Genomic DNA, 229,772 nt, shown 5'->3' with positions numbered 1-229,772 from the left:
ACCCTGACGTCGAGAAGAATCTGGGAGCCGAGCTTCTCGATGACCTCGACCACGGCGTCGAAGCTGAGATCCGCCTCCTCGCTGCCGGATGCGACGCGCAGATCCTCCGGCCGGATGCCGAGCGTGACATTCTCTCCGACATGCGGCCGGAGCCGGCCCGCGATGGCGGCCGGCAGCTTGATGCGGATGCCTTCATGGCGGGCCCAGAGGGCACCCTCGGTATCAGCCATTTCCACCGTCGCGAAGTTCATGGCTGGCGAGCCGATGAAGCCTGCGACGAAACGGTTGGCGGGCTCGTTGTAGAGTTCCAGCGGTTCGCCCACCTGCTGAACGAGACCATCCTTCATGACGACCACGCGATCGCCGAGCGTCATCGCTTCGACCTGGTCGTGGGTGACGTAGATCGCGGTGGTGCCGAGGCGGACGTGGATCTTTTTGATCTCCACCCGCATCTGGATGCGCAGCTTGGCGTCGAGGTTCGACAGCGGCTCGTCGAACAGGAACACCTGCGGATGCCGAACGATGGCGCGGCCCAAGGCGACGCGCTGCCGCTGGCCGCCGGAGAGCTGCCGCGGCTTGCGTTGCAACTGTTCCTCTATGCCGAGGATTTCGGCTGCGGCCTTCACTCGGTTAGATATCTCGGTGCGATCGAACCCGCGCATCTTCAGGCCGAACGCCATGTTGTCGTAGACGCTCATGTGCGGATAAAGGGCGTAGTTCTGGAACACCATGGCGATGTCGCGGTCCATCGGCGGCAGCTCGTTGACAATGCGGTCACCGATCATGATCTCGCCCGAAGTGATCGATTCGAGCCCGGCCACCATGCGGAGCGTCGTGGTTTTGCCGCAGCCCGAGGGACCGACGAGCACCACGAATTCCTTGTCGTGGATATCAAGATTGACATCCTTGACGGCATGGACTCCGTCAAACCTCTTGTTCAAGCTCCGTATGATGACCCGAGACATGGCTCACCCTTTGCCTCACCCTTTGACGGACCCGGTGATGCCGGCGACGTAGTACTCGACGAAGAAGGAATAGATCAGCGCCACCGGCACCGAACCGAGCAGGGCGCCGGCCATCAGCGAGCCCCAGTAGAATACGTCGCCGCGGACCAGCTCCGAGGTGATGCCGACGGAGACCGTCTTCTGCTCCGGCGAGGACAGGAAGACGAGGGCATAGATGAACTCGTTCCACGACAGCGTGAAGGCGAAGATTCCGGCCGAGAGGATGCCGGGCACGGCGACCGGAAAGACGATGTAGACCATCGCTTGCCAGCGGGTCGCGCCGTCGATGCGCGCGCATTCCTCGAGCTCGCGCGGGATCGCCTTGAAGTAGCCCATCAGCAACCAGGTGCAGAACGGGATGAGGAAGGTGGGGTATGTGAGAACGAGCGCCCATGGCGTATCGCCGAGGCGGAAGTTGCGGATGATATCGGCGAGCGGAATGAACAGCAGCGTCTGCGGCACCAGATAGGTGATGAAGATTCCAGTGCCGAGGCTGCCGGCGAACGGAAATTTGAGCCGGGAGAGCGCGTAGCCGGCGAGGAGCCCGCAGAACAGCGAGATCAATGTGGCAAGCACCGAGATGAAGAAGGTGTTCAGCATCCACCTGTTGAACAGCGTCTCGTTGAGGAGATACCGGATATGGTCAAGGGTCGGATTGAGCGTCCAGAACGGCGTGTAGTTCGGCGCCATCCAGGGACGATAGAGCTCGGCGTCCGGCCGCACCGTCGTCACCATCATCCAATAGAACGGGAACAGCAGCCCGATCACGAACAGCGCGAGCGGGAGATTGAAGAAGACCCAACGACGCCAGCGCGCGCCCTCTATCATCAGAGTGTCTCCACGCGTCGGATGTAGAGGAGCTGCACGACGACGACGACGAGCAACACCGGGAACATGGCGAGCGATATCGCCGCGCCCTCGCCCAACAGACCCGTGCCGACGCCGATCTGATAGGCGTAGGTGGCGAAGAGCTGCGTGGCGTTGGCCGGTCCGCCGCCGGTCAGGATGTAGACGAGCTGGAAATCGGCGAATGTCTGGATCACCGAGAACAGCACCACAACCATGGTGACGGGCAGCAGCAAGGGCCAGGTGATGTAGCGGAAGCGCTGCCAGGGCCGCGCTCCGTCAATCGCGGCCGCCTCGGCGAGCTCCGGACTGATGGTCTGCAATCCGGCGAGCAGGCTGATTGCGTAAAACGGCACGCCGCGCCAGACATTGACGATCATCACCGAGATCAGGGCAAGTTGAGGGTCGCCGAGCCAATTGATGCGGGTGCGGATGATGCCGAGGTGAAAGAGCGTCCAGTTGATGACGCTGAAAGTCGGATCGAACATCCACTTCCACGCGAAGGTCGAGAGCACGGTCGGGATGATGAAGGGCAACAGGATGAAGGCCCGGGTCAGGGCCTTTGCCCGAAAGTGGCGGTTGAGCAGCAGAGCAAGCCACAAGCCGAGCGCCAGCTTGAAGACGGTCGTCACCGCCGTGTAGAGGATGGTGTTCCAGACCGCGATGCGGAAGATACTGTCGTTCATCAGCACCGCGAAGTTCTGCAGTCCGACGAAGTTTCCGGGCACGCCGACCTTGGCGTCGGTCACGGCCAGCAGCACACCCTTGACGAAGGGATAGGCGATGAAGAGGCCGAGCAATACCGCGGTCGGCAGCAGCAGAAAGAACGCGAACCAGCGCTCGTTCTCAAGAACTCGCGTAACCGGCCCGCGGCGCGGCGCGGCCACATAGGGTTTGGCGGCGGCGACATAGTCGACGGCCATCGCGCGATTCTCCGAGCGACTGCCAGAGCACTGCGGCCGCGGGCCACAGCACCGAGGCGAGAGAGCAAAACCTAGCGCGCGGAAGAAGCGGCTTCAAGCGCCATAAATCCTCGCCACCTCATCGTGCGCCCATTTCACCGCGTCTTGCGGCGGCATGCCCTGTATCGCCTTTGCGGTCATGTCAACCATGATGTACTTGCTCAGCACCTCGGCTGCGCGCCGATCGGCCGGACCGGCGTAGCCGGGGAAACGCCCGGCCCGCGCCGCGGTGCGGAATGGCAGCATCACGGGGTCGTTGTCCCAGAGCTTGTCCTGCTCCCAAACCGTGGTGGCCCCGACGGAATAGCCCTGCTGCGAGTCGAACCACGCCTGATAGACCGGCTTGGAGGTGATCCAGCGCAGGAACTCCTTGCCGGGCTTTGGGTCCTTCACATACTTCATCAGCATGTTGGACATCGGCAGGTGATAGCCGAACTGACCGGCGGCGCCCTTGGGCAGCGGCGAGTGCAGGATGTCCTGCCAGAGCGGGGTGCCGGTTTCAGTCAGATAGACCTGGGGCTTGCGCTTGGCCTCGATATAGATCGAGGCGCCGTTCAGCGTGGAGCTGATCGTGCCTGCGAGGAAGGCCCGGTTGTTGCTGGTATCGTCCCAGGCGAGCCCACCCTCGTCATAGGCGTCGTTCCAGAAGCCGACGGCGAAGTTGACGGAATCGACCGTTGCTTTGGAGTTCAGCGTCACCGTCTTGCCGTCCGCTTCGACCTCCTTGCCGCCCCATGACCAAAGATACGGATAGGCATAGGTCGGCGGGTCGCCGAAGCTGTGGCCGACCGTCTGCCCCAGCGGCCGGCCCTTCGCCTTCAGCTTCTTGCCAGCCTCGCGATATTCCTCCCAGGTTTGCGGGAACTTCGGCGCCTCGTACCCGATCTCCGCGAACCAGGACTTGCGGTACGCCAGTTGCGCGCCGAGCACGCACCAGGGGACCGCAATCCATTTCTTGCCGTCGTTGGCAACGACGCGTGATTCCTCGTAGAAGCCGCCCTGCGCCTGGCCGATCTCCTCCGCCACATCGCTGACGTCGACGACGCTCTCGGGATAGAGCTGCGCCCAGTTGTTGAGCGCGCAGATCACGTCGGGACCGGTGCCGGACTGAATCGCGGAGGTGGTGCGTGCCTGGATGTCGTTGCCGTTGATCATCTCGATGTTGAGCTTGATGCCGAGCGCCTTGGCGCATTCGGGAACGATCACCTTGCGGAGCAACTCGTCCGAGGCAGGAACGAAATCGTTCCAGCGCAGCCAGTGAATCGTCGTTGCCTGTGCGTAGGCGGGCGCCTGCTTCAGGGCAATGATTGACGCCAGTCCCCCAGTCCTCGCCGCAACTGCACCACCGCCGGAAAGCTTCAGAAGCTTACGCCGACTTATGCGAGCCATGATCTGTCCTCCCTGTTATTTCGTTAAGTTGAATTCTCCTCTTTGCATGCAGACGTCACCCAAGAGACGTTACCGAAAATACTTGGGCGTAAAGAATACTTGGGCGCGAAGAACTGGAGATATTAGCACGCCTGCGCAATTTCGATATCGGCGAGATGGGCGGAAGCTCGCCCGAACCGGCATTAAGCCGGGATGGCGGCGGCTCTGCCGCGCAGTCTTCCGCACTGCACCGTTCCGGCAATCCATGCGTCAGCGCAGCGCAGCTTGCTTTGCCGACATGAAAAAACGCCCTGTGCTATAATGGTCGGGTCCGCAATCATGTGGAGCGGTGCCATGCGCGCACTCGAGGTGTTCGCGATCTACGTCGCGCCCTTCGTCGTGATCGGAATCGTCGCCAAGGTCCTGATGAAGCGAAGCAGCGTCGATCTCACCGACGTCCAGGCGCAGGCGGGAGCAAATCGCAGACCGCGCAGAGTTTTCCTGTTGGGAGGCTGGCGCAACGAAAATTGAAGTTGCCTGTTCCGTCTTCTTCAAGGGCCGCAGCGCAAAAAAATTGCGGTGGCGCCAGGAGCCGGCCGCGTGTATAAGCCGGTAGCTTCTTCCGTAGCATGAAGAGGCTGATATGAACGACTTGCATGCATGGCTCTCGCAACAACACCATGGCTTGCGAACCTTCCGAAACTTCCAGCAAAAACTAGACGCCTTGGTGAAGGACGAGCCCGGGCAGCAGGCCTTGTGCCGGCTGCTGAGCGATCTCGTTGGTGGCTATATCGAAACCTTCGATGAAGAGCCTCTGCCCGTTGATATCGCGGACCATGCCTATCAGCGTCTGCTTGAGCTGGTTGGAAGCCTCGACCTTGAGGCAAATGCCGATCGGCGCCTGGCCGACATCAATCGCGTCGCGGCGTACGACTTGCTGCATTAATCGCAGATCGCTCGACTGCCAGACTATAGCATTTTCGGATCTGATGGATCAGAACCGAAGCTCTAGATTCTTGTTTTGACGCGTTTTCTTCACGCGTACCGGTGTCCACTTCGCTCGAAAACGCTCTAGTCCTCGTCGCCGAACAGCCTGATCCTCGGCGTCCCGACGCTTACCGGTTCGGCCTCCAAGACGCGTGACCGCTCGGTATCTTCCCTGACGCTGCGCTCGACGTCGCGCAGTTCGTCATCGCGCGGCTCGCGGACGCGGCGACGCTCAGCCCATTGCTGTCGGCGCTCCGCCTTGCGCCGCTGCTCGACACGGCGGGCGTCACGCTTGGATTCGGCGTCGCGTGCTCTTGCCAGCGCGTCGCCGGAAGAAGCCGACGAAGTGCGCGCGGCGGTTTGCGCCGACGGCTGTGCGTTGGCTGCAGGCTGCGCAAATGCATTGGGACCGCGCTCCGGCTCGCTCGACGCCGCGTTGGTTGGAGTGGTGTTGGTTTGCTGCGCCGGCTCGGCCTGCTGCGGCGGCGCTTGCGGCGCGGGATCGACGACGACCGGATGGGTCGCGGCGGCCCGGGTCGCTGCAAGATAGGGTACCGGCTCAGCCGGTGCATTCGATGCCGCGACAGGCTCCGCCGCGCGCCGCTCGAGCTTTGTCAGCTCGGCGCCCGCTTTTGGCTGATGCGGGCTTACGATGTTTGCGATCACCATGCCGCCACCGAGGCCAACGGCGATCGCGATGACCACAGTTCCCACCCCCGCAAAAAATGCGGTCATTGTGCGCATGACGGGCTCCCTCTCCTACGCCGCGAGCAACGTGCGAGCGGAAGCGATGTTCCTGCGGAACCTGCGCGACAAAAACCTGTGCGACCAAGCGCAACGTCGCGGATGAAGGAGATTTCAGAAGACGCGAGGGCGAAGCGGCGCGCTCAGATCATCGCGGCGACTTTTTCCAGGCCGATGACGCGGGCGAGCGAGCGGACTTCGTTCTTCTGGTCTTCGCGGAGCTGGAACAGGAGCGGCATTGCCGCCGATTTCAATTGCTGCACTTCATCGGAGTCCGGATCGATCGGCACGCCGTTCGCATTCGGATCAGCCTGGCGCTTCTGGTGGATCTTGCGGGCGACGGCGCGGAGCGCGGTCTCGACCGCCGGCCAGTAATATTCCTGCGACGAGGTCAGCTTCAGCCGATCCTTGATACCGGCGATCTGCGCATCGCTGAGCAGCGCGTAGTTCTTCTGCGGCGCGGGCTTGGCGGCAGCCTTCGGCTTCGCGGGCGCCGGCGTGGGCGGCTGGGCGGCTGCAGGCTGGTTCGCGGGCGGCTCGGTCAGTTTCGGCAGGCCGACATCGGCCGGCTCCGCCGAGGCATAGGCCTGGCGCAGGGAGGCCGTCAGGTCCGGGATGGCGGCCTGGGCCTGCGCCTGAAGCTGCGCCTGCGCCGGGGTCTGCGGCTGCGGCTCATAGGCGGCGAGCGCGTAGGCCACCACCGCGAGGCGGTCCTTCTTGCTCTCCTTGTTGGAGACGGGATGAACGGGCGCGGCGTCTTCCGCGACACTGCGCGGCATCGGCACGCTGTCACGGCTCAAAATGCTGGTGGCGGCGGCGCCGACCACGAGGAAGCAGGTCAGCGCGATGATGGTCATGGCCCTGGTCAACGACGTCTCCATCCCGGCCGGATTACCCTTTGAAATTGAACGCCAATTGCGGCGTTAGCATGCCCTCGGAACCGCCAAGGCGGGAAAAGGCCGAAAAAATCGTATCCAAGCAAGCGAAAATCAGGCCGCGACGGCCAGTTCATAGGCTTCCTGGATGTCGGCGACGATGTCATGGGCCTCGAACAGCGCGGACCCTGAGACCGAATGCAGGCTGATGGTCCAGTTGGTCCGGCGGGTTCGGGGCATCCTGACGACGTCGAATTCGACGTTTCGGCAGAGCGGATGGCGCTGCAAGGCGTGGCGGACACGGGTCCGAAGCTCATCAAGGGTCGCGGGGGTTTTGGTGAGAGAGGCCTCAAGAAGCACGTCGCATCCCCTTTGGTCTTGCGCCAGCCCGGCCGTGGCGGCGGGCTGTCCTGCGCAGCTATTGTTGGGGCGAACGTGGTTAAGGCCGGGTTAAATGGTGAACACAGGGTTGCGAGCCGGACGGCAGGATGGGTACCAGCTAGGAGAGCTCGATACGGCGCGCCGCTGCACGATATTCCTCAACCGTCCGCGCCACCAGTTCATCCACCGCGAGCACATCAGTCACGCCGGAGACCGAATGGCCGGCGCTCCAGATGTCGCGCCAGCGCTTGGGGCGGCTTTCGCGGGCGCCGATGTCGATATCCTTGCCGATGTCGATGGCCCCGCGCTGCGGCAGGTTGTCCGGGTCGAGGCCGGCGGCTTCGATCGAGGACCGCAGCATGTTGGTCTGCAAGCCGGTGAAGGCGGTGGTGAGCAGGATGTCGTCAGCGCCGCTTGCGACCAGCATCTGCTTGTAGCGCTCGTCCGCCATGCTCTCGCGCGTGGCGATGAATTTTGTGCCCATATAAGCGAGGTCGCAGCCGAGCGCTTCGGCGGCGCGGAGGGCGTGGCCATCTGAGATGCCGCCGGCGAGCACGATCGGACCATCGAAAAAGGCACGGACCGCGCGCACGAACACGAACGGATTGAGCCAGCCGGTCTGCCCGCCCGCGCCCGCGGTGAGCAGCACCAATCCGTCGGCGCCGGCCTCGACCGCGCGCTCGGCATGGCGGATCGATGCGACGTCGGCGAACACCAGCGCGCCTGTATCATGCAGCGGTGCCAGTACAGGCGTGGGCGAGCCGACCGAGGTGATGACCATCTCCGGCTTGTGACGCAGCAGCACCTCCAGATCCTGCGGCAGCCGCGCGTTGGAGCGATGCACGATCAGGTTCGGACAGATCGGCGCGGCCGTCTTCCCGCTCGCGTCGGAATGACGCTGCAATCGATCTTCGATCTCGGCGAGCCACTGATCGAGCTGTTCCGTCTCGCGGCAATTCACCGTGGGGAACGAACCGATCACGCCATTGCGGCAGGCGGCGACCACCAGCTCGACGCCGGAGACCAGAAACATCGGCGCCGCAATCAGCGGCAGCGCGAGGCGTTCGCGAACGCGCGAGCGAAAGTTGTCCGACGGCAAGGCGTTCCTTCCCCCTCCCGGCTTGAGCCGCTTCCTTGTTGTGCTAGCGTCATCGTCAACATTGGCACGAAGAAATGCCAGACACAAAATCGGCAGGGAGGAATCTTTCAGATGAGCCATCCGCTCCATGCGTTTCCACCGGTATGCGAACAGACGCTGCGGGCGCTGGCACGCTATCCCTCGCGCACGGCCTTTAGCTGGCCTGATGGATCGATCACTTACCAGGGCGCGACCGACCTGATCGGGCGGATCCAGAACGTGTTCACGCGGCTCGGCTTCGCGCCCGGCACCCGCGTCGCGCTGCTGAGCGCCAACCGCGCCGACGCCTGGTGTGCCGGCGTCGCCGCGCAGCTCGCGCGACTTGCGATCACTTGGCTGCATCCGTTGGGATCGCTCGACGATCAATTGTTCCAGATCGAGGATTCCGACGCGCAGATGCTGATCATCGATGCCGCGACCTTCCACGACCGCGGTGGCGATCTCGCAGCGAAAGCCACGAATATCAAAACCGTGTTTACCCTCGGCCCGGCCGATTACGGCATCGACCTGTTGCAGGCGATCGAGCAGGCGGGACACGTCACCGCGCGTTGCCTGGCCGGACCGGACGACGTCGCGACGCTGAACTATACCGGTGGCACCACAGGCAAATCCAAGGGCGCGCTGCGTTATCACCGCGAATATGGCGGCTTCGCCGGCGCGATCCTCGCCGATTTCGAGATCCCCGACACGCCGCGCTATCTCACGGTGGCGCCGATCAGCCACGTTGCCGGCACCAAGGTGCTGCCGACGCTGATGCGCGGAGGCACCGTGCACATGCTCAAAGGTTTCGATCCCGAGGCCGTGTTCAAGACGATCGAGCGGCAGAAGATCAACTTCACGCTGTTCGTGCCGACCATGATCTATGTGCTGCTCGATCATCCCGCGCTTGATAAGACCGATCTCTCCTCGCTTGAACTGTTGCTTTATGGCGCCTCGGCGATGTCGCCGAGCCGGCTGGTCGAAGGCATCGAGCGGATCGGGCCGGTGTTCTCGCAGCTCTACGGTCAGACCGAATGCTATCCGGTCTCGGTGCTGCGCAAGGCCGACCACGATCCGAAGACGCCCGAGCTCCTCCTGTCCTGCGGCTTCCCGATCGCGGTCTGCGACGTGAAGATCCTTGATGACAATGACGAGGAGGTCAGAGCCGGCGAAGCTGGCGAGATCTGCGTGCGCGCGCCGCATGTGATGGCGGAATACTGGAAGCGGCCCGACACGACAGCGGAGACACTGAAGAACGGCTGGCTGCATACCGGCGACATCGCCCGCGCCGACGAGCGCGGCTACATGTACATCTTGGATCGCAAGAAGGACATGATCATCTCCGGCGGCTTCAACATCTCCCCGCGCGAGGTCGAGGACGTGCTGTCGCAGCATGCCGATGTCGCGATGGTCGCGGTCGTCGGCGTGCCCGACGACAAATGGGGCGAAGCGGTCACCGCTGTAATCGTCGCCCGCGACGGCGCGCGGCCGGATGCCGATGAGCTGATCAACCTGGTGAAAGCGAAGAAAGGCTCGGCGCATGCGCCGAAGCAGATCCGTTTCGTCGAAGCATTGCCGATGACCGGCGTCGGCAAGGTCGACAAGAAGGTGCTGAAGGCAAGCTTCTGGGCCGGCCGCGAGCGGATGGTAGGGTAGTCGGGCGGAGCCGAAATGCTCCGACGTCATTGCGAGCGGAGCGAAGCAATCCATCGCGCCACTTGCGGAGGCGTGGATTGCTTCGTCGCTTCGCTCCTCGCAATGACGTGGAGAGAGCTGGGGCGACGTTCACCGCAGCAATTGGTCCAGCCGATCGCGCAACTGGTCCTGATGATATGGCTTCGCCAGCCGCGGCAGGTCGACCTGCACGCCGTCGGGCAATTCGGCATAGCCGGTGGCGAGCAGGATCGGCAGCGACGGGCGCACTTTTCGCGTGGCGGCGGCGAGCTCGAGCCCGGTCATTCCTGGCATGACGTGATCGGTCATCATCAAATCGAGCGGCTGCTCGCTGCGCAGGATGTCGAGCGCGTGCAGGCCCGAGGTGGCGCCGATCACGCGATGGCCAAGATCCTCCAGCATCTCCGTGGTCGACATCGCGATCAAGGGATCGTCGTCGACGAACAGGATCACCGCGGAGCGCTCCAGCTTTCGCGGCGGCAGCTGCGGGCTCGCTGCTTCCGCCAGTACGGTCGCAACCGGCAGCATCAGCGTTGCGGTGGTGCCCTGGCCTTCGATGCTGGAAAGCTGCAGCGTGCCGCCGAGCTGCACGGCGAGCCCATGCACCATCGACAGTCCGAGCCCGGTGCCCTTGCCGAGCGGCTTTGACGAGAAGAACGGCTCGATCGCGCGCTTCAGGATCTCCGGCGACATCCCGGTGCCGGTATCGATCACCGACAGCCTGATATACCTGCCCGGCTTGAGCGCCGGATCCTTCACGGCCTGATCTTCCGACACCTTGATGTCGATCGCGCCGCCATCGGGCATCGCATCGCGCGCGTTGATCGCGAGATTGAGGATCGCAAGCTCGAGCTGGTTGGCGTCGATCCGCGCCGGCGGCAGGGCTTCGGGCAAATCAAGACGCAATGCGATCCGCGGCCCCAGCGAGCGTTCGAGCAGATTGCTCATGCCCTGGATCAAGACGCGCAGATCGACCGGCACCACGCGCAGATCTTGCTGCCGGGCAAAGGCGAGCAGCCGCTGCGTCAGCGAGGCGCCGCGCTCGGCCCCCTGCATTGCGCCGTCGATGAGACGATGCAGGCGCTGGTCGCCCGGCAGACGCTTGCGCAAGAGTTCGAGATTGCCCATCACCGCCATCAGCAGATTGTTGAAGTCATGGGCGATGCCACCGGTGAGCTGGCCGACGATCTCCATCTTCTGCGCATGACGGAGCTGCTCCTGCGCCTTTTCGCGCGCGGCGACTTCTTTCAGGAGGTCGGCGGTACGCTGTTCGACGCGCTGCTCCAGCGTCGCCGTCAATTCCGAAAGCGCAATGCGCTCGGCTGCGAGCTGCGCCAGCAGGTTTTCGCGCTCGATCTCGGCGGTCTTGCGCAAGGTAATGTCGGAGCAGACGCCAACCAGCGACCTGAGACTGCCGTCGGGCCGCCGCACGGCGCGGGCGCGCACGTCGAGCCAATGCTGCGAGCCGTCCGGCCAGATCACGCGGTATTCGATCGCGTAGTGCTTGCCGGTGCGGATGCTTTGCTCGAGGACGCCAAGTCGCCGCTCGCGGTCGTCGGGATGTACGGCGTCGAGGAGCTCCGGATAGGTGAAGTGCTCGCTCGCGCGACGCCCGAAATAGGCCTTGCAGATGTCCGAGGCCTCGAGCTCGAATTCCGGCAAATGCAATTCCAGCGCGCCGAGCTGGCCGGCATTCAGCGCGGTCTGCAGCAGGCTCTCGCTCTCGGTGAGATCTTCGAGAATGGCGCGGGTCTGGTACTGGCGGCGCCGGCCACGCACTGCGGAGCCGACGATGCTCGCAAGCGTGGTGGGATGAAACGGGCGCTCGATGAAGGTGACATTGCCCAGGATCTTGCCGAGCCGTACCGCGCCCGGATCACGCTCCAGGCTGCCGCCCTGGGTCAGAAGCACGATCGGGAAATCTGACCATGCCGGCTGATCGTTGAGCCATCGCGTCAGGTCGGTCAAATCCGCCCCCTTGATCGCGTCGTCGGCAATGACGGCTAGGCCGGCGCCGCTTGCGATCTCGCGCCTCAGCACAGCGAGATCACCGCAGATGTTGGCGTAGTAGCCGGCGTCGCGGATCAGGCAGGCAGTCTCGACCGCTTCACGCTCGCTCGAGGCAAGGACCACCGCACGCTCAGAGGAAGGACCGGGCCTCACAACACGCTCCGGCTTGAAAAGGACTTGGCTGCAATAGGATAGGAAGTGCCGACGGCTGACGCTTGCCTGGCAGCGAGCGTCAGTCCGCCGGCGGCTAAATCAACGCGCTTCATGATGGCCCTCGACGAGTGCCAAACTCGCCCGGCCTCGAAGCGTTCCAAGGTGAGGCAGCGATTTTTCGCCGCGTTGCTCTACCGCTTCTCGATTACGAGGCTTTGCACGGCGCGGCCGAAATAGCCGCGCTCGTCGGCGAGACGCGACATCGCAAGCCCCGCCCCGTCGGGGCCGATCCAGCTTTCGCCGTCGAGCAGGATCCACTCGCCGACCGGTTGTCGCGAAAGGCTCACGGTGAGGTCGGCATTGATGAAGGTCCACTCCCGGAAATCGAGCGCGGACGAAGTGCCGTTACTGAAATCGGCGGCGACCACCGCGCGCATGGCCTGCGACACCGGCGATCCCGCGATCAGCGGCCGCTCGACGCGAAACCAGATCGCGGCAGGACCAACCATGCCGAAGCGGCCGCGGGCGGCGCGCATCGAGATACATTTGGTGAACGGGCTGCCGGCGTTATCGGCAGGCTCGAACGTCGATTGATCGGGGCCGGGAAGTCTGAGCGGCAGATCAACGACATCCGGCGGCAATGCCTGTGCCTGCGACTTGATCCGCAGCACGGAGGCCGCGACCACAGGCACACCTTCGGCCAGCAGCCGCACGCCGCAGAGCTGGATCTTGCGGCCCTCGCGCAAGATCTCGGTCTCGATGGCGAGCGGCGCGACCGGCACCGGCCGCATCAGGTCGATGGTGACGCGCGCGATCTGCATCGGCAGCGGCGTGGGCAGGGACTCGGCGGCCCACACCACCAGCGCCGCGGGCGCGGAACCGTGCTGCATCTGCGGATGCCAGGGACCGGCGGCATCCGGGCTGGTGACGACCTTGTTGCCGTCAACGCGGAAGATGGGGTCCATGATAACTGGGCCTATTTGGTGCCGAACATGCGATCGCCGGCATCGCCGAGGCCGGGCAGGATATAGCCGTGGTCGTTCAACCGCTCATCGATGGCCGCGGTCCAAAGCGGCACATCGGGATGCTCCTTCTGGAAATGAGCGATTCCCTCGGGAGCGGCCAGCAGGCAAACGAAGCGGATGTCGCGTGCGCCACGCTTTTTCAGGAGGTGCGCACCGGCGACGGCGGAATTGCCGGTCGCCAGCATCGGGTCCATCAGGATCGCGGTGCGGTCGGCCAGGTCGTGAGGCGCCTTGAAGAAATATTCCACCGCTTCCAGCGTCTCGGGATCGCGATAGAGCCCGATATGCGACACGCGCGCCGACGGCACCAGCGCGAGCATGCCGTCCAGGAAGCCGACGCCGGCGCGCAGGATCGGCGCGAAGGTCAGTTTCTTGCCTGCGATCATCGGCGCCCGCATCGGCATCAGCGGCGTCTCGATGTCGACCAGTTCGAGCGGCAGGTCGCGCGTCACCTCGTAGCAGAGCAGCATGCCGACCTCGTTCACGAGTTCCCGGAAACTCTTGATTGACCGGTCACGCTCGCGCATCAGCGTGAGCTTGTGCTGTACCAGCGGATGGTTGACGACGTTGACGGCGGCGGCGCTCATGGCGGTATTTGTCGCACAGGCGTGATGGCTGCATCAAGGGTGTGCGGACGGCGACAGGTGCCCCACTCCGTCATGGCCGGGCTTGACCCCGCCATCCACGCGTCTCCGCAAACTCCCGAAGAGCGTGGATGCCCGGGTCAAGCCCGGGCATGAGGGACTAGGAAAGACGCCGCGCCAAACGAGGCGATCACAACGCCGGATCGACGGCTTCCTCGTATTCCTTCTTGAAGCGCGCGATCAGTTCGGCGGCGGGCACGATCTTTTCGACGCTGCCGACGCCCTGGCCCGAGCCCCAGATCTCCTTCCAGGCTTTCGGCTTCGCCCGCTCGCCGGAGGCGTCGGTGCCGAAGCTCATCTTGGAGGGATCGGAGGTCGGCAGATTGTCCGGATCCATGCCGGCGGCGACGATCGACGGCTTCAGGTAATTGCCGTGAACGCCGGTGAACAGATTGGAATAGACGATGTCTTCGGCGGCCGAGCCGGTGATCATGCTCTTGTAGCCTTCGACCGCATTCGCCTCCTTGGTCGCGATAAAGGCCGAGCCGATATAGGCGAAGTCGGCGCCGAGGACGCGCGCGGCGCGGATCGCCTTGCCGTTGCCCATCGCGCCCGACAGCGCGATCGGGCCGTCGAACCACTGCCGCGTCTCCGTAACGAAGGGGAACGGCGACAGCGTGCCGGCATGACCGCCCGCGCCGGCCGCCACCAGGATCAGGCCGTCGGCGCCCTTCTCGATAGCCTTGTGGGCGAACTTCTGATTGATCACGTCGTGGAAGATGATGCCGCCCCAATTGTGCACGGCCTGATTGAGCTCCTCGCGCGCGCCCAGCGAGGAGATGATCATCGGCACCTTGTGCTTCTCGCAAAGCGCGAGGTCATGATCGAGCCGGTTGTTCGACTTGTGCACGATCTGATTGACCGCGAATGGCGCCGAGGGCCGTTCCGGATGCGCCCTGTCATAGGCCGCGAGTTCTTCCTTGATGCGCCCCAGCCATTCGTCGAGCAACTCCGGCGGCCGCGCATTCAGCGCCGGAAACGATCCGACCACGCCGGCCTTGCACTGCGCGATCACGAGATCAGGCACGGAGATGATGAACAGCGGCGCACCGATCACTGGAATCGACAGACGGCCTTTGAACAACGCAGGCATGGACATCAGTGAAAATCCTTCGGGTTAGCTCGGAAGAGAGACTGGGCTTAAGATGCCAGACGTCATACCAGCAGGGCAATCTTTCCAGTGTCAAGTATTGCGTCTTGGCGCTACTGCCGTAGCCCGGGTGGAGCGGAACGCGCAACCCGGGGCATCTGTGGCAGCGTTTACCAGCTGCCCCGGGCTACGCTGGCGCTCCACCCGGGCTACGAGCGCTACAGCGCACTACTGGCAGATCGCCCGCGTGACGAAATTTTCCGTCCGGCAGTCATTGGGCCCGCGCTTATGGCCGGGAAGGAACACGATCGGCGAGCATTTCTCGGCGGCATCGGTGTCCAGGCTCTTGCCTTCCTTGTAACCCTTGCTCTGGCAGAGCCTGTCGGCGCCGGCCTTGCAGTCTGGCGCGCCGTTGGCTGCCACCAGGCAGGCCGCGCGGCCGGTGACAATCAATGACGGTCTTGTGAGGGCAGACAGGTTCTCGCCCGCATCCCTGGCGCTGTTGTTGAGATCGTCGACGGTCTCGCCCGGGCTCTTCAAGGACGGCAGGATCGACCTGGACTTTTCGAACAGCTTGCCGATCTCGTTGATGAGGCCGGGGTTCTCCTCGCGCGCGGGTGGCGGAGCTTGGTTCGGCTGGGGCTGTGACTGGACACCGAGCGAGATTGGAGGCGCGGCCTGCGAAAAAGCGAGATCGGAGGCGAGCATCAGTGTCGACACGACAACAGCCGCCTTGGCGACGGGCGGTCCGATGCGAAACGAAAGCTCGACTCGATCACGCATGCCGAAGCGTAACCGAGGACGACGACACGGCAAAGCGCTTTACGCCACACCTATCGCCCTCATCCCGAGGAGCCGCGCAAGCGGCGTCTCGAGGGATGGGCCACGGGCTCGATTGGGGCCTCATGGTTCTCAAGGCGATGCGACGCATCGTTTGGAGACAGCGCTTACGCGCCTCCTCACCATGAGGGGTGAGAGCACCGGTTTTGTCGCGCAGGATCAAACCAGCTTGAACGCGATGTAGAAGCCGAACACCAGCACGATTGCGCCGAGCGCGACGTAGAAGCCCAGCCGCTTCTCCAATTCCTTGCGGATGAAATCGCCGTAGCGGTTGAGCAGGACCGCGACAATGAAGAAGCGGCCGCCGCGCGCGACGATCGAGCACAGGATGAACAGCCAGATGTTATAGCCGGCAAAGCCCGAGGTGATGGTGACGAGCTTGTAGGGGATCGGGGTCAAGCCCTTGAGCAGGATGATCACCGCGCCCCATTCGGCATAGGAGGCGCGGAAGGCGTCGACCTTGTCGCCGAGGCCGTAGATGGTGATCAGCCAATGGCCGACCGAGTCATAGAGCAGCGCGCCGATGGCGTAGCCGAGCACGCCGCCGGCGACCGACGCGATCGTGCAGACGGTGGCGAACCACCACGCGCGCCTCGGCTGCGCCAGCGACATCGGCAGCAGCATGATGTCGGGCGGAACCGGGAAGAATGAGCTTTCAGCGAAGGCGACCGCCGCGAGAATCCAAAGCGCGTAGGGTTTGTCGGCGGCGTCGATGCACCAGTCGTAGATCCGTTTCAGCATGGGCGCGATCAACCATCATGGAGCGCATTTGTCCATGCCGGCAAAAGAGGATTGTTGGCGGGTCAGCGCCGCTTCCGCAGGCTGCTTTCGAGCGCGACAATTCGCCGCCGCACGACCGGCTCGGCCGACGGCTTGGCCAGTCTGGCGCCAGTCTTCGGCAGTTTTTCGGCGATTCCGAGCAGATGTTCGCGCCGTTCCATCTCTTTCCAGACATCCTCCGGCTTGACGCCAGCGGCTGCCCACAAAACAGTCAGATTATAGAGAAGGTCGGCGCTCTCGCGCACCACCGCGTCGGTCTTGCCGCTGAGGGCGTCGATCACGACCTCGATCGCTTCCTCGGCCAGCTTCTTGGCCATCTTTGACGGCCCGCGCTGAAACAGCCGGGCGGTGCGCGACGTCGCCGGATCGAGATGCCGGGCCGCGAGAACCGCCCGATAGAGCCGTTCGACCGAATCACTCATTTCTCAAGCCTAATTCAAACCTCTGGCCAGCGTGTTAACGGGCAACCATGACACGCAAAAAAATCCACCGGCCGCGCGGGCGGCCGGTGGATGTCGTTGCGATCAAGATTACGTTTACCAGCTCGCGATCGGGTGACCGCGATAATACGGCACGCCGCGGCCATAGCCGCCGCCGTAATAATACGGACCGCCGCCATAGTAGGCCGGACCACCGTAATAGACCGGGCCGCCACCATAGTAGCCGTAGGAATCATAGTAATCACGGCGGTTCTGGGCGGCGGCGATCGCAAGCCCCGCGCCAACGATGCCGGCAAAGGCGGCCGCAGCAGCCGCGCCACCACCGCCACCGCGATAGTATCGCCGGCGCGCGCTGATATCGGTGACGTCACTGGTGCCGGTCTGCGCCGTGACCTCCTTGGCCTTCGGGGCCGAGCCCGCATAGGCCATCGACGGCTCGACCGCCGTCAGCGCGACCGCCGCGACGGTGGCCAGCGCGGCTCCGCGGCCGATCGATGAAAACACACCTTTTCGCGCAAACATCTGAGTAGTCCTCCGTGGAAGCTCGGCCCGTCGGGCCACTCACAGCCAACCACGGGTGCGATCCTAAGTTCCCCAAACCAAACGCAGGCTGAACGATCCCTGGCGAAATCGTGGCAGTCATCAAGCATTCAGGTTAGAAGCGGCAGAATGGCACCGCTGAACGGGCGAAAACGCGCGTTCGGCGTCACGAAACAGACATACCCAGCGCGACAGATTGTCTCGCGTCTCCTGACGTCATCATGCGCATAACCTCAACTTCCACCCGCCGCGACTTCCTGGGCCTTGGGATCGGCCTCGGCGCCAGCCTGTGCCCTCGCGCAAGCCGCGCGCAGAGCGCAGGCGCCGCCAAGCAGCCGATCACGATCCAGCTTACGCTCGACCGCCCGATCGACGCGGCGGCGTCGCCCTTCGTGATGGCAGCCGTCGGCGGATCGTTCGGTGCGGAGGGACTTGCGGTCACCACCAACATCGTCAGCGGATCGCAGGACGCGATCGCGCGCGTCGGCGCGGGGATGAGCGATTTCGCGCTGGTCGACATCAACACGCTGATCCGCGCGCGCGACCGGCAGGGCGCGGCCCCGGTCAAAGCGATCTTCGTGCTGTTCAACCACGCGCCCTACGCCATCATCGCGCGCAGGAGCCGCGGCATTCGCGCCCTCTCCGACATCGAGGGCAAGAATCTCGGCGTCGCCGAGGGCGATCTCTCGATCCGGCTGTGGCCTGCGGTCGCCAGGCAGAACGGCATCAAGCCGGCAAGCGTGAAGCAGAGCAGCATCAGCGCCGCGGTCCGCGAGCCGATGCTGTCGGCCGGTCAGGTCGACGCGGTCACCGGCTTCTCCTATCTGTCGGCGATCAACCTGCGCGATCGCGGCGTGCCGGCGGACGATCTCGCGGTGCTGCGCTTCGCAGACTACGGCTGCGAGGCCTATGGCGCCGCGCTGATCGTCAACCCGAATTTGGCAGCCGCCAAGCCCGAGGCCGTGAAGGGCTTTGTGCGGGCGGCGATCACGGGAACACATCTTGCGATCAAGGACCCGGGCCGCGCGGTGACCGAGGTGGTAAGCCGCATGGACGCCGGCTCGCGCGAACTGGAATCCGAGCGGCTGCGCGCCATCATCGGCGACAACATCCTCACCGCGGAAGTGAAGCAGCACGGCCTCGGCGGCATCGATACGGTCAGGTTCGAGCGGTCGATCGACCAGATCGCGGAGGATTTCAAATTCCAGAAGCGGCCGACCGCGGCGGATATTTTCGATGACGCGTTCCTGCCGCCGGCCGACGCGCGCGTGGTGAATTGATGAATGTTTTCGGCGAGTTCGATTGATAGTCCCTCATGGTGAGGAGCGCCGTGAGGCGCGTCTCGAACCATAAGGCCCCAATCTCGCCCATGTCCCATCGTTCGCGACGCTTGCCGCGCAAGCTCCTCGAGATGAAGGCTGGAAGGCGCGGCTCGCAGGATCACGCTCTTACACAACGTGGATAATATCTTTCGCTAACCATCGCGCTCTGGTTCTCGCCTGCGATCCCGGATTACAATGGCGGCATGTCGCTGCTTCGTCTTTATGTTCGCGTGCTCGAATTGCTCGGCAAGGAGGCGCGGCTCGGCTGGATCCTGGCCGGCGCCAATCTCCTGCTCGCCTGCGCGCAATTCGCCGAGCCGGTGCTGTTCGGCAAGATCGTCGATGTACTCTCGGGCAAGCCGGTCACCGGGCTGCTCGCGTCCACCTCGCCATGGCCGCTGCTCGCCGCCTGGGTTGCGTTCGGCCTGTTCACGATCGGGTGTAGCGCCGTCGTGGCGCTGCACGCCGACCGGCTTGCGCATCGCCAGCGGCAGGCGGTTCTGACCGATTATTTCGAGCACATCCTGCAACTGCCGCTGACCTTCCACACCGGCACCCATTCGGGACGGCTGATGAAGGTGATGCTGAACGGCACGGACGCGCTGTGGCGGCTCTGGCTCGGCTTCTTCCGCGAGCATTTCGCCGCAATCCTGTCGCTGGTCGTGCTGTTGCCGCTGTCGCTCTACATCAACTGGCGGCTTGCGATCCTGCTGTTCGCGCTCTGTGTCGTCTTCACCGTGCTGACGACGCTGGTGGTGCGCAAGACCTACGGCATGCAGAGCGAGGTCGAGGAGCACTACAGCGATCTCTCCGCGCGCGCCTCTGACGCGCTCGGCAATGTCGCGCTGGTGCAGAGCTTCGTGCGCATCGACTCGGAGGTGCAGGGCCTGCGCTTCGTCGCCGACAAGCTGCTCGCCGCACAAATGCCCGTGTTGTCGTGGTGGGCGCTGGTGACCGTGATCACGCGCGCCTCCACCACCATCACCGTGCTTGCGATCTTCACGGTCGGCATCGTGCTGAACGAGCAGGGGCTGACCTCGGTCGGCGAGATCGTGATGTTCGTCTCCTTCGCGACCATGCTGATCCAGAAGCTCGAGCAGGTGGTGAGCTTCATCAACAACGTGTTCATGGAAGCGCCGCGCTTGAAGGAATTCTTCGACGTGCTCGACGCGGTGCCGGCGGTGCGCGACCGTCCCGGCGCGATGGATGCGGGCCGGCTGTCGGGCCTCATCGAATTCAACGATGTCTCCTTCTCCTATGACGGCAAGCGGCCGGCAGTGGAGGATTTGACCTTCACCGCGCTGCCCGGCCAGACCATCGCGCTGGTCGGCTCGACCGGCGCCGGCAAGTCGACCGCGATCGCGCTGCTGCACCGCGCCTTCGACCCGCAGTCGGGCATCATCAAGATCGACGGCATGGACATCCGCGCGCTGAAGCTGACTGCGCTGCGAAGGAACATCGGCGTGGTGTTCCAGGAGGCGCTATTGTTCAACCGCTCGCTTGCCGAGAACCTGCGCGTCGGCAAGCCTGATGCCACCGACGAGGAACTTCGCACGGCAGCAGCCCGGGCGCAGGCGCTGGAATTCATCGAGCGTAGCGAGAAGGGTTTTGATACCCATGCCGGCGAGCGCGGCCGCATGCTGTCAGGCGGCGAGCGGCAGCGCTTGTCGATCGCCCGCGCGCTTCTGAAGGATCCGCCGATCCTGATCCTGGACGAGGCGACCAGCGCGCTGGATGCCGTCACCGAGGCCAAGGTCAACGCCGCTCTCGATGAAGTGATGAAAGGCCGTACCACCTTCGTGATCGCGCATCGCCTCTCCACCATCCGCCACGCCACCCGCATCCTGATGTTCGACAATGGCAGGGTGATCGAAAGCGGAACTTTCGATGAACTCGTCGCAAAAGGCGGCCGTTTTGCCGATCTGGCGCGGGCCCAGTTCATGGTTCAGGAAAACGCGCGGACGAGTCTGCAGGCCGAATAGGCCGCGGTCCACCGGCCGCGGAATTGTCGAAATTCGGCCGATTTCGTCCACGATTAAATAACCCGACCTCTGTTCTCGAAAGGCGGCCCGGTATAGGGTTTGCATCGCCGCAAAATTGGCCGGCGCCGGACACGCTTGAAACCGGAACGTCACATCTGAAAGCCCACCTTGTTCAAGGCGGGTCTTCAATCAGAACCGGACCAGGATAGTGCACCTTCTTCGCCCGCTGCTTCGCCGATCGCTTCTCCTCTTCGTCGCCGCCGCGGCTCTCGCTCTCGCGCCGCGCGCGACCAACGCCGAGGCGCTGCTGGTGGTGGAAGCCGATAGTGGAAAGGTGCTGCAGGCCGACAACGCGACCATGCCCTGGTATCCGGCATCGGTCACCAAGCTGATGACCGCCTATGTGACGCTGAAGGCGGTGAAGGACGGCCGCATCTCGCTCGACACGCTGCTGACGGTGTCGCCGACGGCCGCCTCGCAATCGCCGTCGAAGATGGGCTTCCGCCCGGGCACGCAGGTCACCGTCGACAATGCGCTGAAGATGATGCTGGTGAAGTCGGCCAACGACATGGCGGTCGTGCTCGCCGAAGGCGTCGGCGGATCGATCGACGGCTTCTCCGCGATGATGAACGAGACCGCGCAGAAGCTCGGCATGGTGCAGACGAGCTACGTCAATCCGAACGGACTGCCGGCGGACGGTCAGATCACCTCGGCGCGCGACCTTGCGATCCTCGCCCGCGCCATCATCCGTGATCTCCCGGAATACGAATATTTCGTGCACATCCCCTCGATCCGCTTTGGCCGACGGGTCACGCAGAACTTCAACCGCCTGATCGGCCGCTATCCCGGCGCTGACGGCTTCAAGACCGGCTTCATCTGTGCCTCCGGTTACAACCTCGTGGCGTCGGCGACGCGCGACGGCAAGCGGCTGATCGCAGTGGTGCTCGGCGCCTCGTCGGGCCGGATGCGCGCGGTGCGCGCGGCGCAGCTGCTCGATCGCGGCTTTGCCAATAACGGCCTGTCCTGGCTCAAGCCCTCGCTCGGCACGGTGGAGAACCTGGCGCCGATCGACGCCACGCCGCCGAACCTGCGCGACGAGATGTGCGGCCCCAAGCGCAAGCGGCCGGCCAGCGACGAGGATGAGGACACTGTCGCCAGCAGCACAAGCAGCAGCAGCGGCGAGACCGGCGCGACCTTCTTCGCCGCCGCCCTGCCACCGCCGCTGTTCAAGCCGGCTGACTTGCTGGCGCAGCCTGCGGAGGCGTCCGAGCCGGTCGTGGTCTATACCGGCCCAACGCGGACGGGTGCGGCGCTGATCGCCGCGGTTGCGGCGGACACCGAGAAGGACACGCCAAAGCCACACAAGAAGAAGGCGCATGTCGCGGCCAAGAAGCCCGACGCTTCTGCCGACGCCAAGTCGGACGCTAAGTCCGACGCCAAGCCGGCTGCAAAGCAGGCCAAAGCGGACACCAAGCAAGCCGCTAAGCCGGAGGCCAAGCCAGCGGCGAAACCTGCCGCTGTGCGGCATGCCAGCGCCAAGTCGAATGGCGCTGCCGCAAAGCCTTCGGAGAAGCCCGCTGCCACCGCGGGTGATAAGCCAGCCGCCAAGCCGGCGAAGCCGAAGGCGGCGGCCAAGCCGAAGAACGACAGCAGCAAGCCGGCCAGTTAACCGCGCCGCAACATCCCCCGATCTGCAGATGCGTCGAACGGGCGCGGGCGGCTTGCCATCGGCTGCTGGCTAGCCCAATACTGCCCAAAAGAAGGCAGTCCGGGCCAACGTCCGGGGACGAGGAGAGAGGGGATTTCCATGGAGCGCATCTGGCTCAAGCATTACCCGGCCGGCGTGCCCGCCGACATCGACGTCACGCAATACTCATCGCTGGTTGAGCTGCTCGAGGAAAGCTTTGCGAAGTTCGCCGACCGCAAGGCCTTCATCTGCATGGACAAGGCGATCACCTATCGCGAGCTCGACGAGATGTCGACCGCGCTCGGCGCATACTTGCAGAGCCTCGGCCTGCAAAAGGGCGCGCGCGTCGCGCTGATGATGCCGAACGTGCTGCAATATCCGATCTCGACCGCCGCCGTGCTGCGCGCGGGATACGCTGTCGTGAACGTCAACCCGCTCTACACCCCGCGCGAGCTCGAGCACCAGCTCAAGGATTCCGGCGCGGAAGCCATCATCGTTCTGGAGAATTTCGCCAGCACCGTGCAGCAAGTGCTGGGCAAGACGTCTGTCAAGCACGTCATCGTCGGCAGCATGGGCGACCTGCTCGGCTTCAAGGGCGTGATCGTCAATCTGGTGGTGCGCCGGGTGAAGAAGATGGTGCCGCCGTTCTCGATCCCGCGCGCCGTCCCGTTCAATGCCGCTGTCGCTGCGGGCCGCGGCATGAAGCTCAACCGGCCCAGGATCACGCCCGACGACGTCGCCTTCCTGCAATATACCGGCGGCACCACCGGCGTCTCCAAGGGAGCCACCCTGCTCCACCGCAACATCGTCGCCAATGTGTTGCAGAATGACGCCTGGCTGCAGCCGGCGATCAAGAAGCCGCCGCATGTCGACCAGCTCTTCATCGTCTGCGCGCTGCCGCTCTACCACATCTTCGCGCTGACCGCCTGCTATCTGCTGGCGGTGCGCGCCGGCGGCGTCAACCTCCTGATCCCGAACCCGCGCGACCTGCCCGGCTTCGTCAAGGAGCTCGCGAAATATCGGATCAACAGCTTCCCCGCCGTCAACACGCTCTACAACGGCTTGTTGAACACGCCCGGCTTCGACAAGCTCGACTTCTCCAAACTGAAGACCTCATTCGGCGGCGGCATGGCGACGCAAAAGCCCGTGGCAGAGAAATGGCTGGCGGTGACCGGCTGCGCGCTGTCGGAAGGCTACGGCCTGTCCGAGACCTCGCCGACGCTGACCTGCAACCCGGCAGACACCAACAAGTTCTCCGGCTCGATCGGCCTGCCCGTGCCTTCGACCTATCTCTCGATCCGCGACGATGACGGCAATGAACTGCCGCTCGGACAGGCCGGCGAGATCTGCGCCAAGGGCCCGCAGGTGATGTCAGGCTACTGGAACCGGCCGGACGAGACCGCGCGAGTGATGACCGCGGACGGCTATTTCCGCACCGGCGACATCGGGGTGATGGACGAGAACGGCTACACCAAGATCGTCGACCGCAAGAAGGACATGATCCTGGTCTCCGGCTTCAACGTCTATCCGAACGAGATCGAGGAAGTGATCGCGAGCCATCCGGGCGTGCTCGAATGCGCCGTGATCGGCGTGACCGACGCCAAGACCAGCGAGGCAGTGAAAGCCTTCATCGTCCGCAAGGATCCGAGCCTCACCGCCGAGGAGATCATCAAGTTCTGCAGCACCCAGCTCACCAACTACAAGGTGCCCAAGCAGATCGAGTTCAGGACCGCGTTGCCGAAGACCAATGTCGGCAAGATCCTGCGCCGCGAATTGCGCGACGAGAAGAAGCCGGCGGCTGCGGCCTGAATTCGCGCGCGAGCGGACATGCGGACCATGACTTACGCTCCCGACGTCACGCCGGGCGAAATCCTGGCGTTTTGGCGCGCGGCCGGCCCCGGTCGCTGGTATGCGCGCGACGATGTGTTCGATGCGGACATACGCGACTGCTATCTCGAGCTGTGGCGGAAGGCGGCGGGCGGCGAGTTGTCGTCATGGGAGATGAGCGATGACGGCGCACTGGCGCTCGTCATCGTGCTCGACCAGTTTCCCCGCAACATGTTTCGCGGCAATGCCCTGACCTATTCGAGCGACGCGCTGGCGCGCGAGGCGGCGCACCGGGCCATCAGCCGAGGCGTGGACGCGCGAATCGACCCCGACTTGCTCGAATTTCTCTACATGCCCTTCATGCATTCGGAGCATCTGCCCGACCAGATGCGCTGCATCGAGTTGTTTCGCAACATCGGCAATACGGAACAGCTCGAATATGCGGAGGGGCACGCCGATATCATCCGGCGGTTCGGCCGTTTCCCTCACCGCAACCGCATCCTGGGGCGCGCGACCACGCCCGATGAGCAGGCCTTCCTGGATCAGGGCGGATTTTCCGGATGATGACGGAACGGTGAAGGCGCGCGGCCGTTGCGGTTTTGAGCCCCACGAATATTGTGCCGGCAAGCTGCACGGTCTACAAAACATCAGCTCATTCAGGGAGACTGGACGATGACGATCCAAGTTGGCGGCAAGCTGCCGGATGCCAAGTTTCGCGTGATGACCGAGGAAGGTCCGCAGGTGCGGACAACAGATGATGTCTTCAAGGGCAAGAAGGTGGCACTATTCGCCGTGCCCGGCGCCTACACCGGCACCTGCCACAAGATGCATCTGCCGAGCATCTTCCTCAACGCCTACGCCATCAAGGACAAGGGCGTCGACACCATCGCGATCGTCTCGGTCAACGATGCCTTCGTCATGAACGCCTGGAAGCGCGACACCGACCAGCGCGACGAGGCGCTGTTCCTCGCCGACGGCAATGCCGATTTCACCAAGGCGATCGGCATGGAGCTCGACGCCTCCGGCAATGGCCTTGGCATCCGCTCCAAGCGCTATTCGATGCTGGTCGAGGATGGCGTGGTGAAGAAGCTCAACCTCGAACCGGCCCCCGGCAAGGTCGAGGTGTCCGGCGGCGACACGCTGCTGGCGCAGCTGTAAGCTTTACCGCGTCATTGCGAGCAAAGCGAAGCAATCCACCTCACCACTTGCGGAGACATGGATTGCTTCGTCGCTAGAGCGTGATGAGATAAGGTCGAATTGTGTTCCCATGGGCGCTGCCTCTTCTCACCTCTCCCATAGGGAGAGGTCGGCGCGTAGCGCCGGGTGAGGGGATCTGCTCTATCGAGGGACCGTAACCCCTCACCCGCGCCTCCGGCGCGACCTCTCCCTTCGGGAGAGGTGAACTTGCGGCCAAGCCGATTCAACCAAATGACATCGCGCTCTAGGCTCCCCGCAATGACGAGCTGAGGCTACGGAACGCCGTCATGCCCGGGCTTGTCCCGGGCATCCAGGTCTTTGCTTCCGAACGCGCAGCGACCCGTGGATGGCCGGGACGAGCCCGGCCATGACGAATGCGGCAAAATTGCGCGCTACTGCCCCACTCTCTCCTTGAGCCGCGCCATGGCGACGCCTTCGCGGGCGAGCTGGTCGGCGCGCTCGTTTTCGGCGTGGCCGGCGTGGCCCTTGATCCAGTGCCAGCGCACCTCGTGTGGCTTCAGCGCGGCATCGAGCCGCTGCCATAGCTCGACGTTCTTCACCGGCTTCTTGTCGGCGGTGCGCCAGCCGTTCTTCTTCCAGCCGAAGATCCACCCCGTGATGCCCTGGCGGACATATTGGCTGTCGGTGGTGAGATCGACCACGCAGGGCTTCTTCAGCGCCTCCAGCGCCGAGATCGCCGCCATCAATTCCATGCGGTTGTTGGTGGTATGGGCCTCGCCGCCCTTCAATTCCTTCTCGACGTCGCCGAATCTCAGGATCGCGCCCCAGCCGCCCGGACCGGGATTGCCGGAGCAGGCGCCGTCGGTGAAAACAGTCACATGCGGCTTTTCGCTCACGCCACGCACCCTGCCTGCGTCACGCCGTAGTCGCGCAGCGTCTTCACGCTCTGGTGGAAGCGCAGCTTCCGCGCGTATTCCAGCGGGTCCTTGGGCTTCACCAGCGCACCCGCCGGCACGTTGAGGAAATCGACCAGGCGCGTCAGCAGGAAGCGCAGCGCGGCGCCGCGCGCAAGCAGCGGCAGCGCCGCCTGCTCTCCTTCCGACAGTGGCCGCGCCCGGCCGTACGCATTGAGCAGCGCGCGCGCCTTGGTCGCATTGAAGGAATGATCCGGCTCGAAGCACCAGGCATTGAGGCAGATCGCCACGTCATAGGCCAGGATGTCGTTGCAGGAGAACGGGAAGTCGATCAGGCCGGACAGCCTGTCGCCGAGGAAGAACACGTTGTCCGGAAACAGATCGGCATGAATGACGCCGACCGGCAGATCGGCCGGCCAGTTCGCCTCGAGATAGCCGAGCTCGCACTCGACGAAATCGCGCAGGCCCGCCTGCACGCTGTCGGCGCGCGCGCTGGCGAGATCGAACAGCGGCCGCCAGCCGGCGACCGAGAGCGGGTTCTTCCGGAACATCGGAAAATCGAGCCCGGCAAGATGCATTTTCGCCAGCGCCTCGCCGACCGCTCCGCAGTGCCCGACAGTCGGCCGCCGCGGCCACATGCCTTCGAGGAAATTGATGATCGCCGCCGGCCGCCCGGCAAGCCGGCTATAGACCTCGCCGTTGCGGTTTCGCGCCGGCTGCGGGCAGCTCACGCCGCGCTCGGCCAGATGCGCCATCAGCGACAGGAAATACGGAAGATCATCCTCCGCCACGCGCTTTTCGTACAGCGTCAGGATGAACGAGCCGCGGCTCGTGTGCAGCAGGAAGTTGGAATTTTCGACGCCTTCGGCGATCCCCTTATAGGAGAGGAGTTCGCCGATGTCGTAACTCTTGAGGAATTCCGCTAGCTCTTCGGCGGCGACGTCGGTGTAGACCGCCATAAAGGACTACTCGGCGGCGGCTTCGGGACGCAGCGAGCGCGGCAGCGGGAAGAACTCGTTTTCTTCCGCCGCCGAGACGGTCTCGACATGCAATTCAAAGCGCTCGGCGAACGCGTCCATGATCTCTTCTACGATCACTTCCGGCGCGGAGGCGCCGGCCGTAATGCCGAGGCTGCTGATGCCCTCAAATCGCGCCCAATCGATATCGCTGGCACGCTGCGCCAGCACCGCGATCGGGCAGCCCTCGCGCTCGGCGACCTCGCGCAGGCGCTGCGAGTTGGAGGAGTTCGGCGCGCCGACCACGATCAGCGCATCGACCACCGGAGCCACCTTCTTCACCGCGAGCTGGCGGTTGGTGGTGGCGTAGCAGATGTCTTCCTTGTGCGGCCCGTTGACGTTCGGGAAGCGCTCCTTGAGCAGCGCGACGATCTCGGCGGTATCGTCGATCGAGAGCGTGGTCTGGGTCACAAAGGCGAGGTTGTTGGGATCCTTCGGGGTGAAGGTCTTGGCGTCCTCGGCGGTCTCGATCAGGGTCACGGCGCCCGGCGGCAACTGGCCGAGCGTGCCGACCACCTCCGGGTGGTGGGAATGCCCGATCAGGAGGATCTCCCGCCCCCGCTTGAAATGGATGGCCGCTTCCCGGTGCACCTTGGTGACCAGCGGACAGGTGGCGTCCAGCGAGAACAAATGGCGCGCCTGAGCATCCGCCGGAACCGATTTCGGAACCCCATGGGCGGAAAAAACCACCGGCGCGGTGGTATTTTCGGGGATTTCGGCCAGTTCCTCGACGAAAATCGCGCCCTTCTTCTTCAGGCCGTCCACGACGTATTTGTTGTGGACGATCTCGTGCCGGACATAAACCGGGGCGCCGTAGATCGTCAGCGCCCGTTCCACAGTGTCGATGGCCCGGACCACCCCGGCACAAAAGCCGCGTGGCGAACAAAGCACGATTCTCAGGTCAGGTTTGGCTGGCATGGAGCGATCTCGCGACCGAATCACCCCTTGCCGGCGGGCAGGGAACGGTCAGTTGGGGTAGGACTTGGGCTCGGTTTCCGGCGGTGTCAAGGCACTCTAGCAGAACCATTGCGCCACCGGTACCCGAAGGATTATATAGGGCTTAATTCCCGTCATCGCTGATGACCCCCCGGTTTCGCCTCCAAAGAGGTGGGCGAAGCACAAAGGAGATTTGCCATGAGCAACGCACCTCTGATGCCCAAGGCGACCGCCGTCTGGCTACTCGATAATACCGCGCTGACCTTCGACCAGGTCGCCGATTTCACCAAGATGCACCCGCTCGAGGTCCGCGCCATCGCCGACGGCGACGCCGCCCAGGGCATCAAGGGCATGGATCCGATCTCGACCGGCCAATTGAGCCGCGACGAGATCGAAAGGGGCGAAAGGGACCCCAACTATCGCCTCAGGCTCGGCGAGAGCAAGGTGGTGCTGCCGGCCGCCGCCAAGCGCAAGGGCCCGCGCTACACCCCGGTATCGCGCCGCCATGAGCGGCCGAGCGCGATCCTGTGGCTGGTCCGCAACCATCCCGAACTGAAGGACGCCCAGATCATGCGGCTGGTCGGAACCACCAAGACCACGATCGCGAGCGTCCGCGACCGCACCCACTGGAATACCTCGACGCTGACCCCGATGGACCCGGTGACGCTCGGCCTGTGCTCGCAGATCGAGCTCGATTTCGAGGTGCAGCGCGCCGCCAAGGAGAAGCCCGCCACCGCCACCTATGGTGGCGCCACGCTGCTGCCCGCCTCCGAAACCACGCGGAAGGAGCCGGAGTTCGAGCCTGCCGAGAAGACGAGCGACGACCTCAACGTCGACGCCGTGTTCGCCAAGCTGAAGACGATCGGCGGCAAGAAGGCGGACGAGGAGGAGTAAGTCTCCTCCACTTTGAGCCATCGGAGATGCGAACGCGGCGGGATAACCCGTCGCGTTTTTGTTTGAGGCGATGCAGCGAGCGCCCTCAACCATCATGCCCCGCGAGTGCGGGGGATGGATTCACGGTTGAAGTGCAACGATTGATTTGAGTTCGGAGAATGCCTCAGCGGGGGTTTTGAAGTCCAGACATTTGCGTGGGGTGTTGTTGAGGCGGCGAATGTGCCGCTTGAGGTCAGCTGGGGTGATGAGGTTGAGGTCGGTTTTGCGCGGCAGGACGCGTCGTAGCCGGCCGATGAAGTTTTCGACGCCGCCTTTTTGCCAGGGGCTGTGGGGATCGCAGAAGAAGGTTTGGAGGCCGAGGGTTTGGTGAAGCCTGTGATGCTCGGCGAACTCGTTCCCGTTGTCGAAGCTGATGGTTTGGCGCATCGCCGCCGGAACCTTGCCGAGCTGACGCGTGATGGTTTGAGCGGTGAGAACAGCCTTTCGATCGGGCGGGCGGTGAACGATGTTGAAACGGGTTTGTCGTTCGTGGAGAACCAGCAAGCCTTGACCGCATTTGGCGAACAGCATGAAGTCCGCCTCCCAATGGCCCGGCGTTCCGCGGCCCTCGACCTCAACGGGTCGTTCGGCGATCGAGCGTCGGTGCTTGATGACGCTGGCGCGGCTGCGTCCGCGTCGCCCGCGTATTTTTTTGTGACGCGGCAGCAGACGATACCAGTAATCCTTCTGGGCTGTTCGATGATAGATGAAGCGATAGATTGACTCATGGCTGATGATCACGCGACCATGTTCCAGCGCCAGTCGGCCAGCGATCTGCTCGGGGGAATGTCCCATCGCAAGGCCTTTGCCCACGCGGTCCCGCAGGTGCGGCTGGCGCGCCAGCTTGAAGCGGCAATCCCACCGCCGCCGGCGCCCGGCCAGTTGCTGCGCCCGGACAGGCTCGTAGCCGCCCGCCCAAACCTTGGTGGGCCGGGAGTTCCGTCGAAGTTCGCGACTGATCGTCGATGGCGCCCGGCCAAGTGCGGACGCAATTTGGTTTTGAGATTTACCGCCTGCATGCAGGCGGTAAATCTCAATGCGCTCATCGAGGCTGAGCTGGCCGTAACACTGTCCCATCGCCGCAACACCCTGGCAGGTGTTGCACTTGTGTCGTGAACCTAAGGGGTATCCAGTACGCCGCAGCTTATCGGTCCGACGATTGACGTCTCTGGAATACTGGATCACCCGCTTTCGCGGGTGATTGACGGCGGATCGGCCTCACGCCTTCTTCAGGAACTCCGTGCGCAGGACCAGGCCCTTGACCTTGTCGGTGCGGCCTTCGATCTCGTCCTCGCTATCGGTGAGGTGGATGTTCTTGATCACCGTGCCGCGCTTCAAGACCGTGGACGAGCCTTTCAGCTTCAGGTCCTTGATCAGCGTGACGCTGTCGCCTTCGCCGAGCAGCGCGCCGTTTGAATCCCTAACCTTGATGTCCATGTGATGCTTTCCGCGACGCGCGCTGAGATGAGAACACTCTCTCTTAGCGCAATTCGATTTCGTCCGTCATCTCATGCGGGCTCAGCATCAAGGCGGCTGGCGGCGCCGGGGCCCGGCCCCCCGGCGCCGCCATCCCCCCGCGGCGTCAGAACTTGTAGACGACGCCGCCGCCCACCAGCCACGGATCGATATTGGCGCGCCCGGTGACTGGAATTGCGTTGTTGACGGTTGCCGAGTAGTCCGGCCGCAGCCACAGCTTCTTCACGTCGACGTTGAGGCCCCAGTGGCGGTCGAGCATGTAGTCGAAGCCGAACTGGACCGCGGCGCCGACCTGGTTGCTGATGTGCAGATCCGTCACCGCGAGGCCGCCGACCGGCGTATTGGCCGCGGACTGGTTGAAGAACACGGTGTAGTTGATGCCGGCACCGATGTACGGCTTGAACGCGCCGAGCCCGGTGAAGTGATATTGCAGGGTCAGCGTCGGCGGCAACAGCCAGGCCTTACCGATGTCGAGCCCGTTGAGCGCCCCGGTACCGCTGATGTGATGCCTGGTCGCGCCAAGGATGAGTTCGGCCGCCAAGTTCTCGGTGAAGAAATAGGTGATGTCGAGCTCCGGGATGACCTGGTCGCTGATCGAGAGCCCCGAATTCGGTGACGACAGGCCCGGAACGCCGAAGACGTTAACCGAGCTGCCGCCCGCATCCGGCAACACGCCGAGCGCGCGCAGACGGATCATCCAGGGGTTGAAGGTCTCCACCGGCGGCGGCGCTTTCGCCTTGTAGACCGGCGCCAGATCCGCAGCCTGCGCCGACATGGCAGCCCCACCGAACGCCGCCGCAACCGCGAGCAGTGACGCCGTCAAAATCGTTCTTGTCCTCATCAAATTCCCCATCGCCAAGTCTTCCATCGCCAAGTCCGCGCGGAAAGTCGCGCGTTGCCTCTCTCAGACCAGAAGCGGGGCGGTGAAGGATTTGATGCGGATCAAATCAGACGAGACATGGCGTGATTGAGTCACACCGTTGCAAAAGTATCACGGCAAACACCGATGCGATTCAGTCGTAGCGGTAACGCGCTGCCGCTCTCGTCATACTTCGCGGGCATGACAACGGAGATTCGCGAAGCACTATCCGAGCGCGATGTCTTCCGTCACCTCGTGCTTGAGTCCGACAGCGTCGATCGTCAGCGTCATTTTTGCGGTCAGCTTCTCGTTGCCTTTGAGACGGCCGGCGTCGATGCCGTCGCGTACGGCCTTTTCGATCTCGCGCTGGGAGGTGATGCCGACGCGCTTCAGGAATCGGCGCAGGCTTTCGTTGAAGACGTCTTCGTTCATGACGGTCCTCCTTGCCTCATGGCCTCACCGGATTGTTGAGCATGTCTTCGGCGAGATTGCGCTGCCGGCGGTCGGTCCTCGCTTCAGCGTTCTGCCGCTGGACGTCGCGGTCCTTGCGGCAGGCGACATATTCGGGCGAACCCTGCTGGACATTGTTGGCGCGGCAGAAAGCGTCGTCATCGCCCGCAGCGTCGGCCAGCGGCGCCGATCTATGCTCGAGGCAGCCGGCGAGCAGCGGGGCGAGCAGGAACAGCGCGATATGGGCTCGGGCGAAGTAACGTCGCATACGTGGGTTCCCTCTTTCGTCATTGCCGGGCGCCCGTCCCCGACCCGATCGGGGATGACCCGGCAATCCATCGAAAAGATGGCGGCTTCTCTGATCTTGATGGATGCCCGGGTCAAGCCCGGGCATGACGATCCAACCGTCACACCCTTCCCTTCAGCGCGTCGCCGATCTCGTCAAGTACCTTGGGGTCCTCGATCGTGGCCGGCATGGTCCAGCTTTCGCCGTCGGCGATCTTCTTGATGGTGCCTCGGAGGATCTTTCCGGAGCGCGTCTTCGGCAGGCGGCCCACGGTGATCGCGAGCTTGAAGGCGGCCACGGGGCCGAGCTTTTCGCGCACCAGCGCTACGATTTCCTTCTCGATCTCGGCCGGCGGACGGCTGACGCCGGCCTTCAGCACCAGGAGGCCGCAGGGCACTTCGCCCTTGATCGCATCATTGATGCCGAGCACGGCGCATTCGGCGACATCGGGATGCGACGCCAAAATCTCTTCCATGCCGCCGGTGGAGAGCCGGTGGCCGGCGACATTGATGATGTCGTCGGTGCGGCCCATCACCCAGACATAGCCGTCCTCATCCTTGTAGCCGGCATCCGAGGTCTTGTAGTAGCCGGGGAATTCGGAGAGATAGGCTTCCTTGAAGCGCTCGTCCTGCTGCCACAGCGTCGGCAGGCAGGCGGGCGGCATCGGCAGCTTGACCACGATCGAGCCCATAGTGCCTGCGGGCACGGGCCTTGCGGCCTCATCGACCACATCGACCTGATAGCCCGGCATCGGTACCGTCGGCGAGCCGTGCTTGACCGGCAGCATGCCGAGGCCCACCGGATTGCCGGCAATGCACCAGCCGGTCTCGGTCTGCCACCAATGGTCGACCACCGGCACCTTCAATTGTGCTTCCGCCCATTCCACCGTCGGCGGATCGGCGCGCTCGCCGGCGAGGAAGAGCGTGCGGAAGTTTGCGAGATCGTATTGCCGGATGAACTTGCCTTCCGGATCCTCCTTGCGGATGGCGCGGAAGGCGGTCGGTGCGGTGAAGAACGCAACCGCCTTGTGCTCGGAGATGACCCGCCAGAACGCACCGGCATCGGGTGTGCCGACCGGCTTGCCTTCATACATGACCGAGGTCGCGCCATGGAACAGTGGGCCGTAAACGATATAGCTGTGGCCGACCACCCAGCCGATGTCGGAGCCGCACCACCAGACCTCGCCCGGCCTGACGCCATAGAGGTTGAACATCGACCATTTCAGCGCGACCAGGTGCCCGCCATTGTCGCGCACGACGCCCTTCGGGATTCCCGTCGTGCCCGAGGTGTAGAGGATGTAGAGCGGATCGGTCGCGAGCACCGGGACGCAAGGCACGGCCTTGCCGGCATCGAGCGCGGCGCCGCGCAGACGGGCCCAGTCGTGATCGCGGCCCGCAGTGAGCTCGCAACCATGCTGCGGGCGCTGCAGGATGATGCAGCCTTGCGGCTTGGCGCTGGCAAGCTTGATCGCCTCGTCAAGCAGCGGCTTGTACTGCACGATGCGGCCGGGCTCGATTCCGCAACTTGCCGAAAAGATCAGCTTCGGCTTGGCATCATCGATGCGGCTGGCCAGCTCCTTTGCCGCAAAGCCGCCGAACACCACGCTGTGCACCGCGCCGATCCGCGCGCAGGCCAGCATCGCCACCACCGCTTCCGGCACCATCGGCATATAGAGGATGACGCGGTCGCCCTTGGTCACGCCGAAATCCTGCATGACCGCGGCGAGCGTCTGCACTTCCTTCAGAAGCTCGGCATAGGTGAATTTCGTCACGCTGCCGGTGAGCGGGGAATCGTGGATCAGTGCGACCTGCTCGGCGCGACCGCCCAGGACATGGCGATCGAGCGCGTTGTAGCAGGTGTTGACGACGGCGCCGGTGAACCAGCGTCCATAAGCGCCAAGCGAGGGATCGAAAATCTTCTTCGCGGGCTCGATCCAATCGATCTCCCGCGCCGCCTCGCTCCAGAAGCCCTCGGGATCAGCCAGCGAACGTGCATAGACCTCGTGATAGCGGCTGTCGTGAATATTCATGGCGTCCTCCCGGTCCTTCTCCCCGTCATGGCCGGGCTCGTCCCGGCCGTCCACGCGTTGCTTCCTCGCCGGGAAGGACGTGGATGCCCGGCACAAGGCCGGGCATGACGCAAGCGGCTAGTTCATCGTCTCTGACCGCATTGTCACGGAGAGCGGTCATGATTCAAGCCGAAAAGACGCCGCCGTTCGTGCACAAAGCGCGTTCGCGACCTCCCACCTCTCCCGCAGGGAGAGGTCGGCGCGCAGCGCCGGGTGAGGGGTTCAGGTCCCACGAGAGAGCGTAACCCCTCACCCGATTTGCTGGCGCAAATCGACCTCTCCCTATGAGAGAGGTGAAAGAGAGCTAATACCCATCGGCCCCGTTCAGCTTCTGGAGGCGCTGCTTCATCGCCTTCTGCAGGTCGTAGCCGGGACGGCCGAACTGGGCGTTGCGGCGGGCGATGAATTCGTCCTGCTCGCGCTGCAGGGCGCGGGCGGCACGCGGATTCTCGGCCTCGCGGATCGCCCTGGCATTCGCCGCAAAGATCTCGCGATCGAGATCGGCGAGTTCCGGATTGCCGCAGATGACCTTCTCCACCGCGCGGTGCGCCTTGGCACAATTGAAACTTGGCTTGCCGGCAACGGCCATCAGCGCGCCCAGGCGCTCCAATTCGAGCGCCAACGACTTGTAGTTCGCGCGCGCCGCGGCGTGATCCGGGTTCAGCTTGATCGCCGCGCCGAAATCAGCGAGCGCCTTGGGCCGGTCGCCCTTCTTGCGCCAGAGCTCGCCGCGCGCATTGAAGCTATCGGCAAGCGTCGGATCCAGCCTCAGCACCGCGTCGTAATCGGAGATCGCGCGGTCGACCATGTCCTTGCGGGCATAGGCGTCGCCACGCGCGATCAGCGCCTTGACGCGATCGGCGTTGGTGGCGCTTTCATTGTCAATCAGCGCCGTGCAGAGTTCGACGGCCTTGTCGTTATCGTCAGCACCAGCAGCAGTGAGGCATGGCGCAGGATCGGCCTGCACATCCTTGAGCGGCTCTACGCCGGTTGCGAATGCATGCTGCGCAAGCGCCATGCAAAGGCTCGACGCGACGAGAGCGCGTCGGATGAAGAGCCAGGGTTGCATCGATTGGTCCGGAAGGAATTCTTGATCTCGGCCCGATGGTAGCAAACGACGCATACTCCGCACAGCGGGAGATTTGTCGCGATTTCGCGCTTGCCCATGGGCTCGCAAACTGATGCTAGATTAGCCGACGTCCGCCAACGGGAATTTGACGCGTGTCAACCTTCGAATGGATCATCGTCCTGCTGCTCGTCGCCATTCCGCTGTCGGCGGTGGCGCGACGTATCAACGTGCCCTATCCGACCTTTCTTGCGATCGGCGGCGTGCTCCTGACCTTCCTGCCGTCGGGGCCATCCTGGACATTGGAACCCAGCCTCGCGCTGGCACTGTTCGTGGCGCCGGTGCTGGTGGATGCAGCGTTCGACACCTCGCTGCGGGACCTCCGCAACAACTGGTTGCCGGTGACGATGCTGGTGCTGGCGGCGGTAGGAACCACCACCGCCGCCGTCACCCTGGTGACGCACTGGTTCAAGCCGGACATGCCATGGGCCGCGGCGATCGCGCTCGGCGCCATCGTGGCACCACCGGATGCCGCTGCCGCAGTCGCAATCCTGCGCCAGGTCAAGCTGCCCTATCGGCTCCTGAAAATCCTCGAAGGCGAGAGCCTGCTCAATGACGCCAGCGCGCTGCTGATTTATCGCATCGCCGTGGGCGCCGTGGCGATCGAGCATGCGAAGCTGCACGAATTCGCGCCCGCGGTAGCATGGGCGCTCGTCGGCAGCCTGCTCGCCGGCTTTCTCTTCGCGAGGATTTCGGCACTGCTGACGCAACGGATCAGCTACGCGCCGAGCGCGATCATCACCCAGTTCGGCGGCACGTTCATGATCTGGATCATCGCCGAGCGGATCGGCCTTTCCGGCATTCTCACCATCGTGGTCTTCGCCATCACGCTGGCCCGCACCGCACCGGCGCGAACTCCGGCCCGGCTGCGTGTCCCGTCCTATGCGGTGTGGGAGACCGTGGTATTCGTGCTCAACGTGCTCGCCTTCATGTTCATCGGGATGCAGCTCAAGCCGATCTGGGCCGGGCTCGACGCCTACGTGCGCATGGAATACTGCATCTTTGCCGCGAGCGTGCTGGCGGCCGTGATTCTCGCGCGCATCGCGTGGGTGATGAGCTATGGCGTCGTCTTTCGGCGACTGGTGGCATGGGGGCTATTCCACCCCTCGCGCACGGCGCCGCCGCCGACAATCAAGAGCGGCTTCGTCGTTTCCTGGTGCGGCATGCGCGGCATCGTCACGCTGGCGGCCGCCTTTGCGTTGCCGGAGGATTTCCCGTATCGCGACCTGATCCTGCTGACCGCCTTTTCGGTGGTGTTTGGAACGCTGGTGATCCAGGGCTTGACCTTGCGGCCCTTGATCTTGGCGCTGCGTCTGAAGGACGACGATCCGGTGACGGCCGAGGCGGCGCGCGCCCGCGCCACGGCCTTTCGCGCCGCGCTGGAGGAGATCGACGGCGATCCGTCCGAGGAGGCCGAGATCCTCAGGCTGGAATACCGCGCGCTTCTGATGCGCGCCGAGACCGATCCGAGCGGCGGCGTCACATCGAGCGAGCTTCCCGCCGATCCCTTAAGGCGCCGCGCGATCAGCGCCGCCCGGCAATCGCTCTTGACGCTGCGCGACTCTGAGGAGATCGGCGACGACGCATTTCATCTGGTCGAGGAAGAGCTCGACCGTGCCGAATTGAGCGCGGAGGCGTGATCTTGCGTCGTCCCGGCCTTGAGCCGGGACGACAATTAGCTCACCTTCAGCGTCACGCCGCCGTCGACGACGAGCTCAATGCCGGTGACGTATTTCGATTCATCCGAAGCCAGGAACAAGGCAGCGTTGGCGACGTCCCAGGCGTCGCCCATGTGGCCCATCGGCACCTGCGCGTCGCGGGCGCGCCACATCGCTTCCACGTCGCCCGCGGAATAGCTGGCGGCGAGGCCGGCGGAATGCGCCACCATCGGCGTCTTCATCAGACCGGGCAGGATCGCGTTCACCCGCACATGGTCGCGCGCGAACTGCACCGCGCTGGTGCGCGTCATCTGGTTCATCGCCGCCTTCGTGGTGGCATAGGTGACGTAGGAGATGCCGAGATGGCGGATCGAGGCGATCGAGGAGATGTTGATGATCGAGCCGCCGCCCTGCTTCTGCATCACCGGGATCACGTGCTTCATGGCAAGATAGGCGCTCTTGAGGTTGACGGCGAACACGCGGTCCCATTCCGCCTCGCTCACCTCGACCACGCTGCCCATCTCGGCGATGCCGACATTGTTGTCGAGCACGTCGATGCGGCCATACGTCTTCAGGCATGCGGCGACCATCGCCTCGACGTCGGCCGCACGGGAGACGTCCGCGGTGAACGCTGCCGCCTTGCCGCCCTCGCCGGTGATGATGCCGGCCGTCTCTTCCGCAGCGGCCGCGTTACGGTCGACGCAGAACACGCTGGCACCCTCGCGCGCAAAGGTGACGGCGGCCGCCTTGCCGTTGCCCCAGCCCGGCCCGATCGAGCCGGCGCCGACCACCATCGCGATTTTGCCCTTGAGCCGATCCATTGGCTTCTCCCCTTGTTAGTGTTCGTATTGCAGCCAGGCGCCCGCGGTCAACCCAGTCCGGCTGATGTGCCCGATGCACACTCCGCATGCATCATCCGAAAGTCGCAGGCGCGATGCCCCTTACAACGTTTGCCCCAAACCAGCATGAATGCGCCGCCCAAGACCCGGCCGTCCAGCCGGGTTAGAGAGAGCGTACTGGGGGAAGCATGACTACAGAAGGCCGACCGTCAGGCAAATCGTCGTCCAATGACGAAGTCGTCGCCATCTCCGAGGAGGCGCTGCAGAAAGCGGAAACCTTCGTAGAGGCCGAGGAAGGCGCGACCAACCGCCTGATGGGATGGGCAGGACGCATTTCGACCACGATCGCGGTGGTCATGAGCCTGTTCCACCTCTATGCGGCCTACGCGATCGTTCCGACCCAGGAACTCCGCTATACCCATGTCGCCTTCACGCTGGTGCTGAGCTTCCTCTTGTTTCCGCTCGCCACGCGTTTTCGCAACCGCGTCCGCTGGTGGGACATCGTGCCGGGCATCGTTGCGGTCGCAACCATCGTCTATGCGCTGTGGGGCGGCGAGGATTTCACCGACCGCGCCACGACGCCCGACCACCTGGATGTCATCGTCGGCATTGTCTTCATCGTGCTGCTGCTCGAGGCGACGCGGCGCACCACCGGACCCATCATGCCCGTGGTGTCGCTGTTCTTCATCGCCTATGCGATGCTCGGTCCGCATCTGCCGGCGCCGTGGACCCACCGCGGCTACGACCTGTCCCGCCTGGTCGGCCATCTCTTCATCACGCTGGAAGGCATTTTCGGCGTCGCCGTCGATGTGTCGGCTACCCTGATCATCCTGTTCACGATCTACGGCGCATTCCTGCAGCAATCCGGCGCCGGGAAGTTCTTCATCGACTTCTCGCTGGCGCTGATGGGCGGCAAGCCGAACAGCGCAGGACGGACGGTCGTGCTGTCGTCGTTCCTGCTCGGCGGCCCCTCGGGTTCGGGCGTTGCCACCACCGTGATGATCGGCACCGTGGCCTATCCGATGCTGGCCAAAGCGGGTTTTGAGAAAAACGCCGCCGGCGGATTGCTGGCGGCCGGTGGCCTCGGCGCGATCCTGTCGCCGCCGGTGCTGGGGGCGGCCGCGTTCCTGATCGCCGAGTTTCTCAAGATCAGCTATCTCGACGTGATCTGGATGGCGACCATCCCGACCTGCCTCTATTACATGTCGCTGCTGTTCATGGTCGAACTGGATGCCCGCAAATTCGGCGCCAAGGACGTCAACTTCAAGCCGGAGATGACGCTCGGCCAGATGACCAAGCGCTACGGCTTTCACTTCGTCTCATTGGCCGCCGTGGTCGTGTTCATGATCATCGGCTATTCGCCGTCACTGTCGGTGTTCTACGCCGTTGTGGTCACCTTCGCGTTGAGCTTCCTGCGGAAGGAAACGGCGCTGGTGCCCACGAAGCTGGTGAAGGCGCTGGCCGACGGCTCGATCGGCGCGCTCAATGCCGCGACCACCTGTGCATGCGCCGGCATCGTCGTCGGCATCGTGACGCTGACGGGCCTCGGCCTGAAATTCTCGTCGATCGTGATCAGCTATGCCGGCGGCAGCTTACTACTGACCGCGATCTACACTTCGCTGATCGTCTGGATTATCGGTCTCGCGGTGCCGGTGACCGCCTCCTACATCATCTGCGCCGTGATCGCAGCGCCGGCGCTGATCAAGCTCGGCGTGCCCGATTACGCCGCGCACATGTTCATCTTCTATTACGCCGTGCTGTCGGAGGTGTCGCCGCCAACAGCGCTGTCGCCGTTCGCGGCTGCTGCCATCACCGGAGGCGATCCCTACCGCACGACGCTGCAATCGTGGAAATACACGCTGCCGGCCTTCCTGGTGCCGTTCGTGTTCGTGCTCGACCCGCAGGGCGTTGGCCTTCTGCTGGCGATCCCGAAGGGCGGCTCGTGGGTCGATATCCTCGAAATCACGCTCAAGGCGACCATCGGACTGCTGGCGCTCGCCGCATTTGCCCAGAACTGGGCCCTGCGACAAACTACGCCGATCGAACGCGGCCTGCTTCTGCTATCCGGATTGCTATTGGTGTTTCCGAGTTTGATCGAGGCGATCGTCGAATGGATAATCGGCCGCGATATCAGCTACACCTACGTGCCAGGTCTGATCATAGGCCTCGGCGTGCTGCTGTGGCAGGCGAGAACACCGACGCCGAAGGAACCGGCGCTTACGATTTAATGAGGGAGTGACAGGATGAAGAAACTGAAAAAGACCGTGGCGATGCTGGCTGTGACGATCTCGGCCGGTCTCGCTTTTGCCGGCATCGTTCATGCGCAGCAGAAGATCATGTCGATCGGCACCGGCGGCACCGGCGGCGTCTACTATCCGCTCGGCGGCGCGATCGCCAACGTGCTCTCGAAGAATCTTCCCAATGTGCAGGCCACCGCCGAGGTCACCGGCGGCTCGGTCGACAATCTCAAGCTGATCGGCACCGGGCAGAGCGAAATGGGCTTCACCATGGCCGATGCCGCGCTCGACGCACTGCAGGGCCAGGACAAGTTCAAGAACAACAAGGTGCCGCTGCAGGCCCTCCTCGTCGTTTATCCGAACCGCATGCATGTGGTGACCGTCGAGGGCACCGGCATCCAGACCATGGCGGACTTCAAGGGCAAGCGCGTCTCGACGGGTTCGCCCGGCAGCGCCACCGAAGTGATGGCATTCCGTGTCATCGAAGCGGCTGGCCTGGACAAAGACAAGGACATGAAGCGCGAGCGGCTCGGCGTTGCCGAATCCGTCAACGCCATCAAGGACGGCAAGATCGATGCCTTCTTCTGGGTCGGGGGCATCCCGACCGCGGCGGTGACCGACCTCGCGGCGACCCCCGGCGTCAAGATGAAGCTGATCGATCATGGCGACCTGGCCGAGAAGATGAATGCCAAATACGGCAAACTCTACTCCGCCAGCAAGATCAAGGCAGGCTCGTATCCGGGCTACGACAAGGACAATTCCATCACCGAGGTCTGGAACCTGGTTGTCACCGGGGACAAGATGAGCAACGACGATGCTTATACGATCGTCAAGACGCTGGTGGAAAAGAAGGCCGACATCGTCGCCGTGCACAAGGAAGCCGAGAGCTTCTCCCTCGACAACCAGCGCCAGGATCGCTCCCCGATCCCGTTCCATCCGGGCGCATTGAAGTATTTCAAGGAAAAGGGCATTGACGGCTAGCTCTTTTGTTTTGACGCGTTTTCTTCACGCGAACCGGTATCCACTTCGCTCGAAAACGCTATGACACGCCTCAACCACAATTCCTGACCACCGCTGAGCGGCGCCATCGTGCGCCGCTCGATTTTTCGGCGCCTATCCTTCCGCATCGCTCAAGGACCTCCAAATGCCTTCTTCGACCGTCGCTTCGTCAAATCTTAGCCGCCGCTCGCTGCTGCGAGGCACCGCCGGGCTTGCCGGCGCATCAATGCTGCCGCGGCTGGCGCGCGCCGCCGAATGGCCGACGCGGCCGGTCAAGCTCCTGGTGCCGTTTGCCGCCGGCGGCACCACCGACATCCTGGCCCGCGTGGTCGCGGCCAAGGTCTCCGAGGAATTCGGCCAACAGTTCATCGTCGAGAACAAAACCGGCGCGGGCGGCAATATCGCGGCCGACGCCGTCGCCAAAGCCGATCCTGACGGCTACACCTTCCTCGTGGGCACGCCCGGCACGCATGCGATCAATCCGTTCGTGTTCAGGAACATGCCGTTCGATCCGCTGAAGGATATCGCGCCAGTCATCATCATCGCGCGGGTGCCCAATCTCTGCTCGGTCACCAATTCGCTGCCGGTGAAGTCGGTCGCCGAACTGATCGACTACGCCAAGTCGAAGCGTGGCGAATTGTTCTACGGCACGCCCGGGCTCGGCAGCACCGCGCATGTCTCGACCGAGCTGTTCCGCTCGATGACCGGCGTCGAGATCACGCATGTGCCCTACAAGGGCAGCGCGCCGGCATTGACCGACCTGATCGCCGGCCGCGTGCATCTGATGATCGACAACCTCCCCGCCGCGCAGCCCTTCGCCGAAGCCGGACAGATCCGTCCGCTTGCGGTGTCCACCTCCAAGCGCTGGCCGCTATTGCCTGACCTTCCGACGATCGCGGAGGCGGGCGTGCCCGGCTATGAGGCCGCCTCCTGGTTCACGATCGCGGCTCCTGCGAAGACGCCGAAGGAGATCATCGACCGCCTCAACGCGAGCGTCGACAAATTCCTCAAGACCGAGGACGGGATTGCACGCCTGCGCAAGCTCGGCGCCGACCCCGTCGGCGGCTCGGCCCAGGACATGCAGGCTTACGTGCTGGCGGAGACCGAGAAATGGGGCAAGGTCGCCAAATTCGCGGGCATCCAGCCGGAGTGACGACGGCATTACTCTCCCATAGCAGGGCCGGGACATCGGCCGACGGGGCGCGTCGGTCACCCGATCCAGACGACGTATAGAACCGAGCGCCAACACGCACGTCAGTTCGGCCATTGGCAAGGATCGTATTCCCTGCTTAATTTTCCCTGCGCGAAACCGGCCCGCCAGTGGCCGGCGCAACCGGGAGAAACGCCAATGCCTGCTTACCGCGCCGTCGGACTATCTTTGGGAGCCGCAGTCCTGCTCTGCAATCTCACGTTCAATCCTGCCCATGCGAAACCTTTCATGATCGTCGGGCTCGACGAGAAGGTGTTATGGGATGACGATGGAAAACCGATCCTGTCTGCGCCCGGCAAGGACCAGGTTCTCATCCTCGACCTCGCCAATCCCGAAAATCCCAAGACCGTCGCCTCACTGCCGCTGAAGAATTCGGTGGTGGGACCGCCGGTCAATCTCGACATCGACCCGACCGGCTCGATCGCTCTCGTCGCCGATTCAGTCGATGTGACCAAGGACGGCGATGCGCTGAAGCAGGTGCCGGACAACAAGGTCTATGTCATCGATCTCAAGGCCAACCCGCCGAAGCTGGCAGCAACCGTGACCGTCGGCAAGCAGCCGTCCGGGCTCAGCATCAGTCCGGACAGCAAGATGGCGTTGGTCGCCAATCGTGGCGACAATTCCGTTAGCGTGCTCTCGATCAATGGGACCGACGTCAAGGTCACCGACACCATTGCGTTGCCCGACAGCGTCGCCCATGTGGCGTTCACGCCGGACGGCAAGCGGGCGCTCGCTGTCCGCTTCCCCGCGCACAAGGTCTCGGTGCTCGATATTGCCGGAGACAAGGTCACCTACAACAAGGTCGATCTGCCGACGGGCCAATGGCCATACAATGTCGCGGTGACGCCAAATGGCAAACTCGCGCTGACGTCCGACAATGGCGGCGCCGGCTCATCCGACGGCAGCGTCGACACCACGAGCGTGATTGATCTCGAAGCCAATCCGCCGCGCATCATCGATCGTGTGGTGGTCGGCGACGGCCCCGAGGGCCTTGCGATTTCGCCGAAGGGAGATCTCGCTGTCGCCGCCATTTTGCGCGGCTCCAACATGAAGAACGCGTACTACTATCACAAGGACGGCAGCCTCACGGTGCTGAAGATCGACGGCAAGAAGGTGACCAAGACTCAAGACATCGAGGTCGGTGGCTTGCCCGAAGCCGTCGTGTTCACGCCGGACGGCAAGTACCTGCTGGCCGGAAATTACCTGACTCAGGATTTCTCGATCCTGAAAGTCGATGGTGGGAAGGTTAGCGACACCGGAAAACGCTTCAAGGTGCCGGGTCACCCGGCTTCGGCGCGCATGGGGCACTAGACCATGATCCGGAAAAGTGGAGACCGGTTTTCCGAAAAGATCATGCTCGAATAAAGAACGATCGGTAGCGGCGGCGATCACGTGAACGCTATTCTCAAAACGGGAATCGATCACGGCGACAACGATAAACAACCACAGACATTAACGCGTGCTGCCGCCGCGAAACGACGCGGCGGCGCACCATTGCAATCGCTCGCGAGCAGTTCGGACCGAATGGCGTCGGAGCACGGCATTTGGGGCCGCCGATGCGCTGATCTGCTTCGATTATTCATTACAATTTTAGCTTTATTTGTCTCTTTAACCCTACCTAAGCATTCATGGGGATTTGAAAGGAGGGTCCTCAAATTTCCCGATTAAGGCCGCCACGGAGATGTACGAGTCAAATCGACATCACGGGAAAGGGCGGGCATGAATCAAATCAACCCCAAGGAATACGCACGACCCGGCTGGTTCGGTCATCGCAAATTGACGCCGCGGGCTTGCGTCGCCGATAGCAAGAAGCACCTTCGTACCTTTCTTTCTGATGCTCTCGAGGATCTCGGCTTCATCACCTCGGAGTGCGGCGAGGCCACCGAACTGGATGGCGCGCTGGACGCGCATCGGCCCGACCTGCTTGTGCTCGGTGTCTCCGTCAACGGGATCGAGGTCGGCAGGATTCTGGAGGTTCTCGTCAGAAAGAATTTCGCCGGCAAGGTTCTCGTCATCGGCCCGCCCGAGTCGATTATGGTAAAAGCGGTCAGGCAAATTGGCGAAGAATACGGCGTAGCCATGCTGCCGCCGCTGGCGACGCCGTTCGGCGCCGGAACGCTGCGCGACAGCGTTGCGATGCTGCTGCCGCAGGAGCCCGCGCCGAGCCCCGCGGTCGATGTGGCAGAAGCGCTCAAGGCCGGCTGGCTCGAATTGTGGTACCAGCAGAAGATCAACTTGCGCACGCTGGTGCCCGCGGGCGCGGAGGCCCTGGTCAGGATGCGGCATCCGGCGTGGGGTGTGGTGCCGCCGGCCTATTTCATTCCCGATGAAAGCGATCCGCATTTCCAAGCGCTGTCCGAATTCGTGGTCGGTCGCGCCATCGAGGATTGGCACTATCTCTTGGAGCAGAAAGGACCGGTGGACCTCTCGATCAACCTGCCGGTATCGTTCCTGAGCGATCCGCAAGCCGTGCGCGAATTATGCCGCCGCGTGCCGCAGCATCCCGCGTTCGGCGGCCTGCTGCTCGAGATCGGAAGCGCCGAGGTGATCGAGAACCTGGACCTCGTGATCGAGGTCGCGCGGCAGGTGCGGTTCCACAACATCGCGATATCGGTCGACCAGGTCGGCACGGAGTGGCCATCGCTGATGGGTCTAAAGAACTTCCCCTTCGTCGAACTGAAGATCGATCATCAATTCGTCACCGGCGCCGCCGACGACCGGCTGAAGCAGACCGTGTGCAAACATGTCGTCGAGCTTGCCCACGACCACGGCGCACGGGCGCTCGCCCAGGGCGTCGAGACCCGCGCCGACTTCCTCACCGCCCATGCGGTCGGCTTCGACCTGGTGCAAGGCTATCTGTTCGGCAAGCCGATGGGAGTGAAGAAGTTCGCCCGCTCGCGGCCTTCCCCTGCCGCGAGCGCTGAATCGAAATCGTGACGTTCACTGGAACGTCATGTCGATGCATTTCGAGATATCCGAGCCGAGGCCGGAGGAGATCGTGATGCAGCCGCGCACCTTCTGCACATTGTTGTCGCTGGCCCAGACCGAATAGCCGCCGGGACCGAAGAACGAGTTGGTGTTCGGCGGTTCAGTTTCGGTGGCATCGAAGGAGTAATTGCCATCGGTGTCGAAGATGCGCGGCCGCTTGGTGCAGCCGCCATCGGCCTGCACGTTGATAACCTCCTTGTTGTCGCGCGTCAGCGCCAGCGAGACCTGGCAGCGGAAATATTCCGAGGTCTTGGTGTTGAACAGATAGGCGTAGGACTTGCAGGTCGCAGTGTTGAGCTTGCCGGCGGACAATCCCCGGCTGCAGGCGATGCGCTGGTTGTTGGAAAGCTTGAATTCGTCGGCATAAGCCGCGGTGGCCATCGTCATCAGCGAGAGCGCAATACCGAAACCGATGTTCATGCCGGGGGTCATTCGAATCATCCCTATCAAACTTTTCGCAATCATGCGTTTGTAGATGGAAACGGCAACATAGTCGCGAAGCAGGAAATCACAAACCCGCAGGTTGCACGTGATGCCGCACGACGACTTCCGTCGTATTGACGGAATAATGACGTTCGTGATTTGTTCAAGGCAAGGGCGCCGGTTTCGGCAGCGACGACTGGGGAGGACGATCATGACTCGATTTCAGGCCAAAAGCTTTTTGATGACGGCTTTTTTGACGGCAGCGGCACTGACGACGCTGGCGGCTCCCGCACTCGCACAGGATGCATCGCCCGCACCCTGGGAGCTGAAGTCCGACATGGGCTACGCCTATGGCAAGGACGGCTCGACCCTCGCCTACAAGATGGGGACCAACAATGCCGGGCTGCTGCTCAAAGGCGCCAAGAAGGTGCCGAGAGGCACGCTGTTCTTCGTCGGCCAGAACGGCCAGCTCTACATGCGCTCCGGCCCCTATCTCGAGGGCGACGGCAAGTTCATGTTCGGATCGAATTAGGCGACGATGCCGCTGTAACCTGTAGGGTGGGCAAAGCGCAGCGTGCCCACCATCCACGGTCGGTGCAAGAAAGGTGGGCACGCTTCGCTTTGCCCACCCTACGGCCCGCGGGCCACTAAAACACTGACGCCAGTTCCTTGGCGCCGGGCTTGTTGCTGTTGAAATCCATCCGCTCGTCGGTGACTGCGAGCAGCTTTGCCACCGTGTTGTGGCGGATCGCGACCGGGTTGCGCTCGTAGCCGCCGCGCTGGAAGAAGTTCGACGTCGGCACCCTCTCGCGCATCGCTTGCGGCATCGTGACCATGTCGTAGCCGGTGCCGTCTCCGGTGAGGTTCATCATCTCGAGTTCGGCCGCGCTCAGCGGGCGGGTGTAGCCCTTGTTCCGCGCGAAGATGACTGACGTCAGCAGCTTGTGGGTCTGCAGCATCGGGCCGACGTCGATATCGAGCACCATGGAATGGACCGCCCAGCCCTGCGGCGTGCTCGCGAGCCGCTCATGCGCCGACCAGTCGTCCGGCACCGTGCGTGCGAATGCCACCATCTTCTTCAGCACCGCGAGCTTGTGATCCATCGCCTTGCGCGCGGGACCGGACAGCGTAGCGGCCTTTTGAGTCAGCACCTTGATGAACTCAGGGCCCTGCTGGGCGATCAACTCGACGGTGTTGGTGGTGAGCAACTGATTGTAGCCGATTGCGGTCGAGATCGCCTTTGTGCCCGGACCGCGGTAGCCCGACTGCATATCGTGATTGCCGGTGCCGCCGGTCTCGAAGGAATAGACCCGCACCGCCTGCTCGCGCGTCAAGCCGGCCGCGAGCGCGTAACGGGCGTAGGCGCGCTTGAACTCGATCTCGGTGGCCGGCCGCTCTGGCGTGAACTGAAACTGCTCGGCGGCGGCCTTCAGGAAATCGGCGACGAGAGGAATGGTCCTGCGTGGACGCGACGGTTCCTCTTCTTCAGGTTCCGGATTCACCGGCCGTTTCGGCCCGGTATAGAGCGGCGGCTGATCGAGCACATAATCATCGAGCGTGATCGGCTGTCGCTCGCGCCGTTTGGCGTTGCGGGTGCGCCGTTTCTCGGAAATCGCACTCCAATAGGCGCCCGCCTCCTCATCGAAGGCGGCGCGCGCTTCCTGATATTCGCGCAGCTTGCGGCGATATTCGGCGATCGCCTGCGGCGTTGCGGCCTGCGCCATCGCATCCGCGGTGGATGCAGAAAGGGTGGTAGCCTCGACCGCCACGGCCTCCGGCGCGCCCGCGAACAGCGCGAGCGCGACCAATCCGGGGAAACAGCGAATCAATGGCGGGCGCATGCTCTCTTGTAGCAAGGACGCGCGCGATGTCAGCCTCGAATTGAATCACTCAAAAGCGACCAAACGCCCCGCCATGGCCCAGAACAAGTGCTTCTCACTCCGGCTCGACGCCGCTGGCCTTCACGAGCTGCGCCCACTTCTTCTCGTCCTTGTCGATGAACTCGGCGTAATCCTCGGGCGAGCCCGGCGTGATCTCGGTGCCGTCAGAGCCCAATTGCCGCTTCACCTCCTCGGAGGCGAGCGCATCGCGCAGCACCTTGTTGAGCTTGTCGACGATCGGCCGCGGCGTGCCGGCCGGTGCCGCAAGGCCATAATAGAGCGAAGCGTCGAATCCGGGAACGCCGGCCTCGGCGATCGTCGGCACGTCGGGCAGGAGACCGGAGCGGGTCACGCTGGTCACCGCGAGTGCGCGCAGCGTTCCGCCGCTGACGTTGGCGTGAGAGGCAGGGATCGGCGCAAATGCCATCGGAATGTGCCCGCCGATGAGGTCGACCAGCGCAGGGCCCGTTCCCTTGTAGGGAACATGCACGAGCGAGATGCCGGCACTGCGCGCGAAATATTCGCCAGTGATGTGGCTTGCTGTGCCGGCGCCGGCCGAACCGAAACTGACCTTGCCCGGATTTTGTTTGGCATAGGCGATCAGCTCGGCGACGCTCTTGGCCGGGAACGACGGATGCACGACCAGCGAATTCGGCGCATTGCCGATCATGCCGATCGGCGCGAAATCCTTGCGCGGATCGTAGCCCGCCTTCTTGTAGAGCGACGGGCCGATCGCGAGTGTCCCTGTATAGCCGAGCACCAGCGTGTAGCCATCGGGATCGCTCTTGGCGACCGCCTTGGTGCCGACCGTGCCGCCGGCGCCGGGGCGGTTGTCGATCACGATCTTCTCGCCGAGAAATTCACTCATCTTCTCGGCAATGCCGCGGCCGACGATGGACGTGCTGCCGCCGGGCGCGAAGGGGATGACGAGCGTGATCGGCCGGTTCGGATAATCCTGGGCCTGCGCCGGCCAGAATGCTGCGCCGACGGCAAGCGCGGCGATGGCGGTGTAAAATCGCTTGTTCCAGGACAGCATGCCCGAGAGCCTCCCCTGATGTTTGTTGTTATGGTGGCATTGTCGCTCAGATGCCTGGCGTCAGCAACCGGACTTCTGATGACTCGGCCGCCCCGTCATTGCGAGCGGAGCGAAGCAATCCATCGCGCCATTTGCGGAGACGCGGATTGCATCGTCGCTGCGCTCCTCGCAATGACGGTTGAGAGCTGCCTACTTCCAGGCGAAGACCGGCTGCTCGAGATCGGCGACGCGGGTGTCGCGGCCGGCCAGCACTTCGCGAAACTGATAGATCAAGGCAGCCGTCGGCGCATGGATGTGCTGGCCGGCGTGGCGGAAGCGGATCACGCGCCTGACACTCTCGGGAATGGTGGTGAAGCTGAACGCATCCTCCGCCTCGATCGATTCAAGCGTGATGCGATGGACGGAAGCTACCTCGTCCGGGTTGGGCATGATCGGCGCCCGTGTCGAGACCCACACTACCACCGGAGTGATCAGATAGCCCGAGCGGGTCGGATAGTCGTCGAGCACGCCGAGCACGTCGCCATCATTGACGCGCAGCCCTAGCTCTTCGTGCAGTTCGCGCAGTGCCGCTTCCGCCTGTGTCTCACCGGAATCGCAGCGTCCGCCGGGCAGCGCCCATTGCGCGCTGTGGCTGCGCAAGCTGGCCGCACGGCGGGTGAGCAGGAATGCGGTCTCCTCGCCCTCGCCGCTCGTGAGTGCGATCGCGACCGCCGCGCGTTTGAGCAGCGGCGCAGAATCGTCCGGCAGGCGCCTGAACGCCGTACAGAGCTCTGCGATATTCCGCCGGGTGGCATCATCAAATGAACGGGCCATTGATCTTGACTACAACAGTCCCGCGTTCGATGAAATGACCTGATATCATGCCTCGCCGGACGGAAAGCATCACATGACGAAACATGCCGCGGAAAAGCTCAAATCCGACGGCTGGAAGATCGTCGATACATCCGGTTTCCTGCATCTGGTCGGGCCGCTGTGGCAGCGCCTCGTCGATGACGAGCATGAATATGCGTTGATCACCGAGGACAAGCATCACAATCGCCGCGGCCTGGTGCAAGGCGGCGTGATCATGACCTTCGCGGACCGCACCTGCGGCATGACCGCCCGCTATGTCTCGGGCAAGCCGGCGCTTGCGACCGTGCAGCTTGATACGCACTTTGTGGAGGCCGGCAAGATCGGCGAAACCTTGATCTCGAAGCCGCGCGTGGTACGCTCGACCAGGAGCCTGATCTTCATCACCACCGAAGTGACCGTCGACAAACGCTGCATCGCCATGGCGAACGGCGTGTTCAAGATATTGAAGAGCGAGTAGGCTGAGATCGTCGTTCCGGGGCAATGCGAAAGCATCGAACTACGATGTGCAATTGCACATCGGAGAACCTCGAGATTCCGAGTTCGGTCCTGCGGACCGCCCCGGAATGACGCGACAACGCAGAGGTTTGATACATGCAGTACGGTCAACTCGGCCGCAGCGGCCTGAAGATTTCGCCGATCTGCCTGGGCACCATGATGTTCGGCGGCCCGACCGACGAGGCGACGTCGGCGCGGATCATCGCAAAGGCGCGCGAGGCCGGCGTCAACTTCATCGACACCGCGGATGCCTATAATGGTGGAAACTCCGAGCAGGTGGTGGGCCGCGCGATATCCAACAACAGGCAGAACTGGGTCCTCGCTACCAAGCTCGCTAATCAGATCGGCGACGATCCGAATTTCGGCGGGCTGTCGCGACGCTGGGTGCTGCAGGCGGCGGAGGCGAGCCTGAAACGGCTCGGCACCGACTACATCGACATCTACTACCTGCACAAGGAAGACCACACGACGCCGCTGGAGGAGACCGTGCGCGCGATCGGCGACCTGATCAGGCAGGGCAAGGTGCGCTACTTCGGCGTCTCGAACTATCGCGCCTGGCGCGTTGCCAAGATCTGTAACATCTGCGACCGGCTCGGCCTCGACCGCCCGATCGTGAGCCAGCCCTATTACAACGCGATGAACCGCATGCCCGAGGTCGAGCACCTGCCGGCCTGCGGCTATTATGGCCTTGGGGTGGTACCCTATAGCCCGCTCGCCCGCGGCGTCCTGACCGGCAAATATCGCGCTGATACCACCCCCGACAAGGACACCCGCGCCGGCCGCAACGACAAGCGCATGATGCAGACCGAGTGGCGGCCGGAATCCTTGAGGCTCGCGCAAGAGATCAAGCAATATGCGGAAGCACGCGGCATCACCGCCGCGCAGTTCGCGGTCGCCTGGGTGCTGAATTCATCCCTCATCTCCGCCGTGATCGCCGGTCCGCGCACGGAAGCGCAATGGGACGATTACGTCCGCGCGCTCGACTATCGCTTCACCGTCGAAGACGAGGCGCTGATCGACCGGCTCGTCGTGAGCGGGCATGCTTCCACGCCCGGCTACAACGATCCGGCCTATCCGATCGAGGGGCGGCGGGCGCGGACGGCGGAGCGGTCCTAGCCGCGCTGAAGATTGAAATAAGCCGCAGACAGCCTTCACGGGCGGCGCCGACGACACCCGGGGCAGCTTCCGACTCGGGCACGCGGACCTCATCCGATGCCCGACGCTGCTCACGATGCCGGAGAGCGATCCGATTGCGGCCGCGGCGCCGTGGCTCTTCGAGGCGCTCCGCTGCTGCAAGACGCCGTTGTGCTTCTCCGCCAGCGAGCATGGCAATCATGCGCCGAATTTGACGCCAGTGATTCACCCGGCCCTGCGAGCGCGGGGATCGAGGCGATGTTGACGGCGGCCGGCCTTTGGCTCAGAGATGCCGAGGTAAGAGCGTGAGCCTCGATGGAAAGCGCGACGCTGGTCCAAGCCCTCAATCTCCTGGGAACGCTGGTGTTCGCGCTCAGCGGCGCCGCCGCGGGCGTCCGGCAACGCATGGATATTTTCGGCGTTCTCGTGCTAGCCTTCGTGACCGCAGTTGCCGGCGGCGTTCTCCGTGATCTCCTGATCGGCGCGACTCCACCTGCCTCCGTGACGAATTGGCATGCGCTCGCCATTTCCGCCGCCGGCGGCCTGTTCGCATTCTGGTTCTCGGCGCTGATCGATCGCCTGCGCTTTCCGGTCGAACTGTTCGATGCGGCAGGCCTTGGCATCTTCGCAACGACCGGCACACAGAAAGCCCTCGAATACGGCATTCCCCCTGTCATGGCCACGATCCTCGGCATGGTGACGGGGATCGGCGGCGGAATGGTGCGTGACCTGCTCTCCGTGCGGATGCCCATCGTCCTCTATTCCGAGTTCTACGCCATGGCCGCCCTCGCGGGCAGCGCGGTCGTCACGGTCGGACACGCGCTGGGCATGCCGGTCGCGGCCACCCTGCTGCCCGGCACGGCACTCTGTGTGCTGCTTCGCGTCTTGGCGCTCTATCACGGGTTCAGCCTGCCGCAGCCGCGCCGACGCGACGACGAACCCTCGGACCGGTAACCCGATCGCGAGTTGCTGGGGCGAAGTCGACTACGCTGAAAGTCTAATAGAGCCTCCAGCCCTGCGGCTTGTTACCAGAGCTTTTTCTTCTCCTGCCGGAAATAAATCCGAACTCGCAGTCGCGAGCTTGTTGCTCGCGGCCCGCGTCCTAGCGTCGCATCATCGGGAACGTTCTTGCCAAACTCCTGCGCACGCCTTTGTCTTCCTTCCTAAAAAAGAGCGGATCCTAAAGGGACCGCCAATCATAAGGGCAGGGAGGAAACCATGACCAAATCCAATAGAGGCAGTACGTCCAGTCGTCGCCGCTTCCTGAAGGTTGCGGCCGCGGGCGCCGCAGCAAGCGTTGCAGCGCCTACCATCGTCAGCGCGCAGGGCCCGATCAACATGCGCTGGCAAAGCACCTGGCCGGCCAAGGATATTTTCCACGAATACGCGCTCGACTACGCCAAGAAGGTCAACGACATGACCGGCGGCGACCTCAAGATCGAGGTGCTTCCCGCCGGCGCCGTGGTGCCCGCCTTCGGCCTGCTCGACGCCGTCTCGAAGGGCACGCTCGACGGCGGCCATGGCGTGCTGGCCTACCACTACGGCAAGCAGACCGCGCTGGCACTGTGGGGCTCCGGTCCGGGCTACGCGATGGACGCCAACATGCTGCTGGCCTGGCACAAATATGGTGGCGGCAAGGAGTTGCTCGCCAAGCTCTACGCCTCGATCGGCGCCAATGTCGTCTCCTTCCCCTATGGGCCGATGCCGACCCAGCCGCTCGGCTGGTTCAAGAAGCCGATGTCCAAGGTGGATGACTTCCAAGGCCTGAAATTCCGCACCGTCGGCATTTCCATCGACGTGTTCACCGGCCTCGGCGCCGCCGTCAACGCGCTGCCCGGCGGCGAAATCGTCTCGGCGATGGACCGTGGCCTGCTCGACGCTGCCGAGTTCAACAACGCGACTTCCGACCGCGTGCTCGGCTTCACCGACGTCTCCAAGATCTGCATGCTGCAGAGCTACCATCAGAATGCCGAGCAGTTCGAGATCATGTTCAACAAGACCAAGTACGATGCCCTGCCGGACAAGATGAAGGCCATCATCTCCAACGCCGTCGAAGCGGCCAGCCAGGACATGAGCTGGAAGGCGATCGACCGCTACTCGAAGGACTACGAGGAGATGCAGACCAAGGACAAGGTCAAGTTCTACAAGACGCCGGATTCGATCCTGCAGAAGCAGCTCGAGATCTACGACCAGGTGGTTGAGAAGAAGTCGGCCGAGAACCCGCTGTTCAAGGAAATCGTCGAATCCCAGCTCGCCTTCGCCAAGCGCGCGACGCAGTGGGAGAACGACACGGTGGTCAACCGCCGTATGGCCTACACCCACTATTTCGGACCGAACGCCAAGAAAAAGACCTGACGGGCGCTGCGCACGACCGAAAGCGTCATCCGGGGACAGCGAACCCCGGACGGCGCTTCCGCTGTCTCTACACCAACCCGATACTTCCGGAACGGCCGCTAGCGAACGCAGATGAGCGCACAGCGTTTCCTGTACATGATCGACGGCATCAGCACCTGGACCGGCAAGGCCGCGGCGTGGCTGGTTGTCGGGCTGATGGGCCTTGTCTGCGCCGAGGTCTTCAAGCGCTACATCCTCAACATGCCGACGGCGTGGATCTTCGACGCCTCCAATATGCTGTACGGCACCCTGTTCATGATCGCGGGCGCCTACACGCTGGCGCAGAACGCCCATGTCCGCGGCGATTTCCTCTACAGCTCGATGCGGCCGCGCCTGCAGGCCTCGCTCGACCTCGTGCTGTATTTCGCGTTCTTCCTGCCGGGCATCGCGGCGCTGGTCTACGCCGGCTGGGACTACGCGCTCGATTCCTGGCGCATCAACGAGCATTCCAACGTGACCGCCGACGGCCCGCCAGTCTATCATTTCAAGTTCATGATCCCGCTCGCCGGGGCCTTGGTGCTGCTGCAGGGCGCGGCTGAGATCGCGCGCTGCATCATGTGCCTCAGGACCGGCGCCTGGCCCGACCGGCTCCGTGACGTCAGCGAGATCGACGTCGTCGAGGAGCAGCTCGCGCACAGCGAATATGTCGATGAGGAATCGCGCAAGGCCGCGATCGCGCATGCGCAGGACATCGAGGAGAGCGCGCGGCAGCGCGGCATGGGTGGAGACCTGCAACGATGAGCGATCCGGCACTCGGGCTGTTGATGCTCGTCCTCATCGTGATCGTCATCATGATGGGCTTCCCAACCGCGTTCACGCTGATGGGCCTCGGCATGTTCTTCGGCTTCTTCGCCTATCACCGGGGCGGCGAGGCCTGGGGCGACAATCACATCTTCGACCTGATGGTCCAGCGCACCTATGGCGCGATGACCAACGACGTCCTGATCTCGATCCCGCTGTTCGTGCTGATGGGCTACGTGATGGAGCGCGGCGCGCTGGTCGACAAGATGTTCTATTCGATCCAGCTCGCGTTCCGCCGCCTGCCCGCCTCGCTTGCGGTGGCGACGCTGATCGTGTGTACCTTCTGGGGCATCGCCTCGGGCCTGGTCGGCGCGGTCGTTGTGCTGATGGGCGTCATCGCCTTCAACCCGATGCTGAAGGCCGGCTACGACGTCAAGCTCGCCTCCGGCGTCATCACCGCGGGCGGCACGCTCGGCATCCTGATCCCGCCATCGGTGATGATCATCGTCTACGCGGCAGTGGCCGGGCAGTCGGTGGTGAAGCTCTACGCCGCGGCGATGTTTCCCGGCTTCTTCCTCGCCTTCCTCTATCTGATCTATGTCGTCGGCTGGGCGCTGTTGAACCCGAAGATTGCCCCGAAGCTTCCCGAAAGCGAGACCAAAGTTCCGGTGCGACCCTGGATCGCCAAGCTGCAGCAGTCCTATTCGCGCAAGATGCTGCCCGCGCTGCTTGCGGCGGTGCTGATGCCCGCAAGGGCCGTCAACGCCGGCGTGGACGGCACCCGCGTCACCTATTCGATGCTGCTGACGAGCCTCGCCCACGCCCTGGTGCCGCTGATGCTGACGCTGGCGACCCTCTGGGCCGCCTGGTGGTACGTCGTGATTCACCAGCAGCCGGATATTGCGCCGCAGCTCCCGGCCGCCGCGCAGCAGCAGCGAACCCAGGAAACGCTTCAGCCGCTTGGTGCAGGCGCCCAGCCCGCGGAAGAAAGCGCGGAAGAGAAACTCGAGGAGCTCGGCGGGGGCGGCGCGAGCCGGTCGGAGGCCACCACGAAGAACGAGCCGGAGGTGCTGCAGGAGATGGGCAGTGCCGAGCTGCGAGGCAAGACCATCGCGGCGCCGGCGGAGCTCGGACCGCCGCCGGAGTTCTATACCTACTTCGCGTTCGTGGCCGGCATCTGCGGCCTGCTGCTTCTCTACTATTACTGGACCATGGAGGCCGAGCAGTTCGAGGTGCTGCGGCTGCTCATCACCTCGGTGATGCCGCTCGGCATCCTCACGGTGGTGGTGCTGGGCGTGATCCTGTTCGGCATCACGACGGCGACCGAATCGGCAGCAGTCGGCGCTGCCGGCGCCTTCCTGCTCGCCTTCCAGGCGCGGACGCTGGACTGGAAGCGCACCAAGGAAGCGGTGTTCCTGACCGCCAAGACCACCTCGATGGTGTGCTGGCTGTTCGTCGGCTCGGCGCTGTTCTCGGCGGTGTTCGCGATCCTCGGCGGCCAGGCGCTGCTGGAGAGCTGGGTGCTGTCGCTCAACATGTCGCCGGTCCAGTTCATGATCCTGTCGCAGGCGATCATCTTCATTCTGGGCTGGCCGCTGGAATGGACCGAGATCATCGTGATCTTCGTGCCGATCTTCCTGCCGATGCTGAAGCACTTCAACATCGATCCGATCCTGTGGGGCGTCCTGGTCTTCGTGAACCTGCAGGCGGCGTTCCTGTCGCCGCCGGTGGCGATGTCGGCCTTCTATCTGAAGGGCGTGGCGCCAAAGCACGTCACGCTGAACCAGATTTTTGCCGGCATGATGCCCTACATGCTGATCGTCATCATCTGCATGGTGCTGATGTATATCTGGCCCGGCCTGACCTTGTGGCTGCCGAACTATCTCTACGGTAACTGACGGGCGGCAAGGTTCTAATTCACTGCATCGAATTTGTAGGACGTCTGCAGGAACGTGCCGAAGCGTTCGGCGCGGATCGGGAGGGTCGATGTCGGAAACGGACTGCCGAATCCCCTCGTGAAAACATCGGTCGCCCACATCGACCAGAAGCGGCCGCCGACGCCGACACTGAAGCGCTCGGTCACGTCATAGGTCAGCACGGCTTCGAGCTGCATGCCGCGCCCGGTGCCGTTGGCCGGGGAATAGGGCGACGGCTCGTCGGAACGCAAGTAATGCGTATCGAGACCGGAAACGGAAACGTAGGGCAAATAGGCCGCGTCGGCCGTGAGCTTGAGTCCGGGCGCAATCGTGACGATCCCGTTCACACCGATGCGCAGAGAGTGCCAGTCTTCGGACTGCGAGATGGTGATCCCGGTGGTCGGCGAGGGAACGGCGCAAATCACGCCGCCGCCGGGATACGCAATCTGGACGCATCCATAGGAGTCCTTGCGGTCGCGATAGAAATTATAGCCTGCGAACGCCCCGAATTTCGCGCCCGGCGTTTCCAGCAGGGTGTATCCAACGTCCAGCGTGGCATAGGCAATCGTGCCCTCGACCCTGCCCTGGTCTGTGTTCGAGTAGGCCATGGCCGTGTTGCGATAGGTTGGTAGCCAATCCTCGTCGTTCATGTGGCCGGATGTCAGCCCGCCGCCGCCGGCAAAGCCTTTCAGGAACACCCTGGCCGGACTGTCGAGCCGGCCGAACACCTCGCCGGAGTGCCCTGTGGTCTCATAGGTGAGCCGTGAAATCAGCGCGTTCTGCAGCGGCTGATCTGTGCTCATACCGAGATCGTTCTGATAGCGACCGCTGCTGTACCAGTAACGCGCGCCGACTTCCGCCGACCACCCGGACATCGAAGGCGCCGCCGTCAGCAAAGCAGCGGGCCGATTGTCCCAGCCGCGCGATGCGTCAACACCAGGGCGATAGTTCACGCCGAGCTTGACGACATGGCTGTCCTGCCGGACTCCCGTCGGCAGACCAGCGGTTTCGACCAGGCTGGCTGGATCGAGCGGCGCCGTCTGAAGACCGCCGAGTGGCGTCGCGATGTCGCGGTTTCCGAAATTGGCATAGTCGTATTCCAACTTCATCGACCAAGCCGGTGCCAGAGCGTGCTCGACACCGAGCCCAATTGTCCATCCCCACTGCACGGCGTTGGCGTCCACCGAAGCTTCCGGCCGCCCGAAGAAATCGAGAGCGTTGGTCGTCATCGAGAAACGGCTCGACAGAAACGCAGCACCGCCTTTCACATAGGCCAGCGAGTGACCGGCCGGCCCGAAGGCCTGGCCGACCCGCCCGGTGATCGTTCCCATCACATCCTGCCGGATACGACAGTTCGCCGAGACGAACAGGCCGGAATAGGCGAGACAGGTGTTGGTGCCGTCGACATCGACGGCGGAGACATCGGCTTCGAGGCCGAACACCCATGGTGATCCGGCCTGCTGCCAGTTGTAGCCAAGCTGGCCACCGATGAGCGCCTTCGGCGTACGGATGTCGTCGCCATAGATCGACGGACCGTAGGGATCACCGACATGGGTGATGCCGGAGCCTCCGCCAAAATGTCCGCCGATATAGAAGCCGTTCCAGGTCCACGGCAGTGGCGGCGCCTTCACGACCGGCCGCACAATGTCGGCAGAAAAAGCATCCGTTCCGTTCAGCGCCATGAGCACGCCGACCGCCACCACGTACCGCATCCGTAACACGAGCCGAGTCCTTGCCTTCGAGGAAACCAACTACGCATTACTGAGCCCGCACTATGGTAGGGGCGAAGATTCGAACACCACTGGAGATAGCACATCAGCCGGGCCCGGCAACACCGACCCGCGCGGAATGGAGCCAAGCGTTACCACGCGAAGCTGTGGTGGAGCAGTCCGTAGAATGGGTAGAGCGCAGCGAAACCCATCGCGATGGAGCAAGCCGCGCGAATGATGGGTTTCGCTTCGCTCTACCCATCCTACGATTCTCGCTGTCGTCCCGCGAAAGCCGTAGGGTGGGCAAAGGCGCACTTGCGTCGTGCCCACCATCCAGTGCTGTGCTCACGATGGTGGGCACGCTTCGCTTTGCCCACCCTACGGCACCGCCAGGACGACGCCGTCATTGCGAGCGCAGCGAAGCAATCCACCTCTCCACGCGCGGAGGTATGGATTGCTTCGCTGCGCTCGCAATGACGGGGATGGGTTCTGATTTGAATTTCAAACAGCGTGAGGATGTGAGTTCGCGTTCTCGCGGCGCTTTGCGCCCGAGCTTTGCGTCACTTTCCGCCCTCTTCGATAGCAGAGGGCGCAGGGAAAGCCGGGTGCCGGTTGCACCCATGGGTCCCGTGCAACAAAAAGCACGGGGGTAGGACCACAGGTTCAACCGAAGCATTCCGGCTTTCCCTGCGCGATGGTTTACGGCTTCCTTCGTGCTCTCCCCGGTGACCGGGCTCTTTTGCCACCGTCACTTCATAGAAGCTTAGCGCCAGCGTCGGGGCGCCAGGACCACACGACTTCGCCGTCCGTGATGCGCGTGCTCGTCAGTCACACACTTCACGTCCACCGCATCTCACCGCAACGTTCGTGACGATCGCGACCCGCCCCTCATCCGCTGTGAGACGCGCGGAGTTAAATCACTGATTTGCCCGACGACGGAAGCGGATTGTTTTTCGCGCGAAGGGTGGACAGGGCAAATCACGTTGATTGGCCTAAGGAAAATCGCGCGAATGATACGACGCCGTCACGCCCGGGCAAAAGCGCGAAGCGCGTCTTCGCGCAGATGTCCGGGGCATCCACGTCCTTCGCGCCCGGGACAACGTGGATGGCCGGGTCAAGCCCGGCCATGACGGAGGAGAGGATTGCGCAAATGCGTCCCCTGTCATTCCGGGGCATCCGAAGGACGAGCCCGGAATCCATTTCTCCACCTGCGCACGCGGCGTGATGGATTCTCTGATGTGCAATTGCACATCATAGTTCGCGCTGCGCGCGCCCCGGAATGACGGAGGGGCAACCGCCGGCGCGCCTCACCGCACCGTGGCGCCGTAGACGATGTCCTGGACCTGCTCGCGGTAATACTTTCGGAGCTCGCCCGGCGCCGCCGTTCCGACCACCACAACCAGGCGCTCCTTCGGGTCGCAGAAGAACTGCGTGCCATAGGCGCCATTCCAGGTGAACTCGCCGGGGTTGCCGGGGACCGCTGACAGACCTTCGCTCGTTCGCACCGCCACCCCGAGACCGAAACTGAAGCCGCCGCGATGCGGCTCCACGTTCGCGACGTTGTTCTTGATCTCGGGCCCGAGGTGGTTGGAGGTCATGTGATGCACCGTCTTGGGCCCGAGAATGCGTTTTCCCTCGAGCTCCCCACCATTGAGCAGCATCTGGCCGAAGCGGAGATAGTCGCCGACGGTGGCAAACGCGCAGGCGCCGCCGCAGTCGAACTTGGTCGGCGTGTCGAGCAGCCTGATGCTCTGCGGCCTGCCCGTCAGCGGGTCATTCGGAAACGGTCGGGCGAGACGGTCGCGCTGGCCCTCCGACGGATGGAACGTGGCGTCCTTCATGCCGAGCGGCTGCCACACATTCGCAGCCAGATAATCGCCGAGCCGCTGCGAGGTGACTTTTTCGATCACCGCGCCCAGCACGTCGATCGAGAAGCCATATTCGAATTCCGTCCCCGGCTGGTGTACCAGCGGCAGCTTCGTGATGCGATCGATGAAGGCCTGCGTATCGCCCTCGACTGCGGGCGCCGTGCCGTCAGGATAGAGGCGCGCGAGCGGGCTCGCGCTGTCCGGCCGACCGCCATACATCAGGCCGGAGGTGTGGCGATAGAGGTCATGAATGGTGATCGGCGAAGCCTGCGCTTCCATCTTCAGTGAACCGTCCACCTGCGGAACGCCGACCTTCATGTCGGCAAAGGCCGGATAATAGTTGGCGAGGCTGGCCTGCAGCGGCAGGCGGCCCTGCTCCATCAGTGTCAGCCCGGCGACCGCCGCAAGCGGCTTGGTCATGGACGCCAGCGCGAAGACGGCATCGAGCGACATCGGCGTGCCCTTGGCCGGGTCGAGCTGGCCGTAGGCTTTGTAGAGCACGAGCTTGCCGTCCCGGGCGATCGCGACCACGGCGCCGGGCACCCGTTTCGCCGCAATCTCGCGGGCGAAGAAATCGTCCAGCCGGGCAAGGCCCTGTTCCGAGAATCCGACGTCATCAGGCTTGGCTTCGGGCAATGGCGCAGCATGTGCCATTTCGAGAACGAGGCCAGCAGCCACGGCCGCGGCGATGAGCCTTTTCATGATTTCCTCCCCGGTGCGGATTTCGCCCGATTGTTATGCGATTTATGCGTCCACCCAATTTATGCTTAAATCATGTCTGCCGACCAACGGAGTTCGAGATGACCAGGAAACTTGCAACCGCCGCCCTCATCGCCTTTGCGACGCTGGCGCCTTTCGGCACAAGCGCGAAGGCGGCGCAATGCGGTAACGGTCCCGGCGGTTTCGAGGCCTGGAAGGCGGAATTCGCCCGCGAGGCGAGTGGCAAGGGCATCGGACAAGCCGGTGTCGCCGCCTTGATGCAGACGCACTATGCCAGCGCGACCATCGCCGCCGATCGCGGCCAGCGCAGCTTTGGCCTGTCGCTCGACCAGTTTCTCGCCAAGCGCGGCGCCTCGACCATCGTCGCGCGCGGACGATCGCTCAAGCAATCCCACGCAGCGCTGTTCGCCTCGATCGAGCAGCACTACGGCGTCCCACCCGGGCCGCTGATCGCGATCTGGGGCATGGAGACCGGCTTTGGAAGCCAGCGCGGCAATCAGAACATGCTGTCCTCAATCGCCACTCTTGCCTATGACTGCCGCCGACCCGAGTTCTTCACCGATCAGCTCTACGCGGCGCTGAAGCTGGTCGACCGGGGCGTGCTGTCGGCAAGCACACGCGGATCCATGCATGGCGAGGTCGGCCAGACCCAATTCATGCCGAAGAACATCCTGGCCTATGGCACCGGTAATCTCGACGTGGCCGCCAACGCGCTCAACTCGACCGCCAACTTCCTTAAGGCCCACGGCTGGCGCGCCGGCGCCGGCTACCAGCCCGGCGAACCCAACTTCGCGGCGATCGAAGCCTGGAATGCCGCCGGCGTCTATCAGAAGGCGATCGCGATCATGGGCCGCCAGATCGACGGCGAAGGCCGTGCCTCGGCGGCGAGGTGACGGTTGGTAGGGTGGGTTAGCGTCCGCCGAAGCTCAAAGAGCGAAGGCGGAGGCGTAACCCACCGGCTTGGTCGCAAGGAAACGGCGGATTACGCTTTTCACCTGCGCTAGTTGATGTAGCGGAGTTCGGGACGCTAATCCGCCCTAAGATTTCTACTGAGCCTGCGCAGTCGTGGTGCTCGCGTCGGGCACCTTGTCGTTCCAATCCGGCGGTACGCCGATCGCTCCTCCGACCAGGCCCGCGATGCCCGGCTCGCGGCCGAATGCTTCGCACGCCGCATATTTCGGCGCGCCACCCGCCCATGACTGGATGCGATCCATGGAAGGTGGTTTCCCGAGCCCTCCGAAGGGTGTCTTGCCGGTGACCAGCATGCGGCTGAAATCGTCGCCGAACGCACTCGCCAATTCGTAGGCATCGCCCGACGGAGACACACGCGCCGAACCGGAGAGGGCATTCGCGCCGCGCCCCCAGACCATGGCGCCTTCCTGCTTGCCGTCGCGCGCCCTCGCTTCCGCTTCGACCGACAGTGAGCCAAGGCCAATGGGAATGCGCGGAACCGGCACCGGCACGCCGGGCAGCAGCACGGTCTTGGCAACGGATGCCCCTTTCGATGCCGCCACCGCCTTCTCGTCGGTCGGCGTCATCTGCGTGATCCGCGAATGAACCGTGATATCCGCGTCGTCGTTCGCGGCGACCACGGTGAAGCGTTCGCTGAGGCCGGCGCAAAGGGAGCGATCGATCGCATTGGCGACCAATCTTCGCTCCTGATCCGTGATCCCCTCCACCCTTGCCTTCTCGGCAATCGTCGCGGGGACGATCCGCACGGTGCGTGCCGCCAGCACCTCTTGTTCACGCACATAGAGCTTCGACTTCGTGACCACGCCGTCGGAGGGTTGGAGCTGACTATACGATGTCAGCGACCCGCCCTCATCCAGCGCCACCGTGGCGCAGCCAGACATCAGGCAGGCCGCGGCCAACGCCGCCACACCCTGCAACCTGGCGCGACCGGACAAATTCCGCATCCGCCGTCGGAGCAGATTCGGTAGCAGGCGATGTACGACCATCTGACAGTCCTGTTTCTGACGGCAATGCTGACGAGCGCCAGATGCACGACCGATTGAGGCGGAGATATGCTCTTCTCAATACAGATCGATGATTGCGAAATCCTGTCGCAATCGCCGCCGGTATCGTGGTGGGATTCGCTCTGCCGCATCACGCTTGGGTCGTCCCGCCGAAGGCAGGGATGAAATCGTAGGATGGGTAGAGCGCAGCGAAACCCATCATCCGCAGCTTGCTCCATCGCGATGGGTTTCGCTGCGCTCTACCCATCCTACGGGGCTCGCTCGCGATGACGCATCGTATTGACTCCCGGGCCAATCGTTATAAGGTATAACTATTCTGGGAAGGAAACAATAAGGCCATGGGAAACGCCGACTCCGCCGCGAGCGAGGATCGCGCGGCGCTACTGACAATCGAGAATAACGGCGCGGTCCTGACCGTGGGCCTCAACCGGCCGGCCAAGCGCAATGCGCTGAACGACGGCATCATGCTGGCGATCCAGGATTGCTTTTCCGACATCCCCGATGGCGTCGGTGCCATCGTCGTCCACGGCATCGGCGACCATTTCTCCTCCGGCCTCGATCTCTCCGAACTCTCCGAGCGCGACGCGACCGAAGGCCTGCAGCATTCACAGATGTGGCACCGGGTGTTCGACCGCATCCAGTACAGCCGCGTGCCCGTGATCGCCGCACTGAGGGGCGCCGTGATCGGCGGCGGGCTGGAGCTTGCCTGCGCCGCGCATATCCGCGTCGCCGAACCGTCAGCCTATTTCGCACTGCCCGAAGGCCAACGCGGCATCTTTGTCGGCGGCGGCGGATCGGTGCGGCTGCCGCGCCTGATCGGCGTGCCCCGCATGATCGATATGATGCTGACGGGACGCGTCTATTCCGCGACCGAAGGCGCGGCCTACGGCTTCGCACAATATCTGACGGACGCGGGCGGCGCATTGCCGAAGGCGATCGAGCTTGCCGAGCGTATCGCCGGGAATGCGCCGCTGACCAATTTTGCGGTGCTGCAGGCGCTGCCGATGATCGCCGAAGCCAATCCGCAGACCGGGCTGTTGATGGAATCGCTGATGGCGACGGTGGCGCAGAGCGACAAGGAGGCGAAACGCCGGATCCGCGAATTCCTCGAGCACAAGACCGCGAAAGTGAAGCCGACCTGAGATGAGCGCGAGAGCCGACATGTCAGCGCTAGTTACAGACGTCGCCGCGCATCCGCTGCGCGCGATATCGTTCGGCAATCCCGCTGTTATCATCGAGCGCCGCGACGATGGCACGATCTATCTTCGCCCACGCAGCAAGCTCCTCGATTATCCGCAGCGCATCACCGATCGGCTGCATCACTGGGCCGCCACCGAGCCACACCGCGTGTTCATGGCCGAGCGGGCAACAGGCGGCGCTTGGCGCGAGATCACTTACGCTGAGCTGCTCGATGCCGCGAGGCATATCGCCTCCGCTCTGATCGCGCGCGGCCTGTCGGCGGAAAAGCCGCTTGTGATCCTCTCCGGCAATTCGATTGACCACGCGCTGCTCGCGTTCGGCGCGCTCTATGCCGGCGTGCCGTTCTGCCCGGTGTCGCCGGCCTATTCACTGGTGTCACGCGATTTCGGCAAGCTCGGTTTTGTCATCAAGCTGCTGACGCCCGGCCTTGTCTTCGCCGATGACGCCGGCAAGTTCGCCGCAGCGCTGTCCGCGAATGTAGCGCCAGAGACCGAGATCGTCGCCACGCGCGGCGACCTTCCCGGCCGGGTCGTGACCAGACTTTCCGAGCTGCTGGCCACGCCGGAGCATCCGCTGCTCGACGCGACACACCAAGCCATCACGCCGGACACGATCGCGAAATTCCTGCTGACTTCCGGCTCGACCGGCAACCCCAAGGCCGTCATCAACACCCAGCGCATGCTCTGCGCGAACCAGGTGATGTTGCGCGAGACATTGGCGTTCCTGAAGGACGAGCCGCCTGTCATCGTCGACTGGCTGCCCTGGAATCACACCTTTGGCGGCAACCACAATATCGGGCTGACGCTGTTCAACGGCGGCTCGATGTATCTCGATGAGGGCAAGCCGATGCCCGGCGGCATCGAGGACACCGTGAAGAACCTCCGCGAGATTTCGCCGACGGTCTATTTCAACGTGCCCAAGGGCTATGAATCGCTGCTGCCCTATCTGCGCGACGATGCGAACCTGCGCGCGAAGTTCTTCGGCCGCCTGCACGCGATGTTCTTCTCGGGCGCGGCGCTGTCGCCCTATGTCTGGAACAGCCTCGACGAGCTTGCGGTCCGCGAGACCGGCTTCCGTGTGCCGATGCTGACCGGGCTCGGCGCCACCGAGACCGCGCCGTTCTTCATGTCGGTGCGACCCGACACCAGCCGCTCCGGCCATGTCGGCCTGCCCGTATCAGGCAACGAAGCCAAGCTGTTGCCGAACAACGGCAAGCTCGAAGTGCGCGCCAAGGGGCCGAACGTCACACCGGGCTATTGGCGCCAGCCCGAATTGACCGCCGCCGCCTTCGACGAAGAGGGCTTCTACAAGTTCGGCGATGCGCTGAAGCCGGCCAAAGCGGATGATCTTGATGCCGGCTTCGATTTCGATGGCCGCATCGCCGAGGATTTCAAGCTCGCCAGCGGCACCTGGGTCAGCGTCGGCCCGCTCCGCGCGCGCTTCATCGCGACCTGCGCGCCGCTGGTGCGCGACGTCGTCATCGCCGGCATCAACCGCGACGAGATTTCCGCCATCGTGATCCTGGATCTCGACGGCTGCCGCGTCATCAACCCGGCGCTGTCAGCCAACGATATCGCGGCGGCGGCGTCCGATTCCCTGGTCCGCGCCGCTTTCCGCGAGCGCTTCGCCCGCTTCCTCGCCAGCGCTACCGGATCGTCGACCCGGATCACCCGCGCGATCCTGCTCGATGCGCCGCTATCGATCGATCGCGGCGAGGTCACCGACAAGGGTTCGGTCAATCAGCGCGCGGTGCTGGAGCATCGCGCAGCGCTGATCGAGGCGCTTTATGCCGATGTGCCGCCTGCGCACGTCATCACATTGAGCTGAGTTTTATAAGGGAGAAGATCATGCAGTTGAAGGATCAGGCCGCCATCGTCACCGGTGGTGCATCGGGACTGGGCGCCGCGACCGCGCGCCGGCTCGCCGCGCAGGGTGCCAAGGTTGCAGTGTGCGACCTCAACGCAAAGCTTGCCGAAAGCGTCGCGGCCGAGATCGGCGGCGTTGCCGTGATCTGCGACGTGTCGGATGCGGCCTCAGCGGAAGCCGCGGTCGCGCAGGCTGCGACAGCGCATGGCCCGGCGCGCATCCTGGTCAACTGCGCCGGCATCGGCGTGGCAAAGCGCGTGATCGGGCGTGACGGCCCGATGCCGCTCGGCGATTTCGACAAGGTGATCAAGGTCAACCTGCTCGGCTCCTTCAACATGCTGCGGCTTGCGACCGCGGCGATGGCAAAGCTCGAGCCGCTGCCAACCGGCGAACGCGGCGTCGTGATCTCGACGGCGTCGATTGCCGCCTATGACGGCCAGATCGGCCAGGCCGCCTATTCGGCTTCCAAGGGCGGCATCGTCGGCATGACGCTGCCGATCGCGCGCGAGCTCGCGCAGTTCGGCATCCGTGTGCTGGCGATCGCGCCCGGCCTGTTCCTGACGCCACTGCTCGCAGGTCTGCCGCAGGAAGCGCAGGATTCGCTCGCCGCCTCGATCCCGTTCCCGCACCGGCTCGGCGACGCTGGCGAGTTCGCTTCGCTGGCGCTGCACATGATCGACAACCCCTACCTCAACGGCGAGGTGGTGCGGCTCGATGCCGCGCTTCGCATGGCGCCGCGCTGAGGCCAGCGCATGTTCGTGCACCGGCGCGATGTGCAGATCCAGTGGGGCGACTGCGACCCCGCCAACATCGTCTACTACCCGCGCTATTTCGCGATGTTCGACGATTCGACCTCGATCATGTTCGAAGCGGCCGGCTTCTCGAAACAGGACCTCGTCCGCAACTACGGCCTGGTCGGCATTCCCATGGTCGACACGCGGGCGAAGTTTTACATCCCGTCGACGCACGGCGACTGGATTACAATTGAAACGCGGGTGGAAAGCATCAAGCGCTCGAGTTTCGAAGTGACGCACAAGGTGTTCAAGGGCGAGGCGCTGGCGATCGAAGCTTTCGAAACCCGCGTCCTCGTCGGCCGTGATCCGAACGATCCCGCAAAATTGAAGTCCGCGCCGTTTCCGCAGGAGATCATTGACCGTTTCATGAAGGGCTGATTTGAGTGCCCTGTTCTATTGACCTAAAGAAGGGGCTGGATTGGCCCTGCCAGTTGCTTACACCGACAAGAATAATTGAAAGGGAGGAATGAATGAGGAAGGCTTATCTCGCCGCCGCTGCGCTGGCTGCGGCGCTGGCGCTGCCGGGCACGCCGGCATCCGCGCAGAATAACGAGATCGTCATCGGTATCTCGATCTCGACCACGGGGCCTGCCGCGGCGCTCGGCATCCCCGAGCGTAACGCGCTGGACTTCGTGCCGAAGGAGATCGGCGGCGTGCCGCTCAAGGTGATCGTGCTCGATGACGGCGGCGATCCGACCGCGGCTACCACCAACGCGCGGCGCTTCATCACGGAATCGAAGGCCGACATCATCATGGGCTCCTCCACCACTCCGCCCTCGATCGCGGTCTCCACCGTCGCCAACGAGGCTGGCATCCCGCATTTCGGACTGGCGCCGTTTCCGATCAACGAAGCGCGCGCGAAATGGTCGGTCGACATGCCGCAGTCGATCCCGATCATGGGCAAGGTCTTGTACGAGCACATGAAGGCGCACGGCATCAAGACCGTCGGCTATATCGGCTACTCCGATTCCTACGGCGACCTCTGGTTCAACGACTTCAAGGCCCAAGGCGTGCCGATGGGCCTGCAGATGGTCGACGAAGAGCGATTTGCCCGGCCCGATACCTCGGTCGCGGGCCAGGTGCTGAAGCTCGTCGCAGCCAATCCCGACGCGATCCTGGTCGGTGCCTCCGGCACCGCCGCGGCGCTGCCGCAGACCGCGTTGCGCGAGCGCGGCTACAAGGGCCTGATCTACCAGACCCACGGCGCCGCGAGCATGGACTTCGTCCGCATCGCCGGTCCCGCGGCGGAGGGCGTCATCATGGCATCGGGCCCGGTGATGTCGCCGGAGAGCCAGCCGGACAGCGCGCTGACCAAGAAGCCAGGGCTTACGCTCAACACCGCCTATGAGGCGAAGTATGGCGCCAACAGCCGCAGTCAGTTTGCCGGCCACTCCTACGACGCCTTCGAAGTGTTGAAGCGCGTGATTCCGGTCGCGCTGAAGGCCGGCAAGCCCGGCACGCCGGAGTTCCGCGAAGGCATCCGCCAGGCGCTGATGAGCGAGAAGGAAATCGTCGCTACGCAAGGCGTCTACAACTGGACCGACAAGGACCGCTACGGTCTCGACGATCGCTCGCGGATCCTGCTCACGGTGAAAGACGGCAAATACGTGCCGGCGATGTGACGATGCGGGGCGGGAGCGTGGATCAAACCGCGCTCTCGCCCTCATGCTGGAAGCCGAGATAGCTTGCGGCGACGCGCTGGTTGCTGGCGATGTCGCGGGCCGCTCCGCTGAGCACGAACTCGCCGAGCTCCATCACATAGGCGCGGTCGGCGATCTGTAGCGCGGCCTGGGCGTTCTGCTCCACCAGCAGCACCGACACGCCGGCGGCGCGAAGCTCGCCGATGGTGCGGAAGATGTCGGCGACAATGATCGGCGCGAGGCCCAGGCTCGGCTCGTCCAGCATCAGGAGTTTCGGAGCGCCCATCAGCGCCCGCCCCATCGCCAGCATCTGCTGCTCGCCGCCAGAAAGCGTGCCGGCGAGCTGCTTGCGCCGCTCCCTCAGCCGCGGGAACAGGCTGTAGACGCGCTTGAACGAATTTGCCGCGGTCGCCTTCGGGACCCGGAATGCGCCGAGCTGCAGATTGTCCTCGACATTCATGGTCGCGAACAGTTCGCGGTGCTCCGGCACGAGGCTGAGGCCCGCCGCAACACGGTCCTCGATGTCGAGCGTGGCCATGTCTCGGCCTGCGAAGGCGGTGCGGCCCTTCAGCGGCAGGATGCCCATGACGGCGTTGAGCAGCGTGGTCTTCCCGGCCCCATTGGCGCCGATGATGGTGACGATCTCGTTCTCGTTAACTTCGAGCGAGACGCCGCGCACGGCTTCGACCTTGCCATAGGCGATATGCACATCGGACACCGACAACAACGCGCTCATGCCGCGGCTCCGAGATAGGCCTTGATGACCTCGGGGTTCTTCTTGATCGCCTCCGGCGTGCCTTCCGCGATCTTGGTGCCGAAATCGAGCACGACGATGCGGTCGGCGAGGTCCATGACAAAACCCATGTCGTGCTCGACCAGCAGCACCGACATGCCGCCGTCGCGCAATTGCCGCAGCAGCGCCGCGAGCCGCTGCTTCTCCATGTGCCGCAGCCCCGCGGCGGGCTCATCGAGCAGCAGCAGCATCGGGTCGACGCAGAGCGCGCGGGCGATCTCCACGATGCGCTGCTGGCCGAGCGAGAGCGAGCCCGCGAGCTGGTCGATCTGGTCGGTGAGCCCGACGCGCTCGATCTGCCGTGCGGCTTCCGCGAGCAGCCGCGCTTCATCCGCGCGGTCGAGGCGGAGCATGCTGGCGACAGCGCCGGACGCGCCGCGCAGATGGGCGCCGATCGCAACATTCTCCAGCACCGTCATGTCGGGCACCAGCTTGACGTGCTGGAAGGTGCGGGCAACGCCGAGCTTGACCACCTCCTGCGGCGGCGCGTTCTCGACCTTCCTGCCGAGCACGGAGATGGCGCCGCTGGTTGCGGTCAGGACGCCCGTGATCAGGTTGAAGGTCGTGCTCTTGCCGGCGCCATTGGGGCCGATCAGCGCCACGATCTCTCGGGCCCTGACGTCGAAGCTGACATCGTTGACGGCGGTGACGCCGCCGAACTGCTTGCGCGCCTTGTCGAGCTGCAGGAGCACGGCAGACGTCGTCGGCGCACGCTCCCGGGCCGGCAGCGTCAGCGAATTGTCCACCGTCCTGCGGACCGCCTTGAACGGCAATCGCGCCATCAGCCACGGCCAGACGCCGGATGGCGCGAGCTGCAGCAGCATCACGAGGAGGATGCCGAACACGATGGTCTCGAGCTGGCTCTGGCCGCCGAAGATGTAAGGCAGATAGCTCTGCAGCACTTCCTTCAGGATCACGACGATGCCGGCGCCGAGCACCGCGCCCCAGACATAGCCGGCGCCCCCGACGACGGCGATAAAGAGATATTCGATGCCGGCCTGCGGACCGAACGGCGTCGGGTTGGCGGCGCGCTGGAAATGCGCATAGAGCCAGCCGGACAGGCCCGCCAGCACCGCAGCGTAGATGAACACCAAGAGCTTGGCGCGCGGCGTCTGCACGCCGAAGGCTTCGGCCGCGATGTGGCCGCGGCGCAGTGCGCGGATGGCGCGGCCGGTGCGCGAATCCAAAAGGTTCAACGTCAGCACCGCTGAGAGCAAGACCGCGATCCAGATCGCATAGTAGATCGTGCCGGGGCTCAGCATCTTGTAGGAGCCGATCGCAAGCGGCGGGATGCCGGAGATGCCGTCATTGCGGCCGAGGAATTCGAGCTTGCTGAAGAGGTAGAACAGCGCGATGCCCCAGGCGATGGTGCCGAGCGGCAGATAGTGGCCGGACAGCCGCACCGTGACGATGCCGAGCAGCACCGCGGCGATGCCACTGACCAGGAGCGAGACCGGCAGCGTCAGCCACGGCGAGACGCCATAGGCGGTCGTCAACACCGCCGTGGTGTAGGCGCCGAAGCCGCAGAACGCCGCCTGCCCGAACGAGGTGAGCCCGCCGACGCCGGTGAGCAGCACCAATCCCATCGCCACCAGCGCGGCGAGGCCGATATTGTCGAGCAGCACGATCCAGAATGGCGGGATGCCCGGCACCAGCGGGATCAGCGCCATCACGAGGGCGAAGATGATGAGAGGCAATCGCTGCGTCATCGCGCTCAATCCTTCTCTTCTTCGACCGCGGGCGCCGCGAGCGAACGCAGCACCAGGACGGGGAGGATCAGCGTGAAGACGATGACTTCCTTGAAGTTGCTGGCATAGAACGAAGAGAACGCCTCGACGACACCGACGAGAATGGCGGCGACGGCCGTCAAGGGATAGCTGACGAGACCGCCGATGATCGCCGCGATGAAGCCTTTGAGGCCGATCAGGAAGCCGGTGTCGTAATAGAGCGTCGTGATCGGCACGATCAAAATTCCCGAGATCGCGCCGATCAGCGAGGCCAGCAGGAAGGCGATCTGGCCGGACAATGTGGTGCGGATACCGACGAGGCGGGCGCCGAGGCGATTGACGGCGGTGGCCCGCAGCGCCTTGCCGGTCAGCGAGTAGCCGAAGAACAGCCAGAGCGCGACGATGAAACCAATGGTGAGGCCGTAGACCGCAAGGCTCTGGCCGGTGAAGCGGAGCGCGCCCGCTGTCAGCGCGACGTTGGAGAGCGCCGGGCCGCGCAGGCCTTCGGCGCCGAAGAAGACGAGACCCAGGCCCTGCAGCGCGAGATGGCAGCCGACGGAGGCGATCAACAGCACCAGCACGGACGTATGCGCAATCGGCTGGAACGCGATGCGGTAGAGGAACAGCCCGATCGCCGCCACGATCAGAAGCGCAAGCGCGATGTTGACGGCAATCGGCGTCTTCGGCCCGGCCAGCGCATAGGTCAGCAGGCAGACGGCGACTGGAAAGACGATGTCGACCGCGACGGCCCGCGCGATCAGCCGCGCATGCAGCGACTTCCGCGCAAAGAACAGGTCGAGGCCGAACGCCACCAGTCCCATCGCGACCGCGAGCTTCGCGGTGCCCGGCACCTGGCCGGTCGCCAGCATGGCATAGCTCAGCGCGCCATAGGTGACGAATTCGCCCTGCGGGATCAGGATCACGCGCGTGACCGCGAATACCAGGACCAGAGCCAGCCCCAGCAATGCGTAGATGGCGCCGTTGGTGATGCCGTCCTGCAGCAGGAACAGCATGATCGTCGTGTTCAAGGCCGAGCGCTCCCCCTCACGCGGCGGGCCGATCGACGCGTCGCCGCGCTCGATCGTCCGGTGTCGGCTGTTGAAAGCTGCCGACGTTTGATATAATCAATAACAATTATCGAATATAATCTCAAGAGCCCGACTCCCGGGATTGCGAGCCTCGAGCGATGACTGTTCCCAAGACCGCCGCCGACGCCGCCAAGGTATCCCGCCCCGTCGCCGGGCAGGATCTTGATGCTTCGAGCGACGATGGCCTGCTGCAGCTTGGGGAACTGTCGGGGCTGCTAGGCTATTCGCTGAAGCGTGCGCAGCTCAGGGTGTTCGAGGATTTTCTGCGCTGCGTCGCGCCTTTGCAACTCACGCCGGCACAATTCTCGGTGCTCTTGCTGCTCGACCAGAATCCCGGCCGCAACCAGACCGAGATCGCGAGTACGCTCGGCATCCTGCGGCCGAATTTCGTGGCGATGCTCGACGCCCTGGAGAGCCGCGAACTCTGCGCGCGCATGCGCTCGGCAAGCGACCGCCGCTCGCACATTCTCGTGCTGACCGACAAGGGCCGCGCGGTGCTGGCACGCGCCAAGAAGCTCGTCGCCAACAAGCACGAGGCGCGGCTGATCGAACTCTTGGGACCTGAGAACCACGCGGCGCTGCTGGAGATGCTGGCGAAGATCGCGCGCGAGTTTTGAGGGTGGAGCTGCCGTAGGATGGGTAGAGCGAAGCGAAACCCATCGCGATGGAGCATGCCGCGCCAATGATGGGTTTCGCTCCGCTCTACCCATCCTACGATTCTGCCAGATCGTCATCCTGAGGAGCGGCGTCTTCGCCGCGTCTTAAAGGATGAGGCCCCGCCGGTGGCCTCGCCCTTCGAGACGACCGCTGCGCGGCCTCCTCAGGGTGAGGGGATGAGCTGGAGTGCGCCGCGCTATCCACGTCATTGCGAGCGCAGCGAAGCAATCCATAGGGCCGCAAGCGGAGACGTGGATTGCTTCCCTTCGCTCGCAATGACGGCAGCGTGGCGTCAGTCCACCAGGATGACGCGGACGTCGTTGACGTTGGTCAGCGTCGGGCCGGTCAAAAGCAGATCGCCGGTTTGAGCGAAGAAGCCGCTGGCGTCGTTGTTCTCGAGATAGGCCCTGGGATCGAGGCCCTGCGATTTCATCTTCGCGAACGTAGAGTGGTCGATGACGGCGCCGGCCGGGTCGCTGGCGCTGCCGGCACCGCCGTCGGCGCCGTCGGTGTCCGCGGCGAGCGCCGAGACATCGGTCATGCCCTTGAGCAGATCGGCGAGCGCGAGCGCGTATTCCTGGTTGGGGCCGCCGCGGCCATTGCCGCGCACGGTCACGGTCAGTTCGCCGCCGGACAGGATCGCGACGCGCCTGCCCTCGCTGCGGGCCGTCAGCGCGAGCTGCGCGTGCGCGGCGGCGACGTCGCGCGCTTCGCCTTCGAGATCGGCGCCGAGATCGATGGTCGCATAGCCGGCCTCGCGGGCAACCTTGACCGCGGCTTCGATCGAGGCCTTCGGCTTTGCGATCAACTCGAACGTCGAGCGCGCAAAGGCGGGATCGCCCGGCTTGCAGCTTTCGTTGCCAGGATCATCGAGCGCGCGGCGAACGGAGTCATCGATGGCTAGATTGTATTTGGCGACGATGGCGCGTGCGTCCGCAAGCGTAGTCGGATCTGCCACCGTGGGGCCGGATGCGATCGCGGAAGGATCGTCATGCGGCACGTCGGATATCGCGAGCGTCACGATCTCGGCGCGCTGGCCGGCCCGCGCCAAGCGGCCGCCCTTGATGCGCGACAGATGTTTCCGCACGATGTTCATCTCGCCGATCGGCGCGCCCGAGCGGAGCAGCGCCCGGTTCACCTGCTGCTTCTGCGCAAAACTGACGCCGTCCACCGGCGCGATCCAATTGGCGGAGCCACCGCCGGAGATCAACACCAGCAAGAGATCATCCGCGGTCGCCGTCGCCGCCAGCCGCAGCGTATCGTCGGCGGCTTTCAGCCCGGCTTCGTCAGGTACGGGATGGCCAGCCTCGACCACCCTGATCCGGCGGGTCGGCACGCCATGGCCGTGGCGGGTAGTTGCAATCCCCGCCAACAGCGCCGGATCCAGCTCGAGCGCGTCGAGATAGTGTCGTTCGGCCGCCGCCGCCATGGCGGCGGCGCCCTTGCCCGCGGCAAGCACGATCACCCTCCCCTTCGGCACCGGACGGAAGTGCGGCGCCAGCACGACGTCCGGATGGGCGGCAGCTACCGCCGCATCGAAGATCGCGCGCAGAAGAGGGCGTCGGTTCGTCATCAGTTGCCAGAGATCTCGCCGCTGAGGACTTCGCCGAACAACTGCCAGCGTTCACCCTTGAACTGCATCAATTGCAACTGCTCGATCGGCATGTAATCAGTCGCGCTCGTGGTCAGCGTCACGCCCGGTAACAGTCCGCCTTGCGCGAATTGCTTCAGGCTTTGCGCCTGCTTCATGACGTTCTCCCGGGTCAGGTTATCGCCGCAGCGACGGAGCACCTCTACCATCGTAGTCGCAATGTTGTAACCGGTCATCGCCGAAGAGTCGATGCGGTTCATCTCGGGAAGATATTTCGCAAGCAGATCGTCGAACGCCTTGATGCCGGCATCGCCTGCCCACTGGGGATCGCTAACGTCCTTGGCATAGGTCGCCGAGATCACGCCCTGCGCGTTCTCAACCCCCGCCGGCTTCATCACGGCCGCGGTCGAGGCGCTGACGTTGGAGATGATCGTGAGCGGCTTCCAGCTCATCTCGCCGAGCTTCTTGATCGCCTGCGCACCGAACTTCGGCGTGGTGTAAAGCACCAGAACGTCGGGATTGGCCGATTTGATCTTCACCACGTGCGAATCGATGGTCGGTTCCGAGACCTCGTAGCTCTCCTCCAGGACGATCCGCGAGGCGTCTGCGCCGAACCCATCCTTCAGGCCCTTCAGATAGTCCTTGCCCATATCGTCGTTCTGGTAGAGCACGGCCACCTTGGCGCCCGGCTTCTCCTTCGTCAGGTATTTCGCGTAGATGCGCGATTCGCTCTGGTAGCTCGGCAGCCAGCCCATGGTCCAGGGAAAGGTCTTCGGCTCGTTCCACTTGGTCGCGCCAGTGGCGACAAAGAGCTGCGGCACTTTCTTGCTGTTGAGGTATTTCTGGATTGCAGTGTTGGGCGCGGTGCCCAGCGTGCCGACCACCAGCAGAACCTCGTCGCTTTCGACCAGCTTGCGTGCCTGCTCGACCGTCTTCGGCGGGCTATAGGCATCGTCATAGGAGATGAAGTTGATCTTGCGGCCGTTGATGCCGCCCTCGTCGTTGACCTTCTTGAACAATGCAGCCATCGCCTTGCCGACGCTGCCGTAAGCCGAAGCCGGCCCGCTATAGGGCACGATGTTGCCGATCTTGATCTCGGTGTCCGTCGCACCGGTGTCATATTGCTTCTGCGCGAGTGCGGCAGAGGCAGTGGTGGCGGTTACGGCAAAGCCGAGGAATGCGGTTGCAAGGCGGCGTCGGGTCAACATAGGCATAGGACTCCTTCGGAGCAGAAGCTCCCATTCTGGTGCATCGCATTGATAGCGCGGAAAATCATGTTGGCAACAAAAAGCCCCTGCGACTGTGTCGCAGGAGCTTTGCGTGCTTAACCTTGGGTAACTGCGGGAGACTTTTACCCGCCGACGTCAGCGCTGATGACGTCGCCGAACAGTTCCCACTTGTCGCCCTTGAACTTCATGAGCTGAAGCGAGCTGATCGGAGCAAAGTCGTTTGGTCCGGTGTTGATCTTGATGCCGGGCAGCAGGACTTCGGTGCGGAAATCCTTCAGGCTCGCCGCCTGCTTCATGACGTTCTCGCGCGTCAGGTTGTCGCCACATTGCTTCAGCACCTGAACCAGCGTCTGCGCCACGCCGTAGCCGACCACGGTACCGCCGTCGAGCTTGTCGCCTTCCGGAAAATCCTTGGCCATGAAGGCATAGAATTCCTTCATGCCGGGATCGTTGTCCCACTGCTTGTCGGAGGCGTCCTTGAGGTAGGCGGCGGAGATGATGTCCTGGGCGTTCTCGAAGCCGGCCGGCTTGAGCACGCTGCCGACGGACGCCGAGACGTTGTTGAGGAAGTGCAGCGGCTTCCAGCCGATCTCGGCGTTCTTCTTGATCGCCTGCGCGGCAAATTTCGGCGTGGTGACATTGATGAAGATGTCGGCGCCGGTGGCCTTGAGCTTGACCAGATGCGAATCGATCGACGGCTCGGAGGTCTCGTAGCTCTCCTCCATCACGATCATGCTCGCGGCCTTGGAGCCGAGCCCGTCCCTCAGGCCCTTTAGATAGTCCTTGCCGTAGTCGTCGTTCTGGAAGAGCACCGCGATCTTGGCGTCGGGATGGTTCTTCAGGATGTACTTGGCGTAGATCTGGGTCTCACTCTGGTAGCTGGGCTGCCAGCCCATGGTCCACGGGAAGTTCTGCGGGTCGTTCCACTTGGTGGCGCCGGTGGCGACGAAGAGCTGCGGCACCTTCTTCGAGTTCATGTATTTCTGGATCGCGGTGTTCGAGGGCGTGCCGAGCGAGTTGAAGATGAGCAGCACCTCGTCGCTCTCGACCAGCTTGCGCGCCTGCTCGACCGCCTTCGGTGGCGAATAGGCGTCGTCATAGGAGACGAAATTGATCTTGCGGCCGTTGATGCCGCCGGCGTCGTTGATCTTCTTGAAGTAGGCGGCCTCGGTGCGTCCGATCACGCCATAGGCGGAGGCCGGTCCGCTGTAGGGCATGATGTTGCCGACCTTGATCTCGGTATCCGATCCGCCGGGGTCGTATTTCTTCTGTGCCGTAGCAGTGCCGGCAGTGGCCGCGAACAAGCCGAACGCTGTCGAAAGAATCGCAAGTTTTTTGATAACGGACATGCCGCCTCTCTCCCTTGGATGACATTGATGCTGTGTCATGGCTTTCTTGATCCGAAAGCTCTTGGTGTTGACCGTATGGATTACCATTTTGCCGACATTGCCTCAACAAAAAGCCCCTGCTGCAAAGCCACAGGGGCTGCATCTTTAGTAGCCATGTGCACGCAAGCCGCAGCAGCACGACGAGATCGGGCCGAATTGCATCCGCGACGAACACAGCGCTCCCTCTCCCGCCTGCGGAAGAGGGTTGGGGTGAGGGTGTCTCCGCGATGGGACTCTTCGTGGGGAGAGAGCCCCCACCCGCTGCGCCAAGGGCGCAGCGACCTCCCCCGCAAGCGGGAGAGGTGAATGAGCTCGCGTATAGACTGATTCAAGCAAATGACATCAGGATCAGCCGCCGACGTCGCCGCTCAGGATGTCGCCGAAGCGCTCCCAGGTGTCGCCCTTGAATTGCATGAGCTGCAGTTGCGACAGCGGCGCGAAATCGGTCCGCGACGTATTCACCTTGATGCCGGGCAACAGCCCGTCGAGCTCGAGGTCGCGGATGCTGGCGGCCTGCTTCATGATGTTCTCGCGAGTCAGGTTGTCGCCGCAGGCCTTCAGCACATGCACCATGCCTTGCGCGACCGTGTAGCCGTACATCACCGAAAGGTCGGAGCGATTGGCCTCAGGATAGTACTTATCGAGGAATTCGTTCCAGGCGATCATGCCGGGATCGTTCTTCCACTGCGGATCGGTCGGATCCTTCAGGTAGTTCGACGAGATGATATCCTGTGCGTTCTCGAAGCCGGCCGGCTTGAGCACGCTGCCCACGGAGGACGAGACGTTGTTGAGGAAGTGCAACGGCTTCCAGCCGATCTCCGCGTTTTTCTTGATCGCCTGCGCCGCGAATTTCGGCGTGGTGATGTCGAAGAACACATCGGCCCCGGACGACCACAGCTTGACGATGTGGGAGTCGATGGAGGGCTCGGAGACTTCGTAGCTTTCCTCGATCACGATCATCGAATCCGCCTTGCTGCCGAGGCCGTCCTTGAAGCCTTTCAGGTAGTCCTTGCCGTAATCATCGTTCTGGTAGAGCACCGCGATCCTGGCATTCGGATGGTTCTTCAGGATGTACCTGGCGTAGATGATCGACTCGCTCTGGTAATTGGGCTGCCAGCCCATGGTCCAGGGGAAATCTTTCGGATCGTTCCACTTGGTGGCGCCGGTGGCGACGAAGAGCTGCGGCACCTTCTTCTGGTTCATGTATTTCTGGATCGCCGAGTTCGGCGGCGTGCCAAGCGAATTAAAGATGAAGAGCACCTCGTCGCTCTCGACCAGCTTGCGCGCCTGCTCCACCGTCTTCGGCGGAGAGTAGGCGTCGTCATAGGAGATGAAGTTGATCTTGCGGCCGTTGATGCCGCCCTCTGCATTGATCTTGTTGAAATAGGCCGCCTCCGTCTTGCCGATCACGCCATAGGCGGAGGCCGGTCCGCTGTAGGGCATGATGTTGCCGATCTTGATCTCGGTGTCGGTGGCGCCGACGTCGTATGCCTTCTGGGCGAGCGCGTGGCCGCTGCTCACGGCCAGCAATGCGACGGCGGCCGCAAGGGCCCCCAGCCGCAAATGGATGGCAGACATTGGGATCTCCTTGGGCTCATGGTGGACGTCTCATGTTTTTTGGATTTGGCAGCACTTTTCCGGCTCCTGCCGGTATTGAATACCTTCCACCTGGTCCCAGCAACAAAAAGCCTCCCGCGATGGCGTCGCGGGGGGCTGCAAACGGCGGATGCCGCCGCGGCTCCCTCAATGCCCGAGCGCTCCGCTCATGATGCTGCCGAACAACTCCCACTTGTCTGTCTTGAAGCGCATCATCTGCAGTTGCTTGATGGGCGCGAAGTCGGTCGGCGATGTGTTGATGGTGATGCCGGGCAGCAGCGTGTCGGGCGCAAACTCCCTCAGGCTCGCGGCCTGCTTCATGATATTGGCGCGGGTGAGATCGTCGCCGCACATCTGCAGCACCTTCACCATGGTTTGCGCCGCGCCATAGCCATAGACCGCCGCGTCATCGCGCCGATCGGCTTCCGGATAATATTCCTGCAGGAACGCGAAGAAGCGCTTCATGCCGGGATCGTTGTCCCATTGCGGGTCGGCGCCATCCTTGGCATAGGCCGCCGACAGGACGCCCTGCACATTCTCAAAGCCGGCCGGCTTCATCGCGCCGCCGACGGAAGCGGAGACATTGGACACGATCTGCAGCGGCTTCCAGTTCAATTCCGCGACGTTCTTCATCGCCTGAGCTGCGAATCTCGGCATGGCGACGTTGATAAAGACGTCGACGCCGGCGGCCTTCAGCTTGGCGATGTGGCTCTCCATCGACGGCTCTGAGGTCTCGTAGCTCTCTTCGGCGACGATCATCGCCGCCTTCTCGCCGAATCCGTCCCTCAAGCCTCTGAGGTAGTCCTTGCCGAAATCGTCGTTCTGATAGAGCACGCCGACCTTGCCGTCCGGCCTCTCCTTCATGATGTATTTGGCATAGATGCGCGCCTCGCTCTGGTAGTTCGGCTGCCAGCCCATGGTCCACGGAAACTCTTTCGGCTGGTCCCACTTGCTGGCGCCGGAGGCGACGAAGAGCTGCGGCACTCCCTTGCCGTTCATGTATTTCTGGATCGCGAGGTTGGTGACCGTGCCGAGCGAGTTGAAGATCAGAAGCACTTTATCGCTCTCCACGAGCTTGCGCGCCTGCTCCACCGTCTTCGACGGGTTGTAGCCGTCGTCGTAGCTGAGAAAAACGATCTTGCGACCGTTGATGCCGCCCTCGGCGTTGACCTTGTTGAAATAGGCCGCCTCGGTCTTACCGATCACGCCATAGCCGGAAGCCGGTCCGCTATAGGGCATGATGTTGCCTATTTTGATCTCGGTATCGCTGGCGCCGATATCGTACTTTTTCTGGGCGAGCGCACCGCCGGTGCTGGCGGTGATCAGGACGAGCACGGCTGAAAGAGCAGTCAATCGCAAGCGGACGGCAGTCATTCGTTTCCTTCATCCTTGAGATCATGATCCGATTAGACGGAATCGGATCATGATCTCATCTCTTGTTTGAGCATGATCTTTTCGGAAAACCGGTTCCCACTTTTCCGGATCATGCTGTGGTGGATGCGTTTCTTGGAACTCCCACGGCGGGCATTGAATGCGGTTCTCGCGCCGTCCGTCAACAAAAAGCCCCGCGGCTTGCACCGCGGGGCCTTGCGCTGGTCTCTTGCACTGCACAACCCTAGTCGGCGGGAATATCGCCGCTGATGATCTCGCCGAACAGTTCCCACTTCTGTCCCTTGAAGCGCATCATCTGAAGCTGGCTGATCGGGGCAAAGTCGGTGGCGCTGGTGTTGATCTTGACGCCGGGCAGCAGCGTGTCCGGCGTAAAATCCTTCAGGATCGCCGCCTGCTTCATGACGTTGGCGCGGGTGAGATTGTCACCGCACATCTCCAGCACCTTCGCCAGGGTTTGTGCAGCGCCGTAGCCGTAAACCAGGGCGCTTTCGGTCTTGTCGGCGCCCGGCATGTACTTGTCGAGGAATTCATTCCACTTCTTCATGCCGGGATCGTTGTTCCATTGCGAGTCGCTGCCGTCCTTGGCGTAGGCGGCCGAGAGCACGCCCTGGGCGTTATCAAATCCCGCCGGCTGCATCACGCTGCCGACCGAGATCGAGACGTTGGCGACGATCTGCAGCGGCTTCCAGCCGAGTTCGGCGGTCTTCTTGATGGTCTGGGCGGCGAATTTCGGCGTGGCATAGATCAGCAGCACGTCCGGGTTGGCGGCCTTGATCTTGACGATGTGGGAATCGATCGTCGGCTCGGCGATCTCGTAGCTTTCCTCGAGGATGATCATCGAGGCGCCCTTGGCGCCGAGGCCGTCCTTGGTGCCCTTGAGGTAATCCTTACCGAAATCGTCGTTCTGATAGAGGATCGCGACCTTGGCGTCCGGCTTCTCCTTCATCAGCCATTTCGCGTAGATCTGCGCTTCGCTCTGGTAGCTCGGCTGCCAGCCTATGGTCCACGGGAAGTTCTTCGGATCGTTCCACTTGGTCGCGCCGGTGGCGACGAAGAGCTGCGGGATCTTCTTGGAGTTGAGGTATTTCTGGATCGCGGTGGTCGAGGGCGTGCCGAGCGGGTTGAAGACGACAAGGACTTCGTCGCTCTCGACCAGCTTGCGCACCTGCTCCACCGCCTTCGGCGGCGAGTAGGCGTCGTCATAGGTGATGAAATTGACCTTGCGGCCGTTGATGCCGCCCTGATCGTTGATCATCCGGAAATAGGCGGCCTCGGTCTTGCCGATGCTGCCATAGGCGGACGCAGGTCCGCTATAAGGGATGATGTTTCCGATCTTGATCTCCGTGTCGGAGGCGCCGGTATCGTATGTCTTCTGGGCGAAGGCACTGCCGGAAGCGGCAGCACAAGCGACGACCGCCGCCGAAAGCACGGCGGTCCGTAGTTTGAAGGGCATCGTCTCTCCTAAAGTCTCTTTTTTGGTTCTTCAGTTCTTCTTGAGTTTCGCCGCCAGTTGCTGGGCAATGAGGGCGACCTGCCGGGCGCCATGCGGCACCAGGTAGATGACGAGGAACAGGAGCACGCCGAACACGGCGCCAGAGAGACCCTTGGAAATGCCTTCCGCAATGTTAGGCACGAAGATGATGAAGGCGGAGCCGACGATCGAACCCGGCAGCCAGCCGACGCCGCCGACCACCATGCCGACGAACAGAGAGATCGCGAGCGTGATGGTGTAGCCGTCGGGCGCCACGAACTGCACCGCGATCGCGCCCAGGCCGCCGGCGATGCCGGTGATGCCGGCGCTGACGCCGAAGGCCAGCGTCTTGTACAGCGCGACGTTAACGCCCATGGCGGAGGCCGCGATCTCGTTGTCGCGGATCGACATCAGGGCGCGGCCCGAGCGCGAGCGGAGCAGGTTCACCGAGGCGACATAGATCCCGATCGAGACCGCCAGTGTGAAGTAATAGAGCCACATGTCTTGCGACAGCGGCAGGCCGAATGGCGCATCCGGCTTGGTCACCACCAGGCCTTGCACGCCGCCGGTCCAGTGCTCGAGGAAGCCGAGCTTGAGGAGCTGAGGCATGGCGAGCGCCAGAGCAAAGGTCGCGAGCGCGAGGTAGATGCCCGACAGGCGCAGCGCCGGCTGGCCGAACAGGAAACCCGCCCCGAAGCAGACGACGCCCGCGACCGGCAGGGTCAGCGCGTAGTTGACGTTGAAGTGCTCCATCAGGATCGCCGTGGTATAGGCACCGATGGCGTAGAACGCGCTCTGGCCGAGCGAGAACTGCCCGCTGCCGCCGGTCAGGATATTGAGCGCCAGCACCGCGAGCCCGTAGATCAGGAGCATCGTCATCTGGAAGATGATGAAGTTCTTGACGAACAGGGGCGTCAGGATCAGGGCCGCCAGCACCACCAGCGAGGTGCCGTAGCCGAGCGTCATGGCGCGCTTCGGAACCGCCTCGACGGCCGGGGCTTCGGTTACAACTTCTTCAGCCGCGCTCATGATCAGACTCGCTTCACGATGGGCCGGCCAAACAGCCCGGCCGGTTTGACGACCAACACGGTGATAATCAGCGCCAGCGCGATCGGCAGCTTGAGCTCGTTGCCGACGCCTGGAATGTAGGTGCCGGCAAGGTTCTCGAACACGCCGACCAGGAAGCCGCCGATCACAGCGCCGAGCGGCGAGCTAAGGCCGCCGAGCACCGCGGAGGCGAAACCGTAGATCAGGACGCCGCCCATCATGTTCGGCTCCAGGAACACCACCGGCGCGATCAGCATGCCGGCGATCGCGCCGATGGCGGCGGCCATGCCCCAGCCGAGCGCGATCATCCAGCTCGTGTTGATGCCGACCAGCCGCGCCGATTCAGGCAGTGAGGCAGCCGCTCGCATCGCAAGGCCAATGCGGGTGAACTGGAAGAAGAAATAGAGGCCGGCGAGCAGCAGCAGGGTGACGCCGACCATGCCGGCCTGGTGGGTCGAGATCAGCTGGCTGCCGAGGAACGGCGAGGAGCCGAACGGCGTCGGATATTGCTTGATGGTGAAATCCCAGATCAGGCCCGCGACCGAGTTGACGATCGCAAACAGCGCGATGAAGCCGGCGACGTTGGTCAGTACCGGCGCCTTCGCCAAGGGCTTGAACAACAGCCGCTCGATCAGGATGCCGCCGGCGAAGGAAAGGATGACGGTGAGGATGAAGGCCCACCAATAAGGCACGCCCCATTGCATCATCTGCCAGGACATGAAGGTCGAGAACATCGCCATTTCGCCCTGCGCGAAATTGAGATGGTCGATCGCCTGGTAGATCATCACGACGGCGAGCGCCATGCAGGCGTAGATCGCGCCGGTGGCGATGCCGGCCAGGACTTGGTTGGCAAAAAGCTCCATGGTCCTCGCTCCCTCAGTAACCCAGATAGGATTTACGGACGTCTTCGTTGTTGGCGACGTCCTTGGCGTTGCCGGACATCACGATGCGTCCGGTTTCGATCACATAGGCCTGGTCGGCGAGCTCGAGCGCGAGCTGCGCATTCTGCTCGACCACCAGGATGGTGACCTTGTCCTCGCGGTTGATCTTGCCGAGAATGCGGAACAGGTCGCGGACCACCAGCGGCGCCAGGCCGAACGACGGCTCGTCCAGCAGCATCAGCCGCGGCCGCAGCATCAGCGCGCGCGCGACCGCGAGCATCTGCTGCTCGCCGCCCGACAGCGTGCCGGCCTGCTGGGTATAGCGCTGCTTGAGCACCGGGAAGTGGTCGTACATGCGCTCGATGTCGGCGACGATGTTCTTCTTGTCGCCGCGCGTGATGGCGCCAAGCTGCAGGTTCTCCTCCACCGTCATGTTGGTGAAGGTGCCGCGGCCCTGCGGCACATGGGCGATGCCGAGGCGGACCACGTTCTCGGTCGAACGATTACCGATCGGCTTGCCCTCGAATTCGATCGCGCCGGTCGAGCGCACCATGTTGCAGATCGCCCGCAGCGTGGTGGTCTTGCCGGCGCCATTGGCCCCGAGCAGCGTGGTGAGCGAGCCTTCGTTCAGGGAAAAGCTGAGGCCGTGAAGCGCCTGGACCTGACCGTAATAGGCGCGCAGATCCTTGACGTTGAGCATCATCGTCATTGGTCCTTGCTCCCGAGATAGGCCTTGATGACGTCGGGATCGGCCTGGACCTGGCTAGGGGTTCCCTCGGCGAGCTTGCGGCCGAAATTGAGCGCGACGACATGGTCGGCGGTCGACATCACCATGCCCATGTGGTGCTCGACCAGAAGCACGGTGATCTTGCGCTCGTCGCGGATCTTGCGGACGAGGTCGCCGAGCACATAGACCTCTTCATGGTTGAGGCCGCCGGCCGGCTCGTCCAGCAAGAGGATCTTCGGATCGGCCGCGAGCGCGCGCGCCAGTTCAACGCGCTTCTGGGTGCCGAACGGCAGGCCCGACACGATGCTGTGCGCGACGTCCTCGAGGTCGAGATAGGCCAGGATCTCGTGCACCTTCTTGTTGACCGAAGCCTCGGTGCGCCTGATCCAGGCGAGCTTGAGCGAGTCGCTGATGATGTCGCTGGAGGTGCGCGCGTGGGTGCCGACGCGGACATTGTCGAGCACCGAGAGATTGGGAAACAGCGCGACGTTCTGGAAGGTGCGACCGATGCCGATCTCGGCGATCTTGTGCGGCGGGCGGCTGAGGATGCTCACGCCTTCCATCAGGATGTCGCCGGAGCTCGGCTGATAGAGCCGGGAGAGGCAATTGAAGAGCGTCGTCTTGCCAGCGCCGTTCGGTCCGATCAGTCCCAGGATCTGGCCCTGATGCATGTCGAAGGAGACGCCGTTCAACGCGACGATGCCGCCGAACACGACGCTGACGTCGCGAACCGCCAGCAGTGGCGCATGACCCTGCGCGAGTTGTGCCTGCGTCATCTCGTCTCGCCCGCCCGCTTGAGAGGGCGGAGAGCGCCGTGCGAGCGATCGCGCCGGCAATGAAGAAGGCTGTCAGATGCCCTCGGCCACACGTGCAACTTTCCCTCCTGATCTAGACTTTTTGCTTTCAACTTTTCTGGATTGCGGCGCTACCCCACCAAGCGCCTGCTCGATGTTCCTTACCATCGCGACAAGGCGAGGTCCAATATCGTGGAGCAACCGGTCTTCCGTAAAGCGGAATGCCGGCGCACCGCAGTTGAATGCATACGGACCGGTTCCGTCATTGAGCTGCAATGCCACGCCGACAGCGTGAACATCGTCCTGCCATTCACCAGCAGAAATTGCAAAGCCACGCTTCGCTACCAATTCGCCCGAACGCTCGATGCCATCGCGCATCTTCGGCCAGCGGCTGCCATAGTGGTCGCGAAGCTCACGCAGCAGAGCGGTACGCTCATCGTCCGGCAGCGCCCAGATATAGGCGCGTCCCATCGCGGTGGTCGCTATTGGTATCCGCGAACCGACATCGAGCTGAACGCCGAGCGTCAGTCCGTTCCGGCTTTGCCCGAAATAGATCATGCTGAGCCGATCGCGCCCGCCGACCGCGACCGCACCGCCGGTCGCACGCATCACGTCCTCGCGATAGGGTTCGGACAAATGCCGGACGCCGAGATTGGCGAGCGCGGCATAACCCAGCGCCATGGCAGAGGGCGTGAGCTGGTACTTCTCGAAACGCGGAACGGGTGTAAGGTAACCAAGCTTGGTCAACGTATAGGTCAGCCGCGAAACGGTTGGCTTCGGCAAATTGGTGCGGGCCGCAATCTCCTGATTGCCGAGAAGCCCGTCATTGGGACGGAATGCGCGCAGGACTTCCAATCCACGGGAAAGCGCGACCACAAAATTGCGGTCGGTCGCCGCCTTCTTTCCTGAACGTTTCATTCCCCGCCACTTTGTCGATCTCGTTGACAAGGGACGTGCTTCAAAATAACCCTCCGTGTCAAGATGTGGAATTTAATTTCGCAGTGCGAAATTAGCTACTAAACGCAAGAACCGCAACAACGCCTTGCAAAAGAACACACCGCAAAAGAACACAGCATCCAAGGAGAGCCTCGTGAGCGAAGTCGTAAAACTCGAGCGGCATGACATCATTGGCATCGTCACGGTTAACAATCCTCCGGTCAACGCGCTGAGTGCCGCAGTACGCGGCGGCATCCTGGAATGCATCAAGAGCGCGATTGCCGATGCCGAAGTGAAGGCGATCGTGCTGACCTGCGCCGGCCGCACCTTCATCGCCGGTGCCGACATCACCGAATTCGGCAAGCCGCCGAAGCCGCCCGGCCTCAACGAGGTGCTGGAGGCGATGGAGAATTCACCGAAGCCGATCGTTGCCGCGATCCACGGCACCGCGCTCGGCGGCGGCCTCGAAGTCGCTCTGGCATGCCACTATCGCGTGGCCACCAAGGACGCCCGGCTCGGCCTGCCTGAAGTGAAGCTCGGCCTGCTGCCCGGCGCCGGCGGCACCCAGCGGCTGCCGCGCGCGGTCGGACCGGAGCTTGCGGTCAAGATAATCGTCGGCGGCGATCCGATCGGCGCCGCGGAAGCGCTGAAGAACGGCTTGATCGAAGAGATCGTCGAGGGACCGGCCGCCGGCGGCGAAGCCTTCGCACTCAAGGTGCTGGCGGAGAAGCGCCCATTGCGCAAGTTGCGCGACGACGACTCCAAGCTCGCCGCGGCCAAGGCCGACCGTTCGATCTTCACCAATGCGGTCGCCGCGCTGACCAAGCGCGCACGCGGCCTGGAAGCGCCGTTCGCCGCAGCCGACGCGGTCGGCGCCGCGATCGACCTGCCCTTCGATGAAGGCCTGAAGAAGGAGCGCGAGACCTTCCTGAAGCTGGTCGCGAGCGACCAGTCCAAGGCGCAGCGTTACGCCTTCTTCGCCGAGCGCGAGGCCGCGAAGATCGCAGGCGTGCCTGATGGCACCAAGCCGCGCAACGTCGCGCGCGTCGCCATCATCGGCGCCGGCACCATGGGCGGCGGCATCGCGATGTCGTTTGCCAATGCCGGCATCCCCGTGACGCTGATCGAGACCGGTGAGGAACAGCTCAAGCGCGGCCTCGGCGTGATGCAGAAGAACTATGAAGCGACCGCTGCGCGCGGCGGCATCCCGGCGGATGCACCCGCCAAGCGGATGGCGCTGATATCAGGCGTGGTCGGCCTGGAAAACGTCAAGGATGCTGACCTCGTCATCGAGGCGGTGTTCGAGACCATGGCGGTCAAGAAGGAAGTGTTCGGCAAGCTCGATCAATATGCCAAGCCGGGCGCCGTGCTGGCCTCCAACACGTCCTACCTGAACATCGACGAGATCGCCAAGGAGACCAAACGGCCGCAGGACGTGCTGGGCATGCACTTCTTCTCGCCGGCCAACGTCATGAAGCTGTGCGAGATCGTGCGCGCCGAGAAGACTGCGCCCGACGCGTTGGTCACGGCGGTTTCGATTGCGCGCAAGATCGCGAAGGTTCCGGCCGTGGTCGGCGTCTGCGACGGCTTCGTCGGCAACCGCATGCTGGCCCAGCGCGGCAAGCAGGCGGAAAAGCTGTTGTTCGAGGGGGCGCTGCCGCAGCAGGTCGACGCTGTCGTCACAAAATTCGGCATGCCGATGGGGCCGTTCGCGATGGGCGACCTCGCCGGCCTCGACATCGGCTGGCGCTCGCGCAAGGACCGCGGCATCAAGTCGGAGATCGCGGACGCGCTGTGCGAAGCCGGCCGCTTCGGCCAGAAGACCGGCAAGGGCTATTACAAATATGAGGCGGGCTCGCGGGCGCCCCTGCCCGATCCGGAAGTCGAGAAGCTGATCGACGAGACGCTGGCGCGCCTCGGCCGCAAGAAGCGTGTCGTCAGCGACGACGAGATCCTCGAGCGCATGATGTACCCGATGATCAATGAGGGCGCGCGCATTCTGGAGGAAGGCATCGCGGCGCGGCCTTCCGACATCGACGTGGTCTGGCTCTATGGCTATGGCTGGCCGATCTACCGCGGCGGCCCGATGTTCTGGGCAGATACGGTGGGTCTGAAGCATATCGCCGATCGCCTCTCCTTCTATGCCAAGGAGACCAACGATCCCTCGCTGGAGCCGGCGCCGCTGCTCAAGCGCCTTGCCGACGAAGGCAAGACGTTTGCTTCGCTCGCCGCGCCGTCGAAGGCGGCTTGATGATCGGCTTCCGCTACGTGTCATTCCGGGATGCGCCGCAAGGCGCAGGCCCGGAATCCATTTCTCCGCCCGAGTATGTGGCCCAATGGATTCCGGGTTCGCGCTTCGCGCGCCCCGGAATGACAGCCCAGTGAACATCATGACTCATCCCGGCGAACAGTTTTATCCGAAGGGCGTGCGTTGGGACGATCCGATCGCGCGCGGCACGTTGCCTGATTTGCTCTCCACGGCCGCGGCGGCCTACGGCCCGCGGACGGTGATCGAATTCCGCGACCGGCCGATCAGCTATGCGGAGCTGGAAGCGCTGGTCGAAACCGCGGCTTCCGCGTTCCTGCGGGCCGGCTACGGCAGGGACACCTCGGTGGCGTTGTTCCTCGGCAACACGCCCGACCATCCCATCAACTTCTTCGGCGCGCTGAAGGCGGGTGCCCGCGTCGTACATCTCTCGCCGCTCGACGGCGAGATCGCGCTCTCGCACAAGCTCTCGGATTCCGGTGCGCGCATCCTCATCACCAGCAATCTCTCGGCGCTGCTGCCGACCGCGCTGAAGTTCCTCGACAAGGGCCTGCTCGACCGGCTGATCGTCTGCGAGGACGATCATTGGGGCAAGGTCGGCACGCCCCAGACCGCGTTGCCCGGCCATCCCGCCATCATCACCTATCGCCAGTTCGTCGACGGCGCGACCAAACCCGCCAGATGGCCTGAGGTCAGCGCCGACGACGTCGCGCTGCTGCAATATACCGGCGGCACCACCGGCCTGCCGAAAGGCGCGATGCTGAGCCACGGCAATCTGACCGCCGCGGTGTCGATCTATGAGGTCTGGGGCAAGGCTGCCCGCGCGGAGCGCGATGCGATCGAGCGCGTGATCTGCGTGCTGCCGCTGTTCCACATCTACGCGCTGACGGTCGTGCTGCTGTCCTCGATCCGGCACGGCTATCTGATCTCGCTGCACCAACGCTTCGACGTCCAGGCCGTGATGCGCGACATCGAGGAGAAGCGCGCCACCGTGTTCCCGGGCGTGCCCACGATGTGGATTGCGATCGCCGCCCTGCCCGATCTCGACAAGCGCGACCTGTCCTCGCTGGTGAGCTGTGGTTCCGGCGGCGCGCCGCTGCCGGTGGAAGTCGCCAAGATCTTCGAGCGCCGGGTCGGCATGAAGCTGCGCAGCGGCTGGGGCATGACCGAGACCTGCTCGCCGGGCACCGGCCACGTCAAGGAAGGGCCGGACAAGCCGGGCTCGATCGGCCTGATGCTGCCGGGCATCGAGCTCGATGTGGTCTCGCTGGATGACCCCAAACAGGTCCTGCCCGTCGGCGAAGTCGGCGAAATCCGCATTCGCGGCCCGAATGTGACAAAGGGTTACTGGAACCGGCCCAAGGAAACCGCCGAAGCGTTTGTCGGCGACCGCTTCCTCACCGGCGACATCGGCTACATGGACGCGGACGGCTATTTCTATCTGGTCGACCGCAAGAAGGACATGATCATCTCCGGCGGCTTCAATGTCTATCCGCAGATGATCGAGCAGGCGATCTATACGTATCCGTCAGTGCACGAAGTGATCGTGATCGGCATCCCCGACGACTACCGGGGCGAGGCTGCGAAAGCCTTCATCAAGCTGCGCGATGGCGCCGCGCCATTCACGATCGACGATCTGCGCGTCTTTCTCACCGGCAAGCTCGGCAAGCATGAACTGCCGGCCGCACTCGAATTCGTCGAGGAATTGCCGCGAACGTCGGTCGGAAAACTTTCCCGCCACGAATTGCGCCAGCAGCGGGCCGCCCCGGCTGGCGCTGCGAAACAACAACCAGAAAACGCAACAGGAGGTCGTTCATGACCGACGCCGTTATCGTCTCTACCGCCCGCACGCCGATCGGCAAGGCCTATCGCGGTGCGCTCAACGTCACCGAAGGCGCGACCCTGCTCGGACACGCCATCGGCGAGGCGGTCGCCCGCGCCAAGGTCGATCCAAAGGAGATCGAGGACGTCGTGATGGGCGCCGCCCTGCAGCAGGGCTCAACCGGCGGCAACATCGCGCGCAAGGCGCTGCTCCGCGCCGGCCTTCCGGTGACTGTCGCCGGCACCACCATCGACCGGCAATGCGCCTCGGGCCTGCAGGCGATTGCGCTTGCCGCGCGCTCGGTGCTGTTCGACGGCGTCGAGATCGCGGTCGGCGGCGGCGGTGAATCGATCAGCCTGGTGCAGAACGACAAGATCAATACGTTTCACGCCCAGGACCCGGCGCTGTTGAAGATCAAGGGCGAGGTCTACATGCCCATGATCGACACCGCCGAAGTGGTCGCCAAGCGCTACAACATCTCGCGCGAAAAGCAGGACGAATATTCGCTCGAGAGCCAGCGCCGCACCGCGGCCGCCCAGCAGGGCGGCAAGTTCAAGGACGAGCTGGCACCGATCACCACCCAGATGGCGGTGACCGACAAGGCGACCGGCGCGGTCTCGTTCAAGGAGGTGACGCTGTCGCAGGATGAGGGCCCGCGGCCCGACACTACGGCCGAAGGCCTTGCCGGCCTGAAGCCGGTGCGCGGCGAAGGTTTCACCATCACCGCCGGTAATGCCAGCCAGCTTTCCGACGGCGCCAGCGCAACCGTGATCATGAGCGACAAGGAAGCGGCCAGGCGCGGCCTGAAGCCGCTCGGCATCTTCCGCGGTTTCGTTTCCGCCGGCTGCGAGCCCGACGAGATGGGAATCGGGCCGGTCTTCGCCGTGCCGCGCCTGCTCAAGCGCCATGGCCTGAAGGTCGAGGACATCGACCTCTGGGAGCTCAACGAAGCCTTCGCGGTGCAGGTGCTCTATTGCCGCGACAAGCTCGGCATCGATCCCGATAAGCTCAACGTCAATGGCGGCGCGATCGCGGTCGGCCATCCCTACGGCATGTCGGGCGCGCGGCTCACCGGCCACGCCCTGATCGAAGGCCGCCGCCGCAAGGCAAAATATGCGGTCGTCACCATGTGCGTCGGCGGCGGCATGGGCGCGGCCGGTTTGTTCGAGGTGGTGCACTAAGCCTGTCGTCCCGGCGAAGTCCGGGACCCATACCGCGTGATCTCGCTTTGGGGCCTCGCTGGTAGATAGCTTAAGTCCACTACGAAGGCCGCGGGTTATGGGTCCCCGCCTTCGCGGGGACGACGAACGAGAAACACAAAGCAGAAATAGTTCATTTGCTCACAAGGAGGATCCGATGGATCTCGCTTTCACCAAGGAAGAAGTGGCGTTTCGCGAGGAAGTGCGGGCGTTCTTCAGGGACAATGTGCCGCCGGACACGCGGAGGAAGATGCAGGAGGGCCGCCATCTCTCCAAGGATGAGATGGTGACCTGGTGGCGCATCCTGAACAAGAAGGGTTGGGGCGTATCGCACTGGCCGAAGGAATATGGCGGCACCGGCTGGACCTCCGTGCAGCACTACATCTTCAACGAGGAACTGCAGTCCTATCCGGCGCCGCAGCCGCTCGCCTTCGGCGTCAGCATGGTCGGCCCTGTCATCTACACGTTCGGCAACGAGGCGCAGAAGAAGCAGTATTTGCCGCGCATCGCCAATGTCGACGACTGGTGGTGCCAGGGCTTCTCGGAGCCGGGCTCGGGCTCGGACCTCGCCTCGCTCCGCACCAAGGCCGAGCGCAAAGGCGACAAGTGGATCATCAACGGCCAGAAGACCTGGACCACGCTGGCGCAGCATGCCGACATGATCTTCTGCCTGTGCCGCACCGATCCCAGTGCCAAGAAGCAGATGGGCATCTCCTTCATCGTGTTCAGCATGAAGTCGAAGGGGGTCACGGTTCGGCCGATCCAGACCATCGACGGCGGCCGTGAGGTCAACGAAGTGTTCTTCGACAATGTCGAGGTCCCGATCGAGAACCTGATCGGCGAGGAGAACAAGGGCTGGGACTACGCCAAGTTCCTGCTCGGCAACGAGCGCACCGGCATTGCGCGGGTCGGCGTCTCCAAGGAGCGGCTGCGCCGCATCAAGGAGCTCGCCTCCAAGGTCGAATCCGGCGGCCGGCCGGTGATCCAGGATCCCGCGTTCCGCGAGAGACTGTCAGCCTGCGAGATCGAGCTGAAGGCCCTGGAGCTGACACAGCTCCGCGTCGTCGCCGACGAAGGCAAGCATGGCAAGGGCAAGCCCAACCCGGCTTCGTCGGTGCTCAAGATCAAGGGCTCGGAGATCCAGCAGACCACGACGGAACTTCTGATGGAAGTGATCGGCCCGTTTGCCGCGCCCTATGATGTGCATGGCGACGACGGCTCGAACGAGGCCATGGATTGGACCGCCCAGATCGCGCCGAGCTACTTCAACAATCGCAAGGTCTCGATCTACGGCGGCTCCAACGAGATCCAGCGCAACATCATCGCCAAGGCGGTGCTGGGGCTTTGAGTTGACGGCTGCTGCGCCACGCACGCTGTCGTCATGGCCGGGTTCGACCCGGCCATCCACGCAGTGACGCAGGCACAGCAAGAGCGTGGATGCCCGGGACAAGCCCGAGCATGACGGAGAATTTCCGATAATCCTGAGAGAGCAAGAACATGGATTTTGATTTGTCCGAGGAGCAGCGGCTTCTCAAGGAAAGCATCGACGGCCTGCTGACGGATTCCTACGATTTCGAGCAGCGCAAGAAATACATGAAGGAGAAGGGCGGCTGGAGCAAAGCCGTCTGGAGCAAGCTCGCCGAGCAGGGCCTGCTCGGCCTGCCCTTCACTGAGGCCGACGGCGGGTTCGGCGCCGGCGGCGTCGAGACCATGATCGTGATGGAAGCGCTCGGCAAAGCGCTCGTGCTCGAGCCTTATCTGGCGACCGTGGTGATCGGCGGCGGCTTCCTGCGCCATGGCGGCTCGGCCGAGCAGAAGGCCGCGCACATTCCCGGCATCATCGACGGCAGCAAGACGCTCGCGTTCGCGCAGCTCGAGAAGAACTCGCGTTATGACCTGTTCGACGTCACCACGACGGCGAAGAAGAAGGGCGCCGGCTGGGTGATCGACGGCGAGAAGTTCGTCGTCCTCAATGGCGAGAACGCCGACACGCTGATCGTGACCGCGCGCACCAAGGGCGAGCGGCGCGACAGAAGCGGCATCGGCGTGTTCCTGGTGCCCGCCGATGCCAAGGGCATCAGCAAGAAGGGCTATCCGACCCAGGACGGCCTGCACGCCGCCGACATCAGCTTCACCGGCGTCGAAGTCGGCAGCGATGCCGCGATCGGCAATCCCGAGGATGCGCTTGATCTGATCGAGCGCGTGGTCGACGAAGCCCGCGTCGCGCTGTGCGCAGAGGCGGTCGGCGCGATGGATGAATCGCTCAAGGAGACCGTCGAGTACATCAAGACGCGCAAGCAGTTCGGCGTCGCGATCGGTTCGTTCCAGAGCCTGCAGCACCGCGCCTCCGACATGTTCGTCGCGGCCGAGCAGGCCCGCTCGATGTCGATGTTCGCGACCATGGCTGGCGACTTCGAGGATGCCAAGGAGCGCGCGAGCGCAATCGCGGCGGCCAAGGTGCAGATCGGCAAGTCGCTGAAGTTCGTCGGCCAGCAGTCGATCCAGCTCCATGGCGGCATCGGCATGACGATGGAGGCCAAGATCGGCCACTACTTCAAGCGCCTGACCATGATCGAGAACACCTTTGGCGACACCGAGTATCACCTGCGCCGCGTCGCAGACGCGGGCGGGTTGATTTAGCTGCTCGCCATTGCGAGCCCGTAAGCCGCATAATGGTCGTCATGCCCGGGCTTGTCCCGGGCACGACGTCTTGGCGGCGAAGGAACAGCGTGGATGGCCGGGTCAAGCCCGGCCATGACGGTGTGGGAAAATGCGAACAAAACAGAAGAGGGAATAACATAACAATGAAGAACACCCCATTCGATCTCACCGGAAAAGTCGCCGTCATCACCGGGTCGAGCCGCGGCATCGGCCGTTCTTCCGCCGAACTGCTGGCAAAGCTCGGCGCCAAGGTGGTGATCTCCTCGCGCAAGGCGGACGCCTGCCAGGAAGTGGCTGACGGCATCAATGCGGCCGGCGGCGATGCGCATGTGATCCCCTGCAACATCTCGCGCCGCGAGGAGGTGGAGGCGCTGATCTCCGGCGCAACCAAACATTACGGCAAGATCGACATCCTGGTCTGCAACGCCGCGGTGAACCCGTATTACGGCCCGCTGCTCGACATCAAAGACGAGGCGTTCGACAAGATCATGGGCTCCAACGTCAAGAGCAACATCTGGCTCTGCGCGCTGGCAATCCCGCAGATGGCCGAACGCGGCACTGGCTCGGTCGTAATCATCTCGTCCATCGGCGGATTGCGCGGCTCGACCGTGATCGGCGCCTACGGCATCTCGAAGGCGGCCGACTTCGCGCTCTGCCGCAGCCTGGCCGGCGAATGGGGACCGAAAGGCGTGCGCGTCAATTGCGTCGCGCCGGGGCTGGTCAAGACCGATTTCGCCCGCGCGCTCTGGGAAGACGCGGAGCTTTTGAAACGGCGCACCGCCACCACCCCGCTCCGTCGCATCGGCGAACCCGACGAGATCGCCGGCGCGGTCGCCTACCTCGCCTCCGACGCCTCCACCTTCATGACCGGCCAGACCATTGTCATCGACGGCGGCGTCACCACGGCAGCGGTGTAGTCAATCTCCCTCGCCCCGCTCTTGCGGGGAGAGGGCTGGGGTGAGGGGCTGCCTCCACGCACTCCGAACACCGTGAATGCGGCGCGTCCCCTCACCCGGCGCTGGCGCGCCGACCTCTCCCCGCAAGAGCGGGGCGAGGTTAAGCAGCCGGCCCGAGCTGAGATATTGACCTTCCCGCGCCAATCCGCTCCCTTGGCGCAAACCATCACCTCCGGGAAGGAGCGCCATGTCCTTTGTGCTGGCCATCGATCAGGGCACCACGTCCTCGCGCGCCATTGTGTTCCGCAGCGATATTTCCATCGCGGCAGTGGCGCAGCAGGAGTTCCCGCAGCATTTCCCGGCCTCCGGCTGGGTCGAGCATGAGCCGGAGGACATCTGGACCTCGACCATCGCCACCTGCCGCAATGCGCTGGAGAAGGCCGGTCTAACAGCGAAGGACATCGCCGCGATCGGCATCACCAACCAGCGCGAGACCACTGTCGTGTGGGACCGCGCGACAGGCCAGGCCGTGCACCGCGCCATCGTCTGGCAGGACCGTCGCACCGCGGATTTCTGCGCCCGATTGAAAGCAGATGGCCATGAGCCCGTGATCTCGGCCAAGACCGGATTGATCATCGACCCTTATTTCTCGGGGACAAAAGTCGCCTGGATCCTCGACGGCGTGCCCGGCGCGCGAGAGCGCGCCGAGCGCGGCGAACTGCTGTTCGGCACCGTCGATTGCTATCTGCTCTGGCGGCTCACCGGCGGCAAGGTGCACGCGACCGACGCCACCAACGCCTCGCGCACCCTGCTGTTCAACATCCACACCGGCGAATGGGACGACGAGCTCTTGAAAATCCTCGGCGTGCCCCGCTCGATGCTGCCAGAGGTGAAGGACTCGTCGGCGAAATTCGGCGACAGCGTGCCCGACCTGTTCGGCGGCAGCATCGCCATCGCAGGCATCGCCGGCGACCAGCAAGCTGCGACCATCGGGCAGGCCTGTTTCGAGCCCGGCATGATCAAGTCGACCTATGGCACCGGCTGCTTTGCACTGCTCAACACCGGCACCACGCCGGTGAAGTCGAAGAACAAGCTGCTGACCACGATCGCCTACCAGCTCGGCGGCAAACGCACCTACGCGCTGGAAGGCTCGATCTTCGTCGCCGGAAGCGCAGTGCAATGGCTGCGCGACGGGCTCGGTATCATCAAGCAGGCCGCCGAGACCGGGCCGCTCGCCGACAAATCCGACTCGATGCAGAGCGTCTATCTGGTGCCGGCCTTTGTCGGCATGGGCGCGCCCTACTGGAATCCACGCGTGCGCGGCGCGCTGTTCGGCCTCACCCGCAACACCGGGCCAGCCGAGCTCGCGCATGCCGCGCTGGAAAGCGTCTGCTACCAGACCTACGACCTCTGGGCCGCGATGCGCGCCGACTGGCCTGACGCAACCGCGGCCAACATCGTGCTCCGCGTCGACGGCGGCATGACCGCTTCCGACTGGACCATGCAGCGATTGGCCGATCTGCTCGACGCCCCGGTCGATCGGCCGATGATCCAGGAGACCACGGCGCTGGGCGCCGCCTATCTCGCCGGCCTGCAGGCGGGCGTCTATCCCGAGCCGACCAAATTCGCCGACAATTGGCGGCTCGAACACCGCTTCAAGCCGGCGATGAGCCAGGCGACGCGGGAGCGGAAGCTGGCGGGTTGGGCGAGGGCGGTGAAGGGTGTGCTCGCGAGCGACGAGGGAGAGTGATGCGCTGTTGATCGCCAGCGCCACATTCTCCGTCATGCCCGGGCAAAAGCGCGAAGCGCGTCTTCGCGCAGATGTCCCGGGCATCCACGTCTTGGCGGCAACGAAGAACGTGGATGGCCGGGACAAGCCCGGCCATGACGAATGGAGAGATCGCTAATTCGCCATCATCCGCTGCGGCAACCACGTCGCGAGCAGCGGGAAGGCGATCAGGATCACGAGGCGGATCAGGTCGGTGACGACGAAGGGGATCACGCCCTTGAAGATCGTGGAAAAAGACACGTCCTTCACCACGCTCTTGATCACGAACACGTTCATGCCGACAGGCGGGTGGATCAGGCCGAGCTCGACCGTCATCACGATGATGACGCCGAACCAGATCGGATCGAAGCCGAGATGCATGATGACCGGGAAGATGATCGGCACGGTCAGGATGATCATCGCCATGGCGTCCATCAGGCAGCCGAGCACGAGATACATCACCATGATGACGGCGAGGATGCCGTAGCTGCCGAGCCCGAGGCCGGTGAGGAATTCGGTGACCTTTTGCGGGGTCTGCGTCACCGTCAGGAAATAGCCGAAGATCAGCGCGCCGATCAGCACGGTGAACACCGCGGCCGCCGTGCGCGTCGCCTGCAGCAACGAATTAAGGATCTTCTCCTTGTCCAACCGTCCGGTGAGAATGCCGATCAGGAATGCGCCGGTGGCGCCGACGCCGCCGGCCTCCGTCGGCGTGAAGCGCGGCAGGAATGGCAGGCCGTAGAGGCCGCCGATGACAAAGATGAAGAGCAGCACCGGCGCCCAGATGTCGCGCAGGCCGGCAAAGCGCTCGCGCCAGGAAATCCGCTTCCCCGTCGGCAGGAAGCCGGGCCTGACATGGCCGATCAGCGCGATGGTGATCATATACATGGTCATCGCGAGCAGGCCCGGGATAATGCCGGCGATGAAGAGTTTCCCGATGTCCTGCTCGGTGATGATGCCGTAGACCGCGAGCACGGTCGACGGCGGCAGCATCGCGCCCAGCGTGCCGCCCGCCGCGATCACGCCGGTGGCAAAGGATTGCGGATAGCCGAAGCGGCGCATCTCCGGATAGGCCACGGCCGAGAACGTCGCGGCGGTCGCGACCGAGGAGCCGCAGATCGCGGCGAAGCCGCCGCAAGCGGCGACGGTGGCGATGCCGAGCCCGCCGCGAAGATGGCCGACAAAGCCATTGGCGGCTCGGAACAATTCGCGGCTCATGCCGGAATTGCTGACGAAGGTCCCCATCAGGAGGAACATCGGGATCACGCCGAAAGTGTAGTCGGTCACCGTGCGCATCGAGGTCTGGCCGACCAGTTTCAGCGCCGGCGTGGCGCCGACCAGATAGCTGAAACCGCAGACACCGACGAGGCCCATCGCCATGCCCACGGGCACGCGGAGCAACATCAGCGCGAACAGCGCGACAAAGCCGATGATGGCGACGGCGTCGGTACTCATCGGCGCTTACTCCGTCGCCTTGATCTTGGGATCGTGCATCTCCTCGGGGTGGAAGATCAGCCGATAAGTGCGGATCGCGATCAAAAGCACGGCGGAGACGTCGCCGATCCAGGCGAGCGCAAAGAACGGCCAAGTCGGCATGTGCAGGTCGAAGGTCAGGACATTGTCGTTGTAGGTGCCGCGCACCTTGTCGAACAACGTCCAGGTCTGCACGGAGACCACGAACAGCAGCACCAGCGTCGCGAACACGTCGATGACACGTTGGTATCTCGGCCCGACATTGGCCCAGACCAGGTCGACGGTGATGTGGGTGCCGCGATAGGACGTCGCGGCGATGCCCCAGAAAATGAGGATGCCGAGCAGCATCCGCCCGATGTCGAAGGAATCGGGAATCGCGTAGTTCAGCGTGTTTCGCAGGAGCACCGCAAGGAAGATATTGGCGGCGACGATGCCGACAAATCCGGCCGCGATCCATTCGATCGTGTCGATGAAACGGTCCATGTAAGCGCGTTTCATGTGCTCGGTGTCCTATTGCGTACGATCACTTGATCGAGGCCGTCTCGCAGCATGGTTCACCTCTCCCCATCGGGGAGAGGTCGGCGCGAAGCGCCGGGTGAGGGGGATCAGGTCCCACGAGGGAGCGGAACCCCTCACCCGGATCGCATCTGCGATGCAATCCGACCTCTCCCAGGGGAGAGGTGGGGCACCGCCGATGCAGCACCAGCACAATCCGATCTCATCGGATTCATGAGGCACTACTGCGCGAGCGCATTGTACTTCGCGAGTGACGCCTTCAGGTCGGCCATCGCAGCGTCCGCATCGACGCCGGCCTTCTTGACGCCGTCGGCCCAGGTCTTGACCAGTGGCTCGGCCGCCTTCTTCCACAGCGCGGTCTGTTCCGGCGTCAGCTTGTAGACCTCGTGGCCGGACTCGGCCTTCACCTTGTCGATGCCGGCGTCCTCGAACTTACCCCAGTGCTCGCCGACGATGCCCGCCATCTCGGTCGAGCAATTCTTGTCGATGGCGGCCTTCTGGCGGTCGGACATCGCGTTGTACTTGTCCTTGTTGATGACGAACACGAAGGTCGTGACATAGAGCGGCGCCTCCATGTCGTACTTCGTCACCTTGTCGATGCCGAACAGCACCAGCGAGCCCCAGGGAAAGGTGACGCCGTCGGCAACGCCGCGCTCGATGATGTCGCGCACTTCAGGCGCTGAGGACTGCACATTGGTGCCACCGAGCGAGGTGACGAAATTGGCCATGGTGGCATGGGCTGGGCGGATCTTCAGGCCTTTGACATCCTCGGGCACGACGATCTTCTTGGTGCGCGAATGGAACGAAGACGGCGAATGGACGAAGGCCAGACAATATTTGACGTCCTTCATCTCCTTCTCGGCATATTTGCGGTACCAGGCATCCAGTCCCATCGAGCCGCCCTTGGCGTCCGAGATCAGGAACGGCAATTCGCCGGCGCCGACGATCGGGAAGCGGCCGGGCTGGTAGCCCGGATTGACATAGGTGACATCGGCGATGCCGTCGCGCGCCATGTCGTAATGGTCGAAAGCCTTGCCGAGCTGCTGAGCCGGGAACACCTTGCCCTTGATGGTGCCGCCGGAATCCTTTTCCACCGCCGCGGCCCAGTCCTCCAGCGACTTTTGCAGCGGATGGGAGGCCGGCACCCAATGCGAGATCTTCAGGTCGAACGTCTTCTCCTGCCCGAACGCAGGCGTCACGCTGGCGGCCAGCAGCAACGCCAGAACCGTCTTCCTCATCGGCATCCTCTCCCTCTTTGCGGGCCTTTGGTGGCCCTTTGCGATTATTGTTATATGATATAATCACCATTGCAAGCTGACGACAGCGGCCGGCCAGCGGGTATAAGCTGTGGCCTACGGTATCGGGAGGAGCAAAAATTGCGGTCAAAGGTAGCAATTATAGGCGCAGGTCCGGCAGGATTGTTGCTTGGGCAACTACTTCACGCCCATGGCATCGACAATGTGATCCTGGAACGGCAGACGCCGGACTATGTGCTGGGACGGATCCGCGCCGGCTTGCTGGAAGAGGGCACGGTCGGCCTGCTCGACCAAGTCGGCGCAGGCGAGCGCGCCCATCGCGAGGGGCTGATTCATCACGGATTGGAACTCGCCTTCGGCGGCGACCGGCATCGCATCGACATGCACGCGGCGACCGGCAAGACGGTCATGATCTACGGACAGACCGAGGTGACGCTCGACCTCATGAACGCGCGGCAGAAGGCCGGGCTCACCACCATCTATCAGGCCGCCGATGTCCAGCCGCATGATTTCGACACCGACCATCCGCGCGTCTCTTACGTGAAGAATGGCAAAGCAGGCGAGATCATCTGCGACTTCATCGCAGGCTGCGACGGTTTCCACGGCGTCAGCCGCGCCAGCGTGCCGGCTTCCGCCATCAAGACGTATGAGCGGGTGTATCCGTTCGGCTGGCTCGGCATCCTCTCGGAGACCCCTCCGGTTTCGCATGAGCTGATCTACAACAACCATGACCGCGGCTTTGCGCTGTGCACGATGCGCTCGATGCACCGCAGCCGCTATTACGTGCAGTGTCCGCTCGACGACCGTATCGACCAATGGTCCGACGAGCGGTTCTGGGACGAGCTGAAGCGGCGGCTCGACCAGAAGGCGGCGGACGAACTCGTCACCGGCCCCTCGATCGAAAAGAGCATCGCGCCGCTGCGCAGCTTCGTCGCCGAGCCGATGCGCTTCGGCCGGATGTTCCTGGCCGGCGACGCCTCGCATATCGTGCCGCCGACCGGCGCCAAGGGACTGAACCTCGCCGCCAGCGACGTGCACTACCTGTCGCAAGGCTTACGTGAATATTACGACGAGAGATCTTCCGCTGGCATCGATGGCTATTCCGCCAGAGCGCTGGCGCGGGTCTGGAAAGCGGTGCGCTTCTCCTGGTGGATGACCTCGATGCTGCACAAATTCCCCGATCAGGGCGAATTCGGTGCACGTATCCAGCTCGCCGAGCTGGACTATCTCGTCAGCTCCAAGGCGGCATCGACGTCGCTGTCGGAGAATTACGTCGGCCTGCCGTTGTAGAATCGTAGGGTGGGCAAAGCGTAGCGTGCGCACCATCAGCACTCCGCTCGCGATGGTGGGCATGCTTCGCTTTGCCCACCCGACAGGCTACGCCGTCATTGCGAGGAGCGTAGCGACGAAGCAATCCATGCGCCCACGCGGGGAGAAATGGATTGCTTCGCTTCGCTCGCAATGACGACGGAGCATTTCAAACATCCGCGCAGATGCCGTTTAAAACTTTGTATGCGGTGAAACTGTCATCGACATCGCGTTCAATGGCGCCGAGATCATCAGACATACGGGCCGACCATGAGCACCGATACTTCCGTCATTGCCGACATTCCGGAAGGCTTTGAGCCTCACTTCCGCAAGAGCCCGCTCACCGATCCCTGGGAGCCGCTTTATTCGAAGCGCACCGACAGGGCAGTGATCATGGGGCTCAGGCTCGCAAGGGCGCACACCAACTCGCGCGGTCTGATCCATGGTGGATTGATCGCTGCACTCGCCGACAACGCGATGGGCTATAGCTGCGCCCAAGTGATGGGCTGGACATCTTCGCTGGTGACGGTCTCGCTTGCGGTCGATTTCATTGGCACCGCGGGGATCGGGCAGTGGCTCGCGGTCGAGACCGACGTGATCAAGACCGGGAGCACGATCTGCTTCACGCAGAGCCTGGTGAAGGCGGACGACGTCATCATCGCGCGGGCGAGTGGGACGTTCCGGGTGATGCCGAAACGCGATGGCGCTCCGGTGAGTGGGTGATGCTGCGCCTTGCACCGTCATGGCCGGGCTTGTCCCGGGCATGACGGCGGGGTGCGCACGAGCCGTTACCCAAACCGCCAGTCGGCTGTCTCAGTCACCAGATCGACGAAGGTGCGCACCTTGGCCGAGAGCAGGCGCGAGGTCGGATAGACGATGTGGATCGGCAGCGGCGGCTGCTCGAATTTCGCCAGCACGATCCTGAGCCGCCCTGCCTTCAGCGAGGCAGCCGCCTGATAGGCGAGCACCCGCGTCAGCCCGCCGCCGGCTTCGGCGTATTGAATCGCGGCATCGGCGTTGTTCGATGAGAAGCGCGGACTCGGCGAGACGCGGACCTCCTGCCCTTCCTCGACGAAGCGCCAATCCGGCGCCGCCGACATGGCGCCGAACTGAATGGTGTCATGCGCTGATATCTCCGAGGGCCGCATCGGTTCGCCGCGGGCGCTCAGATATGCCTTCGACGCCACCACGATGCGCCGCATCTCGCCGACATGGCGGGCGACAAGCGTCGAATCCGGCAGATGCCCGATCCTGACGGCGAGATCGACGCCCTCCTCCACCAGATTGATCATGCGGTCGGACAGCCTGAGGTCGACGCCGACGTCGGGATAGCGCTTCAGATAGGCCGTCACCATGGGACTGACATGCAGGCGGCCGAAACCGGCCGGCGCCGAGATCACCAATCGCCCGGCCGGGCGTGTGCGCTCGCCCTCGACGGCCTCCTCGGCCTCTTCGAGATCGGCAAGGATGCGGCGGGCGCGCTCCAGATAGCGCGAGCCCGCATCGGTCAGGGTCACGGACCGCGTGGTCCGCTGCAACAGCCGCGCACCAAGCCGCTCCTCCAGCGCGGCGATCAGCCGGGTCACGGCCGACGGCGACAGCCCGAGCTTTCGAGCCGCAGGCGCAAACCCCTGCAGATCGGCCACGGCGACGAAGGCCTGCATAGCATCAATGCGGTCCATCGCATTATTGCATAAACCGCAACAGTGAAGTGTCAATCGCCTTGATTGTTCAACTGAGGGAACCATCCCATTTTGTCCGGTGAAACGACGCTTTGGCGCTCCACGCCGGGAGGTTCAAATGTCAGACACTCAGATCTATCCGAGCGACGTCGCCTTCACGCCGGCGGTGAAGGCGATCCAGGCGCGCAAAGGTTCGCGCGAGGCCTATGCCCAGGTCGAACGGCGCGGTTGGCGCACCGAGATCGACGAGAATCTGGCAGCCTTCCTGGCCAACACCAACAGCTTCTATCTCGCGACCGCGTCTGCCGACGGCCAGCCCTATATCCAGCACCGCGGCGGACCGAAGGGATTCATCAAGGTCCTGGACGCCAGCACCATCGCGTTCGCCGACTTCAGCGGCAACCGGCAGTACATCACCCAAGGCAATTTGTCGGAAAATCCGAAGGCGTATATTTTCCTGATGGATTACGCGCATCGCAGACGCGTCAAGCTCTGGGGAGAAGCGCGCGTGGTCGACGACGACCCGGCGCTGACACAATCACTGACGCCCAAGGATTACAGGGCGCGTCCCGAGCAGGTGATCCTGTTCAAGATATCGGCTTGGGACACCAACTGTCCGCAGCACATCCCGCAGAAATTCGATGCCGCCGATGTCGCTGCGGCACTCGCCGCACGCGACGCACGGATCGCGGAGCTCGAAGCGGAGCTGGCTGCATTGAAGCGCCAGCCGCAGCCTGCGACATCATCTTAGGCGAACTGATCTCAGGCCGCTTCGCGCACGGGCGACCAGGCGAATTCCGGATAATATTGCCCCATCATCCGGTCGACATAGTCGGTGAGATTGCTGAATTTCTCGGTCCGCGCGCGTAGCGGCGAATCGAAAAACGGGGTCAGGATTCCCGCAAGCGCCCCGAACGCGGTGGCATCCGTGCCGCACGGCGTATCGCCCATCAAATACGGCTTGTCGCCGAGCTGCACGGAAAGTGCGAACAGCGATCGGATGGCGAGGTCGATGTCGTCGTCGGGCGCATGGCGGCCAAGGCCAGACAGGAGATAATTCTCGGCGACCCGGAATTGAGCATCCTCACGTAGTTTCTCGCGCATGTGTTCCGGCGCGCCGTCGAAGAAATGTGCCGGCCCCTTGGCAAAATTGGTTTCATCGACCCAGCGTGCGCCGACCAAAGCCCAATAGACATGGTGCTCGATCATCCGTTCGAAGGCCCAGGCCTGCGCGCGCGCCTGCAAGCTCAAGGGCGCATCGAAGTCGAAGCCGTATTTGCCTTCGATATGCGCGCGGATGAAAGTGGAATCGGCGATGGTCTCCGCTTCGTCACGGATATAGGGCAACTGCCCCTTGGGCGAACTCGGCGGCATCGCCTTCTCCTTGCAATAGGCAAGCCCGGCCATTTTCAATTGGACCTCGGTCTTGGTCACGAACGGGCTGATTTCCGGCAAGCCGAACCCCGGACCGAAGCCATGGAGAATGATCATATGAAGCCTCCCAATTTCCAAAAAACGATGCCGAGCCTAGCGGCCCCCTGCTGCCACCATGGTGTCAGCAGGGGTAAAATGGGTCGCCAAACGAACCCGTTTCACGAGGCGGCGGCCCCGGAAAACCAGATGCTTTCCGATGGCCGTGAACAGGGCCGCGATCGAACGCAGGGCCAGTTCGATCAGCGCCCAACGGAGATCGGAGGAGACGGTGTGGATCGTGACGAGCTGTTCCAACGCAAAGGTTTGGGCTCGCCTGAACCTTTCAAGACGGCTATCGAAGCCGCCCGTATCAAGACGATTCAGCATGGACAAATTCCCTTCAGTTGAGATGTTGTCCCGTTATAACCACCCCCTGCTGCCAACATCCTGTCAGCAGCGGCGAGGCGGACCTTGAGAAAATCGACGGCCCGGAACTAGCCAGCCAAAGAGACCGACTATGAGACGCGCCGACCGGCTGTTTCAGATCATCCAGGTGCTTCGGCGCACCCGCAAACCGCTGACCGCGGACGCGATCGCCGCCGAGCTCGAGACATCCAAGCGCACGATCTATCGCGACATCGCGACCCTGATCGAGCAGCGCGTGCCGATTCGCGGCGAAGCCGGCATGGGCTATATCCTGGAGAAGGGATTCGACCTGCCGCCCTTGATGCTGACACCCGACGAGATCGAGGCCTGCGTGCTCGGCGCGAGCTGGGTCACGGGCCACGCCGATCCGGCGCTGGCGCGCGCCGCACAGGATCTGATGGCCAAGATCGCCGATACCGTGCCGGAGCGGTTGCGGCCGTTCGTGCTCGAACCCGCAAGCCGCGCGCGTTCGGCGTGGAACCGAGAACCCGACCGCATCGACATGGTGCGGACACGCGCGCAGATCCACGACGGCAAGAAGATCACGCTCAACTATCGCGATGAACGTGGCCGCGACACCGAACGCACGATCTGGCCGATCGCGGTCGGCTATCACGAGGCGGTGCGCATCCTGGCGGCGTGGTGCGAGCTGCGGAAGGATTTCCGCAGTTTCCGCACCGACCGCGTGCTCGACGCGGTCTATCATGACGAGAAATATCCCGAGAGGCGCGACCTGTTGCGGGCGCGCTGGCGCCGCAGCCTGGTCTGGGAAGCGCCGAAGGACATCTGATGGCGATCGAAAATGCGACCGAGAATCCCTGCCAGGGTTGCGGCGCGTGCTGCTTCTACTCGGAGAACTGGCCCCGCTTCACCACCGAGGACGACGCGGAGCTCGACCTGATCCCGCTGGAATACGTCAATGCAAGGCAATCCGGCATGCGCTGCGACGGCGACCGCTGCTCGGCGCTGTCGGGCAAGATCGGCGTGGCCACGAGCTGCGCGATCTATGCGATACGGCCCGAGGTCTGCCGCACCTGCATGCCCGGCGATGCCGAATGCGCGATGGCGCGACGCCGGCACGGACTTCCGGTGTTGGCAGTTGAATCGTAGCCCGGATGGGGCAGGAGTCCCTCATGGTGAGGAGCGCGTCTTCGCGCGTCCGGACGATGCTGCGCATCGCCGGGAGAACCATGAGGCCCCGATCTCGCCCGCGGCCCATCCCTCGAGACGCCGCTTTGCGGCTCCTCGGGATAAGGGAGAGTTCGTGGTCCCGTATAGGGCCTAGGCAGTCACAGTCTCCGCAACCTCTTCCTCGTCGAGATCGTCGACGATCGGCGCGAAGGTCGCGAGCGGCTTGGTCGACAGCGTGATCGGCTTGCGGCCGCCATGCGAGGGCGATGCCGAGCGGGCCGGCTGGCGGGACAGTTTATAAAGGTTGTTGCCGACGTGGCCGCCGAAATAAGCGAGCTCGCGTTCGCTGCAGCTTGCGGCGATCGCCACTGCCAGCGAATGCAGATGATGGCGGCGATAGCAGAACAGCGCCAGCATGGCCCGGACATCGGACGAGACGCTTTCGACGAGGGCCTGGAGGCCGGCAGGATTGGCGCGGTACATCTGTCCGAGCAGCTCCTCGCGGACCGGGCAAACGTCGTTCTCGAAGGCGTTGCGGCTTGAAAACATTGCAGTTCTCCCTGGTCCGGAAGATGCCGTGCAATTCTCTAACGAAGGGTTAACCACGGGTGCCAGTAGTCGTCCGGGGTGATTGCGATTTTTGAGCGAATCAGAAACGCGCACGTCATTCCGGAGCGATGCGAAGCATCGAGCCCGGAATCCATTTCTCGGCCTGCGCGTGCGGCGTAATGGATTCTCGCGCGGAGCCCGCCCCGGAATGACGGAGAGAATTGGGCTCAGTTCGCGGCCATAAAGATTGCAAGGCCGAAGCCGGTCAGGTGATGCAGCGCCTGATCGACGCCGATCAGTGACCAGAACCACGGGTGCTCGGTCGTGACGCCGAAGGTCGAGGTGGTGATTCCCTTGGCGCGATCCACCGCAAGGTGGATGAAGAAATCGATGAAGGCGACGAACCAGAATCTCGGCGCGATCACCAGGATCACGAGCAGCGAGGTCGCGAGGTGCACGAGACAATGCGCAAACAAGGGCAGCGCCCAGCCGGTCTTCTGATCCTTGCCGATCGCCATCCAGGAAGTCTGCAGAAAGAAGTCCGCCACGATGTGCTTGGCGGTCAGCAGCAGCATCCATCCTACCAGTGCAGCAACCGGGACCGACGACGACATGGATGGAAACGACAAAGCTGACGCCCTTCGCTGCGACTGATGGAAAATGATGGAGAGAAACCGGACCTGGGCGTCAGCGCAACTTTTTCTTAAACCCGCAATATTCAAAACTTGCGGCCATTTATGGCATCTCCCGCGCCCGAATGCACCTCTCGGTCCTCCGAAATTCATATGGTGTGGCCCTACGGCGATAGTGCTGCGGCATCGTCGCGCAGGCCATAAAGGTTAACAGTCGACGGCGATCCGTAGTCGGGACAAAGCCGGACATCGTTCAGCCGCGCGGCATCGCCCGCCCAATACGATCGCCACCTCCTGAACGCGATGGAGTTACGTTGGAACAAAAAATATAGCAAAATCAAACAGATATATGTTCGCAAACAGAGCAGGTGAAACGGGCATTTCAAGAAGATTGCGAACCGCGCCTCGCGTCGCGGCGCGACGATCGGCTGCCGGGCCAGAGCGTCACCGCTCCCGCTCCAGGCGTCCGCAATACCAAGCGTCAAGCGATCACCGACCGGGCGGCATCACTCGGTGGCATCGAGCTGACGGCCTTCGCGCTCCATATGCAGATAGTTGGCGTTGAACAGGCCGGCATTCATCAGGCGCCGAAGATCCGGCACGACAAGCGTCCTGCCTTTCAATACGATCAGATTCGCCGAACGCAATTCCTGCAGGGTGCGGTTGACATGCACCTTGGACAGCCCGCTGGCGTCGGCGAGATCGGCCTGCGTCAGGGGGAAGTCGCAACCGTCGCCGTTGGTGAGACCGGCAAGGCGTAGGCGGAAGAAGAGCTCGCACAAAAGATGCGCCATGCGCTCCAGCGCCGTGCGCTGACCCAGGTTCAACGTCCATTCGCGCTGGATCGCGGCATCAACCAGGCTTTCCCACCAGAGCGCCGTCACGATGCGCGGATATCCGACGCTGATCTCCTCGAAGAAATCGCGCGACAGGTCGGCGATGGTGCAGTCCGTGATCGAGCCGATCGAATGGTCCATCTCGCGCAGGATGAAGACGTTGAGATCGCAGCTATCGCCCGGCAGGAAAAAGGACACCACCTGCCGTCGCCCATCCTCCAACTGCTTGTAGCGGCATGCCCAGCCGGCAACGACCAATTGCACGTCCTTGGGCCTCTCGCCCTCGCGCACGATATCGACCCTGGGACCGAACTTGCGCAGCCGTTCCGATGCCGCGCGGGTGAGGTACGCGCGATCGGCCGACGACAGCCGCACAAACTGCTCAAGCTTACGAACGAGTGGACTCAAAGGAACAGTCTCCCCGCTAATAAGTCGAGTAAAGGATAAGACCGTTTTCAATAACCTATGTTATTCCCCCTCAAGTAGCCAATTATATATTATACTCTATCAGGTTGCAGATAGTGACGCCTGAAAGGCGAGTTTCTTCAACGACCCCAGCACATGTTAATGCGCGAGCGGAACCCTGTCTGTGACAATCGCTGTTGGTGCAGTCGGGGAAATGTGATGCAGGAATACCGGGCCTATCTGTTGGGAAGCGACGGCCACATTCGGAAGCAAATGGAGCTGGAAAGCGAGACCGACGACGAGGCTGTCGCCAGGGCACGCCAGCACTTCAATGGCGGGACGGTCGAGGTCTGGCAGGGGGTGCGCATCGTCGCCAAACTTGACGATGACTCCCGAGATGGCTCCCGATAAGTGGACCCCTTCGTGTCAGGCCGTCGCCACGCGCAGCCCCGCAAGAAAGCCACGCGCGTCCTTCTATCCCGTCGGCGCGTCGCCGCTGTCGTCGGGGCCCATGCCCGACCCCGGCGTCTTGTTGTCGTCGGTGAGCTTGGGATCGCGGGTCGCCTCCTTCGAAACCGAATGCTTCGGATCCGTCTTGTGAACGGTCTGAGCGCGACGCTTGTCGGCAGGCTGCTCCTCGCCCTTGTTGTCCCTGACGATACCCTGATCCGAACGCGTCATCGGCTGCTTCCCTGATATCTCGACGGCCCCGACGATCTCTTTCGCCGGGGCCTGTCATCGGAGTGCTCCGCCATCCTCCGGGGACGGATAGCGGAAGCAACAGGCTTACGCCCGACTGCTGCAAACGTTCCAGTCGCCCGAGATTTGCATCTTTGGTTTGATCGGCTTTCATAGGTTAAGGACGCTGTCCAGGCGTCAGACTAGCTTCGCTTCCAGATCGGAGGCGGCATGAAGAAGAAGCGAAACAGATCGCGGCCGACCGAGCCATTCGAGGTCCGTTTAGAGAAATTCGCCCGCGATGCCCGCGCCGCTGCGCGCCGGTTGCCGCTTGGCCGCGAGCGCGATGCGCTAATGAAGAAAGCCCGGCAGACCGAGAATGTCCTCGATGTCAGCGCCATGCTGAGCGTCCGCCATGTCGATGCGACCAATGAGAGGTGAGATCAGGGAGGGGCAAATGATCGAGAGCAAATTTGATTCGAAGACCTTGGCAATCATGAACGCCGCCTTGGATCGGATATGTGAGCAAACGCAGCATGGCGAACGGCACTCGGTTCGCAAGAGAATCGCGAGACGAATCATCAGATCCGCCGAGGGCGGCAAGACCACGCTGACGGAACTGATCGCCGCGGGCAAGCGGTCGCTCAGCAATCTGGCTCCCGCCGCGAAATAACGGCTTTCGCAGGAACACAACCCGCCTGCCGGCTCTTGTTACCCAAACAGGAAAGGCAGCAGCCATGCGAGTGGCGATCATCCTTGCCTTGCTCGCGATTCTGGCGGCCGTTGGCGTCTTCGCCTATGAGGGACTCACAATGCCGGGTGCCGCGATGCCCGGCCAAGGCTATGCAGCCATGGCAATCGGCATCGTGTTCTCTGTTGTCATCGGCGTCGGCCTAATGGCACTCCTGTTCTACTCGAGCCGCCGCGGCTATGACGAACCGCCGAAACTGTCCTCGCGCGAGGACGGCCCGCGATAAAACATGATCCGGAAAAGTGGGCACCGGTTTTCCGAAAGAGATCATGCTCAGATAAATCGAACGATCACCCGGCTGCTGCGCTGGCTTCGGCAGGCAGACGGGCCCGGATCTCCGCGATCTTGCGCTTCAGCGCCGCCTGGCGCGGATCGGGCATCGCTGCCGCGCGTGCCTCCGCAATGGTCTCGGCGAGATCAGGCAAGGCGAGCACGCCATCGAAGGTCGGCTTGGCGAGGTCGTCGATGATCGTGTGCCAGTCGGCGAGCCCGTGGCGGTAGCTCGCGCCATAGCCTTCGATCATCGTCGCCGTCCGGATGACAGCGAGGGCTGCCGCGGGCTGTTTGGCCAGGCTGCGGTTGATCATATGCAGCCAGCGCTCCACCCAGACCCGCTCCTTGGCGTAGCGAATCGAGAACAGGCGCCAGCGCTTCAGGCCGGCCTCAAGCTTCAGGCGGCGGATGCTGAAGCGGTTCTTGGTGGAGAAGCGGACTTTGACCGTCCTTCGTGCCCAGCCCAGCCGCTCCAGGATATCGAGCACCGGCTCGGCGATCGCCGCGGGCAGAGCATCAACCAGTTCGTCGAACCGGAATCTCCTGATATCCACCGATCCGGCCTGCGCACCCTTGTCGCCGAGCTCGAGCAGTTTCAATTGCGCGATCCGGATCGGATCCTCATAGGCCATGCGCTGCATCATCAACTGCGCGATCTCGGCAAGCGTCGCTTCGTCGACGTCGCGCCTGCCGACGAAGCGCCGCAAGCGGTCGACATAGAGCTGCGCATAGCCGGCGCTCTGATAGTCGATCAGCAGGTGGATGGCATCGCTCGCGACGGCTGCGACGCTCTCCGGCAATCCCTCGGGAAGCACTGGCTGCGTGTCGTCATCGTCGCCGAGGAAATCGGCGAACAGATAACGCAACGAGGACAGGATGCCATCGTCCGCCACGGTTGCACTCTCGCTCGTCATGCCGGCTTCGGCTCTACCGCCGCCACCTGCTGGGCCAGCCGCTGCTCCAGCGTATCGATATTCTGGAACAGCCGCGCGCTGGCAAGCCTGAGGAAGTAGAAGCCGAAGGCCGGGTTCTGCACATAGAGCTGCTCGACCTGGTCGTAGCTCACCGAAAGGATGACGCCGCCCTGGACGCATTCCAGCGTCTGCGTGCGGACGTTGGACGGCGACAGCATGCCAAGCTCGCCGACAATGGCGCCGACCGGCAGCTCGATGCCGGACTCGACCAGGCGGAAGCGGCCGCTGACGATGTAGAACATGCTGTCGGCCTTCTCGTCCTTGTAGAACAGGACTTCGCCGGCGCTGCATTTGCGCTCGGTCATGAACGGCTTCAGCCATTCCATCGAGAGATCGCTGTTGACGGACTTCCTGACGTCGCGGACGAGCTGCAGCATCTGGTGCAGGCGATAGGTATTGACCAGCAGCATGACCACCTGGACCAGAATGACCAGATAATTATGGATCGGAATGGCTGTGATGATCAGGACAATGTTTGCGAGAATGCCGAAAACGCGCAAGGGAATCATTGTCCGCATCGTGGTGGTCGCGATCACGAAGATCGACGCGAACAACGTGCCGGCAGTCCCTGCGTGCTGAACAAGATGTGAGGTATCCATAGGAAACCAACCAATTTCTAAGCAGTGAATGTCGCCGCGATTTCTTAAATCCGGGGCCGCCCCGCACGGCAGCCTCTCCCTGATATACGGGAAATGTCGCTCTTTTGTTCGCGAATCTCACGACTTTGTCAGGCAAATCAGGCGCCGGCCAGGGCGGCCTGGCATGCCCAGACGGGTGAGACCGAGGCGGAATGCAGCCATTTGCCAGTGGTCGTTGACGGGCTGGGCAAGGAAAGGCACCTTCCGGCAACCGGTGTGGATTACCACGTCCGCGAAGCAGCCAACAGGCCCGGCCTTGCCGAGACGACCGACGCCAAACCGGCGCGAGCTGGAGAACCAACAATGGAGCAAACCATGTCTGACGCGGCCGAGACCGCAACCCCGCCGCAGCTCGAGATTTCGGGCCCTCGCGCCACCATCCGCCTCAACCGTCCCAAGCACATGAACCGGCTGCAGGCGGAAGATCTGGTCGAGCTGGTGCGACTGTTCGACCGCGTCGAGGCCGATCCCGCCGTCCGCGTGCTGGTGCTGACCGGCACCGGCCGGGCCTTTTCCGCCGGCTACGATCTCAATTCGGTGGCGGCCCGCGCCGGTGCTGGCAGCGACGAGCCGAGCTCCGGTTCCGCGTTCGAGGGCGTGGCCAACCGGCTCGAAGATCTGCGGGTGCCCACGATCTGCCGGCTCAACGGCGGCGTCTATGGCGGCTCGACCGATCTGGCGCTTGCCTGCGACTTCCGCATCGGCGTCGACACCGCGGAGATGTTCATGCCGGCCGCAAAGCTCGGCCTGCACTATTACCCGAGCGGTATCAGGCGTTATGTGTCGCGGCTCGGCGTCAACAATGCCAAGATGCTGTTTCTGACCGGGCAGAAGATCAGCGCGGTGGAGATGCTGCGGATCGGCTATCTCACCGCCATGGTGCCCGAGGGCGAACTGGACCAGGAGGTCGACCGGCTCGCGAGCCTGCTCGCCGCCAACGCGCCTCGCGCGATGGCCGGCATGAAGCGCGCTATCAATGAATTCGCTCACGGCGAGTTCGACAAGGAAGCCGCCGACACCCGTCATCGCGAGAGCCTGCGCGGGACCGAGATCAAGGAAGGCATCAAGGCGCGCGCGGAGAAACGGCCGGCGAAGTTCTGACCGTGGGCGCGCTGCTGCCGGCAAACGTCAATGGCACGGATTGCGCAACCAGCCGGTCGAGGTCGGCGACTGGGGCGGCCGCACTTGGGTCCGCTGCACTTGGATCCGCTGCGCAGCTCTTCACCGGATTCGCCCGGAGAAGGAGGTTAACCAAGTTTTAGCGCTAGCCATGTCGATGATCCGGCTGGGGCATCTGTGAACACCGAGGGAGAAGGTTCCTCCATGCTCAGAAACGGTACCTATGCAGCGTGGTTCAAGACCTCGCTGGGCCAAAGGCACCGGCATCGCCCATGTCGAAGACGGCAGGATATGGGGTCATGACAGCATCACGACCTATAGCGGCTCCTGCGAAATCGACGGGGACCGCTTCACCGCCATCCTATCGATCAGAAGGCACACCGAAGCACATGCAACCGTCTTCGGCGCCGATGACCTTACGCTTCGGCTTGAAGGAACGTGCGCCGACAAATTGGGTCGTTACACAGCGACCGCGGAGCAGGTGCCGGGAGTGATCCTTGAAGGGACCCTGATTCTCAGCGAACCACAGCTGCCTGCACCGGAGCCGATCGGGCCGACACCAAAATTCGACCCTGACAAGCTACCGAAACCGCCGACGCGCACCCGCTGATCGGTCGCGGGTTAAACGAGCCACGTCGAGATCACGGACTACTCATCCAGGAACGTCACGGCATCTGCGACGGTCGCCCTTGAGGTCCGATAGCTGTTCACCTTGTGGCTGTGATCGGCGTAGCCGAAGGAGATGCCGCAGACGACGCGGCGGTCGTCGGGCAGGTTGAAGTGACGGCGGATCAGGCCGGAATGGCGGGCGAGCGCCGCCTGCGGGATGGTGCCGAGCCCCAGCGCCTGGGCCGCCAGCATGAAATTAGAGACATAGGCGCCGCAATCGATTGCGCCGTAAATGCCGAGCGGCTCGTTGGTGTGGATAACAGCGACATGCGGCGCCCCGAAGAAATTGTAGTTCTCCAGCGCCTGTTTCGCATACGCCGCCTTATCGCCGCGCGCGATGCCAAGCGTGTTGTAGAGCTGGAAGCCGCTTTCGCGGCGGCGCTCAAGATAGACCCCGACATATTCGCGCGGCGGCGTGAAGTCATGGTCGTCCTTGGCACCGGAAGCCGCCTCGGCATAGATCGATTTGCGGAACCGTTCCTTGGCCTCACCGCTCGCGATCAGGACCTGCCAGGGCTGGCTGTTGCACCAGGACGCGGTACGCTGCGCCACGTTGAGCACATGCTCGATGATCTCCCGCGGCACTTCGCGCGGCAGGAAGGCGCGAACGGAGTAGCGCTCGTTGAGGAGCTCTTCGAGAACGCCGATGCGATCTTCCGTCGTGTAACGCGGGCTTGGCGTTTTCGCATCCATGGTCAGCGTCCTTTGGTTGGGATCTTGTTGAACGGCACGTCCTTGTCGACGCGGATATCGCCGGGCAGACCGAGCACGCGTTCGGCGATGATGTTGCGCAAAATTTCATCCGTGCCGCCGGCGATCCGCATCGACGGTGAAGTGAGCAGCATCTGCTGGAACTGGCCGCTTGCCACTTCCTCCGAAGCGCCCGTGAGCGCGCCGGCGGCGCCTTCCAGGTCCATCGCGTAAGTCGCGATGTCCTGCAGCATGGTGCCCGCGACGAGCTTGCCGATCGAGTTCTCCGGTCCCGGCCGCTCGCCCTTGGAGAGCGAAGAGATCGCGCGGTAGCTGGTGTATTTCAGTCCGCTTGCCTTCACGGCCCAGCTCGCGAGCTTCGAGCGCACGGCGGGATCGTCGATCGCAAGCCCGTCCTCCGTCATCAAATTCGAGCAGAACTCGAACATTTCCGGAAAGCCGGTCGCAAGCCGCGCGCCGATCGACATACGCTCGTTCATCAAGGTGGTCAGCGAGACGTTCCAGCCGTCGCCGACCGCGCCAAGCCGCTGGCTGTCCGGGATCACCACGTCGGTGAAATAGACCTCGTTGAACTCCTGCATGCTATTGGCCTGCTTGATCGGGCGGACTTCGACGCCTTTGCTCTTCATGTCCAGGAAGAACATGGTGAGGCCCTTGTGCTTTGGCACGTTGGGATCGGTGCGCGTGATCAAAAGCCCGTAATCGGAATAGTGCGCGCCGGAGGTCCAGATCTTCTGGCCGTTGATGATCCAGTTGTCGCCCTGCTTTTCCGCGCGCGTGCGCAGCCCTGCGACGTCAGAGCCGCCGGCCGGCTCGGAGAAGAGCTGGCACCAGATCTCTTCGCCCGAAGCGAGCTTCGGCAGATAGCGCCGCTTATGCTCCTCGCTGCCATAGGCCATCACGGTTGGGCCGCACATGCCCTCGCCGATCTGGAACGGCTGGGTCAATTTGCCGTAGATGCCCTCTTCCTGCTGCCAGATCACCTTCTCGATCGGCGAAGCACCGCGGCCGCCATATTCCTTCGGCCAGTGCAGACAGGCCCAGCCGGCCTCTGCCTTCTTCTTCTGCCAGGCCTTGCCGACGTCGACGATCTCGGCCTTCTCCAGCCGGATACGGCCGAGCGACGACCTTGACAGCTCCGCCTCATACTCCTTGGGCGCGTTGGCCTCGACCCATTTGCGCGCCTCGGCGCGGAAGGCGGCTTCCTCCGGGGTATCGTCGAAGTTCATGGCGGACCTCTCAATCTCTATTCTTGTTCTCTATCAACCCTCATGGTGAGGAGGCGCGCAGCGCCGTCTCGAACCATGAGGCCCCAGGCGGGCCTGCAACCTTCGAGACCCCGCTCCGCGGGCTCCTCAGGATGAGGGTCTAGGACCTTCCCTTCGTCGGTATCTGGTTGAACGGCACGTCCTTGTCGACCCTGATATCACCTGGCAATCCCAGTACCCGTTCGGCGATGATGTTGCGCATGATCTCGTCGGTGCCGCCCTCGACGCGGGTGCCGGGCGCGCGCAGCAGCATCGCCTGGAACTTGCCGGCGAGTTCCGCATCCGTCCCGCTCAGCACGCCGGCGGCGCCCTGCAGGTCGAGCGCGTACATCGCGACTTCCTGGATCATCGATCCCGCCACCAATTTACCGATGGAATTCTCCGGGCCCGGCCGCTCGCCCTTCGACAGGGCCGAGATCGCGCGCATGCTGGTGTATTTCAACCCGCTCGCCTTGACCGCATAGTTTGCAAGCCTTGAACGAACACTGCGATCTTCGATCGCGGGGCCGTCCTCCAGCATCAAACTGTTGCAGAACTCGAACAGTTCCGGGAAACCGGTCGAGACGCCGGCGCCGATCGACATTCGCTCATTCATCAGCGTGGTCAGCGAGACATTCCAGCCGTCATTGACTTCGCCGAGCCGCTGATGATCGGGAATCCTGACATCGGTGAAATAGACCTCGTTGAAGTCGGACTGCCCGCTCGCCTGCTTGATCGGCCTGACTTCGACGCCTGGGCTCTTCATGTCCAGGAAGAACATCGTCAGGCCCTTGTGCTTGGGCACGGTCGGATCGGTGCGGGTCAGCAGGATGCCGTAGTCGGAATAATGCGCGCCCGAGGTCCAGATCTTCTGGCCGTTGATGATCCACTCGTCGCCCTTCTTCTCCGCACGGGTACGAAGCCCCGCGACGTCGGACCCGCCTGCGGGCTCGGAGAAGAGCTGGCACCAGATCTTTTCGCCCGAGGCCAGCGGCGGCAGATAGTGGCGCTTATGCTCCTCGCGGGCGAACGCCATCATGGTCGGGCCGCACATGCCGTGGCCGATGATGAACATCGCGCTGAGCCTGCCGAACGGACCCTCCTCCTGCTGCCAGATCACGCGCTCGATCGGCGAGGCGCCACGGCCGCCATATTCCTTCGGCCAGTGCAGACAGGCCCAGCCGGCATCCGCCTTCTTCTTCTGCCAGGCCTTTGCGACCTCGAGGATGTTGGCATTCTTGAGCTGGACGCGGCCGAGCGAGGATGTGCGCAGCTCTTCCTCATATTGCTTCGGCGCGTTCACCGCGATCCAGGCTCTCGCCTCGGCGCGGAACGCGGCTTCCTGCGGGGTGTCGTCGAAATTCATGTTCTAAAATCCTCGGCCGTGTTTCGTGGCGTCGTAGGATGGGTAGAGCGCAGCGAAACCCATCATTTGCCGCCACTGGTTTGACGGGTTTCGCTTCGCTCTACCCATCCTACGGTCATTACGACTTACGCCGCGTTCTTCTTGCGCATGCGGTCGATCAGGGCGTCCTCCCAATAAGAGAGGCTGCCGAGGCCGAGCGCGGTGGCATTGGCGCGGCGGTAGTACATGTGGCAGTCGAACTCCCAGGTGAAACCCATGCCGCCATGGACCTGGATGTTGTTCTTGGCGCAGTGCTGGAACGCCTGCGTCGCGCTGATCCGCGCCGCGGCGGCCGCTTCCGGCAACTCCGCGGCGTTAGTCGAGAGCGCCCAGGCGCCGTAGTAGCAATTGGAACGCGCCAGCGTCGCCGAGACATACATGTCGGCGAGGATGTGCTTCACCGCCTGGAACGAGCCGATCGGGCGGCCGAAGGCGATGCGATCGAGCGCGTAGTCGCGGCCCATCTCCAGCGCGCGGTCGGCGCCGCCGACCTGCTCGAAGGCCAGCAGCACCGCGGCGCGGTCGAGCACTTGCGTGATGATGCCCCAGCCTTCGCCGGTGGCGCCGAGCGGCTCGGCCTTGGCGTTGGTGAAAGTGAGCTCCGCCTGGCCGCGGGTCGGATCGAGATTGGTCAATTCCTTGACCTCGACGCCGCTCCCCTTGAGATCGACGAGGAACAGCGAGATATCGGCATCACGTCCGGTCGAGCCGGTGCGCGCGGCCACCACGGCGAAATCGGCGATGGCGCCGTCCGGCACCGGCTTCTTGGTGCCGTTGAGCGCTGCGCCCGCCGCAGTGAGCTTGATCGCCTTCGGCGACGGATTGCCCTTGCCCTCGAACAGCGCCAGCGTGCCGATGGCTTCGCCTGCGGCGATCTTCGGCAGCCATTTCTGCTTCTGCGCATCGCTGCCGGCGAGCATCAAGGCTTCGGCCGCCAGATACACGGTCGAAGAGAACGGCACCGGCGCCAGCGCCCGGCCCATCTCCTCCGCGATCACACAGAGCTCAAGATGGCCCGCGCCCGCACCGCCGAACTGTTCGGGGATCGCGACGCCGAGAAAGCCCATCTCGGCGAGGCCCTTCCAGAGTTCCTTGTCGTAGGCGGCCTTGCCATCGAGCACCGCGCGCACCGCTTTCGGCGGACATTGCTCGCTAAGGAATTTCCGCGCCTCGTCGCGCATCTGCTTCTGTTCGTCGGAGAAATCGAAATTCATGGCGTTTCACTCGGGTTGATGATGCGTAACAAGGAACTGTCATTCCGGGGCGCGCGAAGCGCGAACCCGGAATCCATCGGGCCACGCGCGCAAGCGGAGAAATGGATTCCGGGTTCGCCGCTGCGCGGCGCCCCGGAATGACGAGTGGCGAGAGTTGATTTTCATTGCAGCACGATCACATCTGCGTCGGGTGTGTCGGCATAGAGCTTTTCCACCAGCGCCGCGCGGCGCTCGAGGCCGGCGCGCTGGTTGATGTAGCCCTTGTCGGTGAGTTCGTTGCCGTCGATCGAGGGCGGCTCGACCATCAGCATCGCGCGCGAGATACGCCGGCTGCTGGCGCCGGCGACGGACGCGTTGTGCGCCTCCAGCCCGCGCCTGAAACAGGCGATCACCTCGGGATGCTTCACAGCGTCTTCGAAGGTAGCGTTGGGATCGCCGATGAGCTGCCGGCAGGCATGAAGATTGGGCCAGGCGAGCAGGCCGATGAAGGCGCGATCCTGCCCGGCCACAAGCGCATCGTGCACGACAGGCGTTGCCGCAGCGATCGCGTCGGTGCGGAGCGAGCCGACATGCACGAAGGTGCCGGTCGCGAGCTTGAAATCCTCGACCACGCGGCCGGCGAAGATGATGCCCTGCACGGGATCCTCGGGGTCGACGAACACGCCGGCATCGCCGATGCAGTAAAAGCCTTCCTCGTCGAACACCGATCTGGTGAGCTCGGGTTGGCCGAAATAGCCGGGCGTGACGTTGACGCCGCGCAGACGCAACTCATATTTCGCGCCGCACGGCACCATCTTCAGTTCGACGCCGGGGAACGGCAGTCCGATCAGGCCGACGCGCTCGGTGTCCCAATAGGTGCCAGTCGAGGTCGGCGCGGTCTCGGTCGAGCCCCATCCGGTATAGAACACGATGCGCTCGCCGGTGGAGCGGACCGCAAGCGCCTGCATCCGATCGTAGAGATCATCCGGCAGCCGCGCGCCGCCATAAGCCATCACGGAAAGATTCCTGAAGAAGCTGCGGCAGAGCACATCGTCCTTTTCCATCGCCGCCGCCAGTGCGGCGTAGCCGGCGGGGACGTTGGCGTAATAGGTCGGCGAGATCTCGCGCAGGTTACGGATGGTCTCGTCGAACTGGCCCCGCATCGGCCGGCCGTCGTCGATATAGAGCGTGCCGCCATCGATCAGCACCGGGTTGAACAGCGCATTACCGCCCATGGTGTGATTCCAGGGCATCCAGTCCAGAAAAGTCGCGAGCGGACCATTGGGATCGCGCGGCCGCACCTGCATCATCATCGCGGCATTGGCGCACATCATCTCCTGGGTGTTGATGACCGCCTTGGGCATGCCGGTCGAGCCTGAGGTGAACAACAGCTTGCCCACGGTCTGCGGCGTGATCTGCGCGATCGAGGCCTCGACATCATCAGTGACGGGCGTTGCCGCCAGTTCGGCGAAGCTGAGGCTCTTGATGCCCTCGCAGGGGCGCGCGACGTGGACGACAGTGACACCATTGAGATCAAGCGCGCGCAGCGCCTTCTCGAAGGTCGGGCCGTCCTGCACCATGATCACGGCCGGCTTGACCAGGTCGAACAGGTATTTGAGCTTGAGATGATCCTGGCTCATCAGCGAATAGGCCGGCGACACTGGCGCCGCCGGCAGCCGCGCCTGCATCGCGGCCTGCGTCATCAGCGCGTGCTCGACCGAATTGCCTGATAGGATCGTGACCGGACGTCCGGGCTCGAGCTTCAGATTGAGCAGCGCTTGCGTGAGCGCATCCACCGTACGCTTGGCTTCGGCATAGGACAGGTTGCGCCATTGCCGCTCCGGGCCGGAGCGCTGGGCAAGCCAGATCCGCTCTGGCGCCTGCTTCGCCCATTTCGCGAGCGAAGCTGGAATATGCTTCTCGTAGGGGCTGAGCGGAATGCGCGACTTCAGGACGATCGCGCCGTCGTCTCGACGCTCGATCGCGATGTCGCGCGGCAGCCATTCGATCTTGCGAAAGCCCGGCTTTTCCAGCACCGCGGCTGCACTCCCACTCATTTTGCGTCTCCCGGAATTTCTTTGTCCTTTGCGGATCTTTGTTGCTATCGCCTGATATACACAGGCTTTCGTTTTTCGAGAAAGGCCCTGATACCTTCCGCAAAATCTTCCGAACGGCTGCACAGGACCTGGTTGCGGTCCTCCATCGCGATGACAGCTTCCAGCGATCCGGCATCGACACTCATGTTGAGGCATTCCTTCGAGAGCCGCAGGCCCACGGGCGACGCCGTCAGCATCGCCTCGACATAAGGCTCGGCGGCCGCATCAAGCCCGCCCTCTTCCACCACCTCCGAGACAAGGCCGACCGCGAGCGCGCGCTCCGCACCAATGAAGCGGCCGGTGAGGATCAGTTCGGACGCAACAGAGACGCCGACGAGACGCGGCAGGAAATAGCTGGTGCCGATATCGCAGCCACCAAGGCCGAGCTTGATGAAAGCGCAATTCATTCGCGCCGATCTGGTCGCGATGCGGATATCGGAAGCGAGCGCCAGTGCGAAGCCGCCGCCGGCGGCCGCGCCCTGGATCAGCGCAATGATCGGCTGCGGACAGCGCCGCATCAGCATCACGATGTCAGCGATGCGCCGCTGCGAGTCCAGCGACTCGGTGACCCCAGGCGGCTCCTGCTGCCCGGCGCGACGCTGCATCGCGTGCTTGAGGTCAAGGCCAGCGCAGAAATTCTCACCCGCGCCTTTCAGCACCACGACACGCGTGTCGCGGTTGCGCTGCAGGCCCTGGAAGTAGACATTCAGCGCATCGATCAGCGAGGGATCGAGCGCGTTCAGGCTCTCGGGGCGATTGAGCGTCACCCGATCGACGCCGTCGTGATGTTCGATCAGAAGCGGTTGCGACACGCTTAACTCCTGCTTCACCCGAACGCGATGCCAGTTACTGCGCCCTCTCCCCTTGTGGGAGAGGGCTACGCCGGCACCAGCCCTGCATTCGATACGGTGAGGGGTTGCCAGCCGGAGAGAACCCCTCATCCGTCGCGGATTTCATCCGCGCCACCTTCTCCCACAAGGGGAGAAGGGAAACCTACCGCGGGGCCATGCGGATGGCGCCGTCGAGGCGGATGGTTTCGCCGTTGAGCATTGCGTTCTCGACGATGTGCACCGCGAGCGCACCATATTCATCGGGCTCGCCGAGGCGGGCCGGATGCGGCACCTGGGCGCCGAGGCTCTTGCGCGCCTCCTCGTTCAGACCCATCAGCAGCGGGGTGAAGAAGATGCCGGGTGCAATCGTGTTGACGCGGATCTTCAGGCTGGCGAGGTCGCGGGCCGCCGGCAAGGTGAGGCCGACGATGCCGCCCTTCGAGGCGGAATAGGCGATCTGGCCGATCTGGCCTTCATAGGCCGCAACCGAAGCGGTGTTGACGACGACGCCGCGCTCTTCGCCGATCGGCTGCGCGGTGGCGAGCCGCTCCGCGAACAGGCGCAGCATGTTGAAGGTGCCGATCAGGTTGACATTGATGATGCGCGTGAACTTCTCCAGCGGATAGACGCCGTCCTTGCCGACGATGCGCTGCGAGCCGCCGATGCCGGCGCAGTTCATCAGCACGCGCGCGATGCCGTGCGCGGCTTCCGCCTTGGCGATCGCGGTCTTCACCTGCTCCTCGCTGGTGACGTCGGCGTGAAGCGCGACGCCCTTCACTTCCGCGGCGACCTTCTCGGCATTTTCCTTGTTCTGGTCGAGCACGCCGATCTTGGCGCCTTTGGCGGCCATGGCGCGCGCGGTGGCGGCACCAAGGCCGGAGCCACCGCCGGTGATGAGAACAGCAACGTCTTTCAACTGCATGGGTACAACCTTTCCTTGGGCGTTTCTTTCTCTAGACTTGGGACTTCCAGAACTCGAAGGTCACTCGGCTGCAGCACCTTGCTTTGAAGGGTTGAGCATGCCGCCGAAGATCAGCGCTTCCATATGCTTGATGTATTCGCGGCAAACGTCGTCGGTGACCGGGCCGACGCCGGTCGCGCGCGACATCGCGTGGCGGCCGAAGAACAGGTGATCGCAGGCGCCGATCAGGCTGGTGTAGAACAGCACCGGATCGACCTCGCGAAATTCCCCGGCTCGCACGCCTTCGTCGAGCAGGCGGCGATGGAAATCCAGCAGCGGCGCGATGAAGAATTTTGACACTTCGTCGGCGGCCTCCGGGCTGCTCTCGTGCAGGAGATAATGGATCAGCCGGTTCATATAGGGGAACTGGTGATAGGCGCGGATGATGCCAGCGATGTGCAGCCGCAGCTTGGCGGTCGGCGCGATCGGCTGCGCGACCAGATATTCGAGCTGCGACATCTCGGTTGCGGCATCGCGCGCGAGCAGCGCCAGCAATAGCCCGTCCTTGTTCCCGAAATGATATTTCACCAGCGCTGCGTTGACGCCGGACTTCTGGGCAATGTCGGACAGCGACACGTCGATCGAAGCGCGCTCGATCATCAATTCGCTCGCGGCGACCAATAGCTTTTCCGCCGTGGCGTTTCTGCCCGCCGGAAGGCGCGTTGGTATACTGGTATTTAGCTGCGCTGCCATCTTCCCTGCCGGAACGTCCGCCTGGCAGATAACCCGATGCCGCGCCTGACCTCAAGAGTTAATTGATTGATTGACTAAATCCGTAGCCGCCCTTTTAATCCCGCCATCTTTGAAACGCCCATCCAGAACACTTAAGGGAGACCAAGCATGGCCGAGGCCTATATTGTCGCCGCTGCTCGCACCGCCGGCGGCCGCAAGGGGGGACGTCTTGCCGGCTGGCATCCGGCCGATCTGGCCGCGACCGTTCTGGACGCGCTGGTCGAGCGTTCCGGTGCCGACCCCGCCGCGATCGAGGACGTGATCATGGGCTGTGTGATGCAGGCCGGCGAGCAATCCAACAATATCGCGCGCAACGCGGTGATGGCCTCGAAGCTGCCGGAAAGCGTGCCCGGCACCTCGATCGACCGGCAATGCGGTTCCTCTCAGCAGGCGCTGCATTTCGCGGCGCAGGCCGTGATGTCCGGCTCGATGGACATCGTGATCGCCGCCGGTGTGGAATCGATGACACGGGTGCCGATGGGCCTTGCCTCGTCGCTACCGCAGAAGAACGGTTTCGGCTACTACAAGAGCCCGAACATCGAGAAGCGCTATCCCAACATCATGTTCAGCCAGTTCACCGGCGCGGAGATGATGGCGGAGAAATACGGCCTGTCCAAAGACGAGCTGGATGAGTATTCCTATAACAGCCACCAGCGCGCGATTGCGGCAACCCAGGCCGGCCACTTCAAGGACGAGATCGTGCCGGTGCAGATCACCCGCGCCGACGGCACCACCGACACCCATCACATCGACGAAGGCATCCGCTTCGATGCCAGCCGCGAGGGCATCAAGGGCGTCAAGCTGATCGCCGAGAACGGCAAGCTGACGGCGGCGAGCTCGAGCCAGATCTGCGACGGCGCCTCCGGCGTGCTCGTCGTCAACGAGAAGGGGCTGAAGCAGCTCGGCGTCAAGCCGCTGGCGCGCATCCACCACATGAGCATGCTGGGCCATGATCCCGTGATCATGCTGGAGGCGCCGCTGCCCGCCACCGAACGCGCGCTGAAGAAGGCCGGCATGACAATCGACGACATCGATCTGTTCGAGGTCAACGAAGCCTTTGCCTCGGTGCCGACAGCGTGGCTGAAAACCACCGGCGCCGATCCCGCGAGGCTCAACGTCAATGGCGGCGCCATCGCGCTCGGCCATCCGCTCGGCGGCTCCGGCACCAAGTTGATGACGACGCTCATCAATGCGCTCAAGCAGCGCAACAAGCGCTACGGCCTGCAGACCATGTGCGAAGGCGGCGGCATGGCGAATGTGACGATCGTAGAGCGGCTGTAAGCCACTTCCGTTTGGTCGCAATAGCAACCACGCAAAAGGTGTCGTCCCGGGCTTGACCCGGGACCCATAACCACAGGGTTTCGTGGTTATGCCCGGCTGGAGCTCCAGCCCAACTTTAAAGCCACGATCAGTGGTTATGGGTCCCCGCTTTCGCGGGGACGACAGAAACAATCCCCAAGGAAACGTTCGTGACCCACCCCTCGATCCACGCCCGCACGCATCCGGACAAGATCGCCTATCGGATGGCTGCTACCAGCAAGGCGATCACCTATCGCGAGCTCGACGAGCTCTCGAACCAGGGCGCGCATCTGTTCCGTTCGCTCGGACTGAAGGCCGGCGACCACATCGCCTTTCTGATGGAGAACCGGCTCGCCTTCATGGAGATCTGCTGGGCGGCGCAGCGCGCGGGCCTCTACTACACCGCGATCAGCCGCTACCTGAAGCACGACGAGATCGCCTACATCATCAAGGACTGCGGCGCCAAGGTCTTCATCACCTCGCCGAAATGTGCCGAGCAGGTGAAGGGCCTCATCAAGGGCGAGCCGGGCGAACCATTGTGGTTCATGCTGGACGAGCCGCTGCCGGGCTTCCGCTCCTTCGACAAGGAAGCGATCGTGCAGCCGACCACGCCGATCAAGGATGAAATCGCCGGCTACGACATGCTCTATTCCTCCGGCACCACCGGCCGGCCCAAGGGCATCAAGAAGCAGTTCGAGGGTAACCCGATCGACGTCCCGAACCCGTTCCTGCGGGTGCTGTGCGCCGACATGTGCGGCATGAACGCGGACACCGTCTATCTGTCGCCGGCGCCGCTCTATCACGCCGCTCCGCTGCGCTTCAACATGATGGCGATCGTGCTCGGCGGTACCTCTGTTATCATGGAATCCTTCGACGCCGAGGAATTCCTGAAGCTGGTCGAAAAGCACAAGGTGACGCAGTCGCAGCTCGTGCCGACCATGTTCGTGCGCATGCTCAAGCTGCCGGACGAGGTGCGCACACGCTACGACGTCTCCTCGCTGAAGGGCGCGATCCATGCCGCCGCGCCCTGCCCGGTCGACGTCAAGGCCAAGATGATCGAGTGGTGGGGGCCGATCCTGATCGAATATTACGCAGGCTCCGAGGGCAATGGCGTCACGGTGTCAACCTCGCAGCAATGGCTGGAGCACCGCGGCACAGTTGGCCACGCTGTGGTCGGCAAGGTGAAGATCCTGGACGAGAACGACGAGGAATTGCCGCCCGGCGAGATCGGCACGGTCTATTTCGCCGATGCGCCAGCATTCACCTATCACAACGATCCCGAGAAGACGAAGCGCGCCTATAACGCCAAGGGCTGGTCGACGCTCGGCGACGTCGGCTATCTCGACAAGGAAGATTTCCTCTATCTCACCGACCGCAAGAGCTACATGATCATCTCCGGCGGCGTGAACATCTATCCGCAGGAGACCGAGGATGTGCTGATCACGCATCCTGCGGTTTCCGACGTTGCGGTGTTCGGCGTGCCTAACGATGAGATGGGCGAGGAGGTCAAGGCCGTGGTGCAGCCGCACGACATGGCTGCGGCCGGCAAGGAGCTGGAGGCTGAACTGATCGCCTTCTGCAAATCGCGGCTGTCTGCAATCAAATGCCCGCGCTCGATCGATTTCGAAGCTGAGCTGCCGCGCACGCCGACCGGCAAGCTGGTCAAGCGCCACCTCCGCGACCGCTACTGGCCGAAGCCGGCGAAGGCATAAGAGTGTAGTTGTAGTGTTGTCGTAGGGTGGGCAAAGCGCAGCGTGCCCACCTTTCTTGCACCGAATGTGGATGGTGGGCACGCTTTGCTTTGCCCACCCTTCGGCAGTCCAGGCTTGTCCTGCGCATCCACGTCTTTACAGTCGCGCACATGACAAGACGTGGATGGAAACGCCATGAGCACTCTCCCCGACATTCCGCTCCCATCAGGCATACGCTCCCGCTATGTCGATGATATCAACGGCCTGCGCATGCATGTGCTCGAGGCCGGTTTCGAAACCAAAGGCCGGCCCTGTCTCCTGCTGCTGCACGGCTTTCCTGAACTGGCTTTTTCCTGGCGCAAGGTGATGCCTGTTCTGGCGGAGGCCGGCTACCACGTGATCGCGCCGGACCAGCGCGGCTACGGCCGCACCACCGGCTGGGATGGCGACTATGACGGCGATCTCGCCTCGTTCCGCCTGACCAATCTGGTGCGCGATTCGTTGGGGCTGGTGTCGGCGTTCGGCTACAAAAGCGTCGATGCCGTGATCGGGCATGATTTCGGCTCATCGGTCGCGGCGTGGTGCGCGCTGATCCGGCCGGACGTGTTCCGGGCGGTGACGATGATGAGCGCGCCATTCGGCGGCCCGCCGTCGCTGCCGTTCAACACCGCGGATGCGCCGGCGAAGCCGGCTGTGGAGGACCCGGTGCATCGTGAGCTCGCGGCATTGCCGCGGCCGCGCAAGAATTACCAATGGTATTACTCCACCCGCGAGGCCAATCCCGACATGCACCGCGCGCCGCAGGGCGTGCATGACTTCCTGCGCGCCTACTACCACCACAAGAGCGCGGACTGGAAAGGCAACAAGCCCTATCCGCTAGCGTCCTGGTCCGCGGGCGAGCTGGCGAAACTGCCAACCTATTACATCATGGATCTTGCCGAAGGGATGGCCGCCACTGTGGCGAAAGAGATGCCGTCGGCCGCCGAGATCGCCGCCAATCAATGGCTGCCGGATCACGAGCTTGCGTTCTACAGCGCCGAGTACGAGCGCAACGGCTTCCAGGGCGGACTGCAGTGGTATCGCTGCGGCACCTCCGGCGCCTTCGTTCCGGAGCTGCAGACATGGTCGGGCCGCACCATCGACGTGCCCTCCTGCTTCATCTCCGGAAAGCAGGACTGGGGCACCTACCAGCGGCCCGGCGTGTTCGAGGCGATGCAGTCGAAGGCCTGCAGCAAGATGATCGGCTGCCATCTGGTCGATGGCGCCGGCCATTGGGTGCAGCAGGAGCAGCCGGCGGAGGTCAGCCGGCTGCTGCTCGCCTTTCTGCGCAACGCCCAGGGCGGAAGGTGATTGACCCGGTAGCCAAGCCGCTCTATCTAGTTTAGAATAATTCTAAACTTGATGAGAGAGCGGCTTCCGTGAAGAACTTTGCCGATCTGACCGAGCGCGAAGTGCTGGCGGTCGCGATCGCCTCCGAAGAGGAGGACAGCCGCATCTACATGACTTTCGCGGAGGATCTCGCCGGACGCTATCCGGATACTGCCAAGGTCTTCGAGCAGATGGCCGAGGAAGAACGCGGCCACCGGCACCGGCTGCTCGAACTCTACGAGCAGCGTTTCGGCCCGCATCTGCCGCCGATCCGCCGCGAGGACGTAAAGGGCTTTTTGCGCCGCCGCCCGATCTGGCTGACCAAGAACTTGCCGCTCGACACCATCCGGAAGGAAGTCGAGACCATGGAGCTGGAGGCCGAGCGCTTCTATGCCAAGGCCGCCGAACAGGCCCAGGATGTCGGCGTACGCCGCCTGCTTGGCGATCTCGCCGAAGAAGAGCGACACCACGAGAACCTCGCCGTCCGGCTCACTGACGATATCCTGAAGCCCGACGTGCGCGCCGAGGAAGACCGGACGCGGCGGCGCATGTTCGTCTTGCAATATGTGCAGCCCGGGCTTGCCGGACTGATGGATGGCTCGGTTTCGACCCTGGCGCCGCTTTTCGCCGCCGCCTTCGCCACCCACCAGAACTGGCAGACGTTCCTAGTCGGCCTCGCCGCCTCGATCGGCGCCGGCATCAGCATGGGATTTGCCGAGGCGCTGTCCGACGATGGCTCGCTGACCGGACGCGGCTCGCCGTGGCTGCGCGGCATCACCTGCGGATTGATGACGACGCTCGGCGGCCTCGGCCACACCCTGCCCTATCTCGTTCCCGATGCGTGGCCCAACGCGTTCTGGATTGCGACCGCAATCGCCAGCATCATCGTGTTCTTCGAATTATGGGCGATCGCCTTCATCCGCTCGCGCTACATGGATACGCCGTTCCTGCAGGCAGTATTCCAGATCGTGCTCGGCGGCGCGATCGTGCTCGGTGTCGGCATTTTGATCGGCGCAGCCTAGAGCGCGATGACTTTTCTTCGAATCGTCATCCCGCTCTAGCTCTTTGTTTGAGCATGATCTTTTTCGGAGAACCGGTGTCCACTTTTCCGGATCATGCTCTAGCAATTCCTGTCAAGCATCGGTGCTGTCAGATCGGCGATGATCACGCGTCGCGATGATGTGTGATGCCTCACGCTTGCGGGCCTCAGGCAAAGCAATCATCATCCCTGCCGGACCAGTCATCACATTGGGAGTCTGCCTTGGCCAAATCGCAATGGAGTTTCAAGACTGCGGTCGAGATATCGGCGGCGCTCGCCGCAAAGCAGGTATCCGCCGTCGAACTGACGCAGGATGCGATCGGCCGGATCGAGCGTCACGATGCGAAGATCAATGCGGTCTGCGTGCGCGATTTCGATCGCGCGCTATCAGCGGCGCGCGCCGCCGATGCAGCTCTTGCCCGCGGCGAACAAAAGCCGCTGCTCGGCATCCCCATTACGGTGAAGGAGTCCTATAACATCGCCGGCCTGCCGACGACCTGGGGCATTCCCGAACAGAAGAATTTCACGCCGACCGAGGACGCACTCTCGGTCGCGCGGGTCAAGGATGCCGGCGCGGTGATCCTCGGCAAGACCAACGTGCCGCTCGCCCTCGGCGACTGGCAGAGCTACAACGACATCTACGGCACCACCAACAACCCTTACGACCTCGGCCGCACGCCGGGCGGCTCGTCCGGCGGATCGTCGGCCGCGCTCGCCGCAGGTTACGGCCCGCTCTCGCTCGGCTCCGACATCGGCGGCTCATTGCGCGTACCGGCATTTCATTGCGGCGTCTATGCGCACAAGCCGACCTACGCACTGGCGCCGTCGCGCGGTCACACGCCCCCTCCCCTGCCGCCGCTGCCATTCAATCGCGATCTCTCGGTGATCGGCCCGATGGCGCGTAGCGCGGTCGATCTGACGTTGCTGCTCGATGCGATCGCTGGCCCCGATCCGCTCGACTCCAGCGCCTACCGGCTCGAACTGCCGGCGCCGCGACATGCCGCGCTGAAAGACTTCCGCGTGCTGCTGATCGATACTGACCCGGTGATGCCAACGGATTCGGTGGTACGCGGCTCGATCGAAAAGCTCGCGGCCAACCTCGCCAAGGCAGACGTCAAGGTCGAGCGCCAGAGCAAGCTGTTGCCGGACTTCGCCGCATCGAGCCGGCTCTATATGCGGATACTGATGTCGTTCCTCGCCGCTTCTTTCGCGCCCGACCTCTATGAGGGGGCCAAGCAGGCCGCCGCGGCTCTACCGGAGAGCGATACCAGCCTCGCCGCCGAACGGCTGCGCGGCATCGCGCTCAATCATCGCGACTGGGTGATGGCCGACGGCGGCCGCACCCGGCTCCGCGCGCAATGGCGCGAACTGTTCAAGACCTTCGATGCGGTGATCTGCCCGATCATGCCGACGCCGGCCTATCCGCACGACCACTCGCCCGAGCAGGAGAAGCGCCGCATCATGATTGACGGCAAAGGATATGCCTATCCCGACCAGCTCGCCTGGCCCGGAATCGCGACGCTGCCTGGGCTTCCATCAACGGCGATTCCGACCGGCTTCGCGCCGGACGGATTGCCGGTCGGCGTGCAGATCGTGGGGCCCTGGCTGGAAGACCGCACGCCGCTGAAGCTGGCGGAATTGATCGAGCGCGAATTCGGCGGCTTCGTGCCGCCGAAGATGTTTGACGACTAGCGTCATGCGAGCCAACGGGTCGCGCGTACGCGCGCCCGATGACAGGCTCCGCGAAGCAATCCATCCACGCTCGCGGATGGATGGATTGCTTCGTCGCTTCGCTCCTCGCAATGGCGGGCGGAAAACTCGGTGCATGTAACGCCGTGACGTACAGCCGTCATTGCCGGGCTTGACCCGGCAATCCATCGCCAACAAGGACTTCTTTGCGGGAGATTGATGGATGCCCAGGTCAAGCCCGGGCATGACGTACAGAGAGTGCCTCAACTATCGAACATGATGACGCTGCGGAGCGTCTTGCCGGCTTCCATGTTGGCGAAGCCATCGTTGATCTCGGACAGTTTCAGCTTGGCCGAGATCCAATCTTCCAGGTGCAATTTGCCGCGCATGTAGAACTCGACCAGGCGCGGCATGTCGACGCGAAAATGGTTGGAGCCCATCGACGAGCCCTGGATGCGGCGCTCGCGCAGGAAATCGAAGCCGTGCAGTTCGATCTTCTGGCCGTACGGGATCATGCCGACGATGGTCGCGGTGCCGCCGGCTGCGAGCATGCCGAAGGCCTGCTCGGCGGTCTCCTTGCGGCCCAGCACCTCGAAAGAATGATGCACGCCGCCGCCGGTGAGCTCACGCACCTGCTGCACCACATCGCCATTCCTGGGATCGATGATGTCGGTGGCGCCGAGCTTGGTTGCGAGCTGCAGTTTCGCGGGATTGGTATCGATCGCGATGATGCGCCCGGCACCTGCGATCTCGGCGCCGTTGATCGCGGCCATGCCGACGCCGCCGCAGCCGATCACTGCCACCGTCTCGCCGGCTTGCACCCTCGCGGTGTTCACGACCGCACCATAGCCGGTGATGACGCCGCAGCCGATCAGGGCTGCGAACTCGAGCGGCATGTCCTTGCGGATCTTCACGATCGCATTCTCATGCACCAGCATCTGCTCGGCAAAGGACGAGAGATTGAGGAACTGGTTCAATTTCTCCGGCCTGTTCCATTGCAGGCGATTGGAAGCACCCGGCAGCATCTTCACGGTGGTATCAGTGCAGAGCACGGTACGGCCGGTGGTGCAGTTGTCGCACGTGCCGCAGAACACCGAGAGGCAGGTCACGACATGATCGCCCGGCTTCACATAGTTCACATCGGAGCCGACCTTCTCCACCACGCCGGCGGATTCATGGCCGAGCACGGCAGGCAGCGGATGCGGATAGAGTCCCTCTATGAAGTGCAGATCGGAATGACAGAGACCGGCGACGGAAGTGCGGATCAAGACTTCGCGCGGTCCGGGATTTGGCAGGCTGACGTCCTCGATCACGAGCGGCTTGTTGACTTCGTACAGGACGGCGGCCTTCATCGGTATTTCCCCTCTGTTGTTTTATTATGACGCGCTCTCTGCACCTCTCCCTTTGGGAGAGGTGCAGAGACAGCCTACGCCGCGAGAAGCAATTCGCCAACCTCGGCCATGCCGACGGCACGCTCGCCGAGCAGGTGATCGGTGATGGCGCGCGATGCGGTATTTTCCGCTAGCCGGAACGGATCGTGGGTCGCTACGCGATGATCAATCACCAGGCGCGATAGCAACAGCCGCCGTGCATCGCCGCACATCTCATGGATGCGCCCGCCTTCCCAGGCGAGAGTCACCGCGCTTGCCACGTGGTAAAGCAGGCTGGTCGCACGACGTGCTTCCGCTTCGTTGTCGATGCGGCTGGCAACCTCGCGTGCAAAGCCGATGGCGCGGTCGGTGAGTTCATGCAGACGGCTGCGCCAGGCCTGCGGCGCATTGGCGCTGTCATCGAGCCGCGCGTGGAGATCCGCGGCAAGTGCCGCGTCGGCGCCATGGCGGCCGACGGCGCGCTTCAAGGCATCGATCGCGACGATGTTGCCGGTGCCTTCCCAGATCGAGCCGAGATGCGCGTCGCGCAACAGCCGCGCGGTGGCGAATTCCTCGATGTAGCCGATGCCGCCGCGCATCTCCATCGCATCGCCACAGACTTTTCGCGCATCGCGGGTGGCGCGGAATTTCAAGGTCGGCGTCAGGATGCGGAGCAGCGCCGCGGCGTCCTGGCTGCCGGCCTCGGCGCGGTCGAGCGCATCGGCGGTCAGGAAGCTCATCGACAGCGCCTGCTCGGTTGCGAGCATGATCTTCATCAGTTGCCGCCGCGCCAGCGGCAGGTCGATGATGCGGCTGCCGAACACGACGCGGCCCTTCGCCACCGTCATCGCATCATGATACGCGCGTCGCATCAGCGCAGTCGACTTGACGCCATTGGATAGCCGCGACGAGTTGACCATCTCGGCCATCTGCACGAAGCCGCGATCGAGCTTGCCGACCGCATAGGCGATCGCGCCTTCGAGCTTGATCTCGCCTGACGCCATCGAGCGCGTGCCAAGCTTGTCCTTGAGCCGCACGATCCGGTAGCGGTTCTGCGAGCCGTCATCGAGGAAGCGCGGCATCAGGAACAACCCGACGCCACGCGTGCCGGGGCCGGCGCCTTCCGGCCGCGCCAACAGCATCACGACCTTGGCGTCCGCATTCGAGCAGAACCATTTCTCGCCATAGAGGCGCCAGTGATCGCCCTCCTGCACGGCAGTCGTCGTCAGCGTGCCGACGTCGGAGCCGCCTTCCTTCTCGGTCATGAACTGACCGCCTTGGGTCAGCTTTTCCATATCGGTCTGGGTCAGGCCATCGAGGTATTTTGTCTTGAGCGCCTCACTGCCGAAATTCGCGAGCAGCTTTGCGCAGCCGTCGGTGACGTTGATCGGACAGCCCATGCCGAATTCGGTCTGGTTGAACAGGAACGTGAAGGCGTGTTTTGCCACCACAGGATATTTATCCGGCCAACCCAAAATGCCCTTGCGGATCGACATCGCGTGAATACCGAACTCGCCGAACGCGGCCTTCTCCAATTCGCGATAGGCCGGGTGATATTCGATCCACTGCACGTCGCGACCAAACTTGTCGCGCTGGTGCAGCACCGGCACATGGCGGTCGGCAAGCCGCGCGCATTCATCGAGCGGGCCGCCGGCGAGCGCGCCGAGCCGATCGAGATGCGGCTCGATATGACGAAACAGCGCATCCGGCAGGTGCAGTCGCAGCAGGTCCTGAAGCGCCGGATCAGCCTGGTAGAAATTCATGCCCGAGGTGTCGGGCGCGAGCCGGCCCGGCTGGTTGGCCATATCGGCGTTTAGATGTTGTTTCAGCGGCTGCATTGAAATCTCTGGTTCGTTTCCTCATCTGTTGGAGGAGACTATCGCACATCGAATGCCGGGATGTCGCCCTGCCAAGCAAAATCTTCTCCGGCAGTTCAAGGAAAGCTCATGGAAACCCCAAAATACAAGACCGCCCTGATCGTCGGTGTCGGCGAAGGCCTGAGCGCTTCGCTGGCGCGGCTATTTTCGCGCGAAGGAATTCGCGTGGCGCTGGCCGCACGGCAGATCGAAAAGCTCGGCGCACTCTGCACCGAGACCGGCGCGCGGGCCTTTACCTGCAACGCAACGGACGCCGACGAAGTCGAACGTCTGTTCGGCCTGGTCGAGCGCGAGATCGGAACGCCCGACCTCGTGGTCTATAACGCAAGCGCGCGGGCGCGCGGCCCGCTGGTCGACCTCGTGCCGGCCGATGTCGCCAACGCCATCGCAGTCTCGGCCTTCGGCGGCTTTCTGGTGGCGCAGCAGGCCGCAAAGCGCATGCTGCCGAACAAGCATGGCGCGATCCTGTTCACGGGCGCTTCGGCCAGCGTCAAAGGGTATGCGCAATCATCGTCGTTCGCGATGGGGAAGTTCGCGCTGCGCGGACTGGCGCAGAGCATGGCGCGCGAACTTTCGCCGCAGGGCATCCATGTCGCGCATTTTGTCATCGACGGCGGCATCCGCAGCAAGACGCGCCCTGATCCGGAAGGTCATCCGGATTCGATGCTCGATCCCGACGCGATTGCTCTCAGCTACTGGAACGTGCTGCAGCAACCGCGCAGTGCCTGGACCTGGGAAGTGGAGCTGCGCCCCTGGGTGGAGAAGTTCTAGCGCGGTGCGTAGCCCGGATGGAGCGAAGCGTAATCCGGGGATCTCGCGCGCGGCAGCTACAAATCCCGGATTGCGCTTCGCTCCATCCGGGCTACGCGCTAAACAACAAAAAGAAAAAAGCCCGGTTCTGGGGCGGCCAGAACCGGGCCAGTGATCAAACCGCAAGCGAGGAGAAAGCGGCCTTGTCGGCAGCAGCGAGCCGCCAACTGGCACATGGGATATCCTGCGGTTCGATAGCGATGTGTTTCGCGAAGCGCACCAGCTTCCAGTCGCCCGGGCTGTTGGCGAAGGTGTAACCGCCTTTTTTTGCCAGCCCGATCATGGCGTCATTGGAACGCAAGGTGTCGCCGAACAGCCGTGCAGCGCCGAGCGCGGCGGCACGGCATTCGAGATTCTTCAACAGCGCCCGGCCGATGCCCCAGCCCTGCCAGCGGTCGTCGATCGAGACGCCGAACTCGATGCTCGCATCCTCCGCATGGAAGGCATAGCGCGCTTCGCCGACGATGATTTCGAAGCCGTCGACCGTCACGGTGGCGACGACGCTGAACTGCTCGCGCTCGCCGACATGGACAAAGTTTTCCAGCACGTTCTTCGGCAGCTCGCGTATGGCGCCAAAGAAGCGATTGTAGCGGGAGCGGGTCGAGAGCGAGCGGAAGTAATTCTGCAGTTCCTCCGCATCGCGCGGCTCGACGAAACGCACGGTGATCTCGTCGCCGCTGCGCGAATGCAGCACGTCCGAATACTGCTTGAGATCGTCGAGACGCAGGCTGGTCATGACACGCTCTCCGGAAAAAATGAGCCGGCGTCCCTCCACAGAGGCGACGCCGGCATTGGCGTCACCTCATGCCCGCCAGAAGGGTTTCTCGGCTTCATAAGCGACATCGCTCCAGGACTTGCCGATGTCGTGGAGATCGCGCTCCGACCATTGGGCCAGTTCGCGGCGCATCTCATAGCGCTGACGCCAGACGTGAAGGGTCTCGCTCAATTGGGTCAAAGCCTGTGCGAACAGGCCCTGTCCATGATGATTTATCATCGATTCATGGGTGCAAGTGGACATGCTCGGCTCCTATAGCTAAAATCTGTTACCCGAAATATCTGCGCTGTTGTGGCCTTGCACAAACGACACTTTGTGCCGCATCACATGAGATAAACTCATATATAAGGAGAGATGCGGGAGATGACCGCCAGGCTGCCTTCGCTGAACGGATTGCGGGCCTTCGAGGCCGCGGCGCGGCACCTGAGCTTCACCCAGGCCGCCGCCGAGCTGAACGTGACACAGACCGCGATCAGCCATCAGATCAAGCGGCTCGAGCAGGAGCTCGGCGTCCGGCTGTTCGTGCGGCAGAACCGAGCGCTGACGTTGACGCCAAAAGCGGCCGAATATCTCCCCGGCGTCCGCGCCGCCTTCAACGACCTGAAGCTTGCCACCGACCGGCTGCTGCGGCGCGAGGACGACCACGTGCTGACGGTCTCGACGCTGGCCTCGCTCGCCGCAAAATGGCTGCTGCCGCGGCTTTCCACGTTCCAGGAGGCGCATCCCGGCATTGACGTCCGCATCACCACCTCGACCAGCCTGGTCGACTTCCAGCGCGACAATGTCGACGCCGCGATCCGCTACGGCCGCGGCCAGTGGCAGGGATTGCGCGCCGACTGGCTGATGGCGGACGAGCTGTTTCCGGTCTGCAGCCCGTCCCTGCTTAAAGGTGAGAAGCCGCTGAAATGCCCTGAAGACCTCCGCGGCCACGTGCTCTTGCACACCAGCAACGCCAACAGCGACGACTGGCGGCTGTGGCTGACGGCGGCCGGGCTGCCGGCCGACCTCTCAAAGCAGCCGGGCATCACCTTCGACCTGATCTTCATGACCATCCAGGCCGCGATCGACGGCATCGGCGTCGCCATGGGCCGGACATCTTATGTGCAGGACGACATCGCCAAGGGGCGGCTGGTGGTCCCCTTCAAGATCACGCTCCCCGCCGATGCCGGCTTCTACCTGGTCTCGCCGCAGGCGCGCGCTGATTCGCCGAAGCTCGCGGCATTCCGGCAGTGGATGGTGGCCTCGGCCCAAGGCAAGGCCTGAAGTCCTGAAAAACCTGCAGATTTCCGGGTGACCGACGCGTTTGCGGGTTGGTCGCGCCGCATAGCTGTGCCAAATTGCCGCGCAGACGAGGCTTTTCGTCGCAGCCCGGGGAGAAAACGCGCATGGCGCCAACGAGTACGGCAGAGATACCGCAGATCAAATCGCGCATCGGCGCCATCCTGCGCGCGACCAGCGGCAATTTCCTCGAGCAGTTCGATTTCTTCCTGTTCGGCTTCTATGCGAGCGCGATCGGCAAGGCGTTCTTCCCGTCCGACAACGAGACCGCCTCGCTGCTCAACACGTTCGGCGTGTTCTGGCTCGGCGCGCTGATGCGCCCGGTCGGCGCGATCGTGCTGGGGGCCTATATCGACCGCATCGGACGCCGCAAGGGCTTGATCGTCACGCTCGCGATCATGGCTGTGGGCACAGTGGTGATCGCGATCTGCCCGACCTATGCGACGATCGGCATTGCCGCGCCGGTCATCGTGCTGATCGGCCGCTTGCTGCAGGGCTTTTCCGCGGGCGTCGAGCTCGGCGGCGTCTCGGTCTATCTGTCGGAGATCGCTACTCCCGGCAACCGCGGCTTCTACACCTCATTCCAGTCGGCGAGCCAGCAGGTCGCGATCTTCGTCGCCGCGATCGTCGGCTATGTCCTGAGCGAGATAATCCCGCCGGCGACGGTGGCAGCCTGGGGCTGGCGCATTCCGTTCTTCATCGGCTGCCTGATCATCCCCTTCATCTTCGTGCTGCGGCGGACGCTGGAGGAAACGCCGGCGTTCCTCGCCATGAAGCGGCATCCGACCGCATCCGAGGTGTTCGCGTCGGCGCTCGCGAACTGGCGCATCGTGATCCTCGGCATGATGATCGCGATCCTGACCACCACGACCTTCTATTTCGTCACCGTCTACACGCCGACCTTCGGCAAGAACGTGCTGAAACTGTCGACGCAGGACGCGCTGGTGGTCACGCTGCTGGTGGCGGTGACCAACTTCATCTGGAACCCGGTCGGCGGCGCGGTCTCCGATCGGCTCGGCCGCAAGCCGGTGCTGCTGACGATCGCCGGGCTTTCCTTGGTAACCGCCTATCCGGCGCTGCACTGGCTGGTGGCCGCGCCGAGCTTCGGCAAGATGCTGGCGGTCGAGATGATGTTCTCGTTCTATTTCGGCGTCTACAGCGGCACCATGCTCGGCTGCCTGGTCGAGATCGTGCCGTCACATGTGCGTACCACCTGCTTCTCGCTGGCTTTTGCACTGGCGGCAGCGCTGTTCGGCACCTTTACGCCGTTTGCCTCGACCTGGCTGATCGACCACACCGGCGACAAGGCTTCACCGGGCTTCTGGCTGATGTTGGCGGCAACGCTCGGCATCATCGCGACCTTGACCGTCTATCGCCGCGGCGAGAAAGTCGAGACGCGCGAAGCGGTCGCCGCCTGATGGAAGATTGCCGGGGGGCGCGAAGCCGTAGGGTGGGCAAAGCGCAGCGTGCCCACCATCGCGAGCAGCATGAAATGGTGGGCACGCTGCGCTTTGGCCACTCTACGACACTCTCGCCTCCGTTGTCATTCCGGGGCGCCGCGAAGCGGCGAGCCCGGAATCCATCCGGCCGCCAGTACAAGCGGTGAAATGGATTCCGGGCTCCCGCGGAGCCTGTCATCGGGCCGCGCTTTGCGCGGACCCGGTGGCGCGCCCCGGAATGACAGCGAGCTATAAATCCACCACCACGTAATCGCTTTCCACGGAGACCGCGATCGTCTCCGCAACGTACGGCCCCTTCACCAGATTCGTGCCCGGCTCGACCTTGACCGGATAGGCCCGCGCACGGAAGCGCTTGGGCTCGCAGTAGGACTGGCCGGTGCGGATGTCGAATTCCCAGCCGTGCCAGGGACAGCGGATGATCTCGCCGAGCTTCGTGTATCCGATCTCGCCGGGATCGGACGATTGCGCGAGCCCGATCAGCGGTCCCTCGCACAGCGAGGCACCCTGATGCGGGCAGCGGTTCAGAAGGCCGAAGAACTCGCCCTTGACGTTGAAGACCGCGATGGGCCGGCCGTCGATCTCCAGGAACTTCCTCGTGCCCGGCGGCAGTTCATTCACCGGGGCAACCACATGCCTCGCCATCAAGAAAGTCCGTACAGCTTGCGCGCATTGTCGAGATAGAACGCCTGCTTGTTGGCGTCGCTGACGCCGGCCGGCAGCACGCGCGAGGGCTCGTCATAGTCCCAATGCGGATAATCGGTCGCGAACAACAGCCTGTCCCAGCCGATCCATTCGATGGTCTGGAACAGATGCTCGCGCCGCTCCGGATCCTCCATCGGCTGCGTGGTCCACCAGATGTGGTCGCGGATATAGTCCGACGGCTTGCGCCTCAGATGCGGCACCTCGGCATGCAGGCGCTCGAACACCTTGTCGAGCCGCCAGGCCAGCGACGGCGCCCAGCCGAAGCCGGCCTCGACCATCACCATCTTCAATTTCGGGAAGCGCTCGAACACGCCTTCGAGCACGAGGCTCGCCAGCGCGGTCTGCTGGCACTGCGAATGGCCGACCATCTCCTCGATGTAGAAGCTCGGCCAGCCCGAGGCGGTGATGGGATTGCCGCCGAAGCCGAAGGCATGCACACCGACCGGAAGCCCGGCTTCCTCCGCCGCCTCATAGATCGGCCAATAGCGGCGCTGGCCGAGCGGCTCGACATTGCGGCTCAGCAGCAGCACCTGCACGAAGTTCTTGTCCCCTGCGCGCCTGCGGATCTCCGCGGCCGCAGCCTGCCCGTCCTCATTGGCAACGACGACCGAGCCCTTGAGGCGCTGGTCCTTGCTGGTCCATTTCTCGATTTGCCAGTCGTTGATCGCGGAACAGATCGCCGCCGCCAGATCCTGATTTCGGATGCCCTGCCCGGTGTTGAGCGGATTGAGCACGCCGAGCACAACATTGTTCGGATCAAGATGCTGTTGCTGCATGAAGGAAAGCGAAGAGCCCTGTGGACCGCCCTCCGGCGGATAGGCGTCGCGACGCGACGCATTCGGCTGCGCCTTGGGATAGGGCGGACCACCCATCATGCCCTGATAGGCGTGGACGCCGAAGGTTTCGAGATGTGCGTGCCAGCGCTTGGCGAGGAATGGATAGAGCTCAGTCTGGGTGGCGCGCGCCGGATGGATGTCGCAATCGGCGATCGCGGTCTTGATGCTGGCAGACCCAGCCTCCGGACGTTCACGAATCTGGATATTCATGGCGCCACCTCTTTCACCGATTGCTTCAAGCGCGTGTAGGTTGCGAGCGGATTGTCGATCATGATCTTGCGGACCAGGTCGGGCGAAATCCCTTTCGGCAGCGCCTCGTCGCCGTCGAATTGCCAGTGCGGATAGTCAGTCGAGAATAGGAGCAATTCGTCCGACTGCATATGATCGAACAGGCGGTTCAGCGTCTCGCCGTCCGGCGGTGCGTCGACCGGCTGCAGCGAGAAGCGGATGTTGCTGCGCACAATCTCCAATGGCGCGCGGTCGACCCACGGCGTTTCCATGCGGACGCCGCGCCAGAACTTGTGCAAGCGCCAGAGATAGGGCGGCAACCAGGTGAAGCCGCTTTCCAGCATCACCATTTTCAAATTCGGGTGGCGGGCGAACACGCCCTCGATGATCAGGCTGGTGAGTTGCGTCTGGAACGCCTGCGCCTGCGCGACATAGTCCTCGATGTGGTAGGAACCCCAGCCGACCGAGGTCGGCGGGTTGTGATAGGCGCTGCCGGCATGCACGCCGATCGGCAGGCCCAGCCGTTCCGCCGCGGCATAGATCGGCCAGTAGTGCCGCTTGCCGAGCGGCATGTCGCCCATGACCAGCATCAGCACCTGGACGAAGCGCGGATCTTGCGCGCAGCGCTCGATCTCCTTCACGGATTTCTCGATGCTTTGCACGGGGATCACGATCGAGCCGCGCAGCCGATCGTCCTTGTCGAGCCATTCCTTGGCGAGCCAACCGTTCAGCGCGCGGCAGAAGGCATCAGCCATGTCCTCGCTGAACACCATCTGCACGCCATAGAGCGGATTGCAGATGCCATAGGCGACAGCGAATTTGTCGAGCGCCTGGCGCTGCATGTCGGCAAGATCGGAGCCCGGCTTGCCCTGCGCCGGCCGCCAATCCGGCCGCGCCGAGATCGGCGAATTGACCGGATAGGATTGCGACAGCAGATCCGTCATGCCGCGCGTCGTCACCTGGTCGCGCCAGTAGTCGTTCATGTACGGCAGCAGGCTGGTCAGATGAGGCACGGCGGGATGCAGATCGCAATCCACGCCACCCGCGATCGGCGACGTCATGACGTTTCCTCGTTTAAGCGCGTGCGCCGCGCCCGTTGATTGCTCTGCATTCAAGCAGGCCTGCCTTTGGCCCGCAACTCGGCAGGAGCCGAAGTGGTGTGCTAGGAAGGCAGGACGCCCCGGAGAATTTTCATGGCAAACAACAAGAGAGGCGGCCGATGAACGAACTGGTGTCCATTGCGGAAAAGATCGCCGCGAAACTGATCGAGCGAAAGCAGACGATTGCAGTGGCGGAATCCTCGACCGGCGGCCTGATCTCGGCCGCGCTGCTCGCCGTGCCCGGCGCTTCGGCCTATTTCATCGGCGGCGGCGTGATCTACACCCGCGATGCGCGGCGCGCGCTGATGGACATTCCCAACGAGACGATGAAGGGCATCCGCTCGGCATCGGAACCTTACGCAAAGCTGCTCGCGAGCCAGATCCGCACGCGCCTTGCGACCGACTGGGGCCTCTCCGAAACCGGCGCGGCGGGCCCCACCGGCAATCGCTACGGCGACGCGGCGGGCCATAGCTGCATGGCGGTGGCGGGACCTGTGGAGACGGTGATCACGCTCGAGACCGCGAGCTGCGACCGGCAAGCCAACATGCAGGCGTTTGCGAAGGCGGCGCTGAGTTTGCTGTTGGAGAATTTGTCGCGGTAACGGGGCGTGTGTGGCCGCGCCGGTGGCCTCATGGTTCGAGACGCCCGCTTCGCGGCTCCTCACCATGAGGGTCAGGCCTGTCCCATCCTTCAGGACCATCCCCTCATCCTGAGGAGCCGCGCAAGCGGCGTCTCGGAGCATGAGGCCCCGCTGCGCAACTATCACTTCTCCCGGAACGAGCGCATGAACTGGTCGCTCAAGGGCTTCATCAAATAGGACAGCATGGTGCGGTCTCCGGTCTGAACAAAAGCTTCGACCGGCATGCCAGGGATGATCTTGACGTCTCCGAGGCGCTTGATCTCGTCCGACGGCATCGAGACGCGGATGGTGTAGAAGCTTTGCCCCGTGCGCTGGTCGGTGGTGACGTCGGCCGAGACGCGGGTGACGACGCCGCTGATCTCCGGCGTAGTGCGCTGATTGAAGGCCGACAGGCGCAGAAGCGTCTTCTGGCCGATCTGCAGCTTGTCGATATCCTGCGGATTGACCTTGGCCTCCACCGAGAGAGCATCAGCCTGCGGCACGATCATCATGATGGCATCGCCCGCGGTGATCACGCCGCCGACGGTGTGCACCGTCGACTGCAGCACCATGCCGTCCTGCGGTGCGCGGATATCGATGCGGCGGAGCTGGTCTTCGGCGGTCACCTTGCGCTCCACGAATTCGCCGATCTTGTCGTTGGTCTCGCGCAGATCCTTGGAGACCTCGGCCAGCATGTCCTTGTCGACCTGGATGATCTGCAGCTCGGTCTCGGTGATCTTGCCCTTGGCCTGCGCGCGGGCGGCGATGTATTGCGCACGCTCGCCGGCAAGCCGCGCGGCGTCGCGCTCGAGCGTGGTCAGCCGCGTGAGCTGCACGAGATGCTGGTCAAACAGCTGCCGGACGCCGACCAGCTCCTTCTGCACCAGCTCGATCTCCTTGTCCTTGGCAGCCTCCTGCGCCTTCAGACCCTCGATCTCCTCGTTGAGCTGGGTGACGCGCTCGCGCAGTTGCGCCTTCTGGCCGATGCGGCCGTTGACGCGGACCTCGAACAGCTTGGTTTCGCTCGCCAGGACGTCGCGGACGTCGGGATCCTCGGCGCGGCCGGCCAGGGCTTTCGGAAAGGCGATCTTGTCGCGGCCCTGTTGCTCGGCCTCCAGACGCGCCGCGCGCGCATAGAGCCCGTTGAGCGTCTTGACCACGATCGCAAGGCTCGCTTTCACCACCGTCTCGTCCAGCCGCACCACGATATCGCCGGTCTTGACGAGATCGCCGTCGCGCACGCGGACTTCGCCGACCACGCCGCCGGTCGGGTGCTGCACCTTCTTGACGTTGGAATCGACCACCACCGAACCCGGCGCAATCAAGGCGCCCGAGATCGGCACAGTAGAGGCCCAGCCGCCGAAGCCGCCCGCCACCACCAGCACGACGACGAGGCCCACGATCAGATGCAGCCGGATCGAGCGTCGCGCCCCGCGCAATTCTTCGCTCATGATTTGGCTCCCGCGTCGGAGACGATCTTGATCGGCGGCGCCGGCGCGACGCGCGGCTGCAGCACCTGCGCCAGCACGGTTTCCTTCGGGCCAAAGGCCTGCATGCGGCCTTCCTTCAGCACCAGGATCTGGTCGACACCCTCGATCCCGATCGGCCGGTGCGCCACCACCACCACAATGGCGCCGCGCTCGCGCGCCGAGCGCACCGCCCGCGTCAGCGCCTCGTCGCCTTCGCTATCGAGATTGGAGTTCGGCTCGTCCAGCACGATCAGGAACGGATCGCCATAGAGCGCGCGCGCCAGCGCGATCCGCTGCGCCTGGCCGGCCGACAGCGCCGTGCCGTGCTCGCCGACTTGCGTGTCGTAGCCCTCGCGCATCTTGATGATCATCTCGTGCACGCCGGCCTCCTTGGCGGCGGCGATGATGTCGTCCGACTTCGCCTCGGAATCGAAGCGACAGATGTTCTGCGCCACCGTGCCCGCGAACAGTTCGACGTCCTGCGGCAGATAGCCGACGTAGCGGCCCAGCACGTCCGGCGACCATTGGTCGAGCGCGGCGCCATCGAGCCGCACCTTGCCGCGAAACGGCATCCAGACGCCGACCAGCGCGCGCACCAGCGATGACTTGCCTGAGCCGCTGGGACCGATGATGCCGACGCCACTGCCGGCTTCGAGCGCGAACGCCACTTCGGCCACGATCACCCGCTGGTCGCCCGGTGCCGCAAGCGAGACGGCCTCGACCGACAGCCGTTTGGTCGGCGCCTGCAGCAAGGTCTGAGTGCCGGCCGGCGGCATCTGCTGCAGCAGGCGGCTGAGACGCTCCCAGCTCTGCCGCGCGGCGACAAACGCCTTCCAATGCGCGATCGCGAGATCGATCGGCGCCAGCGCGCGGGCGCTGAGGATGGAACCCGCGATGATGATGCCGCCAGTCGCCTCCTGGAAGATGACGAGATAAGCGCCGACCGCGAGCACCGCGGACTGCAGCATCATGCGCAACACCTTGGCGACCGCGCCGAGGCCGCCGGCGACGTCGCTCGCGCGCTGGTTGCCCGCGAGATAATTCTCATTGGCCTCGCTCCAGCGCCGCTGCAGCCGGCCGGACATGCCCATCGCAACCAGCACTTCGGCATTGCGGCGGCTCGACGCGGCGAGATCATTGCGACGGGCGGCGAGCGTCATCGCCTCCTTGGCAGGTCTGCGCGACATGAATTCGGTGACCAGCGTCAGCGTGATCAGGATGATCGCGCCGACCAGCGCGGTGACGCCGAGCAGCCAGTGGAAGGCGAAGCAGATCGCCATATAGAGCGGCAGCCACGGCAGGTCGAAGAACGCGCCCGGCCCCTGGCTGCCGAGAAACGATCTGACATTGTCGAGATCGCGCAATGGCTGCAGGCCTTCGGTGCGATTGCCCATGACGAGCGGCAGGCGCACGATGGTGTCGAACACACGCGCGTTGATCGCCTCGTCCAGCGAGGTGCCGATCCGCCCCAGGATCCGTCCGCGCAGGAGATCAAGCATCCCCTGCGCGATGTAAAGCCCGGCAGCGAGCACGACCAGGCCGACCAGGGTCGGCACGCTCCGGCTCGGCAGCACGCGGTCGTAGACCTCCAGCATGAAGATCGAGCCGGTCAGATAGAGGACGTTGATCACGCAGCTCATCAGGCCGACGCCGATGAAGGCGGCGCGGCACGCGCGCAACGCATCGCCGAGTTCGGAACGCCGGACGCCGGGAGCGGCTGCCATGAATGCTTATCTCTGCAAAAAGGGTCAAGTATTGACCACGTTTTACCGATGTTTGTGGCCAGCGTCTATTTATGTCGCGGCAGGCGCATTCTCGTTGCGTTAATTTCGGCACAGTTCCGCACCGCGCAACCGTCCAGGAAGGTTAATGACGGCCCGGCTTCGTAGCCCGGGTGGAGCGGAACGCGCAACCCGGGACAACTGCGTCGGCGTTGGCGAGTGGTCCCCGGGTTACGCTAGCGCTTCACCCGGGCTACGGAGAGAGACTTCGGCGAGCACGCAGCGCGCGATACGGTCCGGCGCCACCTGAACGGCGGCCGGCAACTGCTCGGAGCAGCGCGGCTGCGCCAGGCTGCAGCGCGGCGCGAAGGAGCAACTGGTCGGCGCGCGGTCAAGCGAGGGCGGCGTGCCCGGAATCGTCTCCAGCCGCTCCCCGCGCTTGGCACCATGGATGGTCGAGGCGAGCAGGCCCTTGGCGTAGGGGTGGACCGGGGAACGCACGATGCCGCGGAGACTGCCCTGCTCGACGATCTGCCCGGCATACATGACCGCGACGCGGTCGCAGATCTCGATCGCGACCCCGATGTCGTGGGTCACGAAGATCACGGACATGCCGAATTCGCGCTGCAATTCGCGCAGCAGCAGCAGGATCTGGATTTGCACGGTGGCATCGAGCGCGGTGGTCGGCTCGTCCGCGAGCAGGATCTTCGGCTTGCAGGCGAGCGCGAGCGCGATCATCGCGCGCTGGCGCATGCCGCCCGACATCTCGTGCGGATAGGAGTCGAGCCGGCGCTTGGCGGAGGGAATGCGCACCACCTCCAGCATCTCGAGCGCACGCGCCGTCGCCTCGCGCTCGCTCTTGCCCTCATGCCGCATCACGGTTTCCGCGATCTGGCGGCCGATGGTGTAGACCGGATCAAGCGCAAGCGCCGGCTCCTGGAAGATCATCGAGACGGTCTGGCCGCGAAAATTCGACAGCGCCTCGTCGTCCATCCCGAGCACGTCCTGTCCCAGCACCTTGACGCTGCCCGAAATCTGCGTCCGCTTCTTCGGCAACAGCCGCATCAGCGCGCGCAGCGTGACGCTCTTGCCGGAGCCGGACTCGCCGAGCAGGCCGAGCACCTCGCCCTCACGAAGCGACAGGCTGAGGTCATTGACGGCGTGCACCGTGCGTTCGCCGGTGAAGCGGATGTTGAGATTCCGGACTTCGACAAGATTGGTCATGCGAGCTTCGGCACCTTGGCGTGGAAATCGGTGGCCCGCTGGAACGCCGCGCCGATGCGAAGCAGCACGGCTTCCTCGAAGGAGCGGCCGATCAGTTGCATGCCGACCGGGAGCCCCGTGCGGGTGAAGCCCGAGGGGATCGCCAGCGACGGCAGGCCGAGATAGTTGACCGGGCGGGTGAAGCGCGTCAGCCGCTGGATCACCGCTTCGGCGCCAGGGCCGTTGCCGACATCGCTCTCGGCGATGGTGGGCGCAGGCACCGGCGCTGCCGGCGCGATCACCGCATCCACGCCGGCGACCGCGGCATTATAGGCGGCGAGCGCCGGACCGCGCCAGCGCATCGCCTCGAGATAGCTGACGGCGGGAACGGCGAGCCCGTTCTGCAGCCGCATCAACACCTGCGCGCCGTAATCCTGCGGACGCTCGATCATCCAGCGCTTGTGGAAGGCGGCCGCCTCGGCGGCAAGCACGAGCTGGGATGCCGAACTGAGCTGGCGCTGGTCGGGCAACTCGACCTTCATGACTTCCGCGCCCTCCCGCTTGAGAACGGCGATGGTCTCGTCGAGGATGCGCGCCACCTCGGAATCGAGATCGTCGACGTAGAATGCGGTGGGCAGGCCGATCTTGAGGCCTTTCAGCGAGCCCTTGGTCGCTTCCAGATAGTCCGGCACCGGCAGCGTCGAGGCGGTCGGATCCTCGGGGTCGCTACCCGCCATCAGGCCGAGCAGCAGCGCGCAATCCTCAGCCGTTTGCGCCAAGGGGCCGACGGTGTCGAGCGATTGCGACAGCGGCATTGCACCGGCGCGGCTGACGCGCCCGACGGTCGTCTTCAGTCCGGTGACGCCGCAGAAATGCGCGGGCATCCGGACCGAGCCGCCGGTGTCCGATCCCAGCGCCGCGGAGGTCAACCTTGCTGCGACCGCCGAGCCGGAGCCGGAGGAGGAGCCGCCGGTGATATGAGCTACGTTCCAGGGATTACGGACGGGGCCGTAATGCACATTGTGGCCGGTCGGGCCGTAGGCGAACTCGACCATCTGCAGCGAGCCGAGCCGGATGCTGCCGGCATCCTTCAATCGCTGCAGCGCGGTCGCCGTGGTCTTGGCGACAAAGTCACGGCGGATCAGCGAACCGCAGGTCACGACCTTGCCGGCCTCGTAATACATGTCCTTGTGAGCGAGCGGCACGCCGTGCAGCACACCGCGGCTCTTGCCCTTCGCGAGTTCCGCATCCGCTTGGTCGGCGGCGGCGAGCGCCTGTTCGGATTCGATCGCCAGGAAGGCATTGAGCTTGGGCTGCCATTCCGCGATGCGGTGCAGCAAGGCTCGCGTCACCTCGCGCGAGGAGACTTTCTTCTCGGCGATCGCTTTCGCGACCGCAGTCAGCGACATCAAGGCGAGTTCGCTGCTCATTTCGACACCTTCGCGGTCTGCGCGAGCAGGAAGCTCGCGGGCTCGAGATCGAACGGCAGCGTGCCGGCGACCGGCGCGAAGCCGGCGAAGGCCGGGCTGATCGAATTGGAAATGCGCGCGGCAGCTTCGCCGTCGATGGGCACGCCCGCGACGTCGGCCATCGCCGTAGCTTCCTTCGGACTGGGTTTCGTCATGCCGCCTCTTCCTCCCTTGCCGGTGCGCGGCTGTGCCCCGAGCCCGGAATAGCCATGTAGCACGCCGCCTGATGACCCGTACTATCGAGCGTGGTCAATTGTGGAGTGGCTTTTGCGCAGAGCGGCTCCGCAAACGGGCAGCGGGTGTGAAACCGGCAGCCCGGCGGCGGATCGATCGGGTTCGGCGGATCGCCCGAGATCGGCGGCACCTCGGTCCGCTTGTCCGGATCGGAGGATGGCATCGCAGCCAGCAGTGCGCGCGTATAAGGATGCGCGGGCTGGTCCCAGACCTTGTCGACCGGGCCGAGCTCGACGACTTCGCCGAGATACATCACCAGCACACGATCGGAGATGTAGCGGACGACATTGAGGTCGTGGCTGATGAAGAGATAGGTCAGGCCGAACTCGCGCTTCAAATCCGCGAGCAGGTTGAGCACCTGCGCCTCAACCGATTTGTCGAGTGCGGAAACGGCTTCATCCAGAATCACGAGCCGCGGCGACAGCGCCAATGCACGCGCGATGTTGACGCGCTGGCGTTGGCCGCCGGAGATTTCGTGCGGATAGCGATTGGCGAAGTTTTCCGGCCGCAGACCCACCTTGCCGAGCAGCTCGCGCGCCAGCGCGCGGGCGACGCTATCTGCCATGCCATGCACCTTCGGACCGAAGGCGATGGATTCCTCGATGGTGAGGCGCGGATTGAGCGAGGCGTAGCTGTCCTGGAACACCATCTGCATGCCCCGGCGCAATTCGCGCAGCGACAGCGCGCGGCCGACCTGCATGCCGTCATAGATGATCTCGCCGGAATCGCGCTTCATCAGGTGCATCAGGAGGCGTGCGGTGGTCGACTTGCCGCAACCGGACTCGCCGACGATGCCGACGGTCTCGCCCTTGGCGATTGCGAAGGAAACGTTATCGACGGCCCGCACGGTCTTGCGCGCACTGAACAATTCGCCGCGCACAGGGAAGTGCTTGGTCAGGCCTTTCACCTGAAGCAATGGCTGCGCGGCGCCACCGACGTCCTCGATCGGAGTGAGCATGTCGACTGGGTTACTCATGCGGGGCCTCCAGGTTCACCTCTCCCCACTGGGGAGAGGTCGGCGCGCAGCGCCGGGTGAGGGGGTGCCGGTCCCTCGATGGAGCGTAACCCCTCACCCGGATCGCATCTCGCGATGCGATCCCACCTCTCCCTTTGGGAGAGGTGGGGACCGCTGCGGAGATAGCTCTAGTCGATCTCATCGCTTTAGTTCCTGATGTCCATGGCGCTGCGCATGCCGTCGCTCAGCAGGTTGAAGCAGATCGAGACGGCGAAGATCATCACGCCCGGCAGCGCCGCGACCCAGGGATTGACGTAGATCGCCGTGCGCAGCGTGTTCAGCATCAGGCCCCATTCCGGCTCCGGCGGCTTGGTGCCGAGGCCAAGGAACGACAAGCCTGCGGCGAGGATCATCGATACCGAGATCAGGCCGGTGGCGTAGACGAAGATCGGACCCAGCACATTGCCGAGCATGTGCACGCGCATGATGGTGAGCGGACCGGCACCGGAGGCGCGCGCGGCTTCGACGAAATCCATGTTGCGTACGCCGGTGGTGACGCTTTCGGCAACGCGGGTGATCTGCGGCACGAACACGACGGTGAGCGATACGATGGAGTTGACGATGCCCGCGCCCAGCGCTCCGGAGATCGCGATCGCCAGCAGCACCGAGGGGAAGGCGTAGAACACGTCGATGGTGCGCATGATCGCGGTATTGAGCTTGCCGCCGACATAACCCGCGACCAGCCCGAGGCCGGTGCCGATCACGAAGGCCAAGATCACGGGCAGGATGCCGATGATCAGCGACAGCCGCCCGCCATAGACCAGACGCGACAGCATATCGCGGCCGAGCTCGTCGGTGCCGAGCAGATAGCCTGGCGTACCGATGTGGCGCAGGCGGCGGATCATCGAGCCCTGGTAGGGATCGGCGAGCCCGAGCCATGGCGCCAACAGTGCCGCTGCAAAGATCAGGATCAGAATGAGCGCGCAGGCCATGCTGACCTTGTCGCGCATGATGCGGCGGCCGACGGTGGCCCAATAGCCGCGCGCCTTCGTCGCGGGGGCTGCTTGCAGTGCGAGATCGGTGATCGTGCTCATCGCGCTAGCCTCGCTTGATCCGCGGGTCGATCGCGGCCTGCGTGATATCGACCAGGAGGTTGAGCAGCACGAAGAACAGCGCCAGCACCAGGATCGTGCCCTGCAACAGCGGCAGGTCGCGCTGGAAGATCGCGGAGTTGAGCAGCAGTCCCGAGCCCGGCCAGGAGAACACGGTCTCGATCAGGATCGAGCCCCCGAGCATGTAGCCGAGTTGCAATCCCATCACCGCGAGCGCGGTGGGGGCCGCGTTCTTGATGACGTGGCGGAACACGTTGGTCTCGCGCAGGCCCTTGGCGCGCAAGGCCTCGACGAAATCCTGCGACAGGATATCACCGGTCAGCGCGCGCACCGTGCGGGTGACGATGCCCATCGGGATCACCGAGCTCGTGACCGCAGGCAGGATCAGGTAGCGCAAATGATCCCAGTCCCACGCCCACGCACCGGAGCCGCCAGGACCAGCGCCGACCGCGGGCAGCCAGTTGAGCTGCACCGAGAAGATGATCACCAGCACCATGCCGAGCCAGTAATGCGGCACCGAGACGCCGGCGATCGCAAACGAAGTCGCGAGCTTGTCGATCCAGCTATCGCGGAAATAGCCGGCGATCAGCCCGAACAATAGCCCGAGCGTGAAGCCGATCATCGCCGCAAAAATCGCGAGCGTCACGGTATTGCCGACGGCGCGCATCACTTCCGACAGCACGGGCCGGCCGGTCGCGATGGAACTGCCGAGATCACCGTGCAGAGCGCGCCACAGCCATAGCCCGAACTGCACCGGCAGCGGACGGTCGAAGCCATACGCGGTGCGCAATTGCTGCGCCAGCTCCTGCGAGGCGTCGGCCGGCAGCACCGCGACCAGGGGATCGCCGGGCGTGATGTGCACGAGCAGGAAACACACCAGCGCGACGCTGATGACGATCGGGATCACATAGACGATGCGTCTGGCGATATAGGTAAACACGAGCGTTACTCTGATTTGTGCATGCGTCTCTCATCCGTCATGGCCGGGCTTGTCCCGGCCATCCACGCCTATCCACTTGCCCCAGTTACTCCGGGGCGCCCGCAGGGCGAACCCGGAATGACAAAGCAAGAAGGGCGTGGATGCCCGGGTCAAGCCCGGGCATGACGAAGGATAGAGCAGTGCAGGCCTTACTGCGTCATCGAGACCGGCGAAAAATCGACGAACCAGCTCTTCGGCTGCACGAAACCCTTGACCTTCGGGCTCATCGCGCGCGGCGCAACGTCGTGGGCGACGTAAAGGAACGCCGCATCATCGACGGAGGCCGCATGCAGCTCGGCGAGCGCCGCATCGCGCGCGGCGGGATCGAAGCTCTGGCGGGCCTTGGTCACGAGTTCATCGAACTTGGGGTTATTGATATAGCCCCAATTGTTCGACACCGGCGGCGCCATCGACGATTGCAGGAAGCGCACCAGCGCGAAGAACGGGTCCATCGCCGCATAGGTGACGTTGGTGGCGTTGGAGCCATTGGCGGTCGGGTCCTTGGCACCGCGTCGCCAATTGGTGAACAGCGTGTTCCATTCGATCACGTCGAGCTGCACGTCGAAATAGCATTCGGCGAGCGCCTGCTGCAGATATTCGTTCATCGGCAATGGCAGCATCTGGCCAGAACCTGAAGCAGAGGTCTGGATCTTCACCGTCAGCTTCTTGTTCGGACCGTAGCCTGCTTCCTGCATCAGCTTCTGCGCGGCAGGCTTGTCATACTTGATCTGGAAGGTCGGATTGCCGCGCCAGGGATGGCCCGGCTCGAAGGTGCCAGTCGCGGGCACCATCAACCCGGCAAGCAGGCCGTCGCGCAGACCTTCACGATCGACACAGAGATTGGCGGCCTTGCGGACGCGAATGTCGTTCCACGGCGAGCCCTCGATGCGGGAGAACTGCCAGGGCCAGACATGCGGCTCTTCATTGCTGTAGAGCACGAAGCCGCGCTGCTTGATCTCGGGCAGCGCATCCGGCGCCGGCGCCTCGACCCAGTCGACCTGACCGGAGAGCAGCGCCGCAGTGCGCGCATTGGCTTCCGGCATCGGCAGCAGCACCATCTTGTCGACCTTCGGAACGCGCGCCTTGTCCCAATAGGCAGCGTTCTTGGCGAGTTCGAGCCGCTCGCGCGGCGTGAATTTCGTCATCTTCCACGGCCCGGTGCCGGAGGCGTCCTTGGCGAACGCGGCCCAGGCGGCCTGCGATTTCGCCTTGGCGTCGGCGCCTTCGGAGGTGTCATAGAACTTCTGCCACTTTGCCGGGCTCGCCATGAACAGATTGGTCAGGTTGATCGGCAGGAAGCTGTCCGGCTCCTTGGTGGTGAGTTCGACCGTCATGTCGTCGATCTTGCGGGCCGAGGCCAGCGTCGGCATGCGCGAGGCGGTGACGCCGACCTGGCTCGGATCGAACTGCGGTGCATCCTGCTTGAGCACCTTGTCGACATTCCAGACAACGGCATCGGCATTGAACGGCGAGCCGTCATGGAAGGTGACGGCGGGGCGCAGCTTGAAGATCCATTTCTTCTTGTCGGCATCGTCGACCTTCCACTCGGTCGCAAGGCCGGGAATGACGACGCTCGCCTTGTCTGATGACGACAAGTCCCACATCGTCAGCGCATCGTACATCGTGAGCCCGGTGAAGCGGTTGCCTTCGAAGCCCTGATCGGGCTGCCCGAGCGTGCGCGGAATATCGGCAGCGGTCATGCCGATGCGCAGCACCGTTTCGGCGCCGGCCGCGCGCGGCAGGCCCGCCAGCGCAATCGCCAGCGCTGCGGCCAGCGCCATCGTTCTGGTTTTCTCAGTACGCATCTCAAGGTCCCTTCTTCAACTTCGGGTGATTAATTGTTGGGCAATCGTATGCAATGCCTGTGCCAAGGGGAATAGTTCTGCAGGAAATCGCCCTTGGATGCGTCGATTCTTCTCAGTCCATGCTGCGGGACGGAAATATGTGCCTATTCTGGCATCAAGCTTGCTTGGTTGGCATCCGGTATTCGGAATACGTCAACGGAGCTTCAGTAACATGCGCACCCGATATTCGATTCTCCTAGCCGCTTTGGCGCTTGCCATCGGCGCAGGCTGGAGCGCCAAGCCGGCGCAAGCCGAATCCGTGGTGCGCTACGGAATCTCGATGGCGGATATCCCGCTCACGACCGGCCAGCCCGATCGCGGCGCCGGTGCCTATCAATTCACCGCCTATACGATCTACGATCCACTCGTCGCCTGGGAGATGGACGTGGCCGACCGGCCGGGAAAGCTGGTGCCGGGCCTCGCCACGGAATGGAAAGTCGACGACAAAGACAAGACCAAGTGGCGCTTCACGCTGCGCAAGGGCGTCAAGTTCCATGACGGCAGCGAGTTCAACGCCGACGCCGTGATCTGGAATCTCGACAAGGTGCTGAACGACAAGGCACCGCAATTCGACAAGCGGCAGAGCGCGCAGGTCAAGACCCGCCTGCCCTCGGTTGCGAGCTATGCCAAGATCGACGATTTCACCGTGGAGATCACGACCAAGACGGTCGACTCTTTCTTCCCCTATCAGATGCTCTGGTTCCTGGTCTCGAGCCCCGCGCAATATGAAAAGCTCGGCAAAGACTGGGACAAGTTCGCCAGCCAGCCCTCCGGCACCGGCCCGTTCAAATTGACCAAGCTGGTGCCGCGCGAACTCGCCGAGCTCACCAAGAACGACGATTACTGGAACAAGAAGCGCATTCCGAAGGTCGACAAGATGGTGCTGATCCCGATGCCGGAAGCATTGACCCGCACCAACGCGCTGCTCGCGGGCCAGGTCGACCTGATCGAGACGCCGGCGCCGGACGCCGTGCCGCAGCTCAAGGCCGCCGGCATGAAGATCGTCGACAACGTCACCCCGCATGTCTGGAACTATCATCTGAGCGTATTGCCCGGCTCGCCCTGGACCGACATCCGCCTGCGCAAGGCGCTCAACCTCGCGATCGATCGCGATGCCGTGGTCGGGCTGATGAACGGACTGGCAAAACCTGCCAAGGGCCAGGTGGACCCGTCGAGCCCATGGTTCGGCAAGCCGAGCTTCGACATCAAATATGATCTCGCCGCTGCCAAGAAGCTGGTGCAGGAAGCCGGTTACTCCAAGGAGAAACCGCTGAAGACGACCTTCATCATCGCCCAGGGCGGCACCGGACAGATGCTGTCGCTGCCGATGAACGAATTCCTGCAGCAGAGCTTCAAGGAGATCGGCATCGACGTCGACTTCAAGGTGGTCGAGCTCGAGACTCTCTATACACATTGGCGCAAGGGCGCAGCCGACGAGATGAACGCCGGCATCACCGCCAACAACATCGCCTATGTGACCTCGGACCCGCTCTACGCGATCGTCCGCTTCTTCCATTCCGGCCAGATCGCGCCTGTCGGCGTCAACTGGGGCGGCTACAAGAACCCGAAGGTCGATGCGCTGATCGACGAGGCCAAGCAGACCTTCGACACCACCAAGCAGGACGAGCTATTGGCGCAGGCGCATGCGCTGATCGTCGACGACGCCGTGCTGGTGTGGGTGGTGCACGACACCAACCCGCATGCGCTCTCGCCCAAGGTGAAGACCTTCGTGCAGGCGCAGCACTGGTTTCAGGACCTGACGCAGATCGGGCTGGAGTGACTCTGCCGTAGATAGCGTTGTCATTCCGGGGCGCGCGCAGCGCGAGCCCGGAATCCACCGGACCGCAGGCGATGGCGGAAAAATGGATTCCGGGTTCGATGCTTCGCATCGCCCCGGAATGACGTCGCGGAGTCGTAGGGCGGGCAAAGCGCAGCGTGCCCACCATTTCATGCGGTGTCCGTGATGGTGGGCACGCTTCGCTTTGCCCACCCGCGCTACTTCGTCAAGAGCGCAAACGCGCCGTTCCAATCTTCCGGGGGCGGGTTCTCGAGAAAATGGCGGATGCGGGCTTCGTAGAGATTGTACAGACGCTCCAGCGCATGGCCCTCGTCGGTCTTGCGGCCGCGCTCGATCGCGGCGAGCGCGCCTTGCCAGTCGCGGCCGCGGTAGCAGGCCAGCATCTCGATCGTGAGATTGCGCAGGCGCTGGAAGCGTCCGGACTGCGCGATGTCATCGCGGCCGGCAATCGCATAGATCACCTCCGGCTCCTTCTTGCCCTTGACCATGATGAAGTCGAGTTCGAGGATCGCGAACTTCTCCTTCGCGGCGAGTGCAGTCTGCGACCCCACGATGATGGGAAAACCGTATTCCTTGGACTGTCCCTCCAAGCGCGAAGCGAGATTGACGCTGTCGCCGAGCACCGAATAGTCGAAGCGCAGGTCGGAGCCCATATTGCCGACCACGCAGACGCCGGTGTTGAGGCCGATGCCGACATTGAGCGGGATGTAGACGTGGCCGCCGGCGTCGGCCTCCTCCTTGCGCAGCCTGTTGAGCTCATTGATGCGCTCGAGCATGTCGATCGCGGCCTCACAGGCGTTGATCTCGTGCTCCTTGTCGTCAAGCGGCGCGTTCCAGAACGCCATGATCGCATCGCCCATATATTTGTCGATCGTTCCCTTGCGGGCGAGGATCGCATTGGTGAGCGGCGTCAGGAAGCGGTTCATCAGGGCGGTCAGTCCCTGCGGATCGTGCTTGTAGGATTCCGAGATCGTGGTGAAACCGCGGACGTCGGAGAACATGATGGTCATTTCGCGCTCCTCGCCGCCGAGCACGAGTTTCTCCGGCGATTGCGCGAGCTGTTCGACCAGCGCAGGCGACATGTACTGGGCGAATGCGCCGCGGATCTGCTTCCGCTGCTGCTGCTCGCGGACGAAGCTGGAGAAGATCAGCGTGAGATAGATCGCCGTGGTCGACATCAAGGGATAGGTGAAATCGATCAGCAGGCGGTGCTGCGTGTAGAAATACCAGGAGGTGCCTATCAGCGCGGTCGCGAACACCGCACCTAAGCCGACCAGCGTGATCGGCCCGAACAGCGGGGCGAATGCAATCACGAGCAGGCCGAACACCAGCGCGGTCGCGAACTCGAACGCGATGCCGTAGTTCGGCTGCGACACGCTGGCTCCGCTTAGCGCGCTCTCCAGCACCTGAGCATGAATCTCGACGCCAGGCATCGCGGGCGTGACCGGCGTGGTCTTGATATCGTTCAGCCCGACCGACGAGGTGCCGATCAGGACCAGCTTGCCCTGGATCCTCTCCGCCGGCACCCGCCCGTGCAGCACGTCGACCGCCGAGACGTAGATCGAGGGGTCAGCCTGGGCGAAATGCACCCAGAGCTGGCCGTTATGGTCGGTCGGAATCCGCAAGCCGCGGAGCGAGAGGCTCTTGATTCCGGCCTCGTCGGTATCGACCAGCACGGTGCCGGAGCCGGTCGCGACCCGCAGCACCTCGAAACTCAGTGACGGCATGGTCGCGCCTTGCGCCAGCATGATCATCGGCACGCGGCGGACGATGCCGTCGCGCTCGGGCCTGATCGTGAACAGGCCGCGGCCGGCGGCGGCCCCTTCCAGCACGGGGACGTTGCGCAGCAGGCCGGGGAAATCGAACATGAACGGCTGCGGCTCCTCGCCCTTCATGGCGAGCGGCGTCAGCGGCAGCGACTTGTCGAATTCGGCGACCACGAACGGCAGGCCGGAGGCGCCCAGCACCACGCGCGACTTGCCCATCGCCTCCGCCAGGATCTGGTCGTTGCTTGGCAGCGCCCGCAGCTTCGCTCTGGTCTCCTCGTCGAGATTGCGGATCGTGTCGGCGGCGGCATCCGGATTGAGCCGATCAGGCTCGGAGAACACGATGTCGAAGGCGACCACGACCGCGCCAAGCTTGGTCAGGTTGGTGACGAGATCGGCGATCAGCGTGCGCGGCCAGGGAAACTGGCCGAGCTCGGACAGGCTCTGTTCGTCGATATCGACGACGGTGACCGGCCTGATCGTCTTGACCCGGGGCTCGACGACCTGGAAACCGTCAAACGTCCTGACCCGAAGTTCCTCGATCGGCGGGGGATCGAGCACCCTGAGCGCGGCAAAGCCGATCAACAGCGCAACGCAGGCGAGCCGCGCGTAGCCGAAGCGCCGCTTGAACCACCTTCGCAATGCCTTCAGCCGCCTCATACCGTCTCGATATCACGCCCGCGTCGATTGATCACGCCGGGAGTTCTCCACGGGTGCGGTGCACCCAGGCGTGCGGGCCGGTTCGGTCAGACGCTGCCCGGCGGAAGGATGAAGTCGTTGGCGTGCAGTTGGGCCAGCGCGACGTTCTTCAGCAGGATGGTGTTGTGATCGTTGCCGTCGAGGTCGATCTGCACGTCATGGCCGTTCGGCGCGGCCGCGACGTGATCCTGGAACCAGGCGTTAGAGCTCTCCTGAGAGTTCGGATCGAAGGCGACATAGTCTAGCTCGATCTTGTCCTGGCCCGGCGTGAAATCGCCGATCGTCGCGTGGCCCATGGCATTCTGCTTGAAGACGAAAGTGTCGTTGCCGCTACCACCGAACAGCGTGTCGTTGCCGCCACCACCGGAGAGGATGTTGTTGTGGCCGTCGCCGATCAGCGTGTCGTCGAAAGCGGTGCCGCGCAGGTTCTCGATCGAGGAGAAGATGTCGCCTTCGGCCGCGGTGCCGGAGGTCGCACCGGTGAGCAGGTTGACGCTGACGGGACCGCTTGCGTGCGAGTAGTCCACAGTGTCGCTGCCCGGATCGTTCGGGCCGGCCGGACCGCCGAGGCCGTTGAAGACATCGGGATGATTGCTGGCCAGGAACACGTCGGGGCCAACGCTGCCGACATAATTGAAAGCGACAGCGCCGAAGACGTTGCCGACCGTGCCTGTTCCGGCAGACGGGCCGGCGCCGGACGGAGCGCCTTCTCCGGTGGGATTGAAGACGGCCTGAACGTTGATGTTCCAGCCATGGGTGCTGACCAACAGGTGCTCCGGCGTGGCCTGGCCCGGGTCTGTTGTGCGGAAAATATCGATTTCGTTGATGATGTTGGAGAAGGAGCTCGTCTGCGGATCGTAGCTGTAACCGCTTCCGACCATCTCGAATGTGATGCCTTTGTCGAAGTTGACGACGAAGGCATGAATGCCGTCAGTGCTAGCGAACTGGCTCGCCGCCAGATCGTCGTAGAACGAGCTGAAGTCGTAACCGCTGGGCGTGTGCACGCTGACCGCAACCGGCGTCACCACCTGGTCGGAATCGACGTGATCGACGACCACGGCCTGGGTCTGCGCCGGCGTGGTTGCGGAGGTGTGGCTGCCATGAACGACGCTGGTGGCCGTCACGGTCAGCGAGAATCTTCCGCAATAGTCCGGCGGCGTGGCGAGGGTCAGGTTGCCGCCGAGGTCGGCGGCGTCGATCCGCCACGTATCGTCGACGGCGTTGTAGACGCCGTGATTGAAGATCGATCCGACCGGCGCGCCCGATATCGTGACATAGGTCTCGTCGGGATGGGTGTCGCCGGCAATGGAAACGGCGATCGGGACGATGATCGGGGTGTGCTCCGGTCCCTCGACCTGATCGAACGTGCCGTTCGGGCCGACCGTCAGCATCGGGGCGACCGCGGTCTCGTAGTCCAGCGTCAAGTTCGCCGTCGAGCTCGCGCTCAGAGAGCCATCGGAAGCGGTGTAGGTGAAGCTGACCGGGCCGGCATAACCCGGGGCCGGCGTGTAGGTCCACGTGCCGTTGTGATTGTCGACGAGACTGCCGCCGCCGCTCGCAATACTGAGGCCGGTGATCGAGAGCGACTGGCTGTCGACATCGCTCATGCCAGCCAGAAGATCGGAGGCATGGATCACGTAGGATGCGTCTTCGGTGCCGCTCGCCAATGTCACCGGCGTTGCGACCGGCGCATCGTCGGTGCCGGTGATCGTCCACGACACCGAGGCCGGCGTGGTGGCGTGGCCGTCGGATACGCCATAGTTGACCGTCACCGTTGCGTGCTCACCTTGAGCCAGATGCTGGTAGGCGGCAACGCTCGGATCGAGCGTGAAGGAATGCGTGGCCGCATTGTAGCACACGCCCGCCGGCAACTGCGTCGGAACGTTCACAACCGTGAGCGTATCCTGGTCGGAATCGGACGCGTTGGCGAGCGCGTTGAGCGTGCTTTGGCTGCCATCTTCCGTCACTGATCCCGTGACAACGCCCGAGACCACCGGCGCGTGGTTGCCGATCTCGTTCAGCGTGACGGATACGGTTTGGGTGAGCGTGCCGCCGTGACCGTCGCTGATCACGACGTTGAAGGTCTCGACCTTGCTATGACCCGGTAAGCCGTCGAGCGCCTGCCGCACGGCGGCGGGATCGGCGGTGTAGGTCCAGACGAATTGCCCGCCGACACCGCCGATATCGGATAGCTTGACCAGCGTCAGCGTTCCCAGCGCAGTGCCGCTGCCGGTATAGCTGCTGGTGGCGGTATGGACATCGTTGAGGTCGGGATCGGCGAAATTGATCGTGCCGGTCGCGGTGAGACCCACCTCGCCGTTGTGCACCTCGAACTGATCGACGCCGTCGATGCCGGTATTGCCGTCGGTGGTCGGAAGGGTGAGCAGCGCGTCCTGGTTTCCGGATTGCGGCAACTCGTAATAATGCTTGCCGTCGCCGGCCGAATAACCGGCGCGCGCCGGGGTGCCGCCAAGGCCGTCGGAACCGCCGCTGGCGTCACCCGTGGTCCAATCGATATCGCCGTAGCGATACTGGATGTCGAAATTGCCGTTGCCTTGGCTGATCAGAACGAGCTGGAACGAATTCAGCTTGTCCGTTCTCTGATCGAAATAGCCGACATCATCCCAGGTGATGGTCATGACGCCGTCGGCCGCGTCGAGATCGTAATAGACGCTGCCATGGCCGCGGGTATCGACGTCGGCCCAGAACACCGCAATGATCGGATTGTTCAGGCCCGCGTCGATCATGCTGGGCGTATAGGCGTCGGTCGGCGAGCGGAAGGTGATGTTGCCGTTATTGTTGATGTAGAGCGAGGTGTAGTGATGGCCGAAGAAATTGATGCCTTGCTCGCCGAACACCGTGGTGATGTCGATCGCGCCGGAGGAATTGTCATCGCCGGGGTCGAGCGCGACCTCGCCATAACCATGCGCTCCACCCTGCGCTCCGGGAAGGTCCTTGATCAGGCCCGACCCCAGAAGTTTCGCGGCAACCTCCGGGCTGACATGGTCATACCCGCCGTTTGCGACGGCCACGTTGATCACGCCGCTCGTCACCGTTCCGGCCGCCAACATCGGCGCATCGTTGACATTGGTGAAGGCAATGCTGCCCGCCTTCACATTGGAGAGCAGTTCTCCGTCGCTAGCCTGGATCGAGAACGTCGGCGCGGCCTCGCAGCCGTCGTGAACGAAGCGGACGTGGCCTGCGGCGAGATCGGCCGATGTGAAGCTGGCGGTATTGATCCAGCCTTCGCCACCCCACACCTGGAACTTGCCATGCGTGACATTGGTGACCGTGAAGGTGAAGCTGGAATCGTCGAGGTCGGTGACGTTGATGTTCGCCGGCGTCAGCACCACGACGCCGCCCTCGGACACCGCGAGCGTGGCGTCGTGAACGACCGGAGGTGTGTCCGCCACCGGGATGGTCGGCGGAACGGCATTGTGGACGCCGATCGTGATCGGGATGGTCGTCGTGCCCCCATTATAGGTAAGCTTGATCAGGAATTGCTGGGTCGCCGTGTCGCCATAGACCAGCGCGCCAAAATCCGATTTGTTCTCGGCGAACGTCCAGTTCACGAAGTTGCCGTCGGCGCTGAAGCTCGCGTGCAGCAGACCGGTCGGATTGCCCGCCGCGTCGGTGACGGAGATCGAGACGTCGTTGATTCCCCCGGTGATGCCGAATTTTCCGCTTGTCGTCAGGACCGACCCCGAGTTGGCGGTCTGCTCGACGATCGCGTTGCGGCCCGAACTCGGATCGACCACGAAAATATCGCCGCCAGGCCCGTCCGCGGTGGAAAGGTTCGACGCGTTACTGCCGAAGGCGATGAACAGGCCGCCGGCGCTGATGGTTGCGCCGAGGTTGGAGGCAGCGTTACCGGACGCCCCATCGGCCGCGGTCGACACCAGCATGATCTTCGGATGGGCGGGATCGGTGAGATTGACCACATAGGTATCGGCAACCGAATTGTGGTCGTTCGACGTCAGCGCGGCATCGCTCGCGAAGATGATGAAATGGCCGTCGGGGCTGATGACGGGGTTGTAGCTGCTGCCGCCCGGGTTCGAAGTCTGGAAGACGATCTGGTGGGTCTGCAGGTCGTAGAGGTAGATTTCCGAGTGCCCGTTCGCATCGGCGCTTTGATAGACGACATAGCGGCCGTCGGCGCTGAGCGAGGCTGCGCTCGCGCCGACCCCCTGCGCGGTGTCCGCGATCGTGCTGATGACCCCGGTCGACCTATCATAGACGTAGAGATGGCCCGAGCTGCCTTCGGGATCGGCACCCCAGAACGCAACCACATGGCCGTCGGCGCTGATCGCCGGCTTCAGCAATGATCCGCCGGCGCCGGCATCGGCGGGCGTGATCGTGGTGAGGACGTGTCCCTGCCGATCGTAGACGATGATATTGCCGCCGTTCTCGACCGCGATCCTGCTGCCGTCGCCGCTGACCGCAGGCGAGGTGCCCACGCCGATCTGTATCGTCGTGTGGTACTGCGCCGAAGACGGATCGTTGTTGTAGAGGAAGATGACGCCGCTGGAGCTTTGATAGACGACGGAGTGGCCATCCGAGCTGATGGTCGGCGAACCATAGATGCTCCCGGGGGGCGAGATCACGATGGTGACGCCGGTCGCGCGGTCGAACAGATAGATGACGCCGTCAGGATCATAAGTGACGAACTGCCCGTCGGCGCTCATCACCGGCCCGAAATGATCGCCAGTGCTGGTGGTGGAGATCCTGGTGACCGTTGGCGGATTGACGACGAACGGGATCGACGGCTGCGACCCGATGGGCTGGGTGGGCTGGTTGTTCTGCTGCCCCGGAAGGCCCTGATCAAACAATGCCTGATTTGATGGACCGCCCGCGCCGGTTCCGTTGCCCGTATCCATCAGGACGGAAAAGGTCTTGGTGGAGCCGATGTTGCTGCTGTTGATGGTGGTGTTGAGCGCCGAGCGGAATTCGGTTGCCGGCGAATTGGGCGAGGTCGAGCTGCCAAGGTGCGCAAATTTCGTCTGCGGATTGGCGTTGTTCTCGGTGTGCTGCGGCAGGTTCGGGTCGATCGCCTTCTGGATCTCGTAGGTATTGAGCACCGCCTGGAAGGTCGCGAATTCCTGCGCGATCTCCGCTAGCGTCTTGGCGCTTTCCCGCGCGATCAGCTCGAAAGCCGCAGTCGGCGTCAGCGTCAGGATGCTGCCATTGCTGGTCACCGTGCCGATCAGAACGCCGCGCGTGTTGAAGACCTGGACAGCATGGACCTGGTTGTCCTGCTGATCGACGACGGAGATCTTCACCGTGCCGTCGACCGAGGAGATGTCGAGGATGACAGCGGTGCCGCGGATCCCCATGGTCGCGATCGGGGTCGCGACTTTCATGTCGCCGCTCCTGGCGACCTGGCCGGCGACGAAGCTGGCGGCGCCCTGCACCAGCGTGATCAGCGACGAGTTCGAATTGCTGCTGGCGTCATAGGTGAGCTCGTTCAGCATCAACCGCGCATTGGCGTTGAGGTTGAACGTGGTGCCGTCCTTCAGGACGAGGCCGAGCGTAGAGTCGCTGCCGGTCTGCACCACGTCGCTCTGATAGACCGCTTCGCCATTATGCAGTTCGACGGTGACGCCGCTGCGCACCACGCTGGCACTGCCGGTCATCTTGGCGATATGGCCGACCAGCTCTGCCGCCGGCGGCGCTCCCGCCTGCGCGTAAACCGTGTGCCCGGTCAGCGCGTCGACGACCTTCGGATCCAGCGACGCGCCCTCGGGGGAAACCAGCATCGGGTGCTTGTCGCCGTGGAAGTAGTTCGGCACCACGACGCGATGCAGCTCGTCGGTGATGACGAGATCGTTGCCGGATTTGTGGAAGTTGCCGGAGAACAGAAGATGCGCGTCAGGAACAGTAAAGCTGTCCGCGTGGCCAGCGCGGAACGAAAATGAATCAAGATCGATATGCGCGTTGGAAAGAAACCCCAGCCCACTCGACGCAACTGTGTCGTCGTACTTCAATGCCCCCACCAGAAATAGTTAATAAAAATGTAAATTTCCTTAGCCAAACCTACACATATCATTAGGAGAAACCACGCGAAAGCACGCACACCGAGTGCGAGACCCATCGGCAGCGTCGTCGGGAAGCCTTCGTCCAGCCTGGCGCGAAGCGGATTTGATCCGGCGCGTGCTGGTGCAAGAAGAACGCATGGAGCCCCATTTCAATTTGCAGAAAATTTTAGTGAATTCAATTACTTATTTCGAAGGAAGGATATTTCCGACTGCTGGCCATCCGCCCAACCTGAGCAACGTACACCGACGTTCGGGCGCCCAATGTGATGTAGATTACGGATCAAGGGAAAAGCTGCCCCGTTAGTCATATGTTCAGAAAGACCGGCCGCCTGATGCGTCCGACGACTTTAGATGCTGTTGCGCCAGCCCCGCCTGCGGACGCGCGCCTATTAAGCCAACATCAAGGATAAGACATCATTACCCCCGAAAAGGTTCGACCGCCGAGGTTGGCAAGATCGATAAAATTTTCGACGCTTTGGCGAGGCCGGCTTCAGCGTCTTCCGCATTTCTCCCGCTCGTCCGCATCTCCTTAAACAGATCGCAAGCGCTCTCGCACGATCCTCTTCCCACGAAACGATCTGGTCACGCGCTGGCGAAACGCCGCCGAGGCCCGGACAGGGGTGTCAGATGGGAATGTTCGGTTACGCGGGCGCGCTGCGCGCGCTCATGTTCGCCTTTGCTCTGCTTTGGCTTGCACCGGTGGCAGAGGTCAGCGCGGGGACGCTGCTGTCGCCGGGGGGCGCGGTCCTGATCAAGAAATCGATCGAGCCGTTCGGGCGCGCGACAGCCATCCTCTCGGAAGGCGGATTGCGCGACAAATGGCTCAGCCTGCAGCGCCGGCTCGCCGATGATCTGGTGCAGCTTGCGCTGTGCGAGGGCGACCGCGAGAGCTGCGTCTCGCCGGCCGCGCTGAAATTCCTGGCCGTTATCGACGGCGCGAAGGCCACAGAGGGCCGCGCCCGGCTCGGTGAAGTCAACCGCGCCGTCAATCTCGCGATCAGGCCCGCGGACGATCTCGTGCAATATGGCGCGATCGACGTCTGGGCTTCGCCGCTGATGACCTTTGCGAACGGCACCGGCGATTGCGAGGACTATGCCATCGCCAAATTCGTCGCGCTGCGTCTGGCCGGCATGGCGCCGGAGGACCTGCGAATCGTCATCATGCATGACACGCTCCGCGGCGAGGATCATGCCGTGGCCGCGGCCCGGCTCGATGGCCAGTGGCTGACGCTGGACAACCGCCGCATGATGATGGTGGCCGATACCGACGTCAGGAACTACCGGCCGACTTTCGTGGTCGATGAAGCGGGCGTCCGGCGCTATGCCGACATGCCGCTGGTGGCCGAGGCGGCGTTGCGTTATCCCGCGGACTAACCAACCGTCATTGCGAGGAGCGGAGCGACGAAGCAATCCATCTCTCCGCTCGTGGCAGCATGGATTGCTTCGCTCCGCTCGCAATGACAGCGATACTCAAAACGACAGGCTGTCCTTCGTCAGCACCCAGCGGCCGTTCTTGATCTGCTGCACCTGCGTGATGGTGTTGGCGAGGTGGTCGTTCCTGGAGAACTTGGTCGGCGGCGAATTGAAGATGTCGAGAAACTTTTCGCCCGACTCCAGCGAATCCAGCATTTTCTGGCCGGTCAGATCCTTGCCCGCCTTCTGCGCATAGAAGGCAAACGTCATCACCGCGTTGTAGCCGATGATCGCCTGCGTGTTGGCGTCGGTGCCGAACATCTTCTTATAGTTGATAAGCCAGTCCTTCACCTTGCCCTTGGCGGTGTCCTCATAGGGGATCTCGAACCCGGACGCCGCATAGAGGCCCTCCACCGCTTCCTTGCCGAGCGCCGGCACTTCGAGCACGTTGGTCGGCGTCGCGCCGAGGAAGGTCACCTCCCAGCCGAGCTTCCTGGCTTCGTTCATCGCGCCGATGGTCTCGCGGATTACGGTGCCGAGCACGACAAGGTCGCAGCCATCAGCCTTCATCTTGGCGACCTGGGCGCTGAAGTCGGAGGCGCCGCGCTTGTAGCTTGTGATCGAGGCCGGCTGCAGCTTCATCGCTGCGAGCTGCTGGGTGAAGCCGTCGAGCACGTTTTTGCCGTACTCGTCATCCTGATGCATGATGCAGGGCTTCTTCGGGTTCTTCTCCTCCACCATGTATTTGAGCGCGGCGCGCGTGCTCTCGACATAAGGCAGCAGGTTGTTGAACTTCAGCCGCTCCTGCGGCTTGCTCGGATCGAACTTGAAGGTGAATTCGGCCGCCGTCAGCGGGAAGAGCTGGAGCACCCCGGCGTCGAACAGTACATCCTGCGCGGCCAACACGGTCGGCGACCCCATCGGGCCGATCATCGCGAAGATCTTATCGCGTTCGACCATCTTCTGCGAGGCCAGCACGGCTTTCTTCGGGTCGTAGCCATTGTCCTCGAGGATCATCCTGATCTTGCGGCCGTTGATACCGCCGCTCGCGTTGATCTCCTCCACCGCCATCTTCATGCCGTTGGAGACCGGCACACCCCAGACCTTGATCGGCCCGGACAAATCCTGATGGGTGCCGATGACGATCTCGTTCGCCGAGATGCCTTCATTGGTGACCTTGGTTTGCGCTGACGCCGGCAGGTGGGTCAGCGCCAGCGCACCCACCGCAAGGCCCAATGCCTTGAACGCTTTCGACATAATGATCCTCCTCTCCATGGCCCATATCGAGCGAAGGACCGGGCCTGTTTGGGCTCCCTCGCCTTTTCTTCACCTCGCCCCGCTTGCGGGGAGAGGTCGAAATTCAAGCGCAGCTTGAATTTCGGGTGAGGGGGAGCTTCTGCGAATCCGTCTGTCACCGTCTTCGCGGATAGAGCCCCTCACCCCGACCCTCTCCCCGTAAGAACGGGGAGAGGGAGTAATAAGCCGTGCCTAGGCGACCGCGCGCTCGCCGTACATCGCCTCGATCTCGGCGGCATAGCGTTTGTTCACGAAGCTGCGCTTCAGCTTCATTGTCGGCGTCAATTCCTCATCCTCGGGCGTGAGCTGGCGCTCGATCAGATAGAATTTCTTGATGGTCTCCACGCGGGCGAAATTGGCATTCACGGCCTCGATCTCGCGGTGGATCAGGTCCTGAATCTCCCGCGCGCGGCATAGGCTCGCGTAATTGGTGAAGGGGATGTCGTGATCCTGGGCGTATTTCTCGACATTCTCCTGGTCGATCATCACGAGGCAGGTGAGGTACGGCCGTTTGTCGCCGATCACCACCGCATCCGAAACATAGGGCGAGAATTTGAGCTGGTTCTCGATTTCCGAGGGCGTGACGTTCTTGCCGCCGGAGGTGATGATGATGTCCTTCATCCGGTCCGTAATCTTGACGTAGCCTTCATTGTCGATGGTGCCGACATCGCCGGTATGCAGCCAGCCTCTGGCGTCGATAGTCTCGGCGGTCTTCTCGGGCTGGTTAAGATAACCCATGAACAGGAATTCGCCTCGGATCAGGATCTCGCCCTTCGGGCAGGTCATCACCTCGCCCCAGGGCGCGGCCTTGCCGACTGAGCCGAGCTTGATGCGCTCGGTCGGCATGATGGTGGCAACGCCGCAATTCTCGGTCTGGCCATAGACCTCGCGCATGTCGATGCCGAGCGCGAGATACCAGCGGATCAGGTCGGGCGCGATCGGCGCGGCGCCGGTGAGCGCTATCCGGCAGCGGTCGAGCCCGAGCATGCGGCGGATGTTGCGGAACACCAGCCAATAGGCCAGTTGGTTGGCAAAGCGCAGCGGCAGCGGCGGCGTCTCGCCTTCGAGCCGATAGTCGGTCATGCGATAGCCGGCCGCCATCGCGCGGCGATAGACCCAGTTCTGGAACGGGGTCGCATCCTTCAGCGCGATGGTGATGCCCGAATACATTTTCTCCCACACCCTGGGCACGGCGAGGAAGGCGGTCGGTTGCACTTCGCGCAGATTGTCCGGCACGGTTTCGGGGCTTTCGGCGAAATTCATCACCGATCCGAGCGCGACCGAGACGTAGTAGCCGCCGACGCGCTCGGCGACGTGACACAGCGGCAGGAACACCAGCCGCTCCTCGTGATCGGTCGACGGGTAGAGGTCATTGGCGTGGCGCATCTGATGCGTCACGCTGCGGTTGGCGTGCATCGCGCCCTTCGGCGGGCCTGTGGTGCCGGAGGTGTAGACGAGGATCGCAAGATCGCTGCTGGTCCGGCTTGCGATCATCTCGTCCCACAGCGCCTCATTGTCCTGCGCATGATTGCGGCCCAGCGCGGTGAATTCGGCAAGCGACATCACCATCGGATCGGAGAAGCCGCTCAGGCCCTCCATGTCGAAGACGACGATCCGCTCCAATGTCGGGCAGCGCGCGCGGCAGGCGAGCAGCTTGTCGAGCTGCTCCTCGTCTTCGGCGAAGACCACGCGGGTACGGGAATCATTGATGAGATATTCGACCTGGGCCGGCGAGTCCGTCGGGTAGATGCCGGACGAAACGCCCCCGGCGCAGAGGATGCCCATATCGGCATAGACCCATTCCGGCACCGCGTTTGCGATGATGGAGGCGACATCGCCGGGGCGAAAGCCGATGGCATGCAAGCCGTAGGCGATGTCCTTGGAGATCTGCAGCCACTCGCGCCAGCTTGTCGGCTGCCAGATGCCGAATTTCTTCTCGCGGATCGCGGGCCTGTCGCCGCGCGTCTCCACCGCCAGCAGAAAACTTTTCGCGATCGTGTCGGCGACCGTCAGCACCGCCGGTCCGGCCATGCCCGTTCCCTCCTCTCGTCGCCTGTCGCGACCGCCGGCTTTTGCGCCGATCTTTCCGCGACAGGCCTTCAATTTACCGCCAAGTCCCTCTCAACGCCATGTTTTCTTCTTTTTCCAACGTCGCTCCCCCCGCGCACCCGTCTCCTTGGCGCCGAGATAGAACTCCTGGATATCCTTTGAATGCATCAACCGCTCGCAGGTGTCGTTCATCACGATACGGCCGATCTCCAGCACATAGCCATAATGCGCCGTCTCCAGCGCGACCTTGGCGTTCTGTTCGACCAGGAGGATCGACATGCCCTGCTCTTCATTGACCCGGCGGATGATGGTGAAGATCTCCTTCACCAGGATCGGCGACAAACCGAGCGATGGCTCATCGAGCAGCAGCAGCGTCGGCCGGTTCATCAATGCCCGCCCGATCGCAAGCATCTGCTGCTCGCCGCCGGAGAGCTGGCCGGCCGGCTGATCAATGCGCTCTTTCAGCCGCGGGAAATAGCTGTAGACGCGCTCCAGATCGTCGGCCACGCCGTCGCGGTCCGTGCGCGGATAGGCGCCCATCATCAGGTTCTCGCGCACCGACAGGAACGGAAACACCTCCCGCCCTTCCGGCACGTGGCTCAAACCCAGCCGCACGATCTTGTCGGCCTCCATGCGCTGGATCGGCCTCCCCAAGAATTCGATCGAGCCCTTCTGCGGATCGAGGATGCCGGAAATCGTCTTCAGCACCGTGGTCTTGCCGGCACCATTCGCCCCTAGCAGCGTGACGATCCTGCCGCGGGGCACTTCCAGGCTGATGCCGCGGATCGCCATGATCGGCCCGTAATAGCTCTCGACGTTGCTGAGCTTCAGGATGGTCTCGGGCGTGACGGAGGCGATCATGGCGTCATGCTCCGAGATAGGCCGCGACGACGTCGGGATGCTGCTGCACGTCCGCAGGCGAACCCATCGCCAGCACGCGGCCGTAGTTCAGCGCGATGACGCGATCGGAGACACGGTTCACCAATGTCATGTCGTGCTCGACCATCAGCACGGTGATGCCGAGTTCGGATCTCATGTCGCGGATCCAGAACGACATGTCGTCGGTCTCTTCCACGTTCAGTCCTGACGATGGCTCGTCCAGCAGGATCAGCTTGGGCTCCGAGCACAGCGCACGAGCGAGTTCGATTACCTTGCGCACGCCGTACGGCAATCCGGAGATCAGCTTGTCGCGATAGGGCTCGAGATCGAGGAATTCGATCACCTGTTCGACGCGGCGGCGATGCACCTTCTCACTCGCGCGCACGCTCGGCAGGAACAATAGCTCCTGCCAGAGCTGCGTGGTGGAATGACGATGACGGCCGACCAGCAGATTGGAAAGCACCGTCGCATTCTCGAACAGTTCGATGTTCTGGAAGGTGCGGGCGATGCCGAGCTTGGCGATGTCGTAGGCCGGCTGCTCGGTGATGTCCTGATCCTCGAAGAAGATCTTTCCGGAGGTGGGCGGATAGATCCGCGAGATCAGGTTGAAGATCGAGCTCTTTCCCGCGCCGTTTGGCCCGATGATCGAGAGGATCTCGCCCTTCTCGACCGCGAAGCTTACGGCATCGACCGCCTTGAGGCCGCCGAAGTGAAGCGAGAGATTCTCGGCGCGGAAATAGCTCATCGGTTCCGCTCCGACTTCACATAGATCTTCTGCCGCTTGAAGGTGGCGCGCTTGTAGAGCGGGAAGAGCTGGAAGAAGAGCTTGATCTTCAGCCAGCGGCCGTAAAGACCGAGCGGTTCGAACAGCACGAACAGCACGATGATGATGCCGTAGATCGCGCCCTTCAGGCCATTGGCGGAGGCAAACGCGGCGACTGAGTTCTGGATATGCGCGGCGCGCTCCTGGCCGGCGCCAAGCGTCGCAGCAAGGCCTGCGATCACGCCGGGCATGTCGTCTTTCAGATAGGTCAGGAACGGATCGATCATGACAAGGAAGATCGCGCCCAGCACCGCGCCGTGCAGGCTGAAGGTGCCGCCGATCAGAATCACGATGATGAACTCGATCGAGAGCTGCAGCGTGAACATCTCCGGGCTGATGAACGAGAGCTTGTGCGCGAACAGCACGCCGGCAAAGCCGGTGATGGCGGCGCTGATGGCAAAAGACTTCACCTTGTAGAGCGAGACGTTGATGCCCATGCTGCGCGCCGCCGTCTCGCTGTCGCGGATCGCGACGAAGGCGCGGCCGGTCGGCGAGCGCAAAAGGTTCAGCGAGCCGACGATAGTTAGCACCAGCACCGCAAGGCAGAGATAATAGAAGGTCGGCCCGTCGCGCGGCACTGCGGTGCCCAAAAAATAGAGTGTCTTGACCCGCATGCCCTCATTGCCATGGGTCACGCTCTCCCAGCGCGCCAGGATCTCCTCGACGATGAAGGCAAAGGAGATGGTGGCAATGACGAGATAGATGCCCTGCAGCCGCAGCGCCGGAAATCCGACGAGCGCGCCGACCACGCCGGTGAGCAGCCCGGCGGCCAGGAAATAGACCGGAAAGGGCACGTTGTACTGCTGCAGATAGGCAGCGGTGTAGGCGCCGATCGCGAGAAACGCCGCGTGCCCAAGCGAGGCTTGCCCGGTGAAGCCGGTCAGGATCAACAGCCCCACGCCGACGGTCGCATAAATGCAGACGAAGACGAGCTGGCTCATCAGATAGCTCGAGAGCACGTGCGGCGCGATCAAGAGCAACGCCAGCAACAGGCCATAGGAGAAGATGTAACCCGAATGCGGGAACAGTTTGATGTCGTCTTCGTAGTCGGTCTTGAACAGGAACCGCATGCTGCTCAAACCTTCTTGCGCACGTGAAGGCCGAACAGGCCTTCGGGCTTCAGCAGCAGCACCGCGAGCAGCACGATATAGGGTGCGACGTCCTTCCAGCCTTGGGGCAGATAGAAGCCGGCCATGCTCTCGATCACACCGATCAGCACGCCGCCGACCACAGCGCCAGGGATCGATCCGAAGCCGCCGAGGACGGCGGCCGGAAACGCCTTCAATCCCAGCACTAGGCCGACATTGGAGTGAATGAACGTAATCGGCGCCAGCAGCACGCCGGCGCAGGTGGCGACCGCCGCCGAGATCGCCCATACGATCGAAACCACGCGCTTGACCGGGATGCCCATGTAATAGGCGGCCAGCATGTTCTCCGAGCTCGCCCGCATCGCGGTGCCAAGCGTGGTGCGGTTGAAGAACAGATAGAGCAGCGCACACAGGATGATCGTCGCCGCGATCACCGACAGCTTGTCGTAGGCCAGCACGAGGCTGCCGATGCGCAGGACGCCCTGGCTGAACGGCGTCTCGATCTTGAAGTCGTCTGTCCCCCAGATGATGCCGGCGACCGAGCGCAGGAAATAGCCGAGCCCGATGGTCGCCATGATGACGGAGAACTGCGGATAGCCGAGGATCGGCCGCACCACCACCCGCTCCGCCAGCATGCCGAACAGCGCCATCGCCGCCACCGCGCCGGCAAAGCCGATCCAGTAATTGAGGCCGAGCATGCCGATGAAGGTGAAGGCGAAGAAGCCGCCCAGCATCATCAGGTCGCCCTGGGCGAAATTGACGACCTCGGTTGCCTTGTAAACGAGCACGAAGCCGAGCGCGATCAGGCCGTAGACGCAGCCAAGCGCAACGCCGCTCACGAGCTGCTGAACAAAGTCCAGCATCGCCTTCCCTCCCCGATGCACGGCAATTCTTGGCGACCGCTCGTTGCATCCCGCTTCCGCCCCCTCTTTTCGGGAGCGCTGGAAGCTGTCTATGTCCGGCGGCGATTTGAGCGCAAAGCAGGAACCAGAGTCAACAAAGCGCTGCGCCTGCCCTCTGGCATAATTGCGCAGAAATGCCGCAGCCGAACGTTCCCGCGCATTGCCCGCGATTTGCGGCCTGCGATTCACCGCGCCGAAACGCTTTTCGGCCCATGGTCCGCAACCAGACATCAACCTGGACCGTCCCCACATCATGCCATCAGATGCGCCAGCACTCGGAGTGCGAGGGTTAACCAAGCGTTTCGACCGGCCGGCGGTCGACGCGCTCGATCTCACCGTGCGCCCCGGCGAGTTCTACGCGCTGCTCGGGCCGAACGGCGCCGGCAAGACCACGACGCTGCGAATGGTCGCCGGCCTGCTCAAGCCCGACGCCGGCTCGGTATCGATCTTCGGCATCGATGCCCTGTCCGATCCGATCGCCGCCAAGCAGATCCTGGCCTGGGTGTCGGATGAGCCGATGATCTACGACAAGCTCACCCCCCTCGAATATCTCGAATTCGTCGCCGGCCTCTGGGGCATCGATCCCCGCCTTTCCGAACGCTCAGCCCAGGACCTCCTCGTCTCGCTCGGGCTCGAGCCGCATCTGCACGAGCGCTGCGAGGGATTCTCCAAAGGCATGCGCCAGAAGGTGGCGCTCGCCGGCGCGCTGGTCCACGACCCGCGCCTGATCATCCTCGACGAGCCGTTGACCGGCCTCGACGCGCTCTCCGCCCGCCACGTCAAGGGCCTGTTGCAGGAGCGCGTGCGCGCCGGCTCCACCGTGATCATGACCACGCACATCCTTGAAGTCGCCGAGCGCATGGCCGACCGCATCGGCGTCATCGCCAAGGGCAGGCTCGTGGCCGAAGGCACGCTCGCGGAACTGCGCCAGCGCAACGGCCGCAACGACACCAGCCTCGAAGACGCCTTTATCGCCCTGGTCGAGACCGAGGCGGCCGCCGCATGAGTTCGGCGACCGACCTCACCTGGTTCGCCCGGCACGAAATCCGCCTCGCCTGGCGCGAATGGCTGGCGATGATGACCGGCCGACAGGGCCGCCGCAAACGCGCGGTGATCGGCCTCGTCATTTTCGCCGCCATCCTGCATTTGCCGGCCTATGCGGTGGTCGGCCGTTTTGCCAACCTGACGCTGCCGCTCGACAAGTCCGCGCTGATCGTGATGTCGTCGACGATCTTCCTCGCCTGGGCGCTCATCCTCTCGCAGGCGGTCGAATCGGTGACGCGGGTATTTTACGCCCGCGCCGACCTCGATTTGATCATGTCCTCGCCGGTCCGGCTCACCAATATCTTCTCGGTCCGCATTGCCGCCATCGCACTGCAGGTCACCGGCATGGCGCTGTTGTTCTCGACGCCCTTCCTCGATGTGCTGGTGGTCAGCGGCGGACCGCGCTGGCTCGCCGCGTTCGGCGTCGTCATCGCGATCGGTCTTTCGGCCGCGGCGGTCGCCACCGCCCTCACGGTGGCGCTGTTCCACCTGATCGGCCCGCGCCGCACCCGCCTGGTAGCGCAGGTGCTGGCCGCGATCATCGGCGCCGGTTTCGTCATCGCGCTGCAGATCGCCGCGATCCTCTCTTACGGCACGCTCTCGCGTTTCGCCGTCCTGACCTCCGATACCGTGGCTGGCTTCGCGCCTGATGCCGGCAGCATGCTGTGGTGGCCGGCCCGCGCCATGCTCGGCGACGGCGAGGCGCTCTCGCTCCTGCTCGTCTTCAGCCTGATGCTGCTCGGCGTCGTGATCGTGGCATTCTCGCCGCGCTTTGCCGACGCCATCATCAGCATCTCGGCGAACCCGGCGATGGCCAGCCGAAAGGCCAAGCTGCGAACATTCCAGCGCGGCTCGCGCCAGCAGGCGCTGCGCTGGAAAGAGTTCATGCTGCTGCGGCGCGACCCCTGGCTGCTGTCGCAGAGCCTGATGCAACTGCTCTACCTGGCACCGCCGGCGCTGATGCTGTGGCGGAGCTTTGCCGATGGCTCCGCCGGCCTGACGCTGATCACGCCCGTTATCGTGATGGCAGCGGGCCAGCTTGCCGGCGGCCTCGCCTGGCTGACGATATCGGGCGAAGACGCGGCCGAACTGGTCGCGACCGCGCCGCTGTCGCCCTCGCAGGTGATCCGCGCCAAGATCGAGGTCGTGCTGCTTTCGATCGCGCTGGTGGTTGCGCCGTTCGTCATCGCACTGGCGTTCGCCTCGGTGCTGCAGGCGGCTGTCACCGCGCTCGGCGTGACCATCGCCACGATCTCGGCCGCCACGATCCAGCTCTGGTTCCGCGTGCAGGCCAAGCGCAGCCAGTTTCGCCGCCGCCAGACCTCCTCGCGTGTCGCCACCTTCGCGGAAGCCTTCTGCTCGATCGGCTGGGCGGCGACATCGGCGCTCGCGCTGGCCATGCCGATCGCGGCCGTCATCACCGGCGCCATGACGCTGGTAGTGCTCGCCACGACCTGGAAGATCAGCCCGCGGCGGGAATGAGCGTCGGCCTCTGTTCATGCGCGCGTTGCAAATGTGACGCGGGGCGATGCGACCAAGCCGGCATGACGGCAGCCGGTTTCGACGGTAGAGTAGCGAGGACGTCACCGCCGACGGACCTTGCCCATGTTGCGATCGATCCTCGCCGCCCTTGCCCTGCTCGGCTTCCTCAGCATCGCGGCCCATGGGCAGGACGCCCAGCGCAGCGAATGCCTGGCGATGGCCAATGCACCGCCGCGCGCCACGCCGGTCAGCCTGCGCCGCGTCGCCAAGGCCGACGAGGTCGGGATCACCTATGCCGGGCACTCCACCTACTACATCGATACCCCCGGCGGCATCCGGATCGCGACCGACTACAATGGTGCCTACCGCACCGGCCGCCTGCCTGATGTCATCACCATGAACCGGGCGCATAGCACGCATTACACGCTGTTTCCCGATCCGAAGATCCCGCATGTGCTGCAAGGCTGGGGCGAGAACGGTCAGCCCGCCCATTATGCGATGCGGATCGGCGATGTCTTCGTCCGCAATGTCACCACCGACATCCGCCGCACCTATGGCGAGGACTCCGGCGGCGAGATGATCAAGGACGGCAACTCGATCTTCATCTTCGAGGTCGCCGGCCTCTGCATCGGCCATCTCGGCCATTTGCACCACAAGCTCGACGAGAGCCATTTCGCGGCCATCGGCCGGCTCGACATCGTGATGGTGCCGATCGACGGCACCTTCACCATGTCGCTTTCCGGCGTCTCCGAAATCACCAAGCGGCTGCGCGCCGCCGTGGTGCTGCCGATGCACCGCTTCGCCACCCCGCTCGACGAATTCATGCGCCTGATCGGCCAGCAGTTCGAGATCGACCAGCGCAGCGAGCGGACGCTTAAGATTTCGCGCGACACGCTGCCATCGACTCCGACGGTGATCATCCTCGACGGCGTGTAGTTCACCTCGCCCCGCTTGCGGGAGAGGTCGAAATTCAAGCTTCGCTTGAATTTCGGGTGAGGGGGAGCCTCCGCGCACATCGCTACCATCGTATTTGCGGAGAGGCCCCTCACCCCGACCCTCGCCCCGCTTGGGGGGAGAGGGAGATCCTCGCTTACGCCCACTCGCCTTTGCGGAACACGGGGACGCGGCTGCCGTCGGTTCTGACTCCATCGATGTCGGTCTGGCTGGAGCCGATCATCCAGTCGATATGGATCAGGCTCTGGTTGCCGCCTTGCGCTGCGATCTGCTGCGGGGTCAGCTTGTCGCCGTCGATGAAGCATTTCGAATAGCACTGGCCGAGCGCGATATGCGAGGCGGCGTTCTCATCGAACAGCGTGTTGAAGAACAGCAGTCCGCTCTTGGAGATCGGCGAGGAGTGCGGCACCAGCGCGACCTCGCCGAGGCGGCGCGCGCCCTCGTCGGTGTCGAGCACCTTTTTCAAGACTTCTTCGCCGCACAAGGCCCTGGCTTCGACGATCCGCCCTTCCTCGAACCTGACCTGGATATTGTCGATCAGGGTGCCCTGATAGGACAGCGGCTTCGAGCTCACGACGTGACCGCTGACGCGGCGGCAATGCGGGGTGGTGAAAACCTCTTCCGTCGGGATGTTGGCGTTGCAGGTGACGCCGTTCTTGGCAACCGATGCGCCGCCTTCCCATTCATGGCCGTCGGCGAGCCCGATCGTGAGATCGGTCCCCGGTCCCGTATAGTGCAGCGCGTGGAAGCGCTGGCCGTTCAGCCATTGGGTTCGCTCGCGCAAGACTGCATTGTGCTTCTCCCAGGCGGCGACCGCACCGTCCTGGTCGACGCGGGACGCCGCAAAGATCGCGTCCGCCAGCTTCCCCACCGCGGTCTCCAAGGGATCGTCAGGAAAAACCTGCTTGGCCCAGGACGCGCTGGGATAGGCGATGATGTTCCAATTGACCTCGAAATTGACGATCTTTTCCAGCGCTGGCTGATAGGCGACCGAATTGGCCTTGCTGGCGCGCGCAACCTTGGTCGGGTCCTCGCCCGACAGCAGCATCGGGTTGTCGCCGACCACCGCCAGCCGCGCGGTGTTGGCGGAGAACGCCTTTGCCATGCCCTCATAGAGCCAGTTCGCCGCGCGATCGAAACCTTCATTATGGCCATGGCGATAGCGCGCCAGCGTGACCTCTTCGTCGGAGAGGATCGGCGTGACCAGGCCGGCGCCGGCCTTGTAGGCATGCACCGCGAGCCGCCGCACCAGCGGCAGCGCCGACGACGGCGCAGTCAGGAGCAGGTCCTGTCCCGGCTGCAATCCGAGCCCGACCTTGATGGCGACTTCGGCGAGGCGGTCGAGCTTTTCGGGATCGATTGCGGCGGAAGGGTTGCGTTGCGATGCGGTCATTCGGGATCCTTGAAATCGGTGGCTTTAGCAGAGATAGGCGATCGGCGCGGGCCCTTCAACGTTTCACCGAGGACAGCACCCGGTCGACCATTTCGGATGGAAGCCCGGGACGACGTGGGGAGAGCGGACCCGTAGGATGGGTAGAGCGAAGCGAAACCCATCAACTTCGGCGGCAAGGGGCACGAATGATGGGTTTCGCTTCGCTCTACCCATCCTACGATTGTCGTCCCCGCGAAAGCCGTAGGGTAGCCCACCATCCAGTGCTGTACTCGCGATGGTGGGCACGCTTCGCTTTGCCCACCCTACGGCGTCGCCGCAAGTCATGATTCAAATTTCAAACAGCAGTGGGGATGTGAGTTCGCGTTCTCGCGGCGAGTCACGCCCGAGCTTTGCGTTCATTCCACCCTCTCATTGAACAGAGGGCGCAGGGAAAGCCGGGTGCCGGTTGCACCCGTGGGTCCCGTGCAACAAAAAGCACGGGGGTAGGACCACAGGTTCAACCGAAGCATTCCGGCTTTCCCTGCGCGATGGTTTTACGGTTTCCTTCGTGCTCTTCCCGGTGACCGGGCTTTCTTGCCACCGTCACTTCGTTAGAAGCTTAGCGCCAGCGTCGGGGCGCCAGAACCACACGACTTCACCGTCCGCCGGTGTTGCGTTCGTCTCTCGCAATACCTGCGTCCACCGCATCTCACCGCAACGTTCGTGACGATCGCGAGCCGCCCCTCATTCGCCGTGAGACGCGCGGAGTTAAATCACTGATTTGCCCGACGGCGAAAGCGGAATGTTTTTCGCTGCAGGGCTGGACAGACTTTTGCTGATTTGCCCGTCGGGTTGATTTGTCGCACCGAAAGCAGCCACATCGTCATTCCGGGGCGTCGCGAAGCGATGAGCCCGGAATCCATTTCGCCCTCGCGCCTGCCGTCCGATGGATTGCGGGCTCGCGCCAAGAGGCGCGCCCCGGAATGACGAAGAGTGGTGGTTGAGGCGGCGCCCGGCTACACGAATCAATGTGCTGAGGACGCTGCTTTACACGATCAGGAATCAGCGGCCGCTACGCAGCCTCACGGCGCCACGCTGCTGTGGGCCACTTGCTTCGTGACGGGCCGTTCGCTGTGCGGCGAGCCCAGTGCGGTCCAGATCGCGGCGGCGAGCGCCAGGGCGGTCAGGATGTAGGGGGCAGCGTTCGGACTTCTGTTCTTCATCATCTCATCCGGCCGAATGGGCGCGCGTGCATGCCGAACACTCATCTCGCTGCATGAATACTTTGTCGGTATTAGGACGGTGCGCAAACTTAGCCACTAAAAAGTATTTGATTTGGGGCGACTGAATCGTCCATGCGATCACCCCATGACAGATTCATGACACGGGGACCTTGTGTGACTACCCAACCGCCAAGACTTCACGAAAACAGCAAACGTCGCAAATCGGCCCAGGAAGCGGTGGCCCGTTCGCTTGAGCGCGAGCTGGGCTTTCTGGCCGAAGAGCGAAAAGAGCGTGCCCTGCTGCTCGGATTGGATCCGACCGTGGTCGCGCCGAATCTCAGCAAGCCGGCGGAGTAGCGGACCACTAGATCATGATTCGATTAGACGGAATCGAATCATGATCTCATCTCTTTGTTTGAGCATGATCTTTTCGGAAAACCGGCTTCCACTTTTCCGGATCATGCTCTAGATGCCGGACGGGCCGATCAATCCGCCCGACACACCGGCCGGTTGACGATAGCAACGGACGGGACCACGAGACGGAACCCGCAATTTGCGGGTAGAGTTACCGCGACACAACCCTCGGTTACGGGATCGCCACGAAGCCTATCATACCAGGTGCGGTGCGTCCCCTGCGGCCGGCGTCCGTCAGCCACCGGACCTAGCAGAGGGAATGCGGCCTTCGGCCAGTGCGAACAGTTTGTGCGGATCACGCAGCACGATGCGCTGGCGGCCGCCTTCGACGAGGCCCTGCTGCTCCCATGCGCTCAAGATGCGGCTGACCGTGTGCAGCGCGGTGCCGGTCATCTCGGCCGACGTCCTGGCGGCTGATCGGAAAATCGATCTCGATGCCGGTCTCGATCCGGCGGCCAGCCTGCTTCCCCAGGCGAAGCACCGCATGCGAGATGGAACCGTAGGCCGTTGCCCACATTCCTCCGGAACGTTGTCCTGACGCAAATCGCGCAGGACCTCGGAACGCTAAGACTCAATATACCCCCGCCGAGGCGGGAAAGTAGCAACAAGTACATGAGCGGATGGCAGCCATGTCGATCCCAAGATTGCGCCAGTATCAAGGGCCGGCCGTACTCTCCTACGGCTTCCGGCCGTTCTTTCTGCTCAGCTCGGCCTATGCCGGCGCGATGATCGTGATCTGGCTGCCGGTGTATGAAGGTCATCTGGCCCTGACCACGGTGTTCTCGCCGCGCGACTGGCATGTGCATGAGATGCTGTTCGGCTATGTCAGCGCCGTGATCGGCGGCTTCCTTTTGACTGCCGTGCCGAACTGGACCGGGCGGTTGCCGCTGCAGGGCAATTCGCTGGCAGCGCTGGTCTCGACCTGGATCGCCGGCCGGATCGCGATCTTCCTCTCGGCATCGATCGGATGGGCTGCTACCGCTGTGATCGATGTCGCGTTCCTCACGCTGCTCGCGACGGCGGCCGCGCGCGAGATCGTGGCGGGACGCAAATGGAGCAACCTCCCCGTCGTGGCGATCGTTTCGCTGCTCTCGCTCGCCAATCTGGCCTTCCACATCGAGGCACATCTCAACGGGCTCGCCGATTATTCGACGCGGTTTGCGATCGCGCTGGTGATCATGCTGGTCACGCTGATCGGCGGTCGCATCATTCCGAGCTTCACGCGCAACTGGCTCGCGCGCCAACCCGCCGGCCAGATGCCGACTCCGTTCGGCGGCTTCGACAGCATCACGGTCGCGGCAGGCGGCATCGCGCTGCTGGCCTGGGTGGCGATGCCGCTGGGCGCGTTGACCGCGGCGCTGCTATTGCCCGCCGGCGCCTTCCATCTGATCCGGCTTGGGCGCTGGGCCGGATACCGGACCCTGTCCGACCGCCTGGTGCTGATCCTGCACCTGGCCTACGCGTTCATACCGGTGGGCTTCATCCTGACCGGACTGGCTGCGATCGACCTCGTTCCGGTGGGCGCCGGCATCCATGCCTGGACCGGCGGCGCCATCGGCGGGATGACGCTTGCGGTGATGACCCGCGCCACCCTCGGCCATACCGGCCGCGCGCTGCAGGCTTCCGCGGGGACACAGGTGATCTATGCCGCGATCGTTATCGCCGCACTCGCACGCATCTGCGCCTCGCTCGAGCCGGCGCACATGATCCCGCTGCTGACGGTGGCCGGCGCCGCCTGGGCGATCGCCTTCATCGGCTTCGTCGCGCTCTACGGCCCCGCATTGTGCTCGCCGCGAAAGGCGTGACGTTTCGACGCGGATTTGCTCTGTTTGAAGAGGTGATCGACTGCAGCCGGAAGGTCCTGCGGTCGCGTCCATTAGGGGCAATTTCACCAATTCGCATTAATCCTTTCGGAACCATCGGCGGCCGAAGCCGCCGGAAGCTCCAGAAAAGGTGTGCGATGCTCGGCAATCTCAGGATTTCCTCCAAGCTGATGATCATGGTCGGAGTTTCGGTGCTCGGCATTGTCGCCGTGGCCTTTGTCGGCCTGCAGGCGCTGAAGAACAATCTGCTCGAGGATCGCAAGGCCAAGCTGCAGGATCTGGTCCTACTCGCCAAGCAGACGGTGGAGCAGGACTACGAGGCCGCCAGGAAGGCCGGCCTTTCCGACGCGCAGGTCCTCGAACGAAGCAAGGCGCTGCTGCGCACGCTGCGCTTCGGCAAGGACGACTATTTCTATGCCCTGGGCAAGCAGGGCGTCGTCGAGTCGCATCCGAATCCGAAGGTCGACGGCAAGAACCTGATGGATACGGCTGATTCCGACGGCGTGTTCTACACCCGCCGGCAGGTCGAAATGGCTCCCCAGGGCGGCGGCTTCGTGCAGTACCGCTTTACACGCGTAGCCGGTGGCGAGGCGGTGCCGAAGATCTCCTATGCGACCGAATTCAAACCCTATGGCTGGGCCATTGCCGGTGGCGTCTATCTCGACGACATCGATGCGATCTTCTGGTCGGAGGCGCGCTGGATCGGGTCGATCCTCGCCGTCGCGCTGCTGCTCGTTGCCGGCATGTGCTTCCTGATCGGACGCAGCATCGTCGGCCCGATCACCGGCATGACCGCCGCCATGCGCAAGATCGCCGACGGCGCGACCGACACCGTGATCCCCGCGCAGGAGCGCCGCGACGAAGTCGGCGCGATGGCGCAGTCGGTCCAGGTGTTCAAGAACAACATGATCGATGCAGCGCGGCTGCGCGGCGAACAGGACGAGCTCAAGAAGCAGGCCGAAGCCGAGCGGATCAACCTGCTCGGCAAGATGGCCGACGAGTTCGAGAACAGCGTCCGCAGTTCGCTCGATGCGCTGGCGGGCGCCGCGGCCGGTCTGCGCACGACCTCGAACAGCATGTCGGGCGCGGCCTCGGAAGCGAGCCGCCAGGCGACGACGGTTTCCGCCGTCGCCGAGCAGGCCTCGGCCAACGTGCAGACCGTGGCCGCGGCGACGGAAGAATTGTCGTCCTCGGTCTCCGAGATCGGACGCCAGGTCGCGGAATCGACCCGCGTCGCGCAGCAGGCGGTGGAGGAGGCCAACCGCACCAATGTGACGGTGCAAGGCCTCTCAGCGGCGGCGCAGAAGATCGGCGACGTGATCAAGCTCATCAGCGATATCGCGAGCCAGACCAATCTGCTGGCGCTCAACGCCACCATCGAGGCGGCGCGGGCCGGCGAGGCCGGGCGCGGCTTTGCCGTGGTGGCGAGCGAGGTCAAGTCGCTGGCGAGCCAGACCGCGAAGGCGACCGAGGAGATCTCCGCGCAGGTCGCGGCGATGCAGGGCGCGACGACGGACGCGGTGCACGCGATCGAAGGCATCGGCGGCACGATCGGCGGAATCAACGAGATCACCACCGTGATCGCGGCGGCGGTCGAGCAGCAGGGCTCGGCCACCAAAGAGATCGCCCGCAACGTGCAGCAGGCCGCGCACGGCACCAGCGCGGTCTCCAGCAATATCGACGGCGTCACCCGCGCCGCGGGTGAGACCGGCACGGCCGCGGGCAAGGTGCTGGATTCGGCGGAAGAGCTCAACAAGCAGGCCGAGATGCTGCGAGGCAAGGTCGACGGCTTCCTCGCCAATATCCGCGCGGCGTGAGGCTTAGCTCGGCTCCAGCACCGTAGGAACTGCCAATCGCGGCCGCAGGTCGAGATTGTCAAGCTGCGACTGATCCTCGATCGCGCCGGGACGCAGCGTGGAGAAGCGGGACGGCGCGCGCCGCACCAGCCGATAGACGGAGGCCGGCGGCAGGTTGCTCATGGTGCGCCCGACCAGCGTGGCCTTCAGCCCGAGCCGATCGAGGATCGGCCGCGGGATCGGCGCCCTCGGTCCGTAGGTGAACTGATAGAACGCGCCGTTCGGACGCACATAGCGAAACGCGCCGCTTACGATCGACAGCACCTTGCGCGGCGACATCGTCAGCAACGGCAAGCCGCTCACGACCGCGCCGACCGAGCCGTCATCGGCGAGCTTCACCGTGCCGAGCCGCGCCGCGTCCATCCACAGCACGCGCGCGCCGGGAAAGCGCAATTGCAGGATCTGGACGAATTCGGATCCGTATTCGACGATGGTGAGATCCTGCTGCCTGATTCCCTTCTGCAGCAGCTTGTAGGTGAAGACGCCAGTGCCGGCGCCGAGCTCGATGATCGGGCCGGATGACGGCGTGATCTCGCGGGTGATCAATTCGGCAAGCGCGTTGCCGGACGGGGCGACCGCGCCGACCCGGCGCGGGTTGAACAGCCAGGAGAGAAAAAACGATGTGGCATCGTGAGACATGAGTCCATGACCTTGCAATAATAAGCACAGTGTCCCGGCGCCGCGCCGCAAGCCCCAGATGCGATTCGGATCAAGACGCGCGCATCATCGACGCGCGGCATTGCGACAGCATTGCGTGTTGTGAGGAGATGGTGCGGCCACACCAAAGGTGTCGTAGCCCGTGTGGAGCGAAAGCGTACCCCGGGCCCGCTCTCGACCTCAGCAATAACCGGTTGTCATTCCGGGGCTCGCGCTGCGCATCGTCCCGGAATGACGGCGGTGGGCGTGGCGAAGCCGGAGTAAATTAGCTCCGGCCGCCGAGCGAAACCTTCGGTGCCGTAGCCCGGGTGGAGCGTCAGTGTCACCCGGGACCGGTCGTCGATTTTGATAGAGATATCCCGGGTTGCGCTTCGCTTCGCCCGGGCTACTGGCTCTCAACTCACGGCCAAGGCGGGGAGCGCGATCGGTGGGAGGGAGATGCGAAAGCAGGCGCCGTGGCCGCTTCTTTCGGTGACGCTCACCTCGCCGCGATGCAGATGGATGATCTCGCGCACGAGGTTGAGGCCGAGGCCCGCGCCGCGGTGCCGCGGCTGCAGGCGGTGGAACGGCTCGAAGATGCGCTCGCGCTCTGAAGCCGGAATGCCGGGGCCCTGGTCGCGGACTTCGACCGTCGCCGGCGCGCTGACGGCAACGACGATGGCGCCGCGATGACCGCCATGCTGGATCGCATTCTGCACCAGATTGACGACCGCACGTTCGAGCGCGCCCCGATCGCCCCACACGTCGATCCGCGCACCCTCATGCTGCAACGAGATCTCATAGCCGGCCGCGATCGCGAGCGGCGCGAGATCGGCGATCACCTGTGCGCAGAGACCTGCAAGATCGATGGCGGACGATTGCGCCAGCCGCTGCTCGAGCCGCTGCAGATCGAGCAACTGCTCGGTCAGCGTCGCAAGCCGCGAGACGTCCTCGATCAGGCGCGCCTTCTCGGCGCTTTGCGGCAGGCCTTCCAGGCGCGTGGTGAGGATCGCGATCGGCGTTCGTAATTCGTGCGCGGCATCGGCGAGGAAGCGTCGATGCCGTTCATAGCCTTCATCGAGCCGTCCCAAGGCGTCATTGACGGCGCTCACCAGCGGCGCGATCTCGGTGGGGACGGCGCCAACCGGCAGCCGGGCGCCGCGCTTGTCGATATCGATCTCGCCGGCCTGATGCGCGGCTTCGTCAAGACCCGCGAGCGCGTTGCGCACCACGAGCGGGGTCGCCACCAGCGTCGTCAGCGCCATCAGGGCAAAGCCGGCCAACATCAGCCCGAAGAAAGCCAGCGTGATCTGCAGCAGCGACTGCGCATCCGAGATCCTGATCTCGCTGGTGACGATGATCTGCACCGGGCCTGCTGCGGTCTCGACCACTTTCATCTGTCCGCTGATATGACGCGAATCGTCACTGGCGCGATCCCAACTGCGAATTTCGCCATCGATATCGCCGAGCCCGCCGCCGAGACGGGCAAACTCCGGCGGCACGTCTCCCTCGGACAGCGAATGGCCGGACTTGTCGTGGATCACGAACCACAAATTCCGCGTATCGCCGCGCAGCTCCTTCAGCGCCGGGGTCTCGCGCAGGACAAGCGTTCCGTCAGCGCTGCGCGCCACCGCGTCGCGCAGCACATCGATGCCGCGACCATCGTCGCGCCGATATACGCAACCGGACGCCCACAGAGTTGCAATGAGCAAGACAAGAAAAGCGACGAGCAGCACCGCATGCAGCGGGATCAGCCGGCGGATCAGGCGCGAGCGCAGCGACGCCGTGTTCATCGACTTCATGATGCCGCTCGCAGGAGATAGCCGACGCCCCGGATGCCATGGATCTCGACGCCGGCGCCGGCCTCGGTGAGCTTGCGGCGCAGGCGCGAGACATGGGTATCCAGCGCATTCGACTGCACCTCTTCGTCAAGCGAATAGACGGCAGCCTCGAGCGACGAGCGCACGACCGTGCGCCCCATCCGCCGCATCAGGGTTTGCAGCACCAGCAATTCGCGGCGCGGCAATTCCAGGAGGCGGCCGTCGACCTCGGCCTCGCAATGGTTCAGGTTGAAGCTCAGCCGCCCGAGCCTGACGATATCGGGCTGAAGGTCGGCGGACCGCCGCCACACCGCCCGCAGCCGCGCCAGCAATTCCTCGGCCGCGAACGGCTTGGCCAGATAGTCGTCGGCGCCGGTGTCGAGGCCGGTGACGCGGTCCGACAATTCGCCCCGCGCCGTCAGCACGATGACGGGGGTCGGGATCGCCTTGGCGCGGAGCTTCGGGATCAGGCTGATGCCGTCGCCATCAGGCAGGTTGCGGTCGAGCAGGATCGCGTCATAGGCGCCCACCACCATGATTTCCGCGGCCTCCATCAGCGAGGTCACCCGGTCGGCCAGCATGTCGTAGCTTTTCAGGACCGCAGACAAGGCCGACGCCATCTCGTCTTCGTCCTCAACCAGAAGTATTCGCACCACCCTGACCCAGGCAATTCAAGTTGACCTGGTTCCATAGAGCCGCTGGATTGCGGCTACATTGCGTGTTTGCCGGTCACCGGGGCGCCAAAGGGGGGCTCGAACGGCCGCCGAACCCGCGCATCGCGGCCTTGCTCAATTTGCGCAGCCACAACACCGAGCTTGCGACCACCGTACAGAATAGCCAGTCGCCGGCACCCAGGCTGACGGTCGAGAACGCTTCCTGGGGAAGGGCGCATAAACAACCAGCGCGTGCAGCAGGAGCGAAAACACCACTGCCGCCCAGAGCCAGCCATTGGTGAAGAGGCCATGGAATGCGCTGAGCTCGTCGGAGCGGGCGTTGAAGACGTTGAAAAGCTGGAACAGCACCAGCGTCGTGAAGGCCATGGTGCGCCCATAGGCGATCGTGCCTGAACCTTCGATCAGGCCGCCCGGAAGCGAGGCGTCCAGCACCAGCAATGTGCCAACCGCCATGATGATCCCGACCAGGAAAATCCCGCCCCACATCGTCAGCGTCATGACGCCCTCATCGCGCGGGCGCGGCGGGCGCTGCATGATGGCGGGGTCCGCGGGGTCGACGGCGACGCCGAGCGCGGGCGCGCCGTCGGTCACCAGGTTGATCCAGAGGATTTGCGTCGCCAAGAGCGGAAGCACGACGACACCGCTGGCGGCGGAAAGTCCGATTGTATCGGCCAGCACAACGCCGAAGAACATCGTCAAGACCTCGCCGATATTCGACGACAGCAGATAGCGGAGGAATTTGCGGATGTTGTCGAAGATCGCGCGCCCCTCCTCGACCGCGGCGACGATGGTGGCAAAATTGTCGTCGGCGAGCACCATGTCGGCCGCCTCCTTGGAGACATCGGTGCCCGTAACCCCCATGGCGACACCAATGTCGGCCGCCTTCAGCGCCGGGGCATCGTTGACGCCGTCCCCGGTCATCGCCACGGTTTCCCCTGCCCGCTGCAGCGCCCGCACGATGCGCAGCTTGTGACCGGGATTGACGCGGGCATAGACCGAGACCTCTTGCACAACGCGGTCGAGTTCTTGCTCCGTCATGGCCTCGAGCTCGGCGCCGGACACCGCGCGCTGGCCTGACGTGATGATGCCGAGCTCGGCGGCGATGATCGCCGCGGTCTTGGGATGATCGCCGGTGATCATGATGGGGCGGATGCCTGCCGCCCGGCTCCGTGCGACCGCATCGCGCGCTTCCCGGCGCGGCGGATCGATCATGCCGATCAGGCCGAGAAAGACCAGGTCCTGCTCCACGTTCTCATCGAATGCATCATGCTGCGACCTTTCTGCCGGAAGCGAGCGGAACGCGACGCCAAGCGTCCGCAGCGCTTCCGCGGCCAGCGCATCATTGCTCGCCATGATCTCCGACTTGCGCGCGTCGGTGAGCGCGACCGCATCTCGTCCGACGAGTTCGTGGGTGCAGCGCGCGAGCAGGACATCGGGCGCGCCCTTGGTCACCGCGATCAGGCGGTCGCGCCGCTCGGCATCCGTATGCACCGTGCTCATCAATTTGCGCTCGGACGAGAACGGAATCTCGCCGATCCGCTCGAAGCGCTGATCGAGCGCGGCAGGGAGCAGGCCTGCCTTGCATGCGGCCACGATCAATGCGCCTTCGGTCGGATCGCCCTGCACGATCCAGGCGCCATCACGTTCCTCCAGCAGCGCGTTGTTCGCGCGTTCGGCCGCCGTCAGCGTGCGCTCGAGCTCGAACTGCAGCGCGCTGCTGTCCGACGCATCACTGGCAAGATGCACGTCGCCCTCCGGCGCATAGCCGGTGCCGGAGAGATTGGTGGAGCCGCTCGCCGTCACGACCCGGCGCACCGTCATCTCGTTCCTGGTCAAAGTGCCGGTCTTGTCGGATGCGATGACGGTCGCCGAACCGAGCGCTTCCACGGCGGCGAGACGGCGGATGATGGCATTCTTCTTTGCCATCCGCTGCATGCCGATGGACAGCACGGCGGTAACCACCGCCGGCAGCCCTTCCGGAACCGCGGCGACGGCCAGCGCCACGCCGAGCAGCAGCACCGCGAAAATCTCGGAGAAGCCGTTGATGTCGCTGACGAGAAAGATCGTGCCGATCATGGCCACTGCAATCAGCACGACCGTGATCGCAAGCACCTTGCCGACGCGCGCGAGCTCGCGCTGCAACGGCGTGGCCTCCTGCGGCGCCTCCCGCAGCATGCCGGCGATCCGGCCCATCTGCGTCTGCATCCCGGTCGCGGTGACCACCGCACGACCATGCCCATAGACCGCGGTGGTCCCGCTGAAGATCATGTTGTGCCGGTCGCCGAGCTCGGCCTTGTCAGCCAGCGGCGCGACGTGCTTGCTCACCGGCAGGCTTTCGCCGGTGAGCGCGGCTTCCGCCGTCTGCAGCGCGGCTGACATGATCAGCCGGGCGTCGGCCGGAATGGTGTCGCCTTCCGCGATGACAATGATATCGCCCGGCACCAGCTCCGCCGCCGGGATGTTGCGCCGCTCGCCATCGCGGACTACGTTGGAGTGCGCGGCGGACATCTCACGCAACGCGGCTGCGGCGCGCTCCGCCCGGGCCTCCTGGATGTAGCCCATGAGCGCGTTGAGCAGCACGATGGCAAGGATCGCGATGGCCTCGTAGGGCAGCGCGGTTTCGTGCTCATTCAGCCAGATCGCGATCGAGATCACCGCCGCCGCGATCAACAGGAGCACCAGCACGTCGGTGAACTGATCGAGGAATTTCAGCCATTCGGGACGCGGTGGCACTGTGTCCAATTCGTTTCGGCCATCGCGCGCGAGGCGCTGGGCGGCCTCCGCACTGCTCAGGCCCCGCTCGGCATCGGTATGCAGGGCGGCCACCGTCTCCGCCGCCGTCTGTCGGTGTACCTCGTGCATCGTCGGATCGGAGGATTTTCTGTGCATGCTGCAATGATACGTTGCGATGACGTTTCCTGGTACCGGGAACCGCGCTTGTCGGGATGATCCATGTCAATCGACACGACGCGATCGGCGCTGCAGAATGCAGGTGAACGAAATGTCGCAGCCAAGATCGTTGCGGTCTCGCGCCGGAACCCAGACGATCGAAGCGGCCGTATGGCTGAAAGGTAGCGTCACATGAGCGAAGCAAGCGCGACCAAAGAACCGCCGAGATCAATTCTGCTCGCCACCGATCTCAGCCCCCGCTGCGACCGCGCGCTGGATCGCGCCGTGCTGCTGTCGCAGTCGTGGCAGGCGAAGCTCGTGATCCTGCACGTTCTCGAAAAACTTCGGGATGCGGATTTCGATCCGAGCGTTCCATCCTGGCGACGCCCTCCCGATCCCGTCAGCGTGGCGGCAAAGCAGTTGCTGGCCGATATCGGCCCGCTGGCGAAGATGGCCGACATCGTGATCGATGAAGGCGACCCGGCCGAGGCGATCGTGCGCACCGCCGAAAAGAAAGGATGCGATCTCATCATCACCGGGGTTGCAAGGGATGAGCCGTTCGGGCGACTTTTCCTTGGCACGACGGTCGATCGCCTGCTTCGCAGTTCGCACACACCGATCCTGATCGTGAAGAAAAGGGGACAGCGGGCTTACGGCCGCATCGCCGCAGCGATCGACTTTTCAGATTCATCACGCCATGCACTCGAGGCCGCGGTCCGCTGCTTCCCCGACCAGGCGCTCATGATATTCCACGCCTACGAGATACCGATGAGCGGGTTGGCCCACGATTCCGCTGCCTATCGACGGCAATGTCAGCAGGCTGTCGAGCGGGACTACAAGGCCTTCCTCACGACAATGACATGCGGCGAGACGATCAGGCGGCGTGCACGTTCGTTCATCGAACTTGGGACGCCGGATGAAGTGCTGCGCCGAGGCGTGCGCGATATGGACATCGACCTTGTCGTGCTCGGCACCGAGGGGCGCGGCGCGCTCTCCGAAATGCTGATTGCAAGCGTCGGCAAACATCTCATGGCCGAACTGCCATGCGACGTCCTGATGATCAGGGAGCCGCCCGCCGCACCAACAGCCGCCTGATCCGCTGTTTTGCCGCAACAGGTAGCGGTCACGTCGGCTCCGCAGGACCTACCTGGATGCTTCGGCTTCGTGGGCCGCCGTCCATGGGATCAACTCGCGCGCCAGTGCATCGAAGGCGGCGTTGAAAGCCTTTGCCGCCGGGGCGGGGGCGAGCGTCTCGATCGGCGCTTCCTGCTGGAAGACGCGCGCAGCGCGCAGATGTCCTGACGCATCGAGGAGCTTGGCGGACAGCGCGATCACGGCGTGCGGCTGTGGCGTTGTGACGATCTCGAACTGGCGCAGGTCGAGCAGCAGGCGGGACGAGCCTTCCGGCGCGGCGTCGGGACGGAACGGCGGATGGGCGATGTCGTAGTTCTCGAAACTCTGCAGCAGTTTCGCCTGCACGAGCTGCGGCAGGGCGTCGCTCCATTGCGCGTCGGCAAAATCCTTGTCGCCGCCGCCCGCGAACAGGTAGCGCTGGGTCTGCAGCGCAGTGATCGCCGTCGGCTCAGCAATGGAAAGCGTTCCCTTGAAGGGGCGGACCGGCGCATCGAACCGGCTGGCGGGGCTGAGGTCAAAAGTCGTCTTGCGCGCTGGGGCGCCACCGCCGCCCATGGTCCGATCGAGACCGGCGATGATATTGTCCAGGCGCGGGGTGTTGCGCGCCAGCCCGTCCGCAAAGGTGCCGATGTTGCCGATCGCATCGTGCAGGGTTGCGGAATTTTCGCTGAGCACCGTATCGACCTTGCGCAGCGCATCGCGCGCGGCCTGCGTCATGCTCTGCCCCGCGCCTTTCTCGGCGATCAGCGGCCCTTGCACGCGCGGGGCATCGATCCGCTCGCCGCCTTCCAGCGCCACCACGGGCACGCCAGTGAGGCCCTGGAAATCGAGGCCGACTTTGGTATCGGCGCGCACCGGCGTGTGCTCGAGCACGGCGATGGTGGCATGAACGTCACGCGGCCGGTCGGGCACGAATTCGAGCGAAGTGACTTCGCCGACACGGATGCCGTTGAACAACACAGGGGCACCCACGAGCAGGCCGGGAACGGGCCCATTGAACACGACCTGGTAAGTCTCGCGCTTGCCGATGCCGCCGGTGTTGTTGAGCCAGTAGACGAAGCCGAACACGGCGACGATCGCCGCCAGGACGAAGGCGCCGACAACGATAAAGGGTGCGCGCGTTTCCATTGATGTCGTTCCGTTAAGCGTTGAGATGAAGCATTTGCGCTCGCGCGCCGTGGAAATAGGCCCGCACCCAGGGATGGTCGGATTCCAGCACCGATTTCAGCGGACCGAGCGCGGCGATCTTGCCGTCGGCCAGCGCCGCGACGCGGTCGCAGACCGCGTAGAGCGTGTTGAGGTCGTGGGTGACCATGAATACGGTGAAGCCGAGCGTCCGCTGCAGCGTCTTGATCAGGGAATCGAATTCGCCGGCGGCGATCGGGTCCAATCCGGACGTCGGCTCGTCCAGGAACAGGAGCGCAGGATCGAGCGCGAGCGCACGCGCCAGCGCCACGCGCTTGACCATGCCGCCGGAAAGTTCGGAAGGAAACTTGTCGCCATCATCGACGGTGAGGCCGACCATCTCGAGCTTCGCATTGGCGATCTCGTCCAGCAGCGACGGCGACAGATGCGCGGCCTCGCGCAGCGGAAATTGCACGTTCTGCCGCGCGTTCAGCGCCGAGAACAGCGCGCCCTGCTGGAACAGCACACCGCTCCTGCCGCCGTTTTCGGCAAGCTCGATGATGCCGCCGCGTTTCGGCAGCAATCCGATGATCGTGCGCATCAGCACGGATTTGCCGCCGCCGGACGCGCCGACGAGACCCAGGATTTCGCCCTGACGGACATCGAGATTGAGATGGTCGAGCACGATCTTGCGGCCGAAGCCGACGACAAGATCCTGCACGTGGATGGCGATACGTTCTTCGGTCACGGCTACATTCCGATCGAGGCGAAGAACACGGCGAACAGGCCGTCGAGCACGATGACCAGGAAGATCGACTTGACGACGGAGGACGTCGTCTGCTGCCCGAGCGATTCCGCGCTGCCCTTGACGCGAAGCCCTTCGCTCGCCGCGATCAGGCCGATGACCAGCGCCATGAACGGCGCCTTGATCATGCCGACCTCGAAACTGTTGATCGAGACCGCCTCATGCAGCCGCGCGATGAAAATCGCCGGGCCCATGCCGCCATAGAGCCAGGTGACGAGCCCGCCGCCATAGAGCGCAGCCATCGAGCCCAGGAAGGTGAGGATCGGCAGCGCGATCACCAGCGCCAGCACGCGCGGCAGGATCAGCACCTCGACCGGATCGAGGCCCATGGTCGTGAGCGCATCGATCTCCTCGCGCATCTTCATCGAGCCGATCTCGGCGGTGTAGGCGCTGCCGGAACGTCCGGCCACCATGATCGCGACGATCAGGACGCCGAGCTCGCGCAGCACCAGGATGCCGACCATGTCGACGACGTAGGAATCGGCGCCGAACTTGCGGAAGTGGAAAATGCCCTGCTGGGCGATGATGGCACCGATCAGGAACGTGATCAGCACCATGATCGGGATCGCACGCCAGCCGACCTGGCCGAGTTGATAGACGGTGGAGGTGAAGCGAAACGATCGCGGATGGCGCAGCGTCCGGAACAGCGCGATGCCGACGCTGCCGAGCATGTCGAGGAAGACCATGGTCTCGGCGATGACGCCACGTCCGACCCGCTCGAGCAGATCGGCGAGCGCGTTGGTGCGCCGAGCGGGTGTCGGCGGCCTGCGGTTCAGTTTCCGAACTTCACCGATCAATCCGGAGTAGCTGGCGGAAAGGCCGGTTATCTCGGCTTCGCTCGCTTGCGTCGTTCCGCCGCGCGCCAGTTTCTCGATCAGCCAGGCGCCCACCGTGTCGAGCGCGGTGATCCCGCTCAGGTCGATCTTGCGGATGCCATGCGCAAGCCGCGGCTGGATGCCCGCGCACAGCTGCTCCAGAATCTCGACATTGGCAACCGTCCACGCGCCACGCGGATGGAGCGAGCGGACCGCGCCGTCATCCATGGTCAGGTCAGGGGCACTGTTCAAGATGATACCTCCGGAAGTCCGGAGGCGACCCTAGCCGGGCCGGCGGGCAATCGTTTGACACAGCGCAATAGATGCCCAGGCGGTCCGGGACCTTGGGGGCGTGACGCTGCCGCAGGGCTATGCGGCAGCATCGTAGCCCGTTCGATCAGCGGCCGGAGTTAGTTGATTCCGGTTCCGCCACGCCCACTGCCGTCATTCCGGGGCGATGCGCAGCATCGAGCCCGGAATCCATTTCTCCGCCGCCCCTTGCTGCCTGATGGATTCCGGGCTCGCGCTGCGCGCGCCCCGGAATGACGGGCCGTTATTGCTGAGCTCGAGAGCGGCCCCGGGTTACGCTGGCGCTCCAGCCGGGCTACGGGCCCTCTATCGCGCGAGCGCTGCTGACACCGATTCGGCCAACGGCGTCGTCGGGCGACCGATGAGCGCGCTCAATTGCCTGGAGGCGTCATAGAGCGCGCCGTTGGCTGCTTTGGCATCGCTGTCCGCCAGGAGCGCCGCGAAGGCTTCCGGCAGGCCGATCGACACCAGCGCAGCCTTGTAATCGACCTCCGGCAGATCCTTGTACACGACGGGCTTGCCGGACTGCCTGGCGATCTCGGCGGCATAGTCGGCGAGGGCGTAGCCATTGTCGCCGGCAAGCTCGTAGATCTGGCCCGCCTGGTTGTCGCGGCTTGCGAGCACGGCTGCCGCAGCCGCGGCGTAATCGGCGCGCGCGGCGAGGGAGAAGCGGCCATCCGCTGCAGAACCCAGCACAGCACCGTGCTGGATCGCGGCGGCAATATTCCCGGTGTAGTTCTCGGCGTACCAGCCGTTGCGAAGGAACACGAAGGGCACGCCGGATGCGCGGATCAGCGCTTCCGTCTTGCGGTGCTCCTCCGCCAGCGCCAGCGGGCTGGTGTCGGCATGGAGGATGCTGGTGTAGGCGAGCAGCTTCACGCCCGCCGCTTGCGCTGCATCGATGACATGGCCGTGTTGGCGGACGCGCTGCCCGATCTCGCTCGAAGAGATCAGAAGCACCTTGTCCACGCCTGTGAGCGCGGCCTTGACGGCGGCGGGGTCTTCATAATTGGCGGTGCGAAGCTCGACGCCGCGCTCCGCCAGGTCTTTGGCGGCGACGGGGTCACGGACGATGCCAACCAGATGCGCACCGGGGGCGATCCGCAAGAGCTCGGCGATGACGAGGCGGCCCAACTGGCCGGTTGCCCCGGTGATGGCGATACGTTCGGAAATTGTCATGTTCCTCTTCCTGGTCTAAAATAGAGACCAAGCCTAGATACGAGGCCGCCGGAGATCGCGGAAGGAGGCAGGTTTTGGTGACAGGGTTACGCGAAAATAACCTTGGGTCGGCCCAGGAGTGCCTGGGGCAGCGCTTCCAGACCTGGCGCGGCGGCGAGTTCGACCTCGCGCTTTGCCCGGTCCGCGGCATCCTGGATCGTCTCGGCGACAAGTGGACCACGCTGATCTTGATCGTGCTCGCGCAGCGACCGCATCGCTTCAGCGAGATCCGGCGGTCGATCCCCGACATCTCCAAGCGCATGCTGACGCAAACGCTTCGCGACCTCGAGCGCGACGGCATGATCACGCGCCGCGTGTTCCCGACCAAGCCGCCGAGCGTGGAGTACGGATTGACAGAGCTCGGCGAATCCCTGCTCGAACCCGTGGCCCAACTCGTCACTTGGGCGGAGACAAGCCAGACGAAGATCGCGATGGCGAGATCGGCGTTCGATGCGGCGGAAGCGTCGCGGGGCTAGGCAGCCCCGGATCTCACGACGGATCGAAGCCGAGCGCGACTTCCACGGTCATGGAATCGGGAAGAGCCGGCGGTATCTGCGGCAGCGGCTGAGCGCGGCGAATGGTATCGATTGCGGCCTGATCGAGCACGGCTTGACCGGAGCTGGTCTTGACCCAGGCGCCGAGCAATTTCCCGTCTCGGCCGACCGAGAAGACCGCAAGCACCGTCCCCTGCAGATGCTGCCGCTTGGCGGCCTGCGGATAGCGCTGGAATTTGTCGATATGACGCACCAGGATGTCCCTGAACTGCAGCTTCGCGGGGGTTGGCACGGCGTCCGCGGAACGCAGCGGGATCCTGCTCGAAACGGCAGCTTCGGAAGACGAGGTCTCTTCGACCGGGAGTGCCGCGAGCGTGTTGCGCGACATCTCGGCCGGCGTCTCAGTCGGAGCCTTGCCCGGGTTTGCTGCGTTCACGGCCGTTGACTGCGAAGCTTGGTTCACGGGAATCGGCTGCGGATCCGGACGCGGCAACAGCCGGACCTCGACGACTGCCGTCGGCTCGGCCTGCCCGCCAGCCCTGTGGAGCTGAAGGTGAAGCCAATACACGCCGCCCACGAAAAGTAACCCGACGATCGCCGGAAACAGCATCAGCCGAAAGCCCTGCCCGAACAGCGAGGCATCCGGATCGTCATCGGTCACGAAGGATTTCATCGCGCAGTGCTTACCGTGACGATCGCGCGCACGGGCTGAGGGGCTTCAGCGCCGACATGCGCGCCCAATAGCGAACCCCGCGCCAGCATCCGGTCATCTCGTTCGTGCCTGTCTTCCGTGGAATCATCCGGCCCGCAAAGCGGCTCGCCAGCGAGGGGCGCGGCTTCGGCCGGAAGCTAGCTCATATAGCCTCTTTGTGACAGAAATCTATTCCTGCCAAGCTCCCGGCAAGGCCTATTCGAGCGTGATGAGATGGCTAAAGCATGAGCCGGAAAACCGCTTCACACTTTTCCGGATCATGCTCTAGAACAGCAGCACGCCGTCGTCGTGCACCTCCGGCTCGGGCCGGTGCGGCGTGGATTTTGACATCACGCCGAGGCGCTGCAGGACGCCCCGATGGACCTGCCGCTCCCGTTCCATCGTGTACTGCGCGAACAGATCGTCCAGCACCGCCTCATCGCTCGAAGTCAGCGACAGCTTTCCGATCGTTGCGCTCGACGCCTCGACGCGCGAGGCAGCAGCCGGGAGGGACGCGGATGCCTCGCCGAGCGCGGTCATCAGATCGTGGGCACCACCCATCAGGGCCTCGAATTCGGCACCCTCGTGGACGAGCCGGTCCATCAACCGATCGAGCCGCGCGTTGCCGGCCTCGACCTCCTGCAGCGTTTGCAGAATCGACGGCTCGAGCCTGGTCAATTGCCCGGGATTTCCATGAGCGCGCAACTCCTTGAGATCGCCTGCAGCGCGCTCGATGCGGTCGAGGATCGGCTTCAGCCTGGAAGCGCCGGCGGAGACCTGATCCGCGGTCATCTTGAGCTCGTTGGCGATCACGACGAACGCATTGCCCTTCACGCCCAGATGGCCGGCCTTGAGGCTGGCATTCATGCCGATCAGGATGATGTCGACGACGGCCTCGCCAAGGCCCGCGATCGCCAGGCGAAACTTGCCGAGCGTATCCTCGACGACGGAGAGGGCAGCATCGACCGATCTGCCCGAATTCTCGCAGGTCGCAATCAGCTCCGAGGCCTGCGCCAGCGTTTGCTTGATGACGGCAAGGAATGACGGGGCCTCGCCGTCATGGCCGCCATATACCGAGCGACCTTGCGCAACCACGCCGGTCGCATCGGCAAGGATGGCATTCAGCGAACGGACGATCGCGCCGATATCATCGCCGAACTCGCGATCCGCATCCTTGAGCTGCGCGGCCTGGAGCTGGCAGATGATCTGGGCTCTTTGCGCACTGGCATCCGCTTCGAGCGCCGGAACGGTGCTTACCGCTGCGACAGCGACACGACGCAAGCCGCCGCAGACATGCTCCAGACGTTGCCGCGTGCTGTCGCCCGACTGCAGCGAGATGATCGCGCTGCCGACGGCATCGGCGATCTTCTTGGTGCTCCTGCCCGCGAGCTCGACAAGATGGACGCTCTTGTCCTGCTGCTCGCGCATCCCTGCATAGGCCGAGATCAGACCGGCGCTCGCCGAGAGAAGCTGCCCCCGATAGAGCTTCTCGAATTCCTTCTGCCTGTTGAGCGCAGTTTCGACCGCTACCGACAGCAGCTTCTGATCGCGCGCGCAGCCTTCGATCGAATGCTGCACCGATTGCCCGAGCTCGAATACCTCCTTTGTGAAATCAAGGAAGCTGTCGCGCTCGCCGTCCAGCGACGCCGCCTCGATGCGCGCGCTCCGCGCGATGATGGAGATCATCTGGATATGCTTGAAGAGCGGCGCGATCTGCGCGGATGCCGCCTCGGCATCCTCGCCGATCCGGCCGAGAAGCGCGCTTTCCGCCGGCAGTGCCTCGGCCAGCGCGTTCAAGCAGCCGGCGATATCCTGAAGCGCCGTCGAAGCGCCTTCGATCTCCGCGCCCGACATTTCGCGCGAGAGCCCGGTGAGCGCGCCCTCGAGCTCCTTGAACAGGGCGTGACCGCGACCGAGATGATTGCCGACCTTGGCAAAACTATCCTCGATGCGGGACGACACCTCCTCGACGGAGGCAACTGCCGCAGCAACCATGCCGGTCTGGATGTCGGGAGAGGTCATTGCATCATTCCGTCAGCGCAGGTTGTCCGGCCTGGTGCCAGAGCATGATCTCGCGCGCGATGTGGTTGAGCGAAACCACCTTCTCCACGGCGCCGTGCGCGATCGCCTCTTTCGGCATGCCGAACACCACGCAGCTCTCTTCGTCCTGCGCGCGCGTCGCCGCGCCAAGCTTGCGCATCTCCAAAAGGCCCCTCGCGCCGTCGTCGCCCATCCCCGTCATGATGATGCCGAGCGCATTGCGGCCGGCATATTGGGCCGCCGAACGAAACAGGACGTCGGCCGAGGGCCGATGCCGCGACACCGGCGGGCCGTCCTTGATGGCGATGCTGTAACGCAGGCCGGTTCGTTGCAGCAGCATGTGGCGGGCGCCGGGCGCGATATAGGCGCAGCCCGGCTGCACCGGCTCGCCATCCTCCGCCTCTTTCACCGTGATCTGGCAGGCGGCGTTGAGACGCCGCGCGAACGCGGCGGTGAAGCCCTGCGGCATGTGCTGAACGATCAGAATTCCCGGACAAGTCGGCGGCAGCGCCTCCAGCACATCGAGCAGCGCCTCGGTGCCGCCGGTCGAGACGCCGATGCAGACGATGCGTTCGGTGGTGGGGCGCGAACGTCCCTGGATCGGCGGCGGCATGATGGCATCCGCGGTCAGCTTCTTCTCGACGATACGCCGCTGCTGGCGTGGGCGCACGCGCGCACGCGCCGCCGACTTCACCGCTTCGCGCAGCCGGCTCGAGCATTCCAAGAGCGCCTGCCGCGTATCGATCCGTGGCTTTGGAACGATATCGACCGCGCCGGCCTCGAAGGCTTCGAACATCTGATCGGAGCCCTCTTCGGTGAGCGAGGAGCAGATGATCACCGGGATGGGGCGCTGCGCCATGATCTTGCGCAGGAACGTGATCCCATCCATGCGCGGCATCTCGATGTCGAGGATGATCACGTCGGGCAATTCGTTCTGCAGCCGCCGCGCCGCAGCGAACGGATCGGAGGCGGTCGCCATCACCTCGATATCCGGATCCTCGCTCAGGATGGTCGTGAGAATCTGGCGTACCGACGCCGAATCGTCCACGATCAGCACGCGAAGTTTCTGCTTTGGCATTGCCGTGCGCTCCACGTCGCTAGACTCTAAAAACTGTCGGCTGAACCTGCTTCAACGTCGGCACCGTGTTGTGGATCATCGATTCGGAATGCCCCACCAGCAGATAGCCTCCCGGCCGTAAGTGCGAGCAAAGCTGATCGACGACCTTGCGCTGCGTCTGCCTGTCGAAATAGATCAGGACGTTCCGGCAAAAGATGATGTCGACGTCGCGGTCCACCGGATAACTGGAATCCATTAAATTCATCCGCATGAAATTCGTCAGTCGCCGCAATTCCGGCACCACGCGGACTTCGTTGCTCGATCGGTCCTTCGACGACAGGAAGTAGCGCTTCACGAACTCGGACGGCACCGGCGCGATGACGTCGCGCGTATAGATGGCGGCCTTGGCAAGCCGCAGCACCGCGGTCGAGATATCCGTTCCGAGGATGCGAAACTGGAACCTTGTGCCAGACCTCGTCATGTCGTCGAGAACCATCGCGGTCGTATAGGCTTCCATGCCGGTCGAGCAGGCCGCGCTCCATATCTTCAACCCGTGCGAGCCGCGGCCGCGCGGCTTCAGCAGCGCCGGCACCGCGATCTCCTTCAAGAAGGTGAAATGCGCCGGCTCGCGGAAGAAATCCGTCTTGTTGGTCGTGACCACATCGATGAGATGGGTGAGCTCGTTGTCGGGCAGGCCATTGTCGAACAGATGCTCGACATATTCGTTGAGCCCGGGATAGTTGAGCGCGCGGACGCGCTTGTGCAGCCGCCCTTCCAGCATCAGGCGCTTGCCGGCAGGCAGCTTGATGCCGACCTGCCCCTCGATCAATTCAGCGATCGTGCGGAATTGACGATCGGATAAATGTACCCCGGCTCCCAGCATCGCCGATGTCGCAAGTCTAGGCTGCGGCTGATGCGTCGACGCGGGCCTCGTCGGCGGACACTTCCGCATCGGCCATCAATCGTGCGAGATCGAAGATGATGACGAACTTTTCTCCCTTGCGTCCGATGCCCGCGATGTAGTCGGATTGCCAGCGTCCGCCGACCGAGGGCACGGGACCAATCGAATCCTCATCGATGTCGGTGACCTCGAACACGCAGTCCGCCACGAAGCCGACGCCGACCAGGCGGTCGTTCATCGGCACGTCCAGGATGATGATGCGCGTCGCCTCCGTTGCCGGCACGCTCGGCAGATCGAGCTTCAGCCGGAGGTCGACGATCGGATAGCCGCTGCCGCGCACGTCGATCATGCCGAGCATGAAATGCGGCGCGTGCGGCAGACGCGAAATCGGCCGCATGTCGAGGATTTCACGGACATTGCAGATGCTGATGCCGAAGGTCTCCCCGGCGAGACCGAGCGTCAGATATTGAGCGGTGCCGGCCATGTTGCGTCCTTCCGGTCAGAGATCGCGGGGACTCGCCTCGAAGGCCAGGCCCCGCGTGTTGCTTTTCTGAGCATGATCTTTTCGGAAAACCGGTTCCCCACTTTTCCGGATCATGCTTTAGCGCTGAAAATCGGCGTCGCGATCGTCGCTGTCTTCCATCGCGAAGGCGAAGCCACCGCCGGCGGCGGCCTTGAGCGCACGTGCCGGCTTGGCGACGGGCTTGCGCTCGGCGGCTGCCATGCTCGCGGCTTTCGCGCGGAGCTGGCCGACGGCCCGGTCGATCGGCATCGCAGCCGCGGGCCTGTCCTTTGCCTGGTCGATACGGAAATAGGCGATCGTCGACTGCAGCTGTTCGGCCTGGGAGGCGAGCTCTTCCGAGGTCGAGGAGACCTGCTCGGATGCGCTGGCGTTCTGCTGGCCGACCTTGTCGAGCTGCTGGATCGCCTGGTTGATCTGCGCCGAGCCGACATCCTGCTCGCGGCAGGCCGCCGTGATCTCTTCCACCAGCTCCGCCGTCCTCTTGATGTCGGGCACCAGCTTGGCCAGCATGCTGCCCGCTTCCTGTGCCACCTTCACGCTCTCTCCCGACAGCGTGCCGATCTCGGCCGCGGCCGCCTGGCTGCGCTCGGCGAGCTTGCGGACTTCGGAAGCGACCACCGCAAAGCCCTTGCCATGCTCGCCGGCGCGCGCGGCCTCGACCGCCGCGTTCAGGGCGAGCAGGTCGGTCTGGCGCGCGATCTCCTGCACGATGGTGATCTTTTCGGCGATCGTCTGCATTGCCTCGACGGCGCGGCCGACCGCGGCACCGCTGGCTTCGGCATCCTTCGCCGACTGTCCCGCGATCTTTTCGGTCTGGTTGGCGTTCTCGGCGTTCTGCTTCACATTGGCCGCCATTTCCTCCATCGAGGAGGACGCTTCTTCGGCCGAGGAGGCCTGCTCGGTCGCGCCTTGCGAGAGCTGTTCGGCGCTGGCCGAGAGCTCCTGGCTGCCGGCCGAGACGTTCTGCGCCGCCGTCAGCGCTTCCGCGACGATGGTGCGGAGCTTCTCGACCATGCGCTCCAGGGCCATGCCGAGCGTATCCTTGTCCGACAGGCGCTTGGCGTCGACGGTGAGATTGCCCTGCGCGATCTCGTTGGCGACGGCCGCCGTTCCGTTCAGGTTCACGGTCATCGCATTCAGCGACTTGACGAGGTCGCCGATCTCGTCGTTGCTGACAACGTCGATCTTCTGGCTGAGATCACCGATCGCAACCGCATCGGCAAGGTTTACGGCACGGCTGAGTCCGCGGCTGATATTGAGCGCAATCCAGGTCGCCGCCACCACCGCGATCACGAGCGAGGTGAGCACCAGGATGACCAACAGCATCTCGGCGCGCGCCCCGTCCTGCCTTGCCTGCTCGGTCTGCTCGGCCATCGCCGACTTGACGAGCGAGATATAGGCGTTTGCGGCTTCCAGCGCGTCGGCCACTACCTTGCGACCGTCGTTCATCGAACGATCCGTCGCCGCCGCCTTGTCGACCTTGGCCAGGCGGACCGTCTCATCCTGATAGGCATTCATCTTGACGTAGGCGGCCGAGAAAGCATCGATCAGCCTTTTGCCCCTGTCGGTTGCTCCGGCATAGATCTCGTCCCTGGTCTTGAGCAGCGGCTCGCGAATCTTCGCCAGGTCGGCAACGAACTGGTCATAGTTCTTTTCCGAAGCGATGATGGAGTTCTTCTCGGCCCGCACCTGAAGCAGGATGCCCTTTTCGAGTTCGGCGGCCTTGTCCATGCGTCCGGCCCGCGAAACGAGACTCTCGGCCGTGCCGACCATGTCGCTGAGCTTCACGTAGCCCACCGCGCCCGCGACCATGGACAACAGGATGACAAGGCCAAAGGCGCCGGCCAATTTTGCTTTTACGGTAAGTCTCATTTCAGCCCCCAAGAGAATGCTCGAATTGTTGGTCGGACCGCAATCAATCCAACCTGCCAGTCCACCAACGCTTCACTCCTCAGCGCTGAAAATCAGCGTCGCGGTCGTCCCCGTCTTCATCCAGCTCGAAAGCGAAGCCGCCGCCATTGGCAACCTTGAGGGCGCGACGGCCCTGCGGCTTCGCCCCGGCGGCCGGCGGCTTCCTGGCGCCGCGATCGGCGGCCGCCATTGTCGCAGCCTTCGCGCGCAGTTGGCTGACCGCCTTGTCGATCGGCGCGGCGGCGGCCTTGCGACCCTGGTCGATGCGGAAGAAGGCGATCGTCGACTGCAACTGCTCGGCCTGGGAGGCCAGCTCTTCCGAGGTCGAGGAAACCTGTTCGGATGCGCTGGCGTTCTGCTGGCCGACCTTGTCGAGCTGCTGGATCGCCTGGTTGATCTGCGCCGAACCGACATCCTGCTCGCGGCAGGCCGCCGTGATTTCCTGGACCAGGTCCGCGGTTTTCTTGATATCGGGCACGAGCTTGGCAAGCATGCTGCCCGCCTCTTGCGCGACCTTCACGCTCTCCGTTGACAGCGTGCCGATCTCGGCGGCGGCCGCCTGGCTGCGTTCGGCGAGCTTGCGCACTTCGGAGGCGACCACGGCAAAGCCCTTGCCATGCTCGCCGGCGCGCGCGGCCTCGACCGCGGCGTTCAGGGCCAACAGATCGGTCTGCCGCGCGATCTCCTGCACGATCGTGATCTTTTCGGCGATCGTCTGCATCGCTTCGACGGCGCGGCCGACTGCGGCGCCGCTGGCCTCGGCATCCTTGGCCGATTGCGCCGCGATCTTCTCGGTCTGGTTAGCGTTGTCGGCGTTCTGCTTCACATTGGAGGCCATCTCCTCCATCGAGGAGGAGGCTTCTTCAGCCGAGGACGCCTGCTCGGTCGCGCCCTGCGAGAGCTGCTCGGCACTGGCCGAAAGCTCCTGGCTGCCGGCCGAGACGTTCTGCGCCGCGGTCAGGGCTTCCGACACGATCTGCCGCAGTTTCTCGACCATCACGTTCAGCGACTTGACGAGATCTCCGATCTCGTCGTTGCTGGCATTGGGAATGGTCTTGCTGAGATCGCCATCGGCGACTGAGCCTGCAAGATCGACCGCACGTCCGAGCGAGCGGCTGATGCTGATCGAAATCCAGAGCGCCGCCGCGACCGCAACCGCGAGCGAGATACCAATCAGGGTCATCAACATCAGTTGCGCCTGGTGGCCCGCCTCCTTCGATTGGACAGCCTGCTCGGCCATCTGCCTCTTCGTATTCGCGACATAGGCGCCCATGGCCTCGAGCGCATCGGCGACGACCTTGCGTCCCTCATGCATCGAGCGCTCCGTGGCCTTGGCCTTGTCGGTCTTCGCCAGCTTGATGGTATCTTCCTGGAAGGCGTTCATCTTGGCGTAGGCGCCCGCAAACGTGTCGAGCAGCTTCCTGCCGGCCTCGCTCGCCAGTGCGTAGACCTCGTCCTTTATCTTGAGCGCCGCCTCGCGGGTCTTCGCTGCCTCCGCGGCAAACTGCTCGACGTCGGCTTCCGTCCCCAGAATCGCATTCTTCTCCGCTCGAAGCTGGAGCAGGATGTCCTTTTCGATCTGCGTCGCCTTCTCCATCCGCGTGGCGCGCAGCACCATGCTGTCGGCGGTCTCCATCATGTCGCCGAGCTTCATGTAGGCGACACCGCCCGCGACCGCGGACAGGACGATGATCAAACCGAACGCAACGGCCAGCTTGGCCTTGACCGTAAATCTCATGTGCAGCCCCCAACCTCAGTCTCGCCCCCGAGACGTCCTCAATTCAGGATACGTTCCATATTCGGTACGATGACGAACTCTTCACGCCACTTGGTGATGAAGCGGATGAACTCCGGCTTCCAATGCATGCCGACGCGCGGCGTCTGCTGCACGTCGGTCCGCGAGATCTCGGTGACCTCGTAGACCTTGTCGGCGGTGACGCCGACCAGGACCGGCTCGTTGTCGATGCCGACCTCGATCACGACGATCCGTGTCTCCGTGGAGGCTTCGGTCTGCGGCATCCCGAAACGGATGCGCAGGTCGGCCAGCGGAATGACATTGCCGCGCACATTGATCACGCTGGGCACGAACGAGCGCGAGCCGGCCACTTTCGTCGCGGGAACCGGATCGATGATCTCGCGCACCAGGCCGGCATCGAGCGCGAATTTCTCGTCGCCGAGCCCGATCATGACCACCTGCATCGAACCGTCCTCGACGGTCCCGGCGCCCTGCTGCGGATCTGTCGCCATCTATGCCGCCTCGCTCATCTGCTGCTTTTCCGCTCGCGACTGCGCCAGCGCGACGAGTTGCGCCACGTCGAGAATAAGCGCGGCGGTGCCGTCACCAAGGATGGTCGCGCCGGAAAAGATCGTGACGTCGGAATGCAATTTCGAAAGCGACTTGATGACGGTCTGATGATTCCCGATGATCTGGTCGGCAACCAGCCCGACGCGCGTCTCGCCGGTCGAGATGATGATCGTCTTCTGATGCAGTCCGGGTGATCCGGGCACATCGAGAATGTCGCGGAGCCGCAGGAAGGGCACGAGGTTGCCGCGCACGTTGAGGAAATTGCGGCCACGCGAACGCTCGTCGTCCGCCGTGAGCTCGACGCACTCCTCGACCGCCGGGAGCGGAATGATGTAGCGGCCCTCGCCGACCCGTATCAGCAATCCCTCGATGATCGCAAGCGTCAGCGGCAGGCGCAGCGTGACGCACGTTCCCGCGCCGGGTTTCGTCGACAGATCGATCGAGCCGCGCATGTTCTCGATGGTGCGCTTGACCACGTCCATGCCGACACCGCGGCCGGACAGCGCGGAGATGGTCTGGGCGGTCGAGAACCCCGGATGGAACAGGAATTGATGGATCTCATGATCCGACATCGCGGCACCGGGCGCGATCAGCCCCTGCTCTTCCGCCTTGGCGCGGATGCGCGCGGTGTTGAGCCCGCCGCCATTGTCCTTGACGGTGACGAGAACCTGTGCGCCGGAATGGATCGCATAGAGCTCGATCCGCCCCTTCTCGGTCTTGCCGGCCGCCGCGCGCGTCTCGGAATCCTCGATGCCGTGATCGATCGCATTGCGGATCAGGTGCACGAGCGGATCGGCGAGACATTCGATCATGGTCTTGTCGAGCTCGGTATCCTCGCCCGAGGTGACGAATTCGACCGGCTTGCCGAGGTCGCGGGACAGATCGTGGACCAATCTTCGGAAGCGTCCGAACAGCGAGCCGATCGGCACCATCCGCGCGCCCATCGTGGTGTCGCGCAGGCTTCCCGCCAGCCGCTCGATCTCCTCCGCGATCATCTTGATCGAGAGATCGGAGCCGGCTGCGGCCAACTGGCTGAGCCGCGCCTGGGCGATGACGAGCTCTCCGACTCGGTCCATCAACTCGTCGAGCCGTTCGGCCTGGACGCGGACCGTGGCGATGCCGCGCTCTTCCGCGCGCTTCGGCTCGTCGCGCTTCCGTTCCGGCGGCGTCGCCGGCTCCGCCGCAGCGGGGACCGAGGAAGCGGTCGGCGCCGGGGCCGGAACCGGAGGAGCCACCGGCTCGGCTTCCGCCATTGCGAACGTCGGCGCCGCGCGCTCGACCTGCGCCAGCGGCACCAGCGTCAGCTTCATCTCGTCCTGCACGAACATGAAGACGTCGTCGATAGCGTCCTTGTCGCAACCGCTATGCAGCGTGACGTCCCATTTCAGGTAGCAGTCCTCGGGCTCCAGCTCGTCCAATAGCGGCACGCCATCGGTGACCGGCACGACGAAGCAGGGACCGAGCTTGCAGAGATCATCCAGGAGGTCGAGCGGATTGGAGCCGTTGCGGAGAATATGCGACTCGAATTCGAGGCGCAGTTGCCAGCCCGCCGGTCGGCTCTCGCTTGCCGGCGGGGTGTCGATCTCAGACTCGACCGGCAGGACCTGCTCGACAGGTGAAACGAAACGCTTCAGATCATCCAGGATGGCGTCGCCGATGATCGAATCGGCGCTGTCAGGCGCTTCGATCAGGGCGCGGATGTAATCCTTTGCAGCCAGCGCGACCGCGATCAGCTCCTGGGTCGGCTTGATCTCGCCTTTGCGGACCAGCTCGAAGGCGGTCTCGAATTCGTGGGTGAACGCGGCGACCTTGTCGAAGCCGAACATCGCGCCGGAGCCCTTGATGGTATGCAGGGCGCGAAACGCCGAGTCGACCAGCTCGCGGTCATCGGGACGCAGGCCAAGATCAAGCAGGGCGCCTTCGAGCGTTTCGAAAAGCTCGCTCGCCTCCTGACGGAATATCTCCGTCGGGTCCATGCTGCTCATGACCGCACCAGCTTGTTGACCACCGCGAGCAATTGCTCAGGCTTGAAGGGCTTGGTGATCCATCCGGTGGCGCCGGCGCTCTTGGCTTCCTGCTTCACCGCGTCGTTGGACTCGGTGGTGAGGAAAACGATCGGCAGGCCGACCTGCGACGGCAGCTTGCGCAGGGCCCTTATCAGTTCGAGGCCGTTCATGACGGGCATGTTGAGGTCGGTGATCACGAGATCAAGCTTGCCTGCCTGCGCCTTCGCCAGGCCCTGCGCGCCGTCGCCCGCCTCGATCACGTTGTGACCGGCCGGCTCGAGCACGACCTTGATCATCTGGCGGATGCTGGGGGAATCATCGACCGTCAGGACCGTAGCCATCACGCGCCATCCTTGTTGTGAAAATGTTGGTCGATCATCGCATCGCTGGAGAAGCCTGCGCGGCGAAGGGTATTGCGGAGGCTTTGCGAGAATGCAGTCAGGACGACCGGGCGGCCCTGCGCCTTGCCGGTCTCCGCGGTGGAAAGCAAAAGCTGGATCGAGGTGACGTCGGCCTTGTCGACAGCGGAGCAGTCGATCTCGAGCCGATCATTGCGGCTGAAGGCCTCGCGGATCGTGTCGTAGACTTGGCGGATCGACGCGATGCTGCAGTCCGGTGGCAACTGCAGCCACCGTTTGGACTCTGTCACGTCAGCCATTCACCGCCCCCGCATTCCCAGAGATTCGCTTTAGCCGGAATGCGAATCTCTTTCGGCCGAAGTATCGGCAGAGATGGTGATTAAGATGTTAATCAACCGCGATTCCATGCAAGATGACCGTAGGATTACGGTGCGCGGGATTCGACGGGTAGCCTGGTAGGATTCGCGCCTGCATTCACGCGCATCGAAAAAGCCATGCAATCGGCGATTGTCAGGCTTAGGTCGACGTTAAGAGCCTGCACAGTAGCTCTTGGTCTCGTACAACCGACCGTGCGTACCAGGACGTCAGATGCTTACACAAGCGCTTCTCGTTGACGACAGTCGTTCTGTCCTCGACTTCCTCACGCGGCTCCTGGAAGCCGACGGTACCGTGCAGGTCACGGCGTACACCTGTCCGCTGCAGGCGATGATATCGGCGATGCAACGCCAATATGACATCGTCCTCGTTGACTATGAGATGCCGAGAATGGACGGCGTCACATTCATCCGCGAACTCCGTGCGATCGAGAACTTCGGCAATATTCCGATCGTGATGATCACCTCGGTACAGACGGACGACGTGCGCATGCAGGCGCTCGAGGCCGGCGCCACCGATTTCCTGCCGAAACATCCGCAAACTCTGGAGACCAGGGTCCGGCTGAGAAATCTCATCCGGCTCGGCATTGCCGTTCGGCAACTGAACGACCGCGCAGCCGATCTCGTCCGGGAAGTTGCCAGCGCCACGAAGAAGCTGCAGGAGCGCGAGGAGGAGATCATCCTTCGTCTGGCGCTCGCCGTCGAATATCGCGATAACGATACCGGCGAGCACACGCTTCGGGTAGCGAAATACAGCCGCATCATCGCCGAAGAACTCGGCCTGCCGCCGCGGCTCATCCGCGATATCTATCTTGCGGCCCCCCTGCACGACGTCGGCAAGGTCGCGATACCCGACAGCATTCTGCTCAAGCCCGGCCGGCTGAATGCGGAGGAGATCGCGATCATACGCACCCACGCCGTGATCGGCGGACGCATTCTCGCCGACAGCCATTGTGAACTGATCCAGCTTGGAGCCGAGATCGCTGCAGCTCATCACGAACGCTGGGACGGCAGCGGCTATCCCAACGGGCTCAGGGAAACCGACATTCCGATCGCGGCCCGCGTCGTCGCCGTCGCCGACGTCTTCGATGCGCTCACAATGAAGCGTCCCTACAAGGATCCAATGCCGCTTGCGGAGGCGCGTCGTTACCTCGAAGACAACAAGGCGCGCCAATTCGATCCTGCCTGCGTCGAGGCCTTCCTGTCACGCTGGAACGAAGTCGTGACGATCGCCACCGGGCAACATGCGATAGCACCGTGGCAGGCCGAAATGCGCACGCTTTCGACGGCCGTCTAGCTTCAACTGAAACCAAGCTGCTGGCGCGGGATGATTTTTCCTCGAAGCATCATCGCGCTCTATCTTCTTGTTTGAGCATGATCTTTTCGGAGAACCTGTATCCCGCTTTGCGCTAACGCGGCCCTCCGGGTCCGGATCATGCTCTGAGTTGTGTAACGTCGTTGTGAGCGGGCAGCTCCCGCCTGCAACCTGCGCACGAATGCGCTCACGCGGCATTGAGAGAACGTGAGAAGACGCGCTCTTTAAACAGGGTGTCGCGATCCGCACTTCGAAAGGGGAGCCACGCTCCATTGGCTCCGCTTCCTGATGGAGAATACCCATGTCTGCAATCAAGCTCTTGTCGATCGCGCTGGTCGCTGCGGCGACGCTTGCAACTCCCGCGATGGCTCGCGAACACACGCGCCACGCTCTGCGTGCTAATGCCGCTGCCGTTGCGGCGCCGGAGCAGGTCTATGTCGGCGGACCGGGCTGCGTTCCCGCCCCGCGGGTAGGCGCGTTTGCCTCGCAGCCCTGGACCGACGGCAACGTTCCCTGTGAACCCGGCACCGGCTATGGCTATTACGGCTACGGCTATTACTGATCCGGTCGCTTCGGACCACCGTTGAACGAGTGTCCTGTCAGTCGAGCTGACGGTCGAAACTGAAGAGGCCGGACCGCTTGTGCGGTCCCGGCCGCTTTTTTTATTGGTAGTATCGTAGATTCAAATCCCGCTGTCCGGCGCATGCGCGCATCAGTGGATTAGCGCTGCGCTATTGCTGCGCTCCGCGCAGCGCTGCGCAAAGAAAATCCCAAGCGATATCTCACTGCATTCCTAAAGACGAATTTAGTGGATGCGCCGCCGAACGCGCCTACGTTCAAGCCGTCGGAGAATCCGGTCGGCTCGGTCGGCTGGCGCATTCGATGCGAGGCGCTTCATTCACGGAGAGGAAGTGTCATGATGAGACGATTGACAGCGATCCTGGCAACGACCCTGCTTGCAGGATTGTTCACAGCGAATGCCGCTGTCGCGCAAGTGACGGGCATGGCGACGCCGACTCCGACGCTTGACGCAACCTCTCCGCTCGGCAGCGCGGGCTCGCCGGTCTCGCCAACGGGAATTCCGCTGGGCGCAACCGAGCTCTCGTCCGCGGGAGTCAGTCCGCTCGCGGCTCCCGCGACGGGCACGATTGCAATTCCAAGCGGCGGCACGGTCTGTTCGACAGTTGGAACAGCGCCGACCCAGATGTTCGGATCGACCGCCACCTTCGACGGCGCCGGAATGGCGGTCGGATCGACCGCGCCTGCAACCGCGGCCATGGCGGGCAATACCGCCGCGACACCGGGCCTATCGCCATTGATTTCACCGACATCGGGCGTATCGACGACGTCAGGCACGCTGGAAAGCTCGGGCATGGCGACAGCATCCGGCATCATCGACACATCGGGAACGTCGGGGATGTGCGGCTCAGGCTCGACGAGCGTCATTGCATCATCGACACCGTCGTCGACCTCACCCACGACAATGGGCGGTGTCAATCGAACCGGAATTCCCCTCGACTCGACCGAGATCGGCAACCTCGGCGTCAGCTCGGCGGCGCCGGTGCCGACGCCCGGCGTATCGCTCCTTCCAGGCGTCGTTGGACCGGTTGCGGCCCTCCCGACCGTGCCGACGGTTCTCACTCCCGCTCCAACCGCCTCCACCTCCACGATGGCGGGCAGTGCCTGCTCAATCCTCACTGCGGGCAGTGTCACGTCATCGGCAGCTATTCCGGGTTGCTAACAAATCTCTCAGCGAAGCCCAGACCATGAAAAAGAAGATCGTTGTCGGTGCCGTCATGCTGACCGCCGCAGTGGCGACCGGCGCTCTGCTCTACGCTATGCATGACTTCCCGTTCGAGACGGCCGCCGCAGCGCCGGCCCGGCCGTCCCCGGTGCCGATCGTCGCCGGAACGGTCAGCCAGCACGACGTGCCGATCTATCTGACCGGCGTCGGCACCGTGATCGCCTACAACACCGACGTGGTGCGCGCCCAGATCCAGGGGCAGATCTTCACCATCAACTTCACCGAAGGCCAGCATGTGCATGCCGGCGACCTGCTGGCGCAGATCGATCCGCGCCCCTATCAGGCGCTAATCGATCAGTACACCGGAGCACTGGAACGCGATCAGGCACAGCTCGCCAACGCCAATGCCAACCTCGTCCGTTACACCCAGTTGGGGGCCAAAGGCTGGGCGACACCGCAACTGATCGAAACCCAGAAGGCGCAAGTCGGGCAGTTGGACGGCGCGATCACAACCGACAAGGCGCTGATCGAGGCCGCGAAGGTGCAGCTCAGCTTCACGCGCCTGACCTCACCGATCGACGGCGTGGTCGGGATCCGCCAGATCGACGTCGGCAACATCATCAGCCCGTCGAGCACGAACGGTCTCTGCGTGGTGACCCAGCTCGATCCGATTTCGCTGATCTTCACGCTTCCGGAGACGGTCCTGCCGCAAATCCAGAAGCAGCAGCAGATCACCAAGGCGCCGCTCACCGTCCTCGCCTATAACCAGGACGACACGATCGAGCTCGGCCAGGGCCAGCTTGGCCTCGTCAACAACGAGATTCTGCAGACCACGGGCTCGATTCAGCTCAAGGCCAATTTCTCCAACAAGGAGAACAAGCTCTGGCCGGGCGAGCTGGTCAACGCGCGATTGCTGCTCGACACGAGACACAACGGTCTCACTGTGCCTGCGGCGGTGATCCAGCAAGGTCCGAACGGAGCCTATGCGTGGGTCGTCAATCCCGACAACACCGTTGCGATCCGCCAGGTCAAGGTGGCGCAAATCAGCGACGGACAGGCGCTGATCGATTCCGGACTCTCGGCAAATGAGCGGGTGGTGGTCGACGGCCAATACAAGCTGCAGCCGGGCACACATGTGATCGCGCTCCATGGCAAGGCGGCCGAGGAAGCCGCCGCGCAGGACGCAATGCAGACGCCAATCCCATGAATATTTCCGCACCGTTCATCCGACGGCCGATCGCGACCGCCCTGCTCATGGTGGGCTTGTTCGTAGCTGGGCTGGTCGCCTATCCGCTGATGCCGGTGGCGGCGCTGCCGAACGTCAACTATCCCACGCTGACGGTGACCGCGCAGTTGCCGGGCGCCGATCCGCAGACCATGGCGTCCTCGGTGGCATCGCCGCTCGAGCTGCAGTTCGGCGAAATCCCGGGCCTCACCCAGATGACGTCGGCGAGTGCGCTCGGCTACACCCAGATCACGCTGCAGTTCGATCTCAGCCGCCAGATCGACGGTGCGGTGAGCGACACGCTGTCGGCCATCAACGCCGCTTCCCCTTATCTGCCGACAGGCCTGCCGTATCCGCCGACGATCCGCAAGGTCAACCCGGCCGACACGCCGATCCTGGTGCTCGGCATCACCTCGGACAGTCTGCCGCTGACCACGGTGGACGCCTATTCCGAGAACATCCTGCTGCAGAAGATCTCGCAGATCTCCGGCGTCGGTCTCGTCGGCGTCGGCGGCCAGCAGAAGCCCTCCGTCCGCATCCAGGTCGACCCGGAGGCATTGGCCGCCCGCGGCATCAATCTGGAGGATCTGCGGACAGTGCTGGGCCAGGCCAATGTCGATCTGGCGAAGGGCACGCTCAACAGCCCGCGCCAGACCTACACGCTCAACACCAATGATCAACTGTTCAAGCCCGACCAATATGCCGATCTCGTCGTCGCCTATCGCAATGGATCTCCGGTCCGCATCCGTGACATCGGACGCGCGATCAGCGCGCCGGAAAACGACCTGATCGCCGGCTGGTACAACAATCAGAGGGCGATCCTCCTGGCGATCCAGCGCCAGCCCGGCGCCAATGTCATCGATACGGTCGCGCGCATCAAGGCGATGATGCCGGTGCTGCAGGCCTCGATTCCCGCCGGCATCAAGATCAACGTCATTTCCGACCGCACCGATACCATCCGCGCATCGATCGCCGACGTGCAGTTCACGCTGCTGTTGACGATCGGGCTCGTCGTCATGGTGATCTTCATCTTCCTGCGCAGCTTCTGGGCGACCATCATCCCGGCGGTCACCGTGCCGCTGTCGCTGGTCGGAACTTTCGCGATCCTCTACGAGATGGGCTATAGCCTCGACAATCTGTCGCTGATGGCGCTGTCGATTGCGGTCGGCTTCGTGGTCGACGACGCCGTCGTCGAGATCGAGAATATCACGCGTCACATCGAGGAGGGGCTCTCGCCCTATGACGCGGCGATGAAGGGATCCGGCGAGATCGGCTTCACCGTCATGGCGATCACGTTCTCGCTCATCGCCGTCTTCATCCCCCTGTTCCTGATGAGCGGCTATGTCGGGCTGCTGTTCCGCGAATTCGCGATGACGGTGAGCGTGGCGCTGGTTCTGTCGCTGGTGATCTCGCGCACGCTGACGCCGATGATGTGCGCCTACCTGCTCAAGCCCGAAAGCAACTCGCACGGCCGGCTCTATCGATTGTCCGAACGCGGATTCGACGCGCTGCTCAACCTCTATGAGGTCGGCCTCAGGATCGTGCTGCGTCATCGCTTCATCACGCTGATGGTGATGCTCGGCACCATCGTGCTGACCGGTTATCTCTACGTCGTCATTCCCAAGGGCTTCTTCCCGGAGCAGGACACCGGGCTGATCCTCGGTCAGTCGGAAGCGTCGCAGGATATCTCCTTCAAGGCGATGGCCCAGCGCCAGCAAGCCCTGCTCGACGTCATCATGCGCGATCCCGCCGTCGCTTCCGTCGGGGCCGCGGTGGGCGCCGGTGGCGGCGTCTACACGGTCAATGACGGGCGCGTCTACATCCAGCTCAAGCCAGCCGACCGGCGCGATCCGATCGACAAGGTGATCGCGCGATTGCGGACCAATCTCGCCAAGATCCAGGGCGTCACGCTGTACATGCAGCCCGCCCAGGACATCACGATCGGAGCCCGGCTGAACAAGACGCAATTCCAGTACACGATGAACGATGCCGATCCGGGCGAGCTCACCCGTTGGGCGGGCCTGTTCCTCGACAAGATCAGAACGATCCCCTCGATCACCGATGTTACCACCGACCAGCTCAATGCCGGGCCGCTGCTCGACATCACCATCAAGCGCGAAGTCGCCTCGAGCTACGGCATCCTGCCCTTCACCATCGATAACACGCTGGACGATGCGTTCGGGCAGCGCATCGTCTCGACGATCTACACCACGCTGCAGCAGTACCATGTCGTCATGGAGGTCAATCCGAAGTTCCAGTACTCGCCCGATGCGCTCAACGGCATCTATGTGAAATCTTCGAGCGGGCAGCAGGTGCCGTTGTCGACGCTGGTCGATTCGGTCGTGAAGGTCTCGCCGCTCGTCGTCAATCACCAGGGGCAGTTCCCGTCGGTGACGATCTCGTTCAACCTTGCGCCGGGTGCCGCCATCGGCCAGGCCGTGAGCACCATTGATGCAGTGAAGAAGGAGCTGAATCCACCGCTCTCGCTGCAGACCAGCTTCCAGGGCAACGCCCAGGCCTTCGGCGCCTCGCTGTCGAGCACGCCGATCCTGATCCTCGCCTCGCTGTTCGTGATCTACCTGATCCTCGGCATCCTCTATGAGAGCACGATCCATCCGATCACCATCATCTCGACCCTGCCGTCGGCCGGCGTCGGTGCGCTGCTGTTGCTGATGGCGGCCCATTTCGATCTGACCGTGATCGCGATTGTCGGCCTCATCCTGCTGATCGGCATCGTCAAGAAGAACGGCATCATGCTGGTCGACTTCGCGATCCACGCCGAACACAATGAAGGACTCAGCACGGAAGAGGCGATCTACCAGGCCTGCATCAAGCGGTTCAGGCCGATCCTGATGACCACGATGGCGGCAATGCTCGGCGCCGTGCCGATGATGGTGGGCACCGGCGCGGGCTCGGACATCAGGCAGCCGCTCGGCTATGCCATTGTCGGCGGCCTCGCGGTGTCGCAGATCCTCACGCTGTACACGACGCCGGTGGTCTATCTCTATCTCGACCGGCTGCAGATCTGGCTGTTCGGCGAGAAGGAGGCGGCAACCTCCCCCGTCCAGCCCCAGGCAATGCCGGCCGAATGAGACGGCGCCGGCCGCCACTATGCAGATTGCGTCGCTTCATACAGATCGCTCACTCCCGACTTTGTGAATTCGGCATCGTGCACCGCGCACCTACATAAGAGTTTGAAACCATGAGTTGCGGAGTTGAGTATGCCGAGCAGGGAATATTCGAGCCCAGCGCAGACCTTGCGCCGGGTCGCGGAAAGCGTGAGCGACCAGGCAGTCGCCGATCGTCTCAAGGTTCTTGCCGAGAGCTATGAGCGGCGGGCCGAAATGGCTTCGCAGGCCGATCTGGCCAAGAATTAGGCTGAAGTCGCCGATTGCCGCCGAACGCGCGGAACCATCAGCCTTTGTTGAGCCTCCCTACCGAATGTTAATGGGCTTTCCGGCCCTTAATCGTTCAATATGTCGACCTGGAATGTTGCAGGAACCGGGCTGCGGCGACATGCGCCCCACGCGGGTTCGTTCATGCGCTTTCGCAGGTGACCCATGGATCAGCAGCTAAGGAAGTCGACGGACCCCCCTTCGATTGCGCCTGGGAAAAAAGTCGTGCGCCCGGCTCGCGGGCGCATTGGGTTCGCGATCGCCGTTATTCTCCTGCTGGCTGCCGGCATCGTCTGGTGGACGAAGCCCGCAGGCACGCCACAGGAAACAGCCGGCAAGCGAACCGCCCCGCCGATGTCTGTTGTCGCCGAGACTGTCGGCAAGGGCGATATCGGGATCAACCTCAATGGGCTCGGCACCGTCTCTTCACTCGCCACCGTCACGATCAGAAGCCAGATCAGCGGATATTTGACCCGCATCGCGTTCAAGGAAGGCGATGAAGTCAAGAAGGGTGATTTGATCGCGGAGATCGACTCCCGCCCCTTTGAAGCGGCGCTAGCCCAGGCCAAGGGACAGCTTGCGCGCGACCAAGCCATGCTGAAGGGCGCCCAGGTCGATCTTGCCCGCTACCAGGGCCTGGCGAAGCAGAACGCCGTGCCGCACCAGCAACTCGACACGCAAATAGCCCTGGTCGCGCAGAACGAAGGCACGGTTGAAGCGGACCGCGCCTCGGTGCAGGCCGCCGAAGTGAACCTGCGCTATTGCCACATCCTGTCGCCGCTGGATGGGCGCGTCGGATTGCGGCAGGTCGATCAGGGCAACTACGTCACCCCTGGTGATGCCACCGGCATCGTGGTGATCACGCAACTGCAGCCGATCAGCGTCCTGTTCACACTCCCGGAGGACCAGCTTCAGGCGATCGCCACGCGGCTCCGCGAGGGAGCGGTGCTGCCGGCCGCGGCCTACGATCGCAGCGGCACCAACAAGCTCGCCAGCGGGGCGCTGCAGACCTTCGACAGCCAGATCGATCCGACCACCGGCACGATCAAGCTGCGCGCGCAATTCTCGAACGAAGCGCGGACGCTGTATCCCAATCAGTTCGTCAACGTGCGTCTCCTGCTGGACACCCATAAGGACGTGACGACGGTGTCGACGGCCGGCATCCAGCGCGGCACGCCCGGCACCTTCGTCTATCTCGTCAACGGCGACAGCACGGTCTCGGTGCGCCCGGTCAAGCTTGGCGTCACTGAAGGAGACCGGGTCGAGGTTCAGTCCGGACTTTCCCCCGGCGACCGCATCGTGATCGATGGCGCCGACAAGCTGCGGGAAGGCGCCAGGATCGTCATTCGACCTCCGACGGGGGCGGGCGAGTCGGCCGCTGCGGCCAAGCCGCCGGATTCGAAAGCGGTGGACGGCAAGGGGCGGCGCTCCGGGGGTGGACACGAATGAACCCCTCGCGGCCATTCATCCACAGACCGGTGGCGACAACGCTCTTGATGATCGCCATCATGCTGTCGGGAATGCTGGCATTCCGCTTCCTGCCCGTCGCCGCCCTGCCCGAGGTCGATTACCCGACGATCCAGGTCCAGACCTTTTATCCCGGCGCCAGTCCTGACGTGATGACGTCGTCCGTCACGGCGCCGCTGGAGGTGCAGTTCGGCCAGATGCCGAACCTGAGCCAGATGAGTTCAGTCAGCTCGGCCGGCGCCTCGGTCATCACGCTGCAGTTCGGATTGACGATCTCGCTCGATGTCGCCGAGCAGGAGGTGCAGGCCGCGATCAATGCCGCCGGCAATCTGCTGCCATCAGATCTTCCGGCGCCGCCGATCTATGCCAAGGTCAATCCGGCCGACGCTCCGATCCTGACCCTTGGCCTGACGTCGAAGACCATGCCGCTGACGCAGGTCCAGGATTTCGTCTACACCCGGCTGGCGCAGAAGATCTCGCAGTTTCCGGGAGTAGGCCTCGTCAGCATCAGCGGCGGCCAGCGGCCGGCGGTCCGCGTCCGCGCCGACATCCGCAAGCTTGCCGCCTATGGCCTCAATATCGACGACCTGCGCACCACCCTCGGCAATGCCAATGTCAACACGCCCAAGGGCAATTTTGACGGCGCGATGCGCTCCTACACCATCAACGCCAACGACCAGATCCGCGGTGCCGGTGGCTACAAATCCCTGATCGTGGCCTACAAGAACGGCTCTCCGGTCCGTCTCAGCGACATCGGCGACGTCATCGACGGCGCCGAGAACGACAAGCTCGGCGCCTGGATGAATACGACGCCGGCGATCATCCTCAACATCCAGCGCCAGCCCGGGGCCAACGTCATCTCGGTGGTCGAAGGGATCAAGGCGGTGTTGCCGCAGTTGCAGGCGGCGTTGCCTGCCGCCATCGACCTGAACATCCTGACCGACCGCACCGTGACCATCCGCGCCTCGGTCAGGGACGTGGAATACGAGCTCTCGCTCGCAGTCGTGCTGGTCGTGCTGGTGATCTTCGTATTCCTGCGCAGTCCGCGCGCGACGCTGATCCCAAGCCTCTCCGTGCCGCTCTCGCTGGTCGGCACCCTGGGGGCGATGTATCTGTTCGGCTTCAGCCTCAACAACCTCTCCCTGATGGCGCTCACGATCGCCACCGGCTTTGTGGTCGATGACGCGATCGTCGTCATCGAGAACATCTCCCGCTACATCGAGGACGGAGAAACTCCGCTAGCGGCCGCGCTCCGCGGTTCCGAGCAGATCGGCTTCACGATCATCTCGCTGACGGTGTCGCTGATCGCGGTGCTGATTCCGCTGCTGTTCATGGGTGACGTGGTCGGCCGCCTGTTCCGCGAGTTCGCCATCACGCTGTCGGTCACCATCCTGATATCCGCCGTGGTGTCCTTGACGCTGGTTCCGATGGCCTGCGCCAAGCTGCTCAAGGCGGAAGGCGAGGCGCATGAGAACGTGCTCCAGCGCCTGAGCCGCGAAGGCTTCGATCATGTCATCGCGATCTATGCCCGGATGCTGAACTGGGTGCTGGACCGCCAGACCCTGGTGCTGCTGGTGGCGCTCGCCACCTTCGGCTTGACCGCTCTGCTCTATGTCGCGATCCCCAAGGGGTTCTTCCCGCTGCAGGACACCGGCGTCATCCAGGCGATTTCGGAGGCGCCGCAATCGGTTTCATACGCCGCGATGGCGGAGCGGCAGCAGCAACTGGCCGACGTCATCCTCCGGGATCCCGACGTCGAGAGCCTTTCCTCCTTCATCGGCGTCGACGGCACCAACACCACGCTCAACAGCGGTCGCATCCTGATCAACCTGAAGCCGCACGATCAGCGAAAATCCGATATCGCGAGCGTCATGCGCCGTCTCAAGGACAGCACGGCATCGCTGATCGGCGTCGCGCTCTACATGCAGCCGGTGCAGGATTTGACCATCGAAGGCACCGTCAGCAAGGCGCAATATCAGTTCATCCTGCAGGACGCCGACCCGGCCCAGCTCGCCGAATGGGCCCCGAAGCTCGTCGACAGATTGCGGCAGCTTCCCGCGTTCACCGACGTCTCGACCGATATGTCCGCCAAGGGACTTGCGGTCTTCGTCGACATCGACCGCGAGCAGGCGGCGCGGTTCGGGATCACGCCCGCGACCGTCGACAATGCGCTCTACGACTCCTTCGGCCAGCGCATCGTCTCGACGGTGTTCACCAACTCAAACCAGTACCGGGTGATCCTGGAAGCCGATCCGACGCTGCAGACCTCCCTCCAATCGCTGTCGTCGATCTACCTGCCCTCCTCGGTCGGAGGCGCGCCGGTGCCGTTGCCGGTGCTGGCCAAGATGCACGAGGACATCGCGCCGTTGCAGGTTTCGCATCTCGGCCAGTTCCCCTCGGCCACCATATCGTTCAACCTGGCGCCCGACGCGTCGCTGGGAGAGGCGGTCGCCGCCGTCAAGCAGGCGCAGATCGACATCGGTCAGCCGCTCGGCATCATCACGAGTTTCCAGGGCGCAGCGCTCGCCTTTCAAGCCTCGCTCTCGAACCAACTGTTCCTGATCCTGGCCGCGATCGTCACGGTCTATATCGTGCTGGGCGTGCTCTATGAGAGCTTCATCCACCCGCTCACGATTCTCTCGACCCTGCCTTCGGCCGGGATCGGCGCATTGCTCGCGCTGATGATGGCGGGGCAGGACCTCACGATCGTCGCGATCATCGGCATCATTCTATTGATCGGCATCGTCAAGAAGAACGCGATCATGATGATCGACTTCGCGCTCGATGCCGAACGCAACGAAGGCCGGTCGCCGCGCGAGGCGATCTACCAGGCGTGCCTGCTGCGGTTCCGGCCGATCATCATGACGACCATGGCCGCAGTGCTCGGCGCGCTGCCGCTGATGCTCGGAACCGGTGCCGGATCGGAGCTGCGGCACCCGCTCGGCATTTCCATCGTCGGCGGCCTTCTGGTCAGCCAGTTGCTCACCTTGTTCACGACGCCGGTGATCTATCTGTGGTTCGACCGGCTCGCCGTACGGCTTGCCGGAGGACCCGGCGGTGCCCGCGAAACACGCGGAGCCCACTGAGCCATGGACCCGTCAACGCCCTTCATCCGCCTGCCGGTTGCGACCACACTGCTGACCTTCGGGCTTGCGGCGGCGGGCGTGGTGGCGTTCTTCAAGCTGCCGGTCTCGCCGCTGCCGCAGGTCGACTTCCCGACCATCTCGGTGCAGGCGACGCTGCCGGGCGCGAGCCCCGAGGACGTCGCGACCACGGTCGCAAGCCCGCTCGAGCGCCATCTCGGCCAGATCGCCGACGTCACCGAGATGACCTCGCAAAGCACAGTGGGCTCGACGCGCATCACCCTGCAATTCGGTCTGAACCGCGACATCAACGGCGCGGCGCGCGACGTGCAGGCCGCGATCAACGCCGCCCGCGCCGACCTTCCGACCAGCCTGCGCAGCAATCCGACCTACCGCAAGGTCAATCCCGCCGACGCGCCGATCCTGATCCTGACGCTGACGTCCGATACGCTGACTCGCGGCGACCTCTACGACGCCGCCTCCACCGTGCTGGCGCAAAAGCTCTCGCAGGTCGAGGGGATCGGCGAGGTCATTGTCGGCGGCAGCTCGCTGCCGGCGGTACGCGTCGACCTGGTTCCGCAGGCGCTCTACAAATACGGCATCGGGCTCGAGGACGTGCGCGCCGCGCTCGCCAGCGCCAATGCGCATAGCCCCAAGGGCGGGATCGACGTCGGCGAGCGGCGCTACCAGATCTATGCCAACGACCAGGCCAACAAGGCCGACGACTACAAGTCAATGGTCATCGCCTATCGCAATGGCGCGGCCGTGCATCTCTCCGATGTCGGAGAGGTCACCGATTCCGTGGAGAACCTGCGCAACGCCGGCCTCGCCAACGGCAAGCCCGCCGTCCTGATCATCCTGTACCGGCAGCCGAATGCCAACATCATCAGCACGGTCGATCTGGTCAAGGCGCTGATGCCCCAGCTCAAGGCTTCGGTCTCGCCCGCGATCGACATCGATCTGGCGGTCGACCGCTCGACCACCATCCGCACCTCGCTGCATGACGTCGAGCGGACCCTGGTGCTAGCCGTGCTGCTGGTGATCCTCGTGGTGTTCTCGTTCCTCCGCAACGCCCGCGCGACGTTGATCCCTGTGGTCGCGGTCTCGGTGTCGCTGGTCGCGACCTTCGGCGTCATGTATCTGGTCGGCTACAGCCTCGATAATTTGTCGCTGATGGCGCTGACGGTGGCGACCGGCTTTGTCGTCGACGACGCCATCGTCGTGCTCGAAAACGTCACCCGCTATATCGAGCACGGGATGTCGCCGTTTGAGGCAGCGCTGAAGGGCTCGGGCGAGGTCGGCTTCACCGTGCTCTCGATGAGCATCTCGCTGATCGCGGTGTTCATCCCGATCCTCTTGATGGGCGGCATCGTCGGCCGGCTGTTCCGCGAATTCGCGATGACGATCTCGATCTCGATCCTGATCTCGCTTGCGGTCTCGCTCGCGACCACGCCGATGATGTGCTCGGTGCTGCTGCGCCGGGAAAGCAACCAGGTCCACGGCTGGCTCTATCGCGCCAGCGAGCGCTTCTTCGAAGCGATGCTCGGCTTCTATCGGCGGACGCTCTCGGCCGCCCTCGCGCACCCGAGATCGGTAATGCTGATCCTCGCCGCGGTGCTGGGGCTCAACTTCTATCTCTACGGCGTGATCCCCAAGGGCTTCTTCCCTCAGCAGGACACCGGACGGCTGGTCGGCTCGATCCAGGCGGATCAGAGCATTTCGTTCCAGTTGATGCAGCAGAAGCTGACGCAGTTCGTCACCATCATCAAGCACGATCCCGCGGTGGACGCCGTCGTCGGCTTCACCGGCAGCAACCAGACCAATTCCGGCTTCGTTTTCGTCTCGCTGCGCCCGCTCGAGCAGCGCAAGGTCGGCGCCGACCAGGTGATCGCGCGGTTGCGGCGCGAGCTCGCCACCGTGCCCGGGGCAACCCTGTTTCTGCAGTCGGTGCAGGACATCCGCGTCGGCGGGCGGCTATCCAGCGCACAGTACCAGTACACGCTGCAGAGCCCGGCGCTGGAAGAGCTCAACGAATGGACACCGAAGATTACGGCGGCGCTGCAGCGCGAGTCCAACCTCGCCGACGTCAACAGCGATCAGCAGGACAAGGGGCTCGAATCCAATCTGGTCATCGATCGCGACGCCGCGGCGCGGCTCGGGATCACCGTCAGCCAGATCGACAACACGCTCTATGACGCGTTCGGCCAGCGCCAGGTCTCGACCATCTATGTCGCGCGCAACCAGTATCACGTGATCATGGAGGTAGCACCGCGCTACTGGCAGAATCCGGAGACGCTCAAGGATGTCTACATCAGCACCTCCGGCGGATCGGTCGGCGGCTCGCAGGCAACCAACGCGGTGGCGGGAACAGTAGTGACGCCGGGAACATCTGTTACCGCCAACTCGGCCAACGCACAAGCCGCGCGCAATCTTGCGACCAATTCGATCGGGTCGACCGGCAAAGGCGTGGCCTCGACCGGCGCGGCGGTCAGCACCAGCAGCGAAACGATGATTCCGCTTTCGGCGGTCGCGCATTTCGGTCGGGGCGCAACACCGCTCTCCGTCAATCATCAGGGACTTCTCGTCGCCAACACGATCTCCTTCAACCTGCCTCCCAACGTGTCGCTCGGCACCGCCGTCAGCACCATCGAGGCCACCATGAACCGGATCGGCGTGCCCGCGACGATCCGCGGCACCTTCCAGGGCACGGCAAAGGTCTTCCAGGATTCGCTCAGCAATCAGCCGCTGCTCATCCTGGCCGCCTTGGTAACCATCTACATCGTGCTCGGTGTGCTCTATGAGAGCTACATCCATCCCCTGACCATCCTCTCGACGCTGCCGTCGGCCGGCGTGGGCGCGCTGCTGGCGCTGATCGCGTTCCGCACCGAGTTCAGCATCATGGCGCTGATCGGCGTGATCCTGCTGATCGGCATCGTGAAGAAGAACGCGATCATGATGATCGACTTTGCACTTGACGCCGAGCGCAAGCGCGGCCTCGATCCGCTCGATGCCATCCGCGAGGCCTGCCTGCTCCGGTTCCGCCCGATCATGATGACGACCATGGCCGCACTGCTCGGCGCGGTGCCGCTTGCCGTCGGAATGGGCGAAGGCGGCGAATTGCGCCAACCGCTCGGCATCGCCATCGTCGGCGGTCTCATCCTGAGCCAGATGCTGACACTTTATTCGACACCTGTGATCTATTTGTATCTGGACAGGTTCCGGCTCTGGGGCCAACGTCGAAGGGGCAACACGCCTCCCAACCTGCCCAAGCCCTCACTGCAGCCAGGCGAGTGAGATGTCGAAATCCTCGGTACTACGAGTCCGACACCGAAGTCTGGCCCGGGCGATCTTGCCGTGGGGAGACGGTCGCACCCGCGCGATTTCCGCGTTGATCGTACTGGCGTTCGGCCCCGGCCTGTCCGGCTGCATCCTGGGATCGGAACGGCCCGAGCTCAATCTCGAAGTGCCGGAGAAATATCGCGCGGCAAGTTCGGCGGGTCCTGACGCCGCGCTCCCGGTCCTGGACTGGTGGCGCGGCTTCGGCTCCGGCGAACTGACGTCACTAATGGACGCGACGCAGATCAACAATCTCGACATTGCAGTCGCGATCGCCCAGGTCGTGCAGGCCGACGCCCAGGTCGGCGTGGCTGGTTCGCCGCTATTGCCGTCCCTGACCGGAGCAGCCAGCGCCGAGCGCGCGCATTTCGGCTCCACAAGCAGCGCCATCAGCAGCGGCAGCAACCTTGGCGGGGGCGTCACCGGGACCGGAGGCGGACGTGGCGGCGGGAGTTCGAACTTCTCACAATTCAGCACCAGCCTCACTGCGAGCTACATGCTCGACTTCTGGGGCAAGAACCAGGCAGCGCTCCATGCAGCGGAAGAGAGCGCGACAGCCTCCCGATATAATCGCGAGGTGGTCACGCTGACCGCGATCGTCACGGTGGCCAACACGTATTTCCAGATTCTGGCGGCGCAGGACCAGTTGCGGGTGACGCGCGAGAACCTCGCAGCGGCCGAGCGAATCCTAGCGCTGATCAGGACGCAGTTTGCCGGCGGAACAGCCTCGCAGCTCGACGTTTCGCAACAGGAGGCGCTGACAGGAACGCAGCGGGCGGCGATTCCTCCTCTCGAAGTCACCATCGGTCAGAACATTGCCGCGCTCGCCGTCCTTGTTGGACGAGCGCCGGCGAATTTCTCGGTGCGGGGCGGATCGACCAGCCGCATCAAAGTGCCTCGGGTAACCCCCGGCCTGCCATCGGAACTGCTTTACCAACGGCCGGACATTCGCCAGGCGGAGGCGCTGCTTGCGGCATCGAACTTCAGCGTCGAGCAGGCTCGCGCGGCCTTCTTTCCGCAGATCCAACTCACCGGCACCGGCGGATTCCAGAGCAGCGCGCTGGCCTCGCTGTTCACGCCGGGGGCGGCGTTCTCCACCCTCACGGCCAGCCTCACCCAGCCGATCTTCGATGGCTTCCTGCTCGAGAGCCAGTTGAAGCAGGCCAAAGGCGTGCAGCTTCAGGACCTGCAGGCCTATCGCAAGGCGGTTCTGTCGGCATTCTCCGACGTCGAGAAGGCGCTCGTCGCGTTGCAGAAGTTCACGCTCCAGGAGCGGCTGCAAGCGCAGGTCGTTGCGAGTTCGCGAACGGCGTTCGATGTGGCGGAAAAGCAGTTGCGGGGCGGCACGATCAATCTGATTACGGTCCTGCAGGCCGAACAGACGCTCTTCACCGCGGAGATCACGTTGGTTCAGGTGCGGCTCTCGAAATTATTGGCGGCGACCAGTCTGTTTCAGGCGCTCGGCGGCGGCTGGACGCCGGCCGGGACGCTGGTCTCGCTACAATGATGTCCGCCTTCGCCGCATTGGCTTGCGTTTGCCCTGACTCAAATGGGTGTCTCGGATGAAGAACACCGGCTTGCTCGTGATGGCGCTCGCTCTGGCAGCACTCGAAGCAACGTCCGTCGCTGCACAGCAGAGCGCACCCTCGCTTCGGTTCGGGATGAAGCCCGATGAGGTCGCGCGCACGCTCGGCGTGCCTTTGACCTTTATGCGAGGCCGCCCCGGCAACGAACTTTACCTGGCACTGCCGAATGTCAAGGGAAGCGCATTGTCGAGCCGGAGCGACGGGCTCTATCTGCAGTTTCGTCGCGGAAAGCTTGCGGGTTGGAAGGGCGACTGGGGCACGATCCGGCCATAGGAAAGCCAATGGGTAGATTGAAGATCGCAATTTGCGCGACGATCCTGGCAGCGCCCGCTATCTCGCCGGGATCAGCGACCGAGTTTGGGTATCGCGCCATCCGATACGGCCAGACGAGCGGCTGGTTCTATGACAACCGCAACGACAATCGCGACTTCCCGACCAATGGCGTATTTCCCGGCAATTTTGCCGCGCAACCCACCGTCGCGTGGATCGGCGCCGCAGGCTTCCTCGGGAGCATGCCTCAGCGCTCAGCTTCTCCCTATCCATCGCAAGTCGTGTTCGGCACCGCCAGCCGCAGCAGACGATCGGCCCCGAAGAAGTGACGTCACCTCAGCGGTCGAGGTAACGCCGTCTCGCGTCACTTCAACGACGCGCGAGGTTCGCGCGTCGTTACATTGGAGCGGCACAGTGGCTTTCAAGCAAAGCCGCTCAACTGCAGCTTTCACTTAGTTGTAACCGCTGGTGCCGGCTGACGAACCGCCGAATTGAGAATCGCCGGTACCGCTCAACGTGGTCGGACCATCCGGATTTCCGTTCGGATTGCCGTAGTTCGGATGCAACATGACGGATGGAACTGCCTCTCTGTATATCGGATAGCTCCTGACCATCGGTTCATGACGCGCCGTATTGGCAAAAGCGTACGTGCTTGAGAGCATGGACGCGGCGACCAATGCTACCATTGCGACTTTCATGGCTTTGTCCTTTCGAGTGGTGACATACGGAACGTTACACAAAGAAAGGTGGGATTCTTTTTCGCCGCCCCCACTAAATTCGCGTTTAGCGATGCCGCGCAAACCAGCATAAACAATCAATCGCTACTGACATGGCGTTAAAGCGATTCACTCGCGTTTCGCTGCTTCGTGATGACGTCGCCGCCGCGTATCCGGTTGGCGATCTCTCTCACGCTCCCGCCGTCAACTCGAGTTGAGAATCGTAAAGCAGAATTTAGTGGGATGCGCGCGCAGGCCACTTAGATCTTGAATCGAAAGATCCGAGCATTCGGACAACCCAATACGAAAAACTCGCGTTTGACCGCGCACCGCCTGACGGTGCGTCACGCGGGATCGCGCGCGCCGATCGGGTTTTCGTATCGACCGATGGAGAATTTCGATGACCTCACTCAAGATCCTCGCGGCCGCCGCGCTGCTGTCGGCAGCAGCCGCAACACCAGTATTTGCTCAGGCCGCCATCCAGGAGCCCGGACTGTACGCGTTCTATCATCCCAATGCAGACATCCTGAACGGCGGCGCGCCCACGCCCGCGGCCAGGCTGGAATCGGGACCACCTTCTGTTCTGCAATACTATAACGAAGAGGACAGCGGCATCGGCACCTGCGCGCAGCGCCACCGCTCGTACAGTCCCGCGACCGGCACATTCCTTGGCCGTGACGGCCACCACTATCGGTGCGAATGATGCAAGCTGAAGGAGAGACTTCTTTTGCGGACTGAAAGCGCGAAGCGCTGTGTGATTGTAATGCTCGTCAATTGGCGATAGAGAGGTATGCTCCTTGCCCGAAGAGGCCGTCCCCGTCTGATGTAAAGGTCCGGCCTGCGCCGTTCCTTCGCCCAAGCGGATACCCGACGAAAATTCGAGACTGGCTTGGGTTGGGGGCGTTGGAGGAAAACCTTTGGGAGAGGGAGCATGGCGCGCAACGTTCTGATCCTTGGAGCCTCGTATGGCTCATTGCTCGCGACGAAGCTGCTGATGGCCGGTCACAACGTGACCTTGGTTTGTCGCAAGAAGACCGCAGAGCTCATCAATCGCGACGGCACCGAAGTTCGCATCAAGCTGCGTGACGAGCCGACGCACCGCTCGATCTTTTCGCGTGATCTGCCCGGGACCCTGGACGCGACACCGCCTGCAGACGTCGACCTCTCCCGTTACGATCTGGTTGGCCTTGCCATGCAGGAGCCGCAATACACCAACCACACGATCCGGGTTCTGATGATCAAGATCGCCGAGGCGAAGCTGCCTTGCCTTTCGATCATGAACATGCCGCCCTTGCCCTATCTCAAACGGATTCCGGCGCTGGCGGAGATGGACCTCGAAGAAGCCTATACCAATGCGCAGGTATGGGAACGGTTCAAGCCGGGACTGGTTTCGCTGTGCTCGCCTGATCCGCAGGCCTTCCGCCCACCGGACGAGGCGGCGAATGTCCTTCATGTCGGCCTGCCGACAAATTTCAAGGCAGCGGCATTTGCGGATGAGGCACATAACCGGCTGCTTCGCGAGCTGGAGGCGGACATCGACGCAGTGAAGCTGGATGGCCAGGACGTTCCCGTGAAGCTCAAAGTGTTCGACTCGCTGTTCGTCCCGCTGGCCAAATGGTCGATGCTATTGACCGGCAATTACCGCTGCATCACGCCACAGGAGCCGCAATCGATCCGCGACGCGGTGCACGCCGATCTGAAGCGCTCGCAGTCGATCTATGAGCACGTCGATGGGATCGCTCGCCGACTGGGAGCCGACCCGAAGGACCAGGTGCCGTTCGAGAAATACGCCAAGGCGGCGGAAAGCCTTCTCAAACCTTCATCGGCGGCGCGCGCTGTGGCGAGCGGAGCGCCCTTCATCGAGCGGGTCGACCTGCTGGTGAAGTTGATTTCGCATCAGCTTGGCGCGCCCAATGCCGAGATCGACCGAACCGTCCAGATCGTGGATCAGAAGCTGAACGAGAAGATCGTGGAGGGCGGATCCAGCGCGCAGTGACGTGCTGCGATCGTGGTCCGCGATTGGCGTGCCATTCGGAATGGCGTACCAGATATCTACACCTTCGAAAATCCTGAAATGACTCCCCAGGGCGCTCGGTTGCCCTGACACCGCCGCTTGCTCTGTCGGTCTGGCGTGGCGCCATGAGAAGCAGGTTGATTTCACGCCGGCGACGCCTCTGCTCGCGAGCGATCCAGGACGAAGGGCAGCGTGCCCGATAGCAATGGCTTGGCCGGGACCTGACCGACATCACACAGGCATTATTTGAATCTGATGGGATGCATGTCTATTTGATCGATGTCATGTAATTCAGTGTGCCTGCTCTTGCTCAGGTGCCTCTATCCCTCAGGTCTCAACCTCCGATGAATGACGCGCGCTCCAGCCGTGCCGGACGCATGGAATACATGTGTTGCAGACCACCCTCTGAACATCTTCCCACATCCGTTATGGGATTCGATCGCAGGCGGTAACCGTCAAGGATCGAGCCACCGCCATCTGATCGAGCCATTCATCCGATCAAGCCTTAGGGCGATTGAATCGGCATTCCAAAAATCGGGAAAGATATGGAAAAGCAGAATGCCGCCCCTGTAGGGACCGGCCTTGTCCTGTTCGCGTTAGCCATGGGCGGCTTTGCGATCGGCACCACTGAATTCGCAACCATGAGCCTGTTGCCCTATTTCGCGCCGGATCTGCGGATTGATGAGCCGACAGCCGGAAACGTCATCAGCATGTATGCGTTGGGCGTGGTGATCGGTGCGCCCGTGCTTGCTGTACTGACGGCTCGCTTGGCGCGTCGCAACGTCCTTTTGTTGCTGATGGCCATGTTCGCCGTCGGCAACGCGCTGAGCGCGTTCGCGCCCAGCTATCACTGGATGCTGGCGTTCCGTTTCCTGAGCGGCGTCCCGCATGGGGCCTACTTTGGCACGGCGGCCATGGTGGCAGCCTCGCTGGTGCCATTACACAAGCGGACTCAGGCCGTCGGAAAGATGTTCCTTGGCCTGACGGTTGCGACCGTGATCGGTGTCCCGCTCGCGAACTGGCTGGGTCAGGCGGCCGGCTGGCGCTGGAGCTTTGGCGTCGTCGCTGCGCTCGCCATCGCGGCCCTTTCAATGGTTGCATGGTTCGCGCCCGTCGATCACCCGGCCCCGAAGGCAAGCGCGTTGCGTGAGCTTGACGCATTGAGGCGCGGCCAAGTCTGGCTCACGCTCGCAATCGGCGCCATCGGCTTTGGCGGCCTGTTTGCGGTTTACACCTACACCGCGACGACGCTGATGGAAGTGACGCACGTTTCGCCCGCCCTCGTGCCGTTGGTGCTGTCAGCGTTCGGGCTCGGCCTGACCATCGGCAATATTGTCGTGCCACGGGTCGCCGACCGCGCAATCATGCCGACGGCGGGCGGCTTACTGATCTGGAGTTCCGCCGCGTTAGCTGTATTCCCCTGGGCAGCGTTGAACATCTGGACCATGACGATCGACGCATTTCTCATCGGTTTGGGCGGAGCGCTCGGAACTGTGCTGCAGACCCGGCTGATGGATGTGTCGGGCGAAGCCCAGGCCCTTCCGGCCGCCCTCAACCATTCGGCTTTCAACACCGCAAATGCGCTCGGCCCGTGGCTCGGCGGCCTCGCCATCTCTGCCGGCTACGGATGGACATCGACCGGCTGGGTCGGCTGCGGGCTGGCTTTGGCGGGGTTTGCCATATGGCTGCTGGCGATCGCAGTCGAGGACAAAAGCGATCGAAGCGCGCCGCGATCCGCGGATGCGTAAGATTCGTGCGCTTGACCGGCCATCGCATCGACCCGGTAACGCGTTTTCACCTCGGCAACGGCGCGGCTCGAGCTGATCACTGACTCGGCAACACCGAGCTCCGTGCGATCCCGAAATCCTTCGGTATCATGGTCAACTATCCTCACGACCACTAAAGCATCGAGAACAACCGCGAGGCGTTCGTGCGCGGCATCTTCGCCGCGCATTGGCCCGGCATCGACGCATTGATGCAGGGACCTGCTTGAGACCGCGCGGCCATTTCGCGCCATCAAGACGATCCCTCTCGTGATCAAAGGAAGCGACATCACGATGATGAACAGACGAGCTTTTTCAACCGCCCTGCTTGCCGGCGCAGCGGCCTCGCTGATCTCCACACGCGGCATGGCCGCAAACGCAACTCCGCCGAAGGCGCGCAACGTCGTGCTGGTGCATGGGCTGTTCGCCGACGGCTCGTGCTGGTCCGAGGTGATCGCGCGATTGCAGACGGCCGGCCTCAACGCGACCTCCGTGCAGAATCCGCTGACCACGCTACCCGAAGCGGTCGCATCAGCCGAGCGCGTGCTCGCTCGGCAGAACGGGCCGACGGTTCTGGTCGGCCATTCCTTCTCCGGCATGATCGTCACCGAGGCCGGCGTGCATCCGAACGTCTCGGCGCTCGTCTATGTGGCGGCGCGCGCGCCGGACGCCGGCGAGGACTACACCGCGCTCGCCAAGACCTATCCGACCCCGCCAGCAACCGCCGGCATCGTGTTCGACGGCGATGAAGGACGCCTCTCCGAGGAAGCTTTCCTGCACGATTTCGCGGGCGACCTGCCGGAGGCAAAGGCCAAGGTGCTCTATGCCGTCCAGCAGCCGTTCCACAAGGCGTTGCTCTCCGGCAAGACCACGAACGCGGCCTGGCGATCAAAGCCGAGCTACTACGCCGTCTCGACCGAGGACCGCACGATCAATCCGGACCTCGAACGATTCATGGCCAAGCGCATGGGAGCCAAGACCATTGAGGTGAAAGCGAGTCACCTGTCGCTGATCTCTCAACCTGCCGAGATCACGCAACTGATCCTGGAGGCTGCCGGCCAACGCCCATGAGGTGACCACACTTGGGATGGCCGCGCTCTCGACATGATCGAGACCGGGAAGAGACGAGCGGCGGTGCTGACGCGCTCGTAAGCTGCGGGGGATGCACAACAGGAAGGAGTAAAGACCGATGAAACGTTTCGGATCCGCCGCCTGGAATGGGAGCCTGCGCGAAGGCAAGGGCTCGGTCTCCACCGAGAGCCACGCGCTGGACAATCATCCCTACACCTTCTTCAGCCGCTACGGCGAGAAGCCGGGCACCAATCCGGAGGAGCTGTTAGGTGCCGCGCATGCCGCGTGCTTCACCATGTCATTCGTCAGGCAACTCGGTCAGGCGAATTTCGTGCCGGAGCAGGTCGACAGCAAATCAGAAATCACCATCGAGAAGGACGGGGACGGCTTTTCGATCACCTCGGCGCATCTCACCACCACGGCGAAGATACCGGGCATGGATCACGACACATTCCAGTCGATCGCCGCGAGCGCAAAAGCCGGCTGCCCCGTCTCCAAGCTGATGAAGGTCGAGATTTATTTTAGTGCCACACTCGTTTCGTGAGGCTGCATGATCGCACAACACCTCGCACCGACAGCGGTCATGCAGGGAATCGAGTGTTTGCGGTTTTGTATCGAATAACGGCGAAGCGTCCCATGCGCCCGGGCGGCAAGACGCAGCGCTTCACGACCAAGGGCGTGCGGTTGATGAAGTAGCGGGCAGGAGCCGGATGAGACCCGTTTCAGCCTGTCGCTTTCATGCCCAAAACAAAAAAGTCGAAAACAACCCCATGCACAGTAGCCGGTGCGTGGCGGCGCGACGCGGATTGCGCCTATCGTTGCCAAGCACCGAACAGAGCGTGCTACGCCTACGTCATCCATGGTCCGGTGCCGACAACGTGCGTCCCGGCACCGAAATGGCGCGCCACGGCCGATGAAGATGGGCACTACTGCTTCGCTATACCCCTATGATGCAGCGGCCGCCAACGCGATCCGGCCGGATAACCAGCCACGGACTACGATCTTGCGCTACGCCTCATGAGCGGCTGTCTTCCCGATTCCGCTGGTGGTCCGGTTACCCCTCGATAGCGGCCCTTTCGATCAATCGCAGGATCGACGTGATGGGCCACAAACGGACATGCCTACATGGCAACCGATGCGCGCCCCCACCGCGCCGCCTTTCGGCGTTACCTATTCTGCCGCTACTTGAGCACCGTGTTCGTGTGTCCCTTCTCGACGATGTCGATAACGAGCAGCCTTGTCGGCTCCTCTCCTGCATTGGCGCCAGTGTGCCAACGCCCCACCGACTCCAACACAAAGTCTCCTGACTGATACGTCTTGCTTTGACCGGTTTCGGTGTCCGTCACGCGCAAGCTTCCCGACAAGATGTAACCGTATCGTGGATACGGATGCTCGTGCTCTGGAAGGTTCGCCCCTCGGGGGATTTCGAAGATAGACGCTACCAGTTCCGCATCCTTTTGGGGCAATACGATCTTTTGCCCGCCAGACGTAGTCGTCGTCGAGAGCAATTGCTTAATGGTGACGTCCGTTTGCTGCTGCGCACAGGCCGTTGAAATAAACGATGCCAGCAATCCGACGGCCAGACATTTCAGGCTGCCGAACAGGGCAATTCTGCGCCACAGTCGGCGCGTCTTGGCGGAGATAACTCCGGAGAATCCAATCATTGTGAGCGGCTCTCAGTTTGGTGTGATAGCTCGGTAAATATTTGGGACATTGCCATCTCGGTAAGATGCGGATGCAGGTGCGGAAGCGCGCAATTACAGCGTTACGGAAGAGCTCCAACAATCTGTTGACCATTGCGCGCTGCGATCGTCGGCAGCATGTCCATATGCTGCTCGCGCGGATCCGGGATATTGTGGAGATCACGGAAGAACTCCTCGTGGCGGCGCGGCGAGGAGACCAGGATGTGCCTCGCGTCGGCCGCTCCCACGTTGGTGAATCCGTGAACAACCCCTTTGGGCACGACAACACGCGCACCGGGTACCGCGACCCCAGTCTGATCTCCCACGAGGTACTTCAATTGGCCCTCCAGGACGATAAACAGCTTGTCTTCGCCCTCGGAGATGTGGGCCGGTGCGCCGAAGCCCGGCTTGATGGTCATATCCAGCACCGTGAACGAGCTTTCGTCCGGATTGACAATTTTGGTCGTGAGACCAGCAAATTCGGTCGTTTCGAAATTCGTCGTGATGGCACGCATTGATTAAGACCTCGATTGGCTTCTGAGCTCAATAGATTGCATGAGGAATTGACGGGGGCGGGAAGATCCCGACCCTCTAGCGTTAGATGGCAGGGTGAAGGTTGCGGACGGGGCTCACTTCCTCGAGGAGCGAGGCAACCTTAAGCGCGGTCGAATCCGCGAGCCAGGCGGAGCGCATTGCCTCATCAAGAATGTTACCGGAGAACTGACCGTCAGGATTGGGGCGGCGACACCGAATCGGATCGGTGTCACCGATGGCAGGACGGATCAGCATGGGTGCTCGGCGCGAGCTCACGGCGGCGGTGGTAGAGCGCTATCGATTGGCAGGGCGGGCAGATAAGGGGCGCATACTCGACGAGCTTTGCGCGGTGACCGGCTGGCATCGCAAGCACGCGGTCCGGGCGCTTGCCAGCCATGTCGCAATTTCGCCGGAGGCCAGGCGGCAGCGAAGGCCGACCTACGGCGCCAAGATCAGGGATGCGCTGGTGGCCTTGTGGGAGGTCTCGGATCGAATCTGCGGCAAGCGGCTGAA

Annotated in this window: 199 protein-coding genes and 4 pseudogenes (1 of these 203 running past the window's edge); 83 read left to right on the top strand and 120 right to left on the bottom strand. The window is 63.6% G+C overall.

The features are described from left to right. From ACZIRK_RS11175 to ACZIRK_RS11160, 4 genes are all read right to left on the bottom strand, one after another. Positions 1-965: the 5' portion of an ABC transporter ATP-binding protein gene (locus ACZIRK_RS11175; RefSeq protein WP_028168695.1), read on the bottom strand. 127 nt of this gene lie to the left of the window's left edge; 965 of the gene's 1,092 nt are visible here — the first part of the coding sequence; the start codon lies at positions 963-965; the stop codon falls past the left edge of the window. Positions 966-980: 15 nt separating this feature from the next. Further along, complete coding sequence (locus tag ACZIRK_RS11170; protein ID WP_130230223.1) at positions 981-1,832, bottom strand: carbohydrate ABC transporter permease; 852 nt, start codon at positions 1,830-1,832, stop codon at positions 981-983. Further along, complete coding sequence (locus tag ACZIRK_RS11165; RefSeq protein ID WP_028168693.1) at positions 1,832-2,773, bottom strand: carbohydrate ABC transporter permease; 942 nt, start codon at positions 2,771-2,773, stop codon at positions 1,832-1,834. The genes ACZIRK_RS11170 and ACZIRK_RS11165 overlap by 1 nt, the downstream gene beginning before the upstream one ends. Before the next feature lie 93 nt (positions 2,774-2,866). Next, positions 2,867-4,201 (bottom strand): ABC transporter substrate-binding protein, encoded by a 1,335-nt coding sequence (locus ACZIRK_RS11160; protein WP_130230221.1) that lies wholly within the window; start codon positions 4,199-4,201, stop codon positions 2,867-2,869. A 333-nt stretch (positions 4,202-4,534) separates the two neighbouring features. On the opposite strand from ACZIRK_RS11160, the gene ACZIRK_RS11155 reads away from it, so the two are divergent. Then, the gene (locus ACZIRK_RS11155; RefSeq protein ID WP_165435585.1) at positions 4,535-4,711 is read left to right on the top strand and encodes a hypothetical protein; all 177 of its coding nucleotides are present in this window, start codon (positions 4,535-4,537) and stop codon (positions 4,709-4,711) included. Positions 4,712-4,823: 112 nt separating this feature from the next. After that, complete coding sequence (locus tag ACZIRK_RS11150; protein ID WP_028168691.1) at positions 4,824-5,126, top strand: hypothetical protein; 303 nt, start codon at positions 4,824-4,826, stop codon at positions 5,124-5,126. Between the two features lie 125 nt (positions 5,127-5,251). Here ACZIRK_RS11150 and ACZIRK_RS11145 read toward each other — a convergent pair whose 3' ends face one another. The 4 genes from ACZIRK_RS11145 to ACZIRK_RS11130 all read right to left on the bottom strand — a co-directional run bounded on the left by ACZIRK_RS11145 (position 5,252) and on the right by ACZIRK_RS11130 (position 8,266). Further along, on the bottom strand, positions 5,252-5,911 hold the full coding sequence (locus ACZIRK_RS11145) for a hypothetical protein (RefSeq protein ID WP_130230219.1): 660 nt from the start codon (positions 5,909-5,911) through the stop codon (positions 5,252-5,254). A 143-nt stretch (positions 5,912-6,054) separates the two neighbouring features. Then, on the bottom strand, positions 6,055-6,780 hold the full coding sequence (locus tag ACZIRK_RS11140) for a hypothetical protein (RefSeq protein WP_130230217.1): 726 nt from the start codon (positions 6,778-6,780) through the stop codon (positions 6,055-6,057). 120 nt (positions 6,781-6,900) lie between these two features. After that, positions 6,901-7,146, bottom strand: a complete 246-nt coding sequence (locus ACZIRK_RS11135) for a hypothetical protein (RefSeq protein ID WP_028168688.1) — start codon at positions 7,144-7,146, stop codon at positions 6,901-6,903. 139 nt (positions 7,147-7,285) lie between these two features. Further along, positions 7,286-8,266, bottom strand: a complete 981-nt coding sequence (locus ACZIRK_RS11130) for an NAD(P)H-dependent flavin oxidoreductase (RefSeq protein WP_463327360.1) — start codon at positions 8,264-8,266, stop codon at positions 7,286-7,288. Positions 8,267-8,377: 111 nt separating this feature from the next. On the opposite strand from ACZIRK_RS11130, the gene ACZIRK_RS11125 reads away from it, so the two are divergent. Next, positions 8,378-9,940, top strand: coding sequence for an AMP-binding protein (locus ACZIRK_RS11125; RefSeq protein ID WP_463327359.1), 1,563 nt, complete (start codon positions 8,378-8,380; stop codon positions 9,938-9,940). Between the two features lie 129 nt (positions 9,941-10,069). Here ACZIRK_RS11125 and ACZIRK_RS11120 read toward each other — a convergent pair whose 3' ends face one another. The 8 genes from ACZIRK_RS11120 to ACZIRK_RS11085 form a co-directional block, all read right to left on the bottom strand. Next, positions 10,070-12,091: an ATP-binding protein gene (locus tag ACZIRK_RS11120; protein WP_463327358.1), complete on the bottom strand. Its 2,022-nt coding sequence runs from the start codon at positions 12,089-12,091 to the stop codon at positions 10,070-10,072. A 221-nt stretch (positions 12,092-12,312) separates the two neighbouring features. Next, the gene (locus ACZIRK_RS11115) at positions 12,313-13,086 is read right to left on the bottom strand and encodes a thioesterase family protein (protein WP_130229831.1); all 774 of its coding nucleotides are present in this window, start codon (positions 13,084-13,086) and stop codon (positions 12,313-12,315) included. 11 nt (positions 13,087-13,097) lie between these two features. Beyond that, the gene (upp, locus tag ACZIRK_RS11110) at positions 13,098-13,733 is read right to left on the bottom strand and encodes a uracil phosphoribosyltransferase (RefSeq protein WP_130229832.1); all 636 of its coding nucleotides are present in this window, start codon (positions 13,731-13,733) and stop codon (positions 13,098-13,100) included. 187 nt (positions 13,734-13,920) lie between these two features. After that, entirely contained in the window at positions 13,921-14,889 is a 969-nt protein-coding gene (locus ACZIRK_RS11105; protein WP_130229833.1) for an NAD(P)H-dependent flavin oxidoreductase, read from the bottom strand. Between the two features lie 219 nt (positions 14,890-15,108). Further along, complete coding sequence (locus ACZIRK_RS11100; RefSeq protein ID WP_130229834.1) at positions 15,109-15,663, bottom strand: hypothetical protein; 555 nt, start codon at positions 15,661-15,663, stop codon at positions 15,109-15,111. 216 nt (positions 15,664-15,879) lie between these two features. Then, positions 15,880-16,461 (bottom strand): YqaA family protein, encoded by a 582-nt coding sequence (locus tag ACZIRK_RS11095; RefSeq protein WP_130229835.1) that lies wholly within the window; start codon positions 16,459-16,461, stop codon positions 15,880-15,882. A 62-nt stretch (positions 16,462-16,523) separates the two neighbouring features. Next, on the bottom strand, positions 16,524-16,922 hold the full coding sequence (gene hisE / locus ACZIRK_RS11090; protein ID WP_130229836.1) for a phosphoribosyl-ATP diphosphatase: 399 nt from the start codon (positions 16,920-16,922) through the stop codon (positions 16,524-16,526). Positions 16,923-17,036: 114 nt separating this feature from the next. After that, complete coding sequence (locus tag ACZIRK_RS11085) at positions 17,037-17,462, bottom strand: hypothetical protein (RefSeq protein WP_028168678.1); 426 nt, start codon at positions 17,460-17,462, stop codon at positions 17,037-17,039. A 239-nt stretch (positions 17,463-17,701) separates the two neighbouring features. On the opposite strand from ACZIRK_RS11085, the gene ACZIRK_RS11080 reads away from it, so the two are divergent. From ACZIRK_RS11080 to ACZIRK_RS11055, 6 genes are all read left to right on the top strand, one after another. After that, positions 17,702-18,760, top strand: a complete 1,059-nt coding sequence (locus ACZIRK_RS11080; protein WP_463327357.1) for an ABC transporter substrate-binding protein — start codon at positions 17,702-17,704, stop codon at positions 18,758-18,760. Between the two features lie 245 nt (positions 18,761-19,005). Continuing rightward, positions 19,006-20,784 carry a glucan ABC transporter ATP-binding protein/ permease gene (locus ACZIRK_RS11075; protein WP_130229838.1) on the top strand — a complete coding sequence of 593 codons (1,779 nt, stop codon included), beginning with the start codon at positions 19,006-19,008 and terminating at the stop codon, positions 20,782-20,784. 208 nt (positions 20,785-20,992) lie between these two features. Further along, positions 20,993-22,453, top strand: coding sequence for a D-alanyl-D-alanine carboxypeptidase family protein (locus ACZIRK_RS11070; RefSeq protein WP_130229839.1), 1,461 nt, complete (start codon positions 20,993-20,995; stop codon positions 22,451-22,453). A 138-nt stretch (positions 22,454-22,591) separates the two neighbouring features. Further along, positions 22,592-24,280 (top strand): long-chain fatty acid--CoA ligase, encoded by a 1,689-nt coding sequence (locus tag ACZIRK_RS11065; RefSeq protein WP_130229840.1) that lies wholly within the window; start codon positions 22,592-22,594, stop codon positions 24,278-24,280. A 27-nt stretch (positions 24,281-24,307) separates the two neighbouring features. Then, the gene (locus ACZIRK_RS11060; RefSeq protein ID WP_130229841.1) at positions 24,308-24,862 is read left to right on the top strand and encodes a DUF924 family protein; all 555 of its coding nucleotides are present in this window, start codon (positions 24,308-24,310) and stop codon (positions 24,860-24,862) included. 108 nt (positions 24,863-24,970) lie between these two features. After that, a complete protein-coding gene (locus ACZIRK_RS11055; protein ID WP_028168672.1) occupies positions 24,971-25,456 on the top strand; it encodes a peroxiredoxin in 486 nt (161 codons plus the stop codon). Between the two features lie 431 nt (positions 25,457-25,887). Here ACZIRK_RS11055 and rnhA read toward each other — a convergent pair whose 3' ends face one another. The 3 genes from rnhA to ispH are packed head-to-tail and all read right to left on the bottom strand — an operon-like array spanning position 25,888 to position 28,304. Next, positions 25,888-26,352, bottom strand: a complete 465-nt coding sequence (gene rnhA / locus ACZIRK_RS11050) for a ribonuclease HI (protein ID WP_130229707.1) — start codon at positions 26,350-26,352, stop codon at positions 25,888-25,890. Further along, positions 26,349-27,329, bottom strand: a complete 981-nt coding sequence (locus tag ACZIRK_RS11045) for a homoserine kinase (protein WP_130229706.1) — start codon at positions 27,327-27,329, stop codon at positions 26,349-26,351. Before ACZIRK_RS11045 ends, rnhA begins: the two co-directional genes overlap by 4 nt. 6 nt (positions 27,330-27,335) lie before the next feature. Continuing rightward, a complete protein-coding gene (gene ispH / locus ACZIRK_RS11040; RefSeq protein ID WP_028168252.1) occupies positions 27,336-28,304 on the bottom strand; it encodes a 4-hydroxy-3-methylbut-2-enyl diphosphate reductase in 969 nt (322 codons plus the stop codon). 216 nt (positions 28,305-28,520) lie between these two features. Here ispH and ACZIRK_RS11035 point away from each other — a divergent pair, with 216 nt between their 5' ends. Then, the gene (locus tag ACZIRK_RS11035; RefSeq protein ID WP_130229704.1) at positions 28,521-29,216 is read left to right on the top strand and encodes a DUF1013 domain-containing protein; all 696 of its coding nucleotides are present in this window, start codon (positions 28,521-28,523) and stop codon (positions 29,214-29,216) included. A gap of 120 nt (positions 29,217-29,336) precedes the next feature. On the opposite strand, the gene ACZIRK_RS11030 is transcribed toward ACZIRK_RS11035, so the two are convergent. From ACZIRK_RS11030 to ACZIRK_RS11000, 7 genes are all read right to left on the bottom strand, one after another. After that, positions 29,337-30,332, bottom strand: coding sequence for an IS30 family transposase (locus tag ACZIRK_RS11030; RefSeq protein WP_130229703.1), 996 nt, complete (start codon positions 30,330-30,332; stop codon positions 29,337-29,339). Between the two features lie 141 nt (positions 30,333-30,473). Then, entirely contained in the window at positions 30,474-30,692 is a 219-nt protein-coding gene (locus ACZIRK_RS11025) for an alkylphosphonate utilization protein (RefSeq protein WP_130229702.1), read from the bottom strand. A gap of 145 nt (positions 30,693-30,837) precedes the next feature. Further along, positions 30,838-31,572, bottom strand: a complete 735-nt coding sequence (locus ACZIRK_RS11020) for an OmpW/AlkL family protein (RefSeq protein ID WP_165435552.1) — start codon at positions 31,570-31,572, stop codon at positions 30,838-30,840. A gap of 243 nt (positions 31,573-31,815) precedes the next feature. Then, positions 31,816-32,022 carry a DUF6494 family protein gene (locus ACZIRK_RS11015; protein WP_130229700.1) on the bottom strand — a complete coding sequence of 69 codons (207 nt, stop codon included), beginning with the start codon at positions 32,020-32,022 and terminating at the stop codon, positions 31,816-31,818. A gap of 16 nt (positions 32,023-32,038) precedes the next feature. After that, positions 32,039-32,308: a hypothetical protein gene (locus tag ACZIRK_RS11010; RefSeq protein WP_028168247.1), complete on the bottom strand. Its 270-nt coding sequence runs from the start codon at positions 32,306-32,308 to the stop codon at positions 32,039-32,041. Positions 32,309-32,447: 139 nt separating this feature from the next. Beyond that, complete coding sequence (locus ACZIRK_RS11005; protein WP_130229708.1) at positions 32,448-34,355, bottom strand: propionyl-CoA synthetase; 1,908 nt, start codon at positions 34,353-34,355, stop codon at positions 32,448-32,450. 343 nt (positions 34,356-34,698) lie between these two features. Continuing rightward, positions 34,699-35,412, bottom strand: a complete 714-nt coding sequence (locus tag ACZIRK_RS11000; protein WP_130229699.1) for a tetratricopeptide repeat protein — start codon at positions 35,410-35,412, stop codon at positions 34,699-34,701. A 203-nt stretch (positions 35,413-35,615) separates the two neighbouring features. Between ACZIRK_RS11000 and ACZIRK_RS10995 the strand changes: the two genes are divergently transcribed. Further along, positions 35,616-37,160: a cation:proton antiporter gene (locus tag ACZIRK_RS10995; RefSeq protein WP_130229698.1), complete on the top strand. Its 1,545-nt coding sequence runs from the start codon at positions 35,616-35,618 to the stop codon at positions 37,158-37,160. Positions 37,161-37,195: 35 nt separating this feature from the next. Here ACZIRK_RS10995 and ACZIRK_RS10990 read toward each other — a convergent pair whose 3' ends face one another. Then, positions 37,196-37,999, bottom strand: a complete 804-nt coding sequence (locus tag ACZIRK_RS10990) for an SDR family NAD(P)-dependent oxidoreductase (protein WP_130229697.1) — start codon at positions 37,997-37,999, stop codon at positions 37,196-37,198. A gap of 206 nt (positions 38,000-38,205) precedes the next feature. On the opposite strand from ACZIRK_RS10990, the gene ACZIRK_RS10985 reads away from it, so the two are divergent. From ACZIRK_RS10985 to ACZIRK_RS10965, 5 genes are all read left to right on the top strand, one after another. Then, a complete protein-coding gene (locus tag ACZIRK_RS10985) occupies positions 38,206-40,245 on the top strand; it encodes a TRAP transporter permease (RefSeq protein ID WP_463327356.1) in 2,040 nt (679 codons plus the stop codon). 15 nt (positions 40,246-40,260) lie between these two features. Continuing rightward, positions 40,261-41,235: a TAXI family TRAP transporter solute-binding subunit gene (locus tag ACZIRK_RS10980; protein ID WP_130229695.1), complete on the top strand. Its 975-nt coding sequence runs from the start codon at positions 40,261-40,263 to the stop codon at positions 41,233-41,235. Positions 41,236-41,398: 163 nt separating this feature from the next. Further along, complete coding sequence (locus ACZIRK_RS10975; protein ID WP_463327355.1) at positions 41,399-42,406, top strand: Bug family tripartite tricarboxylate transporter substrate binding protein; 1,008 nt, start codon at positions 41,399-41,401, stop codon at positions 42,404-42,406. 195 nt (positions 42,407-42,601) lie between these two features. Continuing rightward, positions 42,602-43,774 carry a lactonase family protein gene (locus tag ACZIRK_RS10970; protein WP_165435539.1) on the top strand — a complete coding sequence of 391 codons (1,173 nt, stop codon included), beginning with the start codon at positions 42,602-42,604 and terminating at the stop codon, positions 43,772-43,774. Between the two features lie 408 nt (positions 43,775-44,182). Further along, a complete protein-coding gene (locus tag ACZIRK_RS10965; protein ID WP_130229578.1) occupies positions 44,183-45,400 on the top strand; it encodes an EAL domain-containing response regulator in 1,218 nt (405 codons plus the stop codon). Positions 45,401-45,403: 3 nt separating this feature from the next. Here the strand turns inward: ACZIRK_RS10965 and ACZIRK_RS10960 are convergent, their stop codons facing one another. Continuing rightward, positions 45,404-45,883, bottom strand: coding sequence for a hypothetical protein (locus ACZIRK_RS10960; RefSeq protein WP_028168237.1), 480 nt, complete (start codon positions 45,881-45,883; stop codon positions 45,404-45,406). Positions 45,884-46,085: 202 nt separating this feature from the next. Between ACZIRK_RS10960 and ACZIRK_RS10955 the strand changes: the two genes are divergently transcribed. Next, on the top strand, positions 46,086-46,406 hold the full coding sequence (locus ACZIRK_RS10955) for a hypothetical protein (protein ID WP_165435540.1): 321 nt from the start codon (positions 46,086-46,088) through the stop codon (positions 46,404-46,406). 115 nt (positions 46,407-46,521) lie between these two features. Here ACZIRK_RS10955 and ACZIRK_RS10950 read toward each other — a convergent pair whose 3' ends face one another. The 3 genes from ACZIRK_RS10950 to ACZIRK_RS10940 all read right to left on the bottom strand — a co-directional run bounded on the left by ACZIRK_RS10950 (position 46,522) and on the right by ACZIRK_RS10940 (position 49,603). Beyond that, positions 46,522-47,715, bottom strand: coding sequence for a hypothetical protein (locus tag ACZIRK_RS10950; protein ID WP_130229579.1), 1,194 nt, complete (start codon positions 47,713-47,715; stop codon positions 46,522-46,524). Positions 47,716-47,809: 94 nt separating this feature from the next. Then, entirely contained in the window at positions 47,810-48,790 is a 981-nt protein-coding gene (locus ACZIRK_RS10945; protein WP_130229580.1) for a Bug family tripartite tricarboxylate transporter substrate binding protein, read from the bottom strand. 189 nt (positions 48,791-48,979) lie between these two features. Continuing rightward, positions 48,980-49,603 carry an NUDIX hydrolase gene (locus tag ACZIRK_RS10940; protein WP_130229581.1) on the bottom strand — a complete coding sequence of 208 codons (624 nt, stop codon included), beginning with the start codon at positions 49,601-49,603 and terminating at the stop codon, positions 48,980-48,982. Positions 49,604-49,676: 73 nt separating this feature from the next. Between ACZIRK_RS10940 and ACZIRK_RS10935 the strand changes: the two genes are divergently transcribed. From ACZIRK_RS10935 to ACZIRK_RS10910, 6 genes are all read left to right on the top strand, one after another. Beyond that, positions 49,677-50,099: a PaaI family thioesterase gene (locus ACZIRK_RS10935; RefSeq protein ID WP_130229582.1), complete on the top strand. Its 423-nt coding sequence runs from the start codon at positions 49,677-49,679 to the stop codon at positions 50,097-50,099. A 134-nt stretch (positions 50,100-50,233) separates the two neighbouring features. Next, on the top strand, positions 50,234-51,253 hold the full coding sequence (locus ACZIRK_RS10930) for an aldo/keto reductase (RefSeq protein WP_130229583.1): 1,020 nt from the start codon (positions 50,234-50,236) through the stop codon (positions 51,251-51,253). Between the two features lie 333 nt (positions 51,254-51,586). Next, positions 51,587-52,225: a trimeric intracellular cation channel family protein gene (locus ACZIRK_RS10925; RefSeq protein ID WP_130229584.1), complete on the top strand. Its 639-nt coding sequence runs from the start codon at positions 51,587-51,589 to the stop codon at positions 52,223-52,225. 264 nt (positions 52,226-52,489) lie between these two features. Next, positions 52,490-53,626 (top strand): TRAP transporter substrate-binding protein, encoded by a 1,137-nt coding sequence (locus tag ACZIRK_RS10920; protein ID WP_130229585.1) that lies wholly within the window; start codon positions 52,490-52,492, stop codon positions 53,624-53,626. A 111-nt stretch (positions 53,627-53,737) separates the two neighbouring features. Then, on the top strand, positions 53,738-54,406 hold the full coding sequence (locus ACZIRK_RS10915) for a TRAP transporter small permease subunit (RefSeq protein ID WP_130229586.1): 669 nt from the start codon (positions 53,738-53,740) through the stop codon (positions 54,404-54,406). Continuing rightward, positions 54,403-56,304 carry a TRAP transporter large permease gene (locus ACZIRK_RS10910; protein WP_130229587.1) on the top strand — a complete coding sequence of 634 codons (1,902 nt, stop codon included), beginning with the start codon at positions 54,403-54,405 and terminating at the stop codon, positions 56,302-56,304. The genes ACZIRK_RS10915 and ACZIRK_RS10910 overlap by 4 nt, the downstream gene beginning before the upstream one ends. A 14-nt stretch (positions 56,305-56,318) precedes the next feature. Here ACZIRK_RS10910 and ACZIRK_RS10905 read toward each other — a convergent pair whose 3' ends face one another. Continuing rightward, a complete protein-coding gene (locus ACZIRK_RS10905; protein WP_130229591.1) occupies positions 56,319-58,034 on the bottom strand; it encodes an outer membrane beta-barrel protein in 1,716 nt (571 codons plus the stop codon). A 1,304-nt stretch (positions 58,035-59,338) separates the two neighbouring features. Next, positions 59,339-60,601: a serine hydrolase domain-containing protein gene (locus ACZIRK_RS10900; protein ID WP_130229922.1), complete on the bottom strand. Its 1,263-nt coding sequence runs from the start codon at positions 60,599-60,601 to the stop codon at positions 59,339-59,341. Between the two features lie 98 nt (positions 60,602-60,699). Here ACZIRK_RS10900 and ACZIRK_RS10895 point away from each other — a divergent pair, with 98 nt between their 5' ends. Further along, positions 60,700-61,512: a lytic murein transglycosylase gene (locus tag ACZIRK_RS10895; RefSeq protein WP_028168223.1), complete on the top strand. Its 813-nt coding sequence runs from the start codon at positions 60,700-60,702 to the stop codon at positions 61,510-61,512. A gap of 153 nt (positions 61,513-61,665) precedes the next feature. Here ACZIRK_RS10895 and ACZIRK_RS10890 read toward each other — a convergent pair whose 3' ends face one another. Then, positions 61,666-62,577: a DUF3313 domain-containing protein gene (locus ACZIRK_RS10890; RefSeq protein ID WP_456642927.1), complete on the bottom strand. Its 912-nt coding sequence runs from the start codon at positions 62,575-62,577 to the stop codon at positions 61,666-61,668. A 356-nt stretch (positions 62,578-62,933) separates the two neighbouring features. On the opposite strand from ACZIRK_RS10890, the gene ACZIRK_RS10885 reads away from it, so the two are divergent. From ACZIRK_RS10885 to ACZIRK_RS10865, 5 genes are all read left to right on the top strand, one after another. Continuing rightward, positions 62,934-63,737, top strand: a complete 804-nt coding sequence (locus ACZIRK_RS10885; RefSeq protein WP_130229921.1) for a crotonase/enoyl-CoA hydratase family protein — start codon at positions 62,934-62,936, stop codon at positions 63,735-63,737. Positions 63,738-63,756: 19 nt separating this feature from the next. Next, positions 63,757-65,622: a feruloyl-CoA synthase gene (locus ACZIRK_RS10880; protein WP_463327354.1), complete on the top strand. Its 1,866-nt coding sequence runs from the start codon at positions 63,757-63,759 to the stop codon at positions 65,620-65,622. A gap of 20 nt (positions 65,623-65,642) precedes the next feature. Continuing rightward, positions 65,643-66,404, top strand: coding sequence for an SDR family NAD(P)-dependent oxidoreductase (locus ACZIRK_RS10875; protein ID WP_130229919.1), 762 nt, complete (start codon positions 65,643-65,645; stop codon positions 66,402-66,404). Positions 66,405-66,413: 9 nt separating this feature from the next. Next, positions 66,414-66,833 carry an acyl-CoA thioesterase gene (locus tag ACZIRK_RS10870; protein WP_130229918.1) on the top strand — a complete coding sequence of 140 codons (420 nt, stop codon included), beginning with the start codon at positions 66,414-66,416 and terminating at the stop codon, positions 66,831-66,833. A gap of 92 nt (positions 66,834-66,925) precedes the next feature. Further along, complete coding sequence (locus ACZIRK_RS10865) at positions 66,926-68,077, top strand: ABC transporter substrate-binding protein (protein WP_130229917.1); 1,152 nt, start codon at positions 66,926-66,928, stop codon at positions 68,075-68,077. 22 nt (positions 68,078-68,099) lie between these two features. Here ACZIRK_RS10865 and ACZIRK_RS10860 read toward each other — a convergent pair whose 3' ends face one another. Genes ACZIRK_RS10860 through ACZIRK_RS10850 form a run of 3 tightly spaced genes read right to left on the bottom strand, consistent with a single transcriptional unit; the run spans position 68,100 to position 71,643 of the window. Continuing rightward, positions 68,100-68,831, bottom strand: coding sequence for an ABC transporter ATP-binding protein (locus ACZIRK_RS10860; protein ID WP_130229916.1), 732 nt, complete (start codon positions 68,829-68,831; stop codon positions 68,100-68,102). After that, positions 68,828-70,597, bottom strand: a complete 1,770-nt coding sequence (locus ACZIRK_RS10855) for a branched-chain amino acid ABC transporter ATP-binding protein/permease (protein ID WP_130229915.1) — start codon at positions 70,595-70,597, stop codon at positions 68,828-68,830. The genes ACZIRK_RS10860 and ACZIRK_RS10855 overlap by 4 nt, the downstream gene beginning before the upstream one ends. A 5-nt stretch (positions 70,598-70,602) precedes the next feature. Then, positions 70,603-71,643: a branched-chain amino acid ABC transporter permease gene (locus ACZIRK_RS10850; RefSeq protein ID WP_456642921.1), complete on the bottom strand. Its 1,041-nt coding sequence runs from the start codon at positions 71,641-71,643 to the stop codon at positions 70,603-70,605. Positions 71,644-71,801: 158 nt separating this feature from the next. Between ACZIRK_RS10850 and ACZIRK_RS10845 the strand changes: the two genes are divergently transcribed. Further along, positions 71,802-72,320 carry a MarR family winged helix-turn-helix transcriptional regulator gene (locus tag ACZIRK_RS10845; RefSeq protein WP_130229914.1) on the top strand — a complete coding sequence of 173 codons (519 nt, stop codon included), beginning with the start codon at positions 71,802-71,804 and terminating at the stop codon, positions 72,318-72,320. Between the two features lie 332 nt (positions 72,321-72,652). Here ACZIRK_RS10845 and ACZIRK_RS10840 read toward each other — a convergent pair whose 3' ends face one another. The 11 genes from ACZIRK_RS10840 to ACZIRK_RS10790 form a co-directional block, all read right to left on the bottom strand. Further along, a complete protein-coding gene (locus ACZIRK_RS10840; RefSeq protein WP_463327353.1) occupies positions 72,653-73,933 on the bottom strand; it encodes a glycerate kinase type-2 family protein in 1,281 nt (426 codons plus the stop codon). Next, on the bottom strand, positions 73,933-75,165 hold the full coding sequence (locus ACZIRK_RS10835; RefSeq protein ID WP_130226608.1) for an ABC transporter substrate-binding protein: 1,233 nt from the start codon (positions 75,163-75,165) through the stop codon (positions 73,933-73,935). The genes ACZIRK_RS10840 and ACZIRK_RS10835 overlap by 1 nt, the downstream gene beginning before the upstream one ends. Before the next feature lie 137 nt (positions 75,166-75,302). Beyond that, a complete protein-coding gene (locus tag ACZIRK_RS10830; protein WP_463327352.1) occupies positions 75,303-76,529 on the bottom strand; it encodes an ABC transporter substrate-binding protein in 1,227 nt (408 codons plus the stop codon). A gap of 387 nt (positions 76,530-76,916) precedes the next feature. Further along, on the bottom strand, positions 76,917-78,146 hold the full coding sequence (locus tag ACZIRK_RS10825) for an ABC transporter substrate-binding protein (protein ID WP_130226610.1): 1,230 nt from the start codon (positions 78,144-78,146) through the stop codon (positions 76,917-76,919). Positions 78,147-78,311: 165 nt separating this feature from the next. Continuing rightward, on the bottom strand, positions 78,312-79,538 hold the full coding sequence (locus tag ACZIRK_RS10820; RefSeq protein WP_130226611.1) for an ABC transporter substrate-binding protein: 1,227 nt from the start codon (positions 79,536-79,538) through the stop codon (positions 78,312-78,314). A gap of 241 nt (positions 79,539-79,779) precedes the next feature. Beyond that, the gene (locus ACZIRK_RS10815; RefSeq protein WP_463327351.1) at positions 79,780-81,009 is read right to left on the bottom strand and encodes an ABC transporter substrate-binding protein; all 1,230 of its coding nucleotides are present in this window, start codon (positions 81,007-81,009) and stop codon (positions 79,780-79,782) included. Positions 81,010-81,039: 30 nt separating this feature from the next. Further along, positions 81,040-82,056, bottom strand: a complete 1,017-nt coding sequence (locus ACZIRK_RS10810; protein WP_028166749.1) for a branched-chain amino acid ABC transporter permease — start codon at positions 82,054-82,056, stop codon at positions 81,040-81,042. A gap of 2 nt (positions 82,057-82,058) precedes the next feature. After that, positions 82,059-82,937, bottom strand: coding sequence for a branched-chain amino acid ABC transporter permease (locus ACZIRK_RS10805; RefSeq protein WP_028166750.1), 879 nt, complete (start codon positions 82,935-82,937; stop codon positions 82,059-82,061). A 13-nt stretch (positions 82,938-82,950) separates the two neighbouring features. Next, positions 82,951-83,664 (bottom strand): ABC transporter ATP-binding protein, encoded by a 714-nt coding sequence (locus ACZIRK_RS10800; protein WP_130226613.1) that lies wholly within the window; start codon positions 83,662-83,664, stop codon positions 82,951-82,953. Then, positions 83,661-84,458: an ABC transporter ATP-binding protein gene (locus ACZIRK_RS10795; protein WP_130226614.1), complete on the bottom strand. Its 798-nt coding sequence runs from the start codon at positions 84,456-84,458 to the stop codon at positions 83,661-83,663. The genes ACZIRK_RS10800 and ACZIRK_RS10795 overlap by 4 nt, the downstream gene beginning before the upstream one ends. 72 nt (positions 84,459-84,530) lie before the next feature. Continuing rightward, the gene (locus tag ACZIRK_RS10790) at positions 84,531-85,394 is read right to left on the bottom strand and encodes an IclR family transcriptional regulator (protein WP_130226615.1); all 864 of its coding nucleotides are present in this window, start codon (positions 85,392-85,394) and stop codon (positions 84,531-84,533) included. A 172-nt stretch (positions 85,395-85,566) separates the two neighbouring features. Between ACZIRK_RS10790 and ACZIRK_RS10785 the strand changes: the two genes are divergently transcribed. The 7 genes from ACZIRK_RS10785 to glpK all read left to right on the top strand — a co-directional run bounded on the left by ACZIRK_RS10785 (position 85,567) and on the right by glpK (position 96,006). After that, positions 85,567-87,663, top strand: coding sequence for a 3-hydroxyacyl-CoA dehydrogenase NAD-binding domain-containing protein (locus ACZIRK_RS10785; protein ID WP_130226616.1), 2,097 nt, complete (start codon positions 85,567-85,569; stop codon positions 87,661-87,663). A gap of 139 nt (positions 87,664-87,802) precedes the next feature. Continuing rightward, positions 87,803-89,497 carry a dicarboxylate--CoA ligase PimA gene (gene pimA, locus ACZIRK_RS10780; protein ID WP_463327368.1) on the top strand — a complete coding sequence of 565 codons (1,695 nt, stop codon included), beginning with the start codon at positions 87,803-87,805 and terminating at the stop codon, positions 89,495-89,497. Then, the gene (locus ACZIRK_RS10775) at positions 89,494-90,681 is read left to right on the top strand and encodes an acetyl-CoA C-acyltransferase (RefSeq protein WP_130226617.1); all 1,188 of its coding nucleotides are present in this window, start codon (positions 89,494-89,496) and stop codon (positions 90,679-90,681) included. The genes pimA and ACZIRK_RS10775 overlap by 4 nt, the downstream gene beginning before the upstream one ends. A 175-nt stretch (positions 90,682-90,856) precedes the next feature. Then, positions 90,857-92,047, top strand: coding sequence for a pimeloyl-CoA dehydrogenase large subunit (gene pimC, locus ACZIRK_RS10770; RefSeq protein ID WP_130226618.1), 1,191 nt, complete (start codon positions 90,857-90,859; stop codon positions 92,045-92,047). A gap of 149 nt (positions 92,048-92,196) precedes the next feature. Beyond that, entirely contained in the window at positions 92,197-93,339 is a 1,143-nt protein-coding gene (gene pimD / locus ACZIRK_RS10765; RefSeq protein WP_130226619.1) for a pimeloyl-CoA dehydrogenase small subunit, read from the top strand. A gap of 164 nt (positions 93,340-93,503) precedes the next feature. Beyond that, complete coding sequence (locus tag ACZIRK_RS10760; protein WP_130226620.1) at positions 93,504-94,277, top strand: SDR family NAD(P)-dependent oxidoreductase; 774 nt, start codon at positions 93,504-93,506, stop codon at positions 94,275-94,277. A gap of 226 nt (positions 94,278-94,503) precedes the next feature. After that, positions 94,504-96,006, top strand: a complete 1,503-nt coding sequence (gene glpK, locus ACZIRK_RS10755) for a glycerol kinase GlpK (protein ID WP_130226621.1) — start codon at positions 94,504-94,506, stop codon at positions 96,004-96,006. A gap of 153 nt (positions 96,007-96,159) precedes the next feature. Here the strand turns inward: glpK and ACZIRK_RS10750 are convergent, their stop codons facing one another. The 3 genes from ACZIRK_RS10750 to ACZIRK_RS10740 all read right to left on the bottom strand — a co-directional run bounded on the left by ACZIRK_RS10750 (position 96,160) and on the right by ACZIRK_RS10740 (position 99,251). Then, complete coding sequence (locus ACZIRK_RS10750) at positions 96,160-97,479, bottom strand: TRAP transporter large permease (protein ID WP_130226623.1); 1,320 nt, start codon at positions 97,477-97,479, stop codon at positions 96,160-96,162. A 6-nt stretch (positions 97,480-97,485) separates the two neighbouring features. Beyond that, entirely contained in the window at positions 97,486-97,995 is a 510-nt protein-coding gene (locus tag ACZIRK_RS10745) for a TRAP transporter small permease (RefSeq protein ID WP_130226624.1), read from the bottom strand. A gap of 239 nt (positions 97,996-98,234) precedes the next feature. After that, positions 98,235-99,251, bottom strand: a complete 1,017-nt coding sequence (locus ACZIRK_RS10740) for a TRAP transporter substrate-binding protein (RefSeq protein WP_130226625.1) — start codon at positions 99,249-99,251, stop codon at positions 98,235-98,237. Positions 99,252-99,389: 138 nt separating this feature from the next. On the opposite strand from ACZIRK_RS10740, the gene pobA reads away from it, so the two are divergent. Continuing rightward, positions 99,390-100,559, top strand: coding sequence for a 4-hydroxybenzoate 3-monooxygenase (gene pobA / locus ACZIRK_RS10735; RefSeq protein WP_130226626.1), 1,170 nt, complete (start codon positions 99,390-99,392; stop codon positions 100,557-100,559). Between the two features lie 288 nt (positions 100,560-100,847). Then, positions 100,848-101,300, top strand: coding sequence for a PaaI family thioesterase (locus ACZIRK_RS10730; protein WP_130226627.1), 453 nt, complete (start codon positions 100,848-100,850; stop codon positions 101,298-101,300). Positions 101,301-101,365: 65 nt separating this feature from the next. Here the strand turns inward: ACZIRK_RS10730 and ACZIRK_RS10725 are convergent, their stop codons facing one another. Beyond that, positions 101,366-102,259 carry a LysR family transcriptional regulator gene (locus ACZIRK_RS10725; protein WP_130226628.1) on the bottom strand — a complete coding sequence of 298 codons (894 nt, stop codon included), beginning with the start codon at positions 102,257-102,259 and terminating at the stop codon, positions 101,366-101,368. A 118-nt stretch (positions 102,260-102,377) separates the two neighbouring features. Here ACZIRK_RS10725 and ACZIRK_RS10720 point away from each other — a divergent pair, with 118 nt between their 5' ends. Then, positions 102,378-103,010, top strand: coding sequence for a pyridoxamine 5'-phosphate oxidase family protein (locus tag ACZIRK_RS10720; protein WP_130226629.1), 633 nt, complete (start codon positions 102,378-102,380; stop codon positions 103,008-103,010). Positions 103,011-103,021: 11 nt separating this feature from the next. On the opposite strand, the gene ACZIRK_RS10715 is transcribed toward ACZIRK_RS10720, so the two are convergent. Both ACZIRK_RS10715 and ACZIRK_RS10710 read right to left on the bottom strand, forming a co-directional pair. Next, complete coding sequence (locus tag ACZIRK_RS10715; RefSeq protein ID WP_028166768.1) at positions 103,022-103,750, bottom strand: glutathione S-transferase family protein; 729 nt, start codon at positions 103,748-103,750, stop codon at positions 103,022-103,024. Positions 103,751-103,786: 36 nt separating this feature from the next. Further along, the gene (locus ACZIRK_RS10710; protein ID WP_035691433.1) at positions 103,787-104,059 is read right to left on the bottom strand and encodes a hypothetical protein; all 273 of its coding nucleotides are present in this window, start codon (positions 104,057-104,059) and stop codon (positions 103,787-103,789) included. Between the two features lie 130 nt (positions 104,060-104,189). On the opposite strand from ACZIRK_RS10710, the gene ACZIRK_RS10705 reads away from it, so the two are divergent. Next, a complete protein-coding gene (locus ACZIRK_RS10705) occupies positions 104,190-104,888 on the top strand; it encodes a helix-turn-helix transcriptional regulator (RefSeq protein ID WP_130226630.1) in 699 nt (232 codons plus the stop codon). Further along, positions 104,888-105,208: a YkgJ family cysteine cluster protein gene (locus ACZIRK_RS10700; protein ID WP_130226631.1), complete on the top strand. Its 321-nt coding sequence runs from the start codon at positions 104,888-104,890 to the stop codon at positions 105,206-105,208. The genes ACZIRK_RS10705 and ACZIRK_RS10700 overlap by 1 nt, the downstream gene beginning before the upstream one ends. Before the next feature lie 171 nt (positions 105,209-105,379). Here the strand turns inward: ACZIRK_RS10700 and ACZIRK_RS10695 are convergent, their stop codons facing one another. The 4 genes from ACZIRK_RS10695 to ACZIRK_RS10680 all read right to left on the bottom strand — a co-directional run bounded on the left by ACZIRK_RS10695 (position 105,380) and on the right by ACZIRK_RS10680 (position 107,654). Beyond that, positions 105,380-105,778, bottom strand: a complete 399-nt coding sequence (locus ACZIRK_RS10695) for a hypothetical protein (protein ID WP_463327350.1) — start codon at positions 105,776-105,778, stop codon at positions 105,380-105,382. Between the two features lie 227 nt (positions 105,779-106,005). Then, entirely contained in the window at positions 106,006-106,353 is a 348-nt protein-coding gene (locus tag ACZIRK_RS10690) for a DUF3307 domain-containing protein (RefSeq protein WP_051397039.1), read from the bottom strand. A 221-nt stretch (positions 106,354-106,574) separates the two neighbouring features. Continuing rightward, the gene (locus ACZIRK_RS10685; RefSeq protein WP_463327349.1) at positions 106,575-106,895 is read right to left on the bottom strand and encodes a hypothetical protein; all 321 of its coding nucleotides are present in this window, start codon (positions 106,893-106,895) and stop codon (positions 106,575-106,577) included. Positions 106,896-106,916: 21 nt separating this feature from the next. After that, positions 106,917-107,654: a Crp/Fnr family transcriptional regulator gene (locus tag ACZIRK_RS10680; RefSeq protein WP_028166773.1), complete on the bottom strand. Its 738-nt coding sequence runs from the start codon at positions 107,652-107,654 to the stop codon at positions 106,917-106,919. Positions 107,655-107,870: 216 nt separating this feature from the next. Between ACZIRK_RS10680 and ACZIRK_RS10675 the strand changes: the two genes are divergently transcribed. After that, positions 107,871-108,062, top strand: a complete 192-nt coding sequence (locus ACZIRK_RS10675) for a hypothetical protein (RefSeq protein WP_463327348.1) — start codon at positions 107,871-107,873, stop codon at positions 108,060-108,062. A 63-nt stretch (positions 108,063-108,125) separates the two neighbouring features. Here ACZIRK_RS10675 and ACZIRK_RS10670 read toward each other — a convergent pair whose 3' ends face one another. After that, on the bottom strand, positions 108,126-108,332 hold the full coding sequence (locus ACZIRK_RS10670) for a hypothetical protein (protein WP_028166775.1): 207 nt from the start codon (positions 108,330-108,332) through the stop codon (positions 108,126-108,128). 228 nt (positions 108,333-108,560) lie between these two features. On the opposite strand from ACZIRK_RS10670, the gene ACZIRK_RS10665 reads away from it, so the two are divergent. The 3 genes from ACZIRK_RS10665 to ACZIRK_RS10655 all read left to right on the top strand — a co-directional run bounded on the left by ACZIRK_RS10665 (position 108,561) and on the right by ACZIRK_RS10655 (position 109,306). After that, the gene (locus ACZIRK_RS10665) at positions 108,561-108,770 is read left to right on the top strand and encodes a hypothetical protein (protein WP_028166776.1); all 210 of its coding nucleotides are present in this window, start codon (positions 108,561-108,563) and stop codon (positions 108,768-108,770) included. A 16-nt stretch (positions 108,771-108,786) separates the two neighbouring features. Further along, positions 108,787-109,002: a hypothetical protein gene (locus tag ACZIRK_RS10660; RefSeq protein WP_028166777.1), complete on the top strand. Its 216-nt coding sequence runs from the start codon at positions 108,787-108,789 to the stop codon at positions 109,000-109,002. Positions 109,003-109,066: 64 nt separating this feature from the next. After that, the gene (locus tag ACZIRK_RS10655; protein WP_130226635.1) at positions 109,067-109,306 is read left to right on the top strand and encodes a hypothetical protein; all 240 of its coding nucleotides are present in this window, start codon (positions 109,067-109,069) and stop codon (positions 109,304-109,306) included. A gap of 64 nt (positions 109,307-109,370) precedes the next feature. Here ACZIRK_RS10655 and ACZIRK_RS10650 read toward each other — a convergent pair whose 3' ends face one another. Together ACZIRK_RS10650 and ACZIRK_RS10645 are read right to left on the bottom strand one after the other, a co-directional pair. Next, positions 109,371-110,267, bottom strand: a complete 897-nt coding sequence (locus tag ACZIRK_RS10650; RefSeq protein ID WP_130226636.1) for a DUF6537 domain-containing protein — start codon at positions 110,265-110,267, stop codon at positions 109,371-109,373. After that, positions 110,264-110,926, bottom strand: coding sequence for a Crp/Fnr family transcriptional regulator (locus tag ACZIRK_RS10645; RefSeq protein ID WP_028166780.1), 663 nt, complete (start codon positions 110,924-110,926; stop codon positions 110,264-110,266). The genes ACZIRK_RS10650 and ACZIRK_RS10645 overlap by 4 nt, the downstream gene beginning before the upstream one ends. A 354-nt stretch (positions 110,927-111,280) precedes the next feature. Here ACZIRK_RS10645 and ACZIRK_RS10640 point away from each other — a divergent pair, with 354 nt between their 5' ends. Further along, positions 111,281-112,066, top strand: a complete 786-nt coding sequence (locus ACZIRK_RS10640) for an enoyl-CoA hydratase/isomerase family protein (protein WP_130226637.1) — start codon at positions 111,281-111,283, stop codon at positions 112,064-112,066. Positions 112,067-112,288: 222 nt separating this feature from the next. Next, positions 112,289-112,694: pseudogene (locus tag ACZIRK_RS10635) on the top strand (hypothetical protein). 38 nt (positions 112,695-112,732) lie between these two features. On the opposite strand, the gene ACZIRK_RS10630 reads toward ACZIRK_RS10635, so the two are convergent. The 8 genes from ACZIRK_RS10630 to ACZIRK_RS10595 all read right to left on the bottom strand — a co-directional run bounded on the left by ACZIRK_RS10630 (position 112,733) and on the right by ACZIRK_RS10595 (position 121,889). Continuing rightward, a complete protein-coding gene (locus tag ACZIRK_RS10630; protein ID WP_051397040.1) occupies positions 112,733-113,446 on the bottom strand; it encodes a nitroreductase in 714 nt (237 codons plus the stop codon). A gap of 2 nt (positions 113,447-113,448) precedes the next feature. After that, positions 113,449-114,693 carry an acyl-CoA dehydrogenase gene (locus tag ACZIRK_RS10625; protein WP_130226638.1) on the bottom strand — a complete coding sequence of 415 codons (1,245 nt, stop codon included), beginning with the start codon at positions 114,691-114,693 and terminating at the stop codon, positions 113,449-113,451. Positions 114,694-114,832: 139 nt separating this feature from the next. Beyond that, positions 114,833-116,077 (bottom strand): acyl-CoA dehydrogenase, encoded by a 1,245-nt coding sequence (locus tag ACZIRK_RS10620; RefSeq protein ID WP_130226639.1) that lies wholly within the window; start codon positions 116,075-116,077, stop codon positions 114,833-114,835. Positions 116,078-116,202: 125 nt separating this feature from the next. Beyond that, the gene (locus ACZIRK_RS10615) at positions 116,203-117,330 is read right to left on the bottom strand and encodes an acyl-CoA dehydrogenase family protein (RefSeq protein ID WP_130226640.1); all 1,128 of its coding nucleotides are present in this window, start codon (positions 117,328-117,330) and stop codon (positions 116,203-116,205) included. A 161-nt stretch (positions 117,331-117,491) separates the two neighbouring features. Further along, a complete protein-coding gene (locus tag ACZIRK_RS10610; RefSeq protein ID WP_463327347.1) occupies positions 117,492-119,366 on the bottom strand; it encodes an AMP-binding protein in 1,875 nt (624 codons plus the stop codon). 44 nt (positions 119,367-119,410) lie between these two features. Beyond that, a complete protein-coding gene (locus ACZIRK_RS10605) occupies positions 119,411-120,217 on the bottom strand; it encodes an enoyl-CoA hydratase/isomerase family protein (protein WP_130226642.1) in 807 nt (268 codons plus the stop codon). Between the two features lie 181 nt (positions 120,218-120,398). Further along, positions 120,399-121,157, bottom strand: coding sequence for an SDR family NAD(P)-dependent oxidoreductase (locus tag ACZIRK_RS10600; RefSeq protein WP_130225868.1), 759 nt, complete (start codon positions 121,155-121,157; stop codon positions 120,399-120,401). A gap of 60 nt (positions 121,158-121,217) precedes the next feature. Beyond that, a complete protein-coding gene (locus ACZIRK_RS10595) occupies positions 121,218-121,889 on the bottom strand; it encodes a TetR family transcriptional regulator (protein ID WP_130225867.1) in 672 nt (223 codons plus the stop codon). Between the two features lie 147 nt (positions 121,890-122,036). Between ACZIRK_RS10595 and ACZIRK_RS10590 the strand changes: the two genes are divergently transcribed. From ACZIRK_RS10590 to ACZIRK_RS10570, 5 genes are all read left to right on the top strand, one after another. Next, on the top strand, positions 122,037-123,209 hold the full coding sequence (locus ACZIRK_RS10590; RefSeq protein WP_130225866.1) for an acetyl-CoA C-acetyltransferase: 1,173 nt from the start codon (positions 122,037-122,039) through the stop codon (positions 123,207-123,209). 188 nt (positions 123,210-123,397) lie between these two features. Further along, positions 123,398-124,939 carry an acyl-CoA synthetase gene (locus ACZIRK_RS10585; RefSeq protein ID WP_130225865.1) on the top strand — a complete coding sequence of 514 codons (1,542 nt, stop codon included), beginning with the start codon at positions 123,398-123,400 and terminating at the stop codon, positions 124,937-124,939. A gap of 174 nt (positions 124,940-125,113) precedes the next feature. After that, the gene (locus ACZIRK_RS10580) at positions 125,114-126,268 is read left to right on the top strand and encodes an alpha/beta hydrolase (RefSeq protein WP_130225864.1); all 1,155 of its coding nucleotides are present in this window, start codon (positions 125,114-125,116) and stop codon (positions 126,266-126,268) included. A gap of 68 nt (positions 126,269-126,336) precedes the next feature. Further along, a complete protein-coding gene (gene mbfA / locus ACZIRK_RS10575; RefSeq protein ID WP_130225863.1) occupies positions 126,337-127,308 on the top strand; it encodes an iron exporter MbfA in 972 nt (323 codons plus the stop codon). A gap of 239 nt (positions 127,309-127,547) precedes the next feature. After that, the gene (locus ACZIRK_RS10570) at positions 127,548-129,017 is read left to right on the top strand and encodes an amidase (RefSeq protein ID WP_130225862.1); all 1,470 of its coding nucleotides are present in this window, start codon (positions 127,548-127,550) and stop codon (positions 129,015-129,017) included. Between the two features lie 260 nt (positions 129,018-129,277). Here the strand turns inward: ACZIRK_RS10570 and ACZIRK_RS10565 are convergent, their stop codons facing one another. Beyond that, the gene (locus tag ACZIRK_RS10565) at positions 129,278-130,366 is read right to left on the bottom strand and encodes a Zn-dependent alcohol dehydrogenase (RefSeq protein WP_463327346.1); all 1,089 of its coding nucleotides are present in this window, start codon (positions 130,364-130,366) and stop codon (positions 129,278-129,280) included. A gap of 74 nt (positions 130,367-130,440) precedes the next feature. Beyond that, positions 130,441-132,222 (bottom strand): acyl-CoA dehydrogenase family protein, encoded by a 1,782-nt coding sequence (locus tag ACZIRK_RS10560; RefSeq protein WP_130225860.1) that lies wholly within the window; start codon positions 132,220-132,222, stop codon positions 130,441-130,443. A 108-nt stretch (positions 132,223-132,330) separates the two neighbouring features. On the opposite strand from ACZIRK_RS10560, the gene ACZIRK_RS10555 reads away from it, so the two are divergent. Next, the gene (locus tag ACZIRK_RS10555) at positions 132,331-133,032 is read left to right on the top strand and encodes an SDR family NAD(P)-dependent oxidoreductase (RefSeq protein WP_130225859.1); all 702 of its coding nucleotides are present in this window, start codon (positions 132,331-132,333) and stop codon (positions 133,030-133,032) included. Positions 133,033-133,186: 154 nt separating this feature from the next. On the opposite strand, the gene ACZIRK_RS10550 is transcribed toward ACZIRK_RS10555, so the two are convergent. Both ACZIRK_RS10550 and ACZIRK_RS10545 read right to left on the bottom strand, forming a co-directional pair. Beyond that, positions 133,187-133,807, bottom strand: a complete 621-nt coding sequence (locus tag ACZIRK_RS10550) for an N-acetyltransferase family protein (RefSeq protein WP_463327345.1) — start codon at positions 133,805-133,807, stop codon at positions 133,187-133,189. A 66-nt stretch (positions 133,808-133,873) separates the two neighbouring features. Beyond that, positions 133,874-134,089 (bottom strand): DUF1127 domain-containing protein, encoded by a 216-nt coding sequence (locus ACZIRK_RS10545; RefSeq protein WP_130225857.1) that lies wholly within the window; start codon positions 134,087-134,089, stop codon positions 133,874-133,876. A 120-nt stretch (positions 134,090-134,209) separates the two neighbouring features. On the opposite strand from ACZIRK_RS10545, the gene ACZIRK_RS10540 reads away from it, so the two are divergent. Then, the gene (locus ACZIRK_RS10540; RefSeq protein ID WP_130225856.1) at positions 134,210-135,109 is read left to right on the top strand and encodes a transcriptional regulator GcvA; all 900 of its coding nucleotides are present in this window, start codon (positions 134,210-134,212) and stop codon (positions 135,107-135,109) included. Between the two features lie 122 nt (positions 135,110-135,231). After that, positions 135,232-136,542 (top strand): MFS transporter, encoded by a 1,311-nt coding sequence (gene tcuC / locus ACZIRK_RS10535; RefSeq protein ID WP_130225855.1) that lies wholly within the window; start codon positions 135,232-135,234, stop codon positions 136,540-136,542. A gap of 270 nt (positions 136,543-136,812) precedes the next feature. Here tcuC and ACZIRK_RS10530 read toward each other — a convergent pair whose 3' ends face one another. The 3 genes from ACZIRK_RS10530 to ACZIRK_RS10520 are packed head-to-tail and all read right to left on the bottom strand — an operon-like array spanning position 136,813 to position 139,411. Continuing rightward, entirely contained in the window at positions 136,813-137,226 is a 414-nt protein-coding gene (locus ACZIRK_RS10530; RefSeq protein WP_130225854.1) for a Rieske (2Fe-2S) protein, read from the bottom strand. Then, a complete protein-coding gene (locus tag ACZIRK_RS10525) occupies positions 137,226-138,332 on the bottom strand; it encodes an amidohydrolase family protein (protein WP_130225853.1) in 1,107 nt (368 codons plus the stop codon). The genes ACZIRK_RS10530 and ACZIRK_RS10525 overlap by 1 nt, the downstream gene beginning before the upstream one ends. After that, on the bottom strand, positions 138,329-139,411 hold the full coding sequence (locus ACZIRK_RS10520; protein WP_130225852.1) for an amidohydrolase family protein: 1,083 nt from the start codon (positions 139,409-139,411) through the stop codon (positions 138,329-138,331). Before ACZIRK_RS10520 ends, ACZIRK_RS10525 begins: the two co-directional genes overlap by 4 nt. A gap of 158 nt (positions 139,412-139,569) precedes the next feature. On the opposite strand from ACZIRK_RS10520, the gene ACZIRK_RS10515 reads away from it, so the two are divergent. Then, entirely contained in the window at positions 139,570-140,052 is a 483-nt protein-coding gene (locus ACZIRK_RS10515; protein ID WP_130225851.1) for a CinA family protein, read from the top strand. A 161-nt stretch (positions 140,053-140,213) separates the two neighbouring features. Here the strand turns inward: ACZIRK_RS10515 and ACZIRK_RS10510 are convergent, their stop codons facing one another. The 9 genes from ACZIRK_RS10510 to ACZIRK_RS10470 form a co-directional block, all read right to left on the bottom strand. Next, positions 140,214-141,521, bottom strand: a complete 1,308-nt coding sequence (locus ACZIRK_RS10510) for an HlyD family type I secretion periplasmic adaptor subunit (protein WP_130225850.1) — start codon at positions 141,519-141,521, stop codon at positions 140,214-140,216. Next, positions 141,518-143,263 (bottom strand): type I secretion system permease/ATPase, encoded by a 1,746-nt coding sequence (locus ACZIRK_RS10505; protein WP_130225849.1) that lies wholly within the window; start codon positions 143,261-143,263, stop codon positions 141,518-141,520. Before ACZIRK_RS10505 ends, ACZIRK_RS10510 begins: the two co-directional genes overlap by 4 nt. Positions 143,264-143,491: 228 nt before the next feature. Beyond that, positions 143,492-144,484 (bottom strand): ABC transporter ATP-binding protein, encoded by a 993-nt coding sequence (locus ACZIRK_RS10500; RefSeq protein ID WP_463327344.1) that lies wholly within the window; start codon positions 144,482-144,484, stop codon positions 143,492-143,494. Continuing rightward, positions 144,481-145,893: an amidase gene (locus tag ACZIRK_RS10495; RefSeq protein WP_130225847.1), complete on the bottom strand. Its 1,413-nt coding sequence runs from the start codon at positions 145,891-145,893 to the stop codon at positions 144,481-144,483. Before ACZIRK_RS10495 ends, ACZIRK_RS10500 begins: the two co-directional genes overlap by 4 nt. Next, positions 145,890-146,087, bottom strand: a complete 198-nt coding sequence (locus ACZIRK_RS10490) for a hypothetical protein (protein ID WP_130225846.1) — start codon at positions 146,085-146,087, stop codon at positions 145,890-145,892. The genes ACZIRK_RS10495 and ACZIRK_RS10490 overlap by 4 nt, the downstream gene beginning before the upstream one ends. Then, the gene (locus tag ACZIRK_RS10485; protein ID WP_165435207.1) at positions 146,084-147,142 is read right to left on the bottom strand and encodes an ABC transporter ATP-binding protein; all 1,059 of its coding nucleotides are present in this window, start codon (positions 147,140-147,142) and stop codon (positions 146,084-146,086) included. Before ACZIRK_RS10485 ends, ACZIRK_RS10490 begins: the two co-directional genes overlap by 4 nt. A 185-nt stretch (positions 147,143-147,327) precedes the next feature. After that, positions 147,328-148,215, bottom strand: a complete 888-nt coding sequence (locus ACZIRK_RS10480; RefSeq protein ID WP_130225845.1) for an ABC transporter permease — start codon at positions 148,213-148,215, stop codon at positions 147,328-147,330. A gap of 4 nt (positions 148,216-148,219) precedes the next feature. Continuing rightward, positions 148,220-149,173: an ABC transporter permease gene (locus tag ACZIRK_RS10475; protein WP_463327343.1), complete on the bottom strand. Its 954-nt coding sequence runs from the start codon at positions 149,171-149,173 to the stop codon at positions 148,220-148,222. 188 nt (positions 149,174-149,361) lie between these two features. Continuing rightward, entirely contained in the window at positions 149,362-150,993 is a 1,632-nt protein-coding gene (locus tag ACZIRK_RS10470) for an ABC transporter substrate-binding protein (protein ID WP_463327367.1), read from the bottom strand. Positions 150,994-151,228: 235 nt separating this feature from the next. Between ACZIRK_RS10470 and ACZIRK_RS10465 the strand changes: the two genes are divergently transcribed. Then, a complete protein-coding gene (locus ACZIRK_RS10465; protein WP_130225842.1) occupies positions 151,229-152,836 on the top strand; it encodes an ABC transporter substrate-binding protein in 1,608 nt (535 codons plus the stop codon). Between the two features lie 215 nt (positions 152,837-153,051). Here the strand turns inward: ACZIRK_RS10465 and ACZIRK_RS10460 are convergent, their stop codons facing one another. Together ACZIRK_RS10460 and ACZIRK_RS10455 are read right to left on the bottom strand one after the other, a co-directional pair. Beyond that, positions 153,052-155,280, bottom strand: coding sequence for a CHASE2 domain-containing protein (locus tag ACZIRK_RS10460; RefSeq protein WP_130225841.1), 2,229 nt, complete (start codon positions 155,278-155,280; stop codon positions 153,052-153,054). Between the two features lie 86 nt (positions 155,281-155,366). Continuing rightward, complete coding sequence (locus ACZIRK_RS10455; RefSeq protein ID WP_130225840.1) at positions 155,367-161,303, bottom strand: cadherin-like domain-containing protein; 5,937 nt, start codon at positions 161,301-161,303, stop codon at positions 155,367-155,369. Positions 161,304-161,981: 678 nt separating this feature from the next. Here ACZIRK_RS10455 and ACZIRK_RS10450 point away from each other — a divergent pair. Then, complete coding sequence (locus ACZIRK_RS10450; RefSeq protein ID WP_165435206.1) at positions 161,982-162,728, top strand: transglutaminase-like cysteine peptidase; 747 nt, start codon at positions 161,982-161,984, stop codon at positions 162,726-162,728. 96 nt (positions 162,729-162,824) lie between these two features. Here the strand turns inward: ACZIRK_RS10450 and ACZIRK_RS10445 are convergent, their stop codons facing one another. From ACZIRK_RS10445 to ACZIRK_RS10420, 6 genes are all read right to left on the bottom strand, one after another. Then, positions 162,825-164,024 (bottom strand): ABC transporter substrate-binding protein, encoded by a 1,200-nt coding sequence (locus ACZIRK_RS10445; RefSeq protein WP_028167790.1) that lies wholly within the window; start codon positions 164,022-164,024, stop codon positions 162,825-162,827. A gap of 231 nt (positions 164,025-164,255) precedes the next feature. Then, a complete protein-coding gene (locus ACZIRK_RS10440; RefSeq protein ID WP_130225838.1) occupies positions 164,256-166,094 on the bottom strand; it encodes an AMP-dependent synthetase/ligase in 1,839 nt (612 codons plus the stop codon). 90 nt (positions 166,095-166,184) lie between these two features. Beyond that, positions 166,185-166,973 (bottom strand): ABC transporter ATP-binding protein, encoded by a 789-nt coding sequence (locus ACZIRK_RS10435; RefSeq protein ID WP_463327342.1) that lies wholly within the window; start codon positions 166,971-166,973, stop codon positions 166,185-166,187. 4 nt (positions 166,974-166,977) lie between these two features. Next, on the bottom strand, positions 166,978-167,736 hold the full coding sequence (locus ACZIRK_RS10430) for an ABC transporter ATP-binding protein (RefSeq protein WP_028167787.1): 759 nt from the start codon (positions 167,734-167,736) through the stop codon (positions 166,978-166,980). After that, positions 167,733-168,884: a branched-chain amino acid ABC transporter permease gene (locus ACZIRK_RS10425; protein WP_130225836.1), complete on the bottom strand. Its 1,152-nt coding sequence runs from the start codon at positions 168,882-168,884 to the stop codon at positions 167,733-167,735. The genes ACZIRK_RS10430 and ACZIRK_RS10425 overlap by 4 nt, the downstream gene beginning before the upstream one ends. Before the next feature lie 5 nt (positions 168,885-168,889). After that, complete coding sequence (locus tag ACZIRK_RS10420) at positions 168,890-169,765, bottom strand: branched-chain amino acid ABC transporter permease (RefSeq protein ID WP_130225835.1); 876 nt, start codon at positions 169,763-169,765, stop codon at positions 168,890-168,892. A gap of 292 nt (positions 169,766-170,057) precedes the next feature. On the opposite strand from ACZIRK_RS10420, the gene ACZIRK_RS10415 reads away from it, so the two are divergent. The 3 genes from ACZIRK_RS10415 to ACZIRK_RS10405 all read left to right on the top strand — a co-directional run bounded on the left by ACZIRK_RS10415 (position 170,058) and on the right by ACZIRK_RS10405 (position 173,266). Continuing rightward, a complete protein-coding gene (locus tag ACZIRK_RS10415; RefSeq protein ID WP_130225834.1) occupies positions 170,058-170,810 on the top strand; it encodes an ABC transporter ATP-binding protein in 753 nt (250 codons plus the stop codon). Further along, positions 170,807-172,330 (top strand): permease, encoded by a 1,524-nt coding sequence (locus ACZIRK_RS10410; protein ID WP_130225833.1) that lies wholly within the window; start codon positions 170,807-170,809, stop codon positions 172,328-172,330. Before ACZIRK_RS10415 ends, ACZIRK_RS10410 begins: the two co-directional genes overlap by 4 nt. 123 nt (positions 172,331-172,453) lie before the next feature. Then, entirely contained in the window at positions 172,454-173,266 is an 813-nt protein-coding gene (locus ACZIRK_RS10405) for an MBL fold metallo-hydrolase (protein WP_130225832.1), read from the top strand. A gap of 154 nt (positions 173,267-173,420) precedes the next feature. Here ACZIRK_RS10405 and ACZIRK_RS10400 read toward each other — a convergent pair whose 3' ends face one another. From ACZIRK_RS10400 to ACZIRK_RS10390, 3 genes and pseudogenes are all read right to left on the bottom strand, one after another. Beyond that, the gene (locus ACZIRK_RS10400; RefSeq protein WP_130225831.1) at positions 173,421-174,677 is read right to left on the bottom strand and encodes an aminopeptidase; all 1,257 of its coding nucleotides are present in this window, start codon (positions 174,675-174,677) and stop codon (positions 173,421-173,423) included. Between the two features lie 1,061 nt (positions 174,678-175,738). Continuing rightward, a complete protein-coding gene (locus tag ACZIRK_RS10395; RefSeq protein ID WP_155255498.1) occupies positions 175,739-175,879 on the bottom strand; it encodes a hypothetical protein in 141 nt (46 codons plus the stop codon). A gap of 648 nt (positions 175,880-176,527) precedes the next feature. Continuing rightward, positions 176,528-176,786 (bottom strand): annotated as a pseudogene (locus ACZIRK_RS10390) (helix-turn-helix domain-containing protein); the annotation flags it as partial. A 136-nt stretch (positions 176,787-176,922) separates the two neighbouring features. Between ACZIRK_RS10390 and ACZIRK_RS10385 the strand changes: the two are divergent. Together ACZIRK_RS10385 and ACZIRK_RS10380 are read left to right on the top strand one after the other, a co-directional pair. Then, entirely contained in the window at positions 176,923-178,098 is a 1,176-nt protein-coding gene (locus tag ACZIRK_RS10385) for an NnrS family protein (protein ID WP_349645143.1), read from the top strand. A 155-nt stretch (positions 178,099-178,253) separates the two neighbouring features. Further along, positions 178,254-179,933 (top strand): methyl-accepting chemotaxis protein, encoded by a 1,680-nt coding sequence (locus ACZIRK_RS10380; RefSeq protein ID WP_130231431.1) that lies wholly within the window; start codon positions 178,254-178,256, stop codon positions 179,931-179,933. Positions 179,934-179,936: 3 nt separating this feature from the next. Here the strand turns inward: ACZIRK_RS10380 and ACZIRK_RS10375 are convergent, their stop codons facing one another. The 4 genes and pseudogenes from ACZIRK_RS10375 to ACZIRK_RS10360 form a co-directional block, all read right to left on the bottom strand. Next, positions 179,937-180,611 (bottom strand): class I SAM-dependent methyltransferase, encoded by a 675-nt coding sequence (locus tag ACZIRK_RS10375; protein WP_051397142.1) that lies wholly within the window; start codon positions 180,609-180,611, stop codon positions 179,937-179,939. Between the two features lie 413 nt (positions 180,612-181,024). Next, positions 181,025-182,410, bottom strand: coding sequence for a sensor histidine kinase (locus tag ACZIRK_RS10370; RefSeq protein WP_463327341.1), 1,386 nt, complete (start codon positions 182,408-182,410; stop codon positions 181,025-181,027). After that, a complete protein-coding gene (locus tag ACZIRK_RS10365) occupies positions 182,407-183,081 on the bottom strand; it encodes a response regulator transcription factor (RefSeq protein ID WP_130229906.1) in 675 nt (224 codons plus the stop codon). Before ACZIRK_RS10365 ends, ACZIRK_RS10370 begins: the two co-directional genes overlap by 4 nt. Before the next feature lie 76 nt (positions 183,082-183,157). Next, positions 183,158-185,991 (bottom strand): annotated as a pseudogene (locus ACZIRK_RS10360) (cation-translocating P-type ATPase). Between the two features lie 192 nt (positions 185,992-186,183). Here ACZIRK_RS10360 and ACZIRK_RS10355 point away from each other — a divergent pair. Further along, on the top strand, positions 186,184-187,086 hold the full coding sequence (locus ACZIRK_RS10355; protein WP_130229908.1) for a universal stress protein: 903 nt from the start codon (positions 186,184-186,186) through the stop codon (positions 187,084-187,086). Positions 187,087-187,134: 48 nt separating this feature from the next. Here the strand turns inward: ACZIRK_RS10355 and ACZIRK_RS10350 are convergent, their stop codons facing one another. The 4 genes from ACZIRK_RS10350 to ACZIRK_RS10335 all read right to left on the bottom strand — a co-directional run bounded on the left by ACZIRK_RS10350 (position 187,135) and on the right by ACZIRK_RS10335 (position 191,358). After that, positions 187,135-188,253 (bottom strand): ABC-type transport auxiliary lipoprotein family protein, encoded by a 1,119-nt coding sequence (locus tag ACZIRK_RS10350; protein ID WP_463327340.1) that lies wholly within the window; start codon positions 188,251-188,253, stop codon positions 187,135-187,137. Between the two features lie 13 nt (positions 188,254-188,266). Continuing rightward, complete coding sequence (locus tag ACZIRK_RS10345; protein ID WP_028167201.1) at positions 188,267-188,998, bottom strand: ABC transporter ATP-binding protein; 732 nt, start codon at positions 188,996-188,998, stop codon at positions 188,267-188,269. 2 nt (positions 188,999-189,000) lie between these two features. Continuing rightward, positions 189,001-190,098: an MlaE family ABC transporter permease gene (locus ACZIRK_RS10340; RefSeq protein WP_130229912.1), complete on the bottom strand. Its 1,098-nt coding sequence runs from the start codon at positions 190,096-190,098 to the stop codon at positions 189,001-189,003. Positions 190,099-190,485: 387 nt separating this feature from the next. Next, positions 190,486-191,358, bottom strand: a complete 873-nt coding sequence (locus ACZIRK_RS10335) for an SDR family oxidoreductase (protein ID WP_130229910.1) — start codon at positions 191,356-191,358, stop codon at positions 190,486-190,488. 77 nt (positions 191,359-191,435) lie between these two features. On the opposite strand from ACZIRK_RS10335, the gene ACZIRK_RS10330 reads away from it, so the two are divergent. Then, positions 191,436-191,873, top strand: a complete 438-nt coding sequence (locus tag ACZIRK_RS10330; protein WP_028167204.1) for a winged helix-turn-helix transcriptional regulator — start codon at positions 191,436-191,438, stop codon at positions 191,871-191,873. 13 nt (positions 191,874-191,886) lie between these two features. Here the strand turns inward: ACZIRK_RS10330 and ACZIRK_RS10325 are convergent, their stop codons facing one another. The 11 genes from ACZIRK_RS10325 to ACZIRK_RS10275 all read right to left on the bottom strand — a co-directional run bounded on the left by ACZIRK_RS10325 (position 191,887) and on the right by ACZIRK_RS10275 (position 203,983). Further along, a complete protein-coding gene (locus tag ACZIRK_RS10325) occupies positions 191,887-192,552 on the bottom strand; it encodes an energy transducer TonB (protein WP_165435575.1) in 666 nt (221 codons plus the stop codon). Positions 192,553-192,867: 315 nt separating this feature from the next. Continuing rightward, a complete protein-coding gene (locus ACZIRK_RS10320) occupies positions 192,868-194,604 on the bottom strand; it encodes a chemotaxis protein (RefSeq protein ID WP_165435576.1) in 1,737 nt (578 codons plus the stop codon). Positions 194,605-194,608: 4 nt separating this feature from the next. Beyond that, on the bottom strand, positions 194,609-195,700 hold the full coding sequence (locus ACZIRK_RS10315) for a protein-glutamate methylesterase/protein-glutamine glutaminase (protein ID WP_463327339.1): 1,092 nt from the start codon (positions 195,698-195,700) through the stop codon (positions 194,609-194,611). Between the two features lie 19 nt (positions 195,701-195,719). Continuing rightward, entirely contained in the window at positions 195,720-196,562 is an 843-nt protein-coding gene (locus ACZIRK_RS10310; RefSeq protein ID WP_130231606.1) for a CheR family methyltransferase, read from the bottom strand. A gap of 16 nt (positions 196,563-196,578) precedes the next feature. Further along, positions 196,579-197,064 (bottom strand): chemotaxis protein CheW, encoded by a 486-nt coding sequence (locus ACZIRK_RS10305; RefSeq protein WP_028167208.1) that lies wholly within the window; start codon positions 197,062-197,064, stop codon positions 196,579-196,581. 117 nt (positions 197,065-197,181) lie between these two features. After that, entirely contained in the window at positions 197,182-198,975 is a 1,794-nt protein-coding gene (locus tag ACZIRK_RS10300; RefSeq protein WP_130231604.1) for a methyl-accepting chemotaxis protein, read from the bottom strand. 79 nt (positions 198,976-199,054) lie between these two features. Next, positions 199,055-200,752: a methyl-accepting chemotaxis protein gene (locus ACZIRK_RS10295; RefSeq protein ID WP_463327338.1), complete on the bottom strand. Its 1,698-nt coding sequence runs from the start codon at positions 200,750-200,752 to the stop codon at positions 199,055-199,057. A 38-nt stretch (positions 200,753-200,790) separates the two neighbouring features. After that, positions 200,791-201,261: a chemotaxis protein CheW gene (locus tag ACZIRK_RS10290; RefSeq protein WP_130225919.1), complete on the bottom strand. Its 471-nt coding sequence runs from the start codon at positions 201,259-201,261 to the stop codon at positions 200,791-200,793. Beyond that, positions 201,262-203,304 (bottom strand): chemotaxis protein CheA, encoded by a 2,043-nt coding sequence (locus ACZIRK_RS10285; protein ID WP_130225920.1) that lies wholly within the window; start codon positions 203,302-203,304, stop codon positions 201,262-201,264. Then, positions 203,301-203,666, bottom strand: coding sequence for a response regulator (locus ACZIRK_RS10280; protein WP_027580048.1), 366 nt, complete (start codon positions 203,664-203,666; stop codon positions 203,301-203,303). Before ACZIRK_RS10280 ends, ACZIRK_RS10285 begins: the two co-directional genes overlap by 4 nt. Further along, complete coding sequence (locus ACZIRK_RS10275; protein ID WP_028167213.1) at positions 203,666-203,983, bottom strand: STAS domain-containing protein; 318 nt, start codon at positions 203,981-203,983, stop codon at positions 203,666-203,668. The genes ACZIRK_RS10280 and ACZIRK_RS10275 overlap by 1 nt, the downstream gene beginning before the upstream one ends. A gap of 289 nt (positions 203,984-204,272) precedes the next feature. Between ACZIRK_RS10275 and ACZIRK_RS10270 the strand changes: the two genes are divergently transcribed. Then, positions 204,273-205,355 carry an HD domain-containing phosphohydrolase gene (locus ACZIRK_RS10270; protein ID WP_130225921.1) on the top strand — a complete coding sequence of 361 codons (1,083 nt, stop codon included), beginning with the start codon at positions 204,273-204,275 and terminating at the stop codon, positions 205,353-205,355. A gap of 319 nt (positions 205,356-205,674) precedes the next feature. After that, complete coding sequence (locus tag ACZIRK_RS10265) at positions 205,675-205,935, top strand: hypothetical protein (protein WP_130225922.1); 261 nt, start codon at positions 205,675-205,677, stop codon at positions 205,933-205,935. Between the two features lie 332 nt (positions 205,936-206,267). Here the strand turns inward: ACZIRK_RS10265 and ACZIRK_RS10260 are convergent, their stop codons facing one another. Next, a complete protein-coding gene (locus ACZIRK_RS10260; protein ID WP_130225923.1) occupies positions 206,268-207,014 on the bottom strand; it encodes a hypothetical protein in 747 nt (248 codons plus the stop codon). A 125-nt stretch (positions 207,015-207,139) separates the two neighbouring features. On the opposite strand from ACZIRK_RS10260, the gene ACZIRK_RS10255 reads away from it, so the two are divergent. The 9 genes from ACZIRK_RS10255 (at position 207,140) to ACZIRK_RS10215 (ending at position 221,808) form a co-directional block, all read left to right on the top strand. Further along, complete coding sequence (locus ACZIRK_RS10255) at positions 207,140-208,324, top strand: efflux RND transporter periplasmic adaptor subunit (RefSeq protein WP_130225924.1); 1,185 nt, start codon at positions 207,140-207,142, stop codon at positions 208,322-208,324. Then, on the top strand, positions 208,321-211,434 hold the full coding sequence (locus tag ACZIRK_RS10250; RefSeq protein WP_463327337.1) for an efflux RND transporter permease subunit: 3,114 nt from the start codon (positions 208,321-208,323) through the stop codon (positions 211,432-211,434). Before ACZIRK_RS10255 ends, ACZIRK_RS10250 begins: the two co-directional genes overlap by 4 nt. A gap of 129 nt (positions 211,435-211,563) precedes the next feature. Then, entirely contained in the window at positions 211,564-211,719 is a 156-nt protein-coding gene (locus tag ACZIRK_RS10245) for a hypothetical protein (RefSeq protein WP_165435208.1), read from the top strand. A 243-nt stretch (positions 211,720-211,962) separates the two neighbouring features. After that, on the top strand, positions 211,963-213,186 hold the full coding sequence (locus ACZIRK_RS10240) for an MdtA/MuxA family multidrug efflux RND transporter periplasmic adaptor subunit (protein WP_463327336.1): 1,224 nt from the start codon (positions 211,963-211,965) through the stop codon (positions 213,184-213,186). Next, a complete protein-coding gene (locus ACZIRK_RS10235; protein ID WP_130225927.1) occupies positions 213,183-216,290 on the top strand; it encodes an MdtB/MuxB family multidrug efflux RND transporter permease subunit in 3,108 nt (1,035 codons plus the stop codon). Before ACZIRK_RS10240 ends, ACZIRK_RS10235 begins: the two co-directional genes overlap by 4 nt. Positions 216,291-216,293: 3 nt before the next feature. Further along, entirely contained in the window at positions 216,294-219,581 is a 3,288-nt protein-coding gene (locus ACZIRK_RS10230; RefSeq protein WP_463327335.1) for an efflux RND transporter permease subunit, read from the top strand. 1 nt (position 219,582) lies between these two features. After that, entirely contained in the window at positions 219,583-221,130 is a 1,548-nt protein-coding gene (locus ACZIRK_RS10225; RefSeq protein WP_130225929.1) for an efflux transporter outer membrane subunit, read from the top strand. 55 nt (positions 221,131-221,185) lie between these two features. Beyond that, positions 221,186-221,482, top strand: coding sequence for a hypothetical protein (locus ACZIRK_RS10220; RefSeq protein WP_130225930.1), 297 nt, complete (start codon positions 221,186-221,188; stop codon positions 221,480-221,482). 8 nt (positions 221,483-221,490) lie between these two features. Further along, a complete protein-coding gene (locus tag ACZIRK_RS10215) occupies positions 221,491-221,808 on the top strand; it encodes a BA14K family protein (RefSeq protein ID WP_130225931.1) in 318 nt (105 codons plus the stop codon). A 123-nt stretch (positions 221,809-221,931) separates the two neighbouring features. On the opposite strand, the gene ACZIRK_RS10210 is transcribed toward ACZIRK_RS10215, so the two are convergent. Next, a complete protein-coding gene (locus tag ACZIRK_RS10210) occupies positions 221,932-222,297 on the bottom strand; it encodes a hypothetical protein (RefSeq protein WP_130225932.1) in 366 nt (121 codons plus the stop codon). Between the two features lie 298 nt (positions 222,298-222,595). On the opposite strand from ACZIRK_RS10210, the gene ACZIRK_RS10205 reads away from it, so the two are divergent. The 5 genes from ACZIRK_RS10205 (at position 222,596) to ACZIRK_RS10185 (ending at position 227,587) form a co-directional block, all read left to right on the top strand. After that, the gene (locus tag ACZIRK_RS10205; RefSeq protein ID WP_130225933.1) at positions 222,596-222,898 is read left to right on the top strand and encodes a BA14K family protein; all 303 of its coding nucleotides are present in this window, start codon (positions 222,596-222,598) and stop codon (positions 222,896-222,898) included. Positions 222,899-223,126: 228 nt separating this feature from the next. Further along, the gene (locus tag ACZIRK_RS10200; RefSeq protein ID WP_130225934.1) at positions 223,127-224,191 is read left to right on the top strand and encodes a ketopantoate reductase family protein; all 1,065 of its coding nucleotides are present in this window, start codon (positions 223,127-223,129) and stop codon (positions 224,189-224,191) included. A gap of 563 nt (positions 224,192-224,754) precedes the next feature. Then, on the top strand, positions 224,755-225,957 hold the full coding sequence (locus tag ACZIRK_RS10195) for an MFS transporter (protein WP_130225935.1): 1,203 nt from the start codon (positions 224,755-224,757) through the stop codon (positions 225,955-225,957). Between the two features lie 309 nt (positions 225,958-226,266). After that, a complete protein-coding gene (locus tag ACZIRK_RS10190; protein ID WP_130225956.1) occupies positions 226,267-227,043 on the top strand; it encodes an alpha/beta fold hydrolase in 777 nt (258 codons plus the stop codon). Positions 227,044-227,161: 118 nt separating this feature from the next. Next, entirely contained in the window at positions 227,162-227,587 is a 426-nt protein-coding gene (locus ACZIRK_RS10185) for an OsmC family protein (RefSeq protein WP_130225936.1), read from the top strand. 637 nt (positions 227,588-228,224) lie between these two features. On the opposite strand, the gene ACZIRK_RS10180 is transcribed toward ACZIRK_RS10185, so the two are convergent. The 3 genes from ACZIRK_RS10180 to ACZIRK_RS10170 form a co-directional block, all read right to left on the bottom strand. Next, complete coding sequence (locus tag ACZIRK_RS10180) at positions 228,225-228,707, bottom strand: cupin domain-containing protein (protein WP_245474711.1); 483 nt, start codon at positions 228,705-228,707, stop codon at positions 228,225-228,227. Between the two features lie 101 nt (positions 228,708-228,808). After that, positions 228,809-229,240: a cupin domain-containing protein gene (locus tag ACZIRK_RS10175; protein ID WP_130225937.1), complete on the bottom strand. Its 432-nt coding sequence runs from the start codon at positions 229,238-229,240 to the stop codon at positions 228,809-228,811. 82 nt (positions 229,241-229,322) lie between these two features. Next, positions 229,323-229,514 (bottom strand): hypothetical protein, encoded by a 192-nt coding sequence (locus ACZIRK_RS10170; protein ID WP_463327334.1) that lies wholly within the window; start codon positions 229,512-229,514, stop codon positions 229,323-229,325. Here ACZIRK_RS10170 and ACZIRK_RS10165 point away from each other — a divergent pair. Next, a pseudogene (locus ACZIRK_RS10165) lies at positions 229,513-229,772 on the top strand (transposase); the annotation flags it as partial. The gene ACZIRK_RS10170 and the pseudogene ACZIRK_RS10165 overlap by 2 nt on opposite strands.

This window comes from Bradyrhizobium sp. Leo114, from assembly GCF_055229415.2.
Note: the sequence above shows the minus strand (reverse complement) of the source record. Positions and strands in the feature narration are given on the sequence as shown.

What these genes read in the sequence shown, in the direction of transcription:
- ACZIRK_RS10760 (WP_130226620.1), top strand. Translation starts at nt 93,504, where the DNA reads ATGAAGAACACCCCATTCGATCTCACCGGAAAAGTCGCCGTCATCACC.
- ACZIRK_RS10205 (WP_130225933.1), top strand. Translation starts at nt 222,596, where the DNA reads ATGACCTCACTCAAGATCCTCGCGGCCGCCGCGCTGCTGTCGGCAGCA.
- ACZIRK_RS10705 (WP_130226630.1), top strand. Translation starts at nt 104,190, where the DNA reads ATGAGACGCGCCGACCGGCTGTTTCAGATCATCCAGGTGCTTCGGCGC.
- ACZIRK_RS10825 (WP_130226610.1), bottom strand. Translation starts at nt 78,146, where the DNA reads ATGTCTGCCATCCATTTGCGGCTGGGGGCCCTTGCGGCCGCCGTCGCA.
- ACZIRK_RS10740 (WP_130226625.1), bottom strand. Translation starts at nt 99,251, where the DNA reads ATGAGGAAGACGGTTCTGGCGTTGCTGCTGGCCGCCAGCGTGACGCCT.
- ACZIRK_RS10835 (WP_130226608.1), bottom strand. Translation starts at nt 75,165, where the DNA reads ATGCCTATGTTGACCCGACGCCGCCTTGCAACCGCATTCCTCGGCTTT.
- ACZIRK_RS10370 (WP_463327341.1), bottom strand. Translation starts at nt 182,410, where the DNA reads ATGAAGTCGATGAACACGGCGTCGCTGCGCTCGCGCCTGATCCGCCGG.
- ACZIRK_RS11105 (WP_130229833.1), bottom strand. Translation starts at nt 14,889, where the DNA reads ATGTCCATGCCTGCGTTGTTCAAAGGCCGTCTGTCGATTCCAGTGATC.
- ACZIRK_RS10275 (WP_028167213.1), bottom strand. Translation starts at nt 203,983, where the DNA reads ATGGCTGACGTGACAGAGTCCAAACGGTGGCTGCAGTTGCCACCGGAC.
- ACZIRK_RS10515 (WP_130225851.1), top strand. Translation starts at nt 139,570, where the DNA reads ATGAACGAACTGGTGTCCATTGCGGAAAAGATCGCCGCGAAACTGATC.
- ACZIRK_RS10280 (WP_027580048.1), bottom strand. Translation starts at nt 203,666, where the DNA reads ATGGCTACGGTCCTGACGGTCGATGATTCCCCCAGCATCCGCCAGATG.
- ACZIRK_RS10950 (WP_130229579.1), bottom strand. Translation starts at nt 47,715, where the DNA reads ATGCGCCCGCCATTGATTCGCTGTTTCCCCGGATTGGTCGCGCTCGCG.
- ACZIRK_RS10225 (WP_130225929.1), top strand. Translation starts at nt 219,583, where the DNA reads ATGTCGAAATCCTCGGTACTACGAGTCCGACACCGAAGTCTGGCCCGG.
- ACZIRK_RS11115 (WP_130229831.1), bottom strand. Translation starts at nt 13,086, where the DNA reads ATGGACCCCATCTTCCGCGTTGACGGCAACAAGGTCGTCACCAGCCCG.
- ACZIRK_RS10865 (WP_130229917.1), top strand. Translation starts at nt 66,926, where the DNA reads ATGAGGAAGGCTTATCTCGCCGCCGCTGCGCTGGCTGCGGCGCTGGCG.
- ACZIRK_RS10910 (WP_130229587.1), top strand. Translation starts at nt 54,403, where the DNA reads ATGAGCGATCCGGCACTCGGGCTGTTGATGCTCGTCCTCATCGTGATC.
- ACZIRK_RS10295 (WP_463327338.1), bottom strand. Translation starts at nt 200,752, where the DNA reads ATGAGATTTACGGTCAAGGCCAAGCTGGCCGTTGCGTTCGGTTTGATC.
- ACZIRK_RS10250 (WP_463327337.1), top strand. Translation starts at nt 208,321, where the DNA reads ATGAATATTTCCGCACCGTTCATCCGACGGCCGATCGCGACCGCCCTG.
- ACZIRK_RS10410 (WP_130225833.1), top strand. Translation starts at nt 170,807, where the DNA reads ATGAGTTCGGCGACCGACCTCACCTGGTTCGCCCGGCACGAAATCCGC.
- upp (WP_130229832.1), bottom strand. Translation starts at nt 13,733, where the DNA reads ATGAGCGCCGCCGCCGTCAACGTCGTCAACCATCCGCTGGTACAGCAC.
- ACZIRK_RS10885 (WP_130229921.1), top strand. Translation starts at nt 62,934, where the DNA reads ATGGGAAACGCCGACTCCGCCGCGAGCGAGGATCGCGCGGCGCTACTG.
- ACZIRK_RS10450 (WP_165435206.1), top strand. Translation starts at nt 161,982, where the DNA reads ATGGGAATGTTCGGTTACGCGGGCGCGCTGCGCGCGCTCATGTTCGCC.
- ACZIRK_RS10935 (WP_130229582.1), top strand. Translation starts at nt 49,677, where the DNA reads ATGACGAAACATGCCGCGGAAAAGCTCAAATCCGACGGCTGGAAGATC.
- ACZIRK_RS11035 (WP_130229704.1), top strand. Translation starts at nt 28,521, where the DNA reads ATGAGCAACGCACCTCTGATGCCCAAGGCGACCGCCGTCTGGCTACTC.
- ACZIRK_RS10660 (WP_028166777.1), top strand. Translation starts at nt 108,787, where the DNA reads ATGATCGAGAGCAAATTTGATTCGAAGACCTTGGCAATCATGAACGCC.
- ACZIRK_RS10470 (WP_463327367.1), bottom strand. Translation starts at nt 150,993, where the DNA reads ATGGCGCTGGCCGCAGCGCTGGCGATTGCGCTGGCGGGCCTGCCGCGC.
- ACZIRK_RS10875 (WP_130229919.1), top strand. Translation starts at nt 65,643, where the DNA reads ATGCAGTTGAAGGATCAGGCCGCCATCGTCACCGGTGGTGCATCGGGA.
- ACZIRK_RS10245 (WP_165435208.1), top strand. Translation starts at nt 211,564, where the DNA reads ATGCCGAGCAGGGAATATTCGAGCCCAGCGCAGACCTTGCGCCGGGTC.
- ACZIRK_RS10805 (WP_028166750.1), bottom strand. Translation starts at nt 82,937, where the DNA reads ATGGAGCTTTTTGCCAACCAAGTCCTGGCCGGCATCGCCACCGGCGCG.
- ACZIRK_RS10185 (WP_130225936.1), top strand. Translation starts at nt 227,162, where the DNA reads ATGAAACGTTTCGGATCCGCCGCCTGGAATGGGAGCCTGCGCGAAGGC.
- ACZIRK_RS11005 (WP_130229708.1), bottom strand. Translation starts at nt 34,355, where the DNA reads ATGAATATTCACGACAGCCGCTATCACGAGGTCTATGCACGTTCGCTG.
- ACZIRK_RS10675 (WP_463327348.1), top strand. Translation starts at nt 107,871, where the DNA reads ATGCAGGAATACCGGGCCTATCTGTTGGGAAGCGACGGCCACATTCGG.
- ACZIRK_RS10900 (WP_130229922.1), bottom strand. Translation starts at nt 60,601, where the DNA reads ATGAAAAGGCTCATCGCCGCGGCCGTGGCTGCTGGCCTCGTTCTCGAA.
- ACZIRK_RS10440 (WP_130225838.1), bottom strand. Translation starts at nt 166,094, where the DNA reads ATGGCCGGACCGGCGGTGCTGACGGTCGCCGACACGATCGCGAAAAGT.
- ACZIRK_RS10565 (WP_463327346.1), bottom strand. Translation starts at nt 130,366, where the DNA reads ATGAAGGCCGCCGTCCTGTACGAAGTCAACAAGCCGCTCGTGATCGAG.
- ACZIRK_RS10665 (WP_028166776.1), top strand. Translation starts at nt 108,561, where the DNA reads ATGAAGAAGAAGCGAAACAGATCGCGGCCGACCGAGCCATTCGAGGTC.
- ACZIRK_RS10430 (WP_028167787.1), bottom strand. Translation starts at nt 167,736, where the DNA reads ATGAGCTATTTCCGCGCCGAGAATCTCTCGCTTCACTTCGGCGGCCTC.
- ACZIRK_RS10290 (WP_130225919.1), bottom strand. Translation starts at nt 201,261, where the DNA reads ATGGCGACAGATCCGCAGCAGGGCGCCGGGACCGTCGAGGACGGTTCG.
- ACZIRK_RS10815 (WP_463327351.1), bottom strand. Translation starts at nt 81,009, where the DNA reads ATGCCCTTCAAACTACGGACCGCCGTGCTTTCGGCGGCGGTCGTCGCT.
- ACZIRK_RS10620 (WP_130226639.1), bottom strand. Translation starts at nt 116,077, where the DNA reads ATGAATTTCGACGACACCCCGCAGGAAGCCGCGTTCCGCGCCGAGGCG.
- ACZIRK_RS10925 (WP_130229584.1), top strand. Translation starts at nt 51,587, where the DNA reads ATGGAAAGCGCGACGCTGGTCCAAGCCCTCAATCTCCTGGGAACGCTG.
- ACZIRK_RS10775 (WP_130226617.1), top strand. Translation starts at nt 89,494, where the DNA reads ATGACCGACGCCGTTATCGTCTCTACCGCCCGCACGCCGATCGGCAAG.
- ACZIRK_RS10555 (WP_130225859.1), top strand. Translation starts at nt 132,331, where the DNA reads ATGGAAACCCCAAAATACAAGACCGCCCTGATCGTCGGTGTCGGCGAA.
- ACZIRK_RS11015 (WP_130229700.1), bottom strand. Translation starts at nt 32,022, where the DNA reads ATGAACGAAGACGTCTTCAACGAAAGCCTGCGCCGATTCCTGAAGCGC.
- ACZIRK_RS11080 (WP_463327357.1), top strand. Translation starts at nt 17,702, where the DNA reads ATGCGCATAACCTCAACTTCCACCCGCCGCGACTTCCTGGGCCTTGGG.
- ACZIRK_RS10340 (WP_130229912.1), bottom strand. Translation starts at nt 190,098, where the DNA reads ATGGATGACGGCGCGGTCCGCTCGCTCCATCCGCGTGGCGCGTGGACG.
- ACZIRK_RS10485 (WP_165435207.1), bottom strand. Translation starts at nt 147,142, where the DNA reads ATGAGTAACCCAGTCGACATGCTCACTCCGATCGAGGACGTCGGTGGC.
- ACZIRK_RS10880 (WP_463327354.1), top strand. Translation starts at nt 63,757, where the DNA reads ATGTCAGCGCTAGTTACAGACGTCGCCGCGCATCCGCTGCGCGCGATA.
- ACZIRK_RS10395 (WP_155255498.1), bottom strand. Translation starts at nt 175,879, where the DNA reads ATGAAGAACAGAAGTCCGAACGCTGCCCCCTACATCCTGACCGCCCTG.
- ispH (WP_028168252.1), bottom strand. Translation starts at nt 28,304, where the DNA reads ATGCCAGCCAAACCTGACCTGAGAATCGTGCTTTGTTCGCCACGCGGC.
- ACZIRK_RS10170 (WP_463327334.1), bottom strand. Translation starts at nt 229,514, where the DNA reads ATGCTGATCCGTCCTGCCATCGGTGACACCGATCCGATTCGGTGTCGC.
- ACZIRK_RS11085 (WP_028168678.1), bottom strand. Translation starts at nt 17,462, where the DNA reads ATGTTTGCGCGAAAAGGTGTGTTTTCATCGATCGGCCGCGGAGCCGCG.
- ACZIRK_RS10215 (WP_130225931.1), top strand. Translation starts at nt 221,491, where the DNA reads ATGGGTAGATTGAAGATCGCAATTTGCGCGACGATCCTGGCAGCGCCC.
- ACZIRK_RS10480 (WP_130225845.1), bottom strand. Translation starts at nt 148,215, where the DNA reads ATGAGCACGATCACCGATCTCGCACTGCAAGCAGCCCCCGCGACGAAG.
- ACZIRK_RS11160 (WP_130230221.1), bottom strand. Translation starts at nt 4,201, where the DNA reads ATGGCTCGCATAAGTCGGCGTAAGCTTCTGAAGCTTTCCGGCGGTGGT.
- ACZIRK_RS10465 (WP_130225842.1), top strand. Translation starts at nt 151,229, where the DNA reads ATGCGCACCCGATATTCGATTCTCCTAGCCGCTTTGGCGCTTGCCATC.
- ACZIRK_RS11165 (WP_028168693.1), bottom strand. Translation starts at nt 2,773, where the DNA reads ATGGCCGTCGACTATGTCGCCGCCGCCAAACCCTATGTGGCCGCGCCG.
- ACZIRK_RS11010 (WP_028168247.1), bottom strand. Translation starts at nt 32,308, where the DNA reads ATGCGACGTTACTTCGCCCGAGCCCATATCGCGCTGTTCCTGCTCGCC.
- ACZIRK_RS10730 (WP_130226627.1), top strand. Translation starts at nt 100,848, where the DNA reads ATGAGCACCGATACTTCCGTCATTGCCGACATTCCGGAAGGCTTTGAG.
- ACZIRK_RS10650 (WP_130226636.1), bottom strand. Translation starts at nt 110,267, where the DNA reads ATGACGAGCGAGAGTGCAACCGTGGCGGACGATGGCATCCTGTCCTCG.
- ACZIRK_RS10335 (WP_130229910.1), bottom strand. Translation starts at nt 191,358, where the DNA reads ATGACAATTTCCGAACGTATCGCCATCACCGGGGCAACCGGCCAGTTG.
- ACZIRK_RS10375 (WP_051397142.1), bottom strand. Translation starts at nt 180,611, where the DNA reads ATGTCTCACGATGCCACATCGTTTTTTCTCTCCTGGCTGTTCAACCCG.
- ACZIRK_RS10860 (WP_130229916.1), bottom strand. Translation starts at nt 68,831, where the DNA reads ATGAGCGCGTTGTTGTCGGTGTCCGATGTGCATATCGCCTATGGCAAG.
- ACZIRK_RS11155 (WP_165435585.1), top strand. Translation starts at nt 4,535, where the DNA reads ATGCGCGCACTCGAGGTGTTCGCGATCTACGTCGCGCCCTTCGTCGTG.
- tcuC (WP_130225855.1), top strand. Translation starts at nt 135,232, where the DNA reads ATGGCGCCAACGAGTACGGCAGAGATACCGCAGATCAAATCGCGCATC.
- ACZIRK_RS10955 (WP_165435540.1), top strand. Translation starts at nt 46,086, where the DNA reads ATGACTCGATTTCAGGCCAAAAGCTTTTTGATGACGGCTTTTTTGACG.
- ACZIRK_RS10960 (WP_028168237.1), bottom strand. Translation starts at nt 45,883, where the DNA reads ATGACCCCCGGCATGAACATCGGTTTCGGTATTGCGCTCTCGCTGATG.
- ACZIRK_RS10640 (WP_130226637.1), top strand. Translation starts at nt 111,281, where the DNA reads ATGTCTGACGCGGCCGAGACCGCAACCCCGCCGCAGCTCGAGATTTCG.
- ACZIRK_RS10550 (WP_463327345.1), bottom strand. Translation starts at nt 133,807, where the DNA reads ATGACCAGCCTGCGTCTCGACGATCTCAAGCAGTATTCGGACGTGCTG.
- ACZIRK_RS10495 (WP_130225847.1), bottom strand. Translation starts at nt 145,893, where the DNA reads ATGAGCAGCGAACTCGCCTTGATGTCGCTGACTGCGGTCGCGAAAGCG.
- ACZIRK_RS11045 (WP_130229706.1), bottom strand. Translation starts at nt 27,329, where the DNA reads ATGGCGGTCTACACCGACGTCGCCGCCGAAGAGCTAGCGGAATTCCTC.
- ACZIRK_RS10235 (WP_130225927.1), top strand. Translation starts at nt 213,183, where the DNA reads ATGAACCCCTCGCGGCCATTCATCCACAGACCGGTGGCGACAACGCTC.
- ACZIRK_RS10945 (WP_130229580.1), bottom strand. Translation starts at nt 48,790, where the DNA reads ATGCTGTCCTGGAACAAGCGATTTTACACCGCCATCGCCGCGCTTGCC.
- ACZIRK_RS11150 (WP_028168691.1), top strand. Translation starts at nt 4,824, where the DNA reads ATGAACGACTTGCATGCATGGCTCTCGCAACAACACCATGGCTTGCGA.
- ACZIRK_RS10695 (WP_463327350.1), bottom strand. Translation starts at nt 105,778, where the DNA reads ATGTTTTCAAGCCGCAACGCCTTCGAGAACGACGTTTGCCCGGTCCGC.
- ACZIRK_RS10690 (WP_051397039.1), bottom strand. Translation starts at nt 106,353, where the DNA reads ATGCTGCTGCTGACCGCCAAGCACATCGTGGCGGACTTCTTTCTGCAG.
- ACZIRK_RS10420 (WP_130225835.1), bottom strand. Translation starts at nt 169,765, where the DNA reads ATGCTGGACTTTGTTCAGCAGCTCGTGAGCGGCGTTGCGCTTGGCTGC.
- ACZIRK_RS10845 (WP_130229914.1), top strand. Translation starts at nt 71,802, where the DNA reads ATGACTGTTCCCAAGACCGCCGCCGACGCCGCCAAGGTATCCCGCCCC.
- ACZIRK_RS10200 (WP_130225934.1), top strand. Translation starts at nt 223,127, where the DNA reads ATGGCGCGCAACGTTCTGATCCTTGGAGCCTCGTATGGCTCATTGCTC.
- ACZIRK_RS10715 (WP_028166768.1), bottom strand. Translation starts at nt 103,750, where the DNA reads ATGATCATTCTCCATGGCTTCGGTCCGGGGTTCGGCTTGCCGGAAATC.
- ACZIRK_RS10500 (WP_463327344.1), bottom strand. Translation starts at nt 144,484, where the DNA reads ATGACCAATCTTGTCGAAGTCCGGAATCTCAACATCCGCTTCACCGGC.
- pimC (WP_130226618.1), top strand. Translation starts at nt 90,857, where the DNA reads ATGGATCTCGCTTTCACCAAGGAAGAAGTGGCGTTTCGCGAGGAAGTG.
- ACZIRK_RS10505 (WP_130225849.1), bottom strand. Translation starts at nt 143,263, where the DNA reads ATGGCAGCCGCTCCCGGCGTCCGGCGTTCCGAACTCGGCGATGCGTTG.
- ACZIRK_RS10655 (WP_130226635.1), top strand. Translation starts at nt 109,067, where the DNA reads ATGCGAGTGGCGATCATCCTTGCCTTGCTCGCGATTCTGGCGGCCGTT.
- ACZIRK_RS10610 (WP_463327347.1), bottom strand. Translation starts at nt 119,366, where the DNA reads ATGAGTGGGAGTGCAGCCGCGGTGCTGGAAAAGCCGGGCTTTCGCAAG.
- ACZIRK_RS10600 (WP_130225868.1), bottom strand. Translation starts at nt 121,157, where the DNA reads ATGCAGTTGAAAGACGTTGCTGTTCTCATCACCGGCGGTGGCTCCGGC.
- ACZIRK_RS10700 (WP_130226631.1), top strand. Translation starts at nt 104,888, where the DNA reads ATGGCGATCGAAAATGCGACCGAGAATCCCTGCCAGGGTTGCGGCGCG.
- ACZIRK_RS10560 (WP_130225860.1), bottom strand. Translation starts at nt 132,222, where the DNA reads ATGCAGCCGCTGAAACAACATCTAAACGCCGATATGGCCAACCAGCCG.
- hisE (WP_130229836.1), bottom strand. Translation starts at nt 16,922, where the DNA reads ATGAGTGATTCGGTCGAACGGCTCTATCGGGCGGTTCTCGCGGCCCGG.
- ACZIRK_RS10795 (WP_130226614.1), bottom strand. Translation starts at nt 84,458, where the DNA reads ATGACGCAGGCACAACTCGCGCAGGGTCATGCGCCACTGCTGGCGGTT.
- ACZIRK_RS10975 (WP_463327355.1), top strand. Translation starts at nt 41,399, where the DNA reads ATGCCTTCTTCGACCGTCGCTTCGTCAAATCTTAGCCGCCGCTCGCTG.
- ACZIRK_RS10855 (WP_130229915.1), bottom strand. Translation starts at nt 70,597, where the DNA reads ATGACGCAGCGATTGCCTCTCATCATCTTCGCCCTCGTGATGGCGCTG.
- ACZIRK_RS10490 (WP_130225846.1), bottom strand. Translation starts at nt 146,087, where the DNA reads ATGACGAAACCCAGTCCGAAGGAAGCTACGGCGATGGCCGACGTCGCG.
- ACZIRK_RS10400 (WP_130225831.1), bottom strand. Translation starts at nt 174,677, where the DNA reads ATGACCGCATCGCAACGCAACCCTTCCGCCGCAATCGATCCCGAAAAG.
- ACZIRK_RS10580 (WP_130225864.1), top strand. Translation starts at nt 125,114, where the DNA reads ATGAGCACTCTCCCCGACATTCCGCTCCCATCAGGCATACGCTCCCGC.
- ACZIRK_RS10870 (WP_130229918.1), top strand. Translation starts at nt 66,414, where the DNA reads ATGTTCGTGCACCGGCGCGATGTGCAGATCCAGTGGGGCGACTGCGAC.
- ACZIRK_RS11065 (WP_130229840.1), top strand. Translation starts at nt 22,592, where the DNA reads ATGGAGCGCATCTGGCTCAAGCATTACCCGGCCGGCGTGCCCGCCGAC.
- ACZIRK_RS10895 (WP_028168223.1), top strand. Translation starts at nt 60,700, where the DNA reads ATGACCAGGAAACTTGCAACCGCCGCCCTCATCGCCTTTGCGACGCTG.
- ACZIRK_RS10425 (WP_130225836.1), bottom strand. Translation starts at nt 168,884, where the DNA reads ATGCGGTTCCTGTTCAAGACCGACTACGAAGACGACATCAAACTGTTC.
- ACZIRK_RS11055 (WP_028168672.1), top strand. Translation starts at nt 24,971, where the DNA reads ATGACGATCCAAGTTGGCGGCAAGCTGCCGGATGCCAAGTTTCGCGTG.
- ACZIRK_RS10920 (WP_130229585.1), top strand. Translation starts at nt 52,490, where the DNA reads ATGACCAAATCCAATAGAGGCAGTACGTCCAGTCGTCGCCGCTTCCTG.
- ACZIRK_RS10980 (WP_130229695.1), top strand. Translation starts at nt 40,261, where the DNA reads ATGAAGAAACTGAAAAAGACCGTGGCGATGCTGGCTGTGACGATCTCG.
- ACZIRK_RS10540 (WP_130225856.1), top strand. Translation starts at nt 134,210, where the DNA reads ATGACCGCCAGGCTGCCTTCGCTGAACGGATTGCGGGCCTTCGAGGCC.
- ACZIRK_RS11025 (WP_130229702.1), bottom strand. Translation starts at nt 30,692, where the DNA reads ATGGACATCAAGGTTAGGGATTCAAACGGCGCGCTGCTCGGCGAAGGC.
- ACZIRK_RS10710 (WP_035691433.1), bottom strand. Translation starts at nt 104,059, where the DNA reads ATGCTGAATCGTCTTGATACGGGCGGCTTCGATAGCCGTCTTGAAAGG.
- ACZIRK_RS11075 (WP_130229838.1), top strand. Translation starts at nt 19,006, where the DNA reads ATGTCGCTGCTTCGTCTTTATGTTCGCGTGCTCGAATTGCTCGGCAAG.
- ACZIRK_RS10810 (WP_028166749.1), bottom strand. Translation starts at nt 82,056, where the DNA reads ATGAGCGCGGCTGAAGAAGTTGTAACCGAAGCCCCGGCCGTCGAGGCG.
- ACZIRK_RS11125 (WP_463327359.1), top strand. Translation starts at nt 8,378, where the DNA reads ATGAGCCATCCGCTCCATGCGTTTCCACCGGTATGCGAACAGACGCTG.
- ACZIRK_RS10745 (WP_130226624.1), bottom strand. Translation starts at nt 97,995, where the DNA reads ATGAAACGCGCTTACATGGACCGTTTCATCGACACGATCGAATGGATC.
- ACZIRK_RS10595 (WP_130225867.1), bottom strand. Translation starts at nt 121,889, where the DNA reads ATGGCAGCGCAGCTAAATACCAGTATACCAACGCGCCTTCCGGCGGGC.
- ACZIRK_RS10435 (WP_463327342.1), bottom strand. Translation starts at nt 166,973, where the DNA reads ATGATCGCCTCCGTCACGCCCGAGACCATCCTGAAGCTCAGCAACGTC.
- ACZIRK_RS10985 (WP_463327356.1), top strand. Translation starts at nt 38,206, where the DNA reads ATGACTACAGAAGGCCGACCGTCAGGCAAATCGTCGTCCAATGACGAA.
- ACZIRK_RS10630 (WP_051397040.1), bottom strand. Translation starts at nt 113,446, where the DNA reads ATGGATGCGAAAACGCCAAGCCCGCGTTACACGACGGAAGATCGCATC.
- ACZIRK_RS10800 (WP_130226613.1), bottom strand. Translation starts at nt 83,664, where the DNA reads ATGACGATGATGCTCAACGTCAAGGATCTGCGCGCCTATTACGGTCAG.
- ACZIRK_RS10930 (WP_130229583.1), top strand. Translation starts at nt 50,234, where the DNA reads ATGCAGTACGGTCAACTCGGCCGCAGCGGCCTGAAGATTTCGCCGATC.
- ACZIRK_RS11170 (WP_130230223.1), bottom strand. Translation starts at nt 1,832, where the DNA reads ATGATAGAGGGCGCGCGCTGGCGTCGTTGGGTCTTCTTCAATCTCCCG.
- ACZIRK_RS10175 (WP_130225937.1), bottom strand. Translation starts at nt 229,240, where the DNA reads ATGCGTGCCATCACGACGAATTTCGAAACGACCGAATTTGCTGGTCTC.
- ACZIRK_RS10545 (WP_130225857.1), bottom strand. Translation starts at nt 134,089, where the DNA reads ATGTCCACTTGCACCCATGAATCGATGATAAATCATCATGGACAGGGC.
- ACZIRK_RS10305 (WP_028167208.1), bottom strand. Translation starts at nt 197,064, where the DNA reads ATGGCCGGCACCGCTCAATATCTGACGCTCGGTCTCGCCGGGGAGACC.
- ACZIRK_RS10820 (WP_130226611.1), bottom strand. Translation starts at nt 79,538, where the DNA reads ATGACTGCCGTCCGCTTGCGATTGACTGCTCTTTCAGCCGTGCTCGTC.
- ACZIRK_RS10915 (WP_130229586.1), top strand. Translation starts at nt 53,738, where the DNA reads ATGAGCGCACAGCGTTTCCTGTACATGATCGACGGCATCAGCACCTGG.
- ACZIRK_RS10265 (WP_130225922.1), top strand. Translation starts at nt 205,675, where the DNA reads ATGTCTGCAATCAAGCTCTTGTCGATCGCGCTGGTCGCTGCGGCGACG.
- ACZIRK_RS10270 (WP_130225921.1), top strand. Translation starts at nt 204,273, where the DNA reads ATGCTTACACAAGCGCTTCTCGTTGACGACAGTCGTTCTGTCCTCGAC.
- ACZIRK_RS11030 (WP_130229703.1), bottom strand. Translation starts at nt 30,332, where the DNA reads ATGGGACAGTGTTACGGCCAGCTCAGCCTCGATGAGCGCATTGAGATT.
- ACZIRK_RS10725 (WP_130226628.1), bottom strand. Translation starts at nt 102,259, where the DNA reads ATGGACCGCATTGATGCTATGCAGGCCTTCGTCGCCGTGGCCGATCTG.
- ACZIRK_RS10190 (WP_130225956.1), top strand. Translation starts at nt 226,267, where the DNA reads ATGATGAACAGACGAGCTTTTTCAACCGCCCTGCTTGCCGGCGCAGCG.
- ACZIRK_RS10310 (WP_130231606.1), bottom strand. Translation starts at nt 196,562, where the DNA reads ATGCTGGGAGCCGGGGTACATTTATCCGATCGTCAATTCCGCACGATC.
- ACZIRK_RS10615 (WP_130226640.1), bottom strand. Translation starts at nt 117,330, where the DNA reads ATGAATTTCGATTTCTCCGACGAACAGAAGCAGATGCGCGACGAGGCG.
- ACZIRK_RS10405 (WP_130225832.1), top strand. Translation starts at nt 172,454, where the DNA reads ATGTTGCGATCGATCCTCGCCGCCCTTGCCCTGCTCGGCTTCCTCAGC.
- ACZIRK_RS10520 (WP_130225852.1), bottom strand. Translation starts at nt 139,411, where the DNA reads ATGACGTCGCCGATCGCGGGTGGCGTGGATTGCGATCTGCATCCCGCC.
- ACZIRK_RS10355 (WP_130229908.1), top strand. Translation starts at nt 186,184, where the DNA reads ATGAGCGAAGCAAGCGCGACCAAAGAACCGCCGAGATCAATTCTGCTC.
- ACZIRK_RS10415 (WP_130225834.1), top strand. Translation starts at nt 170,058, where the DNA reads ATGCCATCAGATGCGCCAGCACTCGGAGTGCGAGGGTTAACCAAGCGT.
- ACZIRK_RS10645 (WP_028166780.1), bottom strand. Translation starts at nt 110,926, where the DNA reads ATGGATACCTCACATCTTGTTCAGCACGCAGGGACTGCCGGCACGTTG.
- ACZIRK_RS10285 (WP_130225920.1), bottom strand. Translation starts at nt 203,304, where the DNA reads ATGAGCAGCATGGACCCGACGGAGATATTCCGTCAGGAGGCGAGCGAG.
- ACZIRK_RS10230 (WP_463327335.1), top strand. Translation starts at nt 216,294, where the DNA reads ATGGACCCGTCAACGCCCTTCATCCGCCTGCCGGTTGCGACCACACTG.
- ACZIRK_RS10670 (WP_028166775.1), bottom strand. Translation starts at nt 108,332, where the DNA reads ATGACGCGTTCGGATCAGGGTATCGTCAGGGACAACAAGGGCGAGGAG.
- ACZIRK_RS10385 (WP_349645143.1), top strand. Translation starts at nt 176,923, where the DNA reads ATGTCGATCCCAAGATTGCGCCAGTATCAAGGGCCGGCCGTACTCTCC.
- ACZIRK_RS10965 (WP_130229578.1), top strand. Translation starts at nt 44,183, where the DNA reads ATGAATCAAATCAACCCCAAGGAATACGCACGACCCGGCTGGTTCGGT.
- ACZIRK_RS10460 (WP_130225841.1), bottom strand. Translation starts at nt 155,280, where the DNA reads ATGAGGCGGCTGAAGGCATTGCGAAGGTGGTTCAAGCGGCGCTTCGGC.
- ACZIRK_RS10750 (WP_130226623.1), bottom strand. Translation starts at nt 97,479, where the DNA reads ATGAGTACCGACGCCGTCGCCATCATCGGCTTTGTCGCGCTGTTCGCG.
- pimD (WP_130226619.1), top strand. Translation starts at nt 92,197, where the DNA reads ATGGATTTTGATTTGTCCGAGGAGCAGCGGCTTCTCAAGGAAAGCATC.
- ACZIRK_RS11095 (WP_130229835.1), bottom strand. Translation starts at nt 16,461, where the DNA reads ATGCTGAAACGGATCTACGACTGGTGCATCGACGCCGCCGACAAACCC.
- ACZIRK_RS10220 (WP_130225930.1), top strand. Translation starts at nt 221,186, where the DNA reads ATGAAGAACACCGGCTTGCTCGTGATGGCGCTCGCTCTGGCAGCACTC.
- ACZIRK_RS10790 (WP_130226615.1), bottom strand. Translation starts at nt 85,394, where the DNA reads ATGAAACGTTCAGGAAAGAAGGCGGCGACCGACCGCAATTTTGTGGTC.
- ACZIRK_RS10970 (WP_165435539.1), top strand. Translation starts at nt 42,602, where the DNA reads ATGCCTGCTTACCGCGCCGTCGGACTATCTTTGGGAGCCGCAGTCCTG.
- ACZIRK_RS10510 (WP_130225850.1), bottom strand. Translation starts at nt 141,521, where the DNA reads ATGAGCGAAGAATTGCGCGGGGCGCGACGCTCGATCCGGCTGCATCTG.
- ACZIRK_RS10315 (WP_463327339.1), bottom strand. Translation starts at nt 195,700, where the DNA reads ATGCCAAAGCAGAAACTTCGCGTGCTGATCGTGGACGATTCGGCGTCG.
- glpK (WP_130226621.1), top strand. Translation starts at nt 94,504, where the DNA reads ATGTCCTTTGTGCTGGCCATCGATCAGGGCACCACGTCCTCGCGCGCC.
- ACZIRK_RS10625 (WP_130226638.1), bottom strand. Translation starts at nt 114,693, where the DNA reads ATGAACTTCGACGATACCCCGGAGGAAGCCGCCTTCCGCGCCGAGGCG.
- ACZIRK_RS10445 (WP_028167790.1), bottom strand. Translation starts at nt 164,024, where the DNA reads ATGTCGAAAGCGTTCAAGGCATTGGGCCTTGCGGTGGGTGCGCTGGCG.
- ACZIRK_RS10940 (WP_130229581.1), bottom strand. Translation starts at nt 49,603, where the DNA reads ATGGCCCGTTCATTTGATGATGCCACCCGGCGGAATATCGCAGAGCTC.
- ACZIRK_RS10590 (WP_130225866.1), top strand. Translation starts at nt 122,037, where the DNA reads ATGGCCGAGGCCTATATTGTCGCCGCTGCTCGCACCGCCGGCGGCCGC.
- ACZIRK_RS10990 (WP_130229697.1), bottom strand. Translation starts at nt 37,999, where the DNA reads ATGGATCGGCTCAAGGGCAAAATCGCGATGGTGGTCGGCGCCGGCTCG.
- ACZIRK_RS10530 (WP_130225854.1), bottom strand. Translation starts at nt 137,226, where the DNA reads ATGGCGAGGCATGTGGTTGCCCCGGTGAATGAACTGCCGCCGGGCACG.
- pimA (WP_463327368.1), top strand. Translation starts at nt 87,803, where the DNA reads ATGACTCATCCCGGCGAACAGTTTTATCCGAAGGGCGTGCGTTGGGAC.
- ACZIRK_RS10890 (WP_456642927.1), bottom strand. Translation starts at nt 62,577, where the DNA reads ATGGTCGTACATCGCCTGCTACCGAATCTGCTCCGACGGCGGATGCGG.
- ACZIRK_RS10905 (WP_130229591.1), bottom strand. Translation starts at nt 58,034, where the DNA reads ATGCGGTACGTGGTGGCGGTCGGCGTGCTCATGGCGCTGAACGGAACG.
- ACZIRK_RS10525 (WP_130225853.1), bottom strand. Translation starts at nt 138,332, where the DNA reads ATGAATATCCAGATTCGTGAACGTCCGGAGGCTGGGTCTGCCAGCATC.
- ACZIRK_RS11020 (WP_165435552.1), bottom strand. Translation starts at nt 31,572, where the DNA reads ATGAGGACAAGAACGATTTTGACGGCGTCACTGCTCGCGGTTGCGGCG.
- ACZIRK_RS10195 (WP_130225935.1), top strand. Translation starts at nt 224,755, where the DNA reads ATGGAAAAGCAGAATGCCGCCCCTGTAGGGACCGGCCTTGTCCTGTTC.
- ACZIRK_RS10830 (WP_463327352.1), bottom strand. Translation starts at nt 76,529, where the DNA reads ATGTCCGTTATCAAAAAACTTGCGATTCTTTCGACAGCGTTCGGCTTG.
- ACZIRK_RS11145 (WP_130230219.1), bottom strand. Translation starts at nt 5,911, where the DNA reads ATGCGCACAATGACCGCATTTTTTGCGGGGGTGGGAACTGTGGTCATC.
- ACZIRK_RS11100 (WP_130229834.1), bottom strand. Translation starts at nt 15,663, where the DNA reads ATGCGTGATCGAGTCGAGCTTTCGTTTCGCATCGGACCGCCCGTCGCC.
- ACZIRK_RS10255 (WP_130225924.1), top strand. Translation starts at nt 207,140, where the DNA reads ATGAAAAAGAAGATCGTTGTCGGTGCCGTCATGCTGACCGCCGCAGTG.
- ACZIRK_RS10350 (WP_463327340.1), bottom strand. Translation starts at nt 188,253, where the DNA reads ATGGAAACGCGCGCACCCTTTATCGTTGTCGGCGCCTTCGTCCTGGCG.
- ACZIRK_RS11060 (WP_130229841.1), top strand. Translation starts at nt 24,308, where the DNA reads ATGACTTACGCTCCCGACGTCACGCCGGGCGAAATCCTGGCGTTTTGG.
- ACZIRK_RS10320 (WP_165435576.1), bottom strand. Translation starts at nt 194,604, where the DNA reads ATGACCTCTCCCGACATCCAGACCGGCATGGTTGCTGCGGCAGTTGCC.
- ACZIRK_RS10300 (WP_130231604.1), bottom strand. Translation starts at nt 198,975, where the DNA reads ATGAGACTTACCGTAAAAGCAAAATTGGCCGGCGCCTTTGGCCTTGTC.
- ACZIRK_RS10180 (WP_245474711.1), bottom strand. Translation starts at nt 228,707, where the DNA reads ATGATTGGATTCTCCGGAGTTATCTCCGCCAAGACGCGCCGACTGTGG.
- ACZIRK_RS10840 (WP_463327353.1), bottom strand. Translation starts at nt 73,933, where the DNA reads ATGACGAACCGACGCCCTCTTCTGCGCGCGATCTTCGATGCGGCGGTA.
- ACZIRK_RS10720 (WP_130226629.1), top strand. Translation starts at nt 102,378, where the DNA reads ATGTCAGACACTCAGATCTATCCGAGCGACGTCGCCTTCACGCCGGCG.
- ACZIRK_RS10380 (WP_130231431.1), top strand. Translation starts at nt 178,254, where the DNA reads ATGCTCGGCAATCTCAGGATTTCCTCCAAGCTGATGATCATGGTCGGA.
- ACZIRK_RS11000 (WP_130229699.1), bottom strand. Translation starts at nt 35,412, where the DNA reads ATGGCGCTTGCGCAGCATGCATTCGCAACCGGCGTAGAGCCGCTCAAG.